Below are 229,006 nucleotides of genomic sequence, written 5' to 3' on the forward strand. Positions count from 1 at the left end.
CGGCTTCCGTCAACGCATTGCTCATTGCCAAAGCACGGCTCTGCGCGGCGGTCAGCCGCTGCTGTTCCGCTGCCTCGATGGCGGCCGCTGCCGCCACATCAGAACTGGCCGCCGCATTGGCCAGTTTGGCCGCCTGCAAGCGCTGATAGCTGGCCGTGCTCTTGATGGTTTCCGCATCCCTCGCCCGCTCGGCGGCTGCCAGTTCCGCAGCGGCAACTTTCGCAGCGGTGTCCGCCTCGGCCCGCATCGCCGCCGCCATGGACTGCGCCCGCGATTCTTCAATCTGCCTGACCGCAGCTTGAGAAAGCGCAGCATCCAGCGCCAGTTTTTCGCGGTCTGCCGCCAATGCTGCTACGGTTTGCGTAGCCCTGACCGATGTAGCGCGCGAACGCTCAAGCTCCGCCATCGCGGCGGTCTTGTCCATTTGGGCACGTCGCAAAGCAGTGTCTGCCGCCAATTCATCGGCTTTTGACGACTGCCGCCAGTCACTGACATTTTTGACCGGCTGGGCGATGGCGGCACCGACCGCGCCGCCCATCTGGGCGACCTTGACGGCAGCGTAAGCCCCCGCCAGCGACATCAACAAGTCTCGATGCTGGTACAACGCCCGGCCTGCGGCGCCGGCCATGTCCCCCGCTTGCACCAGGCCGGAGCTGATGGACTGCAAGCCCTCGACAAACTGGCGGCGCTGGCCGTCATTCGCCAGCGCGTCGTTGAAGCCATCCAGCCAGCCCTTGGCCGCCGTGCGCAGCGGCTCCACCCCTTCCGCAGCGGCTGTTGCGGTGGCTTCCGCCGCCGCCTCCATCAGGCCCGGCAGGGTTTTGGCATAGGCCACGCTACTGGCCTCAAAGCCCTGCATTCTGTCCATCAAGAACTTGAACAGATCGCCGCCATTTTTTTTGACCTTGTCCAGGTCCTTGTCCGTAATGCCCAGCGCCACGGCCAGCGTGGAGCCGGCCGAGGTAATCCCACCTTGCACCAGATCGCGGATTTCCTGAACCACCTGATTCGCCGGCACGCCCAGGGATTTAACCGCGTTGGTTCCCACCACGGTGATTTTGCGCAGCTGGTCCAGCGTCATGCCGGCTTTTAAGCCCGGACCCAAAATCGCCTGAAACACGCCCACCAGGTCTTCCGCATTCGCCGCCGTCACCGCCGCGTCCGCTGCTAGCTGCTTGGTGATTTTCCCCGCCATCTCCATGGACTGGGCAAACGTCAACGCCTTGCCGTCGGCCAGGGCCATACTGGTCAACGTGCCGGACATGCCGACTTGCATCACCTCCATTTGATTGGCGAACTGGAAGCCCATTGCCGGGACGGCTTGGAACTTCTCTACGATGGAGCCCAAAGCCCGATCCAGCACAATGAAGCCGCCCAGGGCGCCCACCATCGCATTGAGCCGGCCAAAAGACTGGCCCAGCTTTTCCACGCTCTCCGCCCCAGAGCGGGCGCGGGACTCAATCCGGCCAAAGCCGGCATCCACCAAGCCCTGCAAGCCGCGCATGTCCCGGCTGAGCGCAGCAAAATCCGCCCGCACATCTATCACTACCGAACTTACCGCCGCGCCGGACATAATCCCCCCCTTCACTCGTTCCAGACTTCCAACATCGCCAGTTCCATCACGCGCAGATCGTCCAGCAGCCCAGCCCGCTCCGCCTGCGGCACCGCCCGCATGTCCAAGACGGCGCCCACCGCCTCATAACGCAACCCCACCACCCCACCCATTCCGCCTAGTTGCCATTGCGTCTGGCAGGCGCGCATCAGCTCCAGGGCGGGCACGCATTCCGGCCACACCTCTACATCAGCCCCGCCCCGCGCCATTGCGCGGCCGATGTCGCTTAGTTTTTTTCGCGGACGCCGTAGGCCAATTCATTCAGTGCCGTCCAAATGCCGCGGCTGAAGGCAGCGCCGTCCGGCCCTGTCACCAGCTTGCGCAACACCTCCATGCTGAATGGAACCGCTTGGCCGGCGGTGTCTTTTACCCCGCTCCAATCGGTCAGCACCTCGGCGAACTTGTCCACGTTGGAGGCCAGCATCTCAGGGAAGCCCAAATCGTCCGAGCTGGCGCTATTGGCCAGTTCATGCAATTGCGCTGGGCTTCGCCGGTTGAAAACGCCGATAAACTCGAAGTCCTGAAATGTGCCGCCATCTGCCGGGATCGAAACCTTGATAGGCCATTGAATGCGAAGGTCTTCTTTAATCACGAAAGCCATTTTAAAACCCCATAAAAAAAGGCCCGCCAAAGCGAGCCAAGTTATTAATACCTATTGATTAGTTTTGGACTGCGACCAACCTGCCATTTTCAAAATACAAATACTGATATCCCGAATAAACCCATTGCTCGTTTACCCCATATTCCGTAACGGTGCGTCTCTTGTATTTAGGGGCACCCCAAGACGATGACAGCACATCATCTTGATTCATCCCAATCGAAACGCCCTCGCTTCTTTTCTGCGCTCGCACCTCATTCAGGGCCTGCGCTGCCGCTTTAACGCCCTCTTTTTTTATCGCGTCAAGTCTGGCGCTATATTTTTCAAATAGCTCTTTGTCGTAGCCTTCCAACAGTTCCACAGCAACAATCCGTCGCTCTGTTTTTTCTGTTTTGTCCTCTATTGTCTTGACTAATGATTTAATTGATTGCTCTTTAATCATTGCAAGAAAATCATTATCAACTAAATAGCGTTCACAAACTCGAACACCATCTAATGCTCCCTCTACCCCTCCAGACGCCACCGCCTTCATAAACGCTTGCTTACGCGCAGGCTCTTCGGAAATACAGTTATCCCGTATTTTCTCTTCCACTGTGCGATGGTCTACTTCTGCCTCTAATTCAACCCCACGCGAGCACCCAAGCAACAAAATTGCAGTTACAAAAATATACGTGCGCATACCCTCTCCGCATGACATACCTCGGCCAAGAGGGTAGCACACATGACAAACAACTCAAGCGCAGGGCGCTTAAATCGCCTGCTGGGCGACAAAGAATTGACTAACGCCGTCCCCCACCTTCGCCGGGTCCATCAGCAACTTGCCTTCCAGATCCGACTTGCTGAAATCATCGGTCATCAGGTCCAGACCACCCGCCCCCAGGCGGCAACGCCAGCCACGTACCACCATCGGCGCGCCGCCGTCCGCAGCGTTCAGGCCCTCGAACAAGAGTTCCAGCTCCACGTTGGCCTTAGTCAGCGCCTCGATCTGGTTCATATCGCGCGATGTGTAGGTGATTTCCAACTTCGTGCCGGCATCCACCACCAGGCCGGCATCACCACTGCTCAAGATGCGAATGCCGGCCGGCGAACGGGTATAGTCGGTGTTCTCGGTCAGGTCCTTGGCGGCGGCGCCCTTTCCATCTGCCACCGTCTTGACCGTCACCGGCTTGGTCCAGTCAATGATCTTGCCGACCGGCGCCAGCGCGCCAGGGTAAGCAGTGACGGTTTCCTTCATCTCCCCCGCGGGGACCTTCTTGTGTCCACCCTTGAGCAACAACGCGATCACTTCCGGATGGAACTGGCTGATACCGCCAATCGACAACTCCACGCTTTCCACCTCGGTCAGCGAATCCAACTGACCGCCGGCGATGGTCTGGTTGTTCATCAGCTGGCTTTCCTTGGTCACCGGCTTGAGCGACAGCTTTTCCAGATTCAGCAGCGAAAAAAAGCGGCTCGTGCCGCGAACGGCAACGGACAACGTCCCCTTGCCTTTGTACGTGTAGAGTTTTTCCATGTCGTTCCTCACAAATTGACAATGTATTCGATGGCCAGCGGGATGCGAGTAGAGCAGACCACCGCCAGCGGGGTTTCCTGATCAAACACGGAGCCGCCCAGGGTAAGGGACTCGAAGCCACCTAAGCCGGCGTCGCCCAGCGTCAGCAGTACCGCACACAGCGCCTGCTCCTGATCGTCCAGCGGCGCGAAGCGCCCGGCGCCCTCGCCATACAAATCGATGGACAGCTGGAGCCGGCGCCGCAGCGAGGCCGCAGGGCCGCCGCGGATCACTTCCAGAATGTCGTCATCAAGCCGCGCCAGGTTGACCGCCGGCAAGTGGTCCTCTTCGAACGGGTTTTCCCGGTCCAGATACAGCGCGACACCAGGTAGCAGCACCGCCTTGATGCGCTCAAAAACCAGTTGCTGGAGTTCGGTACGGCGCTTCATGGCTTCACCTCGCGCAGATCGAGCCGCCAGTCACCCATAGGCGTGCGCTGTGGCTTGCCCTTGATTTCATACTTGCCGCCACGGGCGGAAACGGGCTTGCCGGCCAGGCGGCTGCCAGCCGGCATGTTTTCGTCTTGCACGATCAGCCAGCCGCGGCAGCCCTCGGCCAGCACCATGCCGTCCATGACCAAGCTGTTTTCCTCGAACAGGTAGACCATGGCAGGCACTTCCTGGCCGTCGATCATGACCAGTCCCCCGAAAACCTCACGCCGGCCCAGCCGCTGGACGGACGCTTGCAGGCGCTCGAGCGCTGAAGCCATCAGACTGCTACCGTGGTTGCCGCGCCATTCAGACGCACGGCGCAGAGCGCAGCACCGTTGCCGGACACACCCGCCGCCGTGCCGATCAGGTGCGCCCCCTTGGCCTTGGCGCCGCACAGGTTGCTTGCCGGGTCAAAATAGACTGCATCGCCAAAGGCGAACGCCGCATCCGGGGTTTTGGGCAGTTCATAGACGCCGCCGGGATAGGTGGCCACCGGCTCGCCCTTCTTCGCTGCCGTGGCGGCAATGGCAAAATATTGACCCACCAGCACGGCGCCGCCGCTGGCGACGTCATAGGGTGCGGCGATGGTCAGGGCGTTGCCGTTTTGCAGAAAATTGCGCATGTGTGTTGCCTCTAGAAAACACAAAGCCCGGCAAGCCGGGCTTCATGGGGTTGAGTGGGATTACTTGGCGGCCTTGCCGGGGTTGCGGGCGATCCAACGATGGTCCATCAGACCCACCCCCACATCCAGACGCGCCTTGACTTGCACGCCGTCCACCTCGAAACCTTCCTGCGACGAGGTGTAAATCCCTTCCTGGCCTTCCAGATAAGCGATTTCGATGGTGGGCGCGTTAATCGGGTCCGCCGCCAGATACCAGCCGGTTTTGCTGGCGCGGGCAATACGCGGGTCCGTAATGATCTGGTATTCCCCAGCGATGGGGTTCAAATCGTCCACCTTGGTGGCCGACACAAAACCGATGGAGCGCTGCGCCTTCAGTTTGAGGGTACGCGGCACCAGCAGATATTTGCCGGACAAACTCAGGTCTTCGCCGCTGCCTGGCTCGGTTTGTTGGCCGATCAGTTGGTCCAGCTCGTCAATCGTGTCAATGCTGAGTTCAGCAGCGGCGCCTTGATTACCGTGGGCATCATCAAATAGCGGCTTGCCATCCGACAGCCGGGCCGCACTGCTCAGTATCAGGCCCCACACCAGATTGCTTTCGAGGTTGGCGGCAGAGCGGCCGAAGCCGGCAGACAGATCGTTGAACACGCTAAGATCGTCGTTGATGATCACGTGGCGGCTGATGTTGATGATGCGGCCGAAGGTGCGCAGCTTGTAGCGCTCAGCGGTTGCATCATTCAACTGGCCAATCTCGAATTCGCCCGCCTCGTTGACCTCCTTCAGCGCCACCGCATGGCCGACCTGCAAGCGAGACTGCTCCTTGAAGTCCGGCGCGGAGGTGCGACGCACCAGCGGCCAGAAGGTTTGTCCGGCCAGGGTGTAGCCCTGCATCATCGAACGATTGGCCACGTTGGCCAGAATGACAGTGAAATCACTGGTGGTTTGCATGCCGCCGCTGCGGTTGTTGTTGAGGGCCAAATCCACCAGCTCCGGCCGGCTCAAGCCGCGCACGTTGCCGCCGGCCTGCTCCACGCATTCGCGGGCCATATCCGACAAGTTCATGCCGCGGAACTGGCGGGCCATGTCGCGGGCCTCGTCGCTGCGTTCGACATTGGGGAAGGCGCGCATGTGGATGGCCTCGGCCATCGCGCTGCGGCGGGTTTCGGTTTCGTCGCGCAGCGTCTGGACGTTGGCATGGCTGCGGGTTTTGTTTTGCTCGCTGTCTTCCGCCATTTTGTCCAGCACCAGGGCGCGCGCTTGATTGATGTCGCACTTGGGGTCGTTGTACATGGAGCGGAAGAAATCAGCCCCCAGGAAGTTGTAGGCCGATTCCAGCTTGCGAATCTGGCCTTGGCGGTCGTTTTCCTCCTTGGCACCCAGGGCGCGGATTTCTGTGGCGTCCGGCTGAGCGGGCGGTACGTTTTGCGGTTCGTTGTTCTGCGGCATTGCGTTGTCCTCGTTGAGATTGCGTGTTTGTTGCTGCGGCTCTACCACGGCGGCGGCCGGCGCGGCCTCGATGTAACGCACCGGATACGACGGCGCGGATTCGGGCTTGGCGCCACGGATGCCGGCGTCCGCATCCGCCGGCACCGGCACCAAGCTGATTTCGTAGGGCTCCCAATCGACAGCCAGGTAGCGGGCAACCCCGCCGTCCGGGTCCTCGGTGATTTGGTAAGCGTGGACAAGATAGCCCACGCTGACGTTGCGGATGATTCCCTCCACCACGTCCCGCCATATTGGTTCCACCTGCTCGCGCCGACTGAAACGCACCAGCGAGCGGCCTTTGCCCTTTTCCAGCGTGGCCCACTCCACCACCCCAAGCTGGCCGGCCAAGCTCAGTTGAAAGTGGGTATCCAGCAGCGGCGCCCCATTGTTGAGGCGGTCCATGCGCACCGCCGTGGGCTCCATCGACAGTTCTTCATCGAATGGCCGCCAGCGGTTCCAGTCGAAGCGGCGCACAACGGCGCCGGTAGACCACACCAATTCGACGGTCCGCGCCTCCTCGTCGATGGTCCCCACCTGCGCCCGCACGCTGACCAGCGGCAGGCCATTGCGGATGACCAGTTCCGGCGGGGCGGCCCCGTCCGGCGTTTTATCTGGCATTTGCTGCCCTCCATAGAAAAAGCCCGCCGAAGCGGGCTCAGGTTTCTGTTTTGTCTTTCCGATTGACGGGCGGCTCGGTGTCGAAGCGCCCGGCCAGGGTGACAAGGTTGTTCAAGTTGATGGGGATGCCCAACTCTTCAAGCCTCTCGTAATCCGCCGCCAGCTCCGCCCACATTTGCTGTGGGTCCATGCCTCGGCGGCGGGCCAGTTCCGACAGGCTCTTGGCGCCGCTGGCCACTTCCAGCAACTCACCGATCATGTCTTTCACCGGGTCAACCCAATCCCAGCGCGGCGTCGTGAAGTCCAGATCGAAGTCTTCTTCCAGCTCGCCCAGGCCGGCGAGCTCCGCCGCCTGCAGGAAGTAGCGGACCATCGGTTCACACAAGCCGGGTATGAAGGTCAACCACTGGAAGCCCTCCGCATTGCGCCGGAACTCCAGCAGACCGGCGCGGGAACTGGAATAGTTAACCTGGCTGTAATCGCCGGTCAGCATTTCGTAAGTGACCCCACTGCCCGCCGCCAGCGCCCGGCGCTGGTCCCGCGTGTAGTCGGGATAGCCTCCGGACGGTGTGGGCTGGCCGAAGGTAATCGACTCGCCGGCACCCAGCCGTTTGATGATGCCCGGCGCGACTTTCTCCACCGTGCGGCCGTCCTGCTCTTTGCTGACGACGCCGACGCCGCTGGCGCCGGTATCTGCCCCGGAAATGAAGGCGGTAAAACATGCCTCCACTTTTTTGCGGGTTAGTTCGGCGTCTTCATAGTCGTCCAGGTCCCGCGCCCGCATGATGACCGGCGCCAGTTCCGGCACCCCGCGCACCTGGCCGGGGCGGGTTTTGCGGAACAGGTGGATAACTTGATCCGCGGGGATGCGGCGCGAGGTGGCGGAACGGCTGAGACGGCCAAGCTCGCCGGGGTGGCGATCAAACATCCAGTAGAATTGCAGCTGCCCAATGGCGTTGTACTCTTTGCCGCCGATGATGTAGCCGCCCCCCTTCAGGTCTTGCGTTTTCTCGCTGTCCAGGTAGTCCGGCTCCAGCACCTGAAATTGAACCGGCACAATGAGCTTGTCCTCCTTGCGGCGCCAACGCACCCGAACCAGTACTTCCCCGCTTTCCCACATTGTCCGGGCGGCCAGCGCTTGCAGCCCGTACAGGTTCAAGTCCCCGTCCGCGTCGCATTGCCGGCTGTTGGCCCAGCGTTTGTACTTCTTGCCCAAGCGCTTGTGACTGGTCAGGTTGCAAGTGATGCCCTGGCCAACAACATTGCCCACCCAACTTTCCAGCGCCTTTTTGCACCACGGGTTATCCCGCACCAGGGCTCGGCTACGATTGCGCAGCACCGCCAGGGATATCAGCGCCTCGCTGTTGGCCGATGTGCCGGGCGTGTTCCATCCCGCAGTACGCCGGCCGCGCTTGGCGCCTTCAAAGGCCCTGATATGCTCCATGGCCTGGCGGGCCTGCCAGCGCCGGACGCCCCAGAGAGGGGAGATTGCCCCGATTACGGTATCCAGTAGGTTCATGGCTTAGTCCCGACTGAATGCCGCGTAAGTGACCGAGGGCAGCGCCGCCGGCTCGGCGGCCAGTTGGCCGCTTGCCCGCAAATGGTTGCGGATGACTTCCCGCGCGCGTTCGAGCTCTGCGACTGACCGATAGGTGACTTTGGCGCCGTCGCGGTATATCTCCAGCTCGCCGCTGGCTATCGCCGCCTCTACCGCCTGCAAGTCCGCGTATTTCCATGTGGACATGCTCAGCCCTCCAATGCGTCGATTTCGTCAAACGGCGCCGAGGCGTGCCATTGCCACGGGCGGCTTTTCAATTGTTGGCTGCCGTACATCTTGGCCAGATGATCGTCCCCTTTGACGCTGGGCACAGACACCACAATCACCTTTCCGGCCGGCCAGGGATTCAACCGCTCCGCCAGAAACTCAGCGGGAGATTGCTCTTCGTGTTGCAGGCTCATAAATAGTCCTCTCTGATGCTGCCCAGGAAGTCATCCGACGCCCCAAATGAAGAAGCCCCGCTTTCGGCGGGGCTTTCGTTTTGGGGCGCTTCGTCTGGTATCTCGACAGCAAGGTTGTCAGTCGGGGGCGCGGCCGCAACGGCGAACAGATCCGCCGTGGGCGGCTGGATCACCAGTTCGCGCCGCTCCCAATCGGCCGGCTGGGCGTTTTGAATCCGCAACGGCGCGGCGCAGGCGGCGTAGTAAGCCAGGTTCCAACAGTCCAGCGCCTCGTTTCGCGGCTGGTCTGTCTTTTTCTGCCAGCGCTTCGCTACGGGGTTATAGACCTCGGCGGTCAGCTGCTCGTAAAACTCGGTTTCTATGTCGTCCGGGAAGTTTACAAATAGCTCTCCGCCTTCCTCGAAGGTTTCGCGGTCCGACATCAAGCGAGAAAACAGCGTGGATTTGGCTTGATCGACACCCACCGTCCAGAGCAGCAGACCGTTTTTGATCACGGCGCCGGATTCATCAACATCCACTTTTGACGGCGTGTTGATCAACGGCTTGTTACCGCGGCCGATGGTGGCAAACAACCGTGTCCGCCCCTTCCAGTTGCGGGTGAAACGGTACGCCGATTGCGAGTTGTGGCCGGCGGTATCCAGCGCCGCCGACTCAATGCGCATGTCCACGCCAAACAGATTGCGGTAGCTGGCGTCAAGGTAGCCGCCCAGTTGGTCCCATACATTGGGCTGTTCCGGCGTGCTGGGCGTTGACGGGTTGCCGTAGATCACGATTTTGTCGATCAGGTGACAACGCTCGCTGCGGCCCCAGCCCCAGACGTACATTTCCAGGCGATCATCTTGGGTATCAATGCCGGCGGTCAGCAGCAGAACGCCGGCCGGAATCATGCGCAGCGTGTAAGGCTTGGCGCGCTGGGCGAGTTCGTGCGCCTTGATGCTGGCGCTACGATCCTCCCAGGTTTCGCCCAGCGCGGTGTTGATATAGCGCTTGAGCTCTACCGGGTCTTTTTGCGCCAGCAGCCATTGCCGCGCCCGCTCCTTCCAGGTCCGGCCCAGCCCGATGGGCGAATAGTAGCTGTTGATGTGGTAGCCACGAACCGCCCGTTCTGGATACGTCGGAATCCATACGCCGTTCTCCAGCATCCAAGTTTTGTGATGCTCCGGTATATCCTGCTCGCAGCTTTCGCAGCCATACACCACGTCATCCAGCGCGTCCGGGTCCCCGTCGCGGCCCGGCAGGAAGATGTACTTCATGTGGGCATGGACCAGGCGCTGTTTATGCCCGCAATGCGGGCATGGCACGTAGTAATATCGCATGTCGCTGCGCAAGAATTCCTTCTCGATATTGCTGGCGCCGCGAATCGTCGGCGTACTGACCAGCAGTATCTTGCGGCGAGGGAAGTTGTTCGTTCGCTCCTCCGCCAGGCCGATGGGGTCGCCTTCCCCGTCCAGGTCCGACGGGTAGGCGTCTACTTCGTCCAGGAACAGGAACTTCACCGGCATGGAGCGCAGCGACTTGGCGGAGTTGGCGCCGCCGATCCGCAGCACGCCGCCGGGGTACTCCTTCAACAGCGTTGTGTTGCCGCCGTCCCGGCTGCGCGCGGGCGGGACCTTGGCAAGCAGTACATCGCTTGCGTTGATCATGTTGGCCAGCCGCTGCTTGGACCAGAGCTCCGCCACTTCAATGGATGGTTCCACCACAAGCATGGGGCCGGGCGACTGGTCAATCACATAGCCAGTCCAGTTGATGCCGCTTTCCGTCCCGGCCACTTGCGTGGACTTCATAAAAACAACGCGCTGGACATCCGAGGATGTGCTCAGCGCGTCTTGTATCTCCCGTATGAACGGCACACGGGAGGTTTTCCAGGGGCCGGGCTCTGACGTTTCCGCCGTCGTCAGTTCCCGATTATTGTCCGCCCATTCGGACACCAACATCCGCGGGCGGGGGCGGAATGCCTCCGCCCAAGCAGAGACAGCCGCGTCATATGCGCGGCTGTCGAATTCGGCCAAGTTCATGCTAGACCCTCCGGGAGAGGGTTTCCGCTTGCTGGCTCAGCGTATTGCAAAGCGCGTCAAGCTCGCCTTGCAGCATCGAATAAACCTTGTTCGGGTCCGTCTCTGCCGCCAGCACGGTAGCAATCCGGTCCGGCAAACGCTCGATGGCCGAGCGCGTAGCGGCCGCCAGGTCAGCCACCGCCTTGATGGTTCCCTCACGGCCAATAAGCTGCCCCTCGTCCCTGGCGTAATCCAGATCCATTTGCCGGCCACGCTTCACCTCGTTGGCAGCCCGCGCTTGGTTGTAGGCATCCAGCGGATTGGCCACCACGTCCAACGGTGCCGACGGGCGCGGCGGCGGACTTGGTGCCGGCATTCCTCTTGCCTCGCTGGTCCGGGTCGCGCTGGCTTTCATCTCGATGATGTTTGCCAGCACATTGTCAGAACTGCCGCCCTTGGCCATCCGCTCCAGGGCGTGTTTTGCTGCCACGCCCACCTTGTCCACGCTCGCGGTGACTGCCAACAGGTCTAGCGACTCCTTAACCCGGACCAGCTTTCCATCAGCTGATAGAACAAGCCTATTGCTGCTCACCAGCTGGGACACGTACCCACGAGACACGCCGAGTAGATCGGCGAACTCGCTTTTCTTGATCTCCTCGGCCATAGCTCGCGCTTTAAAGTAGATATTGAAAGTTAAGGACTAAACAGGCTAAACAGTTTAGTTAACCCAGGAATTCACAGACTGCGGAGGTGGCGGGGATCGAACACCCGTAAACCCCCACCCCCTGGAAGGGACCCGTCCGGCCCGGAGATTCTTTCAAACGAGAATGAATCGCGTTTGAACCATTCCAGCCGGGACAGCTTACCTACCCCACGCGGCCCGCATGTGGACCGGGAAGCGGGCGGCAATCACCCGCTCGCCCACCCCGAAGAAATCAAAGCGTCGCGTGTAGTTCGGCTGGCGAACAAACACCAGGATGGGCCGGACAACTACCCGGCCTTGCCCATAGTCCAGGCGCTTGTAGACGCCGGGCGGCAGCTTGCCGTTGCGCTTATGCAGTGCGAAATAGGTGAAGCCCTTCCGCACCTGGCCATTTCGGCGGCCATCCCTGGCCAGCGTCGCCCGGCGCTTATCGGACATCCATTGCGTGGAATCCCTCAGCCCCTTGAAGTAACTGAGGATTTGAACGATCTGCGCGCGGGACATATTGCCGTTGGCGTCCATGTCCGCATCGCGGCCAGGAACGGCGAACATGCCGGCAGGCAGGATGCCCGCCCGCTTGAGCGCCCCCTCGAAGCGCTTCAACTTCCGCGCCCCGCCGAATATCTGCGGGCTCAGGTACTGAGCCGCAGCGCCACCCTTGCCGCCGAAATCCTTGAGCCACACCTCGGCATAGTCGCGGCCCTTGTCCACCGACGCGCCGCGCATATAGACCCCGCCCAGCGTGTACTTGGTGGGCCGGTCAAACACCCGGCGCATTTCGTTGACCTCCTCGGCCTTCACGTCCATTGCTGTCCGCGTCAATGCCTTGGCCGTGGGCCGCTTCACCCGCTCGGCCACTTCCAGGCCGATGCGGCCTTGCCCTTTGATCGACACATTCGCCATTCGGACGCCCCAAAAAGCAACGCCCCGGCGGGGTCGCCAGGGCGCTGAACAGGAAGGAAACCAACGGTACAACCACCAAGAACGCAAAAAGCCCGAGTCGTTAAACTCGGGCTTTGGACGCAACTATGGCCGCTGCAAAACGGATCATATTGTTAGATTTTCATCGTGTCAAGCGGCTTCCTCCACCGATGAAAAAATAACTTCCTCCAGCCGGCCCTTGGCTGCAATGAGCCAGCTGTCCAATATGACCTTTACCTTTTCGACGTAAAACACATGGTGCGTGCCATAGGATGCGCCATACATATGGGCAGCTTCCCGGCATGAACCATCTTTCCGCGCCCAGTGCCGGACCCAATACAACAGCCCTTCGCGGCCAAACCTGTTACCGTCCGCCGGCCCCAGGTTATTGGCCACGAACGCCGCCAGGTCCTGGCACACCAACCAGCCTTGACGCGGATCGTTCTTCAACACCTGCCACATGAGCGCTAGATACTGCTCAGCAGGCAAGCGCATGGCCGCATCCAACAAGCGCCGGGCGGAGACGAAATCCAACAATTCCGCGCCGATGAAAGTAGATGCGCCGGGCACACGACCATGATTAACCGCCTTGGCCGATCCCTCGGCGGAAACCAACTCCATGGCCTTCATCACCACTTTAACAACATCAACAGACATAGCATTCCCTATGAACCGAGTGGGAACCCCTAGCCCAGTCTGGCCGGGCTTTATTTGTGCTGCGATTTTACCGCAAAGTCCGGATGCACCATAGGCCCGTCCGCTGCTGCCTGCTGTATTTTCTCCCGTGCCAGCGCCAGGGCGGACAGTTGTACCCGACGTGTCTGCAAGCCGCCCTTGGCCGGCAGGTACTGCCTGACGGGCTCAGGCCATTGCCCCCAGGCCAACACCTCCAACAACACCGTTTCCCAGCGCTGGCGCTCATGCTCATACGCCGCATTGCGTAGCGGGAACCACCCGAACCGGTCTGCCGCGAAGTACAGCGCCGGGTGGCTCCACGCCACCTCATCGCCCAGCTGGAGCGCGTAAGCGTTGGCTCTGGCCTCCTTGAACGCGGCCTCAAAATCGTGAACTGGCGAGAACAAGCGAATCAATGCGTGGATGTCCAACGGCGGCCACTCCAACACCGCCACGGCCCGATTAATGCCCGCATCCACATGCTTGCGCGTAAACCGATGCCGCGCAATGGCTTCATCCAACTCCCGGCACCAGGCGTCCAACTCTTCATCCGTCCCCAGTTTGCGCACCACTTTGCCCGGCCACAGCGCGGACAGCCGCAGCAACACGTAATCCGCTGGAGTCGGCCCCCCTGCCTCCAGCTCGCCGCCCCACTCCATCAGCGCGCCCATCGCTAAGCCGCCGCGCCACGGCGACGCAAGCGCCGGGATACCGCATCACCACCAGCGGCAGGCTCACCACGGCGTGGCGCTGGGGACGCTGGCGCCGACAAGCTGCCAGACTCGATAATGCTTGATGCATAAGCGGCAACATGCCGCCCCTTTACCCGCGCCAACTTCACCGCCTGCCCCAACTCAAAGGCCCCCAGCGGCCGTTTGCGAGCCACCTCCGCCACCCTGTTGACCGCACTCAACGTCGCCGCATCCACTGCATAATCACGGCCCAGCGCCCGTTTGAACGCCTCCACCCCTGCCTTTGCAGACAGTTCCAGGCCATCAACGAAAGGCGGTAAATCGTCAGTAGCCGAAGGCGAAGCCGACGATGCGACGGCGCGGCACGACACATCATTACCCCGATACACCGATATGTCCGGCTCATTCATTGCCGGGGCGTCCTGTTCATCAAAAGCAGTACCGCCGTCAAACCCTTGCGGCGGCTGGGTTTCTGGATTCCCGTTCATGTCCGGCTCATTATTCCCGTTCATGTCCCCTTCCTCCTGCGGACGCAATAACACCATGGGCAATTTCAAAACCATCTTTTTGACCTCATGCACGGTAGAGACGCGCTTGGCCAGGCCCTCGCGGGTCAACTCGTCCACCAGCGCATCCAGCTGCTTGAGTGAAGGCTTCCACGGCGCCCGCTGGCTCCCGCGCGGCGGCGCAAACTGGATATTGATGGCCAGCTGTGCACGGCTGACCGGGAAGCCCCGACCCACCAGGCCGGTGCGGATATCCACCACCGGCCGCAGCCCCAGCACATACAGCCGGAACGCCTCCAGGCTGCAAGACGCAAGTGCCCCTTGCTCGTCCTCAGACAGCAAAATATGCATACATTCACCTTCTATCGCTTGTCACTTGTTCAGCATCGCCAGCGCCTCATTACGCCCGCCGTTCTTCATTTCCGCAGCCATGCGGGGCGCATCCCCGCTCAGCGCGCGCTCAACATTCATCCGATAGCCATCGCCATAGACCATTTGCAGCCGTTTAATCTCGCGCTTCCGTAGCGCCGTGCCGCCGTGGCTGCCTCGGAGCGCATCCAGATACGCGGCGTCCCGGTCCGGGTCCCCGCTCTCCAGCACCCACTCCACCAGCCCGCTATCCGTCTCCACGTCGCCGCGCCTCCTCGGCGCGATCCCGCGCCACACCGTCCAGCAGGGCCAGAACATCGGCCAGCATCCGGCGGCGCTCGTCCTCTTTCAAACGAGATGGAGCGTGCCGAAACCGGGCTCTTTGCTGCATCAACCGGCGTCTTTGGAACTCGCGCGACATTTTGGCGCCCTCGGCTCAATAGGGAGGCTGCTCAACCGGCGGCGCACATACTGCAACGCGACGTCGGACGACGACATGCCTTCTACCAACTCCTTTTCCGCGGCCCGTAGCGCCGGCAGGCTATGGCCTTGGGACAGCCGCGCAAATGCGGCCACACCCTCGCCGTTTTCCTTCGCCACCGCGGACAGCACCACCGAATAATCGTCGCCACCGTCAGACGGCGGCGCCAATGACACCTCTACCCCCACCGGCCGCAGAATCTCCGCCAGAGCCATCAAGCGCAGGTCCGCCGGCAGTGCCGACAGGACCACTTGCAGCATATTGGGCGGCAACTGGTTGCGACCGCGGCCCTCTTCAGTCAGCCAGCGCTTAAACCGCTCCGCGTTGGTCTTCATCACCCGCCCGGCGGGCGAGTCCGGTCCCGGTTGCTGAATCTCCAGCGGCCAAACCCGGTCCATTCCCATGCGGAAATAGAGACCGAACATATCGGAGGCTATCGCCTCGAACGTCAGCCCGCTGCGCTGTTGATGCACTTGGTACGCGCGCCGCAATATGCCCACCACCGTTTCGTGTGGTTCGAGCCGCATGAAATCCATGTCAGACCTCGCTATAGTTACTGCGGCTGCTAGTCACAGCCGACACAGGAATAAAAAAGCCGGGGTCAGCCGGCAAGGCCGTCTCGACACTCGAAGTCAGACGGAGGGGGAATAGCAGGAGCACGGGCCGATCTACGTGGGCGACGGCGTGGCCGGCACCGAACAGCAGAAAGAGTTGCTTCTCGCAGGAAAAAGGCTTCTATACGTTTTCCAAACGTATACGAAGTATCGCCATGCCTCCCAGAGCGAAGGCGGCTAATTGTGGGCTGAGGAATGCACGTTACGCGGGCCACCTCGGTATCAGTGAAACCCTTGCCATGCAGGATTTTGAGCATGTCTTTGATCGAGTCCATGCCGCATGATAATACGCAAACGCATTACAATCAATCCAAAAATGCGGAACCGCATTTCAATTGTATCTATGCGTTGTCGTATAGTTTGGAAATGGAACTAAAAGAACGGCTTCAAAAACTACTGGACGAGTCAGGGTCAAACGCAACCAAGCTTGCAGAGATCACAAAAGTACCTCAGCCCACCATCCATAGGATTTTGACCGGGGAAAGCAAAGACCCCCGGTTCTCTACGCTCGCCCCCATCGCAGAACACTTTGGCCTTACGGTTGCTGAACTTCGCGGAGACATACCAAAGGGGTACTACGAGTCCCAACCCATAACTGGCGACAGCAACCAAGTTAAGATCGCGGAGGAACCGGCCATCTACTACGCCAGCCGCGAAGCACTTATCAAGGACGTTGTAAGCCAACTCAACAGACAAGAAGTCATTCAACTTGTCCACCTACTTGTTGACTCACTAAATGAAAAAAGCGGCTGATTCAGCCGCTTTTGTACACTCTAAAGACTACCCCGCAATCGATGCAATAAATCAGATAGCTTCCGCTGGTCTACCGATTTTACTAGCCGCGCCACATCGCCCGACCATCGAACAACCACCTCGTCGTCTTCCTCTCTCAAAACCAAGCTAAGTTGAGCTCGTGCGCCATCGCCAATCCCACCACCTTTAAAGCTCCCAAGCGAAGTGTTCATATCCAGCCTCTTGTTATCGTGATCACATACCCCGCTAGCGCCAGCCCCTCCCTGGCAACATCAAACACGAGCCATGCTAATGCGATGATGTTAGGATTTATACTGTACTATTTGCGCGTATTTTATAAGTACAGATGGCGCTTTACGCGCCATCTGCATGCATGAATTCGATAGCAATGGCAAGCAAAAGACTAAGTCTATTTTCAGCTATCGACGGCAAAATTGCATTCAATTCAGATAAAAGCAACTCCCTCCCTACGGACTCTCGCCCGTAAAGCAGCCAGTCAGGCGTAACCCCAAAGTAAGCACAGAGCCGCGTCATGTTTGAAGAATCTGGCATAGAGTATTTCAACCAATTGTAAACGGTTTGCATACTCACCCCACACTCTTTCGCAATGACACGAGCAGGCACCCTCTTTCGCCGCTTCAGCAAATTCAATCGTTCATGGAAGTCCACCGCGCCCCAACTAAGTAGTTCTAGTTAGTCTTAAGATTTGGCAGAACTTAGCAGAACTATCAAGACATCTTATTTTTCTCAAAGCAACTTAAGACATACGACTGTCCATATAGACAGTTTTATTTAAAACCAAATTGTGTCTTAGGAAGCCGCCCCCCCCTCCCTCCCTTTGCAACGGTGCGTTGGCCAAACGCCACACCCAATACCTATTCGAATAAAAATACGCAAACGCATTGACACGAGTAATGCGTTTTCGTATTCTGAATACGCAAACACATTACTGCGCTCTTTAACAACCTGAGAACCACCGTACCGGCCCGCTTTGACCGGGATACGCACATGCGAAAGGAAAGGCCGATGTAGAGCCAGACCCACCCCATGGACCGCCAGCCCTGAACTGGCGGGATGCGATAGGCGAGTTACCGGGCATCGAGCCATTGACGGCACCGGGTACTTTTGGACTGGCACCCCATTAACGACCAACTAAGCCATACACCGCGACATCAACATGTAATCAGCCGGGCGAACACCGCCCAACCGGCGCCGGACGCTGTAACCGGCACGCGGCGTCATCGCACGTTTCCAACAACGCGCACCCTCTGAATCAGATGACGCCGCATCCTCCTGCGCTTTCCACCGAGAACGCAGCGGGATGCACACCCCCAGGCCGCCCGGCCTTTTTTTGGGCCTTGGGCATTAGCAAAACATTACACAGCGTTAGCAACCCATTAACGAGGGATTAGCAAATGGACCGTTTCCGCAAGATCGAAGACCCCCGCGATATCCGCCGCGCCACCGGCCTGACCCAACAAGCGTTCTGGTCCCGCATCGGCGCCACCCAGTCCGCCGGCAGCCGCTACGAAACCGGCCGCAACATGCCCAAGCCCACCCGCGAACTGTTGCGGCTGGTCTACATCGAGCAAATCGACCTGACCACGATACGCGGCGAGGACGTCCAGATTGTGGACTACCTCAAGACCACCCACCCGGACCTCTACAAGAGTTTGGCAAAGGCGGTGAAGACCAAAGCCGCCGCAGCACTGGCCAGCAACGAGGAGCAGGCGGCATGAACACCCCCAACGGCCTGGAATTCTTCGCACAACTCCGCCAAATCGACGCCTTCCGCGCCGAGGCACTAAAAGAAGGGCACCCGGCCCTGGCCCGCCTGATGGTTCAAGCCAACGGCGCCCACGGGCAAAGCAAGATCATCGCCAACTTTTTGCTAAGCCTCTACAACAGCGAGCGCTTCAAGCTTGGCCTGGTAGAGCTCCGCTCACTTGACATCGAACAGTTTCAGGATTGCTTGCGCGTCTTGGCCATGGACTGGAGTCCCTTGCAAGAGGTGCATACCTACTTCAAAAACGGCGGCGAAGTCTTCGAGAAGCTGGCCGAAGACTGGCGCATCCGGGACCACTCCAAGGACAGCGGGGTCAAGCTCTACGCGGAAATTAAGCGCAGCAGCAAGTACTACGGCCAGACCCCGCCCCAGGTGAAATTTCCGGTCCATATCGACGGAGGCCGCGCCGAATACAAAGTGGTAGGTAGCCCCGGCGACTACCGACTAGCTGACGTGAACCTGTTTGTTAGCGGCCCCGGCAACCATCGGACCAAGATTTCCTGACCCGCCAAGGAGACAACATTGAACCCAGACCAGAAATTGAAATGCACCCGCTGCCGGCATCAGCACCAGCAGAAAGACCGCGCTTGGGAACCGGACCGCAAAGACCCCCACATCCAAACCAGCCGCTGCCCGCGCTGCGGCGGCAAGAACGCCTACATCATCGAGGAGCCAGCCAAGTGAAACCCGAACTACTCAAAATCCTGCAACACACCGTCGGCGTCAATGAATACGGCCTCGGCGAGCAATACCGCAACCACTATGCAGCCGGCGGCGATGACGTCACGCGCTGCCGGGAATTGGTCAGCGCCGGACTGATGCGAGAGCACCCAGCATCCGAAATGACCGGCGGCTCTCCGTGGTTCGCCGTCACCGCGGCCGGCCTGGCCGCCATCACCCAGCACAGCCCGAGACAAACACGCCCGGACAACGCGGCATGGAGCGCCAACGGCGAGACATTCAATTACGAAGACTTTGCAGACCTGGCCATCAGCGAAGAGCTTCGCACCGGCGACATCGTTTACTACGGCACCCGCCAACCCCTCGACCCTGCCAACCGGATCAACATTGACGACGTACTGGAGCGCTTGGGCGATGGCGCACACGAAGCCGTCGGGGAGGTTTCCGACGTCTACCCCGACCCGAGCAAAGAGGCGCAAGAAGAACTCCACACCCTCTTGAGCGAGTGGGCGCGCAAGCACTGTCCGCCGGCTTTCTACCTAGTCGAAGACATCACCGAATACACCGTCACCGAAGAAGACCTCAAAGAGAGCCTGCTATGACCATCTCTATCCGCGTAGCCGCCGCCCAGGTGGCCGAAGTCCGCACTGCCACCCTTTACCACTTCGCCAAAGCGGAGCAAGACCCCCAGCACGCGGCAAAGACCCGCGAGACGCGGCACCGGCTGGAAGACCGGGCAATGGAGCGCCGGCGCCTGGCGGACACCTGCGACGGCTGGGACACGCTGCCCAGCTGCCCGGCCCGCCGCATCGTCCGCCCTCGCTGAGAGCCGCTGCCATGGGCGAACAACTTGAGTTAACCCTACCGCTAAAACTCACCGGCCGCGCCGCCCTGTTCCTGCTGCCCGCCTCCACACTCAAGCGCGCACGGGCGCAGCGTGGGCAGTTTTTCATCATGGGCGTGGACGGTAGCGCGCTGACGTGGAACGGGCGCGGGAAGAAACCGGCATGGGTAGCGGAATACCTGAACCAGGGCGGCCAGCTGGCGGACCTTGATGCCCACATCCACCAGCCCTAACCGCAGCCGCCGTTATCAAAACATTAGCGACGCGTTAGCAGCCCGTTAGCAAGTCGTTATCAAAACATTACCCCCCATGGAACAGACGCCCAGCCTAATCAAAGCGCTGGCGGAACTGGGCGCTGAAAGCAAGGCGGCACGCTTCCGCGCCGCACTGCCCGAGATTGAAGCCGCCATTCAACGCGGCGCCACTCACGCCAGCATCCTGAACACCCTTGCCGCCGCCGGCCTGCAAATGAACATGAACGAATTCCGCGTTGCGCTGCACCGCGCCCGGAAGGCCATCAAGAAAGGAAAGCCGCATGCCCCCACCCTCGCGCCGCCCTTGTCGCCCTCGGCAAGCCCGGCAAACGGACCCAAGCGCTTCAACTTTAACGACCACACCCACACCCAAAAACGGGAGAAATGGTAAGCACATGTACAACAGCAATCACGTACTGCAAGGCAAGGGAGGCATAGGCAAGTCCCTTGTTTCATCGCTGATCATGCAAGTAGAGGCAGCGCTCAATAACAACCCGCTGGGCATCGACAGCGACCCGGTCAACAAAACGCTGTCCCGCCACAAAGCCATGAACGTCCGGCCGCTGGACATCATGGAGAACAACAAAATCAACTCCAGGGCGTTTGATGCGATGGTGGAATGGATCTACCAGCACCAGGGCGCGACCGTGGTTGATAACGGCGCCACCAGCTTTATCCCGGCTACGGCATACATTGCCGAAACGGGAGCCCTCGAAGTACTGGCCAGCATGCAGCGCCGCGTGCTGCTCCACTCCATCCTGATAGCCGGCCAAGAGCAGGACGACACCGTGGACGGTCTCAACGCCCTGATCGCCAGCACTACGGCGCCTATCGTGGTTTGGCTCAACGAACGCAACGGCCCGCTGGTAGACCGCCACGGCACCCCGTTTCACGAATCCGGCATCTACCAGAACCACCGCGACCGCATCGCCGGGATTGTCACCATTCACCAGCGCGACGCCCAGTGTTTTGGCGAAGACATCCGCCAAATGACAACGCAGAACCTGACGTTTGGCGAAGTCCTGGCCAGCGACTGGCCCTTCATGCCCAAGCACCGCCTGCGCCAGGTATGGGACGACCTGTTCAACCAGTTGGCACCCATCCTGCGGGGACAAGAGGGAAACGCATGAGCCCCCAAGAACTTACCAAAGCCATCCGCAAAATGGCCAAGCTCAAAGAGGGGGCCGAAGAAGCGCGTAAACAGTATTTCGCCGCCCAAGACGAAGCCAGGGAGCACATCAAAGCGACTCTGACCGCACTTGACAAAGCGACGAGCAAACACGGCATTTCTTTTGGGGATTACCTCGACATAGGCGGCGGGAAAATGCTGGAGATCAAGACAGCAGACGAATGGGACGAACGCGACTATTTGACCGCCATCGAAATCAAGCGCAAGCCTACCACCCCCGCCGCCATCGCCGCCTTAATCGAGGCGATTGAACAAGACCAGCAGACCCAATGCCCGCCATCGCCTTAATCCTTACCAGCGCCGTCACTGCGGCGGCGCTGATCTTCGCACCGAAACAACCGCCCCAACGCCGGCGCCGATGCCGGCACATCAGGAGCCAAGCTCATGGAACTGAAATTTGACGTTAAACAGCAGTTCGACAAAACCGCCCTGCAAATTGCTATACAGGTTCAAAACCTGAAAGCCGCGAGCTTTCAGCTGGAAGAACTGATCCGCGACATTCAAAACATCCCCGGCGCCACCATCGACACCGTGACCACCCAGTTGCACGGCGCGCTGCAAACCACCCGCAGCGGCACCACGGACCATATCTCCGCAACGACCTGCGCGATTGTCGGCGGCCTCAATCAGTCCACGCTTACCACGCTGGCCGCCCTGCGCCGGCTGCGCACTCACCGCGACCCGATCAATCAATCGATCCAGATCACGCCCGAAAACAGCGACTACTACGTTTTTCTGCGCCTCGATGGCGTGAACCCGTGACCCCCGGCACTGCCGCCGATCTGCACGACGCACAAGACGACGCCCGCCGCCTACCGTTTGACACCCTGTTTTCCATCAGCCCGGCCGGCGACTGGAAGCACCTGGCCGGGCGCACCGTGCACCGCCGCAAAAACGGCGGCTACGCAGAGCCCGGCGGCGTCTCGTTCATCGTCCACAGCACCCTCCATCAAACCATCATCGCCACGGCCAGCGACCTAGCGCCGCTGGGCGCCGCGCACCAGCGCGAACTTTTCCCGGAGCAACCCTCATGAACCCGCATGAAACCGGCGCAGTGAATGCCCCCTCCATTAACCTGCAACCGTTCTGCGCCAGCCAGAACGACTTCCGCGACTGGATGCGCACCCCATTCCGGATGAATGGAAAATCCTACGCCAGCAACGGCCATATCCTGATTGAAACCGAAGGCGGCGACCACCCGGACATCCCCGCCATAATGATTCAGCGAATCACGGACATCCTGGCAAGCCTCCCCACAGCAGGATACCAAGCGCTGCCAGTTATTCCCGCCCCTAAATTTAGACCTTGCCGGACGTGCACCGGGCGTGGCGACAAACCAACCTGCCCGGCATGCGTCGGGCACGGCAAGTTTAAACACTATGACGACTGGTACGACTGCAAGCCCTGCGACGGCAAAGGGCATTTCAACGACCCTTGCCAAGATTGCAATGCCACCGGGCAGATCGACACCTCCCGACCAGTACGGGTAGGAATAGCCCGCTTCCAGCGGAACTATCTGTCGTTGATCGCCCAATTGCCAACGCCACTGCTTGCCACCGGCTCAATGCCGGACGACATCGCCGGCTTCACCTTCCACGGCGGCCGTGGCGCGCTCATGCCGCTTAAATCCTGACCAACAACCACGAACGGAGGCTCCAATGGACCAACGCACAACTGGGCTTTACCCCAAATTCAATGTCACCCGCACCGATGGCCGCGACCAACCCGGCGGCGACCGTCACGGCGCGGAATACCTCACCCTCGACTTGATCTATGACCCGTTCGCTGTGCCGGCGGCACTGGCCTACGCTACCGCCGCCCAGGCCGAATTCCCCCTCCTGGCGAAGGACATAGAGGAGAAGGTTTTCGCGCCGGTAGACGTCCAGCGCGACGAATACGGCCAATGGGTACACCCCTGCATCCGCTGGACCCGCGAGGGATTCAAAACCAAGGAATGGCTGGAAGGCCATGGCATTGAGACTACTTGCGGCTGGATGGAGAACGAGGACAACGCAGACGAACTTTTCGCCACTCACGAGAAGACCGGCAGCTTCATCAGCTGGCACCCGAAGCCCCGCAAGGGCGAAGGCTGGCACATGCTGGCATTGCACGACACCGACGACGGCCCGGTTGCGTGGTGGTATCGCAAGCAGATGGGGGCGCTATGATCCGCAACCAGTTTTCTTTGCTCACCACGGAAGAAATCATCGTTGACCTTTTCGCCGGCGGCGGCGGCATGTCGTCCGCAATTGAAAGCGCGCTCGGCCGTCACGTCGACATCGCCATCAATCACGACACGGACGCCATCAGCATGCACGAGGCGAACCACCCTCAGACCCACCACTATTGCGCCGACGTGTTCGAAGTCTGCCCCCGCGAAGCCACCAGCGGCCGGCCTGTTGGCCACCTGCACGGCTCGCCGGACTGCACCCACTTTTCGCAAGCCGTCGGCGGCCAGCCCCGCAGCAAAGCAATCCGCTCACTGGGATGGGTTATTCCCCGCTGGGCCGGCCAAGTGAAGCCGCGTTCGATCAGCATGGAGAACGTGAAGCAGATGCGACAGTGGGGGCCGTTGATTGCGAAGCGCTGCAAAGTGACTGGCCGCGTCATGAAACTGAATGGCACCGTGGCAGCACCTGGCGAGCGCGTCCCGGTGCAAGAGCAATTCCTCATTCCTGACCCGAAGCACACCGGTCGCACCTGGCACCGCTTCTTGCGTGTGCTGCGCGAACAAGGCTACCAGGTAGAACACCGGACCATGGTTGCGGCGGACTACGGCGCGGCAACTACCCGCGAGCGGCTTTATCTGTTCGCCCGCCGTGATGGACGGCCGATTGTCTGGCCGGAGCCAACCCACCACGAGAAGCCAGCGCCGGGTCAAAAAAAGTGGCGGCCCGCAGCTGACCATATTGATTTCACCGACTTGGGGCAGTCGATTTTCGAGCGCAAGCGGCCGCTGGCCGCCGCGACTATGCGCCGCATTGCAAAGGGCATGAAAAAGTTCGTAATAGACAGCGCGGACCCGTTCATTGTTGAGTTGGCGAACTGGTCCAACCGTAACGGCGTTCAGTCCACCGCCGACCCGCTGCGCACGATTACGGCATGGCCGCGCGGCGGTAGCATGGCGGTGGCTAGCCCTTCATTGGTGCCGCTGACGCACCAGGGCGGCGACCGCGTTTACGATCCGGCACGGCCGATTCCTACTATCACAGCAGCGAATCGAGGCGAAATCGCCCTGGCATCCGCCGTCATTGTGCCCAACACGACCGGCAACCCACCGAAACGCGCCGACACTCCCGCCCCTACCATCACCACGGCGGGCAACCAGTTGCTGGCAGCTGCGACCTTAGTTCAAGCCGCCTACGGCGACGGCAAGCCGGGCCGCACGCAGCGATGGGGCAGCGGCACGCGTGACATTGAGCAGCCACTGAACACGATCACCGCCAGCGGCTGCGGCGGCCAAGCACTTGCGGCGGCCACATTGATCCAGATGGGCTACGGCGAGCGGGCCGGCCAGCAGCCGCGCGCCCTCGACATAGAGAAGCCGCTGGGCACCGTCGTTGCCGGCGGAGGCAAACACGGCCTAGCCTCCGCCATCATCGTGGGTGCAGGCGGACCCAGCTACAGCGGAAAGCCGGTCAGCGTGGATCAGCCGCTCGGCACCATCCTGAAGGAGAACCATCGCCACGTCGCCACCGCTTACATGATGCAGGCGAACGGCGGCTTCAATGAAACCGTGGGCCGCAGCCTGAACGCCCCGGCCACGACGATCACCACTACCGGCAGCCAACAGCAATTAGTATCCGCCCACCTCGCGACCCTGCGCCGCAATTGCGTTGGCCGCGAGATGAGCAAGCCAATGCCGACCGCGACCGCCGGCGCAGAGCATCACGCACTTGTGTCCTATGCGCTGAGCCAAGAGGACGAAGCCGGCGCGCTGCGCGTGGCCACGTTCCTGATCAGCTACTACGGCACCGGGGACAGCGCCAGCAGACTGGACCAGCCAATGCCCACCGCAACCACCCGCGACCGCCTGGCGCTGGTAACAGTGTGGATTCAAGGCGAGCCGTGGGTAATCGTCGATATCAAGTTGCGCATGCTCAAGCCGCCTGAACTGTACGGCTGCCAGTCGTTCCCGCAGGACTACATCATCGACCGCGGCCACGACGGCCGCCAGTTCAGCAAATCCGCTCAAGTACGCATGGTAGGCAACAGCGTACCGCGCAAGCCGGCGGAGGCGCTGATTAAAGCCAACTGCCCGGACCTGATGGCGTGGAGCAATGCCGAACTGAAAAAACGAGAAAGGACCGCAGCATGAGCCCCACAACCCTACCCACCTACGAAGAAGCTACCGAGGCCATTAAGGCCGGCACAGCTACCGCGCTGGACCGCTTCATATTCAGCAATGAGCCTACCGGCCCAAGCGAGGAGGAATTCCGCGAAGGGCTTCTTGCTGCGATGGACGAAGCCCGCGCCGAGTTGTCGCCCGTCGCCGCTCTGAAACCCCCTATCGAAGCCATACAACTGGTATTCGACGCCCTGATTGCCATCGTTGCGCACTCAGGCGACCCCACAGGCACCGCTAACACTCTCGCGCCTTGGCGCACCCGTGCCGAGGCGTTCATTCAAAACTACGGCAAGCCAAAGAAGGGCGAGCGACTGGCTGCGGAGATGGCGCTTTCTCAGCAGCTTGCCGCGCGCGTCGATGATCTTGAGCGCCAACTCGCCATCGCTCAGCGGCCCACCAGCGCCCAGCCGGCGGCCGTACCTGATTCCATTGTGACCTGGCCAAAACTACGCCACGAGCTGGCGCTGTTCTGTTTTGGCCTGTCGCGCAACGAGCGCGCGTCCAACATGGAACCGGACGCATTCAGCAAGGCAATTGATGCGATGGTGGAGAACGGTGATTGCGCATTACGAGAAGTGAAAGCCATGCTCGTCGCCGCGCCGGCCCAGGGCGAACAGAAGTCGCCGGCCGCGCAATTCCTGCTGAATGGAGATCGTTTCAAGGTGAGCACCATTCGCGGGGAAGCAGGCATTTACGGCCTACCACGCGCGATGTTGGGCCAGTGGGTGGCGTTCGTTGACGCTACTGATGGAAAGCACTTGGAGACGCAACAACCTGCGCCGGCCGCTCCAACTCAAGAGACCGGCGCGCGCCTGGCGGCCGAGGCGAAAGGGGGAGTGATGCAAACCACTGACCAAAACCGCGCCAAGCTGGAATTGCAGGCTCTGCCAATCGAGATGATTGCTGTTGATGAACTCCAAATCGACTGCCGCTATCTCGACCACGAGATCAACGTTTCCCGTGATTTTGCCGGCGACGACTGGTACATCCAAGTGTTTGCACCGTGCGGACGGATGGCTTATGACGGCTGGTGGGAGGGCTCAGGCGAAAAGTGCGCAGAGGAGGCGGTGCTGGAGGCGCTGACCGGTTCGTCGCTGCGAGAGAAAGGGGGTGAGGCATGAAGCGAGAAGATGAGAAACGCCAGCACCTGACCGACTTCCTAGAGCAAGTGCGCAAGACGTGCTTGCGGAGCACCTTGGAAAACTATGTCGGAAACCGTAGGCGCATCATTCAAGACAGCCAGATTAAGGATAAGCCGCATTACTGCGGCGTCCTCGGCGCCCGCATGGCAAAGGTGTGGGGCGTCACCCGAGGTACAGCAAATCGCCGCTTGCAGGCATTGACGAAGCACGGCATCGCGCGCATGCCGCGCTATGGGTATTCCCACTGCAACCGATACTACGCACCCGAGCATCTGGCCTTGCAGTACATCCGGGAGGCAATCGAGCACTGGAAGCTAGTCGGGTACAGCCAAGACGAATTTCACGATGAGATCAAGGAAGGCATGCCGAATGCTGACCTGGACGCTCAGCAGCTCATGGCAGAACTTGGGCCGGCAAGTGAAACAATCGACACCTGGCCGGCGTGGAAGCAAACGCTCGTGGCCAGCCGAAGCGAAAAGCAAATGGAGCCTCCGCACTGCACATGCACGTCCGGAGATGGCTCGCTGCGCTGGCCGTGCCCGCGGCATCCGCCCTCGAAACCACAATAACCCTCCCAGACCCGCCCCACCGCCACAGCGGCCGGGGCCGCTCCACCCCAGGACAACAAGAAATGACACCCAGGCTCATGAAACAAGCCACGGCCGCGGCGTATTGCGGCATGAGTGACAAGAAGTTCCGCGAGCTCGTTCTACCCCACCTGCACGGGCTCCAACTGTTCGAAGAGAAAGGCGGCGGCGTCCGCCAAATCCTGCACTACGACCGCGCCGACATCGACGCATGGATAGATCGTCGCAAGCAAGAACTGATAGCCCAGCACATGCAAAGCAAGGAGGCGGCGAACGAACCCACCCCATCAGTCCACTTGCAAAACAACCCCACCCGCAACAACAATGACGGCAGCGGCAAGCGGCCAGGAAGGAAAACGACATGGCACGCAAGCAAATCACAGGACTCACGCAGCGCACGCCGGGCGGGGTCTGGTTCATTGACAAACAAGTCCAGGGTGTCGGAAGAATTCGCGAAAGCACTGGAACTCACGAGCGAGCGGAGGCGGAAAAATACCTGATTCACAAGCTGGAAAAAATACGGCAACAACAGGTTTATGGCATACGTCCGCCAAGAATCTGGCGAGAGGCTGCAACAAAGTATCTGCTTGAAAACCAGCACATACCCAGCATTGGAGACTGCGCGGATCAGTTGAAAATCTTGGACATATATATTGGCGACATTGAGCTAAGCAAACTGCACGATGGGTCAATAAGGGAGTTTATTGAATTCCGTCAAACCACCCGCTTAGACAAGCGAACCGACAGAGAAGGAGTAACACCCCGGACAATTAATATCGCGCTGGAACTTGTAATTCGAATTCTGGCACTAGCAGCATCTAAATGGCGGGATGAATTTGGGATGACATGGCTAGAGCGCCCGCCTTCTATTTCCAAATTGAACGAGCGAGCCGAAACCAGGCCCGCTTACCCCATGTCGTGGGACGAACAGAAATTATTGTTCAGAGAATTGCCCGAGCACCTGGCCATTATGGCGCTATTTAAAGTCAACACGGGATGCCGGGAAAAAGAAGTGTGTTACTTGAAATGGGAATGGGAAGTCCGCGTACCCGAGCTTGAAACCAGCGTGTTTTTGATCCCGGCCAACTTTGGGGGGAGAACGGATAAATCAGGCGTCAAAAATGGGTCTGAACGCATCGTTGTGCTGAATAACGTAGCCCGATCCATTATTGAAACCCTTCGCGGCCGTCATCCGGTTTATGTGTTTGCTTATCACGAGAGCGGGAACCCGAACGACGACAACATCCAGCGAATGAATGGCCATGCTTGGCGCAAAGCACGCACCAGGGCGGCTCAAGAATTTGCTGCAAAGTTCATGCGGCGCCCGAATCCAGGCTTTGCCAAGTTCCGGGTTCACGACCTGAAACACACGTTCGGATATCGGCTAAGGATTGCCGGCGTTCCGTTCGAAGACCGACAGGTTTTGCTAGGACACACAAGCGAGAACGTGACAACGCACTACTCAGCCGCAGAAGTCGGACGCCTGATTGAGCAAGTGGAACTGGTCAAAGACACCGGCCGACAACTGGTATCCGCCACCGTCATCCGGCGGAGCGCCTAACAGAGAAAGGAGGAAGTCCCCACAAAACTCCCACATTGGCCAAAAACCAAATAAAAAAGCCCTGCGGACACAGGGCTTAAGTATTTGATACCATTGGATTATCTTTGGTCGGGGCGAGAAGATTCGAACTTCCGACCCCCTGCACCCCATGCAGGTGCGCTACCAGGCTGCGCTACGCCCCGACTCGAGAGAAACGTATTCTAAACTGCTTTTTAATTTTTGCCAAGCCCTGAATCGAGCCATTCCAAAATTGCCTCCAGCTCGGTTCTCACCTCCTGAGCCGTGGCCGGACGCACTTCCTGGCCATCCGCGCCCAGGCGCTGGCGCGCCCCGTGAATGGTAAACCCGTCGTCATATAACAAACCGCGAATGCGCCTGACCAATAACACTTCGTGATGTTGGTAATAGCGGCGGTTGCCGCGGCGCTTCACCTGGCGCAATTGGGAGAATTCCTGCTCCCAATAGCGCAGCACATGCGGCTTGACGCCGGTGAGCTCGCTCACTTCGCTGATGGTGAAGTAACGCTTGGACGGTATCGACGGCAGATCAGCCTTGCTTGTTGGCATGGAATTGCTCGACCATTCCCTTGAGTTTCTGACTAGCGTGGAACGTTACCACACGTCGCGCGGTGATGGGAATCTCTTCCCCGGTCTTGGGGTTGCGACCCGGACGCTGCGGCTTGTCGCGCAATTGGAAATTGCCGAAACCGGACAATTTGACGGAATCGCCGGACTCCAGGGCCTGGCGAATTTCCTCAAAGAACGATTCAACCATGTCCTTGGCTTCACGCTTGTTCAGTCCCACTTGATCGAACAGCATGTCGGCCAGCTCAGCCTTGGTCAAAGTCATGTCACCCTCTCACACATCAATATTTCTAATCATTCAAAAGCCCGCCGACCATGCGGCGGGCTCCACGCCTTGGGCTCAGCGCAGCTGAGCGCCCAGCTCGGCGGCTACGCCGTCCAGCAGGGCCTTGAGCGCCGGCTCCACGTCTTCGTCGGTCAGCGTGCGGCTATTGTCCTGCAACATCACGCGGAAGGCCAGACTCTTCTTGCCTTCTTCCACGCCTTTGCCGCGATACACGTCGAACAAAGCCACTTCACTGACGATGGCGGCGCCGTGCTTGGCGAAGCATGCCAGCAATTGGGCCGTTTCCACCGCCTCGTCGACCATCAGGGCCAGATCGCGGCGCACCGCCTGGAACTTGCTCACCGGCTGCGCCTTGATCGGCCGCCGCGCTTCCGCCGCCGCCAGGTCCAGCTCGAACAACACCGGCGCGCTGGACAGATCGTATTGCTGCGCCCACTTGGGATGCAGTTCGCCAATCACGCCCACCACCACGCCGTCCACCAGCACTTCGGCGCAGCGGCCCGGATGGAAGGCCGGATGCGCGGCCTTGCGGAAGCTGGCTTGTTGCGGATGCAACAGCGCCTCGACATCGGCTTTGACGTCGAAGAAATCAACGCGCTCGGCCTTGGCGCCCCATTGCTCGGGCAGACGCGGGCCCCAGGCGAGGCCGGCCACTTTTTCCGGCTGGTCGAACCAGTCGGCGGATTTCTTGAACACGCGCGCCACTTCGAACACGCGCACGCGCGGCTGCTTGCGGTTGAGGTTGCCCACCAGCACGTCGACCAGGCCGCCGATCAGCGTGGAGCGCATCACGCTCATCTGCGAGGCGATCGGGTTGATCAGCCGCACCGGCTGCTCGTTGGCGGCGAAATCGCGCTCCCAGGCTTCGTCTACAAAAGCGTAGCTGACGATTTCCTGGTAGTCGCGGCCCGCCAGCAGGTGGCGGATCTGATCGCGCGGGCGCAGTTCTTCGCGCTGCGCCAGCATGCGCATGCCCGAGCGCGGCGCGTCGGACGGGATCGCGTCGTAGCCGTAAACCCGCGCCACTTCCTCGATCAGGTCTTCCTCGATCGCGATGTCGAAACGGAAGGACGGCGCCTCCACGGTGAAAACCTCGCCGTCCAGGCGATGGCTCAGGCCCAGCCGGCCCAGGATCTCGCCGATCTGTTCGCCGCTCAGGGCGACGCCCAGCAGCTTGGCGCAGCGCGACACGCGCAGTTTGACCTCGCCGCGCTGCGGCAGTTCGGCCAGCGCCTCCACCACCGGACCCGGCTGGCCGCCGCAGATGTCCAGCACCAGACGGGTGGCGCGCTCCATCGCTTCGCGTTGCAGCTGGAAGTCCACGCCGCGCTCGTAACGGAAGGAGGAATCCGAACCGAAGCCCAGCTCGCGCGCCTTGCCGGCGATCGCTTCCGGCGCGAAGAAGGCGCTTTCCAGGAAGATGTCGACGCTGGCGGTCGTCACGCCGCTGTGTTCGCCGCCCATGACGCCGGCGATGGCCAGCGCCTTGCCCTGGTCCGCGATCACCATGTAATCCGGCTTGAGCTTGACGGTTTTTTCGTTCAGGCACAGCAGCTCTTCGCCGTCCTTGGCCATGCGCGCGACGATGCCGCCGTCCAGCTTGGCCAGGTCGAAGGCGTGCATCGGTTGGCCTTGTTCCAGCAACACGTAGTTGGTGATGTCGACCACGGCGGAAATCGAACGCAGGCCGGCGCGCTCAAGGCGGCGGCGCATCCATTCCGGCGTGGCGGCGGCGGCGTTGACGCCCCTGAGCACGCGGCCCAGGTAACGGCCGCAGCCCGACTTAGCGTCTATGCTCACCGGCAAGGCGTCGTCGATCACCGGCGCCACCGCGGGAATGGCCACCGGCGAGAGTTCGGCGCCGGTCAGCGCCGCCACTTCGCGGGCGATGCCGCGGATGGACAGGCAGTCGGCGCGGTTGGGGGTGATCTTCAGCGTGAACAGCTGGTCGTCCAGGCCAAGGTAGTCGCGTATGCTCTGACCCGTCGGCGCGTCGGCCGGCAGCACCAGCAGGCCGTCGACTTCGTCCGGCACGCCCAGTTCCTTGCCGGAGCACAACATGCCGTTGGATTCCACGCCGCGCATCTTGGTCGGCTTGATCTTGAAATCGCCGGGCAGCGCGGCGCCGGGCAAGGCGCACGGCACTTTCAGGCCGACGGCGACATTGGGCGCGCCGCAGACGATCTGCACCAGTTCGCCCGCGCCCACGTCCACCTTGGTCACGCGCAGGCGGTCGGCGTTTTCGTGCTTGGCCACTTCCTTGACTTCGGCCACCACCACGCCGCTGAAGGCCGGCGCGGCGGCGTTGACTTCTTCCACTTCCAGACCCGCCATGGTCAGCAGGTAGGACAGTTCGTCGGTGCTCAGCGACGGATTAACCCAGCTTCTCAGCCATTGTTCGGAAAATTGCATAGTATTCGGCTCCGTACGCGATCAGTTGAACTGTCTCAGGAAGTTGAGGTCGTTCTCGAAGAACAGTCGCAGGTCGTTGACGCCGTAGCGCAGCATGGCGAAACGGTCCAGACCGATGCCGAAGGCGAAGCCGGTGTACTTCTCCGGGTCGATGTTGACATTGCGCAACACATTAGGGTGCACCATGCCGCAGCCGCCCACTTCCAGCCAGCCGCGTTCGCCCAGCACGTCGATTTCCGCCGACGGTTCGGTGAACGGGAAGAAGGACGGACGGAAGCGCACTTGCAGATCGTCGCGCTCGAAGAAACGGCGCAGGAAGTCGGTGACCACCGCCTTGAGATCGGCGAAGGACACGCCCTCTTCCACCCACAGGCCTTCCATCTGATGGAACATCGGCGAATGGGTGGCGTCGGAGTCCACGCGATACACCCGGCCCGGGGCCACGATCTTGATCGGCGGCTGATTGTTCATCATGAAGCGCGCCTGGATCGGGCTGGTATGGGTGCGCAGCACGTCGCCGCCTTCCACGTAGAAGGTGTCGGCCATCGCCCGCGCGGGATGATTTTCCGGGATGTTCAGCGCCTGGAAATTATAGAAGTCGGTTTCGATCTCCGGACCGTCCGCCACTTCGAAGCCCATGGTGCGGAACAGGCCGGCGATGCGTTCCAGCGTCAGCGCCACCGGATGCAGACCGCCGCCGTTGCTGCCGCGCCCCGGCAGGGTCACGTCCAGCGCCTCGGCGGCCAGTTGCGCCTCCAGCTTGGCGGCGTTCAATTGATCGAGGCGCTGCTTGTGCGCGGCTTCGAAAGCCTGCTTGGCCACATTGATGGTGGCGCCGGCGGCCTTGCGCTCTTCGGCGGGCAGCTTGCCCAGCTGTTTCAGGAGTTCGGTCAACTCGCCGCTCTTGCCCAGATAGCGGGCCTTGACCTGCTCCAGTTCAACGAGATCGGCCGCCGCGGCTACCGCGGTCAGGCCGGATTGGAGAATCGCGTCAACGTTGTTCATCGTGTTCCACACCGTATGCGAAAGAAAGCTGGCCACACGCGCCCCAGAGCTCGGGCGAGTCTGGCCAACCGTCTTGATCTTGAGTCATGTTGCGGCCGGGCCGCATCAAAAAAAAGGGAGGCAAGATTGCCTCCCTTTTGATCCGTCCGGGCGATTAAGCAGCGAGGCTTGCTTTCGCCTTTTCGACGATCTGTGCAAAAGCCGGCTTGTCGAACACGGCCAGGTCGGCCAGGACCTTGCGGTCGATTTCGATAGAGGCTTTTTTCAGGCCGTTCATGAATTTGCTGTACGGCAGGCCGTTTTCACGAGCAGCTGCGTTGATACGAGCAATCCACAGTTGACGGAACTGACGCTTTTTCTGACGACGGTCACGGTAGGCGTATTGACCGGCTTTCATCACCGCCTGTTTGGCGATGCGATAGACGTTCTTCCGGCGGCCGCGATAGCCTTTCGCCAGTGCGAGGATTTTCTTGTGACGAGCACGAGCGGTTACACCGCGTTTTACGCGTGGCATATCTTAGTCTCCTTAAGCGTAGGGCATCATTGCGCGAACAGAGGCCATATTGGTGCTATCTACCATGGTAGTGCCACGCAGTTGGCGCTTGTTCTTGGTGGTTTTCTTGGTCAGGATGTGACGCTTGAACGCGTAAGAGCGCTTTACACCACCATTGCCCAGTACTTTGAGACGCTTTTTCGCGCTCGACTTGGTTTTCATTTTCGGCATGGACTGCTCCTGCTGAATTTTGATTAGATTAGACGCGAGGTGGCTGCCGAACAAAGTCCGGAAGCGCTTGAAAAACCATCGTGTCACGCTTTTGGGCAGATCGTTGCCGACCTACAAAATCAACACGGCAGAGCGAACCCTGCCGTGTCAATTTGATGATTATACCGATTATTTCTTCTTCGGCGCAATCATCATGACCATCTGGCGGCCTTCCAGCTTGGGAAACTGCTCAACAACCGCAATTTCGGACAAATCGGCTTCGACACGCTTAAGCAACTCCAAACCGATGTTCTGGTGGGCCATCTCACGACCGCGGAAGCGCAGGGTGACCTTGGCCTTGTCGCCGTCAGCCAGGAATCGGGTCAAGTTGCGCAACTTGACGTTGTAGTCGCCGTCGTCGGTGCCCGGACGGAACTTGATTTCCTTGATCTGAACCTGTTTCTGCTTCTGCTTGGCTTCGTGACGCTTCTTGGACTGCTCGTACTTGTACTTGCCGTAGTCCATCAGCTTGCATACCGGAGGCTGCGCGGTCGGGGAAATTTCCACCAGATCCACGTCGCCTTCCTCCGCCAGCGCCATTGCCTCACGCAGACTGACAACACCAATCTGCTCACCTTCTTTACCTACCAGACGAATTTCACGGGCGGTAATCTCGCCGTTGATCCGTGCTTCGCGTTCCTGAGCTATAGCCAAATCTCCTATTAATCTAAACTTAATGCCTGCCGCCGCCGGAATCAGGCCTCAGGCATCTCAGCCTTGAGGCGCGCGATCAGCGCATCCAGCGTAAGCTGCCCCAGGTCTTCCCCGCGGGAGCGAACGGCAACCAACTCGCCAGCCTTCTCTTTGTCGCCGACGATGATCTGATACGGCAACTTTTGCAGACTGTGCTCGCGAATTTTATAGCCGATCTTCTCGTTTCTCAAGTCAAGATCGACGCGGAAGCCTTGTTCGCGCAGCTTGGCGGCCACATCGGCCGCGTATTCGGCCTGCGCTTCGGTGATATTCATCACCACCATCTGCACCGGAGCCAGCCACAAGGGGAAGGCGCCGGCGTGGTTTTCGATCAGAATGCCGAGGAAGCGCTCCAGCGAACCCAGCGCCGCGCGGTGCAGCATCACCGGGCGCTTGCGGCTATTGTCGTCGGCCACGTATTCGGCGTCCAGGCGCTCCGGCAGCATGAAGTCCAGCTGCAGGGTGCCGCACTGCCAGGAGCGGCCCAGCGCGTCCTTGATGTGGTATTCGATCTTGGGGCCGTAGAACGCGCCCTCGCCCGGCAGCTCTTCCCACTCCACGCCGCAGGCGCGCAGCGCTTCGCGCATGCCTTCTTCGGCCTTGTCCCAGGTGGATTCTTCGCCGATGCGTTTTTCCGGACGCAGCGCCAGCTTGATCGACACCTTGTCGAAGCCGAAACGGTCGTAGACTTCCATCACCAGGCGGTGGAAATCCTTGGCCTCCTGGTTGATCTGGTCTTCGGTACAGAAAATGTGGCCGTCGTCCTGCACGAAGCCGCGCACGCGCATGATGCCGTGCAGCGCGCCGGACGGCTCGTTGCGATGGCAGGAGCCGAATTCGGCGTAGCGCAGCGGCAGATCGCGATAGGAACGCAGACCGCTGTTGAACACTTGCACATGGCCCGGGCAGTTCATCGGCTTGACCGCGTAGTCGCGCTTTTCCGATTCGGTGATGAACATGTTCTCGCGGTAGTTGGCGGCGTGGCCGGAACGCTCCCACAGATGGGCGTCCATCATCATCGGGGTGCGGATTTCCTTATAGCCTTCGCGGTTCAGCTTGTCGCGCATGTACTGCTCGACGCTCTGCCACAGCTGCCAGCCCTTGGGATGCCAGAACACCATCCCCGGCGCCTCGTCCTGCAGGTGGAACAGGTCCAGCTGCACGCCCAGCTTGCGATGGTCGCGCTTTTCCGCCTCTTCCAGCATATAGAGGTAGGCGTCCAGGTCTTCCTTCTTGGCCCAGGCGGTGCCGTAAACGCGCTGCAGCATTTCATTCTTGCTGTCGCCGCGCCAGTAAGCGCCGGCCACCTTCATCAGCTTGAACACCTTGAGCTTGCCGGTGGACGGCACGTGGGGGCCGCGGCACAGGTCGGTGAATTCGCCCTCGCGGTACAGGCTCAGCACCTCGCCCTGCGGGATGGATTCGATGATCTCGGCCTTGTAGGCCTCGCCTATGCTCTTGAAGTAAGCGACGGCCTCGTCGCGCGGCAGCTCGTAACGCTCCACCGGGATGTCCTTCTTCGCCAGCTCGGCCATTTTCTTCTCGATCGCCACCAGGTCTTCCGGCGTGAACGGGCGCTTGTAGGCGAAGTCGTAGTAGAAGCCGTTTTCGATCTCGGGCCCGATGGTGACCTGGGCTTCCGGGAACAGCTCCTTCACCGCGTAGGCCAGCAAGTGGGCGGTGGAGTGACGAATAATGGACAGGCCGTCCGCGTCCTTGTCGGTGATGATGGCCAGGTCGGCGTTGCGATCGATGGTGTAAGAGGTGTCCACCAGCGCGCCGTCCACGCGGCCGGCCAGCGCCGCGCGAGCCAGCCCGGCGCCGATGGATGCGGCCACTTCATGAACCGTTACCGGTTTATCGAACGAACGGATCGAGCCGTCCGGCAAGCGAATGTCTGGCATGTCAACTCCAACGAGGCGAGAGAGAAATTTTAGAAACCGAAAGATAAAAAAAAAGTGCGGCCTGAGCCGCACTTTTTTTGCATGGAACAACCCGCAAGGCTCAGCTAGCGTGAGTATGTCGGGTTGTGGTAGTTCGCAAGTTGTACACTTGTAACGCTCCATGCGTTTGAATTTTGGTAGGCACGATTGGACTCGAACCAACGACCCCCACCATGTCAAGGTGGTGCTCTAACCAGCTGAGCTACGTGCCTGTCGTCGAGCTGCGAATACTAAACAAGCCCGCCCTTCTTGGCAAGCGTTTTTTTCATCCATCGCCAAGGGAAAACTGCGACAAAGCCCCAGCGGGCGCGGCTTACGGTATACTAGCCGGCTGATTTTGCTAAACAAACATACCAGAGCAATCCCCGAATCATGCTGAAGTTTACCGTACACAAAACCTCCGGCGGCGCGCGGCGCGGCACGCTGGAGCTGAACCACGGCACCGTGGAGACGCCGGTGTTCCAACCGGTGGGCACTTACGGCTCGGTCAAGGCGATGAGCCCGGTCGAGCTGAACGACATCGGCGCTCAGATCATCCTGGGCAACACTTTCCACCTGTGGCTGCGCCCGGGCCTGGAGATCGTCGAGCAGTTCGGCGGCCTGCACGAGTTCATCGGCTGGGACAAGCCCATCCTCACCGATTCCGGCGGCTTCCAGGTGTTCAGCCTGTCCGACATGCGCAAGCTGACCGAGGAAGGCTGCACCTTCCAAAGCCCGATCAACGGCGACAAGCTGTTCCTGAGCCCGGAGATCTCGATGAAGATCCAGACCGTGCTCAACTCCGACATCGTGATGCAGCTGGACGAGTGCACGCCGGGCCAGGTGGACCACGCCACCGCGCAGAAGTCGCTGCAGATGAGCTTGCGCTGGGCCGAACGCTCGCGCCGCGCCTTCGACGACCTGAAAAACCCCAATGCGCTGTTCGGCATCGTGCAGGGCAACCTTTATACCGATTTGCGCCAGGAATCGCTGGAGGGCCTGATGCAGGTCGGCTTCGACGGCATCGCCATCGGCGGCCTGTCGGTGGGCGAGCCCAAGCCGGAAATGTACCGAATGCTGACCGAGCTGAAGGACATGCTGCCGGCGGAGAAGCCGCATTACCTGATGGGCGTGGGCACGCCGGAAGACCTGGTGCACGGTGTGGCCAACGGCGTGGACATGTTCGATTGCGTGATGCCGACGCGCAACGCGCGCAACGGCTGGATCTTCACCCAGTGGGGCGACGTCAAGATCAAGAACGCGCGCTACAAGGACGACAAGCGCCCGCTGGACGAGGAATGCGAGTGCTACGCCTGCCGCAACTTCAGCCGCGCCTACCTGCATCACCTGCATCGCGTCGGCGAGATTCTGGGCGCCCGCCTCAACACCATCCACAACCTGCACTATTACCAGGAGTTGATGCGCCAGATGCGCCGCGCCATCGAGGAAGACCGTTTCGAGGACTTCCGCCTGGAGTTCGCCGCCAAGCGCGCCCGCGGCGTCAACTGAGGAACCACCTGCGCGGTTGGCCTGTCACAGGCCTGACCGTTGCAAGCATTGGAAAAAGCGGACCAGCATGGCTACAATGGTCCGTTTATTTTGACCAGCCATAACAATACATAATCTAAGGGAGTAGTTTGATGTCCTTTATCAGCCCCGCCTTCGCCAACACCGGCGCCGCAGTAGGAGGTTTCGACCTGATGGGCTTCCTGCCTATGATCGCCATCTTCGTGCTGTTCTGGTTCCTGATGGTGCGCCCGCAGCAGAAGCGCATGAAAGAGCATCAGAAGATGCTGTCGGAAATCCAGAAGGGCGATGAAGTCGCCACCCAAGGCGGCATCGTAGGCCGCGTGGCCAAGATCGGCGAACAATTCCTGACGCTGGAAATCGCCAACGGCGTGGAAATCACCGTTCAGCGCGGCTCGGTTTCCGCCAAGCTGGAAAAAGGCACGCTGAAGTCCCTGTAAGGACTCGGCCGACGGCCACCGCAGCGCGCTGCCGGTGGCCGGTTCATTTTCTTTTCCCGAACTAAAACATGAACCGCTACCCTCTTTGGAAATACCTCGTCATTGCGGTGGCCCTGATCCTTTCCGCGATCTACACGCTGCCCAATTTCTACGGCGAGACTCCCGCGGTCCAGGTCTCCAGCTCGCGCCAATCCATTCCGGTGGACACCGCCGTGATGACGCGCGTGGAAGAGGCGCTGAAGGCGCAGAACATCTCTCCCGACGGCCTGTTCCTTGACGGCACCAGCCTGCGAGTCCGCTTCAAGGACGCCGACACCCAGTTGAAGGCGCGCGACGCCATCCAGCACGCGCTGGGCGACAACTACATCATCGCGCTGAACCTGCTGTCCGCCTCCCCCGCCTGGCTGACCAGCCTGAAGGCGCACCCGATGTTCCTCGGCCTCGACCTGCGCGGCGGCGTGCACTTCCTGCTGGAAGTGGACATGAAGGCCGCCATCGACAAGACGATGGAACGCTACGCCGGCGACCTGCGCCGCGAGCTGAAGAACAAGAAAGTCCGCTACGGCGCGATCAAGCGCAACGGCAACACTCTGGAAGTGCAGCTGCGCGACGCCGAAACGCTGAAATCCACCCAGGACGTGGTCTACCGCAGCCTGCCCTCGCTCACCGTCAAGAGCGACGACAGCAACTACCGGCTGACGCTGACCCTGAAGCCGGAAGAGATCACCAAGATCCAGGGCGACGCGGTCAAACAGAACATCACCACCCTGCATAACCGCGTCAACGAACTGGGCACTTCCGAGCCCATCATTCAGCAGAACGGCCCCAACCGCATCGTGGTGCAGCTGCCCGGCATCCAGGACACCGCCCGCGCCAAGGACATCATCGGCCGCACCGCCACGCTGGAAGTGCGCATGGTGGAGGACGATCCGAGCAAGATGGCCGACGCGATGGCCGGCAACGTGCCCGCCGGCTACGAGCTGCTGGACGAAGCCTCTTCCCGCGGCGTGCAGAAGATCCTGGTGCGCAAGGACGTGGAGCTGACCGGCGACAATATCAACGACGCTCAGGCCGGCTTCGACGAGAACGGCGCGCCCGCCGTCCACATCAATCTGGACGCCACCGGCGCCTCCATCTTCCGCCAGGTGACCGCCGAGAACATCGGCCGCCGCATGGCAATGGTGCTGGTGGAAAAAGGCCGCGCCGAAGTGGTCACCGCGCCGGTGATCCGCTCCGAAATCGGCGGCGGCCGCGTGCAGATCTCCGGCAGCATGAACCCGGCCGAAGCCAACGACACCGCGCTGCTGTTGCGCGCCGGTTCGCTGGCCGCGCCGATGAACATCGTCGAAGAGCGCACCGTCGGTCCCAGCCTGGGTCAGGAAAACATCGAGAAGGGCTTCCACGCCACGCTGTGGGGCTTCGCCGCCATCGCCACCTTCATGATCCTGTACTACGGCATGTTCGGCGTGTTCTCCGCGCTGTCGCTGGCGATCAACGTGTTCCTGCTGCTGGCGCTGTTGTCGATGATCCAGGCCACGCTGACCCTGCCCGGCATCGCCGCCATCGCGCTGGCGCTGGGCATGGCCATCGACGCCAACGTGCTGATCAACGAGCGCATCCGCGAGGAACTGCGCAACGGCGTGCCGCCGCACTCGGCGATCCAGGCCGGCTACACCCACGCCTGGCACACCATTCTGGACTCCAACGTCACCACGCTGATCGCCGGCCTCGCGCTGCTGATCTTCGGTTCCGGCGCGGTGCGCGGCTTCGCCGTGGTTCACAGCCTGGGCATCCTGACCTCGATGTTCTCCGCGGTGGTGATTTCCCGCAGCCTGGTCAACCTGTGGTACGGCCGCCGCCGCAAACTGACCACGCTGGCCATCGGCCAGGTGTGGAAACCGGAAAACAAAGGATAAGGACCGGACATGGAGCTTTTCCGCATCAAACGGGACATCCCGTTCATGAGCTACGGCCGGCTCACCACGACCATCTCGCTGGTGACCTTCCTCCTGGCCATCTTCTTCCTGGCCACCCGCGGCCTGAACTACAGCGTCGAGTTCACCGGCGGCACCGTGCTGGAAGTGCAGTACCAGCAGTCCGCCGACCTTGGCGCCATCCGCGACAAGGTGGACGAGCTGAAGCTGGGCGAATCCACCGTGCAGAGCCTGGGCAGCAGCCGCGACGTGATGATACGCCTGCCCAACAAGCCGGGCGTCACCTCCGCCCAGCTGTCGGAAAAAGTGATGGCCATGCTCAAGGCCGGCGACAGCGGCGTGCAGCTGCGCAAGGTGGACTTCGTCGGCCCCAGCGTGGGCGAGGAGCTGGTGACCCATGGCCTGACCGCCACCATCCTGGTGTGCGTGGGCATCATGATCTACCTGGCCATCCGCTTTGAATGGCGCTTCGCCATCGCGGCCATCATCGCCAACATGCACGACGTGGTGATCATCCTCGGTTGCTTCGCCTTCTTCCGCTGGGAGTTTTCGCTGACCGTGCTGGCCGGCATCCTGGCGGTGCTGGGCTACTCGGTCAACGAATCGGTGGTGGTGTTCGACCGGATTCGCGAGAACTTCCGCAAGCCGGGCATGAAGGGCCACAGCGTGGCCGAGGTCATCGACAACGCCATCACCGCCACGATGAGCCGCACCATCATCACCCACTTCTCCACCGAGATGATGGTGGTGTCCATGCTGCTGTTCGGCGGCCCGGCGCTGCACGGCTTCGCCATGGCGCTGACCATCGGCATCGTGTTCGGCATCTACTCGTCGGTGCTGGTCGCCAGCCCCATCGCCCTGTGGCTGGGCGTGAAGCGCGAGCACATGATCAAACCGGTGAAACCAAAAGAGGAAGCGGTCGTCTGACCATTTCCCGCATAGAGCCTCATTGAAAAGGTTCTGATGGCTGGCCGGCTTGTCCGGCCAGCGCTACTTCCAACCCAAGTACCCCCAGACCGAGCGCAACGACATCATGGAAGCCATCACTTTTCTGATCGACTTCATCCTGCACATCGACACTCATCTGTCCCAGCTGGTGGCCGCCTACGGCCTCTGGATCTACGCCATCCTGTTTCTGATCGTGTTCTGCGAAACAGGGCTGGTGGTCACCCCCTTCCTGCCCGGCGACTCGCTGCTGTTCGTCGCCGGCGCGCTGGCGGCCATGGGCCAGATGAACCCGCACTTGCTGGTGCTGCTCCTGATCGTCGCCGCCATTCTCGGCGACGCGACCAACTACGCCATCGGCCGCAACGTCGGCATGAAGCTGTTCGACAAGTTTCCGCGCATCCTGAAGCCGCAATATCTGGACCGGACCCACGCCTTCTACGAACGCCACGGCGGCAAGACCATCATCTTCGCCCGCTTCGTGCCCATCGTGCGCACCTTCGCGCCCTTCGTCGCCGGCATCGGCAAGATGCACTACCCGCAGTTCCTGCGCTACAACGTGGTGGGCGCCATCGCCTGGGTGGTCGGCTTCACTTACGCAGGCTACTTCTTCGGCAACCTGCCCTTCGTGCGCAAGAACCTGGAATTGCTGATCTTCGGCATCATCCTGGTATCCTTCCTGCCGGGCCTGATCGAAATCTGGCGCCACAAGCGCGCGGCCGCCCGCGGCTGATCCGTAGTAGAATCGACAAGGCCGCCCAAGACCTGTTCAAAGTCTCGCGAGCCAAGGCGAGACAAGGCGAAAACGGCTGAAGAAGCGGAGTGTACAGACGGTGCATGAGCATTCTGAAGACGATTTCAACGCCGTATCGCCGAAGCGCAGCAGACTTTGCACAGGTTCTTCGCGCGGCCTTTTGCTTTGACATCACGCCCAATGCCGCCCATGAAACGCATCCAACGCCTGCCCGACCACCTCGTCAACCAGATCGCCGCCGGCGAAGTGGTGGAACGCCCCGCCTCCGCGCTCAAGGAAATACTGGAAAACAGCCTGGACGCCGGCGCCACCAAGGTTACGGTGGACCTGGCCCAGGGCGGCATCAAGCTGCTGCGCGTCACCGACAACGGCGGCGGCATCGCCGCGGATGACCTGGCGCTGGCGCTGGACCGCCACGCCACCAGCAAAATCGCCTCGCTGGACGATCTGGAAAACGTCGCCACCCTGGGTTTTCGCGGCGAGGGTCTCGCCAGCATCGCCTCGGTGTCGCGGCTGACCCTGGTCAGCCGGCCGCCGGACGCCGAACACGCCCATCAAGTCATCGCCATCGACGGCGCGCTGCACCCGGTGGAGCCGGCCGCCCACGCGCACGGCACCAGCGTCGAAGTGGTGGACATCTATTTCAACACCCCGGCGCGGCGTAAATTCCTCAAAAGCGAAAATACCGAATACGCGCATTGCGAGGCGGTGTTCGAACGCATCGCGCTGGCGCACCCGCACGTGGAATTCATGCTGCGCCACAACGGCAAGGTGATCTGGCGCCTGCCGGCGCAGAGCCTGGCCGAACGCGTGGCCGCGATGCTGGGCAAGGACTTCGTCGCCGCCGCCATCGAGATCGACACCGCCGCCGGCCCGCTGACGCTCAGCGGCTTCGTCGCCTCCCCCACCTATTCCAAGGCCAGCCGCGACGCCCAGTACTTCTACGTCAACGGCCGCTTCGTCCGCGACAAGACCGCGCTGCACGCGCTGCGCCAGGCCTATCGCGACGTGCTGCACCACGAGCGCCACCCGGCCTACGCGCTGTTCCTGACCATGGAGCCGTCCGGCGTCGACGTCAACGTGCACCCGACCAAGATAGAAGTGCGCTTCCGCGAATCGCAGGCCATCCACCAGTTCCTGTTCCACAGCGTGCACAAGGCGCTGGCCGGCACCACCGCCGGCGCCGCGCCCACGGTTCAGATCGCCGACGCCGACGCGGCGGCCTCTCCGGCGCTGTCCCAAGGCGAATCGGCGCCGCTGTTCGACAAACCGTTCAGCCGCCCCGCCGCGCCGTCCGCCGGCGGCGGCGGGTCGCCAGCCGGCTTCCGCTACCAGCAGCAGGCGATGCCGCTGCACGTGGCCAGGGAAGCCACCGGCATCTACGACAAGCTGTTCGGCGGCCTGCGCGAGGAAGAACGCGCCCAGGCCGCCGCGCCGGCGCCCGTCGAATACAGCCTGCCGCCTCAGCGCGTCGCCGCGCTGCCGCAAAGCGCCGACGGCGTTCCGCCGCTGGGCTTCGCGCTGGCGCAGCTGCACGGCGTCTACATCCTCAGCCAGTGCGAGGACGGACTGATCCTGGTGGACATGCACGCCGCCCACGAACGCATCGTCTACGAGCAACTGAAAACCGCGCTGGAAGCCGACACCATCCCGATGCAGCCCTTGCTGCTGCCGGTGTCCTTCGCCGCCGACCGCATGGAAGTGGCCACCGCCCACGAGCACGGCGAGGAGATGAAGCGGCTGGGCATAGAACTGGCGCCGCTGTCGCCCACCCAGATCGCCGTGCGCGGCGTGCCGGTGTGGCTGAAGGACGGCAACCCGGTGGACCTGGCGCGCGCGGTGCTGAAGGACGTGCGCGAATTCGGCCTCAGCCAGGTGCTGACCGAGCGCCGCAACGAGCTCCTGGCCACCATGGCCTGCCACGGCGCGGTGCGCGCCAACCGCCAGCTGACGCTGCCGGAGATGAACGCGCTGCTGCGCGACATGGAAGCCACCGAACGCTCCGGCCAGTGCAATCACGGCCGCCCCACCTGGACCCGGCTGTCGATGCGCGAGCTGGACAAGCTGTTCATGCGCGGCCAATAAACGATGCGCGTCACCGTGCTGGCGGAAAACCACAGCCTGCGGCCGGACTTGATCGCCGAGCCCGGCCTGGCGCTGCTGATCGAAGACGGCCCGCACCGCATCCTGTTCGACACCGGCCGCAGCGACGCGCTGCTGCGCAACGCCAGCCAGCTGGGCGTCGATCTCGCCACGCTGAGCCAGGTGGTGCTGTCCCACGGCCATTACGACCACAGCGGCGGCCTGCCGGCCTTGAGCCGCTTGCTGCGCGAACGCGCGGCGCCGCCGCTGCCGCTGCTGGCCCACCCCGAGGCCTTCCGCCGCCGCGAAGCGCGGCTGGGGCCGTTCACGCTGCGCAAGCTGGGCTCGCCGCTGGCCGAGCCCGATCTGCAAGCCAGTTTCGAGCTGCAGCTGCACGCCCGTCCGCACGCCTTCGCCGACCGCTACGTCTTCCTCGGCCAGATTCCGCGGCTGCGCCACGCCGAAGGGCGCGGCGCGCTGGGCCGCCTCGTCGACGCGCGCGGCAGCCGGCCGGACCCGGTGGCCGACGACTCGGCGCTGGTCCGCCGCGGCGAGCAAGGCCTGATCATCTTCAGCGGCTGCGCCCATTCCGGCATCCGCCACATCGTCGACTACGCGCGCGAAGTCTGCGCCGAGCCACGCGTCCACGCGGTGATAGGCGGCTTTCATCTGCGCAGCGCGGCGCCGTGGCGCGTCTGGCGGACCCGCCGCTACTTCCAGCAGTTGGCGCCGGAACACCTGTTCGCCTGCCACTGCACCGGCTACGCCCGCCACGCGCTGGCGCGCCAGCACCCCATCGCCGCCGGCAGTCAACTGAGCTTCGACTAAACCGGTTTCGACAGTTCCTGCCGCGAAAAAACGACAGTTCGTCCGCTTCGCCATTATTCACGGCCGCCGCGCCGCATTGCAGCATTCTCGCAGCAGCCGCTTCCCCCTCCCAAAGCCCCAGACAGCGCAAGCGCAGCCCCCGCGGCGCTTTGCCCGGTCCGACGCCGCCGGCGCGCTCGTCCGCGACCCATCGCTAGCAAAAAACAAGGCGAATACACCTGAAAAAAAGAACAGGTGTGCGCTTAGTCCTTCCCTGCACATGCTTAGGTCCAATACCACTTACATACAACTTTAATACAACTTAAATACAAGTCGGCGCGCCGCGCCGGCCTTTCGCCCCGCCTTTTTCCAAGAAGGAGATGGACTGTGAGCAAAGCCTTACTGCTGCTGAAAACCGGCCTGGCCGGCACCGCCGTGGCCGGCGCCGCGCTGCTGGCCGCCCAGCACGCCCCCACCGCCGCCAAGGCGCCGGCGTCCGCCGCGCGCGACGGCCTGATCAAGACCGCGGCCGCCAGCTGCGCCGATCCGGCCTGGAGCGCCGCCTCGATCTACACCGGCGGCCAACGCGTCAGCTACCAAGGCCAGACCTGGGAAGCCAAGTGGTGGACCCAGGGCAACACCCCCTCCGCCGGCGACGCCAGTCCGTGGAAACTGATAGGCCAGTGCGACGGCGGCGGCGGCAATCCGACCGAGCCGCCGCTGGTGCAAGTGCCGCCGCCCACCGGCAACGCGCTGTGCCGGCCGGAAGGGCTGGCGCGCACCGACGGCGTCGACGTGCCGTATTGCGCCGCCTACCAGAAAGGCGGCGCCGAGCAACTGGCCAACGGCAGCCGCAAGCGGCTGATCGGCTACTTCACCAGCTGGCGCACCGGCAAGAACGGCCAGCCGGCCTACCTCGCCAGCGACATCCCCTGGGGCAAGCTCACCCACATCAACTACGCCTTCGCCCACGTGGACGGCAACAACCGCTTGTCGGTGGGCGAGAACAACCCCGGCAACCCGGCCACCGACATGAGCTGGCCGGGCGTGCCCGGCGCGGAGATGGACGCCAGCCTGCCCTACAAGGGCCACTTCAATCTGCTGACCCAGTACAAGCGCAAATACCCGGGCGTCAAAACCCTGGTCTCGGTGGGCGGCTGGGCCGAAACCGGCGGCTATTTCGGCGCCGACGGCAAGCGCGTCAACAGCGGCGGCTTCTACAGCATGACCATCAACGCCGACGGCAGCGTCAACCAGGCAGGCATCGACGCCTTCGCCGATTCCGCCGTCGCCTTCCTGCGCAAATACGGCTTCGACGGCGTGGACATCGACTTCGAATACCCGACCTCGATGAACGACTCCGGCAATCCGCTGGACTGGAGCGTCGCCAACGCCCGCCGCGGCTCGCTGAACAAGGGCTTCAACGCGCTGACCCGGACGCTGCGCGAACGGCTGGACCGCGCCGCCGCCCAGGACGGCCGCTACTACCAGCTCACCGCCGCGGTGCCGGCCTCCGGCTATCTGCTGCGCGGCATGGAAGCCTTCCAGAGCCTGCGCAACTTCGACTTCGTCAACGTGATGTCCTACGACCTGCACGGCGCCTGGAACGAGTTCGTCGGCCCCAACGCCGCGCTGTACGACGACGGCAAGGACGCCGAACTGGCGCGCTGGAGCGTCTACACCACCGCGCAATACGGCGGCATCGGCTATCTGAACACCGACTGGTCCTACCACTACTACCGCGGCGGCCTGCCGGCGGCGCGCGTCAATGTCGGCGTGCCCTACTACACCCGCGGCTGGAAAAACGTCAACGGCGGCGGCAACGGCCTGTGGGGCACCTCGGTGGGCAGCAACTGCCCGACCGGCCTGAAAACCTGCGGCGACGGCGCGGTGGGCATAGACAATCTGTGGCACGACCTGGACGAGCAGGGCCGCGAAGTGGGCGCCGGCTCCAACCCGATGTGGCACGCCAAGAACCTGGAGAAAAACCAGGCCGGCAGCTATCTGTCCGCCTACCTGGACCCGAGCAAGCCGGAGAACCAGCTCAGCGGCAGCTACCAGCGCTTCTACAACGACACCCTGACCGCGCCGTGGCTGTGGAACGCCGGCAAGAAAGTGTTCCTGTCCACCGAGGATGAGCAGTCCATCGCCAAGAAAGCCGCCTGGGTCGACGCCAACAACGTCGGCGGCGTGATGTTCTGGGAGTTGGCCGGCGACTACGACTGGAGACAGGATCGCAACGGCGGCAAGGGCGAGTACTTCATCGGCACCACGCTGACCAGCCTGCTGTACAACGCCTTCAGCAAGCCCGCCGCCGTCAGCGTCAAGCCCGCCGCCGCGCCGGCCGCCACCGCGGCCATCGACGTCGGCTTCTCGCTAGACGGCTTCGCGCTGGGCGACAGCAATTATCCGATCAACCCCAAACTGACCATCACCAACCGTTCCGGCAGTAGCCTGCCCGGCGGCACCGAGTTCCAGTTCGACGTGCCCACCTCGGCGCCGTCCAACTTCGCCGACCAGTCCGGCTTCGGGCTCAAGGTGATCAGCGTCGGGCACAGCGGCAACAATATCGGCGGCCTGAAAGGCGACGCCCACCGCGTGTCGGTCAAGCTGCCGACTTGGCAAACCCTGGCGCCGGGTCAGAGCGTCAGCCTGGCCGTGGTCTACTATCTGCCGATTTCAGGTCCGCGCAACTTCAGCGTTACCCTGGGCGGCAAGACCTACGCCATCCGCGACGAGGCGCCCTACCTGCCCTATCTGCGCTGAGAACCGCTTCAAGGTCTGGCGCTGGCCCGCCAGGCCTTGAACGGATTCTGAATTCCCTCGTTCTCCTCAGCACCTTCCAAGCCGGGTTCGCCCGGCTCTTTTTTTGCGCCGTCCTCCTCCGGCGGCTGCCATTGCATCAGCTCGTTCAAACGTTGCAACGCCGCCTGCGGCGTCAGGCCGAACACCGGCTTTTTGCCGTCCAGCAAACGTTGGTAAAACAAGTAGGTAGGATCGGTTTTCATCGCTGTGGACTCCCGCTGTGGATGCGAGTATTGTCGGCGCAATATGAGGCAATAAAAATTGCTGACTTTTAATCAGGAAACTTCCTCTTATGTCCGCGCGGCTCGCCCAGCAATACCAGAAACTCCACCGCCACTTCGCCGGCCAGGCAGACGCCGTCTCGCTGCAGCAGCTGGCCGACCTGCTGTTCTGCACCCGCCGCCACATGCGCAGCCTGCTGCAGCAGATGCAGGCGCAAGGCTGGATAACCTGGCAGGCCCAGGCCGGCCGCGGCATGCGTTCACGGCTGAGCTTCCTGCAGGCGCCGGAGCAGCTGCAGCGCGAACGCGCCGCGCAGTTGCTGGAACAGGGCCGGGTGGAGCAGGCGGTGGACTTGCTGGGCGACGACCGCGGCGAGCTGGCACCCTTGCTGCTGGCGCGGCTGGGCAAGCGCTGGAGCCAGGACCGCCAGGTGCTGGGCGTGCCCTATTACCGGCCGCTGCCCAATCTCTACCCCGGCACGCCGCTGCGCCGCTCTGAACGGCACCTGGTCGGCCAGATCTTCAACGGCCTGACCCGGATAAATGAGGAAAAAGGGGAAGTGGAAGGCGACCTCGCCCATCACTGGAAGCAGCAAAGCGCGCTGGAATGGCATTTCCACTTGCGCCCGGCGGTGCGCTGGCACGACGGCGGCGAACTCGGCGTCGCCGACGTCCAGGCCTCGTTGCTGCGGCTGCGCGGGCAGCCGCTGTTCTCCCACCTGATCGCGGCGCGGCCGCTGTCGCCGCGCAGCCTGGCGCTGGAGCTGAGCGAGCCCGACCAATGGCTGCCCTGGCTGCTGGCCGACAGCGCCGCGCTGATCCTGCCGGCCGACCACGCCGCGCGCGCCGACTTCGGCTCGCGCCCGGTGGGCACCGGCCCCTACCGCGTCGCCGCCAACACCCGGCACCGGCTGTGCCTGCAGGCCTTCGACGACTACTTCGGCTATCGCGCGCTGCTGGACCAGGTGGACATCTGGATGATGCCGGAACTGGGCGAGCAACTGGAACACGGCAACGGCCAGGTCTGCGGCCTGGAGGTGCGCATCAATCCGCGCGAGCCCAGCGTGCAGACCGAAATGGCGCTGGAGTCCGGCGTCTACTTCCTGCTCGCCGACGGCCGCTCGCCGCGCTTGCACGACTCCGCGCTGCGCGACTGGCTGGCTCAGGCGCTGGCGCCGCTGGCCGTCATCCACGAAACCGCGCCGGCGGTGCGCCAGTATTGGGCGCCCGCCGCCGGCCTGCTGCCCAACTGGCACCACGCCCAGCCCACGCTGAACCTGCAGCCGCCGGCCGGACTGAGCGCGCTGCGGCTGGCCTATTACGAACAGCATCCGGAATACCAATTGATCGCCGCCGCGATGGCGCGCTGCCTGCAAGCCCACGGCGTGGCGCTGGAGTGCCGCGCGCTGCCCTACGCCGACTGGGAACAAGGCCGGGCCGAGGCCGATTTGTGGCTGGGCTCGGTCAACTTCGCCACCCGGCCGGAATACTCGGTGGCCGCCTGGGTGCTGGGCACCCCGCTGCTGCGCCGCTGCCTGGAGCCGGCGCTGCCGCTGGCGCAATGGCAGCAGAGCTGGCGCCAGGGCCTGTTCCACGCCCAGGACCTGTCCGCCGCCGTGGTCCAGCAACGCTGGATGCTGCCGCTGTTTCACAACTGGCTGCGGCTGCAGGGCCCGGCCCAGATGCAGGGCGTGCGCCTCAACAGCCTGGGCTGGTTCGACTTCAAATCCGCCTGGCTGCAGGACGGCTGAGCGCCTGTCAACGCTCATCCTCGGGACGGCGCCGCCGCAGGCCCCCATTCCGATCGAATAATTTCATATAAAGATACTTTAAGTGAAATATCTTCCTAGGAATACATATCCATGGCATAATCGCCGCCATGGACAAGATAGACACCATCATTTCCCAATGGCGGCGCGAGCGACCCGACCTCGACAGCGCCAGCATCGGCGTCATCGGCCGCTTGGCGCGGCTGGTGACCCATGTGGAGCGCGCGTTGGCCGACAACTTCGCCCGCTTCGGGCTGAAGGACGGCGAATTCGACGTGCTGGCCACCTTGCGCCGCGCCGGCGCGCCCTATCAGCTATCGCCCACCATGCTGTACACCACGCTGTTGCTGACCTCCGGCGCGGTCAGCAAACGGCTGGACCGGCTGGAAAGCGCCGGCTGGGTGGAGCGCCTGCCCGATCCCAACGACCGCCGCGGCATGCTGATCCGTCTGAGCCCGGCCGGACTGGAACTGATTGAACGCGCGATGAGCGCCCACATCGCCACCCAGGAAAGCGCGCTGGCCGCGCTGGCCGCGCCGCAACGCGAGCAACTGGCCGCGCTGCTGAGCCAATGGCTGCAAAGCTTCCCCGGAGAAGCGCAAACCGAAGCGGCGTCCCCGCCTCGCCCCCTCCCCACCGAAAGCAAGACATCATGAAGCAAGACAACTCCGTTCAGCGCCCGCTGTGGCTGGCGCTGTCCATCATTCTGGTGGGCCTCAATCTGCGCCCCGCCCTGGCCGCCATCGGCCCGCTGCTGGACCAGTTGCGCCACGCCACCGGCATGAGCTTCAGCGACGCCTCGCTGCTGACCACGCTGCCGGTGGCCACCATGGGCGCCGGCGCCTTCCTCGGCAGCTGGCTGGAACGCCGCGCCGGCGCGCGTCAGGGCGTGGTCATCGCCCTGCTGCTGATCCTGCTGTCCAGCGCGCTGCGCTGGCTGCCGGCCAGCTTCGGCGCCCTGCTGGCCACCGCGCTGATGGCCGGCATCGGCATCGCGCTGGCCCAGGCGCTGATTCCCGGCTTCATCAAGCAGCACTTCCCGCACAAGGTATCGGCGCTGATGGGCTTCTACATCACCGCCATCATGGCCGGCGCCTCGCTGGCCGCCGCCGGCGCGCCGTGGCTGGCCGCGCATAGCGCGCATTGGCAGAACGGCCTGGCCGCCTGGGCCGCGCTGGCGGCGCTGGCGCTGCCCTGCTGGCTGCTCTGCGCGCCGCGCGGCGCTCCCGGCGGCGGCTCCGCCGCCCGCGCGCCGCGGTTCAGCCAGATTCCGCGCGCCTGGCTGCTGGCCTTCTATTTCGGCATCGGCACCGCGGTCTACGCCAGTTCCCTGGCCTGGCTGCCGGCCTTGTTCGTGCAATTGGGCTGGAGCCAGCAGCAAGGCGGCCTGATGCTCAGCTTCATGACCGGCATGGAAGTGGTGTCCGGCCTGACCATCCCGCTGCTGTCCGCGCGCAGCCACGACATGCGCGGCTGGCTGACCCTGGTGCTGCTGGCGGTGCTGGCCGGCTTGCTGGGCATGGTGCTGGCGCCGCACGGCGGCCTGCTGCTGCTGTGGGTGGCCTTGCTGGGCCTGGGCGTGGGCGGCCTGTTCCCGCTGACCATGATCCTGACGCTGCACCACTACGAGGACGCGCGCAACGCCGGCCAGCTGTCGGCCTTCGTGCAGGGGATAGGCTATCTGATCGCCGCGGTGGCGCCGTTCGCCGCCGGCTGGATCCGCGACGCCACCTCCAGCTTCAACCTGGCCTGGCTGTGCCTGGCCTTGCTGATCGCCAGCCTGCTGGTGCTGACTCGCCGCTTCGCGCCGCAGGGCTACGCCGAGGCGATGCAAAGCCCGGCCGCCGTCGCCGCGCAGACCCGCTGATCCCCGGCGCGGCGCTCGGCGCCGCCCGCAAACCGCAAGGAGAAAGTCGATGAGCAAGGCAGTCCCCTTCCGCCTGAGCAATCCCGCCGGCCTGTACGACCCGGCGCCCAACGGCTATTCCCACCTGGCCGTGGTCGACGCCGGCAGCCGCATGCTGCTGGTGGCCGGCCAGGGCGGCGAGAACGCCGCCGGCGAGCTGGCCGACGGCTTCGAGGCGCAAGTGCGCCAAGCGCTGGCCAATCTGCGCGTCGCGCTGGCCGCCGGCGGCGCCGATCTCGCCCATGTCGCCAAGCTGACGGTGCTGATCGTCGATCACAGCGAAGCGCGGCTGCGCGCCTTCGGCGCGGAGCTCTGCGCCGCCTGGGGCGCGCTGCCGGCTCCGGCCTGCACGCTGATCCCGGTGCCGCGGCTGGCGCTGGACGGCATGTTGTTCGAGATCGAGGCCACCGCCTTCCTGCCGGCGTGAACTCCCCGACGCAAAAAAAGCCCGCCGTGAAGGCGGGCTTTTTCGCTGGCGGGCGCGCTCAGCGCCGCGGCATGAAGCGCACGTAATCCCCTTCGCCCACCTTGCCCTGCGATTGCACCGCGCCGACGGCGAAATTGGGCTGCACCTGGCTGATGATGACGTCGCCGGCCAAGGTCTCCGGCACGCCCAGTTCGCGGCCGGAAATCAGATCGCGCACCGGCTGCGCGCTCTTGCGCTGGTAGACCAGGAATTTGTCGCCGACGGCGACGCCGTCCAGCGAGCCGGCGTTGATGTACACCTGGCGCGCGTCGACCAGCTTGACGATGCGGGCGGAGAACGGAATGCAGGAAATCACCTCGCCGATCCGGCTCACCGCCTGATCCAGCGCCCGATTCACCGCCTGGCCGTAATCGCTCTGCCAGAAGGCCGCCGAGGCGAACGGCCGCGGCGGATTGGGCGTCACCTCGCCCCTGGCCAGCTCCGACACCCGCTCGCGAGCCAGCAGCGCGCCGGTCAGCGCGTCGTAGACCCAGACTTCGGCGTCGAACTGGCGCTCGGTGGGCACGTACTTGACCCCGCCGCCGAGCAGGCCGGCGAACGGCCCGTTGTAGAAGGTGCCCTGCTGACTGGTGTTGTTGGACTCGTACAGCGATTTGCGCAGCCCCTTGGCGGTGGCGCCGGTGGCTAGCACCCGGCCGGCCACCACGAACTGAGCGTCCTCGGACTGGCCGATGCGGCGAACGATCTCCGCGCCGGCGGCCGGCTCGGCCACGCGCGAATCGGCCAGCACCGACACGGTGTTGGCGTCCAGCAGGCTGTACATGCGGTTGGCCCCCAAGCGCCGCGACAGTTCGGTGGGCAGGCCGGTGGCCAGCTCCGGCATGTCGGACGCCTCCGCCGGGCGGTCCACCTGGAAATAAGTGGTGACGATCTTGCGGCGCAGGCTGCGGCCCGGCGGCATCGCGCAGGCCGGCTCCTTGCCGCGCGCGGCGGCGGACGGCTTGCCGGTGTCCACCTCCACCAGCACGTGGTAGAGCTTGCCTTGCTGGAACTCCTTCGCCACCTTGACCGCGCCCTGAACCGGCGCCAGCGGCGTCAGCGAGCCGGACTCGCTGCTCTTGCCGTAATCCAGCCCCTGCGAAGCTTCCACCCGCGCGCCCTGGCGCAGCGCCACCATCTTGAGCGCGTCCTGCAGCGCTTGCTCGCGCGCGGCGGCCACGCCGTTGTCCAGCGAGGCCACGCCTTCGGCGCGCATGATCTCGGCGCCGGCCGGACAAACAAAAGCCGCCGCAAACGCGGCGGCCAGCAGAGAGGGAAAGCGAAACCGCATCATTGAGCCATGTAGTAGTTGCTGTTGTAGCGCGCCGCGCCGCAATTGCCTTCCGCGCACTGCAGGCCGGAAGTGGCGTTCTCCTGCGAAGCCTTCATCACGCTGCCGCCGGTCTTGTCCAGCGCCTGGCGGAATTGTTTGTAGAAGTCCTGATCCAGCGTGATCTCGGCGATGGCCTCGCTGGTGCCGTCCGGCTTCATGCTGTTGGAAACGATGTTGACCCCGCGCAGATAAGCGTCCACGTAAGTGCGGAAGCTGTCGCTGTTGGCGATCATATTGGACACCGAGCTGTTGCCCACCAGCTTCATGCCCTGCACCTGCTCGGCGATGGCGCGGAAAGCGTCCAGCCGGGCGGCGCGCAGCGCCAGCAGCTTGCGCTGCGACGGCGTCAGGCTGGAGGTGTACGGCGCAGCGCCGCTGCCCACCACCCGCACCACGATGGGCTGATAGGGATTCACTTCCTTGACCACCACCTTGGGCGCCTCGGTCTCGATGCCCGGGCCGACGAAACCGACGCCGCTCGGCGTCATGCCCGCCGCGGCGCGCGGCGCTTCTGCCGCCTGCGGCGGACGCTCGGCGGTGGCGCAGGCGGACAAGCCCAGCAAGACGGACAGGAAGCAGGCAACACTGGGAATCGTTTTCATGGCAAATACCGTTGGATGTTGCTCGAATTATGAAGCGATCTAAGCGAACGTCAACCGCAACATCGGCATTCCCATGCAAAACTTGAATAAAAACAAAATCCCGCCCGCCTCAGCGTCCGCCGTCCCCGGCCCGGTTCAGCTGCCGCGCCGAGGAAAACCCGGCCGCCAGCGCGGCCTTTTCCTTGGACAGCCCGGCGCCGCGCCACTGGCTGGCCAGCGCCAGGCGCAGCCCGGTGTGATAGTCGTGCACTGACACGCCGGCGTGCTCGCGGAACAGCCGCGACAAATGCCGGGCGCTGACGTGCACCTGGCCGGCCAGTTCCTCCACCCGCCAGCCGCGCGCGGGATCGGCGGCGATCAGGTCCTGCGCCTTGTGCACCGCCGGGTGCAGATGGTTGCGATGGGTCAGCCACGGCGACAGCTCCGGGTCGCCGGCGGAACGGCGGAAATACACCACCATGTGGCGCGCCACCTCGCGCGCCAGCGCCGGCCCGGCCAGCTCTGCGATCAACTGCAAGGCCAGGTCCACGCCGGCGGTGATGCCGGCGCTGCTGCTGATCGATCCGTCCTGCACGAAGACGCGGTTCTGCTGCACCCTGGCCTGCGGCGCCAGTTGCTGCAGGCGCTCCAGCAAGGTGTGGTGAGTGGTGCACTGGCGGCCGTCCAGCAAGCCGGCCTCCGCCGCCAACAGGCTGCCGGAACAAATGCTGGCCACGCGCTGGCGACCGGGGTCCACCCGGCGGCGCAGCCAGCGCACGATCTCGCGCGCCTCCGGCCGCGCATAGGCCTCGATCGAATGCGCGGCGCCGCTGATCACCACCAGCGCCTCGTCCGGCAGCGTCTCCGGCAAGGGCGCCGCGCCTTCCAGGCTCAGGCCCAGCGAGGTGGGCACGCCGGCCGCCGGCGCGACGTAATGCGGCCGGAACGGCGCGCCCAGTTGCGCGGCGATGCGGAAGGCGTCGGCCGGGCCGGCCAGATCCACCAGCAGCAAATTGGGCGGCAGCACGAAAAAGACATCAAGCGCCACGCGTCGCCGCTCCTTCGCGCAGGCGCGCCAGCCAGCGCGCGCCGAACACGTTCACCGCCAGTCCAGCCAGCAGCAGCAGGCTGCCGACGGCCTGCAGCGCGCTCAAACGCTCGTCCAGCAACAGGCCGGACGCCAGCACGCCCACCACCGGCACCAGCAGCGAAAACGGCGCCACCTTGCCGGCCGGGTGACGCGACAGCAGCCGGCTCCACAAACCGTAGCCGAACAAGGTGGCGACAAAGGCCAGATAGGCCACCGCGAACAGCGCCTGCGGCGTGAAATGCGCCAGGGCGGCGGCGATGCGCTCGCCGCCTTCCAGCCACCAGGACAGCAGGAAGAACGGAATCGGCGGCACCAGGCTGGACCACACCACCAGGCCCAGCGGCTGAACGCTGTAGCCGGCGCGGCCCATCTGCCTCACCACCACATTGGACAGCGCCCAGCTGAAGGCGGCGGCGATGGTCAGGCCCAGGCCCACCGCCGTCATGCTGCCGCCCTTGCTCAGGCCGATCAAAACCAGGCCTCCCAGGGCCAGCAGCAGCCCGGCCATCTGGCTGGCCTGCCAGCGCTCGCGCAGCCACAAACCGGCCAGGATCAAGGTGAAGAAAGCCTGCGATTGCAACACCACCGAGGCGAGACCGGCGGGCATGCCCAGCTTGATGGCGGTGAACAGACAGGCGAACTGGCCGACGCCCACGCTGAGGCCGTAGGCCAGCAGATAGCGCCAGGGCAGCGCCGGCCGGCGGATGAAGAACAGGGCCGGCACCGCGGCCAGACAGAAACGCAGGCCGCCCAGCAGCAGAGGCGGCACATCGGACACGCCCCATTTGATCACCACGAAGTTGACGCCCCACACCAGCACGATGGCCAGCGCCTGCAGCAAATCACTCCACGGCATCGCCGTCTCCTTGCGCCGACGCCGCCGGCCACAGCACCGCCTGGGCGACGATGACGCGCTCGCCGTCGAAGGTTGCCGCCGGCGAGCCGTGCAGCCGGTAGCCCAAGGCCAGCGCCTCGCTGACGCGGCGGCAGAAGCCGGCGTCGTCCGGGCCGCTCAGCAGACGATAGGCCGGCATGCCGTCGGGGGGAAGGGTGGGCCGCATGCGATTCTCCCATGGCTGAGCGGCGGGCCCGGCCCGCCGCATTCATTTTAGATAGCGCTTCACAGTACCATCAGACAGTCTCGATGGCGACGGTCAAATGCCCGCTCGCTCAGCGCGCCAGCTTGGCCAGCGCCTGCTCCACGCTGACGATGTCGGCGAAGCGGCCGGCCAGCACCAGCTCGGTCTTGGCCCGGATTTCCGCCGGGCTGAACACCTGGCCGCTATGCGGATGAGTCATCGCGAAGGTCAAGGTGGCCTCGGTGACGAAGTCCACCTCGTAACCCAGGTCGGACGCCACCCGGGTGGTGGTTTCGCAGCATTGCTCGGTGCGGATGCCGGACACGATCAAGCGCTGGACGCCGTGGCTGATCAGCCAGGGCTGCAGGCCGGAATCGGTCAGCGCGTTGTGCACGTGCTTGACGAAGGTGGCGGCCGGCCGGTGGCGCAGCCATTCCAGCGACCGCACCAGGCCGGAGGCGGCGCTGAAGGCCTCGTCTCCGTCTTCGTGCAGGATGTTGATCACCGGCGCGCCCAACGCTTCGGCGCCGGCGATCAATTGCCGCAGCTTGTCCCGAAAAGCCGGGATCTCGTCTTCCTTCCAATACGGGCGGTGACGGAACGATTCCTGCGCGTCAATCACCAGCAAGGCGGTTTTCTTCATGGCGCTTTCTCCCTCGCGTCCGGGCCGGACGCTGTTGAACACAGCCCGAATGCTACGGACTCGCGCGCCTTTATTTAACGCTGATTACGGACAAGCCGCTGTCAAAAACGGACATCGTGCCCACCGCGGCCGGCGCCGGCGCGGCGGCAAGCTCGGCCGCCTTCGCCGGGCCTTGCGGCTGGAACTCGTCGTACAGCAGCCACAAGGCGGTGGCGGCCATCAGCACCCCCATGCTCAGATTGAAGCCCAGCAGCGCGCGCGGGCTGGCGAGCCAGGCGCGCAAGCGCTCGCCGGCCCAGGCCCAGACCCCGATGCACGGCAGGTTGACCGCGGCGAACACCGCCGCCAGCATGACCGCGCCCAGCCAGCGCTGCTCCTCCGCCGCCGGCATGAACAGGATGGCGGCGTTGATCACCATCACCCAGGCCTTGGGATTCAGCCATTGAAACAGCGCCGCGCCGACGAAACCCAGCGGCCGCGCCGCCGCGCCCGCCTCCGGCTGGCCGGCGCGGGCTATCTTCCAGGACAGCCACAATAGATAGGCGCAGCCCAGCAGGGCCAGCGGCAGCCGCGCGGCCTGGATGCCGTCCAGCAGCAGCGACAGCAGGCTGCCCACCAGGAACACCTGGAAAGCGCAGCCCAGGCTGATGCCCAGCATGTGCGGAATGGTGCGGCGAAAGCCGAAATTGACGCCGGACGCGGTCAGCATCAGATTATTGGGGCCGGGGGTGATGGACATCACCGCCACATAGGACAACAAGGCGAATTCGGGCATGGCGGGCTTCTCTTTAAACTTGCTCCGCGCCGTCCGGCGGCGCGGCATGGCGATGCATGGGGCCGACGCGGCCCCGCTTTCCCAATCCATGCTACGCAGCGCAGCCCGACGCCGACAGCCGCAGCTGTCACCTTTCGCGGTGGTGACAGCGCGGCGTTTCCGCAAACTGTCACCATCGCCTATCATGGGTACTGTGTCTGTCTACCGCCGCCCAAGCGCGGCAAGCTGTCCCCATGGAACCCATTGTCGCCCCCCAAGCCCCCACGCTGTATCAGCAACTGGCCGACGATCTGTCGCTGGCCATCAAGCGCGGCACCCTGCCCCCCGGCGCCAAACTGCCGTCGGTGCGGCGCACCTCGCAAAGCCGCCAGCTCAGCCTGAACACCGTGGTGGCCGCCTACCGGGTGCTGGAGGACCGCGGCCTGATCGAGGCCCGGCCGCAATCCGGCTACTACGTGCGGGCGCGGCTGCCGTCGCCGGCGCGGCCGGCGGCCACCCTCAGCAGCCCGGCCGCGCCGACGCGGCCGCAGGTGCTGGGCCTGATAGACACCGTGCTGGAGGCGCAGCAGAACGAGGATTACATCGACCTGGCGCTGGCCTGTCCTCACGGCGGCGACTTCTACCCCGGCGGCAAGCTGGGCCGGCTGATGGGTCAGATCCTGCGCCGCCAGCCCGGCATGGTCAGCCGCTACGCGCTGCCACCGGGCTCCTTGCGGCTGCGCACCCAGATCGCGCGCCGCGGCCTGGAACTGGGCATGACCTTGCAGGCTCAGGACATCGTGCTCACCCACGGCTGCATGGAGGCGCTGCAATTGGCGCTGCGCGCGGTGACCCGGCCCGGCGACACCGTGGGCCTGGAATCGCCCACCTATTTCAACCTGCTGCCGCTGATCGCCAGCCTGGGCCTGAAAACGGTGGAGATCCCCACCGATCCGCAAACCGGCCTGTCCGTCGACGCGGTGGAGCTCTTGTTGGTGGAAAAACGCATCAACGCGCTGGTGGCGATGCCCAACGTCCACAACCCGCTGGGCGCGACCATGCCGCTGGAGGCCAAGAAGCGGCTGGCGCGGCTGATCACCCGCCACCAGGTGCCGCTGATCGAGGACGCGCTGTACGCCGAGCTGCAGTTCGGCGACACCCTGGCGCCGGCGGTCAAGGCCTTCGACGACGAAGGCTGGGTCATCGTCTGCTCCAGCTACACCAAGACGCTGGCGCCGGATTTCCGCATCGGCTGGATGGAGGGCGGCCGTTTCGGCCACGCGCTGCGCCAGCTCAAGTTCGCCTCCTCGGTGGCGGAGCCGGCGGTGCTCTCGGAAACCCTGGGCGCCTTCCTGGAGTCCGGCGGCTACGACCATCATCTGCGCGCCTTGAAGCGGCGCTACGCCGCCCACGTGGAAAAGGTGCGCGGCATGATCGCGCGCCATTTCCCGGCCGGCACCCACGCCACCGCGCCTTCCGGCGGTTTTCTGATCTGGGTGGAGCTGCCCGAGGACATCGACGCGGTGGCGCTGTTCCACGCCGCCATCGCGGAGATGATCAGCATCATGCCCGGCCCGCTGTACTCCCCCAGCGGCCGCTATCCCAACGCGCTGCGGCTGTCCTGCTGCTATCCGCTGGACGAGCGCTATCTGGCGGCGCTGGCGCGCGTCGGCGTCCTGGCCGGCCAGCTCCGGCGCTCCTGACGCCGCGCCGGCGGCGCCTCCGCGCGGCGGGCGGCGGGCGAGCCCGCGCCGAGCCGCCCGCGAAGACATTTTCAAGGCGCGCGAGGGTTTTTATGAACCGCGCATATTGCTATTAAGTGGCTGGCCTTTTTGAAATCCATGCCTAACAATGAAGCAAGACCTGACCGCGCCCGCAGCGGGCGCGAGCGCAGAAAGAGACTTCATGCCGACGATCAAGAAACCAGCCGCCACCGACAGCGGGTCCGCCGCCGGCAAACACCAGCGCCGTCTGCGCGACCTGCTGAACCGCTACGACGCCGCCTTCTCCGCCGGCGCGTCGCTGGACAGCTTGTTGCGCCAGCTGGAGCAATTGCGCGATTACGCGCTGCGCCACGCCATCGGCGAAGCGCAGATCTTGTCCGCGCTGGCCGCCCAGCCCGCGCTGCCCCAGGACAGCGCCGCCGGACGCCAGGCCCGGCAAATGCTGACCGACATGACCCACAGCCTGGGACGGCAGTTGCTGCAGCCGGCGCTGGCCTCCCCCGCCAAGCCGCAGCCGCCGCCGGCTCAGGCCATGCTGGAACAACTGGAAGACGGCGTGCTGCTGCTGGAGCCCGTCGGCCAGCAAGTGCTGTACGCCAACGCCGCGCTGCTGGAATTGCTGGGCCGCGCCGACGCGCCCGCCTATCCCGTCGCGCTCTCGGCGCTGGCGCCCGGCAGCGGTCTGGCCGAAGCGCTGCGCCCGCTGCTGACCCTGCCCAAGGACAAGCCCAGCCAGATCGCCGCCACCCCGCTGCGCCGGCCTGACGGCGACGCCGGCCACGCCGACATCCGCGCGCGGCCGCTGCGGGCCGAAGGCCAGGACTGCCTGCTGCTGACCTTTCACGACGCCACCGACCGGCTCACCTCCGAACAGCTGCTGACCCGCCATCTGGACATCCTGGCGCAACTGGCCGGCCTGTCCGCCGAACTGGCCAGCCAACCGGCCGAACCGCTGTGGGCGCGCATGAGCGGCCTGCTGGAGCGCGTGGGCCGCTTCCTCGGCGCCGACCGCTGCCTGCTGGCCCTGCTGGACGCCGACGGCAAGCAAGTGCGCATCGCCCGCGAATGGCGGCGCGAAGTCCGGGCCGCCGGACCGCCGGCCGAGCCGCCGGCCATCCCCCGCCCCAAGCTCTGCTGGCTGGAACAACAGCTGGGCCAGCAACGCACTTTGCAGCTGAACGACAGTGCCGACGCGCCGGAAGCGGCCGACGTCCTGCGCCAGCTGCTGGGCGACAACGGCCAGAGCGCCTTGCTGGCCACGCTGCGGCCTCGCCAATGCTGGCGCGGCGTGCTGGCGGTCAGCGCGCCGGCGCCGCACAGCTGGCTGTGGATAGAACAGCACATGCTGCAGTCGGTGGCGGACATGTTGTCCAACTTCCTGGACCGCAGCCAGCACCACAGCGACGCCCAGCGCCGCCAGAGCGAGGCGCTGGCCCAGGCGCGGATCGGCCATTGGGAATGGCGGCGCGGCGACGCCGCGCCGCACTGGTCGGAAGAGCTGTACCAGCTGTGGCGGCTGGACCCCGCCCGGCAGCCCCCGCCGCTGGCGCAATTGCCCGCGCTGCTGCCGCCCGCAGACTGGCCGCCGCTGCGCCGCTGTCTGCGCCAGGTGCTGCGCCGGCGCGAAACCGCCCAGCTTGACCACCGCATCCTGCTGCCGGACGGCGGCGACCGCTACGTCCGCCATCACATCGCGCTGGAACAGGACGGCCGCGGCCGCGTCCTCCGCCTGAGCGGCACCCTGCAGGACATCAGCGAATTCAAGCACCGCGAACAGACCCTGCAGCAAGCCGCCGCCGTTTACGAACACACGCAGGAAGGCGTGATGATCGCCGACGCCGACCTGCGCATCCTCGACGTCAACCCCGCCTTCAGCGCGCTCACCGGCTACGCCCGCGCCGACCTCCTGGGCCAGAGCCCGCGCCTATTGCACTCCGGACGCCACGACGCCGGCTTCTACCGCCGGCTGTGGCAGGCGGTGGCGGAACACGGCCGCTGGCAAGGCGAGATCTGGAACCGCCACAAGGACGGCAGCGTGGCGCCGGCCTGGCTCACCGTCACCGCGGTGCGCGACGCCTACGGCGCGGTGCGCAACTACGTCGGCGTGTTCTCCGACATCGCCCAGATCAAGAAATCCGCCGCCGAGATGGCGCAGCTGGCGCACTACGACTCGCTGACCACCCTGCCCAACCGCCTACTGTTCCTGTCGCGGCTGGAGCACGCGATCCAGACCGCCAAGCGCGAGCGCCGCCGCGTGGCGGTGCTGTTCATCGACCTGGACAACTTCAAGCAGATCAACGACACCCGCGGCCACGGCGCCGGCGACCGCCTGCTGGTGGAAGTGGCCGCCCGGCTCAAGGACTGCCTGCGCGCCAACGACACCGTGGCCCGCATCGGCGGCGACGAATTCCTGATCCTGCTGGAGAACCAGAAGGCCGACAATCCGGTCATCGACATCGCCAACAAGATCGTCAAGGCCTGCGCCCGGCCGTTCCGGCTGGAAGAGCAAGAGGTGGAAGTGGGCTGCAGCGTGGGCATCAGCATCTACCCCCGCGACGGCCAGGACGCGGAAACGCTGATGCGCAACGCCGACGCCGCCATGTACCAGGCCAAGAACGACGGCAAGGGCGCCTTCCGCTTCTACACCGAGGAGCTGACCCAGCGCGCGCGCCTGCGGGTGGAACAGGAGCGCGAACTGCGCCTGGCGCTGGAGCGGCGCGAGCTGTTCCTGGTGTTCCAGCCCAAATACCATCTGCAAAGCGGCGCCCTCGTCGGCGCCGAGGCCTTGCTGCGCTGGCAGCACCCGGTCCGGGGCCTGGTCGGGCCGGACGCCTTCATTCCGCTGGCCGAGGAAACCGGCCTGATCATCCCCATCGGCAGCTGGCTGATCCGTCACGCCTGCGGCATTCTGCGCCGCTGGCAGGACGCCGGCCTGTCGCCGGGCGTGCTCAGCCTCAATATCGCCGGCGCGCAAATCCAGCGCGCCCCCATCCTGCAAACGCTGAAGCAGGCGCTGCGCGATTGCCGGATTCCGCCGCGGCAGATCGAGCTGGAAATCACCGAGCGCTTCGTGATGAGCAATCCGGACGCGCACCTGAAAGTGCTGCGCGAACTGCGCCAGCTGGGCGTAAGCCTGTCCATAGACGATTTCGGCACCGGCTACTCCTCGCTCAGCTATCTGCGCCAGCTGCCGGTGCAAACGCTGAAAATCGACCAGTCGCTGGTGCGCGGCCTGCCGGACCACGAGCACGAGGCCAGCATCAGCCTGGCCATCATCTCGCTGGCCAAGACCCTGCACCTGGGCCTGGTGGCCGAAGGCGTGGAAAACGAGGCTCAGCGCCGCTTCCTGCTGGACGCCGGCTGCGAGCACGGCCAGGGCTTTCTCTACGCCCGGCCGCTGCCGGAAAACGAATTCGCCGCACTGGTCAAAAACGGCGGCGCGGCCCCGTCCCGCCCCTGAGCCTTCCGGGCGGAGAAACCCGCTTGCCGATGAGATTTTCAACGCCGCGGCGACGGCGGCGGACAAATCCATCTCCCTGATTTTTTTGTGAAAACCGCCTTTGCGCCGCGCCTGATTCGGCCATTGGCGCAGAAATACTTGTATTTTTCTGACAAATCAGTGCGTTAGATATATAATACCGTTCGCCTCAGATTTTCTGATCGTTCCGGCAGCTGCCTGCTGGACGCTCCGCCTTGCCTGAGGGCTGCCTGTGAAGCCAGCCCCTCCCTAGCTTGGTTACCGAATAGACGCGCCAATAGCACCCGCTCGCGGCAGTCCACGTGACTGCCGCTGTGGCTGTTGGCCTACCGTATTAGAAAGGAATCGTAATGTCCAAAGAAGACATGATCGAACTGGAAGGTGTTGTCATTGAAATGTTGCCCGAGTCCCGCTTCCGCGTGCGCCTGGACAACAACGTCGAAATCCTTGCCTATGGCTCGGGCAAGATGAAGATGCACCGTATTCGCGTTCTGGTAGGCGACCGCGTCACTGTAGAGATGTCGCCCTACGATCTGACCAAGGGCCGCATCAATTTCCGTCATCCGACGGCGCCGGCCGGCGGCGGCACGCCTCGCCCCCATCACAACCGACGCCGTTGATCTGCCGGCATGGCCCGCTTTCGCGGTCATGCCCAGGAGCAACATTTGCGAGTCAATGAACTCAAACCCGGCGATTACATCGCCGAACAACACGATAGCGCCGCAATCACATTTACCGTGATTGCGGTCAACGCAGTAGGACGTCATTGCCACGTCACTTTTTCGTCCGAACTGGGCCTGGATTCCGCCAGCTACCCGCACGACGCCTGGATCAACGCCTCTCGCCCCTGAGACGGCCGCCCCGATCCGATTGACGCTCAAACGCCGCACCCGCCCGGGATCTCACCCCGGTGCCAGCCGCGGCCGCTTCCGCCTTGTTTGCCCGAGCCCGGCTTAGCCGCGCGCGCCGTCGTCAATGGCGGGCATCGCCGCGTCAATCTGATTCATCCTCAAAAAGTCATTTGACATATCAAAAATTGGTTCCATAGTGGTATCTATGCCGCGCCATCCGCGCGGCAGAAAACCACATAAACGGCTGCCCCGATTCCACGCGGCGTCCGCCCGCCGGCAGCCCGACAACAGGAGCCAACATGCGCAAACCCCTGACCGCCCTGATCCTGGGCCTGGCCTGCCAGGCCGCCCTGGCCGAGCCTCAGCCGCCCACGCTGCAACAGGCGCTGCAATACGAAGCCGCGCTGACCGACACCCCCTTCTTCCGCAGCGTCAAGGCCTCGATCCGCACCCTGCCCAACGCCCAGGTTGAGCAAGTGGCGCCCGGCCGCGCCGCCAACCCGCTGAACGTGCGCCGGGTGGAACGGCTGCTGCCGGCGGCCAAGTGGGAATACTATTTCTCGCGCCGCGACGCCAGTTACAGCTACCAGCGCTTCCTGCAGGCCATCGCCAAATTCCCCGCCATCTGCGACGACTACCGCGACGGCCGCGACGGCGACGCCATCTGCCGCCACAGCCTGGCCGCCATGTTCGCCCACTTCGCCCAGGAAACCGGCGACCACAATCGCAGCGACACGGTTCCGGAATGGCGGCAGGGCCTGAAATATCTGCGCGAGATGGGCTGCGCCGAAACCGGACCCGGCTGCGGCTACAACACCGAATGCGCCGATCCGGTGTTCAACAAGGTGTGGACTTGCGGCAAGAACGCCGACGGCAGCTGGAAGAAATACTTCGGCCGCGGCGCCAAACAGCTGTCCTACAACTACAATTACGGCCCCTTCTCCCAGGCCATGTTCGACGGCGACCAATCGGTGCTGCTGAAGAACCCGGACCTGGTGGCCTCCACCTGGCTCAACCTGACCTCGGCCACCTTCTTCTTCGTCTTCCCGCAGCCGCCCAAGCCGTCGATGCTGCACGTGCTGGACGGCAGCTGGGTGCCCAACGCCGCGGACAAGGCGGCCGGCGCCGGCAACAACTTCGCCACCACCATCCAGATCATCAACGCCGAGTGCGGCGGCGGCACCGAGCGCCAGGCCGCGCAGAACCGCATCGACTACTACCGCCAGTTCGCCAACGATCTGGGCTGGGACTACGGCAACGAACAACTGTCCTGCGCCAATATGCAGCGCTTCAGCGCCGCCAGCTCCGCCGCCTACAACATCTATTGGGAAAAGGACTGGAAATGGGGCAATGACTACAAATGCCAGTTGGTGAACTACCAGACGCCGTACAGCGCGCTGCAAGCCGGCAACTACCAGCGCTGCGTCGAGGACAACTGGAACGTCAAGCTGAAATGAAATCGGCCGGCTCCGCTCGCGCGGGGCCGGCCTCGCCAACGACTGTCGTTCACCCGTGCTTCACCTCCCCGTCCATTGGCCTATCTCGTCTCCACGATAAGCCATCGCGGCTAAACGCCGCGTCAATCCGGCGGCGTCCCCGCTAAAAATCGCGTCAAGAATTCCCTTGGGCACGGCGCTTGCTTGATCCAAGCCGTCCCTTTCCCCCGGTGCCGCAATGTCCGCCCCTCCGCCGCTGCGCCTGCTGCTGGTCAACGACCACGCCAAAACCATCGCCTCGCTGCGCCAGGCGCTGGCGCGCGCCGGCTACGCCGTCGTCGCCGAGGTGGACGGCGCCGCGGCCTTGCTGCAGGCGGTGGAAGGGCTGCGGCCGGACGTGGTGATCGTGGACACCGAATCGCCGTCGCGCGACACCCTTGAGCAACTGGCGCTGCTGGGCGAAATCGCGCCGCACCCGGTGGTGATGTTCGCCGACCAGGGCGACCTGCCCACGATAGAGGCCGCGGTCCACGCCGGCGTGGCGGCCTATGTGGTGGACCAGGCCGACGCCGCGCGACTGGCGCCCATCATCGACCTGGCCCGCGCGCGCTTCGCCGAGGACGCCCGCTTGCGGCGGCGGCTGGCGGCGGCGGAACAACAGCTGGCCGAGCGCAAGCTGATCGAGCGCGCCAAGGGCATTCTGATGGACAGGCGCCGGCTCAGCGAGAACGACGCCTACCAGGCGCTGCGCCGCCAGGCGATGCGCGAGGGCCTGCGCGTCGCCGAACTGGCCCGACAACTGATCCAGGCCGCCGAACTGCTAGGCTGAACCACGAGGACCGCCCCCATGACCGTACCGCACCGCCTGCGCCTGGGCTATCTGCCGCTGACCGACAGCGCGCCGCTGATCGTCGCGCGCCAGCTGGGGCTGGACCGCCGCCACGGCCTGGAGCTGGAACTGCTGCGCCAGCCATCGTGGAGCGCGGTGCGCGACAAGCTGCTGGACGGCCGCCTGCACGCCGCCGCGGCGCTGTACGGCCTGGCCTACGGCATGCAGCTGGGCCTGGCCGGCCCGCAAGCCGACATGGCGCTGCTGATGACGCTGAACCAGAACGGCCAGGCCATCACCCTCAGCCACCCGCTGGCCGACGCCCTGACCGCCGCGCCGGAACAGGCCTTGCGCCGCCGCGCCCGCCAGGACGGCGCGCCGCTGACCTTGGCGCACACCTTCCCCGCCGGCACGCATGCCTTGTGGCTCAATTACTGGCTGGCGGCGCAAGGCCTGGACCCGCGGCGCGACGCGCGCCTGGTGGTGATCCCGCCGCCGCAGATGGGCGCAGCGCTGGAGGCCGGCCAGCTGGACGGCTTCTGCGCCGGCGAGCCCTGGCACCAGCAGGCGGCGGCGCGCCAGGCCGGCCGCGTCGTCGTCGCCAGCGGCGAGATCTGGCCCGGCCACCCGGAGAAAGCCCTGCTCTGCCGCCGCGACTTCGCGCAACAAGAACCGGCCGCCGCCGGCGCGCTGATCATGACGCTGCTGGAAGCCTGCCGCTGGCTGGAACACAGCGAACACCGCCGCCAGGCGGCGCGCTGGCTGGCGCGGCCGGAGCATATAGCCCTGCCGGAGACGCTGATCGCCGCCACCCTGCCCTCGGTCGCCGCCGGCGCGGCGGCGCTGCGCTTCTTCGACCAGGGCCGGGTCAATTGCCCCTATCCGTCCGACGGCGTCTGGTTCGTCGACCAGTTCCGGCGCTGGGGCTGGCTGAGCGGCGACGAGGACGCGCAAGCCGTGGCCGCCGCGGTCAGCCAGAGCCGGCTCTACCGGCAAGCGGCGGACGCGCTGGGCCTGCCGGTTCCGGCCCAGCCTCAGCGCCGCGGCCGGCTCTGCGACGGCGTGGAATGGGACGGGCAGCCGCGCTACCAAGCCGCGCTGGACCTGCCCGGCTGAACAACGGTTCACGATTTTCTCAGGGCCTGTTCAAGGTCTCGCTCTTGCTCGCAAGATTTTGAGCGGACTCCAGGCCCAGCATGCTGCAACGCACAAACACAGTGCGCGGCCGGCTGCTTCCGCACCAGCGCGGTGCGCCCCTCCGCCGCAAGACCATGTAAACATTGAAATTTCGCCGCTCCGCGGCTGGCACGGCGTTTGCATAAGTCAAGCCGGGCCTGGCACAAAGACGTGCCCCGCCCGCCCCAAATGCTTGTCCGGCCAATGGCGGCCGGGACGGCAACGGACAACGGCGTCCGCTCCTGCTATCACCGAGGAGCGAACGCCGTTTTTATTTTGGCCGGCCCCCGGCCGCTCGCGGCACAGGAGTTTCGCATGGACCGTTCATTCTGGCACAGCGGGCACAAGCCCACCTTGCTGTCCGCCTTCCTCTATTTCGACCTCAGCTTCATGGTCTGGTATCTGCTGGGCCCGCTGCAGGTGCCCATCGCCGCCGCGCTGGGCCTGGACACCCGCGAACGCGCCTTGATGGTGGCCACTCCCATTCTGGCCGGCGCGCTGTTGCGGCTGGCGGTCGGCATGCTGGCGGACCGCATCGGCGCCAAGCGCACCGGGCTGATCGCCCAGATCGTCGTCGTCGCCGCCCTGCTGGCCGCCTGGCGCGTCGGCCTGTCCAGCCTGGGCGGCGCGCTGCTGCTGGGCCTGTTCCTCGGCGTGGCCGGCGCCTCCTTCGCCGTGGCGCTGCCGCTGGCCTCGCGCTGGTATCCGCCGGCGCATCAGGGCACGGCGCTGGGCATCGCCGGCGCCGGCAACTCCGGCACCGTGCTGGCGGCGCTGTTCGCGCCGATGCTGGCCTTGCAGTTCGGCTGGCAGAACGTGTTCGGCCTCGCCTGTCTGCCGCTGCTGCTGGTGCTGCTGCTGTTCGCGCGGCTGGCCAAGGACGCGCCCGGCGCGCCGCCGCCCAAGCGTTGGGCCGATTACCTGGCGGTGCTGGCCCAACGCGACGCCTGGTGGCTGATGCTGTTCTACGCCATCACCTTCGGCGGCTTCGCCGGCTTCGCCAGCGCGCTGCCCGGCTATTTCCACGACCAGTTCGGCTTCGACGCCAAGACCGCCGGGCTCTACACCGCCGCCTGCGTGTTCGCCGGCTCGATGATGCGGCCGCTGGGCGGCGTGCTGGCGGACCGCGTCGGCGGCACCCGCTCGCTGCTGGCCGTCTACCTGGCGGTGGCGGCCTTGCTGTTCGCCGCCGGCCTGGAGCCGGGCGGCGCCGGCGGCGCGCTGCTGCTGTTCGTGCTGGCCATGCTCTGCCTGGGCGCCGGCAACGGCGCGGTGTTCCAACTGGTGCCGCAGCGCTTCGGCGGCGAGATCGGCGCGGTCACCGGCCTGATCGGCATGGCCGGCGGCGTCGGCGGCTTCCTGCTGGCGGCCGGCCTGGGCATGATCAAGCAGGCCAGCGGCGGCTACGCCATCGGCCTGTGGCTGTACGCCGCGCTGGCCTTGGCGGGCTGGGCCGGCCTGGCCGGGCTGCGCCAGCGCTGGCGCGCCGGCTGGTCTCTGGCCAGCGCCCGGCTCTGAGACGCGAGGACATCCATCATGACGAAACCCAAACTGGTAGTGGTGGGCAACGGCATGGCCGGCATCCGCACCGTGGAAGAGCTGCTGACGCTGGCGCCGGACCTGTACGACATCACCGTGTTCGGCGCCGAGCCGCACCCCAACTACAACCGCATCCAGCTGTCGCCGGTGCTGGCCGGCGAACAGACCTTCGACGACATCGTGCTCAATCCGCGCAGCTGGTACGCCGAGCGCGGCATCGCCCTGCACACCGGCAAGACCGTGGTGGAGCTGGACCGCGCGCGCCGGCTGGTGCGCGCCGACGACGGCGGCGTCGCCCATTACGACCGGCTGCTGCTGGCCACCGGCTCGCTGCCGGTGATGCTGCCGCTGCCGGGCCGCGATCTCGCCGGCGTCATCGGCTACCGCGACATCCGCGACACCGAGGCCATGCTGGCGGCCAGCGCCGGCGGCGGCCGCGCGGTGGTGATAGGCGGCGGCCTGCTCGGCCTGGAAGCCGCCTACGGCCTGAAGCAGCGCGGCATGGAGGTGACCGTGGTCCACCTGGCGGACTGGCTGCTGGAACGGCAGCTGGACCCCGTCGCCGCCCGCTTGCTGCAGGCCTCGCTGGAAGCGCGCGGCCTGCGCATCCTGCTGGGCCGCCAGACCGCGGCGCTGCTGGACGACGGCCGCGGCGCGGTGGCGGCGGCGAAGCTCTCCGACGGCGAAACCCTGGAAGCCAAGCTGGTGGTGATGGCGGTGGGCATACGCCCCAATATCGCGCTGGCCGCCGCCGCCGGCCTGCACTGCGAGCGCGGCGTGGTGGTCAGCGACGCGCTGCAGACCTTCGACCCGCGCATCTACGCGGTGGGCGAATGCGTCAGCCACCGCGGCGTCTGCTACGGTCTGGTGGCGCCCTTGTTCGAACAGGCCAAGGTCTGCGCCAACCACTTGGCGCAGCTGGGCAGCAGCCGCTACCAGGGCTCGGTGATGGCGACCAAGCTCAAGGTCACCGGCGTCGACCTGTTCTCCGCCGGCGACTTCATCGGCGGCGACGGCTGCGACGAGATCGTACTGTCGGACCCGGCCGGCGGCCTGTACAAGAAACTGGTGCTGCGCGAGGACAAGCTGATCGGCGTCTGCCTGTACGGCGACACCGCCGACGGCGCCTGGTACTTCAAGCTGCTGCGCGAACAGCGGCCGATAGGCGATCTGCGCGAGCGGCTGATCTTCGGCGAAACCGCCATTGGCGACGTCGGCGTCCAAGGCCAGAGCCGCGCCGCCGGCATGCAGGACAGCGACGAAGTCTGCGGCTGCAACGGCGTCAGCAAGGGCGCCATCGTCAAGGCGATCAAGGAAAACGGCCTGTTCACCCTGGACGAGGTCAAGCGCTGCACCAAGGCCGGCGGCTCCTGCGGCTCTTGCAGCGGCCTGGTGGAACAGATCCTGATGAACACGGTGGGCGCGAGCTTCCAGGAAGCGCCCAAGACCAAGGCGGTCTGCGGCTGCACCGATCACAGCCACGCCGAGGTGCGCAAGGCCATCCGCGACCACCACCTGCTGGACCACGCCGCGGTCTACCATTTCCTGGAATGGCGCACGCCCAACGGCTGCGCCAGCTGCCGCCCTGCGATCAACTACTACCTGCTGTCCACCTGGCCGCGCGAGGCGGTGGACGATCCGCAAAGCCGTTTCGTCAACGAGCGGGTGCACGCCAACATCCAGAAGGACGGCACCTTCTCTGTGATCCCGCAAATGAAGGGCGGCGTCACCAACGCCGCCGAGCTGCGCCGCATCGCCGACGTGGCCGACAAATACCAGGTGCCCATGCTCAAGGTCACCGGCGGCCAGCGCATCGACCTGCTGGGCATACGCAAGGAAGACTTGGTCGAGGTCTGGAAAGACCTGGGCATGCAGTCCGGCCACGCCTACGGCAAATCCATCCGCACCGTGAAAACCTGCGTCGGCAGCGAGTTCTGCCGCTTCGGCACCCAGAACAGCACCCAGATGGGCATAGACCTGGAAACCATGCTGGCCAATATGTGGGCCCCGCACAAGGTCAAGCTGGCGGTGTCCGGCTGCCCGCGCAATTGCGCCGAAGCCGGCATCAAGGACGTGGGCGTGATCGCGGTGGATTCCGGCTGGGAGCTGTACGTGGGCGGCAACGGCGGCATCAAGACCGAGGTGGCGCAATTCCTGTGCAAGGTGAAGACCGCCGAGGAGGTGAAGGAATACAGCGGCGCCTTTCTGCAGCTCTACCGCGAGGAGGGCTATTACCTGGACCGCACCGTCCGCTACATCGCCCGCGTCGGCCTGGACTACGTCAAGGCGCGGGTGGTGGACGACGCCGCCAACCGCCAGGCCTTGTACCAGCGGCTGCTGTTCGCGCTGGAAGGCCTGCCCGACCCCTGGGCCGCCCGCATCGCCGGCGCGCAGCGCCAAGAATACATTCCCCTGAAAATCATCGCCTGAGGCCGCCATGGACGCCATCCCCCACCCCTCCTCCCGCTGGCTGCGCGTGTGCGCGCTGGACGACATCCCGCTGCTGGGCAGCCGCGTGCTGGCGCGCGACGGCGGCGACATCGCCCTGTTCCGGCCGCAGCCGCAGCAGGTGTTCGCGCTCTTGGACCGCTGCCCGCACCAGGGCGGCCCCTTGAGCCAGGGCCTGGTGCACGGCGCGGCGGTCACCTGTCCGCTGCACGGCTGGACCCTCAATCTGGAAGACGGCGAAGCCCAGGCGCCGGACCGCGGCTGCGCGCGGCGCTTCCCGGTCAGCCTGCGCGACGGCGACGTCTATCTGCAACTGTGAACCGGAGGACCGCGCCATGAGCACCACTCCCTCCACCTGCTGTTACTGCGGCGTCGGCTGCGGCGTGCTGATCCACAGCGACGGCGCGCGCATCACCGGCGTGGAAGGCGACCCGGCCCACCCGGCCAACCACGGCCGGCTGTGCAGCAAGGGCCTGGCGCTGGCGGACAGCTGCGCCAGCCTGTCCGGCCGCGCGCTGCACCCCGAGCTGCGGCTGAGCCGCGACGCCGCGCGCCGGCGCGTGGACTGGGACTGCGCTCTGGACACCGTGGCCGAACGGCTGGCCGGCGTCATCCGCCGCCACGGTCCGGACGCGGTGGCGGTCTACGCCTCAGGCCAGTTGCTGACCGAGGACTATTATCTGTTCAACAAGCTGACCAAGGGCCTGATCGGCAGCAACAACATCGACACCAATTCCCGGCTGTGCATGTCCAGCGCGGTCAGCGGCTACAAGCTGGCGCTGGGCGCCGACGGCCCGCCCACCTGCTATCAAGACCTGGAGCTGGCCGACTGCGTGCTGCTGGCCGGCAGCAATATGGCCTACGCCCACCCGGTGTTGTTCCGCCGGCTGGAAGCGGCCAAGGCGGCGCGGCCGGACAGCAAGTGGATCGTGGTCGACCCGCGCCGCACCGACACCGCCGCGCTGGCGGACCTGCATCTGCAGATCCAGCCCGGCAGCGACGTGGCGCTGTTCAACGGCATGCTGCACCACCTGATTTGGGAAGGCTTGATCGACGAGGGCTACATCGCCGCCCACACCGAGGGCTTCGACGCGCTCAAGCGCCTGCTGCGCGACTACGCGCCGCGCCAGGCCGCCGGCCTGTGCGGCATCGCCGAGGCCGAGCTGACCGCCGCCGCCGAATGGTTCGGCCGCAGCCCGGCCAGCCTGTCGCTGTATTGCATGGGCCTGAACCAATCCAGCCACGGCACCGCCAAGAACCTGGCGCTGATCAATCTGCACCTGGCCGCCGGCCAGATCGGCCGCCCCGGCGCCGGCCCCTTCTCGCTGACCGGCCAGCCCAACGCCATGGGCGGCCGCGAAGTGGGCGGCATGGCCACCATGCTGGCCGCCCACCGCGACATCGCCAATCCGCAACACCGCGCCGAAGTGGCCGCCCACTGGGGCGTGCCGCCGGAACGGCTCTCCGGCCGCCCCGGCCTGCCGGCCATCGCGCTGTTCGACGCGCTCAAGGCCGGCCGGGTCAAGGCGGTGTGGATAGTCTGCACCAATCCCGCCCACTCCTTGCCGGACCTGGAGCAAGCGCGCCAGGCGCTGGCCCAGGCCGAATTCGTCATCGTCCAGGACGCCTACGCCGACACCGACACCGCCGCCTGCGCCGACGCGCTGCTGCCCGCCGCCAGCTGGGGCGAAAAAGAAGGCACGGTCACCAACTCCGAACGCCGCGTCAGCCGGGTGCGCGCCGCCGCGCCGCCGCCGGGCGAAGCGCGCGCCGACGGCTGGATCGCCGCCGAAGTGGGCCGCCGGCTGGAACGGCTGCTGTACCCGGACGCGCCCAGCCTGTTCCGCGACTGCGAGCCGGCGGCGGTGTTCGCCGAGCACGCGGCGCTGACCGCCGGCCGCGACCTGGACCTCAGCGGCCTCAGCCACGCGCGGCTGGAGCGGGACGGCCCGCAGCAATGGCCGTTCCCGGCCGGCGCCGCTGGCGGCCAGGCGCGGCGTTACCAAGACGGCCGCTTCCCCACCGCCAGCGGCCGCGCGCAATTCCACGCCACGCCCTACCGCCCGCCGGCGGACGCGGTCAACGCCCACTATCCCTTCCGCCTGCTCACCGGCCGGCTGCGCGACCAATGGCACGGCATGAGCCGCAGCGGCCGGGTGGCGCGGCTGTTTTCCCACGCGCCGGAACCGACGCTGGACATGCACCCGGCCGACGCCGCCCGCCGCGGCCTCCAGGCCGGCGAGCTGGTCAAGGTGGAAAGCCGGCGCGGCGGCCTGGTGCTGCCGCTGGCGCTGAGCGAGGACTTGCCCGGCGGCTGCGTGTTCGCCGCCATGCACTGGAGCGGCCAGCACCTCGACAGCGGCGGCGTCAACCAGGCCTGTTCGCCGGCGGTGGACCCGCAATCCTTCCAGCCCGAACTCAAGCACGCCGCGGTGCGGGTGGAGCGCGCCGAACTGCCGTGGCGGGTGCGCGCCGCCAGCCGCCACCCTGACCTGCCGGCGCTGCGCGCCCGGCTGCAGCCCTTGCTGGCCGGCTGCGGCTACGCCGCGCTCAGCCTGCGGCCGCCTGACATCCTGGTGCTGAGCGCCGCCCACGCTCAGCCGCGGCCGGACTGGCTGAGCGAGCTGGCCTGGCTGCTGGAGCTGGACGGCGGCCCGCAGCTGCAAAGCTTCAGCGACGCGCGGCGCGGGCTGGAACAACGCATCGCCTGGCGCGACGACGCGCCCTGGGCCTTCGTCTTCGCCGGCGGACAGGACGACGGCGCGCGGCTGCTGGCCGCGATGCAAAGCGGCAAGCCCTGGCCCGGCAGCCGGCTCAGCGCGCTGCTCCCCGACATCGCCGCCGCTCCCGCCGCCGCGCGCATCGTCTGCAACTGCCTGCAAGTGGACGCCGAGCGCATCCGGGCGGTCATCGCCGCCGGCGCTGACCTGGCCGGACTCAAGGCGCAACTGGGCTGCGGCGGCGTCTGCGGCTCCTGCCTGCCCGAACTCAAACGCATGCTGGCGCGACAGACGGAACGGGAATATTGAAACCCCCGCGCGGAACGCTATGCTAGGGAGGTCCGGCGCTGTTACCCTCTGCGCAGGCGATAGCGATGGGTGCTTGGATTGGGCTGGAAACAGATATGGCGGCTGGCCGCGCTGGCCGCGCTGACCACGCAGGCGGCGGCGGCCGCGACGACGCTGGACATGGTCTACGGCGCGGTGGCCTCGGACCCGTATATGAGCGGCGAAGGCGATCAGACGCCGCCCCACCCCGGCGCGGTGGTGGAGATGGCGCAGGCGGCGGCCAAGGGCTGCCGGGTAGCCCTCAAATTGTCGCGGCTGCCGGGCAAGCGCCTGCTCACCGAGATGCAGCACGATCAGCACGACGCCGCCTTCATGTTTTCCCACAACAAGGAACGCGAAGCCTATTTCGACTACCCGATGCAAGGCGGCGAGCCGGACCCGCGCTACCGGCTGACCACGCTGGCCTACTCCTTGTACGCGCTGAAAAGCGCGCCGCCGGCCTGGAACGGCGACAATCTGCCGGCGCTGGGCGCCATCGGCGTCAACGCCGGCTGGTCCATCGCCGACGATCTGCGCGCCAAGGGCGCCCGGGTGGAGGCCGCCAAGGACAGCGAGATGAATTTCCGCAAGCTGCAGGCGCGCCACATCGCCGCCTACGCCACGCAAAACCACATCGGCGACCGCTATGTGGAAGAACATCCGCAAGCCGGCGTCGTCCGCCTGCAGCCGCCGCTGTCGCGCAAAGACTACTACCTGGTGTTCGGCAAACGCTGGCACCGGGACAATCCGGCGCTGGCGCGCTGCCTGTGGCAGCAGATCGGCAAGCTGCGCGAAACCCTGCTGCCCGCGCTGCTGCGCCAGCCCTGGTATCTCCAGCCCTGAGTCAGTCCGGCAAGCCGCCCAATTCCGCCGTCAACTCCTCCACCTCCAACAAGTGGGCGCGGTCGTGTTGCAGCATGTCCTCGGCCAGATCCTCCAGACTCATCCGCCGCTCGCCGCCGAACAGGCAAAGCCGCCCGCGCTGAGCCGGCTCCGCGCCGGCCAAGGCGGCGAGCAAATGCCGCCGCCCGGCCACAAAATCATCCAGCGCCGCTGACCCGTCCTGCTCCAGATACGCCAGTTCGAGCGACATCTCGTTGCCGTCGACCGAAGCGATCTCCGGCATCTCCTCGGCCAGCACCCGCGCCACTCGTTGGCAATAAATCCGGTCCAGATCGCGCAGGTGGCAGGCATGCTCGACCGCGGCGAAATCGATGCCGTCCGGCCGCCGCCGCCAGTCCGCGGCGGGAATCGCGCGCAGCGCCGCCGCCAGCTGCGCCGGCGTCGTCCGCAACGCCTCCAGCCGCTGCGCCCAATCCAGCTTGTGCGGCGTGGCCGACCACACCACCCCGTAAGTGAAATAGCCGCCCGGCACCCGGCCGCGCGGCCGCAGCACCTCGTGGCAATGGCGGCGCATCACCTCCGCCACCATCGCGCCGCAAAACTGGCGCGCGCTGGCGTCCGCCTCCACCTCGGGAAACAGCTGACGCACATCGTGGACGATGGCCGCCACCGCCGGCACCTCGGCGCGCGACAAGGCCGCGTACTCCACATAACGTTGCGGCGTGTCGATCAGGGCCTCCAGCTGGCGACCCAGCGCCTGCTCGCGGAAAACGTCGAAACGGGAATGCATAACCGCTCCTTTTTTAACGTATCAAAATGATACCTTAGTAAGCGGCAAAACCATTGTCAACCCTGATTTTTGTCATAATCATCCGAATTTAAACAAGACAAATGATTGCAGATTTATGACGGCATTCGGATAATGCTAAACGTTTATTTAAAATCACCCGGCGACATGTAAGTTAGTCCGTCCCGGCCGGCGTCACAAGGAGATAGAAATGGGGTTCTGGAACAAGGCCGACACCGCGCGACAACAAGCGGAGTGGCTGCAATGCAAGCAGGAAGCGGAACAACTGCGCACGGAGCTGCGCCACACCCGCGCCCGCGCCGACGAGGCGGAAAGCCAGTTGGCGGCCAGCCAGGCCAAGAACCAGGAACTGCGCGGGCTGATCGCCAATCTGTCCGCCTTCGCCCAATCGATGACCGACACCCAGCAATCGCTGGCCACCCTCTCCAGCGTGATGAGCCGGGAAAAAGACCGCGCCGTCGCCGCCCAGGACATTTCGCTGCGCAGCCGCCAATCCATAGACCAGATCGCCGCCGACCTGTCCAAGCTGGCCGGCGCCTCGCAAGGCGCGGCGGAAAAAGTGGGAGAGCTGGACGCGCGCGCGCAGGAGGTGGGCGGCATCGTGCAATTGATCCGCGACATCGCCGACCAGACCAACCTGCTGGCGCTGAACGCGGCGATCGAAGCCGCGCGCGCCGGCGAACAGGGCCGCGGTTTCGCCGTGGTGGCCGACGAGGTGCGCAAGCTGGCCGAACGCACCGCCACCGCCACCGCCGACATCGCCAAGCTGGTGGAGCAGATCCGCGGCGACAGCGCCGGCAGCCGCAGCCAGATGGGCCAATTGGCCGAGCAGGCCGCCAGCTTCAGCCAGGACGGCGAGGCCGCCGCCGGCACCATGAAGCAATTGCTGGACATGTCCACCAGCATGGAAGGCAGCATCGCCGCCTCCGCGCTGCGCGGCTTCTGCGAACTGGCCAAGATGGACCATCTGATCTACAAATTCCGCGTCTACCAGGTGATGTTCGGCCTGTCGGACGAAGACATCGGCCACTTCGGCTCGCATCAGCACTGCCGCTTCGGCAAGTGGTATTACGAAGGCGAGGGCCGCGCCGGCTTCTCCCACCTGCCCGGCTTCCGCGAAATCGAAGCGCCGCACGCCAAGGTGCACACCGCGGCGCTGGACGCCTTGCGCGCCCACGCCGACGGCGACAGCCGGGCCGCGGTTGAGCAGGTGGCGGCGATGGAGGCCGCCAGCCTGCAAGTGCTGGCCGGGCTGGAACACATGGCCGGCGCCGGCGCGGCGGAGCCGCGCCATGGCTGAGGCCGTCTTCTCCATCCGCCCGCTGCAAGCCGGCGACCACGCCGGCTGGCAGCCCTTATGGCGCGACTACAACGCCTTCTACGGCCGCGCAGGCGCGACCGCGCTGCCCGAGGAGGTGGACCGGGAAACCTGGCGCCGCCTGCTCGCGCCGGAGGAACCGGTGCACGGGCTGGCCGCGGTCGCAGACGGCGCGCTGCTGGGCATCGCCCACCTGCTCTACCACCGCAACACCATCCAGATCCAGGACAGCGCTTATCTGCAAGACCTGTACGTGGCGGCGGCGGCCAGAGGCGGCGGCGTTGCCCGCGCGCTGCTGCGGGCGGCGGCGGAACGGGCGCGCGCGGACGGCGCCGCCACGCTGTACTGGCGCACCGCCAGCGACAACCTGGTCGCGCGCCGCCTGTACGACCAGGTGGCGGAGCTGGCGGACGCGGTGATCTACCGCCAAATCTTGTAAGCCGGCCGGATCAGCGCAACACGTCCAGCAAAATATCCGCGATCAAGCCGCTGGCCGCCACCAGGACCAGGTCCGCGCCCACCGCCCGCCACTCATAGCCGGGATGGCGCGGCAGCTGGCTCAGCAAGGGCGCCGGCAATACCTGCTTGGCGATGCCGGGAGGCAGCGGCTTGCCGCGCGCCAGACGCTTGCGCATGCCGGGCGGCAGCGATTTATAGCCGGTCACCCCGGAATCCAAGGCCAGCCTGCGCGCGGCGGCGGCGCTGATGCCCGCCGCCACCAAATCCCTTTCCGTCCGCGCCGGCGACGCCTCCCTGTCTTTGTCCTTATCCTTGTGCTTGCCCTGCCCCTGGCCATGCCCCTGGCCCTTGCCTTCCGGCGGATTGGCCAATACCGGCGCGGCCAAGGCCGCCGCCAGCAACAAGGCCGACCATTGCTTCCATCGCTGCATCTTCGTCTCCCGTCTAGTTGAGCCCGACTTACATTATCGACCAAGCCCCGGCAAAGCTTGAACCCAAACTCGCCAGCTTCGCCAGATTAAATATATTGATCGCTACACAATTGTAGAATACTCTACAAAAAATGGAGCGCATCATGGACTGGCTGCTGCTGATCACCTCTTTGCCCACCGAAAACGCCACCGCGCGCATGCGCGCCTGGCGCGCCTTGAAAGCCTGCGGCTCCGCCGCGCTGCGCGACGGCGCCTATCTGTTGCCCGGCAGCAACGCTCGGCTGCAGCAATTGGAAGCCATCGCCTCCGACATTCAGCAGCACGGCGGCGTCGCCCGGCTGCTGGCCTGCCGGCCGCTGAACGGCAGCGACTTTCCGCCGCTGTTCCAGCGCGACGCCGATTACCAGCAACTGCGGCAAGACATTGAGGAACAACGGCGCGGCCTGGACCCGGACAACGCCGCCGAAAGGCTGAAGCAATGGCGACGGCTGGGCAAGGCGCTGGCCGGCATCGCCGCCGTCGACTTCTTCCCCGGCGCCGGCCAGCAACAGGCGCAGGCCGCGCTGCAACAACTGGAAGCCGCCATCCAGCAACAGCTGTCTCCCGGCGAACCCCATAGCCAACAAATGGCCATTCCGCGCCGCGCCGTCGCCGAACACCAGGGCAGGGTCTGGGCCACCCGCCGCCGCCCCTGGGTGGACCGGCTGGCCTCGGCCTGGCTGATCCGCCGCTTCATCGACCCGCAGGCGCGCATCCTGTGGCTGGCCGCGCCCGGCGACTGCCCGCCGGACGCGCTGGGTTTCGACTTCGACGGCGCCGCCTTCACCCATGTCGGCGACAAGGTCAGTTTCGAAGTGCTGCTGGCCAGCTTCGGCCTGGACGCGCCGCCGCTGCGGCGGCTGGCGGAGCTGGTCCACTATCTGGACGTGGGCGGCGCGGCGCCGCCGGAAGCCAGCGGCGTGGAAACCGTGCTGGCCGGCCTGCGCGCCGCGCTGAGCGACGACGACCAGCTGCTGGCCGCCGCCTCCACGATCTGGGATGGCTTGTATCAACAGTTCGCCAAGGAAGCCTGAAGATGCCGCCCGACCACACCCCCGCCGCGCCCGCTCCGGTCGGCTTCCGGCAAGCGCTGCGTTTCTGGCTCAAGCTCGGCCTGATCAGCTTCGGCGGCCCGGCCGGGCAGATCGCCATCATGCACCAGGAGCTGGTGGAGCGCCGGCGCTGGATTTCCGAACGCCGCTTCCTGCACGCGCTGAACTACTGCATGCTGCTACCCGGGCCGGAAGCGCAGCAGCTGGCCACCTATATCGGCTGGCTGCTGCACCGCGGCTGGGGCGGCGTCGCCGCCGGCGCGCTGTTCGTGCTGCCGTCCTTTTTCCTGCTGGTGCTGCTGTCCTGGGTCTATATCGCCTACGGCCACCTGGCCTGGATCGCCGGCCTGTTCTACGGCGTCAAGCCGGCGGTGGTCGCCATCGTGGCCCAGGCCGCCTGGCGCATCGGCAAGCGCACGCTGAAACATCCGTGGCTGTGGGGCGTAGCGCTGGCCTCGCTGGGCGCCATCGCGCTGTGGCAAACGCCGTTCCCGCTGATCGTGCTGGCGGCGGCCTTGATCGGCGCGCTGGCCGGCCGGCTGCGGCCGCGCTGGTTCCAGAGCGGCGGCCACGGCGGCGCGGACGCGCATTACGGCCCGGCGCTGATCGACGACCACACCCCGCCGCCGGCCCACGCCCGCTTCTCCTGGTTCCGGCTGGGCCGCGCCGCGCTGGCCGGCCTGCTGCTGTGGAGCTTGCCGATGGCCTTGCTGACCGCCGTCTGCGGCTGGCACGGCGGCTACACCCAGATGGGCTGGTTCTTCACCAAGGCCGCCTTGCTGACCTTCGGCGGCGCTTACGCGGTGCTGCCCTATGTCTACCAGGGCGCGGTGGCCCATTACGGCTGGCTGAGCGCCGGCCAGATGCTGGACGGCCTGGCGCTGGGCGAAACCACGCCGGGGCCGCTGATCATGGTGGTGGCCTTCGTCGGCTTCGTCGGCGGCTACGCCAAGGCGCTGCTGGGCCCGGAGCAGCTGTTCCTGGCCGGCGCGCTGGCCGCGGCGCTGGTCACCTGGTTCACCTTCCTGCCCTCCTTCGTCTTCATCCTGGCCGGCGGCCCGCTGATCGAACACAGCCATGGCCAAATCCGCCTGACCGCGCCGCTGACCGCCGTCACCGCCGCCGTGGTCGGGGTCATCGTCAACCTCGCCCTGTTCTTCGGCTGGCACGTGCTGTGGCCGCAGGGCTGGCGCGGCGGCGTGGACTGGGCCGCCGCCGCCATCGCCGCGCTGGCGGCCTGGGCGCTGCTGCAACGACAAGTCAAAGTGATGCCGGTGATCGCCGGCGCGGCGCTGGCCGGCCTGCTGCTCAGCCTGTGGCGCCTGCCGTGAACGGATTCCCACATCGAGAAAGGCCTACCCGCATGCAGCCCCGCATCCCCGCCACCATCTGGGCCCTGGGCCTGGTCAGCCTGTGCATGGACATGTCCTCCGAGATCATCCACGCGCTGCTGCCGGTATTCCTGGTCTCCACCCTGGGCGTCAGCGCGCTGACCCTGGGCGTCATCGAGGGCCTGGCCCAGGCCACCGCGCTGATCCTGCGCGTGTTCTCCGGCGCCATCAGCGATTACTGGGGCCGGCGCAAGGGCTTGCTGCTGCTGGGCTACGGCCTGGCGGCGCTGAGCAAGCCCTTGTTCCCGCTGGCCCACAGCGCCGAAACCGTGCTGGCCGCGCGGCTGATGGACCGCGTGGGCAAGGGCATACGCGGCGCGCCGCGCGACGCGCTGGTGGCCGAAATCTCCCCGCCGGAAATCCGCGGCGCCTGTTTCGGCCTGCGCCAGTCCATGGACACCTGCGGCGCCTTCGCCGGGCCGCTGCTGGGCATCGCGCTGATGTTCTGGCTGGCGGACGACATCCAGCAAGTGCTGTGGTGGGCCTGCCTGCCGGCCTTGCTGGCGGTGCTGCTGCTGGCGGCCGGCGTCCGCGAGCCGGACGGCGGCGAACGCAAACCCTTCCGCTCGCCGCTGCGCCTGGCGCTGCTGCGCCGCTTCTCCGGCCGCTACTGGTGGGTGGTCGCCATCGGCGCGCTGTTCACCCTGGCCCGCTTCAGCGAGGCCTTTCTGGTGCTGCTGGCGCAGCGCCACGGCCTGCCGCTGAGCTGGCTGCCGCTGGTGATGGTGGTGATGAGCCTGGTCTACGCGCTCACCGCCTACCCGGTGGGCGTGCTGGCGGACCGCTGCAGCAAGAGCGCGCTGCTGGCCGTCGGCCTGCTGATCCTGATCCTGGCCGACGCCACGCTGGCGCTGTCCGGCTCCGTCGCCGTCACCCTGGCCGGCATCGCCTTGTGGGGGCTGCACCTGGGTTTCACCCAGGGCCTGCTGGCCACGCTGGTGGCGGAGGAAACCCCGGCCGACATGAAGGGCACCGCCTTCGGCCTGTTCAATCTGGTCAGCGGCCTGTGCCTGCTGCTGGCCAGCGTGCTGGCCGGCTGGATGTGGGACCGCCACGGCAGCGCCAGCACCTTCGTCGCCGGCGGCGCGCTGGCCGCGCTGGCGCTGGCGGCCACGCTGTGGTGGCATTGCCGGGAGCGGCGGCTGGCCAGCCTGGCCACTTGAGAAGTTTTGCGGGATGAACGGCCGCCAAGGCCTGGTAAAGCGTCGCTCACGCCGGGCCCCGCGCCGCGGCCTGGGCCTCCATCGCGCCGGCGATGGCCGCGATCAGGCGCTGCGCCGCCGGATCGGCCTGCCGCCGCCAGATGCACAGGGATTCCGAAAACGCCTGCGCGCCGGCCAGCGGCAACCAAACCGCGCGCGGCGCGGCGGCGCGCAGCGAGGCCGGCGCCAGCGCCACCCCCATATTCGCCTCCACCAGTTGGGTGACGCTGTGCCAGTGGCGCGGCTCGTGCCGGATCCGCGGGCTGAAGCCCGCCGCCACGCACAGGGCCACGATCCGGTCGTGGTAATGGGTGGACAGCGCGCGCGGGAACAGGATGAAGTCCTCGTCCCGCAAACGCTCCAGGCGCACCCTCCGTCCGCCGGCCAGCGGATGCCCCGGCGGCAGACAGCACAGAAACGGCTCCCGCGGCAGCTCCAGGCGGGAGAGCTCGCCGGGCAGCGCGCCGGCATGGATCAGGCCGACGTCGATCTGCTCGCGCGCCACCGCGCGGATCTGCTCCTCGGTGTTCATCTCGCACAATTCCACCTCCACCTCCGGCGCCTGCCGCTGGAAGACCCGCACGCCCTCGGGCAGGCCACGCGACAACATGGCGCTGACAAAGCCGAGCCGCAGCCGGCCCGCCAGCCCCCGGCCGGCGCGCGCGGCGATGTCGGCCACCTCCTCCGCCCGCCTCAGCAATTGCCGCGCCTCCCGGTACAGCACCGCGCCGGCGGCGGTCAGCGCCACCGTCTTGTTGTCGCGCTCGAACAGCAGCGCGCCGATCTCCCGCTCCAGCTGCCGGATGGTCAGGCTCAGCGGCGGCTGGGAAATATGCAGCCGCAAGGCGGCGCGGCCGAAATGCAGCTCCTCCGCCACCGCCACGAAATAGCGCAATTGCCGTAGATCCACGTCCTCGCCTCCCTCGCCCGCCGCCGTCCATCGATAGTTTCCCGGTATCGCATCAGCCAAAAACAGTATTTCCGGCCTGGCTCCATTATGCCGACAATGGCCGCCATCTCCCCCTGCCCGCGGCTCCGCCGCCGCGGCCCCCATCGAGGCCCATCATGTCCACAGACTCGCGCGCGATACCGGACCGCCACGGCGGCAATCTCTTTCTCTGCGACCCTTCGCTGGCCAGCCTGCTGCGGCTTTATCTGCCGCAGGAGCTGTACCGCCACCTGGAACCGCGACTGATCGCGCTGGGCGCCGAGGCCGGCGGCCGCCTCGACGAGCTGGCGCTCGCGGCGGACAAGCATCCGCCCACCTTGCAAGCGCGCAGCCGCGCCGGGGAGGACAGCCAGCGCATAGACAAGCACCCGGCCTACGTCGAACTGGAAAAGCTGGCCTTTTCCGAATACGGCCTGGCGGCGATGGGCCACCGCGCCGGCGTGCTGGACTGGCCGGAGCGCCTGCCGCGGCTGGCCAAATACGCGTTCACCTATCTGCTGGTGCAGGCGGAGTTCGGCCTGTGCTGCCCGCTGAGCATGACAGACTCGCTGACCAGCACCCTGCTGGAGCACGGCGACGCGGCGCTGGCGGAACAGTATCTGCCGGCGCTGCTGACCCAGGACTTCGCGCGGCTGAGCCAGGGCGCGATGTTCATCACCGAGCAAGGCGCCGGCTCCGACGTGTCGCGAGTGGAAACTCGGGCCTATCGGCAGGACGGCGGCTGGCGGCTGGAAGGCGAGAAATGGTTCTGCTCCAACCCGGACGCCGGGCTGGCCATGGTGCTGGCCCATGTCGACGGCGCGCCGCCCGGCTTCAAGGGCCTGGGGCTGTTCCTGCTGCCGCGCAGGCTGCCAGACGGCCGGCTCAACCATTACCGCATCGTCAGGCTCAAGGACAAGCTGGGCAGCCGCTCCATGGCCAGCGGCGAAATCCGGCTGGAAGGCGCCCTCGCCCATCTGGTGGGCGAAGTGGGCCGCGGCTTCCAGCAAATGGCCACCATGATCAACCTGTCGCGGCTGTCCAACGGCGTGCGCGCCGCCGGCCTGATGCGCCGGGCGCTGACCGAGGCGCTGCACACCGCCCGCCATCGCCGGGCCTTCGGCCGCGCGCTGATCGAGATGCCCTTAATGCAGCGCAGCCTGATCAAGATGCTGCTGCCCGCCGAACAGGCGCGCTCGATGTTCCTGCACCTGGCCGCCTGCGCGGACCGGGCCCAGGCCGGCGACGCCGAGGCCGCGCAGCTGAGCCGCATCCTCACCCCGCTGATCAAGTTCCGCGCCTGCCGCGACGCGCGCCAAGTGACTCAGGACGGCATGGAAGTCCGCGGCGGCTGCGGCTACATCGAGGAATGGTCCGACCCGCGCGTCGTGCGCGACGCGATGCTGGGCTCCATCTGGGAGGGCACCAGCAATATCGTGGCGCTGGACGTGGCGCGCGCCGCGCGCCGCAACGGCGCTCTGCCGGTACTGCAACACTATCTGGCGCGGCTGCTGAGCGAGTCCGAACTGCCCGCCGCCTCGCAAGCGGCGCTGGAGCAAGCGCTGGGCCGCGTTTCCGGCTTCGCCGCCGCCAGCTTCGCCGCCGACGACGACGTGGACGTCCGCCGCGCCGCCAGCGCGCTCTACCACATCGCCAGCGCGGTGTTCATGGCCTGGGAAAGCGCCCGCGCCGCGGACGGCGACCATCGCCGGCTGGCCCTGGCCCATCTGGCGCTGCGCTACCGGCTGCAGCCGCGCGACCCGCTGGCGGCCCGCGACGGCGACGCGCAGCTGGAACTGACGCGCCGCCTGCTGGACGACGCTCCGATCAGCCAGGGCGAGGCGCTGGCCGCCTTGCCGCTCTGAGAACCTGTTTACGATCTGCTGCGCCTCGGCCATGGACAAACGCCAGACCATGCGGTCAAATACGCCATCATAAAAACAGCAAGGCCGCCGCATGTCCCCCACCTTTGTCTCCTCCATCGTCTGGCAACGGCTGGACGCCTCCGGCCATGATTTCGCGGCGCTGGAACAGGGCGCGGACGGCCCGCGCCTCAGCGGCTGCGCCGTCTTCGTCGAAGACGGGCTCAACTGCCTGCTGCGCTACCAGGTGGATTGCGCGCCGGACTGGAGCACGCGCCGCGTCGAGGTCAATGGCTACCGCGGCGGCGACGCCGTCGACCTGCTGCTGGAGGCCGACGCCGAAGGCCGCTGGCGGCTCAACGGCGCGGAACAGCCGCAGGTGCGCGGCTGCGTCGACATCGACCTGGCCTTCACCCCGGCCACCAATCTGCTGCCCATCCGCCGCGGCCGGCCGGACATCGGCGCCACGCTGGAACTGAGCGCCGCCTGGCTGCAGTTCCCGGCGCTGACCCTGGCGCCGCTGCCGCAGCGCTACACCCGGCTGTCCGAGTTCGGCTACCGCTACGAATCGCGGCAGGGCGTGTTCCAGGCCGAGCTCAGCGTCGGCCCGGACGGCTTGCCGCGCGACTACCAGGGCCTGTGGCGGGAGGCGCGCTGAGATGGACGCCGCCCGCATCCGCCCGGCCGCGCCGGCGGACTTTGCCCGGCTGGCCGAGATCGAACGCTCCGCCGCCGCCCGCTTCGATCCGCAAGACCTGCCGCCGGCGCTGGCCGGCGACGCGCTGCCCGTGGAGGAATTAGCCGCCGCCTGCGCCGCCGGCCTGCTGTGGGTGGCCGCCGACGCCGACGGCGCGCAGGGTTTTCTACTGGCGCGCCGCCACGAAGACAGCCTGCATCTGCAGGAAATGGACGTCTGTCCGCGCCGCCAGGGGCAAGGCCTGGGCTCGGCGCTGATCGCGCGCGCGGAAGCCGCCGCGCGCGGCCTGGGCCTGAGCCGGCTGACGCTGACCACCTTCGAACACCTGGCCTGGAACGCGCCCTACTACCAGGGGCGCGGCTTCCAGACCCTCGCCGCCGCCGACTGCCCGCCCTTCCTGCTGGCCCTGCTGCGCGCCGAGGCGGAACATGGTCTGAGGCGGCGCGTGGCGATGCAAAAACCGCTGCGCTAAGCCCGCCCGCCAACACCGCAAGATCGGTCAGGCGCGCGGCGGCTCGGCCGCGCTAGACTGGCGGCGCCAAGGAGGGAACCATGCCGCAAGACACCGCCGGCCCGCGTCTGGACAAGGCGCTGGCCTATATCGACGCCCATCTGGACGCCGACCTGAGCCTGGAACGGCTCAGCCGGGTGGCGGCTTGCTCGCGCTTTCATTTCCACCGCCTGTTCCGCGCCCGCTTCGGCCTCAGCCTGCACCAATACGTGCGGCTCTGCCGGCTGCGCCGCGCCGGCGAGCGGCTGGCCTTCCGCCGCTGCGCGGTGCTGGACATCGCGCTGGACAGCGGCTACCGCAGCCCGGAGGCTTTTGCCCGCGCCTTCCGTCAAGCGGCGGGCCAGACGCCGTCCGCCTTCCGGCGGCAGCCGCGCTGGCTGCCTTGGCATGGTCAACTGCAAACCCTGCGCCAATCGAGGAGACTCTCCATGCCGTCCAGCCACGCCCTATTCGCCGTCGACATCATCGACTTCCCCGCCACCCCGGTGGCCCTGCTCGAGCACCGCGGCGACCCCGCGCTGCTGGGCGACAGCCTGCGCGACTTCATCGCCTGGCGGCGGGAACACCGCCTGCCGCCCAGCGCCGCCGCCACCTACAATCTGCTGTACGCCGACCCGGACGAGTGCGCGCCGGACGCCTACCGCTTCGGCCTGTGCGCGGCTTTCGCCGGCGACATCGCCGCCAACCGCCAGGGCGTGCGCGCCGCGCTGATTCCCGCCGGACGCTGCGCCCGGCTGCGCCACATCGGCTCCGACGACGCGCTGGCCGCGGTCGCGCGCCGCTTGTACGCGGAATGGCTGCCCGCCAGCGGCGAAACCCCGCGCGATTTCCCGCTGTTTCTGCAGCGCGTCCGCTTCTACCCGGACGTGGCGGAAAACGAAGCCGTTTGCGATCTGTTTCTGCCGCTGCGAGAACCGGCGCCGGAAACGGCGCGTTCCGCGTCGCTGAAACAATAACAACCGGGATATTCCAAAAACATTCCCTCAAGCGCCTTTTGCCGGCTTTGGGTAAACTAGCTCGCGTTAAACGCAGGGGTAATGCACGATGCGAGCTCGTTTTCTGACTCGAATAAAAAAATGGATCATCAGCGTATTCAATCCGCCCTACCAATTGGTGCTGTGCGATCGAATGCTCAAGAAGAACTCCAAGGAATATCTCTACCTGTTCAAGCTTTACGGCAGCCACGACTTCGTCAAGCTTTCCCACGCCGACATCCTGGCCAGCAATCAGATTTTGTCCGCCATCAGGCCGCGGGACCTGATAAAAATCGCGCTATTGGAAAGCAACAGGAAAGAAGAGGAAAAACGCTGCAAGGTGGAGGAAGAACTGCGCGGCAATCAATACCGGATTCACCTGCACGGCAATAGCGAAACCTTTTCCGGCGAAAGCATCTGCCGGAACATCGATTATTTCGCGGACCTGAACCCGCAAGAGGTCTGCAAGATCGCCTACGCCACCGGCTTCCTCAAGGGCCGCGCCGTCTCCGCCCACATCGGCCGCGCGGCGGCCGAGGCCCGTCGTCAGGAAACGCCGGCGTCGGACGGCGCTGGCAAGGTGCTGGCGCTGCGACGCGCCAGGCCGCGCTGACGCCCGGGCGGCGCCGGGCTAGATCATGACTGTCTGGCTGCGGAAGCCGGCGGCGTCGAACGCCAGCAGCTTGTAGCCGTGCGCGTCCACGGTGTCCAGTTCCGCCGTGCCCTTGCGCCACTGGAAACAGGTGGCCGGACAGACCTCCAGCGCCACGCCGCGCGCCTCCAGCCGGTAATCCCCGTGCGCATGGCCGCAGAGCAGCAGCTGCAGGCGGGGCGTTTCCGCCATCAATTCCCAGAACCTCTCCGTGTCTTGCAGCATGCAGCTGTCCAGCAACGGCGTGCCCACCGCCGCCGGATGATGATGCAGCAGCACCGCGCAGCGCTTGCCGGCCGCCTCCGCGCCGGCCAGCCCTTGCCGGAAGGCCGCGGCGGCGCGCTCGTCGATATGGCCGTCGTCCGTGCCGGGCCGGACCGAATCCAGCGCCAGCAACAGCCAGTCCGCGGTTTCCAGCCGCTCCAGCGGCTGCATGAAGTCGTAGCGGCCCAGCACCTCGGCCGCCAGCGGCGCGGCGTCGTGATTGCCGGCCAGCCAGTACACCGGCAGCCCCGTACGCTCCAGCCGCCGCGCGAAACGCTCGTAGGACGCCGCGCTCTCATCCTGGGAAATGTCCCCGGTGACCAGAATGGCGTCCAGCTCCGCCGCATGCCGCCGCTCCAGCTGGCTCAGCACCCGGTCGAACTCGCGGTAAGTGTCGTAGCCCATCAACTGACCGTCGGCCTCGGCGAACAAATGAGTATCGGAAATCTGCGCGGCCCTCATCGCCCCTCCTCCATTGCGTATTTGTTCCTCTTGACGTCCTCGCCGTCCTCCTTGAACACCGCCAAGGGGTTGTAGGACACGCTCCAGTCGAAATAATCGGTCTTCTCTATCCTCTTCACCACCCCCACCAGGTAATAACCCACCGGCAGCAAGGCGATGGAAACGAACACTTTGTAGGACCAGGTGGTGGCGATGATGTTGACCAGCTCCGCGCCGCTATAGCGCGACGACAGGCTGATCGGATAAGCCGTCATCAACAATACCGCCTGGGCCAGCATGGACGCGATCACGTAGCGGATGAAAAAGAAGCGGCCGGCGAAAAACACCTTCATCCGCGACACCACGAAGCCATTGCAGAAATAAGAGGCCGGCACCGAAATCCAGGTGCCCACCATCACCCGCCAAAACTCGTTGAACAATAAATAATACTGTTTCGAGATCTCGTTATTGTCCGGCTGCAGCAAGGCGAAGGCATTGATGATCAAGACAAAAAAAGTTTGGCAGGCCACCAGAATCCACACCGTGCGGCCGCCCAATTTATAGCCGTACACCTCGGTGGACACCGTGGACAATAGATAGCACAGCGAAAACACGATGCCGCTGGCGGTGATCTTCAAGCCGTAAACGTCCAGCGTCTTGTACACCAGCGAATCGCACACCACCATGATGGTTACCGACAAACCCACAATCAAACCGTAAACTCTAAACTGTTCCACACCCTCATCCTGCGCTAAAAGTCTTAATCGCCTTGACCGCCACGCCAAGCACCTTGAAATCCCGGCATACGAAAGGCTGCAAATCGTGCATCAAGGAAATGCTTGAAAACAGGAAATGCTCGCCGTCGATGAATACCCGGCGGAAGCAAGGCTGCTGGCCGGCCATGCTGACCAAGACCACATCGCCGTCCACCGGGCGCTCCTGCCGAGCCACGATGAAAACGCTGCCCTGGGAAAAACTGGGGAACAGCGAATCATTGTTCAGCAACACCGCAAACGCATCCGCGGCGTCGAAACCGGCGGCGTCCACAAAATACCGTTCCGGCTCGATAATCATCCCGTCAAAAAACAGGGTCAGTTCGGTGAACTTGATCAAGGGCACCGCCATGGCCGCAGGGCTGTCGCCGGCCTCGCCGCCCAGATCGCTCTCCACGAAATCGCTGAGCTTGACATCGAAAAACCGGGCCAGCTCCATCAAGGTCAGCAAAGTGGGATTGCCCACGCCGCGCTTGATATTGTTGATCGTCGCCACGCCCAGGCCTATCGCCTCGCTCAATTGCGCGGCGTCGATGCCGGCGCGCCCCATCAGACACGCCAGGTTTTTCGACGCCTTGCTCAACAAGGCGCCGTGCTCGGCTTCCTCTTTCCACACCGCCCTGCTCATTCAGCCCTCCATATAAGCCAAATCCGTTTCGATTCCATTTTTAATTTCACATCCAAACCTGCGCGCCCATTTTAAACGCAAGCGCCAAACCCGGCGCAAGCCTTAAACGACATTGTTCTTGTCCGTATATTTTCCTGTAATTCCTTCACTACTCTTTTAAGCGAAAAGACAATATAATAATTTTGCAACACTATATCATTCGAGGCATGCGCAAGATACTCGCGGCCCGCAAATTTAAAAGAAGAAAAATATCAATAAGAACAAATAAAACAAAGCCAGGCCCGCTATCGCGCAATGCAGAGGAAACCGCTTAAATGAGAATTTCAGAAGACGAATTCGCGCTGGACGTAATTGACGGCGAACCCGCCATCATTACCCAGTCCAGCGTGCTTGGACAGCCGGGCAGTGAATGGGAAGGCTCCCCGGTATTCAGGAAAACCTATTTGCTGGAGCTGATCAGCCGCAGCCTGGAACACGAGGTGATCAAGCCGGAAGACATCCAGAGCCTGATCCGGACCGCGAAAAAACCCTGAGCGCGCCGGGCTTGGGTAGGCCGGGCCATTGCAATACAATGGCGTATCGACCGCCGCGAAACCCTTCCATCGCCCGCCCGGAGCGAGCGGAAGGCGGCGCAACAGCACAGGCCCACACATGCCCCATCTGACACTGGAGTACAGCGGAAATCTGTCCGGCTTCGCCGCCGCGGACGCGCTGCTGGACATCAACCGCGCGCTGCTGGCCAGCGGCCACTTCGAAGAAGCCGACATCAAGAGCCGCGCCGTGGCGCTGGATGCCTGCCGCATCGGCGTCCACGACCTGCCGCGCGGCTTCATCCACGCCAAACTGGCCATCCTCAGCGGGCGCAGCCCCGAGGAAAAACAGCGCCTGTCCGAACTCAGCCTGCAAGCGCTGGCCGACAGCGCCGCGCTGCCGTCGGGCCTGGAAGTGCAATTGTGCGTGGAAATCCAGGAAATAGACCGCGCCAGCTACCGCAAACGCCTCATCGCCCGCTAACGGAGGGACAATCCCATGACCGCGCTCAAACTCGCATCCCGCGGCCTGCTGGCCGCCTCCCTGCTCGCCGGCCTGGCCGGCGCGGCCCGCGCCGCCGACGACATCGACCGCGTCAACCTGGAAGGCACGCTGGGCCAGGAACGCATCGGCATGAGCCTGCTGGTGAAGAACGGCAAAACCTTCAGCGGCGGCCACTACTTCTACGGCCGCTATCTGAAGGACATTCCGTTGCGCGGCAAGCTGCAAGGCGAAACCCTGCAGCTGAGCGAACCGGGCGGCGGCGTATTCAAGCTGCGCTTCAAAAGCAACGGCAGCGCCGACGGCCAGCCGCTGAGCTTCGACAACAGCGTGGGCCTGGACGGCGACTGGACGCTGAAGGCCAAGACCCTGCCGGTGACGCTGAGCATGGGCGATATGTCGCCGGCCGCCGAAGGCCGCTGGTATCAGGACGTCACCGAGGAAAGCGACGCCGCCTTCGAAGCCCGGGTGCAGGGCTTCCAGCGCGCCGCGCTGGCCGGCGACGCCCAGCAGGCCAGCCGCTACGTGCACTTCCCGCTGCGGATCAACCACAAGGGCGGCAGCCGCCAGATCGCCAATGCCCGCCAATTGCAAAGCGAATGGAGCGGCATTTTCACCGCGGCCTATCTGGAACAGCTGAAACAGCCGATGCCGCACAATCTGTTCGTGCGCAACGGCCAGGCCATGCTGGGCAGCGGCGTGGCCTGGTTCGACGCCAAGGGCGCGGCGGCCCTGAACCTGCCGGACTGACCCTCTGCTCCAGCCCCGCCGCGCCTGCGGCGGGCATTGCGGGCGGCATGCTCCGCATCCCCGTCAAGGGCGGCCCCGGCCGCCCTTGATTCATGGCGGGATAATCCGGCGTCAAAATATGCTGCATCGCAGCATAAAACGTTTTATGCTGAAGACTGCCCAGCCCGCCACCGGAGCCCGTCATGACAGCCGAACTCTCCGATCCGCCCCGCCTCCGTCTCAACGAACACCCGCAACGCCGGCAGCTCAACCGCGAAGCCCACCCCAGGCCGGCGCTGCAGATCGCCGCCGACAACCGGGTCAGCTATCTGGCCTATCTGCATCGCCACATCAGCCGCGAACAGGAAAACTGGCTGTGCCGGGAACTGGCGCAGCAGCTGGGACAGCCCCTTCCCGACCCCGAAGCCGCCCAGTTCCAGCTGGACGCCCCGTTCGGACGCGTGCGCTGGGAACGGCACGGCGAATTCTCCAGCTTCACCGTCCTCGCCCACGGCGCGGAATCCAGCCCCTTCGCCCAACCCGCGCTGCAAGCCCTGCCGCCGGCCTGGCTGACGCTGCTGCCCGGCAATGTGCTGGTGGCCGCCCACGCCGCGCTGCTGCCGCCCGGCGCGCTGCCGCTGCGCATCGACGACCTGGCCGCGCAATGCTTCAACGGCCACGAACTGGCGGGCGCGGAGATAGGCGACGGCGCCGGCCGCGCCTACACCGACTTCCGCATCCACCCGGACGGCTTTTCCCGCTATCTGCTGGCCGACCTCTACATGGGCCGCCGCCAGGCCGGCCGCATGCTGCAGCGGCTGCTGGAGCTGGAAACCTACCGCATGCTGGCCCTGCTGGCATTGCCGGTGGCCAAGAGCATCGCCCCGGAGCTGGCCAAGGCCGACGAGGAACTGGCCGAGCTCACCGGCGCCATGAGCGGCGCCGGCGCCGACAGCGAGCCGCAACTGCTGCACCGGCTGACCGAACTGGCCGGCGCCGCCGAAAACGCGCTGTCCCGCACCGATCACCGCTTCAACGCCTCCCTCGCCTATTACGACATCGTCCGCAGCCGCGTCGCCGAGCTGCGCGAACGCCGCATTCACGGCCTGCAGCCCTTCCAGCAATTCATGCAGCGCCGGCTGGCCCCGGCCATGGACACCTGCCGCGCCGTGGCCGCGCGCCAGCGCGAACTGGCCGCGCGGGTCAACCGCGCCACCGCGCTGCTGCGCACCCGGGTGGACATCCGCCGCGAACGGCAGAACCAGGCGCTGCTCACCTCGATGGAGCGCCGCGCCGCGATGCAGCTGCACCTGCAGCAAACCGTGGAAGGCCTGTCCATCGCCGCCATCACCTATTACAGCGCCGGCCTGATCGGCTATCTGTTCAAAGGCGCCAAGGCCGCCGGCCTGCCGCTCAACGTGGAATTGGCCACCGCCGCCGCGGTGCCGCTGCTGGCGCTGGCCATCGCGCTGGGCCTGCGCCGCGCGCGCTCCGCGCTGCGGCGCCACGGCGAAGCGTCCGGCGCGCCAAGCGGCTGACACCTGCCCATTCAGGCAGCCGGGCCAGAACCTCATCGGCTATACCGAAATCATGGCCGCGGCCCCGCCGCCGCGAACTTTGCCGGCGCGGGGCCAGTCAGAAAAACGCCGCCCGCGCTCCGGCCCGACGGACAGAACCCACTGTCCGCGGCCGCGCCGGCCAAAGGAGAAACCGATGAACGACACGCTATGCGCGGCCGCGCAGCCTCCCTTCGCCCTCAGCCCCAGCCTGGCCGCTTCTTTGCGGCAACTGGACGCCTGTCAGGCCAATCTGAGCATCGAGCAGATCCGGCTGTTCCACGATTCGCTGCAGCTGGGCCCGGAAGACCTGCAACCCTTCCTCCAATTCAGCGACGAGCGCTACCGCCGCAACCAGATCTACCTCAGCCCCTGGTGCGAATTGCTGCTGCTGTGTTGGCGCAGCACCCAGCGCAGCCGCATCCACAATCACCGCGGCAGCCTGTGCGGCTTGCGCGTGCTGCAAGGCGCCGCCACCGAAACCGTGTTCGAACGCACCGATCACGGCCAGGTGTACGCGGTGGGCTCCCACCGCCTGGAGGCCGGCAGCCTGACCGTCAACAACCATCTGGACATCCACCAGATCTCCAACCTCCAGCCCTACGGCGCGGACCTGGTCACCCTGCATCTGTATTCGCCGCCGCTGCGCAATATGGAGCTGTTCAGCCTGGAGTCCTCCCAAGTGGAGCGTCCCGGCGACTCCATCAGCTGGGTGTACGAAATCTGAAGCCGCGGCGGCCGGCTCCTGGCCGCTTCGCGCCGCCGGCTCTACAATACAAATCCCCGCACGCCACAGGCTCAACCATGTCCTCCGCCCTCGCCGCCGAGCTGTTCGCCGACCTGCTCACCCACTTTCCCTGGCTGGACCGCGCCCAGCCCCCGTGGCACTGGCTCGGCCGGCTGCCGGACAGCCTGGCGCGGCAAAACGCCTTGCTGGACCCGGCGCACTGGGCGGTGGACGGCGACATCGCCGTGCACCGCAGCGCCTCGATCGAGGCCGGCGCCGTCCTCAAAGGTCCGCTGCTGATCGGCCCCAATTGCCGCGTCGCCGCCCACGCCTATCTGCGCGGCGGCGTGGCGCTGGCCAACGACGTGACGGTGGGGCCGGGCTCCGAGCTCAAGACCTGCGTGATCGGCCCCTACTCGCGGCTGGCCCACTTCAACTTCGTCGGCGATTCCGTGCTGGGCGCGGACGTCAATATGGAAGCCGGCGCCGTCATCGCCAACCACTGGAACGAACGCCGCGACAAGACCATCACCCTGCGCTGCGGCCAGCAAGCCTGGACCCTGCCCACGCAGAAATTCGGCGCCCTGGTGGGCGACCACAGCCGCATCGGCGCCAACGCCGTGCTCTCTCCCGGCACGCTGTTGCCGCCGCACGCCGTGGTGGCGCGGCTGGAACTGGTGGAGCAAGACCCGGAGCTGGGCTGAATCCAAAACCGCCGCCGGGAGCGGCCCCCTCGTTCCATCTCCCGGCCTTGCGGATATTTGACCGGACAGCGGCAATCCGGCTCATGCCGCATCTTGATTCAATTCAACGCCATTCAAACAAGCCGAATCCATAAACTTCGATTTCAGCGAAAACATCGGACTCTCCGCCGTTTAAAACACGCGGGACATTCAAACCGCAGCGTAAACCAGCGGAGAGTTGCCGGCGCCAATTGCCTCCCAAACCTACCCCCTCCAAAATAAACTCATAAATACAGTCATTTTTAAAACCAATATTGGGGTGTTAAAAATAATTGGCATTTTTCACGAAAACAATACCCAATCAGAAACTTCCCGATTAAGGCCCAGTCATTCCTGATAGCTGCGCGGCTATGGTTCCAAAATGTCAACCACCCTCATTCATATAAGGGCAAGAGAACATGCGCCTAGCTATTATTCCAAGTCTGCTTATCGGGGTTTCTTTATTTGGCTGTAATGAAGACGACGCGCAAAAACAGCTGGCCGGACAGGCCGCCGGCTATGCCGCCGTCGCCAACGCCTGGCCGTTCAACGCCGTCACGCCGCGCAACGACCTGAGCGGCGCTTTCGAGGCCGAGGTGTCCTTCGCCCAAAGCCAGGTCATGCCGGCCGGCGCCGGCATCGCCGGAGACAGCCAGCCGCATTTGGTGGCCGGACGCCAGGCCTTGCTGATGCTGCGCCCCATTTCGGCCATCAGCGCCAACAAGCCGCTGCAGGTCGCCGTCAAGGACAAGAGCGGCGCCACCTTGGGCACGCTGCCGCTGAATCCGCCGGACAAACAGCCCAAGACCGCGTATTTCGTCGACGGCGCGCCGGAAGGCGGCATCGACTTCACTCCGCCGTCGGGCGCTCAAACCACCATCAGCAGCAATGCGGATCTGGCCAAGCTCGACGATCCCAACGGCGCCTTCCTGCGCGGCAAGCTCGCCGCCAACGCCATGGTGAACATCCAGACCGCGGACGGCAGCTGGGTCAAGACCATCTACCTGCCGGCCGACCCCGCCTTCGAAGGCAAGATGATCCGCTTCCAGTCCCAGGCCGGCTACGGCTCCACGGTGCGCTACAGCTCGCGCTCGGTGGACGTCAGCCGCGGCGACACCCTGCTGTTCAAATACGTCAACGGCCAGTGGTTCCGCCAGGGAGAGCTGGACAACAACCGGATCGTCTACTCGCAAGACCTCTGGAGCGCCGTCCTGCCGGCCGCCTGGATAAAGCCCGGCATGTCCCTGCAATTCAGCCACGAATCCAGATCCGGCGCGCTGACCAGGCTTGAAGTGGGCCCGGCCACCCAATTGCAGATCAACACCATAGACATCGGCATGCTGGTGGAGCCGCGCGGGGCTTTCGCCTTCGCCAACGATCCCGGCGCGCATCGCGAATACCTGCAAACCGCTCCGCTCAATCAGCTGCTGGTGGCCCAGTACGCGCCCGTCCATTTGAAAGAGGTGATGCTGCCGGACGGCACCCGGCTGACCCAGCAAGACCCCAGCCAAGGCGGCTGGCACACCGGCACCATGCGGGAAGACATCGGCAAGGAACTGATTTCCACCGGCATCAATTACGCCAATTACGGCGTCAACAGCACCGCCGGCCGAGGGGCGGCCTTCCCCCTGGTAGCCGCCTTGCTGACCGCGCACAACAGCCAGGGCAGATACGCCAACGGCGTGCAGGTGCACGGCGGCTCCGGCGGCGGCGGCGTGGTCACGCTGGACGAGTCCCTGGGCAATGAATTCAGCCACGAGGTGGGCCACAACTACGGTCTGGGCCATTATGTCGGCGGTTTCGACGGCTCGGTCCACCGCCCCGCCGGCGCGATCAACTCCAGCTGGGGCTGGGACGCGGACCTCAAGCGCTTCCTGCCCAACTTCAGCGGCGTCGTCAGCAATCAAAACACCTGCATGCCGGAGGGCAAGCCCTGCCAGTCGCCCTTCGCCGGGCGCAGTTACGGCCTGGACGCCATGGCCGGCGGCAGCCCGATGAGCGCCGTCAACCGCTTCACCCTGTATACGCCCTATGCGGCCAAGCAGATCCAGCGCTTCCTGGAAAGCAAGCCGGTGTTCGACTCCGCCTCGGCCACCGGCTTCAGCCAGTGGAACGCGTCCACTCAGAGCATGGACACCTACCGTCACCTGATCTCGCCGGACACGACGACCGTGCCGCTGGAAAAGCTGAGCGAGGCCTATCTCGCCGAGGTTCTGGGCCAGGCCGACCGCGCACTGATCAAGATGGAGGACGGATATTGGACCCGCGAGGTCAAGGCGCCGGCGGCCAGCGCCGCCAACAAGGGCAAGTTCATCACCATCAACAGCCGCGCCACCTACGCCACCAGCCTGCAGGCTCCGGGCCAGACCTTCCCAGTGGCGGGCCAGAGCGGGGACAACCACTTCGTGTCCGACGGCCGGCAGTGGCTCAAGACGCAGTCCATTGAAACAGAGCGCAAGCCGCAACGCTTTGGCGTGCCGGTCACCACCTTGCTGGGGTATTACGACCCGGAGATGAAGCTCCCCTCCTATGTTTACCCGGCCCTGCGCGGCGCTTACGGCTATAGCTACCCGGATGACGGCGCGTCGGCGTCCCCCGCGCAATGCCAGTTGCAGGTGGACACCGCCAGCGGGCAGCTGAAGTACAAGCTGCAAAGCGCGCGCGTCAACGGCGAGGTGATGAACAAATTCCACGTCAACGTGCCCAGCGCCTTGCAGCCGCAAAACGTGAAAGTGGTGTGCGGCGGCAAATCGCTGGCCAGCAAGACGGTGCCCGCGGCGAGCGGCGCCTTGCGCTACACGGTCAACGGCGTGTTGCAGTAAGGCCTGGTCCGCTTAAGAAGCGGTTCACGATATTTTCCGCGTTTTTAAGCCGGCTGGGCGCACGCCCAAACGGCCGCAAGCCTCTGCAAGCAAGCTCCGCGTGGGAATCGCCGCGCTCCTCCCACCCTACCCCTGGCCAACGGCCGCGCGTAGGGTGGGTGGAGCCCTAGGCGATGCTCACCGCGCCGAGCGGAACTGACTGTGCGCAGCGTCTTGGGCGGAAAGCAATGCGGCGGCCCCGCATCCACGGGGCCGCCGCATTAATTTTCTCGCCGCCCAGCGTTCAATCGCCTCAGCGCGGCTTCTCCAACAGCATTCTGACCGCCAGGCCGCCCAAGACCGTGCCCATGATCCAACGCTGAACCACGCCCCAGACCGGACGCTTGGCAAGCAAGGCGGCCATGGCGCCGGCGCTCAACACGATCAAGGCGTTGACGCTGACGCTGATCAGGATTTGGGTGAAGCCGAGCAAGAGCGACTGGGACAGCACGTCGCCGCCGGCCTTGGACAGAAACTGCGGCAACAGCGCCAGATACATCACGGCGATCTTGGGATTCAGCAGATTGGTCAGGAAACCCATCATGAAAAGCTTGCGGGCGCTGTCCGGCGCCAGTTCGCGCACCTGAAACGGCGAGCTGCCGCCGGGCTTGAGCGCCTGCCACGCCAGATACAGCAGATAAGCCGCGCCGCCGAAACGCAAGGCGTCGTAGGCATAGGGGATGGCCAGCAGCAAGGTGGTGATGCCCAGCGCCGCGCACAGCATGTAGAACACGAAGCCCAGCGCCACGCCGGACAAGGAGATCAGCCCGGCCCGCTTCCCCTGGCAGATAGAGCGCGAGATCAGATACATCATGTTCGGCCCCGGGGTGGCCACCATGCCCAGGGAGACCAGCGCAAAAGCCAACAGATTCGAGTATTCCGGCATCGTCGTTCCCAATCGGTTAAACAGGCTCCGCTCCAGCGCGCCCCGCCGGCGGCCGCGTGCGGCGCGGAAGCGCTTATGCTACATGAATCACGCCCCGGCCGTTTTCATTTTCTGCGCCCGCCCTGCGTAATGATCGGCTTAAAACCAGCGGACTGGAAATGGCCGATTGTTCCCTATAGAGCCTGTTCAAAGCCTCGCAAGCAAAAGCGAGTGCTCCTTAATTAAAGTGTAACAGTACAGAAATTTAAACCGGATGACCCTTCGGCATGGATCAGACGAATTTATTCTTCTTGGTCGCAATGACTTTTGCATTTTTCAAAATTGCCAATTACATAAAATCTCTCAAGGTTTATCTAAATGGAAACTAGCGTAAAGGTTTTGCCTTACCGGATTTCCCCTAAGTAATTGACCTCATTGAAACAAACTATATTCGAACTAATTTTGTTAATACCAACTGGACGGTCCCGAGCGCAGTAGACACCCCCCTGCTGAGACCAAAACCCGTTCATAGGCTCCGAGGCTAACGCCGCCCAAATGATTTAGGTCGTGGATCGCGTTTCGCCACCACTCAAACATGCAAATGAATTAAAAGCCGCAAACACATATGCAGCAGCCTGCAAATAACACCAAATCACTTTACATATGGATGGGAGCAAATCATGGCGAACGATGCATGGCGGGAAGCATTCAAGGATGAATCGAACAAACATAATTTTAAGGATGCCGGAGGGTCTCCAACAGATAAGTCAACGGCGGCCGGCCTCGCAGCACCAGTGGGCCATGGGCGGTACGAGAATGCTCCACCCGAGACTGCATGGCTGGACGATAGCCGCCGCATGCGCCTGACACAACCATTCGGCTATGTGGACAAGGATAATCAGTCCTGGCCCGTACCCGTTGGCGCCATCGTAGACGGGGCTTCAATTCCTCAGATTCTCTGGTCCCTGATAGGCGGCCCACTCGATGGGCTGTACCGCCAAGCCTCTATCATCCATGACTATTACTGTGACGTACGGACACGCCCCTGGCAGGCAGTACACAGGGTATTCTACGAAGCCATGCTCTGTAGTGGTGTCTTTGAGCCAAAAGCGAAAATCATGTATTACGCGGTATATAGCTTCGGTCCCCGTTGGGCGGTGGGGTCACCGGCACTTATTGAAGGTATCGACGCTGCAGGCGCACCCAAGTCTATTCCAAAATCGCTGCCTGTCCAATCTTTCCATGCAGCTAGTTTCGAAGCAGCTGCCAGGCAAATTTTTACTGAAAATCTAAGTATCGAATCCATTGAAAAGCTTGCCAATCTCCAATAAGCCACGGCGGTAAGCGGTGGTTTAAAAGGAAACTCGCAGCTCACTGTAGAAGTTCTGATTTGATCTGACAATCGAGCACCGTCAAAACGGAAGGCTGCCAGATCAAGTCTGAACTTCTACAACTTATCCCACAAAACCCACAAAATATGACGCCTGCGTCCCGGCCTTGAACAGCCAGAACCCCCTGCTGTTCCCCAATCCATTAATCTCAACACAAACAATCCACCTAACCACCAGCTTGACGCCCCCCCCCACCGTCAGTACCCTTTGTCTCGCGCGGCGCCCAATCACGCCGCGCAGGGTTTGGAAGCCCAGAAATTCGTAATCGCAGACTCCTTGTGTCGGCTTTGGCACAAGCACGTCTGCTGCCACGCTGTGCCCATTCGGATAGGCCGTGGCAGGGAACTCCCTGCGAGTTACCGGTCTTTGATTACGAATCCCGGTCTTCCAACCTTGTCACTGGCCTGTCCAAGTCTCGCCGGACAGGTTTCCAACGCTGACTTGGAGACCGCAATGACTCCTGTTTCTCCCTCGACTTTCGCCAAACCGCCCCCGGCCATTCGCCAGGAACAACTGCGCCTGCTGTCCCAAACCCTGGACGCTTGCGCGCTGGCCTTGAACTGCCTCAGCCAACTGCGTTCCACCTTGGCCGCGATCCATACCCAAACCACGCCCCCCTCCCATCCGTATTTTCTGACCCGCCTCTCCATAGAAATCCTGGACCACTACGCCACCCAGTTGCAGCACATCAACGCCGCCGCCCAAAGCGAGCACGTGGCATGGGGGACGAGATGAAACCAGACTTGATGCAGTTGCATAGGGAGTTGCTGCTGGGCAACATCAGCAGCGTGGCGCTGACGAAACAGGCGCTCGACGCCATCGCCAGCCATCAGAAAGCTGGCGGCGCGGCCTTTACTCAGGTCAACGCCAAAACCGCCCTGGCCGCCGCCCGCCAGCTTGACGCCGCCAGGCTCTACCCCACCCCGCTGGCCGGCCTTCCCCTCACCATCAGCGATGGTTTCGACGTTCAAGGCCAAGTCACTCGCGCCGGCTCCGCGGCGCTGCAATCCAATCCGCCGGCCAGCCAGGACGCCGCCGTGGTATCGACGCTGCGCGCCGCCGGAGCGGTGCTGCTGGCGCGCGCCAATATGAGCGAGTTCTCTCACTCCGGCCTGGGCCTGAATCCGCACCACGGCACCCCGCTGAACCCCGGCGACCCGGCGCGGGTGGCGGGCGGCTCCAGTTCCGGCGCGGCGGTCAGCGTGGCCCTGGGCATGAGCGCGGCCGCGCTAGTGGCCGACAGCAGCGGCTCGGCGCGCATTCCCGCCGCCTTCTGCGGCCTGGTCGGCTTCAAGGCCACGGCAACGCTGATGCCGCTGCAAGGCTGCCTGTCCTTGTCGCCGTCGCTGGACTCGGTCGGAATGCTGGCACATTCGACCTCCTGCTGCTCGGTCCTGAACGCCGTGCTCACCGGGGGCTGGATGCCCGCCCATGTCCGCCGCGCTCAGCCCCCGGATCTGCAAAGACGCCGGCTCTATGTCACGGAGGACTATCTCGCGGAACAGCTTGACCCCGCGGTGGCCCAAGCGTTCGACACGGCGCTGACGCGCTTGTCCAAAGCCGGCGCCCGCATCGTTCGCTTCGACTTTCCCGAACTCAGGCGGATTTCCGACATGAATGCCCAGGGCGGACAAATCGCGGCCGAGGCCTGGCGCTGGTACCGCGCGCGGCTGGAAGGGGAAGACGGCGGCCGCTGCGATCCGCGCATTGCCAAACTCATCCGGCAGGGCGCGAATCAGAGCGCTGTGGATTATCAAGACCTGCTTGAGCAACGCCGCATGCTGCAAGACGTGGCCGCGCACCGGCTCTCCATGGCCGACGCCTGGCTCATGCCCACCGTGCCGATCCTGCCGCCCACGCTGGCTCAGCTGGAAGACGATGACGCCTACACCCGCTTGAATCGCCTGGTTCAGCGCAATAGCGCCGTCGTCAATCTGCTGGACGGCTGCGCGCTCAGCCTGCCGCTGACCTCCCAGATCGGCCTAAGCGTCTGCGGCCTGCACGGCCGCGATACCCATATCCTGAAATTGGCGGCCGGCATTGAAGCCACGCTGGCGAAAGCGGAAGGAGAATGACCATGGACGGCCCAATGCCCGTGATGGAGCAATTGAAGCAGCTGAATCAGGACTTGCTCGACGCCCAGCCGGATCAGACGGCGCTGTCCCACCTTGGCCGGCAACTGGCCCAGCAGTGCGCGGAGATGGATGCCTGTCTGCTACAGGGTTTGATGGAACTGCGCGCGGCCAACATCGGCCTGCAAGCCATCCTGACCCTGCTGCAACTCCACGATGAACCGGTGCTGGTCAGCAGCGATGAAGCGGTTGCGCTGCTGGAACCGATCCAGCAGCGCTTGAGCCTTGGCCTCAACCGTATCAACCAACTATTGTAGTCGGCCCTATCAGCCAGGGAGCGCCCCGACAATGGAGCCTATAGAGAGTAAAAGCAGGCATATTGCTGTATGAGCTTTTGCCTATAAGTCTTCATGAATTTTTAACAGCAATATTTATGCCTCGGCTTCGGCTGGGGCATTTTTATGTGGGCTGCCGCAAGGCACTTGATTAGAAATTTCGCTTGCCACTGGCCGTAGCTCGGCCAGAACGGACTTTGATCGCAGCGGTACAGCATGATCGCTTTCGACTAGGACTAGTAGCTTTACTTCATCTGCGGTTGGGACTACAAAAAAACTCTAGGCCCCCAACCACATCACCAATGACCTCAACTCGCGCAGAAACCCTCGCCCGCTCGTCTATCTTGCGAGCTTTCAGCTTCATCTTTTAGTCGCTTGATCCAAGCACGAGCCAATCCCTCAAGATCGAGTTTTTTCTGGGTTGATTACTACGATCATTGGATTTGTCGCCGATAGGCAAGTAATCTACATGGTCTGTACCTGTACTCATCCGAAACTCTTCTCAACGGATTGAAAGCCATGGGTAACGTATTTCATACCAGTACAACAAAGTTCCGCTCACCCGTGATGGAGCGCCTATCCAATGCATGAAGATAATGGCCAAAACAAAGTGATCATGCCAAAGTTAATCATCGATGAGAGCATACTCAAACGCATTGCAGCCAGCTTTACTGGTCAACCAATCACAATGGGGCCAGACGGAGAAATGCTAGCTCCTGGCATTGTTGACTTACTTGACACCGATCACACCATTTCTCGCTGGGTACCCAATGACGATCGAACTGGCATGTTAGTGCTTGCTGCCGAAGCATGTCGTGATGTTCTGTTTTACTCAGAACGCCTGATTGACTCCAAGACTAGACGGAGAGCCATGCGGGGAGTCACTGTGCCTGTTTGCAAACTCATGGACGTTACGGCTCTCCTTATATCTAGGATGAATGATAAAACATCCCGCGACGCCCGTGCTCAATGGCCAAATACAGATCAAAAAACCTATCACGAGGTAGCCAAGCACTTAAAGAAAAAACGTCTTCAGGGTCCCGTTAGGTGGGTTCGCAACAAGATTGCTGCGCACCTTGATGCTGAGGCTTTTACGGCAGGCACCGACTACCTAAAGCTGGACGACATCCTGGGGGCTTTTGGAGATTGCGTGATATTGCTAACGTTGTCGATGAACTACCCATCAAGCTGGTTCAGCTGGATTCGTGCTCTCGGAACCTCGCCTGATGGTCAGCAGCACATCGTAGAAACGATGTTCGAATATCCAATATGTGTTCGCTGGATCACTGACTTGGACGGCCACCCAATTGCTTTGAGTAAGGTTATATTGGCCGAAGATCCAAGGCATGGCCTTCAAGCTCAAATGTCGGAAGCCCTCAACGCATACAACGAATTGGTAAGAGTGACAGGCACACAACTTCCCCTCATTACCATGAAGCAGATGATCGATGCGGCAGGCTCAGGTCAGAATAACTCAACAACTAACATCTTCCTTGAAGGAATAAAAATATTTCAGTCTGCCAAAGGCTAACGCGTCCTAATCATTAGCTGTAGAAGTTCAGACTTGATCTGACACTCCCACCACTCCCCCTCACCCAACTTCCATTTTCAGTACATCAGGAAGGCCGCGCCCTCGCATCGGATGCGTGCGCCCTCGGCGTCAATGGTTTCCATGATATGTTCGGCGGCCTTGCCTTGCCCTCATCCGGCCCCACGTCGTAATAACCACTGTCCAGCAACTTCATGGGGATCACTGCCGCTGTCGATATCCTGCCTTGAGCATGAAACCTCTTCGTGGTTTCTCTATGTGCTTTACCGTGGAGCACTCCCTTCCAAGCCGCCAACGTGCCGTACCTGTCCTTTAGAACTGGGCCTCTCCAAACCTTGATCTAGCTCGCTTGTACCGTCACAAGCCATCCAAATAGAATGTTTCCGCTCTCCATTGCGAACCAACATCATCAGACCACTTTGCATAAGTGGTTTTTCTTTGCGGACATTCTATTTCTATGGATATCAGCCAGCTGCTTGCCAGTTTTTCCAGCGCCTTCACGCAAGACAATCGTCTGCTCACGCTGTCCCTCGGGGATGGCAGCATCGCGGCTGAAACCTTGTTGCCTCAGACTCTGGAAGGCGAGGAAGGCGTTTCAGAGAGCTATCGCTATCAATTGACCTGCCTGTCTCCCAATAGCTCCATCGAACTGAAATCTCTGCTGGGCGTGGCCGCAAAGATAGGTATTGCCGCTGCCTCCGGGGAAGAGCTTGTACGCTGCGGGGTGGTGTCGGAGGTGAAGCAGCTGGGGGCGGATGGCGGTTTCGCTCAGTACGGTTTGACGGTGGAAGCTCCTTTTTCGCTGCTGCGCTATCGGCGGACTTCACGCGTGTTCCAGGACTTGACCGTGCCGGACATCATTAAGCAGATTCTGGCGGAGCATCAGGCGAATAATGCTCAGTTCGCACGGGTTCAGACTTTGGACATTCAAGTGGGTCCGGCTTCGCCGCGCAGCTACTGCCTACAGTACCGCGAGAGCGACTATGACTTTATCGTGCGCTTGATGCATGAAGAGGGTTACGGCTGGCGGTTTGCCCATTCTGAGAAAGACAAGCTGCCGCAAGTACAGCTGATCCTGTTTGATGATCCGTTTGGGCTACCCGCCGCCAGCATGGAGCGCCTGCGCTTTCACCGTAGCGATGCGACGGAAGAAGAAGACGGCTTAACCGCGTGGGAATCTTCCCGACAAATCGTATCCGGCAATGTCGCTCTGGCGAGCTTCGATTACCAGCCTGTCACCAGCAATATGACGGGCGATGAAAGCCAAATCAATCAGGGGCAGAGCGGCAAGGCCTTACAGTCCAGCTTGCAGGATTACGCGCCGCAGACGCTTTACTATGCGAGCGATGCGGAGCAATTTGGGCATTACGCGCAGCTGCGGCAGCAGGCGCATGATTTACAGGCCAAGCAGTTCAGCGGCGGTGGCGCGGTCAGGGGGCTGCTGCCGGGCGAATGGTTCCGTCTGGACAACCATCCCAACCACGACGGGGACAGCAGCGAGCAACGTGAATTCGTGGTGACCAAACAGAACTTCATCGCTCACAACAATCTTCCCCAAGGGCTGAAGCGGCTGCTTCAAACCGCCATCCCTTATCTATCCCAAAGCAAAGAACAAACTGAACCCGCGCCTTACCAAACCACCTTTACCGCTCAACGGCGCGGCATTCCGCTGACGCCGGCATACGCCTATACCCGGCATGCCAAGCCAACCAGTTTGGGCAGCCAGACCGCTACCGTGGTGGGACCAGCCGGCGAAGAGGTGCATACGGATCAGTTTGGACGCATCAAGGTGCAATTCCATTGGCAGCGTGCTGAAGAGCATCCCGGCATCGGCGCGGCGATGGATGATAAGTCCTCTTGTTGGATTCGAGTGGTGATGCCCAGTGCCGGGGCCGCTTGGGGGCACCAGTTCATTCCCCGCATCGGTCAGGAAGTCTTGGTGGATTTTCTGGAAGGAGACATTGACCGCCCGGTGGTTGTTGGCGTGCTCTATAACGGCAGCCACGCCACCCCGGACTTTAGCGGCGCAGGGGCTTTGCCGGCGAACAAGACCCTCTCCGGCATCAAGTCCAAAGAGCATCAAGGCGGCGGCTACAACGAACTGCTGTTTGATGACACTCCCGGTGAAGTCCGCGCCAAGCTTTCCAGTGAGCCGGGCAAGACCCAGTTGAACCAGGGCTTTTTGACGCATCCCCGCAAAGACGGGAAAGCGGAGCCACGCGGAAACGGCTTCGAGTTGCGAACGGATTTGTCAGGCGCGATCCGGGCCGCTCAAGGGGTTCTGGTCAGCGCCTATGGCCGTGAAGGCGCTCGCGGCAATCAACTGGACCGAGAAGAGTTGATAGGCCAGTTGGAGATGGCGCTGTCCATTGCGAAGTCTCTCGCCAAGCAGGCGGAGGTGCATCATGCGGATGAGACCGACACCAAACCGCAAGAGCAACTGGCGCAAGACGTCAAACAATGGGAAGGTGGCAGCAATACCGCCAAGGAAGCCAAGAGTGGGCACAAAGCCATTCTGGCCCTCGGCGCACCGGAAGGCATTGCCATGGCCAGCGAATCGAACATCTCGATGGCAACGGGCAGCACGCACGACTTGATTGCCGCCAAGGATAGCAACCTGAGCATAGGCCAGCATCTGCGCATGCGCGTGGGCCAGTCCCTGTCCATCTTCGTGATGCAGTTGGGCATGAAGCTCATCTCCGCCTCTGGCGCGATTCGCATCCAAGCGCAGGATGACGACATTGAAATTATCGCCGCCAAGCGCTTACGTTTGGTGGGCTTGAAGGCTGTCAGCATTGAAGGGCCTCAGGTCAATATCACCGCGCAGAATGCCGGCGCGGAGTATGGGGGCGGGATCACCACGAAGACATCGGCCACGCATACCCAGCATGCCGCCAGCCATGTCATGACGGGGCCGGCCAGTGTCAGCCCGCAAAATGCTCTCCAATCCAGCAAGGCGGATCATGATCAGAAAGTACAATTGTTCTGGCAAGGCGGGGGCGAGCCGATTGGTAATCGCCAATATCGACTGAAGCTGGAGGACGGTCGCGTCTTAAGCGGCAAGACGGATGCTTCTGGCTTTGCCCAGCATTTGAAGTCTGAACTTGGCTTTGCGCGTTACAAGCTGGAACTGCTGCCCGAACAATAAACGAGAGACCTGTTCATCATGGCGATACAACAACCTATCAATGGGCAAATTGGCAAGAACGGTGTACGGCAGAGTGAAGGCGCTCTTTCGCCCAATATTGCCGATACCCAGCAAAATCATTACCTGGCCCCGGACCGGGTGATTCCTGTTATTTTCATCCCAGGGATTATGGGCAGTAATTTGCGGATGACGGCGGAGAGACAGCAGCAGTTAAGCAAAAAGAATAATGTGGCGTGGAACCCTGATAAATTGAAAGAAGCAGGTTCACTTATATTTGCGGATGCCGCAGAGCGGCAACTTACGCTTGACCCCTCGGCAACGGTAGTCGACCTCTATGACCCCAAGTCCAATCCAACAGGAGACCCCAAGGAGAGCGCAGCGTCGCGTCATGGCAATGTAAAACCAGGAAAGACGACCCACCTGAGTCAGGAAGATGCCCGCCAAAGGGGATGGGGTGAAGTCATGTTCAGCAGCTATGGACAAATGTTGAATACCTGCGAGAGCCTGCTCAATCGGATGTTCACCAACGGCAAGTTACAGCCGGGTTGGAAGGATATTGTGGATGCTGACCCCAAGGCCTGGCAGGCGGCAAGCAGTCTTCCTAAGCTGACTGAAGCTGACCTCAAACAAGCGTCGAAAGGCTGCTGGTTTCCTGTACATGCCTTCGGCTACAACTGGCTGCAATCAAATGGCGACTCAGCCAAATTAATTGCCAAGCGCATTCATGACCTGATAAGCGGCTATCAGAAGCACAGCCGCTGTGAAAAAGTCATTATTGTTACTCATTCGATGGGGGGCTTGGTGGGGCGAGCGCTAGCGCATCCTAGCTATGGCAATCTGCAAGACAAGATATTGGGGATCGTACATGGGGTGATGCCCGCCACAGGTGCGCCCGCTGCCTATCGGCGGATGCTGGCCGGGTTTGAAAGCGGCAACATGGTTGAAAAGGCGGTGCTGGGTAGTAGCGGTCCTGATGTGATGGCGGTGCTGGGTAATGCGCCCGGGGGCCTTCAGCTGTTGCCAAGTGTTTCTTATGGCACGAACTGGCTACACATCATCAGCACGCATGGCCAAACATTGAAACAGCTGCCGCAGTCAGACCCGTATGAGGAAATTTATAGCCGATCTGATGTGTGGTGGGGCATGCTGCGGGAAGAGTGGATTAATCCTGCTGGACAAGATCGGGCTGGAGCCCAGTTTACCCGACAACATCTGAAAAGTGCCAAGCACTTTCATCAGGCCTTAACAGGTTGTTATCACCCTAATAGTTATGCTCACTATGGTTGCGATGCAAAAAGAAAGGCATTCCAAAAAGTGGTTTGGGAAGTAAAAAGCAGCAAACCCATTGCCAACCCGGACTCACTGCAAATTTTGCATGACTCTGGTAAGGGTAATCTACAGCTGCAACATCCGCAGGCAAAGCCGAGTGGAGGGATGTATCCGGAAAGCATCGCTGCATTTATTCGTGATCCTTCCGACCCGGGGGATCAAACAGTGCCGATGCGCTCAGCGGACGACCAACTAAATAGCGGCAAGTTCAAAGGGATTTTTCGTCAAACAGGTTATGAGCATCAGGCCAGCTATAAGGATAAAAATGCCTTGGCATCCACGCTGTACAGCATTGTTCAAATTGCCAGGCAAATGGAATGGGAGGGTGCTTGATGTCAACTAGAATCCCTTGGAAGGGACTGGCATGCCTAGGTGCTGCCGTTGCAGTACTTGCTGTTTCTTATCGTATTTACTCAGACCCTCTTCGTAATCGGGCGTACGCAATGGCAACCACTCCAAAGAAAATTGACACCCTATTCAAAGAAACCAAACCGGTCTGCTTTGGTCGCTACTTGATAGATGTTCCAAAAAGTGCTCAGGTTGTTTGGGGGCCCAGTGAAATTAGTGCTGAGATCGTGTCGTATCCTGACCAGGGATATAAAGCGTTCGGAGAAGCCAAAGATATGATCAAGGAACTCGAATCAGAAAAGCATCTTTCTGAGCCTTCTATGTTGATTGGCGTGTTTGATGGACCGAATGCGAGCAGCAAGATTGTTGTAGGGTATAAATCATCTGATGATACGGGCTTTGCGCAATTACATTCTTACATTAAGTTGGGAAAAAACGCCTACGTGCAAACTATTCCGCAGTCTCTCCTGGCTGTGAGCGACAGTACTGCATACATGGGATTAAGAGAGGATAAAAGTCTATACAAAAAGGATGTAGCCATTTTGCAAGATATTGCCAGCCGACTGAGTGTACGTGCTGAAAATGAAGTTCCAACAAGGTCCGGCATTTGTATTGAGGCTGGTTTTGTTTCTGGCGATACACCAAAGTATCAGGAACGTATCTCTATTGGCTTCCGGTTTCCTGAGTTTCCAGATATTAGCTTCTCGCTATCTTCATTTAAGACGGATAAATTCCGTCAGGACAACACCTTGGACTGGTCTCTAAAGAAAACACAAGAAACTTATACAGAACAGGGAGAGGGTTTGTTTTGGAACAGCATTGCAATGTTAAAAAAAGGCCCACGAGAGATTGCAGGTTGGAGTGGAGATGAGGCGCTTTCCCGAATACCTTCCAAGGGAGATTACCCTTCCGTTCATGAGTTTGCTTTCAAGTATGCCGGCAAGCCTGCGTATGATCCATTCCACCCGGTCGTTAAAATAAAGATGAATACAGGCGTGTCAGGTAATACTGCTGGTGTGGCTCACCCAAGTTTGACGGATGATGAGGCTGTGGCTCTTTGGGATAAGCTTACGTCTACTATTCGCGTGCGTCCAGTGACTGGCACTCAATAGGAGCCTTGGCTCTTAATGAGCGATTACGGCATTCAACTTATCGATCTGAAAATGGGGATGAAAATAGTCATTCCTCCTGATCATGCAATGCCAATCTATCCGCTTTTCTGTGTGACTACCTTCGCCTCAGCATTTTTTGATGGCAACCTATCCTGACTCGGTAGCAGTTGCCGGTGTAGGTTTTCTCTTCGCCATATTTTCTAGCAAAAAATTACAAGAAAAAAGCTATTGATGTCATTTTAAAATCTATGTGAGTGCAACATCTCTAGGAATGCGTGATTAAGCCCCTCCAAGCTCGACCGACAGAACAATAAGCTTAAAAGCTGAATGGTCGCGTTGACATATCAAAGTGCCAAATCAGCTGCAACCAACACCCAAAGCAGTATTTAGCATGTCGGGGTTCGACCATCAAATGAGCTACAAAAACAAATATGCGATTCAAGCTACAGTCTATGGCATCGCCAAAATCGTTCAACAAGCCCCTCCGCCCAAGGCATACTAAAGGACTGCCACGATGAATCGACTTGCTTTATTGCTTGCCTTATTGATGGCCAGCCCTGCCCTTTATGCTGCGGAGAATAAGATGTTTGACAAAATGAAAACCTACTGCTTTGGTCGTTACTTAGTTGACATTCCGCATGAAGCAGAACTCAAGGGACAGGGAAACAAATATATTGCTGCATCAATAAAAACCGAAAAAATTAGTAGGGAAGCCATGCTTAAGCTGGCGGAGAAAAAAGAAATCACCTTAAAAAACGAGCATGACAAATATGAAGATCAGTTTGCGGAAACTCGATTTTCAAACTCACCAGACAAGAGATTGGTGTTAGCAAAGTCAGAACCATTTGGACGACTCATGTATTCATTGGATGCCTATAAATTTTTAGGAAATGGATACACTGCACTTTCCTCAGTCCGTGCATTAAACAAAAAAAACATCCAGGAAACACTTTCTGAGTATGAGGCCTACCTACAAGGGATTCGTTATCGCTCGGATCGAGACATTCCGAAAGAGGCCGGTTTTTGCATTGCAAATGGCTTTGTCGCAAATGATGGAAAATCTCCGCAATTTGAAATGGCTTCAATCACTTTCGCCTTGAAGAATAATCCGGATGTTTGGTTTAGCATAGACAGCTTCACACTGTCAAAGCAAGAGCCATCCTTGCTGGAAAGGCAAAAGGCAGCAAAACTGGATGAGAGATTTCCTGGCAAGATAAAGGCAATCAGGAAGGGAGCTAGAACGGTAAATGGAATGCAAGGTGAGGAATCTCTAAATGAGTTCCCCTCTGACAACGGCATGGGTGTTGCACATAATTTTACGTGGAAAGCTCAGGGGGGCTTTGATAACCCCCTCAATCCCAAAGTCTCGATACAGCTTACCTCTGGTGAAGGCGTAGCCGGTGTTACGGGGGAATCATCTTTAAATGCAGCACAAATGCAGCATCTCTATGAAAGCGTGATTAAGTCCATCCGAGCTCGCCCGGTAGCTCAATAAATTTAAGTGGCGTAACGGGTGACAACATCGGTCAATCCGCGTCAACATTCACCGCCCAAAATAGTCTATGGCTTTATGCGAGGCCGCAGTGCAATTTATTAATTTTCGATATTGCAATTAGCAAAGGCAATTCCTCTATGATTAATACTTCTAAGATTGTTACCTATTTTGGAGTATTGCCTGCTGTATTAATGGCAACGGGTTGCGCTGTCAATAGGCCGCTTGAGCCTGAGGCGATTCGCGCCGCGATGAAAGCGACTTATCAATGTCATTCATCGCCAGTAGATAAAGTGGGACAAAGCGAGCAAGGCATAAATAAAGGCTGCTATTTTGTGCTGCATAGCCCGGAGACGGGAAGAGTGCTCAAAAACACTCCTTATTTACTTCAGGTCCATGACCGGAAGTCCAACGGCGAAGCTCCTGCGATTTCTTTGCAGGGACGGACGGATGACCAAGGAAGAAGCCAATTTGTATCGCCTCCTTTTGATATTAATGTGAATGCCGTGCGCTTTGTAGAAGTTGTGGGCAGCGGGAACTATCGGGGCAACTTCACCTTGGTTTCAAGAAGCGGCAAGCCGTCTAGCGGGGCTGGATACAAGTTGTTGGCGTGCGGGAAAGAAGTATATAAATCCCGTGCAGACTATCACGGTGAAACAGTAGTTTTTCAGATGCAAGATCGCTGTGACTTTTCAATGCAGCTTACAAGATAAGCACGGAGCAACGTTGCTAGGCTGCCAGGAAAAGTCAGAATAAGACCCGCTAACAAAACCTCTGATCCTGCGTTGCGCCTCCTTGTCGTACTACGGGTACTGTAGCTTCGCAGAAACTTCGTTTTCTGCGTCGGCGCGCCTTGGCTCAGGTACGCTGCGCGGTTTTGTTAGCGGCTCTAAACCACGCGGACCCACAGATGGGCGACACCGCATCAACCGCCTAGTGTAAACGCCAGGGAGCGCCCGGCGCTCCTTGGTGCTCAGTGCATCAGAACGAAATCACCCATCCACGCCCAGCGCCGCCCTCACCTCCGCGCCGGCGATGTCGAACAGCGCGCCCGCGGCCGGCGTCAGGCCCAGCATGTGGATGCAGCTGTGGACCATGCCGTCCAGCTGGCGCACCGTCGCCGCCACCCCGGCCTGGCGCAGCCGCGCGCCGTAGTCCTCCGCCTCGCCGCGCAGCGGGTCGAACTCCGCCGTCAGAATGGTTGCGCCGGGCAGGCCGTCCAGGCTGGCCGCCAGCAGCGGCGAGACCTGGGGCGACTCCCCCACTTCCTCCGCGGACAGATAGGTGGCGTAGCAGAAGCGCATCAGCTCCCGCGTCAGGTAATAGCCCTCGCCGTAGGTCCGGTAGCTGGCGCTGTCCATCCTGTGGTTCAAGGCCGGGTAGATCAGCAATTGATGGGCGACGGACGGGCCTCCGTGTTCGCGCGCCAGCAGGCAGGCGGCGGCGACGAGATTGCCGCCGGCGCTGTCCCCGGCCACGCCCAGCCGGGCGGGATCCAGGCCGAGCGCTTGCGCGTGTTCGAAGACCCAGCACAGGGCGTCGTACACATCATGCAGCGGCGTCGGGTAGCGGTGCTCCGGCGCCAGCCGGTAATCGACGGACAGCACCACGCAGCCGGTGGCCTTGGCCAGCGCGCGGCAGGGGTTGTCGTAGACCTCGGCCGAGCCCAGGCACCAGCCGCCGCCGTGGGCGAACAGCAGCGCCGGCTGCGCCGCCTCGCTGGCCTCGGGCCAATAGCCGACGATGCGCAGCGGATGGCCGTCCCGCGCCGTCGCCTGAAACACTTCCACCCGCGCAACGGGTTCCAGCGGGCCGTGCAGTTGGCGCAGCCCGGCGTCGGTGTCGGCGCGCAGCTGCGCCATGTCCGCCGGCGCGGCGGCGTCGCCCGCCGCCGCCTGTTCCAGCCACTGCCGGATCTTGATGTCCAAGGGCATGCTCAGTCCTCGCTTTCCAGGAAGGGCAGCAGCTCGGCGATGAACTCCTCGGCCGCCTCCTCCATGATGAAATGGCCGCAATCCGGGATCACCGCGCCGCGCAAGTCGTCGGCGTGGCCGCGCATGGTGTCCAGCGGCGCGTTGCCGGTGGCGTGCTCGGCGCCGATGGCGAGCACCGGCATGGTCAGCTTGCTTTGCGCGCGCCGCTGGTTCTGACGCATGGTTTCCGGGATGGCCCGGTAATAGGCGAAGCCGCCGCGCAAGCCGCCCGGCGACGAGTAGGCGTCGATATACACCTCCGCCGCCACCCGGTCGCGCCGCCACGACCAGCGCTGGAACATGAAGTCCAGGTAGGCGCGCTCGCGCCCGGCGATCAGCGTTTCCGGCAAGTCGGCCAGCTGGTTGAACATGAAGTGCCACAGGAAGATGTTCTCCTCCGGCGGCGCGAAGATAGACGGCGCCGGCGCCAGGCCGGGGATCACCGCTTCGGTCAGCGCCAGCCGGCTGACCACGCCGGGGTGGTCGCTGGCCAGCGCGTAGGCCAGCCACATGCCCACATCGTGGCCCACCACCTGATAGCGGGCGTGGCCGAGCCGCAGCATCACCTGATGCAAGGCGGCGGCGACGGCGCCGGTGTCGTAGCCGCTGTCCGGCCGGCTGGACACCCCGGTGCCCGGCGGGTCGACGGCGATGGCCTGGAAGCCGCGCGCGGCCAGCGCGCGCATCACGTGGCGCCAGGCGAACCAGGTTTGCGGCCAGCCTGGAATCAGCAGCACCGGGCGGCCCGCGCCGGCGGTGACCACGTGGACGCGCTGACTGTCCAGCCGTACATAGTCGTGAGTGAAATCGGGTTCGGTATCGATAAGAGGAAGTGCCGACATCTGTAGTCTCGCAGTGAAAAGTGGATGGAAGTCAGGCGATGCCCAGCATCGCGCGGATCTGCGCTTGATCGACCGCGGCGCCGGCGAAGTCGTCGAAGACGCGTTCGGTCACGCGGATGATGTGGCGGTTGATGAAGTCGACGCCCTCGCGCGCGCCGTCTTCCTGGTCCTTGAGGCAGCATTCCCACTCCAGCGTGGCCCAGCCCTCGTAGTCGTACTGGGCCAGCTTGGAGAAGATCGCCTTGAAGTCCACCTGGCCGTCGCCCAACGAACGAAAGCGCCCGGCGCGCTCTGTCCAGCCGCTGTAGCCGCCGTAAATGCCTTGCCGGCCGTTGGGGCGGAATTCGGCGTCCTTCACATGGAACATGCGGATGTGCTGGTGATAGATGTCCAGGAAGGCGAGGTAGTCCAGTTGTTGCAACACCAGGTGGCTGGGGTCGAACAGCATCTTGCAGCGCGCGTGCCCGCCCACTTGCTCGTAAAAGCGTTCGAAGCTAGCGCCGTCGTGCAGGTCTTCGCTGGGGTGGATTTCGTAGCACAGGTTGACGCCGTGTTCGTCGCAGGCGTCGAGGATGGGCAGCCAGCGCCGCGCCAGTTCCTCGAAGGCGGTTTCGATCAAGCCTTCCGGCCGCTGCGGAAACGGGAACAGATACGGCCAGACGAAGGAGCCGGAAAAGGTGCCCATCTCGCTCAGCCCCAGCCGCCGCGAGGCCTGGGCCGCCACCCGCAGGCGCTGCAACGCCCAGGCGGTGCGCGCCTCCGGCTTGCCGCGCAGCTCCGGCGGCGCGAAGTTGTCGCACATCGCGTCGTAGGCCGGGTGCACGGCCACCAGTTGCCCGAAGATGTGCGTGCTCAGTTCGCTGATCCGCAGGCCGTGCGCGGCCAACGTGCCCTGGATTTCATCGCAATAGTCCTGGCTGGCGGCGGCCAGCTCCACGTCGATGAAGCGGCTGTCCCAGGCCGGAACCTGCAAGGCCTTGAAGCCGGTGCGCGCCGCCCAGCCGGCGATGCCGTCCAGGCTGTTGAAGGGGGCGTGGTCCGCGCCGAATTGAGCCAGATGCAGGCTGGGTCCCTTGAGTGTTTTCATGTGTCACCGTCAATTGTTTGTCGATCGACAAATAATAGACGCCGGCCAGGCTACACGTCAACGGCGGAGCGCGATAAAATTCCGTCCAACATGATTCGAGCGAGGCGAAAAGATGGCGGGCAGGCCCAGGGAGTTTGACCGGGACCAGGCGTTGCGACAGGCAATGCTGGCCTTTTGGCGGCGCGGCTACGAGGGCACGTCGATGTCGGATCTGGTGGCGGCGCTGGGCATCGCTTCGGCCCGGATCTACGCGGCCTTCGGCAGCAAGGAGGAATTGTTCCGCGAGGCGGTGGCGCTCTACGCCGCCGGGGACGGCGGCTTCGCCGATCTGGCCCTGAGCCAGGAGGACGACGTGGTGGCCGCCATCCAGCGAATGCTGGCCGACGCCGTGGCGCTCTACACCCGGGACGATCTGCCGCACGGCTGCATGGTGGTGTCGGCGGCCACCAATTGCTCGGAGCAGAACGACGGGGTGCTGGAATGGCTGCGCGCGCAGCGCCAGGCGCGCACGCAATCGGTGACGGAGCGGCTGCGGCGCGGCGTGGCCGACGGCCAGCTGGGGCCGGACGCGGATGTGGACGCCCTGGGCGATTTCTACGCCGCGCAATTGCACGGCGTCTCGGTGCAGGCGCGCGACGGCGTGCCGCGCGAGCGGCTGCTGGCCTCGCTGGCCGTCGCCATGACTCCGCTGCGGATCGCCGCCGGCAAGGCTTGAGCGGACGCCGCCCGCCCTAGCCCGCGCCCTCCCGCGGCCACTCCGGGAACAGCGTCTCGGCCAGGTGCATCGCGCGTATCGGCAAGCGATGCGCCCAGGGGCGCACCTGGGCGGCGCAGCGGCGCCAATGCTCGTGGGTGAACATGCGGCTGGGCGCGCTGGCCACCCATACCGCCAGCACCAGCGCGGCGCGCAGGGTGTCCGGGTCCGTGCTCAGGCCGACATTGGCCTGCGCCGCGGCGTGGATGGCCTCGCTGACCGGCAGCGGCGCCTCGGGCGCGAAGCCCAGCCGCGCCAGCGCCGCGCCCACTTCCGGCGCGCGGACGGGCTCCGCCGCGCAGGAACGGGCGGCGGCCAGCAGCAGGCCGGCCGCTTGCGCCGCGCCGCCCATGCCCCACTCCGCCAGCAAGGCCTGGGCCGCGCGCGGCGCCGGCCAGTTTGGCGTCGCCGCCATGTCGCCGTCGCGATGCAGGCCGCGCTCGGCCGGGTCGGACGCGGCGAGCGCGGCGTCCGGAAACAGCTGCGCCAGGGTTTGCCTCACCCCGCGCTCCACCGCCGGGGTATTGCCCTGGTGCCAGAAATTGAAGATCAGCGCGTCGCGCGGCTGCCGCGTCAACGCCGACACCGAATGGTAGGAGTGGGCGCTCATCTCGAAGCCGAAGGCCATATTGGGATAGGGGCGGATGCTCTGGTAGACGGCGTCCGGCTCGTCGCCGGCGTGGATATTGAGCAGGCCGCCGTCCTCCGGGCTATGGCCGCGGGTGAATTGCACCACCACGCGATAGCCTTCGTAGCCTAGGCCGGGATTGTCGTTGTGCACGCCTATGCGCTGGCCCGGCACCATGCGGTGGCCCAGCACCTGGATATCCTCCGCGGACAGCGGCACTTCGAACAGAATCTGCATCTGCTCGCGCAAGTCCTCCAGGAAGTCGTCCCGCACAAAGGCCGGCGCGTCCGGCCGCAGCTGGTAGAGCCGGCGCAGATCCAGCCGGTAGGTGACGAAGAAATCGCCCGTCCGCTCCTCCCAGGGCAGCGGTCCGCTCAGCACCGCGCCGGCTTGCTCGGCCACCTTCTCGTCGAAGGTGTCGAAGCAGAGGAAGTGGCGGTACGGTTGCTCGAAGAACAGCACGTTTTCCAACATGGTTTTCCCCTATGCGCAATGCAGCGCGGCGTCGCGGCCGGCCAGCGCGCGGAACTGGTCCGCCCGCAGCGCCAGCGGCCGCCACAGCGCCTGCCCCAACTCGGTCAACGCCCGCGCCCGATCCAGCGAGTCCTCCATCCGCGCGCGCCAGTCCTCCAGTTCCGCCACATTGCGCGCCAGCTCGCTCCGCACCGCGACGCCGGCCATGATCAGCCGGTAATAGAAAATCAGCACGTTGACGAAGGCGTGGTGGGCCTTGAGGATGCCCAGCGTCGGCCTTTGCACGCCGCGCGCCGGGGAATGGAAGCTTTCGCCCAGCGCGGGATCGCTCAACGGCCCCATCGCCGCCAGCTGGTGCAGATAATCGTGGCTGACTTCGTGCACCAGGGTTTCGGCGCAACGCAAGGGGTCCGGGTGAATGGTCATGTACAGCGCGCCGTTGAGCATGGAATAGGTTTCGCTGTTGAACTTGCCCGGCTCCAGCCGCAGCGGCGACACCACCCGCAACAGGCGGGCTATCCAGCGGAGGTAGGCCGGGGAATGCAGGGCGATCAGCGTCACCGCCCGGCCCAGCACGGCGGCGCAGCCGGGACTGGGCGGCACTACCTCCGGGTCAGGGTTCAGCAGGCTGCGCGGCAAGGGCCGCAGCACGATGTCCGGCCCGGCCTCGCCCAGGGCGACGACCGGCAGCTTGCGCGCCGGGCCGGTCACGCTGCGCCAGCCCTCGTCCGTACGTTCGAAAGCGCAGCCGCGTTGCGTGTGCGCGGCGGTGTCCAGCCGGATTTCCAGCCGTTCCGCGTCGCCGCTGACGCGGTAGGCCACGGCGGGCGGCAGCGCGTAGCCGGCGAAGCCCAGCGCCAGCGGCCGGGACAGCCGCAAGTGGCATTCGCGGCCGGGCCGGTGCGCGGCCCAGTGCAGCGCGCATTGCAGCGCGCGCGACAGCAGCAGGTCCGGCTGGCGGGCCTCGTCCTCGCGCAGCGCCCGCAGATTGCAAAACGGGTGCGCGGCCAGCTCGCTCAGCCGCGCGGTCTCGGCCGCGTCGCCGCCGTCCGCGGCCAGCATGGCGGCGGCCATTTCCGACAAGGCCGGGGCCACGCCGGGCGCGTGGCGTTGCAGCAGCGGCCGCCAGTGCTCAAGAAAGGCGTTCAATTGCCGGCCGCGCAGCTGCCGCGTCCAGCCGGCGTGCCAGTCCTCGTCGAAGGCTTCGAAGGGGTTGGAATAGGCGCGGGCGATTTCAGGGGTCATCGCGCGATCTCCTCGTTCAAGGCCGCCGCGGGCGTCGGCAGCGGCCGCAAGCGACGCTGCAGCGCGTCCAGGAAACGCCGCCCGGCCGGACTCAGGCTGCGCGCCCGCTCCAGCTCGGCGGCCATGCGCGGCAGCCAGTCGTTCAAATCCGCCATGTGGTGGCGCCAGTCGGCCTCCGCCAGCCGGCCGTTGCGCCGCAAGGCGTCGAAGAACAGCGCCACGTTGCCGAAGGCGTGGTAGGCCAGCAGCAGCATCGCGGCCGGCCGCCGGCGGCGCTTGACCGGGGAATACAGCCATTCTTCGGCGCCGCGCTCGCTCAGCGGAAACAGCCGGTCCAGCAAGTGGAAGTGCTGATGGCTGGCTTCGTGGACCAGGGTTTCCGCCATGTCCAGCGGCGAGGCGAACAGCGTCATCGACACCAGCCCCGGATAATGCAGGCTGCTCCAGCTGGACACCTGGCCGCCGCTTCGCCGCAGCGGCCGGACCTGGCGCACCAGGCGGCGCACCCAGGGTCCGTAGGCCGGCGCGCCCTGCTCGATCAAGGCCAGCCCGGCGGCCAGCGCTCGGCCGGCCTCCGCGTCCGGATCGCCGGCGGCTTGCTGGCGGTCGTCCGGGGTGCGCGCCGGATAGGCGGCCAGCGCCGGGCTTCTATCCGCCCCGCCCCAAGGCCGCGACTCAATGCTCAATGCCAGCCGCGCGCCGTCGGCGCCGGCGGCGCTCAGGTTCAGCCGCCGTCCGTCCGCGGCGACGCAGAGCGCGCGGACGTCGGCGATCCGGTCCGGCAGCGTCAGCGCGCGCGCCGGGCTCCAATGCGCGCGCCACTCGCCGGCGACGCCGCTCTGGTGCGCGTGCCAGGCGATCTCCAGCGCGCAGGCCAGCAGGAAGCCGGCGCGGGGCTGGCGTTCGGCCTGGGCCAGCGCGCCCAGCGACGGATGCCACCAGCGTTCGAAGTCCGGCTCCGCCTCGGCCATGGCGCTCAGCGCCCGCGCCGCGCCCGCCGGCAAGGCGATGGCCGGCGCGAGGCGTTCGAGAAAGGCGCGCAGGCTGCGCCGCCAGGCCTGGGCCGCGCAGCTTTCCAGCAGCGCCAGCCCGTCCGGATCGCCCGGGCAGGCGGCGCTGGCGGCGAGTTCGTCAAACGGGGTGTCCATCGTCGCTGCCCGCGGTGAAGTCGAAGGTTTCCACGCCGCTCACCGCCTGGCCGCCGCGCTCGAGCCGGCCGGGCCGGCGCTCCACCCGCTCGGCGCCGCCCAGCGCGGCGCGGAAGGCGGCGGAGCCGCCCAAGAGCAGCAGGCCGCCGTCCGCCAGCGGCTGGCCGTAAACCAGTCCCAGCCGCGGATGACGCAGCACCAGGCTGCGCAGATGGCGCACCGCGGCCAGGCCGAAGCCGGGGTCTAGCCGGCACAGCGCCTCCCAATGGCGCATCGCCTGGGCGCGGCTGGCCGCGCAGTCGGCGCGGCAGGGAAAGTGGCTGAGCAGATGCCAGCCGAACACGTCCAGCATGGTGTTGGTCCAGTACGGCGACGCGCCGCCGTCGCCGGCGAAGGCCGGCTCCAGCCGCGCGTGGTGATGCTCGCGATGCGCCAGATAGGCTTGCACGCAGCAGTCCGGATAGCCCAGCAGGCGGCCGGCGATCAGGTCGTCGTCGGTGAAGCGCGCGGCCAGCTCCGCCAGTTCCCCGTCGCGGGCGGCGAAGACGAAGGCGCGCGCGTCCGGCGCGGCCGCCTCGTCGCTGGCCACGGCGGACACCACGTAGTCGTCGGCGTCCGCCACCGCCGGCCGCAGCGCCCGTTCCCAGCGGCGGGCGGCCAGGCCCAGCCGCCGCAGCGCGCCGATCACGCGCTCCGCGTCGCGGTAGGCGCAGGACACCCGCGCCAGCGGCTTGGCGCCGGCCAGGGTCAGCGCCAGGTCCACCCGCGCCGCCTGGGTCAGCTGCGGCAGCACGGCGCGCAAACCCTCGGGCGAGGCGGCGGCCGCCGCGGCTATTGAAAGGCCACCAAATGCCAGCGTTCCGTGGGCAGCCTCGCCACTTCGCGCCCGTCCCGCGCACTGAGCACGCATAAGTCCTCCTGTTGCCATGCGATGCAATCGCCCTGGTCCAGCCGGGCCTCCGGCAGACGGTCGCTGGCGCGCAACGGCCGCCAGCCCTGATAGAACACCGCGTCGCCCACGCCGCCGCCGTAGAGCTGGGCGCCGAAATTGCCGTAACGCCGCGCCTCCGGCGGCTCTTCCTCGTCGCGCAGCAGCAGCGGCAGCGGCAGCAGGCGCTCCAGCTGGGCGGCGAAGGCCGGGACGGCGTCGCGCAGCGCGTCCAGCAGCGCCGCGGCGTAGTCTATGCTGGCGCGGCAGCCCAGATGGCAGGGGAAGTGGGAGATCAGGTAATACGGCGAGCCGCGCCCCACCTCCATCTCGGTCAGGAACACATTGAGCCGCCAGTCGCGCCCGCCCGGGGTGCGCGCCACCCGCAGCAGATCCGTCATCGGCGCGGCGCCGAAGTATTCGTTGGCGGCGATGCAGCAGGCCGGATAGCCCAGCGCCCGCCCCAGCGCCACATTGTCTTGCCGCCGCTGGGCGTCCAGCCCCTGTTCCAGCGCCTCCGCGTCCCGCGCGTAATAGACCCGCGCGTCGCTGCGGCTGAAGGCGGCGCGCTCCGCCGCGGTGGCGTGGCGGTAGCCCCAGTCGTCCGGCGGCGGCACGTATTGGCCGTGGCGCAGGCCGCAGGCGTCCAGCAGCGCGCACAGCCGCGCGGCGCTGTCGCCGCCGGCGGTGAAACGCGCCAGCGGCTTGAGGCCGGCCAGCACCGCCAGCGCCTCCACCGCGATGCGCGCGCCTTCGCCGCCGGCCAGCAACTCGCCGGCGAGGAGGTCTCGGGCGGCGCTCATTGGGTGCTCATCCGGATGATGGTCAGCGCCTGGTCGACGCGCTGCGGCCGCTCGCGCATCAGCTTCACCACGAAGTCGAACAGGTGCCGGGTACGCTGACAGCAGGAGCTGGTCAAGGGCTGCGGGTCCAGCGAATGGGTTTCGCCCTTGCTGACGATGGGGGACACGCCGCAATAAGGCCGGTAGGCGCACACCTGGCAGGCGTCGTGCTCGCGCAGCGAGTAGGACACCAGCTGGCGCGCCTTGTCGGAGCTGACCGCGGCGGCGTAGCTGTCGGTGTGCACGTTGCCGATGCGGAAATCGGCGTGGCCGCGGCCCTCGTCGCAGCCGTAGACGTTGCCCAGGTGGTCGTAGGCCAGATTGCCCAGCACCATGCCGCTGGGGTTGCGGAAGTCCACGTATTTGACGTCGCGGTTGTTGAACAGCTTTTCCAGCGCCAGCGAGAAATAGCGTTCTTCCAGCAGAATGCCCTGGTCCCACAGCGAGAAGATGTAGTCCAGCGCGTCGCGCCAGGCGTCGAAGAACTCGTCCATCTCCATGCCCACGCTGTCCCATTTGCCCTTGGCGAAACCCATTTTCTGCACCGGGGAGAAGAAGATGGACGACTGTCCTTCCGCCACCGCGAAATCGACGTAGTCGCGCAGCTTGTGCAGATTGTTGCGCCCCACCACGATCAGCGAGGGCACGTCCAGGCCGCGTTCTCGCATGCGGGCGCGGTTGCGGCGGATGTCGTCCCAATGGCCGCGGCCGTCCCAGTCCACGCGCAGCGACGGATGCTCCGCGGCGTCGAACTCGATGGAGGTGGTGATGTTGATGCGGCTGGCCGCCAGGTAGTCCAGCACCTCGTCCGGCAGCTCCACGCCGTTGCTGACGATGGAGAAGGACAGGGCGCGCTTGTGCGCCAGGTTCTTGATCATCGCGTAGGCGTGCAGATAGCGCACCGCGCCGAAGTTGAGCGTGGCTTCGCCGCCCTGGAATTCGAAATGGATGCGCGAGGACGGCGATTGGTAGGCGAAGTCGACGATGGCGCGCGCGGTGGCCTCGTCCAGGTCGTAGCGGGCCGGGTCCGAGCTGTCGCGCACCACGGCGGCGTGGCAGTAGGCGCAGCGCAGATTGCAGCGCCGCGTCATGCCGATGATGTGCAGCGCGGTGCCGGGAAAATAATTGGCGGACCAGTCTTCGTAGGCGCGCATCACCGCGCCGGCGTTGCGCGCGGTGAGGATCAGACCGCGCTCCTCCAGCATGTCGTGCAAGGCCCTGGGCAGGGCGATGCTGCGCAGCGCGCGGTATTCGTCCCGGCTCAGCAGCGCCCAGCTGCCCTGGTCGCTGGACAGGAAGACGCCGTCGCCGACGTCGCGGGCGCGGTAATTGGGCTTCCAGCGGTCGCGCAGCCGGAAGTCGGCGAAAATGTCCTCCATGCCGGCCCGGTCCGGCTGGGCGGGGGCCGGAGCCGCGCGCGGCGCCTGCGCTTCAATCGGGCGAATCGGGGTGACGACGTGGTTCATGACGGGCCTCGCGGACGGGTGACGGGTTAGGCGATCAGATAGAGTTGCGGATGCTGGCGCGAGAAGCTGGCGATGAGGCCCAGCGAGGACAGGTCCTGGTGATCGAACAACACCCGCAGAAAGGGCTTGTCGCGCCGCGGCTGATAGCGCTCCAGCGCGGCGACGCGCACCTCGTCTATCAGCTCCTCCGGGATTTCGGCCAGCGGCCGCACCCAGTCCTTGCCGTGGCGGATCAGCGCGCCGCGCTCGGCGCCCGGACAGGCGTCGGCCAGCCGGCAGCCGCGGCAGGCGCGGGTTTTTTCGTACCAGGGATGGGTGTCCACCGCCGGATCGGAATCGCGGATCAGCAGGTCCAGGAAGTCCGGGATCAGGCAAGGCGCCAGTTTCTCCAGCGTCACCGGCACGCCCAGCGCGCGGAACAGCGGCACGATGGTGCGCAGCCGTTCGCGCACCAGCGCCGGATCGGCGATGGAGTCGATGAATTTGCCGGTGCGCACGCTGCCGCTGAACTTGAGCCGCGAGGAGCCGGCCTCCACCGCGCTCACGCCGGTGGCCAGCAGGTGTTCGACGTTTTCCGCCAGGATCACGATATTGGTCTGGATGTCGAAGCCCAGCTCGCTGAGGTGGCGGATACCCCGCAGGGTTTGCCGGAACGCGCCCTCGCGCACGCCGTTGAGCTTGTCGTGCAGCTCGGCGTTGTGGCCCATCAGGCTAGTGCGCACTTCCAGCCGGCCGTCGGCCATGGCCGCCAGCCGCTCCGCCGCCGGGCGGTGGGAGAACAGCCGCACATTGGAGGCCAGGCTGACGCGGCGGCCGGTTTTCAGCGCCTCGCTCAGCACCTGCCAGAACACCGGGTCTATGGTGGGTTCGCCGCCGAAGATGTCCACTTCCTCGTCCGGCGCCGCCCGCTCAAGCTCGGCCACGATCTCCTCCAGCGGCCGGAAGGCGCGCTGGGCGATCTCGTCGTCCACGATGCAGAAGAAACACTTGTTGTTGCAGGAAGCCGTCAGCCGGATGATCATCGCCGTCGCCCCACCGAGGGGCCCGCAAGCGGGCCGCCAGAAAATCCGCCCCGGCGCGGCTGGCCGCGCCGGGGTCCGCTCGCCGCGCGGCTATTTGACGCCGCGTTTCAAGGCCGCCTTGATCTGGGGATTATTTTCGATTTCCTTGAGCACCAGCGGGTCCTTGAGCGCGTCGCGCACCGCCGCCGGGTTCAGCGTGGTGGACACCCCCGGATTGGTGACCAGATCGCCCGGGGAAAACACGCTGGCCGCCTTGTCGTGGATGTGGCCGTCGTTGTCGTGGATATTGCTGCGGTCGCTCCAGTCGCGGCTATGCCCGGCCGCCACCACCGAGCCGGCCAGCAAGTCGCCGGACACCCGGGTCAGGTGGTCGAACTGGGCGCGCAGGCGCGCGACGTCGATCTTTTTCAATTCGGCGACCGTCGCGCTGTTGGCGCCGGCGTCCTTCGCCGCGGCGATGGGGTCCGACAAGAACTTGGCGCGGAAATCGTTATCGCTCACCGCGCGCATCAGCAGTTTGTTCACTTCCGGTTGGGCCATGGTGTCCTCCTGGCTTGAGCACTGTGACCGAGGCATGCTTGGCTTGGCGGCGCCGTCGTCTGGATGGAGCGGATACCGGCGGCGCGTTCTGCGACTGGAGGCAATATGCGGTCCGCGCTCCCTATCGGCTTCACGCCGGCAAGAGGCCTTCGCCGCTGAGCCGCCAAGCGGCCGCCGCGCCTCCGGGGAATCTCCGCACCCACCCAAATGCCTCGCCCATCCGCCTCGTCATCCGGCCAGCCTGCGTGTCACTGGAATGAAAAAGCGCCGACGGTTTTCGTCAGCGCTTTAACTATATTCATGCGTTTTTAGTATATCTGTACGTTAAATTACCTAAAACGAACTTTTATCGATGCCCCCCGCGTCCCGCTCCGCGCCGTCCCGCAGCCGCCAGCCGTTCTCGTCCGCCGTCAGCCAGCCGTCCAGGCCCAGCGCGTCCAGGAAGGCGTCGTCGTGCGACACCACCAGCAGGCCGCCGCGGTAATTGCGCAGCATCGCTTCCAGCGCTTGCAAGGACGGCAGGTCCAGATGATTGCTGGGTTCGTCCAGCAGCAGCAACGGCGGCGGCGGATCGGCGTAGAGCGCGCGGGCCAGCGCCGCCTTCAGCCGCTCGCCGCCGCTGAGCAGGCCGCAGGGCCGCGCCGCCAGTCCGGCGTCCAGCCCCAGTTGGGCCAGCAGCATGCGCAGCCGGCTTTCCCCGGCCGCCGGATTGGCGGCCAGCAGCTGTTCGATCGCGCCGCGTCCGGGGTCCAGCCCGTCCAGGTCCTGGGCCAGGTAAGCGCAGCCGGCCGGAACCCGCGCCCGGCCGGCCAGCGGGCGCAATTGCCCGGCCAGCACCTTGAGCAAGGTGGACTTGCCGCAGCCGTTGGCGCCGACGACGCCGATGCGGCGGCCGCCGCCCAGGCTGAGATGGACGCGGCGCGTGGCCGGCGGCGCGAAAGGCAGCTCCACCTCGTCCAGCGCGACGGCGACGCGCGGCAGCGCCCGCCCCTGCGGCAAGGCGTGCACCACCACCGCCGCCTCGTCTTCCGCCCGCCGGGCGGCCTCGCGCACCGCCTGATCCAGCGCTTCCCGCGCCGCGGCCTGTTGCCGCCGCAGCTTGCCGGCGCTGGCTTCGCTGCGCTGCTGCTGGCGGTCCAGCAGGATGCTGGCCTGATTGGCCTCGCGGCCGCGCTTATCGCCGCGGGCCTGCCGCCGCTCTTGCCTTTCCTGCTGTTCGCGCAGCGCCCGCTGTCCGCGCAAGCGCTCTTGTTTGCGCTGTTCCAGCAGCGACTGCGCGCGCGCCTGCTCCCCCGCCTTCTGTTCTGCGTAAAAATCGTAAGCGCCGCCGTAGCCGGTCAGGCCCTGCGGCGACAGTTCGACGATGCGCTCCATCCGCGCCAGCAGCTGACGATCGTGGCTGATCAGCAGCAGGCCGCGCGGCCAGCGGGACAGTTGCTCGATCAGCGCCTGCCGCTGATCCCGGTCCAGGTGGTTGCTGGGCTCGTCCAGGATCAGGAAATCGGCGTCGGACAGCATCGCCCCGCTCAAGGCCGCCCGCGCGGCCTCGCCGCCGCTGAGCGCGCCGGCCGGCGTCTCCGGGCGCAGATGGCCCAGGCCGCAGCGCCGCCATTCGCGTTCCAGCCGCTGGCGCAGGTCCCAGCGTTCGGCCAGCAGTTCGAAATCGCGCGCGTCGACGCCGCCGGCCTCGATGCGCGCCAGCGCGTCCAGCGGCGCTTGCAGTCCGGCCAGGCCGGCGGCGGTGCCGCCCCGCGGCGCGCCGGCCCTCTGCGCCAGGTAATGCGCCGTCCCGCCGCGCAGGCAGCGGCCGGCGCTGGGTTGCAGCTCGCCGGCCAGCAAGCGCGCCAGCACGGTCTTGCCCACGCCGTTGCGGCCCACCAGGGCGATGCGCTGGGGGTGGAACACCATATTGAGCTGGCTGAACAGAACTCTGCCGTCGGGCAGCAGATAGGACACATCGTCCAAAGTGAGATGGGTGTGGGTCATGAAGCTTCCAGGGATGCCTAACATTCCCCTGCGCGCAGGGGGCGGAGAACGTGGCCGTCCAGGGGACGGCGGCATCAATGGCGCATCGGACGATTACCTCGGAACATGCGCGGCGGGATCGCCGCGCGAAAACGGTATGGTAGCGCGCGCCGGGCCGCGCGCCAAGCGGGACAGACCGCGTCTGTCCCGCTTACGGAAGCGCCGCGACGCGCCGAACCTTGAACCGGTTCTCAGAACCTGTTTACGATCTCGCGAGCTAAGGCGAGACAAGGCGAAAACGGCTGAGAAAGCGGAATGTACACGTGGTACATGAGCATTTCGAAGACGTTTTCAACGCTGTATCGCCGACGCGCAGCAGATCGTAAACAGGTTCTCAGACCAACTTGGCCAACATCATGTCCGCGGTCTGCAAGGCCCCCTCCACCCAGCCCTGGGCGTCGGAATAGGCTTCGCCGCACACATAGAGCGGCTGGCCGTCCAGCGGCTGGATGATCTGCCGCTTCACCTCCCAGCTCTTCACTCCGATGTTCCAGCTGTTCCAGCCGCCGCCGTAGGGGTCGTCGCCCCAGTCGCGGAAGGCGGCGTTGCGCACCTTGGGCGTGTAGGACAGGCTGTGCATCACCGTCAGCTGGCGGGTGACTTCCTCGGTCATCATCCGCGGGGCCTTGTAGCGGTGCCAGCTCAGCTCCTTGGCGCGCACCTGGTCGTCCGCGCCGATGAAGGGATCGGCCAGCTCGGCCACTTCCAGCCCCTTCTTCCAGGCGCTGTGGCGGCGGCCGCGCAAGCCGTCCCAAAAGCCGGTGTTGTCGCCGTCGTCGTAGCTGGCCAGCAACATGGCGTGGCCGTGCAAGGCGGGCAGGCCGTTGCTGCGCGGCCAGTAATAGGTCTGGCGCACCGGCAAATCGGTGACGGAGCGGCCGGACTTGACCGGCACGTAGTCGCCGTCGGCCGTGCTGTAGCCGGTATTGAGCCACCAGGGGCTGTTGTAGGTGGTGAACAGCTTGAACAGCGGCCGCGGCGTGACGCTGGCCGTCAATTGCTGGAAGCGCGCGGCCTCCTGCAGCCAGGGGCTGGTGGCGGACAGCAGTTCCAGCGCGCGGCGCGGCATCGCCAGAATCAGGGTTTTGGCGGACACGGTCTGGCCTTGCGCCTGGAACTGGAAGCCCTGCTCGCTGCGCGTCACGCCGCTGACCGGCGCTTCCAGCCTCACCTCGCCGCCGGCCTGTTGGAACAACTGGGCCAACACCAGCGGCACTTGCTGGAAGCCGTTGCAAAAACCCATGTATTGCGCCGACACGCCGAAGTCGGACAGAAACCAGGGGATGGCGTCGGCGGCGTTCCAGTTGCACAGCGTGGTGTCGTAGCCGCCGGTGTCTTCGGCGTACTGATAAGCCTCGCCGGTGATCACGCGGAACAGCACGTTCCAGAAGCCCTGCTGGTACAGCGGCACGCCGCCGAAGCTGGCGCTCTGCGCCATCAGCCGGCGCTCCTCCTCGGTCAGCGATTTATTGGTGATGCCGGGCACGATCTGCTCGATGGCGTCGATGATGACGCCGCCGCCGGTTTGGCCCCGGTCCAGAAAGTTGAGCCGGTACGGCACCTTGTCCGGCTCGGTGGTGAAGTCCTGCAAGCGCAGGTAGACGCCGCGCAGATAGGCGATGTTTTGCGGCTCGTCCACCGGGAAGCGGTAGAGCTCGATCTGCTCCGGCGCCGGCAGCAGCGCGTTCAACTCCTGGATCAGGTCGTAGATCAGCGGCTGCACTTCCGGCAGGATGCGCATGCCGCCCAGCTCCGCCACCATGTCCGGGATGTCCGGCGGCCGCACCGACAGCAGCCGGCCGCCGATGTGATCGCTGGCCTCGAACACCGCGATCTTGAGCTGGGGATAGTGTTGTTGCAGCCGCCAGGCGCTGTACACGCCGGACACGCCGCCGCCGACAATGGCGATGTCTATGTTTTCGCTGGCCATTTTGCTTGTCCTCGCTGAGTGGGGCCGGGATCAGAAGATCACCGGCACATTGGCCGGCCGGCCGTTGTCCGTGTTGCGCTGGGCGTCCCCGTCCGGCACGTGGAAACAGTCCAATCGCGGCTGATGGCGGTAGCGGGCGTTGGCCTGCTGCGGCGTTGGCGGCGGCTGGTCCAGGCCCACGGTCTGCATGTCCAGCACGTAGGCGCGGCCGGCCAGCGCGTGGTCCAGCCCGCGCCGCACCGCGGCGCGCACCGCCTCCGGATGGACCACCACCTCGCCCTCCATGCCGCCGAAGGCCTTGGCCAGCGCGACGAAGTCCGGCTTGGGCCGGTGGATGCGCAGGTATTCCGGGTCCTGGGTGCGCGCCTGCCAGCCGTAGCCGGGCGCGTCGCCGTACATCGCCTCCACTTGCTGCAGCCCCATTTGCAGGGTGTGGTATTCGTGGTTGTTGGTGATGATGTAGAGCACGCCCAGCTGACGGTGCTGCGCGGTCCACCAGGTTTGCGGGTAGAACAGCGAGGAGCCGTCGCCGGTGGCCGCCACCACGAAACGGGTGTCTATGCCCTGGCAGCCTTGCGCTTCCAGCTTGATGCCCAGGGTGGCGGGCATGGACCAGCCCAGGGAGCCGCCGCCGACGCAGTAGTAGCTGATCGGCGCGGCGGCCTCTTCGGTGAAGGGCAGCAGGTATTGGAACGGCGCCGGGTCCGACACCGCTTCGTGCACGTAGACGAATTGCTTTTCCAGCCGGCGTTCGCTGATTTCCAGACGCAGCGCGTCGGCGATCACCACCGCCCAGATTTCTTGCTGCCGCATCGCCTCGCGCAGATAGACGTCCCATTGCAGCCGCCGCGCTTCGGACTTTTGCCGCAGCGACAGATTGCGCTGCCGCGCGGCCGCCGACGGCTGCTCGCCGATCTCCCGGTTCAGCAGCGGCAAGGTGGCCTTGATGTCGCCGAACAGCGCGCACTCGCCGTAGTAGTTCTTGCCGATGTCCCAGCTGTTGTTGCTCAGGTAAACCTGACGCACCGAGGGCGGAATCAGCGGGCCGTCGCTGTACTTGAACACGGTGACCTGGGCCTGGTTGCTGAAGCCGCACAAGAAGGCGACGTCGTGGCCGGCGAACACTTGCTGCAGGTCTTTCTGCCCGCCGGGCAGCTCGCCCTGCCAGTGGTAATCGCCGTTGGGAAAGTTGGCCAGGCTGCTGAAGGTTTGCAGCGACACCGGCGCGCCTATCAACTCCGCCAGCGCCTGCAGTTCCGGCCAGGCCTCGGCGTAGCCGGCGGCGTCGCCCACCACGATCAGCGGGTTGGCCGCCTCGCGCAGCATGGCGGCCGCCTGGCGGATGGCGTCGGCGTCGGCGACGAAATGCGGGGAGATGCGGGTAATGCCGGGCAGGCGGTCGGCGTCGCCGATGCGGCGCATGGTGAATTCCCAGGGAATGGCGACGAACACCGGGCCGTTGGGCGGCGCCATCGCCTCCTTGAAGGCGCGCTGCAACACCATAGGCAGTTCCTGCTCGGTGCGCACCTCATGCGCCCACTTGGTGTATTGCCGCGCCAGGTCCACCAGATTGGAGGCCAGCAAAGGCTCCTGGGTGACCAGCTCGTTCTGCTGCTGGCAGCACAGAATCACCAGCGGCGCCTGCGAACGCCAGGCGTTGAACAGATTGCCGATGCCGTGGGCGATGCCCGGGGTGACGTGCACCACCACCACGCCGGGCTTGCCGGTCATCCGCGCCGAGCCCATCGCCGCGCCCATGGCGATGTTTTCGTGCAGGCACTCGATGTACTCCACCTGGTTTTCCGGGTAGGAGGTGCCGTCGATGATGGGAATTTCATTGGTGCCCGGCACGCCGAAAATGCGGTGGATGCCCAATTGGCTCAAGGCGTCGAACACATAGTCCCGGGCCCAGCGTTGCCGGCCGGTTTGCGCTTGGCTGTCCATACCGTACTGTCTCCAGATGAGTTGTCCTTGTTATGTGAGTGGTAATCCAGGCCGGCGGAAATACAATCCGGATCATTTCTGTGTCGAAAACGCCAACACGCGCCGGCGGCGGCGCAGCCGACGGGCGCGCCTCCGGCGCGGCAAGGCTCGCAACGGCGCGAAGGGGGCCGCCGCGCCGCGCGCGCCCCAGTCCGAAAGGACAGCAAGATCGGCTGCGGCCAGCCGCCGGCATTGACTTTGCATGCCCGTCAAATTAAGGACTTCCCGCGTCAAGCCCTGACGGGCTAAGGGTTTCTACTAGACGCATCGGCTGCGGATGCGCTCCGGCGCTTGTGCTAACATGGAGCGTTCCTGTCGCATCGGTCAGGCTCCAACCACGCCGCCTTCCGGGGAGGCGCCCACCGCCTGCCCCGCCCCAAGTCATGCGCAATGGATAGAGCCGCCAGCCATGGCGGCGCCAAAATGATAAATAAGCATCCGAGACTGCCAACACAATGAACAAGACCAATACCGTTGACCATCTGCCGGTCTCACAGCGCATCCGCAGCCGCCTGCAGCAAGCCGGCGTCCGTTTTCACGCCAACGACAATATCGCCGCCCACATCGAGGACGGCGAACTGGACCTGCTGCAATCCGAGGTTCAGGAAAAACTGAAAGCGGTGCTGGAAAGCCTGGTCATCGACACCGAACACGACCACAACACCCAGGACACCGCCAAGCGCGTGGCCAAGATGTTCATCAAGGAAGTCTTCCGCGGCCGCTATGTGCCGATGCCGGCCAGCACCGAGTTCCCCAATGTGGAAAAGCTGAACGAGTTGATGATCGTCGGCCCGATCACGGTGCGCAGCGCCTGCTCCCACCACCTGTGCCCCATCATCGGCCGCGTCTGGGTGGGGGTGATGCCCAATGAGCATTCCAATCTGATCGGCCTGTCCAAGTACGCGCGGCTGATAGACTGGGTGATGACCCGTCCGCAAATCCAGGAAGAGGCGGTGTCGCAGATCGCCGACCTGCTGATGAAGAAGCTGCAGCCGGACGGCCTGGCCATCGTGATGGAGGCCGACCACTTCTGCATGCACTGGCGCGGGGTCAAGGACAGCAACAGCAAGATGACCAATAGCGTGATGCGCGGCTCCTTCCTCAGCGACGCCAATCTGCGCCGCGAATTCCTGTCCTTGATGCATAAATAAGGCGGTCGCCGGCGGCAAGCCGGCGCGCAGCGGCTAAGATGAAAACGAGGCCGCGCCGATCCGGCGCGGCCTCTTCGCATCCAAGGGGAGACTCATGCTGGTACGCCTGACCTACTGCAGCCGCGCGCACAAATCGATAGACAGCGATCTGGTGGACGACATCATGATCGCCGCGCGCAAATACAATCCGGCCCAGGGCATCACCGGGGTGCTGTGCTACAGCAAGGATGTGTTCGTGCAATCGCTGGAAGGCGGCCGCGCCGAGGTCAATCTGCTGTACCAGAAACTGGCCCACGACCCGCGCCATCAATGCCTGACCCTGCTGGACTACCAGGAAGTGGAGCAACGCCGCTTCGCCAACTGGAGCATGGCGGAGGTGATGATGGAAAAGCTCAACGCCTCGCTGCTGCTGCGCTATTCCGCCCAGACGCGGCTGGACCCGTTCAGCCTGCCCGGCGCCAGCACCGCGCTGTTGCTGGAGGCACTGGCGGAGGCCGGCAGCACCCAGATCCGCCACTGAACCGGTTTACGCTCTGCCGCGCGTCGCGCAGAACGTGTTTACGATCTCGCGAGCTAAGGCGAGACAAGGCGAAAACCGCTGAGAAAGCGGAATGTACAAGTGGTACATGAGCATTTCGAAGCTGTTTTCAACGCCGTATCGCCGACGCGCAGCAGATCGTAAACAGGTTCTAAGCCGCGCCGGCCGCCAGCGAGCGCAAACCGGCGCTGGACTCCTGCAACACATAGGCGACGGCGATGCACAGCAGCGACAGGCCGGTGAGCAGCAGCCAGAACTGGCCGGCATGGCCGTAGTCCGCCATCCAGCGGTACACCGCCACCCCCATGCCCCCGCCCAGCGATTCCCCCAACGCGGTGCTGATGGACAGCACGCTATAGCCCACCGCGCGGCTTTCCTTGCCGATCAAGGACAGCAGCAGCACGTCCATGCTCGGCGCGAACATCATCTCGGCGAAAGTGAACAGCAATACAAAGGCCAGCGCGCCGCCATAGCCAGGGAGAATGAAGGGCATGATGAAGGCCAGCGCGAAGGTGGCGTAGGAGGAACGGACGATGCCCAGCGGCTTGCCGCCGCTCCAGCCGTGGGCCAGATGGGTGACCGGCAATTGCAGCGCGATCACCAGCAAGGCGTTCAAGGAGTACAACCAGCCCAGCTTGCCGGGCAGCGCCAGCGTTTCCGAGACATGGAGCGCGAGCACATTGAACAGCTGGCCGTACAGCAGCCAGCATAAGAAGTTGATCAGCAGAAAGGGCGCCATGCCCGGCAGGTAGAGCAGATTCCAATAGGAGCGGAACGACGGCGCGCCGCCGCCGGGGCGTTTCATGCCCAGCTTGGTGAAATTCAGGAAGGTCACCACGCCGGCGATGCAATAGGAAACGGCGATGCCGATCAACACCAGCCGGTATTGCCCCTGGGCCACCAGGAACAGCGCCAGCGGCGCCGCCGCCGCCGCCGCGATGTTGATGCCGATATAGGTGATGGAAAACAGCTTGGCGCGGTTGTCCATCATGTCGCTGGTGGCCGCGGCCAATTGCTTGCTCGCCAGCGCGTTGATGGAAATGCCGGTGCCGGACAGCGTCAGCGCACAGGCGGTCAGATAAAAGCCCTGGGCTGAATACAGCAGCAAGAAACCGACGGCGGCCATGCCGCAGCCTATCAACACGGAATGCGTCGCCGCCATCCGGTCCAGCCACGGCGCCAGCGGTATCTTCGCCGCCTTGGTGGTCAAGGTGAACAGGATGACCAGCATGGCGATCTGTTCCGCGCTGAACCCGCCCTTGTTGAGAGTGACCACCAGGGTGGAGACCAGGCCGTAGTAGCCTAGATAGGTCATGATGTAATGCGCGGTGATGTACAGCACGCTGCGCCGGACCGGATGCGAGTTCATGCTTGCCTGTCTTTGATTCGGATGGATTCAAGAAACGGTTAAAGTCCGCCGCGCGGCGTGAAAGCATGCGCGACGGACTGGCCTGCCGGCAGGATCTGCGACCCCTATTCCTCGGCCAGCGGCTCCCAGGCCACTTGCACCGCGTCGCGCGCCGCCTCGGCGTTGGCGACGGCCTGCTCTATGGTGTCGCCCACGCACAGCACATAGCCCTGGCGCGAGTTGGACGACTTCAGCGTGTCGTAGCGCTTGCCGGCTTGCAACTGGCAATCCAGCCGGACCACGCCCGGCGCGCTTCTCGCCTGCTCGATGCCGCGCACGTCCAGGATGCGGGCGTTCTCGTAGGAGAAAAAGCGGATGGCGGCGGCCTGGGCCACCGGCTTGCGCTCCGGCCGCGGCGAATCGGTCAGCACCGCCACGGTTTCGCCGGTGAGGTTGACGCCGCTGACCATCTCGCACATTTCCCAGATCTGGTCGCCGCCCACCCGGGTCTGCGACTCGATGATGCGGGGGCCGGACGGGGTCAGGCGGATCTCGGTGTGCGCGGGCCCGGTTTTCTGGCCGATGACGTCCAAAAAGCGGGTGACCAGTTCCTTGACCGCCGCCTGCTGCGCCTCGTCCAGCCGCGCCGGCACCTGGTGGCCCAGCTCGATGAAGCGCGGCAGCGCCGTGGTTTCCTTCTCGGTGATCATCGCGATCTGATGGCGGCCGTTGATGGAGATGGATTCGACGCTGTATTCCGGGCCGTGCAGGAATTCCTCGGCCAGGATGGGGCCGTCCATCACCGCGCGGGAACCGTTCCAGCGCGCTTCCAGATGCGCTTCCGCGTCAACGAAGAACACCCCTTCGCTGAGGCCGCCGGCAAACGGCTTCAACACCATCGCTTCGCCCTTGAGCTCACGGAAGAAGGCCCTGGCGTCGTCCACGCTTTGGCAAACCCGGTACTGCACCGGGCTCAGACCATGCTGGCCCAGCAGCTCGCGCATCTTGATCTTGTCGCGGGTATGCAGCACCGCCTCCAGGTTGTCGCCCGGAATGCCCAGCTCGATCGCGCATTGCGATGCCGGATGCAGGCCGTATTCGGTGAAGGACACCACCGCGTCGAACGGGTCCCTGGCATGCCAGGCCCGCGCCAGCAACAGCACCTCCTCCATATCCTCGTAATCCATCACCGCGTAGCGCGTGGCCGCGCGGTACTGCCGCTCGTTGACGCGCTCCAGGGTCTGCATCATCGAATAGCGGACGCCCAGTTGCTCCAGTTTGTCCAGCGTGTGGTCCAGTCCCCCGACGACCAGCACGTGCGCTTGCTTCATTCTCTTCTCCTCTAAGAGCCTGTTCATAATCTGCTGCGCTGCGTGAGATGCCACACGGTGAGTACAGCTTCGAAATGCTCATGTACCACTTGTACATTCCGCTTTCTCAGCCGTTTTCGCCTTGTCTCGCTCTTGCTCGCTAGATTTTGAACAGACTCTAATTTAGTTATGTCCTGGCCAGGCCGGCGCCGGCTCAAGGCCTCAGTTTCGACAAATCGATGCCCATGCGCTTGGCCCAGACCCGGTTGCGCATCATCACCACATTGAACAGCTCCGGGTGGGTGAGCTTGACCTCTTCCGGGTTGAGCGCCAGCGCCAGCAATTCCGCCATCCGCTGCCGGATGTGGATTTGCAGATTGGCCTGGTCCAGGCATTTGCGGCCCAGGCCTATCGAGTTGCTCAGCAGCTTGATGCGGTGGAACCACAAGGCGGGCAGGTACAGCACATCGCCGGGCTTCAAGGTGCATTGCATCAGCTGGGTGGCCGGGTCTTGGGCCAGCGCGGCCAGGTCCGCGCCGCCGTCCGCCGTTTCCGCCAGCTTCGCCTCCGGCCCCATGACGATCCAATGTTTCTCGCCCACCAGCTGCACATGCATGACATCGATGGTGTAGGAATCCTGATGCAGCCGGGTGACGCCGCCGCGCTGGCCCAGCCACAGCTGGTGGTTGGTGGAAATGACCTCGCCGTACAAATCGCGGCGAAAATCGTACTGGGCGATGTCCATCTCGGGCAGATCCGCGGCCAGCTCCGGGCGGGAGGCCTTGTAGTACCATTCCTGCAGATAGATGGGCTGCGTGTCCGGCCCTTCGTTGTTCATCATCATGGCCACGAATTCGGCGAAGCTGGCCTGGGCGGAGCGCTGGCTGCTATAGCTGTTGACCACCACCGGCGTGTCGCCGCAGCGCTGGGCCAGGCGCTCGAAACTCCAGTTGCGCACCGCCGGCCAGTCGGCGGCATAGCCTTCCAGGATCACCGGCCGCTGGCCAGCGCGGTACTCCCGATCAAACGCCTCCTTGCTCAAGCCTTTGCGGCGTTCGATGCTGGGCGCCTGCCGCAAGGCCTCGGCCACCGGGCCGTTCGAAAAAGCGTTTTCAACGATATCGATGCTGGCGACATCGCGCCGTTTCAAGATGTTCTCTTCAATCAGAATGGGAGCGTTTTGCATGGATTCCTCCAATGGGCTTATCAGCGAGCGCGCGCTTGCAGGACAGTGTCTCGTATCGTTTTCAGCAGCCGCGGCCGCAGCGCGTCCTGGTGCGGCAGCCAGCGATGGATGAAATGATCGCAGTCGTCCAGCCAGACGATGTGCTTGCTACGGGCGTTCCGGGCCGCCGCCAGGTAGCCGTCCAGCGCCTCGGCGGGTACCACCGCGTCGTTCCTGGCGCCGATGATCAGCAAGTCGCCGCCGAATTCGCCGATGCCGGCATAGGCCGGCGAGTCCGGATAAGAGCCCGGCCGGGCCAGGCTGCCGTCGAACTTGGATTCGACGGCGTCGGCCGGATAGCAGGCCGGGCAGAACAGCACCAGGCAGGCGGGTTTCAAGACGGGCGCGAGCCAGGCGGCGAGATGACCGCCCATGCTGGTGCCGATCAAGGTTAGCGGCTCGCGCTTGTCCAGGTGCTCCGCCGCCGCCAGCACTTCGCCGTAGCGGCGCTGCAGACATGATTCTTCCATCACCCCGCTGCTGTCGCCGTTGCCGGAGAACTCAAAGCAGACCGAGCCCAGACCATGCGTGGCCAGGTGGTCGATCACATAGCGTATGGTGTGCCGGTTGGACATGTGGCCCAGCCCGTGCAGGGTGAGTATGCTGCTGGCCGCGCCGGCTTCCGGCTGCACCCGGGTGGCGGCCAGCCGCTGCCCGTTGGCGTCAAAGGTGAAATCTTCCGTTCTCATGTTCAAGCTCCCGGGAAGGCGGGGCCTTCCTGTTCCGATGACTGATGAGGGGGCGGCTTCCGCTCAAGGCTTGGCCGCGGCGGCCAGCGCCGCGAAGCGTTCGTCGCGAACCTGTTCCCACTCCCGGCGCAGCACGCTGTAGTAGATGACATCGCGGCGGCGGCCACCGGGCATGAAGTTGAAGCTGCGCAACACCCCCTCCTCCGTCGCGCCGATGCCGGCCAGGCCGGCGCGGGCGCCGGCGTTGAGCACATCGGTCTTGAACTCCACGCGCTCGCATTCCAGCGCCTCGAAGGCGTGCTTGAGCAGCTCGAACTTGACCGCGCGGTTGATGCCGGTGCGGCGCGCGTCCCGGCACAGCCAGGACCAGCCTATCTCCAGCCGCCGCTCGCCCTCGGCCAGATTGCCGTAGGCGGTGCTGCCGACGATGCGGTCGGTCTGGCGGTCGATGATGGCGAACACGATGCGCGTGCCGTTGAGGGTGTCCTGTATCGCCTGCTCGATGAAGCGTCCCAGATCGTCCGGCGTCTGGATGCGGGCGACGAAGTATTCCCAGATGGCGGGCTCGAATACGATGCGCTCGAAAGCCGCGTAGTCGCCGATCTGAATCCGGCGCAGACGCACGCGTTCGTTTTCCAGGGTGAGGTCCTTCAGATTACGCCAGGTCATGGCTTGCTCCTTGCATGGGTTTAGGCGGGGTCGCGGTTCAGGGAGGGCTGCGGCGTCCGGCAATCCCGCACATACGCCGCCGCCTCGGAAAACGCTTCCGGCGTCCGCGCGTGGCGGGCGTAGATCTCGTCCAGTTGCGCCGCGTAACGCTGATAAATCAGTTTGCGCTTGGGCTTGAATTGGGAACTCAGCAGGCCGTTCTCGATGGAAAACGGTTCCTCGGCGATGACAACGGCCAGGATGCGCTCCTCCTGAAACAGCCTCTGATTCATCGTCGCGACATGCCGGCGCAACGCCTCCGCGTCCGCCGCGGCCAGGTCCGGGGACAGAATCGCCGTGACAAAGGGCTTGCCGGTGCCGTACAGCACCCCTTCCCGGATATGCGGGTGCTGGCGCAAGCCCTCCTCTATCGGCCGCACCAGCACGTTACGGCCGTTGGTCACCGTAACGATGTCGTCGATGCGGCCGTGGATGTACAGGAAGCCGTCCGCGTCCAGATGGCCCAGGTCCCAGGTCTTGACCTCGGCGCTGGGCAGGAAGCTCTTTTCATTGATCCCGGGATCGCACCAGGTATAGCGGCAATTGACCGGATGGCGGCTGGCCACGATCAGGATGCCGTCCTGGTCGAAGCGGACGCTCTTGCCGGGCAGCACCTGGCCCACGCTGCCCAGCCGGAAGGCGCCCGGGTGGTTCTTGGCGACGATGCAGGCCTCATTGCTGCCATAGCCCTCGTACAGCGGCACGCCGGCATGATTGAAGAACTCCAGCACGTCCCGGCTGGCCGGCGCGGAACCGGTCCACAAATAACGAACGCGGCCGCCCAGCGCGGCCTGGATCTGCGCGCCGCGCTCGGCGGCCGCGCTGTCTCCGTGCCGGCTCAGCAGCCGGCCACGCAGTTCTTCGTAAAACCCGGGCACCCCCATCACCACCGTAGGAGCGCAGGCGCTGGCCATGTCCAGCGCCTGCTCCAGATTGGACAGCGTGAGGTCGTGGCCGTAGACCAGCGCCGAGTAGATCCAGTAGCGTTGCTGCAACAGCACCAGGCGCAGGAACACCAGCAGATTGTCGCCGTCCCGATGCGCGAACAGGGTCTGCGTGTCATTGATGGAACTGTTGGCGCTGGCGACGGTGGCCTCCAGCCCCTTGGGCGCGCCGGTGCTGCCCGAGGTGAACTTGATCGCGAAGATATCGGCCGCGTCATAGCCGGCGTGCATGGGCGGCTCGGCGGCCTCGGTCTCGGCGCCCTCCGCCCAGGCCTGGATCTCGGCGATGTCGAAAAACGCGCCGCCGCTGGCGATGCCTTCGGCGAACAGCGCCTTCAGCCCGTAGATGTCGACGATCTGTTCAGGCCGGTAACGGCCGGCTTCGAAACCCGCGGTCACGCCGCCCAGCTTCAGGATGGCCAGGTCCAACAGCACGAACTCGATGTGGTTCAGCGACATCACGCCGATGCGGTCGCGCGGTCGCAAACCCAGCGCCCGCAAGCGGCGGGCCACGCGCGCCGCCTTGCGGTCCAGCTCGGCCAGGGTCCAGACCCGCACCTCGTCGTCCTGGCGGAAACGGATCACATGCCGCTCATCGTCGCAGCGGCGCAGCGCGATGGCGTTGATCAGGTCGACGGCCTCGCCGCGCGGCGCTTGAGGAATCAGCCCGCTCATGCCTGCGCCTCCCGCGGGCCGGCCGGCTGGCGCAGCGGCGTGAAGAAGCGCTGCTCCGCCAGGTCCAGGGACGCGCCCGGCGGCGTCAGCGTCGCGCTATCCGGCCAGACGTCGACGCGCTCCATGCCCAAGGCGCGGCCCAGGCGCTGGGCGAAGCGCGGCAGCAAGGGGGCGGCGGTCTGGGCCAGCAGCCGCGCCGCGGCCAGTTCCAGCGCGATCGCGGTCCGGTACTCGTCGCGCAGCGCCGGGTTGCGACGGATGCGCTCGTTCGATTGGGCGAAGCGCAGCGCGCCGGCCACCAGCGCGTCCAGTTCCTCCGCCACGCGGTTGAGCGAGAAACCATCGGCGCCGTAATGGATTTTCAGGCTGGCCAGCCGCTGGTTCAGCGCGTCGAAATAGGCGGTGTGCGCGGCGGTCCAGCTGCCGGCGTCCGGCGCTTCTTGCTGGAAATCCTGCCGCAGGCGCTCGCCCAGGCCGGCCAGCCAGAGCTGCCACTGGCCCAGCAGCGTCCCTTCCACCCGCGCGTGGAAATCGTCCAGCGTGAAATTGGTGCGCTCCTGTTCGCCGCGGGTCCGCGCCAGGTAATAACGCACCGCGTCCACGCTGTCCGGGCTCAGGATGTCCTTGCCCCATACCGCGTGCCGGCGGCTGGTGGAGAACTTCAGGCCGTCGAGAAGATAAAACTCGTTCTCGTTGTAGTCGATGTCGCAGCGCCAGTCCGGGAAGGCCATCCGGTACAGCGCCGGGTACAGGATGGAGTGGTAATAGCTGTTGTCGTAGCCGAAGAAATGGACGATTTTCCAGTCCGGCTGCGGCTGGTCGGCTTTCCACGCTTTGCCCAGCCGGCCGCCCAGCGCGGCGATGCCGTGCAGGAAGCCGTAAGCCATCTCCGGCCACACCCAGATCACCTGGCTGCCCTCGACCTCCTCCGCCGGCGGCACCCCCCATTGCGCCGGGTGGGTGATGGGCACCCAGTAGTCCTTGCGCGCCAGCACCCGCTCCGCCAGCTGCTGCAAGCGCGGCGACACCTTGCCCAGGCGCTGATGCTGCTCCACCGCGTCCTTGAAGGCGGACAGATTGATCATGTAGCGGCGGATGGCGCCGGTGACCGGGGCCGCGTCCGACAGCCGCGAGCGCGGCGCGTCCAGGTCCACGCAGTTGTTCGGTTCGCCGCACTCCTCGCAGATATTGCCGCCGCAGGGCGAGCCGCAGCTCGGGCATTTGGCGGCGACGTCCACCTCGTACAGATAATCACCGGTTTCGGCGTCGAACAGCGCCGCGTCCGAGCGCAGCTCGGCGCCGCCCCGCACCAGCCGCGAGAAGAAATCGCGCAAGCCGTCCGCGTAGCCGGGGTCGCGGGTGGTGACGGTGTATTGATCCAGATGGATGTCCATCAGGTCCAGCGTGGCCTTGATCGCCGCCGAATAATGGCTGGCCACCCGCTGGGGACTGCTGTCTTCCTGGCGGGCGCGGCCCACCACATAGCTCTGGTAATCGTCGCTGCCGGTCAGGTGGTAGGCCTCGTGCCCGCTGGCGCGCAGGAAGCGCACATAGACGTCGGCGCCCAGATAGGGGCCGGACAGATGGCCAAGATGCAGGTCGCCGTTGGGCGTCGGCGGCGTGGAGAACACGAACACCGGACGTCCCTGCAAGCGCGAGGCGCCGTTGTCCCGCGCGGCGGCGGCGCGCCGGGCCGGGTCCCGCCAGTAGAAGTCGCAGAAGCGCAGCGGCTGCGTGCCGGTATTGCGCAGCACGTGCATCTCGAACGGTTTGAACAGCGCCAGATGGCCGGCGCTCACCGGCTGACGGCGGCCGTCGGCGTCGATGACGCCCTCGCCGCTGAGGATCAGGAAGGCCTCCAGCTCGTCGTGCTTGTGCGGCCGGCTTTCCCCGCCCGGCTCGACGACGCCGTAGGCCAGGCGCAGCGGCTCCCCCTCGCCCAGGCCGGCGATGGCGGCCATTTCGATGCCAAAAGCGGGCGCCCGCTGCGCTTGGTTCAAGTCAATGATGTCCATGGTCGGCTATCCGGTGGTGAGTGTGGGGTTGAGCAGGGCGACGGCCTCCGCGGCGATGCCGGGCGCCAGCCGATAACCGGAGCCGTTGCCCGCTCCGACGAACAGAATGCGTTGATGGCGGCCGACATATTGCGCCAGCGGCTCGCGGCTTGGGCTGTAGGCGTCGCAGAACACCCGGCCCGAACCCAGCAGCGGCGCCAAGGCCGGCGCGACGCCCAGCAGCGCCTCGCGCGCCTCGGCGATCTCGCGGGCCTCCAGCCGGCCCGCTTCGGGCGCCGGGTCCCATTGCTGGCAGGTGTAGCTGAACAGCCAGTGCCCGCGATGCGGCAGCGGCGCCAGAAAGGCGTCCTCGACGGGGAAGAACAGCGCCCGCCCCTCCTCGGGCGGCCGCTGCAGATGCAGGGCCACCACTTTCTTGACGCGGATGCCGAGCGCGGCGGTCAGCTCGCGCCAGCAGCCCTCGTTGGCCCATGGGCCGGGGGCCAGCGCCACGGCGTCGGCGGCCAGCGTCCGGCCGCTGGACAGGACGACGCGGACGCCGTCGGCGCCCTCGTCCAGCGCCTCCACCCCGACGCCCTCCAGCACTTCGGCGCGCTCGCGCAGACGCCGCGCCTGCCAGAGCGCCAGCGCCTGCACATCCGTCACATGGCAGGCCGGCAGCCGCCACAGCTCGCGGCCGGCCGGCAAGTCCGACGCAAGGCTCAGCCTCTCCTCCGCCGTCACAGGCAGCAGGCCGGCGCAGCGGGCGCGCACCGCCTCGGCGTCGGCCGCGTCGGCGGCGACGAAGAAGTCGAAGCCGTGCATCGGCAGCTGCGGATGGCTGGCGCTCAGGGTCTGGTAGTAATCGGCGCTGACGGCGCTCAGGCGGCGCACGCGCTCGGAGCGGCCCACCGGGAAATGGACGCCGGCGGAATACATCGACGCCCCCGAGCCGATCAGGCCGCGGTCCACCAGGGTGAGCCGGGCACGCGGCTCGCGCTCCAGCAGGCGCGAGGCTATGGTGCAGCCGAGAATGCCGCCGCCGACGACGACGATATGCGGCGCCCTCATGCCCATTCCCTCTTGTTCTTGCGCTCGTCCGCGCGCGTCGCGGCCAGCGGCGCCCAGGACACGAAGGCCGCGTCCGCATTGCCGGCGCGCGGCGCGTCCAGCATGCGGTTGATGACGATCTGGCTGCGCCAGGCGGTCAGGCTGAGGTTGGGATCGGCCAGGCCGCGCTGCTGGCGGATGGCGTTCAGGATGAACAGGCTGCGGTTGCGCGGCAGCTTGCCCAGCGCCGCGTAATCGCGGTCGACGGCGATCTCCTCGCCCTCGCGCTCCAGCCTCTCTCGTAGCGGCTGCAGAAAGGGGGTGGGCGCCGGCTTGAAGCCGCTGGCCCAGATCACCACGTCCGCGTCCAGCGTTTCGGACTCATGGGCGCCCAGGTGGCTGGCGGCGACGGACCAGCGCTCGCCGTTCCGGCCAATGGCGCGCACTTCGCGGAAGGGCAGCAGCCGGATGTCGATAGGCGCGCGCGCGATGAAGCGCAGCGTATAAATCTGTTGGTAGATGCTGCGCAGGGTGCACTCGGAAATGCCGTCGCTGCTGAGCAGGTTGCGCTTGAGGAATTCGCGGCGGAAGGTCTCGTCCTGCTCGTAAAAATAATTGGAATGCGTTGGCGTATACAGATCGTTGGTGAAGGGGGAATCGTCGAGCGGAAAATAATTCTCCCGCCGCGACAGCCAGCTGAGCGCGGCCGGCGCCTGGTCGCCGCCGCGGCGCAGCAGCTCCAGCACCGCCTCGGCGCCGGACTGGCCGCCGCCGATGACCAGCACGCGCTTGCCGGCAGTGACGCCGGACTTGGCGGCGAAATCGTTGACGTGGAAATGCGTGCTCTCGTTCAGACAGGAGCGCGCGAAGTCCGGCACGTCCGGCACGATGCCGACGCCGACGACCACGTTGTCGCCCTGCACCCGCCGCTTGCTGGTCTGCACCACGTAGGCGCCGTCGACGAAATCCACCTCCAGCACCCGCTCGCCGAAGCAGATGTTGTCGTTGCTCTCCGCCGCCCATTTCAGATAGTCGCGGAATTCCAGCCGCGACACCTGATCGAAACGCGCGTTGAGAAACTGCAGCAATCTGCCGTGCTGATGCAGATAGGACACAAAGGAGAAGCGGTTGGTCGGGTCCGCCAGCGTGACCAGGTCCTTGAACAGGGACACTTGCAGCCCGGCGCCGGGAATCATCATGCCGTCGTGCCAGGAGAAGGCCGGCTTCTGTTCGAAGAAAATGCTCTTGATGTCGTGCTGGCCGTGCAAGAGCGAAGCCACGCTCAGATTGGACGGCCCGCTGCCGATGCCGATGCAGTGATATTTCATGGTGTATTGGCACTTGAAGTGGATTCAAGACAAAAGGAGCCGCGATGAACTGCGCGTCGCAGCGGCGGAAAACCCAACCGGCACTCTCATTCGCAATCAACAACAACCACAAACCGCCAAAGCATCGCCGGAGACGCGCCGCGTCCGTTCCGGCGTCCAAACCCGCCGCCCGCCCGGTCAGTACTAAAGGCCAGGCCGCATCCCGTTGCAAAAGCGCAGCAGGCGCCGCGCCGTCTCCACCCCCGCCGAATCCAGACCGCCGCGCCGCCGCTGCCGGCCGCGCCGCAAACCCGTGTCCCCCATGGCCTGGAGGCCTAAATCGGCAAGCCGTACCGATCAATATATTCCAATGTCATTCAAGCTATCACATGACTTTTGTCATGTCAAACAACATTAAAAACCAAAAATAGATGACATTTTCGAAATAGATACCATCAATCAGTACAGTTTATGGGGAAAGAAAAGCTGTCATCATCCCGACGACAAGAGCGGCGCATCCGGACGGACGCCGCCGCTTCAAACGCAAAACAGGCCGGGATTCCCGGCCTGTTTCGCTAGCGCGCCCGACTCGAAATCAGGCGCGGGTTCCGCTTGCTTCAGCCCAGCTGGAACGGATACACCGAGCCCAGGCCCAGGATGCCGCTCAACTCGTCCAGCGCGGTGCGGCTCTCGATCAGCAACTGCGGATCGGCCAGGTCTTCGCTGCTCAGCCGGTCGCGGTAATGGCGGTCCACCCAGCTATTGAGCGTGGCGAACAGCGCGTCGCTCATCAGCACCTTGGGATTGACCGCGGCGATTTCCGCCGCCGACAGCGCCACGCGCAGCCGCAGGCAGGCGGGGCCGCCGCCGTTCTGCATGCTTTGCTTGAGGTCGAACACCTTGACCTCGGCGATGGGCCCGCCGCTGGCGACCAGCTTGCTTAGGTATGCCCACACCCGCGGCTGATTGCGGCACTCTTCCGGCACCACGATGATCATCTTGCCGTCCGGCCTGGACAGCAACTGGCTGTTGAACAGATAGCTCTTCACCGCCTCCTCGATGCTGACCTCGGCCGCCGGCACCTCCACCGACACAAAGTCGCCGCCGGCCGCGGCCAGCTTGGCGCTCAGCTCGGCCAGCACCTGCTGCTGATTGAGGAAAGACTTCTGGTGGTGGAACAGCACCTGGCGGTTGCCCACCGAAATCACGTCGTTGTGGAACACGCCGGCGTCTATGGTGTCCGGGTCCTGCTGCGCGTAGACCACGCGCTCCGCGCTCAGGCCGTGCAAGCGCGCCACCGCCTGGCAGGCTTCCAGAGTCTGGCGCGCCGGGAACTTGGCCGGCTTGGGATAGCGGGCGTCGAAAGCCGCCGCGCCGAACACGAAGAACTCCACGCCCGGGCCGTCGTACTCGGCGCAGAAACGGGTGTGGTTGGCCGCGCCCTCGTCGCCGAAGTGCATTTGCGCCGGCAAGGCCGGATGCACGGCGAAGCGGGACTCGTCGGCGAACATCGCCTGCAGCAGCCGGCGCGTGGTCGGATGCTCGATCGAGCGGTGGAATTTATTGTTCAGATTGGCCGGAGTGAAATGCACGCGGCCGTCGGCGGTGTCGCCGGACGGGCTGACGGTGGCGGCGTTGGCGGTCCACATGCAGGAGGCCGAGCAGGCCGCCGCCAGGATGGCCGGCGCTTCCTTCGCTGCGCGCGCCACCACCTCGGCGTCGCTGCCGCCAAAGCCCAGCAGCCGCAGGCTGGCCACATCCGGACGCTCGTGCGGGGCCAGCACGCCCTGCTTGAAGCCCAGGTCGTGCAAGGCCTTCATCTTGGCCAGGCCCTGCTTGGCGGCCAGCTTGGGGTTGGACGCGGCGCTGACGTTGCTGGTGGACGCCACATTGCCGAAGGACAGGCCGCTGTAATTGTGGGTCGGGCCCACCAGGCCGTCGAAATTCACTTCATAGGCGTTCATTTGGAGAATGCTCCCTTGCCTCAATCCATCTGAATGGCGGGACGGCCATCTGGCCCCTTCTCGCCACCTAACTCTTTTGCGTTGACTACACGCCCCCTCTCCCACGAGGGGAGAGGGGAGAAAACCGCACCACCCGCGCTTACTGCACGAATGAACTGGCGTCTCACTCAGCCTTCAGTCCCTCTCCCCTTGCGGGAGAGGGGTTGGGGAGAGGGGGTGCTCTTAAGAACCTGTTTACGATCTGCGGCGCGTCGTGAAACGTGACACGGTGAGTACGCCCTCAAAATGCTCATGTACCACTCGTACATTCCGCTTTTTCGCTCGTTTTCGCCTTGTTTCGCCTTAGCTCGCGAGATCGTAAACACGTTCTTAAAACACCATGCCGGGAGACAGCTGCGCCGGCACGGCCAGGCTGTCGCATTCCAGCGAGGCCACCGGATACGCGCAGTAGTCGGCAGCGTAGTAGGCGCTGGCGCGATGGTTGCCGGAAGCGCCGACGCCGCCGAAAGGCGCGGCGCTGGAGGCGCCGGTCAAGGGCTTGTTCCAGTTGACCACGCCGGCGCGGCTTTCCAGCAGATAGCGCTCGTACAGCGCGCGCTCGTCGGACAGCACCCCGCCGGCCAGGCCGAAGCGGGTGTCGTTGGCGATGGCGATGGCCTGGTCGAAATCGGCGTAGCGAATCACTTGCAGCAGCGGGCCGAAGTATTCCTCGTCCGGACGCGTGGCGGCGGTGGTGTCGATGATGCCCGGGCTCAGCAGCGCCGCGTCCGGCGTCAGCCGGCGCATTTCCAGCAGCGCCTTGCCGCCGGCGGCCAGCATCGCGGCCTGGGCTTGCAGCAGCGCCTCGGCGGCGGCGCTGGAGATCACCGCGCCCATGAAGGGCGCCGGCTCGGCGTCGTATTTGCCGACGCGCAGCTTGGCCGTCACCTCCACCAGCCGCGCCAGCAGCGCGTCGCCCCAGGCGCCTTGCGGCACCAGCAAGCGGCGCGCGCAGGTGCAGCGCTGGCCGGCGGAGACGAAGGCGGACTGGACGATGTGGTGGACGGCGGCGTCGATGTCCTGGACGCCTTCCACGATCAGCGGATTGTTGCCGCCCATTTCCAAGGCCAGGATCTTGTCCGGGTGGCCGGCGAAGTTCTTGTGCAGCAGCGCGCCGGTGGCGGAACTGCCGGTGAAGAACAGGCCGTCGATGCCGGCGTGGCCGGCCAGCGCCGCGCCGGTGTCGCGCGCGCCTTGCAGCAGCGCGATCACCCCGGCCGGCAGGCCGGCTTCGGCCCACAAGCGCACCGTTTCCTGCGCGGTCCACGGCGTCAGCTCGGACGGCTTGAAGATCACCGCGTTGCCGGCCAACAGCGCCGGCACGATGTGGCCGTTGGGCAGGTGGCCGGGGAAGTTGTAGGGGCCGAACACCGCCACCACGCCGTGCGGCTTGTGGCGCAGCACCGCCTGGGCGTCGCCCATGGCGGCGGCGCGTTCGCCGGTGCGCTCGTGGTAGGACTTCAGCGAGATGTCCACCTTGTTGACCATGGTGGTCACTTCGGTCTGCGCCTCCCACAGCGGCTTGCCGGTTTCCTGGGCGATGACGCGGGCCAGCGCGTCCTTGTTGGCGCTCAGGAGTTCACCGAAGCGCTTGGCCACCGCCGCGCGCGCGTCCAGCGGCGTGCGCGCCCAGTGCTTGAACGCGGCGCGGCCGGCGGCCACGGCGGCGTCCACCTGGGCGGCGTCGGCGGCGCGGCCCTGCCACAGCGGGCTATTGTCGGCCGGATTGGTTTTGCTCAGCGCCGCGCCGGCGCCCTCCAGCCACTGTCCGTTGATGAATAAGCTGCTCACTATGCATTCTCCTTGGGGTAGAGCGCGACGCAGCGCAGATGGCCGCCCTCTTCCACGTTCAGCGCCTGCGCCTGTTCCGGCGTCAGCAGGATTTCATGGGTGGGCGCCAGCGTCTCGGCTAGGATGACGCGGAAGCCGGCCAGCGAGTCGTTGGACACCAGGTAGAAGTTCTTGTCGCCTTCCGGCAGCGGGTCCGCCAGCCGCGCCGCCACCGCCGCGCTTTCCTTCACCGCGCGGATTTCGCTGGTATAGGTCTGCACTGTCGGGCCGGCGTCGAAGATGTCGACATAGCCTTCGTAGCGGAAGCCCTCGGATTCCAGCATCGCCACCGCCGGGCGGGTGTTTTCGTGGGTCTGGCCGATCACCGCCTGCGCCTCCGGCGGCAGGAAGTCGATGTAGACCGGGTGCTTGGGCATCAGCTCGGCGACGAAGGCCTTCTGGCCGACGCCGGTCAGGTAGTCGGCGTGGGCGAAATCGATGGAGAAGAAATGACGGCCCAGGCCTTCCCAGAACGGCGAGCGGCCGGCCTCGTCGGACACGCCGCGCATCTCGGCCACCACCAGCTTGCCGAACAGCTGCGGGAACTGGGCCAGGAACAGGAAGCGGCTCTTGGACAGCAGGCCGCCGTTGCGGTTGGCGCGGTAGTCCGGGTGCAGGAACAGCGTGCACAGCTCGGAATAGCCGGTGTGGTCGTTGGACAGGAACAGGGTGTCGTGGCGCGAGTAGACGCCCAACTCCTCGGAGGCGTGGACGATGGTGCCGACGCGGTAGTTGTACCACGGCTCCTTCAGGCCCACCGCGGCTTCCAGCGCGCAGATGCCGGCGATGGCGCCGGTGGCGCCGTCCTCCATCACGAAGACATAGCCTTGGTCGGCCTTGTCCAGTTCGCCGGCGAAGGACAGCACCGAGCGGGCGATGCGGCGCGACAGCCTCTCTTCGTTGACCGGCAGCGAGGTCAGGCCGACGCCGGCGCTGCGCGCCAGATTCATCAGGCCGTCCAGGTCCTTGTGGGCTACGGGGCGGATGAACATCATGCTGCGGACTCCTTCTGCTGCAGGCCGGCCACCTGGACCTGGCCGCCGCTGGCGAGACCCAGCGCGCGGGCGGCGTCGGGATTGATGAAGGCGACGCCGTCCACCACCGCCACGCGGCACACCGCGGCGGAAAACTCGCTGGATTCAAGATTGCTCAACAACTGCGGCTGCGCCTGCTCCGGCAGGCTGGCCAGCACTTCCACCGGGTAGCAACGGCTGTTTTCCAGCGTTTTCAGGCGGTCCACCTCGGCGGTCAGCACCGCGCCGCCGTCGAAGATGTCGATGTAGTTGTCGGCTTCGAAACCCTCGTTGCACAGCAGCTGGCAGGAGCGTTCGAAGCTGGCGTGGATCTGGCCTATCGAGTGCTGCGCCTCGTCCGGCAGCAGCGGCACGTAGATCGGGTAGCTGGGCATCAGCTCGGCGATGAAGGTCTTGCTGTGGCTGACGAAGGCCTGCTCCACCTGCAGGAAATCCATATTGAAGAAGCGGCGGCCGATGGCGTTCCAGAACGGCGATTGGCCGGCGTCGTCGTGGATGCCCTGCATCTCCGCGATCACGCGGCGGCCGAAGCGCTCGCGCTTGCTGGCGATGAACAGCAGCCGGGCGCGCGACAGCAGTTCGGCGGCCAAGGGCTCCAGATGGCCGTCCACGTAGAAGCCGCACAGCTGCACCATGCCGGTCAGGTCGTGGCACATGTTCAGCACGTGCACGCGGTTGTTGACCTTCAGCGCGCGCGAGGCGTGGACGAAGATTTCGCTGCGGTAGCTGTAGAAGGGCTCGTCGAAGCCGGCGGAGGCGTTGATGGACGCGGTGCCCAGCACCTGGCCGTCTTCCTCCAGCACGAACATATAGTATTCACAGCCGGAGTCGCCGATGGCTTCGTGCTCGAAGGCGGACACGGACTGCTGGATGCGCTCGAACAGCTTTTCCCGGTTGTTGGGCAAGCTGGTAACGCCGATGCCGCTGGCCACCGCCATGCGTTCGATGGCGGGCAGATCGGAGGTGCGGACGGGACGCACGGTAAGCATGGGACATCTCCCTTATCGCTGAAATCCGGCCGTGCCGCGGCGAGACCGCGGCGCAGCATCGCCCGCGCGCCTGCCGAGGACAGGAACGTGGGCGGATAACGGTATTGTGTCTGGAGCAAGGGCGGCCGCGACGACCGCCCGGAATCGGTGCCGCGGGCGCTTATTGACCGGCGACCAGTTCGGCGACGGCCGCGTCGAAACGCGCCAGGCCTTCGTCGATGTCCCGGTCCTCGATCACCAGCGACGGCGCCAGGCGCACCACGCTCAGGCCGGCCACCAGCAACATCAGGCCCTGCTTTTCAGCGGCTTTCAGAAACTCCTTGGCGCGGCCGGCGTAAGCGTCGGTCAGCACGCAGCCCAGCAGCAGGCCCATGCCGCGCACGGTCTTGAACACCTGGTATTTGGCGTTGATCGCGTTCAGGCCGTCGACGAAGCGCTGGTGCTTGGCGCGCACGCCGTCCAGTACCGCCGGTTCGTTCACCAGCTCCAGCACCTTGTGCGCCACCGCGCAGGCCAGCGGATTGCCGCCGTAGGTGGAGCCGTGGGTGCCGATGCCGAAGCTCTTGGCCACTTTCTCGGTGGTCAGCATCGCGCCGATCGGGAAGCCGCCGCCTATGCCCTTGGCGGAGCTGAGGATGTCCGGGGTCACGCCGTATTCCTGGTAGGCGAACAGCGAGCCGGTGCGGCCTACGCCGCTCTGCACTTCGTCGAACACCAACAGCGCGTTGTGCTGGTCGCACAGCTCGCGCGCGGCTTGCAGGAAGGCCTGGTCGGCCGGCATCACGCCGCCCTCGCCCTGGATGGGTTCGATCACCAGCGCACAGGTCTGGTCGGAGATGGCCGCCTTCAGCGATTCGATGTCGTTGTATTCGAAGTGGGCGATGCCGCCCGGCACCGGGCCGAAGCCTTCGGTGTACTTGGGCTGGCCGCCGACGCTGACGGTGAACAGGGTGCGGCCGTGGAAGGAGTTCTTGCAGGCCAGGATCTGGTTCTTTTCCGGACCGAAGTGATCGGAGCCGTATTTACGCGCCAGTTTGAAGGCGGCTTCATTGGCTTCCGCGCCAGAGTTGCAGAAGAACACGCGCTCGGCGAAAGTGGTCTCGGTCAGCAGCTTGCCCAACTTCAAGACCGGCTCGTTGGTGAACACATTGGACACGTGCCACAGCTTGGAAGCTTGCTCGGTCAAGGCCGCCACCAGCTGCGGGTGGCAGTGGCCCAGCGAGTTGACGGCGATGCCGCCGGCGAAATCGATGAATTCGCGGCCGCTCTGGTCCCATACGCGGGAACCCAGGCCCTTGACCGGAATGAAGCCGGCCGGGCCGTAATTGGGGACCATGACCTGGTCGAAATCGGCGCGCGTGACAGTATTGCTCATCTTGATGGTTCCCTTCCTGCTCTATCGTTTGTTTCTTATCCGTCTGATGAAATCCAGGCCAGTCGTGGTGCCGGCTTTATCGACGATTTCATGAAGTTTCAATGATTCTAAGGTAAGCCCGTCGCAAACCCATATCCGGTTTGCGACACCGCCGTATACATTCCTTGATACAGCGCAATAAATTTTGTCCGACAACATCCATTACAACGGGCAACTGTGCCCAATCCGGCTGCGAGCGCCGCCCCCCGGCGCGCTGCGGGATCATCAAGATAGATCAACATGATTGCCTTATCAATGGTCGGCACCGCAATCCACGATGAAAAACGCCCGGGCCAGCGGCCCGGGCGTTCCTGCCTTGCCGACATCAGCGCTCAGTCGCCGCGAACCTCCTGCCGGCTGAAGCGCGCGCCGTCGCCGCTGACGCCGCGCCAGTACCGCGCCTCGGCGCCCTCGCCCGGCCGGTAGCGCGTCCAGCTGCGCCCGTCCGGCGAGAACTGCAGCGCCTGGCCGGGGAACTCCGTCAGCACGCCGGCCGTTCCGCTGGCCACGCCCGGCGGCGCGATGCGCAGGCCGATGCCGGCGCGCTCCAGCTTGGCCGTCTCGCGCCAGCCCAGCACCGCGGCGAACTGCTGCCAGTCCTGGCTCAAGGCCGCGCGGTCCACCAAGTGGCTGACGCCCAATTGGTAACGCTCGCCCTGACGATACGGCCGTTCCCAGCCGGCGCGGTGCCAGGCGCGTTCGGCCAGCGCCAGCAAGCGCGGATAGGCCATGTACTCGAACTGGGCGTCGCTGCGCATCACTTCGCTCCAGGCCTGGCCCTGGATGCCGGCGAAGCGCGCCGGCGCGGCCTCGCTGGGCACTTCGAAGGCCTTGCCCTGGCGGTCCGGCATCACTTCGGCGTTCTGCGGCAGATTGTCCGGCGCGAAGCTGAACACCTTGTAGCTGTCGGTGGCGCGCGAGGCCCAATAATAGCCGCGCTCCTTGGGATTCAGCTCATAGGGGAAGTCGAAGTACAGATAGTCCGGCATCGCCAGCACCGTCTGGAAGCCCTTGTTGGCGAACTCGTGCGCCTCCTTGGCCGCGCCCCAGAACAAGGTGTCCCACTCGGTGACCATCACCTTGGCGGTGGCGAAGTCCTTGGGCGATTTGGCGCCCTTCAAGCCGTCCTGCCAGGCGCCCATGGTGGCGATGCCGTGGCGCGCGACGATGCGGCTGACGTCCTCGGCGAACTGCAGCGGCAAATCGGCGACGGTTTTACCCGGCCGCTCCGCCAACAACGCGCGGCAGGCCGGCGAGCGCGCCCAGGGTTTGTCCTGTTCCGCCAGCTTGATCTTGCCTTTGCCGGCATCGTTGCCGGACACGTCTTGGAAGCCACCGCCCAGCAGAATGTTCTTGGCCTCGTCGCCGCCGAAATGCCAAGTGGCGAGCGGCGCGCCGGCCTCGCGGTGCATGGCGGCCACTTCCGACACCACCTTGTCGACGAAGCGCGGCACGCCGGGCACGCAGGGATTGACATAGGTGTGGCGGTCGTAGAATTGCACCGACAGGGTGTTGGAGCGGTCTTGCGGATCGATCAGCCGGTAGGCCGCGGCCGCCTCCGGCTGGCCCAACTGGCTGAGGTGGCGGTAGCGCCGCTCCATCGCCATCACCGCCGCGCGCGCGTGCGCCGGCATGTCGATTTCCGGAATCACCTCGATGAAACGCGCCTTGGCGTAACGCAGCAGTTCCACATACTGCTCGCGGCTCAAATAGCCGCCGCCGGAACGGTTGTCCGGACCCGAGCCCAGTTGCGGCAGCAGGCAGCGGTCCTCGTTCAGGTCGTGGCAACGGCGCGCGCCGACCTCGGTCAGCTCCGGCAGACCGTTGATCTGCAAGCGCCAGCCCTCGTCGTCGGACAGGTGCAGATGCAGCTTGTTGAGCTTGTAGGCGGCCATCTGCTCGATCAGGCGCTTGAGCGTGGCCGGCTGGCGGAAATTGCGCGCCACGTCCACCATGAAGCCGCGGTGGCCGTAGCGCGGCGCGTCTTCCACCGTCAGCGCCGGAATCTCGCCGCCGCCCTGCGGAATCAGGCCCAGCAAGGTCTGCGCGCCGTAGAACAGGCCGGCGGCGTCATGCGCGTCTATGCGCGCGCCGCCGCGCCCCACCCGCAGGCGGTAGCCGCCGGCGACGGCGATGTCGGCCGGCAAGCCCTTGACCACGGCGCCGCTGACCGGCAGGCCCTGCTCGGCCAGCCCCAGCTGGCGGCTGCGTTGCGCCAGCGCCGCGCGCGCGTCCGCGGGCAAGGCCGGCAGCCGCCAGCTCAGCCCCGCCGCCGCCGCCTTGCCGCCGTCGCGCTTGACGCGCAGCGCGGCGGGAATCACCCGCGCGGCCACGTCGGCGGCGGCCAGCTGCTGGCCGCGGCGCGCGAATTCGCGGTAGCGCTCGCCAGCGTCCATCAAGGGCCTCGCCTCGCCCGCCGGCGACTTCCATTCGTCTCCCGGCAGCGGCAGCAAATAGCTGGCGTCGTCGTCGTCATTGCGCGCCAGCACCGCCGGCGGCTGGCCGTCGGCCACCAGATAGGGCCGCGGCAGCACGTCGCTGTTGTGCAACATCCAGTACTCGGCCACCAACGGCAGCTCCAGCTTGGCGCCGGCGGCGATGCCAGCGAAGCCGGGCTTGGGCGTCAGCCGGTACAGGTCGCCGGTCAGATGAGTCAGCGCGAAGTCCGGGCTGTCCAAGCGCAGTAGCCGGCGGATGCTGTGCAGGTACAGGCTCCACTCCTTGGCCGGCACCGCGGCCGAGCCGTGGTTTTGCAGGATCAGCCGCCCTTTCAGACAGCTGCCCCAGTCCGCGCCCAGCTCCACGCAGGGCGCGCCGGCGGCCGCCCCCTTATTGCTGTCCACCGCCATGTTCAGCGACAAATCCCGCGCCAGCGCCGCGACATCCGGCTGCGCCCAAGCCAGCGCGCTGGCCGACAACAGGCCCGCCGCCAATAGTTGTTTCGTCCTCATGCTCACCTCTGCGATTTGCGTGGCGCGCCGCGCGGCGGAACTCCCCCGCCGCGCCTCCCGTACCTCATCCGCATGCCACCGTGGGCACAGGCTAACTGGTATTAATGTGGTATTCAATGTTCAAGATCAAAATCGCGCTCTCCCGCCGCGGACGACTAACATGAGAGGGCCGGAATGCAAAGATCTGTGAAGCCCGGGAACGCCCGCGCCATGCCGCCGGTCTAGCCGCGGTTGCCGCAAAATCCGTCATCGCCGGCGGGCCGCGCGCCGCCCTTCAACCCTCATTAGGAGCGCATCGATGCGCAAGACTCTCGCCCTCGGCCTGCTGTTGCTGGCCGCCCTGCCCGCGCTGGCCCAGGACGCCTCGGCCCCGCAAACCGTGTTCAGCCTGCCGCTGACGGCGTTCAAGGCCGCGGACCGCGACGCCTCGCAAAAGCTGTACCGGGCGCCGGACGCGCAGCTGAGCGCTTACAAATCCATCGTGGTGGAACCGCTGTACTTCATGCGCCACCAGCCGGACGGCGACTGGCAGCTGCTGCAGAGCGGCGAGGAGAACCGGATCGCCGCCTATTTCCAGCAACGGATGACCGAGGAATTGCACAAGGTGGGCATCCCGGTCAGCCGCGAAGCGCTGCCGGACAGCGCCCGCCTGCGCGTGGCCGTCACCGGCATGGCCCAGGAGCGGCCGGGCGTGGAAGCGCTGGACATCCTGCCGATCAAGGCGGTGTTCAATCTGGGCCGGCTGGCCGCCGGCAAGGAGCCTTATCTGACCAAGGTGGCCAGCATGGCGCAGCTGGAGGACGCCAACAGCGGCAAGCTGCTGGCCGGCAGCGTCAATCTGCGCAAGGGCGACAAGAGCCGCCAACGCGGCGAGCCGGTCAAGCTGGAGAGTCTGCAAGGCCTGATCGACGACTGGTGTCGCGATAGCGCCAGGCTGCTGGCGCGCGGGATGGCAATGAAGCCGGCCCTGCCCTGAAAAGCGAGCAAGAAAAACGCCGAGGGCAAAGCGCTCGGCGTGAATATCGACGGCTACAGCCAGCCGGCGGGCGCCGAGCTATAGCGTTGATGATAGCGCCCAAGCAACACGAGCAAATCATCGAAACTCGCCTGCAAGGCGGTGGAAGAAATGGCGATCGGACTGCCATAGCATATGAAATTGAAATGGCTGAATAGCCGCGCCACCGGCCCCAGCCGGCTCAGGTACTTGCCCGGCGCTCTCACCTTGATGATCAAAAACTGCTGACCGCGCCCCGCCGAGACTTCCCAGCCGACGATGTCCGCCCAGGGAATCAGCCCGACGGCGATCTGGCTGGAATGGTCCGACAGCCCTTGCGCGTTGAACACCAGGGCCGGCTTGCGCTGCAGGCATTGACGCAGGCCTAGCAGACAGCAAGCGCCGAAGAAGACCATCGCCGCGCCTCCGGCGCCATAACGCCGGACCAGGCTAACCTCCGTGTCCGGCGCAGTCCACATCGCATAGCCGACGGCGACAAAAGCCAGGCCGGCGACGATCAGCAACAGCACCTTGCCGCCGCCGAACTCGATACGAATCTCATCCATCGCGCTCATCTCGCAGTCGTAAAAAACCCCCTGCCAAGGCAGGGGGTGGGGCTAGCCGGCGGCCGCTCCCGAAAGAAGCGGCGCTCAGGCTGGCTTACTGGGTTTTCAGGCCGAAGGAGTCGGCAGTCGCCTGCGCGGTCTTGGCTTCTTCTTCCAGCAGGGCCTTGATGGACAGGCGGATGCGGCCGCGGTCGTCCATTTCTATGGCCTTGACCTTCACTACCTGGCCTTCTTTCAGATAGTCGGCCACGTTCTTGATGCGCTCGTTGGCGATCTGGGAAATGTGGACCAGACCATCCTTGCCCGGCAGGATGGACACGATGGCGCCGACGTTGTTGTCGAGGATCTTGACCACGGTGCCTTCGTACACCTTGCCCACTTCCACTTCAACGGTGATCTCTTCGATGCGCTTCTTGGCGGCTTCCGCGCCTTCGTTGCTGACCGAAGCGATGGTGATGGTGCCGTCTTCTTCGATATTGATCTCGCAGCCGGTGTCCTTGGTGATGGCGCGGATGGTTTCGCCGCCCTTGCCGATCACTTCGCGGATCTTGTCCGGGTTGATCTTCATCACGTACAGACGCGGAGCGTGGGCGGACAGCTCTTGCGGGCCGTCCACGGCTTCCTTCATCAGACCCAGGATGTGCATGCGGCCTTCTTTGGCCTGATCCAGCGCCACCTGCATGATGTCCTTGGTGATGCCCTGGATCTTGATGTCCATCTGCAACGCGGTCACGCCTGCGGCGGTGCCGGCCACTTTGAAGTCCATGTCGCCCAGGTGATCTTCATCGCCCAGGATGTCGGTCAGCACCGCGAAGCGGTTGCCTTCCAGGATCAGGCCCATGGCGATGCCGGCCACGTGCGCCTTCAGCGGCACGCCGGCGGACAGCAGCGACAGGCAGCCGCCGCAGACCGAAGCCATCGACGAGGAGCCGTTGGATTCGGTGATTTCCGACACCACGCGCATCGAGTAGCCGAATTCGGATTCCGGCGGCAGCACGGCGACCAGCGCGCGCTTGGCCAGGCGGCCGTGGCCGATTTCGCGGCGCTTCGGCGGGCCCATGCGGCCGGCTTCGCCGGTGGAGTACGGCGGGAAGTTGTAATGCAGCATGAAGCGCTCGGTGTACTCGCCGGCCAGCGCGTCGATGATCTGCTCGTCCTGCTTGGTGCCCAGCGTGGTCACCACCATGGCTTGGGTTTCGCCGCGGGTGAACAGCGCGGAACCGTGGGTGCGCGGCAGCACGTTGTTGCGGATGCTGATCGGGCGCACGGTGCGGGTGTCGCGGCCGTCGATGCGCGCTTCGCCGGCCAGGATCTGACCGCGAACGATTTCGGCTTCCAGGCCCTTGAAGATGCCCTTGATCTCATTGGCCTTCAGGGTGTCGGTGTTTTCGTCGATCAGGCCGGACTTGACCGCGTCCCAGGCTTCGTTGATCGCCACGGTGCGGGCCTGCTTCTGACGCAGGCGGAAGGCGTTGGCCAGTTGCTCGCCGGCGATGGCGCGCACTTGGGCGATCAGCTCTTCATTGGCTACCGGAGCGGCCCAGTCGAACATCACCGGGTTCACTTCGTCGGCCAGTTCGTTGATGGCCTTGATCGCGGCTTGCAGCTGTTCGTGGCCAAACACCACGGCGCCCAGCATCACGGCTTCCGGCAGTTCCTTGGCTTCGGACTCCACCATCAGCACCGCGCGCTCGGTACCGGCAACCACCAGATCCAATTCGGAGGTGGCCAGCTCGGTGCGAGTCGGGTTCAGGATGTATTCGCCATTGGCGTAGCCCACGCGCGCGGCGCCGATCGGGCCGGCGAAAGGCAGGCCGGAAATGGCCAGAGCGGCGGAAGCGCCGATCATCGCCGGGATGTCGGAATCCACTTCCGGGTTCAGCGACATCACGGTGGCGACGATTTGCACGTCGTGGAAGAAGCCTTCCGGGAACAGCGGGCGGATCGGACGGTCGATCAGGCGGCTGGTCAGCACTTCCTTCTCGGACTGCTTGCCTTCGCGCTTGAAGAAGCCGCCCGGGATCTTGCCGGCGGCGTAGGTGCGCTCCAGGTAGTCCACGGTCAGCGGGAAGAAGTCCTGACCCGCTTTAACGTTCTTGCCGCCCACCACGGAGACCAGCACGACGGTGTCTTCAACGGTGACGATGACGGAGCCGGACGCCTGACGGGCGACTTCGCCGGTTTCCAGGGTGACGGTGTGACGGCCGTACTGGAAAGATTTGGTGATTTTATTGAACACAGGGTTTCCCTAATCTTTTGTGTGTGACGAATAATCGCAAGCCGAAAAAACAACGGGAACCCCTAAAAATTCCGACCAACAGCGCCGATCCGAATTTTTAGAGGCTCCCCCCGTTGTTACAGCAATAATGCTCGCGATCTTGATGCGGCATGAAAAAGTCGCAGCACGCTGCGACTTTTCCAAAACCCAACCTTACTTGCGCAGGCCCAGGCGAGCGATCAATGCGCGATAGCTATCGGCATCGGTGCGCTTCAGGTAATCCAGCAGACGACGGCGACGGCTTACCAGCTTCAACAGGCCACGACGGCTGTGGTGGTCCTTGGTGTTGGCTTTGAAGTGCGGGGTCAGGTCGTTGATGCGAGCGGTCAACAGAGCCACTTGCACTTCGGACGAACCGGTGTCGCCTTCGCTGCGCTGGAAGTCTTTAACGATGTCTGCTTTTTGAGCGGCGGTCATTGCCATTTGGGGTAACTCCAAATTATCAGTAGGGGTTTTTCAACCCGACAAGTGCAGCGAGCAGCCATGGCCTAAACCCCGGCAACCCATCAACACTCCGGTTGCGGCCTAAAGGCCGCCGGCGTTCAAGGCGTCGCCGCCTTGCTCGCCAGGAGCCGGATCGGATGCAGGCGACCATCGTCGCGCGCCTCGCCCAGCCCCAAGAATTCCCGGCTTCCCTCGCGGTAAATCCGGAAACGCTGCATTTTCGCACATTTTTCGGCAAAACGCACGGGCTGTCCGTGCATGAATTTCCCGGCCTCGTCGGCCGCCAGTTCCGCCTCGGGCAGATGGCGCACCAGGATGTCGGCCGGCAGCAACAGCCCCTCGCGCTGCGGCATTTCCAGCGCCTCGATATCGGCCAACTGCAAGGCCTCGTCCAGCGTGAAGCCGCCGGTGGCGGTGCGGCGCAGGCCGGTCAGGTGAGCGCCGCAGCCCAGGGCTTCGCCGATGTCGCAGGCCAGGGTGCGGATATAGGTGCCCTTGCTGCACAACACCTCGATCACCGCGCTGTCGCCGTCCAGGCTGATCAGCTCCAGCTTGCGGATATGCACCCGCCGCGCCTCGCGCTCGATCTCGATGCCGGCGCGCGCGTACTCGTACAAGGGCTTGCCCTGGTGCTTGAGCGCCGAATACATAGGCGGCACCTGGGAGATTTCGCCGCGGAAGGCCGCCATCGCCGCCAGCAGGCCGTCGCGGTCGAAAGCGACCGGGCGCTCGGACACCACCTCGCCTTCCACGTCGCCGGTGGTGGTGACCACGCCGAACTTCACCGTGGCGCGGTAGCCCTTGTCGGCGTCCAGCAGATAGGAGGAGAACTTGGTGGCCTCGCCCAGGCACACCGGCAACAGTCCGGTGGCCAGCGGGTCCAGCACGCCGGTGTGGCCGGCCTTGGCGGCGTTCAGCAGCCAGCGCGCCTTTTGCAGCGCGCCGTTGCTGGAAATGTCGTAAGGCTTGTCGATCAGCAGCACGCCGTCTATCGGGCGGCGATTGCTGCGCGGCTTGCTCATTCCTTGCCCTCGGCGCCGTCCTCGCCGGATGCGGCTTCCTGGCCGCCGAACTTCTCGGCGTCCTCGCGCGCCACCTGATTGATCAGGCTGGTCATGTGCATGCCGCGCTCCACCGATTCGTCGTAGACGAAGTGCAGCTGCGGCGTGGTGAAGATCTTGATGCTGCGGCCCAGCTCGGAGCGCAGATAGCCGGCCGAGCTTTCCAGCGCCTCTTGCGTCGCTTCGCGCGTCTTCTCGTCCATCACGGTGTAGAACACCTTGGCGTGCGAATAGTCGCGGGTCACTTGCACCAGGGTGATGGTGATCCAGCCGGCGCGCGGATCTTTCAGGCCCTTGCGGGTCAGTTCCGCCAGTTCGCGCTGAATCTGCTCGGCGATGCGGTCGGAACGGGAGAAACCTTTTTTGGCTTTTGCCATATTGCTTCCAATCAACTTTGCGCGGCGTCGCCGCCGCTCAAGGCCACGAAACCCACGAAATGACACGGCCTGGGCCGCCATGTCATTTCGTGGTTTTCGCGGCGAAATTAAAAAAGGCGAGCGCCCGCCGACCTCACGGTCAGACCGGCGCCCGCCCCTGGCGTCTCGCTTACAGAGAGCGCGCCACTTCCACGATTTCGAACGCTTCCAGCTGGTCGCCTTCTTGGATGTCGTTGAAGTTTTTCAGCATCAGGCCGCATTCGTAGCCCTGCTTCACTTCCTTCACGTCGTCCTTGAAGCGCTTCAGGGAGTCCAGTTCGCCGGTATGCACCACCACGTGGTTGCGGATCAGACGGATCGAAGCAGTGCGCTTGATCATGCCGTCGGTCACCATGCAACCCGCGATATTGCCCACCTTGGACACCGGGATCACCTGACGGATTTCCACCGTGCCCAGGATCTGCTCTTTCTTCTCCGGAGCCAGCATGCCGGACAAGGCCGCTTTCACTTCGTCTACCGCATCATAGATGATGTTGTAGTAGCGGATGTCCACGCCCTCGCTCTCCGCCAGCTTGCGGGCGGCGGCGTCGGCACGGGTGTTGAAGCCGATCACGATGGCCTTGGAGGCGATCGCCAGGTTGACGTCGGACTCCGAGATGCCGCCCACGCCGGAGTGCAGAATGCCCACGCGCACTTCGTCGGTGGACAGCTTTTGCAAGCTGCCGGCCAGCGCTTCGTAAGAACCTTGCATATCGGCCTTGATGATGATGGACAGGGTTTGCACCTCGCCCTCCGCCATCTGCGCGAACATATTTTCCAGCTTGGCCGCCTGCTGCTTGGCCAGGCGCACGTCGCGGAACTTGCCGGCGCGGAACAAGGCGATTTCACGCGCCTTCTTCTCGTCGGTCAGCACCATCGCGTCCTCGCCGGCCTGCGGCACGTCGGACAGACCCAGGATTTCCACCGGAATCGCCGGACCGGCGGATTCGATGGCCTTGCCGTTTTCGTCCATCATGGCGCGAACGCGACCGAAAGCGGTGCCAGCCAGGACCACGTCGCCCTTCTTCAGGGTGCCGGACTGCACCAGCAGCGTGGCCACCGGGCCGCGGCCCTTGTCGAGGCGAGCCTCGACGATGATGCCCTTGGCCGGGGCGTCCACCGGAGCTTTCAGCTCCAGGACTTCGGCTTGCAGCAGAATGGCTTCCAGCAGCGCGTCGATGTTCAGGCCCATCTTGGCCGACACTTCAACGAACTGGGTGTCGCCGCCCCAGTCTTCCGGCACCACTTCGTGCGATACCAGTTCCTGGCGGATGCGCTCTACGTTGGCGCCCTGCTTGTCGATCTTGTTCACCGCCACCACCATCGGCACCTTGGCCGCTTTGGCATGGTGAATGGCTTCGATGGTTTGCGGCATCACGCCGTCATCGGCCGCCACCACCAGCACCACGATGTCGGTGGCTTTGGCACCGCGGGCACGCATCGCGGTAAACGCTTCGTGACCCGGGGTATCCAAGAAGGTGATCATGCCGCGCGGGGTTTCCACGTGGTAGGCGCCGATGTGCTGGGTAATGCCGCCGGCTTCGCCCGCGGCGACCTTGGCGCGGCGGATGTAGTCCAGCAGCGAGGTCTTGCCGTGGTCGACGTGACCCATCACGGTCACCACCGGGGAGCGCGGCAACTCGGCCATTTCCACGGTTTCGCCGCCGCCCAGCTCCAGATAGGCTTCCGGATCGTCGGCCTGAGCCGCCTTAGGCACGTGTCCCATTTCTTCCACCACGATCATCGCGGTTTCCTGGTCCAGCACCTGATTGATGGTTACCATCATGCCCATCTTCATCAGCGCTTTGATCACCTCAACGGCCTTAACGGCCATCTTGTGCGCCAAGTCGGCAACGGAAATGGTTTCCGGTACCAGCACTTCGTGCACGATAGGTTCAGTCGGCGCTTGGAAAGCGTGCTGATTGTTCTGCTTGTGACGGTTTTTGCCGCCGCGGGATTTCCAGTCGTTGCCGGCATCGCCGCCCTTGGTCCTCAGACCGCGGCCGCCCTTCTTGCCTTCATCCCAGCGATCGCCGCCCTTCTTGTTGCCGCCGCCCTTCTTGGCGTCGGGACGGCCGGCCACCGTAGCCGGAACCACAGGAGCGCCGGGAGCGCCGGCAGCTGCCGGACGCGGACCGCGGTTGTCGCCCGCCGGACGCGGACCACGGTTATCGCCTGCCGGACGCGGGCCACGATTGTCGCCTGCCGGACGCGGGCCGCGGTTATCGCCTGCCGGGCGCGGGCCGCGATTGTCGCCCGTCGGGCGCGGACCGCGGTTGTCGCCTGCCGGACGACGATCGTCGCGGCGCGGTTCGTCACGGCGTGCCGGCTCCGCGGCGCGTACCGGCTCGGGAGCCGGCGGCGGCGGAGGCGGCTGCAGCGCGGCCTGGCGGGCAGCCTGACGGCGTTCTTCGCGCTCGATCTTCTCGCGCATCAGCGCTTCCTGACGGGCGCGGAACGCGGCTTGACGCTTTTCTTCCGCTTCGCGGGCGGCAATCTCTTCCGGGGTCAGGATGGACGCCACGGTGGGACGCTGCGCCGGCGCGGCCGGCTTGGGAGCGGCCGGCTTGGCGGCTTCCTGACGCGGCGCTTCCGCCGGCTTGGACTCGGGCTTGGCTTCCACCGCTTTCGGAGCGGGTTCCGGCTTAGGCTCGGGCTTGGCTTCCGCTTTCGGCTCGGGCTTGGCCTCTACCACCGGCGCCGGTTCCGGCGCCTTCACCGGTTCGGCCGGGCGGGATTCCGCCGCGGCGGCGGGCTGAGCCGCAGACGCCTCTTCCGGACGCACCACGAAACGCTTCTTGCGGGTCTCCACCTTGACGGTGCTGCCGTCGGCGGTCTTGATCTCGCTGGTAGACTTGCGCGTCAGGGCGATGCGCGACTCTTCGTCGCGCGCGCCGTGGGAGCGCTTCAGATAGTCTAGAAGCTGGGTCTTGTCTTGCGCGGATAGCGCGTCATCCGGCGAACGCTTGCTCACGCCCGCCGCGCCCAGCTGCTCCAGCAGGCGCTCCGGGGTGAGATTCAGCTCACTGGCAAATTGTTTTACGTTTGTCAAAACCATGCGTCTTCCCAAATTCTGTAAATTCTTTCCGGACAGGCCTTACTGGTCGAACCAGTGCTCGCGCGCCTTCATGATGACGGCGCGGGCGGTCTCGGCTTCCATGCCGGTCATGTCCACCAGATCGTCCACGGCCAAGTCGGCCAGGTCGTCGCGGGTGATCACGCCGCCTTCGGCCAGCTTGCGAACCAGCTCGGCGTCCAGGCCCTCGATATCGCGCAGGCCATCGGAAACGCTTTCCACCTTTTCTTCGGACGCAATAGCCTGTGTTAAAAGAGCGTCACGTGCGCGGCTGCGCAGATCGTTGACCAGCTCCTCGTCAAACCCTTCAATCTCCAGCATTTCCGCAATTGGCACATAAGCCACTTCTTCCAAAGCGGCAAAGCCTTCTTGCACCAGTACGGTGGCGACATCCTCGCTCACGCCCAGGGCGCTTACGAACAGATCACGCACGGCGGCGTCTTCCGCCTGATGCTTTTCTTCAGCCTCGGCAACGGTCATGATGTTGAGGTACCAGCCGGTCAACTCGGCGGCCAGCTTGACGTTCTGGCCGCTGCGGCCGATGGCCAGCGCCAGTTGCTCCTCCTCCACCACCACGTCCATGCTGTGGTTGTCTTCGTCCACCATGATGCGGCTGACTTCAGCCGGCGACAGCGCGTTGATCACGAACTGAGCCGGTTCCGGCGCCCACAACACAATGTCGATGCGCTCGCCGCCCAGCTCCTGGCTGACCGACTGAACGCGGGAACCGCGCATGCCGATGCAGGTGCCCTGCGGATCGATGCGCGCGTCGTTGGCCTTGACGGCGATCTTGGCGCGCATGCCGGCGTCGCGCACGGCGGCCTTGATCTCCAGCAGACCTTCGTCGATTTCCGGCACTTCCAGCTCGAACAGCTTGGTCAGGAAATCCGGAGAGGTGCGCGACAGCACCAGCTGCGGGCCGCGACCCAGACGATCGATGCGCAACAGGAAAGCCTTGACGCGGTCGCCCACGCGCAGGTTTTCCTTGGGGATCATCTGATCGCGCGGCAGCACCGCTTCCAGCTTGCCGCATTCGACGATGGCGTTGCCGCGCTCGATGCGTTTGATGGTGCCGGTCACCAGGTGCTCGCGGCGCTGCAGGAACTCGTTCAGCAGCTGCTCGCGCTCAGCGTCGCGAATGCGTTGCAGGATCACTTGCTTGGCGGTTTGCGCGCCGATGCGGCCAAACTCCACCGCCTCCATCGGCTCTTCGATGAACGCGCCCACTTCAATGCGCGGATCGCGCTCGCGCGCGTCGATTACGCCGATTTCCTTGCTTTCCGATTCCAGCAGTTCGTCTTCCACCACCAACCAGCGGCGGAAGGTCTGATATTGACCGCTGTGGCGGTCGATTTCGACGCGCACGTCCATCTCGTCATCGGTAAACTTTTTCTTGGTTGCCGAGGCAAGCGCCATCTCAAGGGCGGAGAACACCACATCCTTGCTGACATTCTTTTCGCTCGCCAGGGCATCCACCAGCAACAAAATCTCGCGACTCATTCATTCCTCTCCGATTTTTGTCCTTTTGCGTGGCTTATGGCCGTCCAGACATCAAAACTCAGGCTCCAGCCTGGCCTTGTCGATATTGGCAAACGGAATCGCCACGATGCGGCCATCCACATCCAGCTTCACAGAGTCTTCCTCGACCCCGGCAAGACGACCGGTAAATTTCTTCTGCTGCTCGATCGGCATGCGCGTCTTGATCTTGGCAAGCTTTCCGGCGAAGCGGACGAAATCAGCCTCTTTCTTCAGCGGACGGTCCAAGCCCGGCGAAGACACTTCGAGTCGCTCGTAGTCGATGTTCTCGACCATGAAAAGGCGGGTGAAGTGATTGCTCACCTGGACGCAATCTTCCACGGTGATGCCACCCGGCTTGTCGATAAAAACGCGAAAACCGCCCCCTGGGGTCATTTCAAGATCGACCAACTCGTAGCCGAGACCCGGCAGGGTGTTTTCCAGCAGCAAACGAACATCCATTGCTTTTTCCACAAATAAAAAATGGGCGAAACGCCCATCCCTAACCGACGCGATTGTAACCTATTCCATTGAAAAAGAAAACCGGCGAACCGCCCCCCTCCAACGGGACGCGACGGCTGTTTGCGCCGGACTTCTTTGCGAGCGGTTCCAGTTACGGTACATTACCGGGCACTCAAACAGCAGTTTGACGTCATGAGCGGCCAAGCCGCCGCGACATAACAAATATATAGTCACCAAATAGGTACGACGCCCGCCGGCGCGCGACACGCTGGCGCGACTCTCGTTAACCAGCACGATGGAGAAACCGGGATTTATGGAAAAGGTGTGGCTCAAAAACTACCAGCCGGGCGTAGCTCACGAAATCGACATCAACCAGTTTCAATCCGTGGTCGAGGTCTTCGACCGCAGCGTAAAGAAATTCCATGACCGCCCCGCGCTGGCCTGCATGGGCAAAGAGCTCAGCTATCGCGAGATGGACCAGCTCTCCGGCCAGTTCGCCTCCTATCTGCAGCATGAGCTGAAACTCCAGAAAGGCGACCGCGTCGCGGTGATGATGCCCAATCTGCTTCAATATCCTGTCGCGGTGTTCGGCACCCTGCGCGCCGGCGGCACCGTGGTCAACGTCAACCCGCTGTACACCCCGCGCGAGCTGGAGCATCAGCTGAAGGACTCCGGCGCGGAAACCATCGTGATCCTGGAGAACTTCGCCAATGTGCTGGAGCAGGTGCTGCCGCGCACCCAGGTCAAGCACGTGATCGTGGCCTCCATCGGCGAGATGCTGGGCTTCGCCAAGGGCATGCTGGTCAACTTCGTGGTGCGCAAGGTCAAGAAGATGGTGCCGCCGTGGCGCCTGCCCGGCCATGTCCGCTTCGGCGACGCCCTGTCCCGCGGCGCGCGCGCGCCTTACCGGCCGGTGGAGCTGGGCCATGAGGACATCGCCTTCCTGCAATACACCGGCGGCACCACCGGCGTGTCCAAGGGCGCGATGCTGCTGCACCGCAATATCGTCGCCAATATGCTGCAGGCCGGCGAGTGGGTGAAGCCGGTGATCCGTCCGGGACAGGAGATCATCGTCACCGCGCTGCCGCTTTATCATATCTTCTCCTTGACCGCCAACCTGATGGTGTTCACCGAGGTGGGGGCGCTCAACATCCTGATCACCAATCCGCGCGACATTCCCGGCTTCATCAAGGAAATGAGCAAGTACCCGATCACCTGCATGACCGGGGTCAACACCCTGTTCAACGCGCTGCTGAACAACCCCGAGTTCGCCAAGCTGAACTTCTCCACCTGGCGCCTGGCGCTGGGCGGCGGCATGGCGGTGCAAAAGGCTGTGGCGGACAAGTGGAAGCAAGTGACCGGCGTCACCCTGGTGGAGGCTTACGGCCTGACCGAGGCCAGCCCGGCCGTGTGCATGAACCCGCTGGATCTCGCCGCCTACAACGGCGCCATCGGCGTGCCGGTGCCCTCCACCGAGATGCAGCTGCGCGACGCGGACGGCAAGGAGGTCGCCCCCGGCGAGCAGGGCGAGCTGTGCATCCGCGGCCCTCAGGTGATGAGAGGCTATTGGAACCGGCCGGACGAAACCGCCAAGGTGCTGAGCCCGGACGGCTTCCTCGCCACCGGCGACATGGCCATGCTGACGCCGGACGGCTTCGTCAAGCTGGTGGACCGCAAGAAGGACATGATCCTGGTGTCCGGCTTCAATGTTTACCCCAACGAGATCGAAGACGTGGTGGCCGGCCACGCCGGCGTGCTGGAAGTGGCCTGCATCGGCGTGCCGGACGACAAGTCCGGCGAGGTGGTCAAGGTCTTCGTGGTGCGCAAGGACCGCGCGCTGACGGAAAAGGACATCATCCAGCATTGCCGCGACAATCTGACCGGCTACAAGGTGCCCAAGCTGGTGGAGTTCCGCGACGAACTGCCCAAGACCAATGTCGGCAAGATTCTGCGCCGCGCGCTGCGCGACGAGAACAGCGGCGCCAAACCCGCCTGATCCATGCAGACGCCATGAAATCGCCGCCGCCCGTCCTGTCGGGCGGCGTTTTTTTTGGCCGCGGGACGGCTACACTTTAAAACAGCCGCTCCATTGATGAACCTTGCCGCTTCCGGGTGCACGATTATGTTGATGCTGCCGTTTTTCAAATTGATGGCCGAACGCCGCGCCAGCGATCTGTTCTTCACCAGTTTCTCGCCGCCGATGATCAAGCAGAACGGCGAGCTGCTGCCGCTGAACGAAAAACCGCTGACCGCGGACATGGTCAAGCAACTGGCCTACAGCCTGATGAGCGAAGAAGAGATAGGCGTCTTCGAACAGGAACGCGAGATGAACCTGGGCCATCCGGTGCCCGGCCTCGGCAGCTTCCGCATCAATATCTTCTGGCAACGCGGCTCGGTGGGCATGGTGGTGCGCTACATCCTGCCCAATATTCCGTCGCTGGATCATTTGCAGCTGCCGCCGGTGCTCAGCGAGCTGATCAAGCTCAAGCGCGGCCTGATCCTGGTGGTCGGCTCCACCGGCTCCGGCAAGAGCTCCACCGTGGCGGCGATGCTGCAAACCCGCAACCAGAGCATGAGCGGCCACATCCTCACCGTGGAGGACCCGATCGAATTCCTGTTCCGCCACGACAAATCCATCGTCAACCAGCGCGAAGTCGGCTTCGACACCCTCTCCTACGCCCGCGCGCTGAAGAACGCGATGCGCGAGGCGCCGGACGTGCTGATGATAGGCGAGATCCGCGACCCGGAAACCCTGACCCAGGCGGTCACCTACGCCCAATCCGGCCATTTGTGCATTTCCACGCTGCACGGCAACAACAGCTATCACATGCTGAGCCGGGTCATCAATTTCTTTCCGGCGGAAAGCCGCGCCGCGCTGCTGATGGACCTGTCCTCCGCGCTGAAGGCGGTGGTTTCGCAGCGGCTGATCCCCACCGTGGACGGGGCCCGGGTGCCGGCGATCGAAATCCTGATCAACACCGCGCGCATTTCGGAGTTGATCCGCAACGGAGAGATAGACAAAATCAAGGAGGCCATCGAAAGCAGCATGAGCGATGGTTCGCAAACCTTCGAACAGGCGTTGTACCGGCTCTACAGCGCCGGACGCATCAGCCTGGACGAGGCCCTGAGAAACGCCGACTCGCCCACCAACCTGTACTGGTTGATCAATCAGAGCAAGGAAAAAGCGGCGAGCGGCGACGATAAGCAAACCGGCGGCGAGCCGCCAAGCTTCGACAGCATCAAACTGGACCTGTAACCCACCCATGATTACTCTTTACGGCATCCCCAATTGCAGCACCGTCAAAAAAGCGCGCCAATGGCTGAGCGACAACGGCCTCGACTACCACTTCCATGATTTCAAGAAACAGGGCGCGGACGCCGCCAGCCTGGAGCGCTGGGCCGACGCGGTCGGCCTCGCCAAGCTGATCAACCGCCAGGGCACCACCTGGCGCGCGCTGCCGGACGAGGTCAAGGCCGGCGCCGAGCAACTGCCGGCCGCGCTGGCGCTGATGCAGGCCAACCCCTCGGTGATCAAGCGCCCGGTGCTGGACGCCAGCGGCAAGATCAGCGTCGGCTTCGTCGAAGCCGACTGGGCGGAGCGCCTGCTGAAATGAGCGCAACCTTAGAACTGGCGCGGCAGCTGATCCGGCTGGATTCGGTGACCCCGCGCGACCAAGGCTGCCAGGAGCTGATGATAGCCCGGCTGGAAGCCATAGGCTTTCGCGTCGAGCGCATGCGCTTCGGCGACGTCGACAACTTCTGGGCGCGCCGCGGCGACGCCGGCCCGCTGGTCTGCTTCGCCGGCCACACCGACGTGGTGCCCACCGGCCCGCTGGAACAATGGGACAGCCCGCCGTTCGAGCCCACCGTCCGCAACGGCCTGCTCTACGGCCGCGGCGCCGCCGACATGAAGGCCTCGCTGGCCGCCTTCGTCACCGCTTGCGAGGACTTCGTCGCCCGCCATCCTGAACATCCCGGCTCCATCGCCCTCCTGATCACCTCGGACGAGGAAGGCGTGGCGGTGGACGGCAGCGTCAAGGTGGTGGACGCGCTGGAGGCGCGCGGCGAAACCATAGACTATTGCATCGTCGGCGAACCCACCTCGGACCAGGCGCTGGGCGACACCATCAAGAACGGCCGCCGCGGCTCGCTGTCCGGCCATTTGATCGTGCACGGCATCCAGGGCCACATCGCCTACCCCCACCTGGCCAAGAACCCGGTGCATCTGATGGCGCCGGCGCTGGCCGAACTGGCGGCGACGCGCTGGGACGAGGGCAACGCCTTTTTCCCGCCCACCAGCTGGCAGGTGTCCAACATCCACGCCGGCACCGGCGCCAGCAACATCATCCCCGGCCATTGCGACATCCGCTTCAACTTCCGTTTCTCGCCGGAGAGCACCGCGGAATCGCTGAAGGAGCGCGTCTGCGCCATCCTGGATCGCCACGGCCTGGGCTACGAGCTGCACTGGCAGCTGTCCGGCCAACCCTTCCTGACCCAGCCGGGCAAGCTCACCGAGGCCCTGGGCCGCGCCATCGCCGACGCCACCGGCCGCCGGGCCGAGCTGTCCACCACCGGCGGCACCTCGGACGGCCGCTTCATCAAACGCATCGCGCGCGAGCTGGTGGAGTTCGGCCCGGTCAACGCCACCATCCACAAGCTGAACGAGTGCGTGGAAGTGGCCGACGTCGAGCCGCTGTCCGAGATTTACCGCCGCACGCTGGAGCAATTGCTGAACGCGGACTAAGCCGAATTCCGGCTATGCTGAAACCGGTTGCGCCCGATGGGGCCAACCGGTTTTTTTACGCGGAGCGACCCGGTCTGACGCAGTGCCGACGCTTCCCGTCTCCCGCCTGAATGCGGCGTCCTCCAGCGAAAGGTATGATCCGAACCATGGAAGTCGAAATCGCAAAAATATTCATCGCGCTGCTGGTGCTGGTCAATCCGTTGGGCGCCATCCCCATCTTCATCAGCCTGACGCCCACCTCCAACCAGCTGGAGCGCAAGAAGATCGCCAAGACCACGGCCATCGCCGTGGCCATCGTGCTCTGCCTGTTCGCCGTCGTCGGCGAAACCCTGCTGCGCTTTCTCGGCATCAGCGTCGGCTCCTTCCAGGTGGGCGGCGGCCTGCTGGTGATGCTGATCGCCATCGCGCTGATGAACGCCAAGCCGGGGCCGACCAAGACCACCAAGGTGGAGCGCGAGGAGGCCGAAACCAAGACCAATATCGCCGTGGTGCCAATGGCCATCCCGCTGATGACCGGGCCGGGCACCATCTCAACCGTGATCATCTATGCGACCACGGCCGCGTCGTGGGTACAGGTGGTTTACCTTTTGGTGAGCAGTTTGCTGGTGGCCATCACCTGCTACGGCGCGCTGGTGCTGGCCTCGCCGCTGTCGCGTCTGCTGGGCCAGACCGGCATCAACATCGTCAACCGGGTGATGGGCATGCTGCTGGCGGCGGTGTCGGTGGAGATCATTGTGGACGGGATTTATCGGCTTTTCCCGCAGCTTGCCCGATAAAATCCCGCGAAACCCACAATCTCGGCAGGATTATTGTGCGGCGGCGATCAGCACAGCGCCACGCGGCCGATGCCGGACAAAGCCGGGCCGGCGCCAGGCAGCGCCCGCCGCCCGCACCGGCAAACCCATTGTTTTCACTTGAAGTTTTCACTGGGCGCGGCCAAGCCCGCGCTCCCATCTGTATATAGACAGACGGCGCTGTATACACATTTTCAAAGACAACTGTTCATTGTTTGTACCGATCCCAAGCAGTACTAATAAGGGGTTTTCATCCAATGGTCATTTTGCCATGTCTAGCCAGCAAGCCGTCCCCATCAAAATCTATCCGCGCCTGACCACCGGCCGCTTCAACAACGTTCGGGTGTTCATGGTTCTCGCTACCCAACTGGTGTTCTTCGGCCTGCCCTGGTTGCAGTGGAACGGCAGACAGGCTGTGCATCTGGACCTGGAACAGCACCGCTTCCTGATCTTCGGCCTCACTTTCTGGCCGCAGGACTTCATCTTTTTCGCCGCCTTGCTGGTGATCTGCGCGCTGGGCCTGTTCCTGTGGACCGCGCTGGCGGGCCGGCTGTGGTGCGGCTATAGCTGCCCGCAGACAGTCTACACCCAGATCATGTTGTGGATCGAACGGCTGACCCTGGGCGACCACAACGCGCGCCGCAAACTGGACGCCGCGCCGATGAGCGTGAACAAGCTGACGCGCAAGACGCTGTCGCACGGACTGATGGGCCTGTTCTCGCTGTTCACCGGCTTCACCCTGGTCGGCTACTTCACCCCGGTGCGCGAACTGGCCGCCGCCGCGCCCAGCCTGGCCTACGGCCCGTGGGAAAGTTTCTGGATCCTGTTCTACGGCGGCTTCACCTGGCTGCTGGCCGGCGTGCTGCGCGAGAAGGTCTGCCTGCACATGTGCCCGTACGCGCGCTTCCAGGGCGCGATGTTCGACAACGACACCCTGATCATCTCCTACGACAACCGCCGCGGCGAACCGCGCGGCAAGAGCAAGCAAGCCGCCGACAAAGCGCGCGGCAGCTGCATCGATTGCGGCATCTGCGTGCAGGTCTGCCCCACCGGCATCGACATCCGCAACGGCCTGCAATACGAGTGCATAGGCTGCGCCGCCTGTATCGACGCCTGCGACCAGGTGATGGACAAGATCCATGCGCCGCGCGGGCTGATCCGCTACACCAGCGCCGCCGCGCTGGAAGCCGCCGGCAAGCCGGAACGCCCCAGCGGCAGCCATCGCCCGCGGGTCATCGTCTACTCCAGCCTGCTGGCCGGCATCATCGCCCTGTCCACCACCGCGCTGATCCTGAAAAAACCGTTCAAGGTGGACGTGCTGCGCGACCGCGCGGTCCTGGTGCGCGCCACCGACGACGGCCTGCTGGAAAACAGCTACAACCTGAAGCTGATCAACACCAGTGAACAGGCGCAGCGCTTCAAGATCCAGGTGGAAGGCCTGCCCAGCCTGAAGCTGGACAAGCCCGGACAGATTGTCGAAGTCGCGCCCACCCGGACCGAAACCGTCACCGTGCGGGTGCAGGCCGAACCCGAGCACGCCACCCGCGGCGCGCACGACATCTACTTCGTGGTCAGCTCGCTGAGCCATGACGGTAGTATGATCAGGGAAAAATCCAGCTTCATCGGCGAATGAAGCCGGGACCCGCCGACGTTTTTCGGAAGCAAGCAAACGTCGACGGGCCCAGGCAGTCCATCAGGAGTCATGCCGCGGCGCGACGCCGCCGCGGCCCAACCGCCAGGAATACAATGAGCAAGACCAGTCAACTGAGCCAGCGCTTTCGCCATGCCATCGAGCAAGGCCATCTGCGCCCCGGCGACCGCATGCCCTCGCTGCGCAAACTGTGCCTGGACCACAAGGTCAGCATCACCACCGCCCAACGCGCTTACGCCGAATTGGAAAAGCAGGGCCTGATCGAATCGCTGCCCCGCTCCGGCTTCCGGGTGCTGGGCCTGTCCTCGCTGTCGCTGCGCCAGGCGCCGCCGCTGCCGGACCATCCCGGCGAGTTCCGCGCCGAGCACCTGACCATGGCGCTGCCCATGCCTTGGGGCTGCCCGTTCATGAACCCGGTGCTGATCAACACCACGCCGCTGACCCGCGCGCTGACCCGCGCGCTCAGCGATTACCGCTACGCGCTGTCCAGCACCGACAGCGAAGGCTACGAGGGCTTGCGCCGAGAACTGGCGCTGCGCTACCTGGCCCAGGGCGTGGAGCTGGACGGCGAGGAAATGCTGATCACCTGCGGCGGCATGGAGGCGCTGAACCTGGCGATCCGCTCGGTGGCCCGCCTCAGCGGCAGCGATTGCATGCTGGTGATCACCCCGGCCTTCCCGCCCATCTTCGAACAGCTTGAGCACCTGGAGCTGCGCGCCGTCGGCTTCAACTGTCCGCCGGGGCAGCCGCTGGACCTGGAACGGCTGGAGGCGCTGCTGATCCAGCACCAGCCGGCCGGCATCATCGCCATGCCCAATTTCCAGCACCCCACCGGCCAGGTGATGAGCGATTCGCAAAAAGCCGCGCTGCTGGCGCTGGCGGAACGCCACCGCGTGCCCATCATCGAGGACGACACCTATCGCGAGCTGTACTTCGGCGAAGGCGCGCCGCTGCCGCTCAAGGCTTTCGATCAGCGCGGCAGCGTGCTGCACTGTTCCTCGTTCAGCAAATCGCTGGCCCCCGGCTATCGCGTCGGCTGGATCGCCGCCGGTCGCTTCCGCGACAGCATCCTGGGCCTGAAGCTGTGCAGTTCGCTGGCCACGCCGCTGCCCAGCCAGATGGCGCTGGCGCGGCTGCTGGCCGGCGGCCATCACGAGGACATGCTCAGTCTGCTGCGCCAGCGGCTGCAAAACAATCTGGCCGCGCTGCAACAACAGATCGCCGTCCACTTCCCCGCCGATTGCAGGATGGCGCGGCCGCAAGGCGGCTACTTCCTGTGGGTGGAGCTGCCGCCCGGCGTCGATTGCCGCCGCCTGCTGCCGATGGCGATGCAGCAAGGACTGCACTTCGCGCCGTCACAGATGTTCCACACCCCGGGACAGGACACCGGCAACGCGATGCGTCTGAACTTCAGTTTCTTCGATCCTCTGCAACACCGCACCGGCGTGCCGCTGCTGGCCGAGCTGCTCAGCCCGGCCAACGTCCGCTGAAGCCGGCCCCTTGCCGCCGCCCGGACGGGCGGCGGCCGGCCTCCTGTCACTGCATCACCGCCCGCGTCGTCCACTGGCCGTTTTTGACCTCGGAAATCGTCACCGCCGCCTTATTGAGATCGCCCTTGGCGTTAAAGGAAAAATTGGTGCTGACCCCGGTGTAGCTGAGCTTGGCCAGGACCGGCATGAAACGCGCCGGCTCCACTGATCCCGCCTGCTGCATCGCGGCGGCCACCAGCATCATGCCGTCGTAGAACTGCGGCCCCAGCAGCACCACGTCCTGCTTGAAACGCGCCTGATAGCGCTGGCGGAAAGCCTTGCCCGCCGGCCGATCGTTCAACTGGCCGCCGGGAATGCCGGCGAAGTGGCCGTTGGCGCTGTCGCCGGCCAGGCTGAGAAAGGTCGGCGTCTGCAGCATGTCGCCGCCCAACAGCTTGGCGTCCAGGCCCAGCCGCTTCATCTGCTTGGCCATCGGCGCGGCCTGGGCGTCGGCGCCGCCATAGAACACCACTTGCGGCCGCAAGGGCTTGACCGCGGTCAGGATGGCGGAAAAATCGCTGGCCTTGTCGTTGGTGTACTCGCGGCGGGCGATCTTGCCGCCGCTGGCCTGCACCGCCTTGGCGAATTCGTCGGCGATGCCCTGGCCGTAGGCGGTGCGGTCGTCTATCACCACGATGCTGCTCGCCTTCAAAGTTTGCACCGCGAAGCGGCCCAGCGCCGCGCCCACCTGGCTGTCGCTGCCCACCAGCCGGAAAGTGGTGCGATAGCCCTGCTGGGTGTAAGCCGGGTTGGTGGACACCGACAGCTGCGGAATGCCGGCGGCGGCGTAGATGCGCGCCGCTGGAATCGACACCCCGGAATTGAAATGACCGAGCACCGCCTTGACGCCGGAGTCGACGAAGCGCTGCGCCACCTGGGTGCCGATGCGCGGATCGGCCTGGTCGTCTTCCGCCAACAGCTGGAAGCGCACCGGCTGGCCGCCAACCTGTACCTTGCGCGCGTTCAGGTCGTCCACCGCCAGCCGCGCGGCGTTTTCATTGTCCTTGCCGTAATGGGCCTGCGGGCCGGACAAGGGCGAGGCGAAGCCGATCTTGACCACGGTTTCAGCGGCGGCCGGCCAGGCGCCTATCATCAAGGCGGCGCCGGCAAGCGCCGCCCGCAAGGGGATAATGGGTTTCATCTCGTCTCTCCTTTGTTTTGACATGGTGCTGCGGGAACAGGCCGGCGCCGCGCCTGCGGAGCCGGCCGGGCGCGTCGGCGGCGGATCAGACCGCGCCGGACGCTAGTTCACGTACCAGATGGTCTTGGTCTGCTGGTATTGCTCCAGCGCTTCCAGGCCCTTGTCGCGGCCGCCGAAGCCGGACTGCTTGAAGCCTCCGAAGGGGGTGCTGATGTCGCCTTCGGAAAAGCCGTTGACCGACACCGTGCCGGCGCGCAAGGCGGCGGCGACGCGCTGCGCGCGCTTGACATCGCGGGTGTACAGCGAGGCGGCCAGGCCGTAGACACTGTCGTTGGCCAAGCGCACCGCTTCTTCCTCGCTGTCGAAGGTGCTTACCGCCAGGATCGGCCCGAAGATTTCCTCCTGGAAAATGCGCATATTGGCGCTGACCTGGTCGAAGATGGTGGGCTCGATATACCAGCCGCTGCCCAGCTCGACGTGGATGCGGCCGCCGTGAACCAGCCGCGCGCCCTCGGCCTTGGCCACCTCCAGATAGGCCTTCACCCGCTCGAAATGGGCTTGTTCCACCAGCGGACCCACCTGCACCGTCGGGTCGGTGGGCAGGCCCAGCTTCCAGCCGACCAGCCGCTGCTTGAGCTTCTCCAGCAGCGCGTCCTTGACGCCGGCGGCGACGATCAAGCGCGAGCCGCAGCTGCAGTTCTCGCTCATATTCCAGAACGCGGCGGCCAGCACGTCGTCGACGATGTCTTCCAGCGCCGCGTCCTCGAACACCAGCTGCGGACTCTTGCCGCCCAGCTCCAGCACCACTTCCTTCAAATTGCTGTCGGCGGCGTATCGCAGGAACAAGCGCCCCACCTCGGTGGAGCCGGTGAAGGACACCATGTCCACGTCCGAATGCCGGCCCAGCGCCTCGCCCACCGCCAGCCCGGAGCCGGTGACCAGAGTCAGCGCGGCAGCGGGAATGCCGGCCTGGTGCGCCAGCTGGGTGATGCGGTAGGCGCTGAGCGAGGTCTGCTTGGCCGGCTTCACCACCACCGAATTGCCGGCGGCCAGCGCCGGCGCCACTTTCCACGCGTACATCTGCGCCGGGAAATTCCACGGCAGCACCGCGCCCACCACCCCTATTGGCTCCTTGACGATGAAGCCCAGCGCCTCCGGCCCGGTGGGCGCCACCTTGCCGTAACACTTGTCTATCGCCTCCGCGTACCAGGCGAAGGTGTCCAGCGTGGCCGGCAGATCGGTGTTCAGGCATTCGGTGATCGGCTTGCCGGCGTCGATGCAGTCCAGCGCCGCCAGCTCCTCGGCGTGCTCATGCAATAGCGCCACCCAGCGCTGCATCGTCTGCTTGCGCTCGGCCGGCGGCCGGCGCGACCATTCGCCGGACTCGAAGCAGGCGCGCGCCGCCGCCACCGCGGCGTCGACGTCGGCGGCGTCGCCGGCGGCGACATGGCCGATCAGGCTGTTGTCCATCGGCGTCCGGTTCTCCAGCCGCTCCCCACTGCCCTCATGGCCGGGAATCAGCAGGCCGGCCCACAAGCTCCCGGCGCGGGCGCTGTCGAATACCACTTCCTTGTTCAATGCCATCTCCGTCTCCTGTTAACGATCGAACGCGGCCAGCGCGTCGAGAAAAGCCTTGGCTTCCGCGTTCGGCAAGGGCAGCAGCGGCAGGCGCACATCGCCGGCGTCGACGCCGTGGCGGCGCACGCCCAGCTTGGCTTTCTGGTTGTAGCCGCCGGACTCCATCGCCTGGATCGCCGGATACATCGCCGCCATCAGCGTGCGCACTCGCGCCCAGTCCTCGGCCTTGGCCGCGTTCAGCATCGCCGCCTGCTCGCCGGGGAAGACATTGGCCGCGCCGCTGATCCAGCTGCGCACGCCCCAGAACAGGAAGTCCGCCGCCTGGTCGTCGCAGCCGCAGATCACTTCGAAATCCGGCAGCCGCGCCTGGATCAGCGCCAGCGCGCGGCTGAAGTCGCCGCTGCTTTCCTTGATGCCGACGATATTGGACTCGCGGCTCAGCTCGATCACGCTGGCGATGTCTATCGACACGCCGGCGCGCGCCGGGAAGTTGTAGAGAATGATGGGCAACGCGCTGGCGGCGGCCACCGCCTTGAAGTGGGCGACGATGCCGGCCTGGTCCGGCAGGCTGTAGGCCGGCGGCGCCAGCATCAGCGCCTCGTAGCCCAGCTCCGCCGCCTGGCGCGCGCGCGCTATCGCGCCGCGGGTGGACAGATCGTTGGCGCCGGCGATCAGCCGCAGCCGGCCCTTGCCCGCCTTGGCCACGCACTCCAGCACTTGGCGGCGCTCGTCTTCGTCCAACGCGTAGTACTCGCCGGTGGTGCCGCAGGCGACGATGCCGGCGACGCCCTGTTCGATGAAGCGCTCGACCAGCTGCCGCAGCGCCGCCAGGTCCAGGCGACCGTCGCGGTCGAAAGGCGTGACGATGGGAACCAGAATGCCTTGTTGTTGCATGGGGTGTTTCCTTTGTGCTTGGGGTGGAGGGAAGCCGCGCGGCTCAGGCCGGCGCCGCGGCCGCGGCGCCGGCGGGCCGGACGCGCCAGATGGCGATGTCGGCGTAGCCGTAGAACACGCTGATGGCGATCACCAGCAGGTGGTACCAAAGAAAGGGCAGGTATTGCAGCGTGGACACGCCCAGCGTCGCCGCCATGAACACGCCGCCGTCGCTCCACGGCACCATCGGCGCCGTCACCGTGCCGCCGGCCTCGACATTGCGCGACAACACCCGGCGCTCTATGCCCTGCAGGTCGTAATTGCGTTCGGTGATGGTGCTGGCGGTGATCAGCGACACATAGGCCGCGCCGCCAAAGAAGTTGCCGAAAAAGCCGCCCAGCAGCGTGGAGACGGTCAGCCGCCCCGGATTATTGGCCCAGCGCAGGAAGTTGGCGCTGATCACCTCCAGGATGCCGGCGCGCTCCATCAGGCCACCCAGGCCCAGCGCGAACAGGATCAGCGCGATCACGCTGAGCATGGATTCGATGCCGCCGCGGTTGAGCAAGGTGTTGAGAAACTCGATGTCGGACGCGGTGCGGTTGCCGAAGTACGCGGTGCGCACCGCGTCCAGCAAGGGCATGCCCTGCGCCCACCAGGCGCAGACCACGCCCATCACCGCGCCGGCGGTGATCACCGGAATCGACGGCAGCCGCATCGCCAGCATCGCGATCACCGCCGCCGCCGGCAGCAGCAGCCAGCCGTTGACGGTGAAATGCGAGCCCAAGGCCTGCATCGCCTGATCGGCGCGGCTGGTGTCCAGGCCGGCGTCGACATAAAAAAAGCCGACGCCGAGAAACAGCAAGGTGGTCAACAGCGTGGCCGGCACGCTGACCCACATCATCGAGCGGATGTGGTCGATCAAGTCCACCTTGCACAGCGAGGCGGTCATCACCGTGGTGTCCGACAACGGCGACATTTTGTCGCCGACGTAGGCGCCGGAAATCACCGCGCCGGCCACCAGCGGCAAGGGCATGCCGAAGCTGTAGCCTATGCCCATCATCGCGATGCCGGCGGTGCCGGCGGTGCCGAAAGAGGTGCCGGTGGCCAGCGAGGTCAGCATGCAGATGATGAAGGCCGCGGCCAGGAAAATCTGCGGGCTCATGATGGCCAGGCCGTAGTAGATGATGGCCGGCACCACGCCGCCGGCGATCCAGGTGCCGATCAAGGCGCCGACGGTGATCAGCACCAGCACCGCCACCATGCCGTTGTAGATGCCCTGGATCAGGCCCTGCTGCATATCGTCGTAACTGCGGCCCAACCAGTTGCCCAGGCCTATCACCAGGAACCAGCTGCTGAACAAGGCCAGCTGGATCGGCAGGTCCAGCACATTGAGGAACAGGAACATGATGGCGATGAAACCGGCCATCACCGCGACGACCTGGGTTGCGCTCGGCAACCGTGGCGATCTTGCTTGCATGACGTTTCTCCTCTGCTTCGGGTGGGTGACCGGCGGCGTCGAGGCCGCAGGCGCGGAGAGGCCGCGGCGCGGCAGATCGTAAACACGTTCTAAAAACGCGCCAGTCGGTAAGGATGCACGTCCAGGCCGGACGGGCGCCGCAACACCATGTCGCGCAGCAGCGCGCCGGTGGTGGCGGCCAGCGTCAGGCCCAGATGGCCGTGGCCGAAGGCGAAATACAGGCCGGCGCGGTCCGGCGCCGGGCCTATCACCGGCACGGTGTCCGGCAGCGACGGCCGATTGCCCATCCACAGCGTCATGCCGTCGGTGGAAAAGTCGCCGACGATGCGCCGCGCCTTGTCCAGCAGGATTTCGGCGCGGCGCCAGTCCGGCGCCGCGTCGCGATGCGCCAGCTCCACGGTGCCGGCCAGCCGCAGGCCGCCGTCGGCCAGCGGCAGGATCACGAAGCTTTCGCTGGCGCACTGGATGAAATGGCGCAAGGCCACGCCGGCCTTGGGCAGATTGACGTGATAGCCGCGCTCGCTTTCCAGCGGCACCCGGTAGCGGCACTGGCGGGTGAAGCGGTCGCTCCAGATGCCGGCGGCGACGATCACCTCCCCGGCCTCCAGCGTGCGGCCGTCTGCGCAGACCACGCCGTCCACCTTGCCGCCGCGCTCGCTCAGCGCCGTCGCCTCCGCTTGCTCGAAACCGCCGCCAGCGGCGACGAAGGCGTCGAATAGGCCGCGGCTGAACAGATAGGGATCGTCGACATGGGACCAGTCCGCCACCTTGACCGCGCGCGCCCAGCCGTCCCGCAGCGCCGGCTCGCAGGCCTGGGCCGCCGCCTGGTCCAAGGCCTGCCAGGCCACGCCGTGCTCGGCCTTGCGCCGCCAGGCCGGCAAGGCCTGCTCGAGCTCGGCGGCGTCGCGGTACAAGGTCAGCGCGCCGTGGCGCCGCCACATGCCCTCCAGCCCGGCCTGCTCCACCAGCGGCGCGTAGTCGGCGGCGGCGCGGTTCAGCAAGGCCGCCAGCGCGCGGGTCAGCGCCGCCACCCTGGCCGGGCGGCTGGCCAGCGCGAAGCGCGTCAGCCACGGCGCCAGCGTCGGCAGATAGCGCCAGCGCACCGCCAGCGGCCCCAGCGGGTCCAGCAGCCAGCCGGGCAGCCGCCGCCAGACGCCGGGTTCGGCCAGCGGGATCACGTCGCTGACCGCCAGCGCGCCGGCGTTGCCGTAGCTGGTTTCCCGCGCCGGCTCGCCGCGGTCCAGCAACAGCACCTCGAGACCGGCCAGCCTCAATTGCAGCGCCGTGGCGATGCCCACCACGCCGGCGCCGACGACAATGACGCGAGCGCTCATCTCAGGCCACCTCGAAGCCGTGGACATAGGGGTCGGCGTCGTCCAGCAGGATGCGGTTGTAGCCGGTGAAGCGCGCCCAGCCCTGCACCGAGGGCACGATGGCCGGGTAATCGCCCACCCGGGTCTCCGCCAGCACGCGGCCGACGAACTGGCTGCCGATCAGGCTCTCGTGGACGAAGTCCTCGCCCACGGCCAGCAGGCCGCGCGCATGGCGTTGCGCCAGCCGCGCCGAGGTGCCGGTGCCGCACGGCGAGCGGTCCAGCGCCGACTCGCCGTACAACACCGCGTTGGCGCCGCTGGAACCGGCGTTCTTGGCCGCGCCGGTCCACTGGCAATGGCGGACGCCGCGGATGTTCGGGTCCAGCGGATGGACGATGTCGTAATGCCGGTTCAGGTATTCGCGCAGCTCGCGCCCCATCGCCACCAGTTGCGCCGGCGAGTAATCCGCCATGTCGCGATAGCCCGGCTGCGTCTCGACGATGGGATAGAAATTGCCGCCGTAGGCGATGTCCACCCGCAAGCGCCCCAGCGCCGACACCTCAGCCTCCACGTCCCGCAGATAGAGAAAGGACGGCACATTGGTCAGCGTCACCGCGGCGACCTTGTCGCCCTCCATCCGGTACTGCGCCGCCACCTTGCCCGCCGGCGTGTCCAGGTTCAGCACCCCGGGCGTTGCCGGCGTCACCAGGCCGTGCTCCAACGCCATGGTGACCACACCTATGGTGCCGTGGCCGCACATCGGCAGGCAGCCGCTGGTCTCGATGTAAAGCACCGCGATGTCGCAGTCCTCCCGCGTCGACGGATACAGGAAGGCGCCGGACATCTGCGCGTGGCCGCGCGGCTCGAACATCAGGCCGGTGCGTATCCAGTCATAGCGGCGGATGAAGTCCAGCCGCCTCTCCGCCTGCGTCTCCCCTTCCAGCCGCGGGCCGCCGTTCGCCACCAGCCGCACCGGGTTGCCGCAGGTATGGCCATCGAGACATTCGAATTCGCTCACCGCCATGATCTTGCTCCTCGCTTGTGATGGAGCCACTCTAACCTCGTCGATTTTTGAATACAATTTTCAAGGCACGGCGCACACTCACCGCAGCAAAGAAATGGCTTTGATTCACATCAAAAACAATTTATTAATCAATAAAATCAAATATTTATGAATTGTTGCATTTTAATCACCTTGCATTGCAGCACGACAAAGGCTGAAAAAATCAGCTTTCCCCCAAGAAAAATCAGCAATAATTGAATACAAAATCAAAACATGAGCGCGAAGCGCGTCGGCCTCGCCGCCGTTGCCGCGGCCATTGCCCGCCCTCCCCGCGCCTGTGATAATTTGAGGATTGCAACCGCCGACACCGCCATGCCCCGAACCACAGCACCGCGCCAAACTCTCACCGCCACCACCACCGACACGCTGCGTCAGCGCATCCTGCTGGGAGAGTGGCCGGCCGGCACGCAACTGCGCCAGGAGGCGCTGTCCAAGGAGCTGGGCGTCAGCCGGGTGCCGCTGCGCGAAGCGCTGCGGCAACTGGAGGCCGAAGGATTGGTGGCCATCACCGAACGGCGCGGCGCGGTGATCGCCCAGCTGTCCTTGCCGGAAGTGCTGGAATTGTTGCGAGTGAGAGTGCTGCTGGAATGCGATATGTTGCTGGAGGCGGTGCCGCGGCAGACCCAGGCGGATCTGGACGCGGCCGGCGCGCTGCTGGCGCAGTTCGAGGAGGCGCTGCGCCAACGGGATGTCGGCGCCTGGGGCATTCTGAATTCACGCTTCCACCTGGCGCTGTACCAGGCCGCCAACCGGCCGCAGACCCTGGCGCTGATCGAGCAGTTGCACAACCGCACCGACCGCTACACCCGAATGCAGATTCTGCTGACCAATTTCAGCGATCGCGCCCATCGCGAGCACAGCGAAATGCTCGAACTGTGCCGCCGCAAGGACGCGGTCAGCGCCGCCGCCTTCCTGCGGCAGCACATTCTGAACGCGGAAGAGGCCCTGGAAGCCTGGCATCAGGAGCGCCAGAGCGAAACCGGCCGCGACGCGCGCAAACCGGCCTGAACGCCGCCGACCAAGCGCGGCAAGCGCTTGGTTTCAAACAGAAAAGTCCTGAAACACACTATATCCAATGGCCAAAATAATGATGATGACATCATTTTTTAAGCCATTTGATCATAATCAAATAATGCACAGTTTTGAAAATGCTATACGCATTGAAATAACAGAAAAATACATTATCCCAACGGTCTATGGCCGCGCAAAATAATCTCAACACATTGTTTTAAAATCAAAATTACCCAGTCATAGCTCGCCACACTCCTGCCGCCGTCGCCAATCTGTATATATCTGATCACAGTAATCTGTACATTGCCTGTACCCATACAATGCGATAACAATGCTTGCGACAATTAAAAAGCGATTCATCATAATTAGGCCACGGTCATCGCCGCATCGCCTGATTGTCTGACCAAAATCAGACGCGACCAAATCGCTCGCGGCCGGAAGCGACTGTCCACACCGCGCTTCATCCGGCGCCCCTTTCGTGTCAGTAGAACCAGAACGAGCTATTTCGATGCCAAATTTAGACAGAAAATATGACATTCAGAAATTGAATGAAGATCAAATCGCCATCAACATCAATGGCAACACCGTCGCCGCCGCGCAGGGCGAGACCGTGCTCAGCGTGCTCAACGCCGTCGGCTTGCGCCGCGTCAGCCGCAACGACAGCCAGCAAACCATGGGCTCCTACTGCGGCATGGGGGTGTGCCACTGCTGCCTGGTGCGCATCGACGGCCGCTACAAGCGCCGCGCCTGCCAGACCGTGGTGCAGCCCGGCATGACCGTGGAAACCGCGGCCAACCGCATCGAGCTGGAGGGCCTGCAATGAGCGCGCGCCCCATCATCGTCGGCGGCGGACCGGCCGGCATGGCCGCCGCCATCGAGCTGGTCAAGCACGGCCTGCCCTGCACCCTGATAGACGAAGCCTCGCGCCTGGGCGGCGTGGTGTACCGCGGGCCGCTGCGCCAGGGCGTGACCCTGGACTATCTGGGCGAACGCTACCGCGACGCGATGCAGGCCCTGCACGCGGAGTTTGCCCAAGTCAGCCACGCGGTGGAGATCAAGCTGAACACCCGCGTCGTCGGCGGCGAAGCCGGCCAATGGCTGTACGCGCTGAATGAACAGGAAAAAGTCGAGAAGATAGACTTCGAACACTTGCTGCTGTCCGCCGGCTGCCACGAGCGCAGCGTGCCCTTCCCCGGCTGGACCCTGCCCGGCGTAATCATGCTGGGCGGCCTGCAGCTGCAGATCAAGAGCGGCGTGGTCAAGCCCTTGGGCCGCACCACCATCGTCGGCACCGGCCCCTTGCTGCCGCTGGTGGCCTGTCAATTGCACCGCGCCGGCGCCGACGTCCAGGGCGTCTACGAGGCCAGCTCCTTCGGCCGCATCGCCAAGGAAACCCTGGCCATGCTGAACAAGCCGCAGCTGTTCCTGGACGGCCTGAGCATGCTGGCCTACCTGAAGCGCCACGGCGTGCCGCTGCACTACGGCTGGGGCGTGGTGGAGGCCACCGGCGAACAAGAGGTGCAGGAAGTCACCGTCGCGCCTTACGACGACAACTGGACGCCGGACCTGAACCGCGCGGTCAGCCTGGCCACGGAAACCCTGGCGGTGGGCTACGGCTTCATACCCCGCACCCAGCTGACCCAGCAAATGGGCCTGCGCCACGCTTACGACGCCGACGGCTTCCTCAAGCCGGAAATCAACGGCTGGCAGCAAAGCAGCGAAGCCCACATCCACCTGGCCGGCGACATCGGCGGACTGCGCGGCGGCGAAGCCGCCATGCTGAGCGGCCGCATCGCCGCCCAGTCCATCCTCAAGCAGCGCGGCGCGATCAGCGCCGAACTGGCCGAGAAAAACCGCCAGCGCTACCTGGCGGAACTGAAGGCGGTGCTGCGCTTCCGCGTGGGCATAGACAGCTTCACCCAGCGCGGCAGCGGACAGCTGGCGCTGCCGCAGGAAGACACGGTGATCTGCCGCTGCGAGAACGCGCTGCGCAAGGACATCGACGCCGCGCTGGAGCAAGGCGTGCAGGACTTGATCAGCCTGAAGATGCGCACCCGCGTCAGCATGGGCGACTGCCAGGGCAAGATGTGCGTCGGCTATTGCAGCGACCGCCTGCGCGAGCACACCGGCAAGGCGGACGTGGGCTGGATCCGGCCGCGTTTCCCGCTGGACCCCTTGCCGTTCTCCGCCTTCCAAACCGAAACCGAAGAGGCCTGACCATGAGCAGACAATACGACATCGTGATCGCCGGCGGCGGCGTGATCGGCGCCTCTTGCGCCTACCAGCTGTCCAAACGCAAAGACCTGAAAATCGCGCTGATCGACGCCAAACGCCCCGGCAACGCTTCGCGCGCCTCGGCCGGCGGCCTGTGGGCGATAGGCGAATCGGTGGGCCTGGGCTGCGGCGTGATCTTCTTCCGCATGACGTCGGCCAAGAACAAGCGCGAGGCAGCCGGCGCCGCCATCGCCGTGGACGCCAGCACCCCGCACATCCTGCCGGAATCCTTCTTCAATTTCGCGCTGGCCTCCAACGCGCTGTACCCGGCCCTGCATCAGGAATTGATCGAAAACCACGGCATGGACTTCAAGTTCGAGGAAACCGGGCTCAAGTTCGTGATCTACGACGAGGAAGACCAGCTCTACGCCGAACACATCGCCGCGCAGATTCCCCACCTGTCCGACCAGGTGCGCTGGGTGGACCAGGCCCAGTTGCGCGAGAACGAACCCTACATCAGCCACGAGGCCACCGGCGCGCTGGAATTCCTGTGCGACCACCAGGTCAGCCCCTTCCGCCTGACCGACGCCTACACCGAGGCGGCGCGCCAGAACGGCGTCGACGTGTTCTTCAACACCAATGTCACCGGCGTGCTCAAGCAAGGCTCGCGCGTCACCGGCGTGCGCACGCTGGAGGCCGGCGACTTCCACTGCCACACCCTGATCAACGCCGCCGGCTCCTGGGCCGCCGAGCTGAGCCAATGGGCCACCGGCGTGGGCATTCCGGTCAAACCGGTCAAGGGCCAGATCGTGCTGTCGGAGAAAATGCCCAAGCTGCTGCGCGGCTGCATCACCACCAGCGACTGCTATATCGCGCAGAAGGACAACGGCGAGATCCTGATCGGCAGCACCACCGAGGACAAGGGCTTCGACGTCAGCAACACCTATCCGGAAATCGCCGGCCTGGTCAAAGGCGCGATCCGCTGCCTGCCGGAGATGAAGAACATCAACATCAAGCGCTGCTGGGCCGGCTTGCGCCCAGGCTCCCCGGACGAACTGCCCATCCTGGGGCCGATGCAGGGCGTGGACGGCTACCTGAACGCCTGCGGCCATTTCCGCACCGGCATCCTGACCTCGGCCATCACCGGCGTGATGCTGGACGCGCTGGTGCGCGGCGAGACGCCGCCGCTGGACGTGACGCCCTTCTTGGCGGACCGTTTCAACGCCCCGGCCAAGCCGGCGGCGCAGGCGGCCGCCGAACTGGCGCTGTCCTAAAAACGCGACGGCCCGCCGCGCATGCGGCAGGCCGTCCCACTGCTTCAGATGTTCCTCTGTTACAGGCCGGCTCGTCCGGCCTGCTTTTTTTGCCCCGCCGGGCCCGCCGTTACTGGCCGACGCCGCGGCGCTCGTACACCGCCTGCGCCAAGGTCCCCAGATCCACGTACTCCAGCTCGCCGCCCACCGGCATGCCGCGCGCGATGCGCGTCACCTTCAGGCCGCGCTCCTTCAGCAATTCGGCGATCATGTGCGCGGTGACCTCGCCTTCGGCGGTGAAATTGGTGGCGATGATCACCTCCTCCACCGCGCCGTCCGCCGCCCTGACCAAGAGCTTGTCCAGGTTGATGTCGCGCGGGCCGACATTGTCCAGCGGCGAGATGCGGCCCATCAGCACGAAGTACAGACCATCGAAGCACTTGGCCTGCTCCAGCGTCAGCAGGTCCGCCGGCATCTCCACCACGCACAGCAAATCCTGGCGACGCTCTTCGTCGGCGCAGATCGGGCACAGCGGGGTTTCGCTGAAAGTGTTGCAGCGTTCGCAGTGCGTCAGCTGGGTCAGCGCGCGGTCCAGCGCGCGCGCCAGCTTGTCCGCGCCCTTCTTGTCGCGCTGCAACAGATGGAAGGCCATCCGTTGCGCGGTCTTGGGCCCGACGCCCGGCAGCACTTTCAGGGCGGAGATCAGATGGTCTAGAGCGGGAGGGTTCTTCATCGCTTTCACAATCGGGAAAAACGGCGGCGCAGACGCGCGTGCCGCCAGGCAAAGACCAGACGGAAAATGCCGTAATGCAGTGTCAACAGCAGCGGCGCGCGCGGCGCGAAGCCGACGCGGTCCACCACTTCGCAGCCTTCGGGCAAGGCGCGCACCCGCCGCCGGTGCAGCCAGCGCCGCTGGCTCAGCATGGTCGAGCGCTCGTCGAAGGCGCCCGGCTCCAGCCGCGTCAGCCCCAAATCGTCGCACTCCACCGGCAGCAGGCCGAACAACAGAATCCAGCACCGCCCGATGCGCGCCGGCGGCGTCAGCCCGGCGGGCAGAACCTTGCCCGGCAAGCGCATGCCGAGCCAGGGCCGCAATTCGTCGTTGATGCCGGCGGCGCTGGTCGCGTGCGCCCACACCCGGTCGGCGTCGGCGCGCAGGCGGCTGCGCACGGTGAAATGGGCGAATCGGCGCATGGCTACCCCAGGGTCAACGCAAAAATGGCCCGGCGCGCGCCGAGCCATCCGGATGCCGAAACCGACGCGATCAGAACGGCAGCTTCATGCCGGCCGGCAGGTTCAGGCCGGCGGAAAAACCGGACATCTTTTCCTGGGTGGTGGCCTCGACCTTGCGCACCGCGTCGTTGAACGCGGCGGCGATCAGGTCTTCCAGCATTTCCTTGTCTTCCTTGGCGTCGTCCAGCAGGCTGTCGTCCAGGCTGATGCGCTTGACGTCGTGGGAGCAGGTCATCACCACCTTGACCATGCCGGCGCCGGATTGGCCTTCCACTTCCACCTTGGCCAGTTCTTCCTGCGCCTTCTTCATATTGTCCTGCATTTGCTGAGCCTGCTTCATCAGGCCGGCGATGCCACCTTTGCCAAACATAATCGTTTCACTCCTTCACGGGTTGAATGGTTTCGATGAGCAGCGTCGCGTCGAATTCGCGCACCATTTGCTGCACCACCGGATCGTTTTTCATATTCTCGCGCGCGATGTCCAACTGCTCCTGCCTATGGCGGGCGTCTTTCATCGCCGGCGTTTCCAGGCCCAGCTCTTCCACCGTCACCGCCAGCTCCACCGGCCGGCCGAAGCGCTCGCGCAAGGCGAGCTTGAGCTTGTCCTGATAATCGCGGCTGGTCATGTGGCGGAAGCTCTCCGGCACCGCCAGCGCCAGGCGGTCCTGGTCCCAGTCCTTCAATACCGCATTATGGGCCAGCATGCGCGCCGCGCCCAGCTTGACGCCCAGTTCGGTCACCAGCGCCTGCCAATCCCCGTCGAATCGATAATCGGCCGGCTCTTCCGGCGGCGCCTGCAAATAGGACGGCATATCCTCGTCCGCCGCCGCGCCCTGATCCCAGGGCACGTCGTCGGGGCTGACGTCGCCGTCGTCCGCAGCGTCTTCCTCCTCGGGCTCAGGCTCGGGCGGCGGCGCGGCCTGACGGACCGGCTCGGGCGGCCTGGCCGCGGCTGGCGCGGGGGCTGGCGCGGCAGGCTCGGGTTCGGGTTCCGCAGCCGGGGCGCTGTCCTGCGCAGGCGGCGGCGCCGGCTGGCGCGCGGCCGGCGAACTCAGGCCGGCGGCCTGCAAGGCGCGCGCGGCCGGCGAAACGCCTCCGGACGCGGCCGGGGCTGGCTGAGCCTGCGGCGGCTGCGGACGCGTCGGCGCGCCGGCGGCCGGGCGCGCCGGCGCGGCCTCGGCCCGGGCGTTGGCCGGATGGAAGGCCAACATGCGCAGCAGGGTCATATTGAAGCCGGCGTGCTCGTCCGGCGCCAGCGCCAGGTCTTTGCGGCCGTGGATGGCGATCTGGTAATACAGCTGCACGTCCTGCGGCGCGATGGCGTCCGCCAGCGCCTGCAGCGCGTCGCGCTCCGGCTCGTCCTGGGCGACCGCCTGCGGCACGGTCTGCAGCAGCGCCAGCTGCTGCAACAAGACCGCCAGCTCGCTCAGCGCTCCTTCGAAACTGACTCCGCGTTCGGCCAGGCCGTCGGCTTCGGCCATCAGCTGCGGGCCGTCGCCGGCCGCCAGCGCCTGCAGCAGAGCGAACAGGTAGCGGCGGTCCACCGCGCCCAGCATCGCGCGCACGCCGTCTTCCTTGACCTCGCCCAGGCCATAGGCGATGGCCTGGTCCAGCAGCGACTGCGCGTCGCGCATCGAGCCGGAGGCGGCGCGGCCCAGCAAGGCCAGCGCCGGCGCCTCGTAGGCGATGCCCTCCACGTCCAGCATGTGGGCCAGGTGGCCGGCCACCTGCTGCGGCGTCATATTGCGCAAGGAGAACTGCAGGCAGCGGCTCAACACCGTGACCGGCACTTTCTGCGGGTCGGTGGTGGCCAGGATGAATTTGACGTGGGCCGGCGGCTCCTCCAGCGTTTTCAACATCGCGTTGAAGGCGCTCTTGGACAGCATGTGCACTTCGTCGATGATGTAGACCTTGAAGCGGCCGGACGTCGGGGCGTACTGGGCGTTTTCCAGCACTTCGCGGATATTGTCGATGCCGGTGTTGGACGCGGCGTCGATCTCCAGCAGATCGACGAAGCGGCCGGTGTCGATCTGGCGACAGGCCGAGCACTCGCCGCAGGGTTCGGCGGTGGTGCCGGTTTCGCAGTTCAGGCTCTTGGCCAGAATCCGGGCGATGGTGGTCTTGCCCACCCCGCGCGTCCCCGTCAGCAGATAAGCGTGGTGCAGACGCTGTTCTTTGAGGGCGTTGGTCAAGGCGCGCACCACGTGCTCCTGGCCGACCAGATCGGCAAAGCGCTTGGGACGCCACTTACGGGCAAGGACTTGATAGCTCATGGGGGCGGATTTTAATGGCAATTGCCGCGCGTGGCGACAGGTTTCGCGCCGCCGCGGCGGGCGGCGCGCGGCGTCACGGCTGGGTTGCGGCCTGGCCCGCCAGATAGCGCTGGCGCAGCTGATCCGCGATTTCCTGCACCGCCTTGGCGTACAGCGTGCTGCGGTTGTAGCGGGTGATCACGAAGAAGTTGTTGAGGCCCAGCCAGTATTCGGTGACGCCCGGCGCCGTTTCCAGCGGCACCAACACCGCCGGCACGTCGTCGGCCACCGGAGCCTGCGGCGTCACGCCCATTTTCTTCAACTCGCCCACGGTGTAGTGCAGATTGAATTTGTCGGCGATCAGCTGATCGATCTGCGGTCCCGGCTGCACGCTGGCCGGCAGGATCACGTCGTCGCCGTGGCGCCAGCCGTGGCGCTGGAAGTAATTGGCCACGCTGCCGATCGCGTCGTCCGGATCGCTCCAGATGTCGCGGTGGCCGCTGCCGTCGAAATCCACCGCCCATTTGCGGAAGCTGGACGGCATGAATTGCGGCCAGCCCATCGCGCCGGCGTAAGAGCCTTTCAGCGTCAGCGGGTCCTTGCCCTCCTCCTTGGCCAGCAGCAGGAATTCGGTCAGCTCCTTGCGGAAGAATTCCGCCCGTCGCGGGTAATCGAAGCCTATGGTGGACAAGGCGTCCACCAGACGGAAGCTGCCGGTGTTGCGGCCGTAATGCGACTCCACGCCCAGAATGGCGACGACGAGCTCGGGCGCCACGCCGTACTGCTGCTCGGCGCGCGCCAGCGCGGCCGCGTTGGCGCGCCAGAACGTCACGCCGTCGGCGATGGTCTTTTCCCCCACCGTGGAATTGCGGAACTGATACCAGGGCCGCGAGGTGGACGGCTTGTCCAGGATCTTGATGATGTTGGGCTTGAGTTCGACATTGGCGAACACCGCCTCCAGCTCCGGGCGATTGAACTGGCCGCCGGCCACCTGCTCGTCGATATAGCGCTGCACGTCCGGACGCGCCAGGAAGGCGGCGTCGGCCTGGGCCAGCTGGAAGGAGAACAGGGCCGCCAACGGGGCCAGTTTAAGCAAAGATTTCATGGGCTGGTTTCTGATTGGATTTTTGACTTTGCCGCGCTCCCCTAAAGAACGCGGCGCGAAAACACGACCACGGACCCCGCAAGCTCGCGGTCAAACGCTAAGCGCGGAACGACAAGGCGCTGGACACCAGCCGCGCGGTGATGTCGACGATGGGTATCACCCGCTCGTAAGCCATCCGGGTGGGCCCCACCACGCCCAGCGCGCCGACCACCTGGCCGTTGATGCGGTAAGGCGCGGTCACCACCGAGCATTCGTCCAGCGTCACCACTCCGGACTCCTCGCCGATGAAAATGTTCACGCCCTGGGCTTCGCGCCCCTGGTTCAGCAGCTTCAGCAATTCGGTCTTGCGTTCGAAGACATTGAACAGCCGGCGCAGCCGCGACAAGTCCTCGGACAGGTCGCTCACCTCCAGCAGCCGGCTGCCGCCGGCCACCACCACCGCCGCGCTGCTGGCCGCCATCGAGCTCTGCCCCAGGCGGATCGCCGCCGACATCAGCTCGGCGATGTCGCCCTGCAACTGGCGCAATTCGTCCGCCACCCGGCTGGCGATGCTGTCCAGGCCCTGGCCCGCGTAATGCTGGTTGATGAAATTGCCGGCTTCTATCAGTTCCGACGGGGTGTAGTCGCGCTCCGTGGTCAGCAAGTGGTTCTGCACGTCGCCGTCCAGCGTCACCAGAATCATCAGCACCCGTCGCTCGGACAGGCGCAGGAATTCGATCTGGCGGAAGGCGATGTCGGAACGCTGCGGCGTGACGATCACGCCGGCGAAATGGGTCAGCTCGGACAGCAGCGAGGACGCGGACTGGGCGATGCGCTGCGGGCTGTCCGGCTGCAGGTTCAGCTCCAGCTCGTGCAGCGCCGCCTCTTCCAGCGGCCGGATGGTCAGCAGGCGATCGACGAACATGCGATAGCCGCGCGCGGTGGGCACCCGGCCGGCCGAGGTGTGCGGCGCCGCGATCAGCCCCATCGCCTCCAGTTCCGCCAGCACATTGCGGATGGACGCGGACGACAGCTCGACGCCGGGCAGCATCGACAGGGTTTTGGACCCCACCGGCTGGCCGTCGACGATATAGCGTTCGATCAGGACCTTGAGCAGGTGTTGCGCGCGTTCGTTCATCATGATGGCTTCATTGTACACAGGGTGGACACTTGTAAAAGTGGTCGCAATCACAACTTTTTCAAGCGAGATCGCGCTTTCCCGTCCCGAAGGACGGTATCGCCGGCAAGCGGCCCTGCCGTTGGCCAAGGCTTTATGAGATAATCGACGCCATCTTTTCGGCTATCGGCGCAGCAAACGCAAGCGCGGCGGGCCTTCCCCGCCCGCGCCCCGCAAACCCCTGTCCGGCATCGGGTTTTTCCGCCAACAGGACGCTTGCCGCCGCTGGCCGACCATTCATTTCGTTTAGCGCCCCACACTGGAGACAGCATGGCATCCGAAGACAAGAGCAAAGCGTTGGCCGCGGCCCTTGCCCAGATTGAAAAGCAATTTGGCAAGGGTTCGATCATGCGCATGAGCGACAACCAGATCAATGAAAACCTGCAGGTGGTCTCCACCGGCTCGCTGAGTCTGGACTTGGCGCTTGGCGTCGGCGGCCTGCCGCGCGGCCGCGTCGTGGAAATCTACGGCCCGGAGTCGTCCGGTAAAACCACCCTGTGTCTGCAAGCGGTGGCCGAGATGCAAAAATTGGGCGGCACCTGCGCCTACATCGACGCGGAAAACGCGCTGGACCCGCAATATGCGCAAAAGCTGGGCGTCAAGGTCGACGACCTGCTGATCTCGCAGCCGGACACCGGCGAACAGGCGCTGGAAATCTGCGACATGCTGGTGCGCTCCAGCGGCGTCGATCTGATCGTGATCGACTCGGTGGCCGCGCTGGTGCCGAAGGCGGAAATCGAAGGCGAGATGGGCGACAGCCACGTCGGCCTGCAAGCCCGCCTGATGAGCCAGGCGCTGCGCAAGCTGACCGGCAACATCAAGCGCACCAACACCCTGGTGATCTTCATCAACCAGATCCGCATGAAGATCGGCGTGATGTTCGGCAACCCGGAAACCACCACCGGCGGCAACGCGCTGAAGTTCTACGCCTCCGTGCGCCTGGACATCCGCCGCACCGGCGGCATCAAGAAGGGCGAGGAAGTGATCGGCAACGACACCCGCGTCAAAGTGGTGAAGAACAAGGTGTCGCCGCCGTTCCGCCAGGCTGATTTCGAAATCCTGTACGGCGAGGGCATCTCCCGCCAGGGCGAAATCATCGAGCTGGGCGTCAAGCACGGCTTCATCGACAAGTCCGGCGCCTGGTACGCCTACAACGGCCAGAAGATCGGCCAGGGCAAGGACAACACCCGCGAGTGGCTGAAGTCCAACCCGGAAATCGCCGCCGAAGTGGAACGCAAGATCCGCGACGCGGTGGGCATCAAAGTGGAAATCACCGAAGGCCAGCCGGACGAAGAGTTCGCGGACGACGCGCTCGACGCCTGATTTCCCGAATGGAAAAAAGCCTGAGGGCGCGAGCCGTCGACCTCCTGTCCCGCCGCGAATACACGCGGCGGGAGCTGGAGCGGCGGCTCGCTCCGTTTGCGGAAAGCCCGGAACAATTGAGCGCCCTGCTGGACGATCTGGCCGAACACAGCTGGCAGTCCGATCAGCGCTTCGCCCAGCAGTTCGCCGACAGCAAGGGCCAGCGCTACGGCAGCCGCCGGCTGCAACAGGAAATGCGCCAGCGCGGCGTGGACGCCGAGCTGATCCGCGACGCCTTGCAAGGCCGCGACGACCTGGCCGCCGCCCAGGCGCAATGGCGGAAGAAGTTCGGCCGCATGCCGGACACGCCGCAGGAGCGCGCGCGCCAGATCCGCTTTCTGGCCGGACGCGGCTTCCCGATGTCCGTCATCGCCAAGGTGCTCAGCGGCGCCGCCGACGACGACTTTCCCGCCGACGAGGACTGAGCATGCAAACGCGCAGCATCGCCACCCAGATCGACATAGACGCCGAACCGGCCGCGGTCTGGCGCGTGCTGTGCGACTGGGCCGCCTATCCGGCGTGGAACCCCTTCATCGTCGGCCTGCACGGCCGCCAGCAGATAGGCGCCCGGCTGGTGGTCAGCATCCATCCGCCCGGCCGGCCGCGGCTGACCTTCCGCCCGCGGCTGGAGGTCTTGCAAACGGCGGACGAGCTGGCGTGGCTGGGGCGCGCGCTGCTGCCCGGCCTGCTGGACGGCCGCCACAGTTTCCGTCTGGAAGCGCTGGAAAACGGCCGCACCCGGCTGCATCACGGCGAAACTTTCAGCGGCTTCTTGCTGCCGCTGTTCGGTCAGGCCTTGCTGGCCGACGCCCGCAAGGGTTTCGAATTGATGAACCAGGCGCTCAAGCGCCGCGCCGAAACCCTTGCCAGCGCCGGCGCGGCTTGACACAATCAGCTGTCCGCGCCGCTCTGGGTTCAAGCCCCCAAAGCGGCCCAGAATTCGCAATCTTACGAAATCAAACATGAAAACCTCTGAAATTCGCCAGAAATTCCTGGATTTCTTTGCCGGCAAAAACCATCAGGTGGTGCCCTCCAGCAGCCTGATCCCCGGCAACGACCCCACGCTGATGTTCACCGTCGCCGGCATGGTGCAGTTCAAGGACGTGTTCCTGGGCTTTGAAAAGCGCGACTACACCCGCGCCACCACCAGCCAGAAATGTCTGCGCGCCGGCGGCAAGCACAACGACCTGGAAAACGTCGGCTACACCGCGCGCCACCACACCTTCTTCGAAATGCTGGGCAACTTCAGCTTCGGCGACTACTTCAAGCAAGACGCCATCACCTTCGCCTGGGAATTCCTAACCGGCGAACAGTGGCTGAACCTGCCCAAGGACAAGCTGCTGGTCACCGTCTACGCCTCCGACGACGAGGCCTACGACATCTGGCACAAGAGCGTGGGCCTGCCGGCCGACAAGATCATCCGCATCGGCGACAACAAGGGCGCGCCGTACGCGTCCGACAACTTCTGGACCATGGGCGACACCGGCCCCTGCGGCCCCTGCACCGAGATCTTCTACGACCACGGCCCGAGCGTGGCCGGCGGCCCTCCGGGCAGCCCGGACGAAGACGGCGACCGCTTCATGGAAATCTGGAACAACGTGTTCATGCAGTTCAACCGCGACGAGTCCGGCACCCTGCATCCGCTGCCCAAGCCGTCGGTAGACACCGGCATGGGCCTGGAACGCCTGTCCACCGTGCTGCAGCACGTCAAGTCCAACTACGAGACCGACGCGCTGGCCTGCCTGGTGCGCGCCGCCGCGCGCGAAACCGGCATTGGCTACAGCCAGGACGTGCCGTCGCTGAAAGTGATCGCCGACCACATCCGCGCCTGTTGCTTCATGGTCGCCGACGGCATCCTGCCGTCCAACGAAGGCCGCGGCTACGTGCTGCGCCGCATCGCCCGCCGCGCCATCCGCCACGGCTACAAGCTGGGGCAGAAAGGCCTGTTCTTCCACAAGATCGTCGCCGATCTGGTGGCCGAGATGGGCGACGCCTACCCAGAACTGCGCGAGAAGCAGGCGCATATCGAAGACGCGCTGCGCGCCGAGGAAATCAAGTTCGCCGAGACGCTGGAAATCGGCATGGGCCTGGTCGACTCCGCCTTGGAAGGCGGCAAGACCAAGCTTGACGGCGACACCATCTTCAAGCTCTACGACACCTTCGGCTTCCCGGTGGACCTGACCGCCGATATCTGCCGCGAACGCGACATCCACGCCGATCTGGAAGGCTTCGAGCGCGCGATGGAGGCCCAGCGCGAGCGCGGCCGCGCCGGCTCCAGCTTCAAGATGACCGGCAAGGTCAGCTACAGCGGCGCCGACACCTGCTTCCACGGCTATGATTCCGCCAGCACCGACGCCAAGGTATTGGCGCTGTTCAAGGGCACCGAAGCCGTCGCCGCGCTGGAAGCCGGCGAAGAAGGCATCGTGGTGCTGGACGACACCCCGTTCTACGCCGAAGGCGGCGGCCAGGTCGGCGACGTCGGCGAGATTTCGCTGCAAGGCGGCATCGGCGCGCTGTTCGACGTCAACGACACCCAGAAGATCCAGGCCGCGGTGTTCGGCCACAAGGGCAAGCTGGCCCGCGGCCGCCTGGCCGTCGGCGACAGCGTGACCGCCACCATCGACCTGCACGCGCGCGCCGCCAGCGCCCGCAACCACTCCGCCACCCACCTCCTGCACGCGGCGCTGCGCCACGTGCTGGGCGACCATGTCGCGCAGAAGGGCTCGCTGGTGAATCCGGAGCGGACCCGCTTCGACTTCGCCCACGGCGAACCGGTCAGCGCCGAACAGATCGCCGAGCTGGAGCGCGTGGTCAACCGCGTGATCAGCCACAACCTGCCGGTCAAGGCCGAAGTGATGAGCATGGAAGCCGCACAGAAATCCGGCGCGATGATGCTGTTCGGCGAAAAATACGGCGATGAAGTGCGCGTGCTGACCATGGGCGACTTCTCCGCCGAACTGTGCGGCGGCACCCACGTGCAGCGCACCGGCGACATCGGCCTGTTCAAGATCGTCGCGGAAAGCGGCGTCGCCGCCGGCGTGCGCCGCGTCGAAGCCGTCACCGGCGAAGGCGCCATCGCTTACATCCAGACGCAGGACGCCTTGCTGAAAGAAGCCGCCGGCGCGCTGAAAGCGCAGACGCTGGACGAAGTGGCCGCCAAGATCGGCAGCCTGCAGGACAACGTCAAGACGCTGGAAAAAGAGCTGGCCAAGCTCAAGGGCCAGCTGGCCGCCTCCGCCGGCGACAGCCTGTCCGACAGCGCCGCCGACGTCAACGGCGTCAAGGTGCTGGCGGTGGAACTGCCGGGCGCTGACAACACCGCGCTGCGCGAAACCCTGGACAAGCTGAAGGACAAGCTGGGTTCCGCCGCCATCGTGCTGGCCGCCAAGGGCGACGGCAAGGTGGCGCTGGTGGCCGGCGTCACCGCCGACCTGACCGCCAAGCTCAAGGCCGGCGAACTGGTCAACTTCGTCGCCCAGCAGGTGGGCGGCAAGGGCGGCGGCCGTCCGGACATGGCCCAGGCCGGCGGCACTCAGCCGGAAAACCTGGCGGCGGCCTTGGCCGGCGTGCAGGCCTGGGTGGCCGGCAAGCTCTAAGAACCTGTTTACGATCTGCTGCGCGTCGGCGATACGGCGTTAAAAACCAGCTCAAAATGCTCATGTACCGCTTGTACATTCCGCTTTTTCGCTCGTTTTCGCCTTGTCTCGCCTTAGCTCGCGAGATCGTAAACACGCTCTAAGAGCCTGTTCATAGTCGCTGCGCTTCGGCGATACGGCGTTGAACAGGCTCTAAGCCACACGCCTCACTCCGACAAAAGACCGCGCGTTTGCGCGGTCTTTTTTTGTCCGCCCTTTGCCAAACCGGCCTGATTGCGCGCATGCTGGACCGGGACATCGCAGAGGAAACCGCCATGGACCGACTCGAAGCGCTGGAACTGCGCGCGGCGCGCGCCGACGAACTGCCCGCCGTGCTGAGCCTGATCGCCCTCGCCTTCCTGCCGCTGGCCGCGCGCTTGCCCAGCCGCCCCACCGCGCTGGACGAGACCGAGGACAGCCTGCGCCAACGCCTCCGCGCCGGCGGCCGCATCCACGTCGCCAGCCGGCAGGACGCGCTCTTGGCCTGCATGATCACCGCGCCGCTGGGCGCGACCGCGGCGGAATGCAAGCGCGTCTGCGCCCACCCGGACTGGCAGGGCCTCGGCCTGGGCAAACGGCTGATGCTGCACGGCGAAGCTCGCCTGAAACAGCAGGGCGTCGTCCGCGTCCAGCTGGCCACCCGCGCCAGCATGCCGGCCAATCTGCGCTTTTATCAGGCGCTGGGCTATCGCGTCGTCGCGGAAGAGCCCTACCCGGCGGGCATCGCCGATCTGCGCATCATCCTGGAAAAACAATTGTAGCCGGCGGGCGCGGCTTTCTTGCTCCAGGTCAAGGGCGTAAAAATTAAGGAACCCTAATATTAAGAGGCTTTAATTTGGCTTCTCCTCTTGTTGTTTGCATTTCAGCCCTGCTCGCCTCTCCGATCAGGGCGTTTTTTTTGGCGCGCGGACATGAAAAAAGGCGGCCGGAGCCGCCTGTTTTCCTTCATGCCGCGCCGGCTCAAAACACCAGCTTGCCGCCTATCACCGCCAGCATCACCGCCAACGCCGGCCGCAGCCAGCCCTCAGCCAACTGCCGCGTCAACTTGCTGCCCAGCCAGATGCCGGGCAGCGAGCCGGCCAGCAGATTGGCCAGCAGCAGAAAATCCACATTGCCGAGCCCGGCGTGCCCCAGACCCGCCACCAGGGTCAGCGGCACCGCGTGCGCGATTTCGGTGCCCACCAGCCGCGAAGTCGACAGCGCCGGGTACAGCAGGAACAAGGCCAGCGTGCCCAGCGCGCCGGCGCCGATGGAGCTGAGCGTCACCAACACGCCCAGCACCACGCCGGTGGCCACGGTTAGGCCGATGCGCGGCTCCGACGACAGGGCCAGAGCGCCAGAACGCCCCAGCCAGCGCAGCAGCAGAGGCTTGCCCAAGATCGCCGCCGCGGTCAGCAACAGCGCGACGCCCAGCACCAGCTTGAACAAGGTGTCCAGCATCTTCTCCGGCAGATGCAAATAAGACAGGCCGGCCAGCACCAGCAAGGCCGCCGGCACGCTGCCGGCGCTCAGCCAGCCGGCGATGCGCCAATCGACGTGGCCCTGGCGATGATGCACCGTCGCCCCGCCCATCTTGGTCAAGGCCGCGTACAGCAGATCGGTGCCGACCGCGGTGGCCGGGGAAATGCCGAACCACAGCAAGATGGGCGTCATCAGCGAGCCGCCGCCCACTCCGGTCAGACCGACGATGAAACCCACCGCCAGGCCTGCGATCGCATACCCCCACTCCATAACACCCGCTCCTTGGCCGCGCCATTCGATAGCCGGATGCTACGCCAGTTTCATATAACGATTTATACCGTTTTGAAACAACATTATTCGAAAAGTGATTTACCTCAAAGACTTGCCCCGCTCATCCGCCAGATCATGCTGCGGTAACATCGCGCCGGTAGCGTGAAATGGCCGGGACGGAAAGCAAACGCAATATTTGCTTCTAATCGCAACCAAGCAGGGCTTTACAAATCTTCAAAATAGCGTCAATGTCAAAGGGTCAGGGTTTGCCCTGGCCTCACACAAGTACGTGACCGAGAGGTGCAAGGATGATGACTTCCCGTATTCCTCTGAGTGTTCGCAGAAAGCAGGCTAGAGACCAGCACGAGAGTTTTCTCTACGCGGTCGCCAAGCCTCAGTTGAGTGATGCTGAGAGGTCGCGCCAGCAGAAAGTGCGCCAACGCGCGCACGACCGGGACGATGCCCGGTTCCTGGCCGACCGCTGCGACGACCTGTTCTGAACACCTTGCCCACTGGCGGCTTGCCGCCTGTTAACGGTTAGCGGCCCAGCCATACGCCACGCCGCAACCCTCCTGCCTTGAAGCGGACAGCGCGCTAGCCGCCTGCGCCGGGCAGCCCGTTTCGTCTCCCGCCGCCGCGCCAGCCGTTCCCCGGCCTCCCCATTACGCGCCGAACGCCGCTGCTTGCCGCCGCGCATAAAGAAAATTCCCTTTCCCGCCCAAATCCCGCCGAATTTGCGCCTAACTGCGATTTCCCACCGGTTTTTACGCGATTTTTATACCGCTCCAACGGCTTTTATCGGGTTTTTGACGCCGGCTTCAGTACCTTTCCATTACTGATTCAAATGGAGATTTTCACCATGGATGTCGTCTATCTGGGACTCGTCCTCTTGTTCGGCGCGCTGGCCTGCGGCTTTGTCGCCGGCTGCCGGAAACTGGGAGACAAGGAATGAGCGTCTGGTATCTGCTCAGCGCGCTGATCGCGCTGGGCCTGCTTGGCTATCTGATCTACGCACTGCTTAAGCCGGAGAATTTTTAATCATGTTCGCCAATTTCATCGGCTCGGCCGCACCCTTGCAGCTGGGCGTGTTCCTGTTGACGCTGCTGGCGCTGGCCTGGCCGCTGGGCGCCTACATCGCCCGCGTGATGCGGGGCGACAACGTCGGCCCGCTGCGCCTGTTCGCGCCGCTGGAGCGCGGCTTCTACCGGTTGGCCGGCGTCAAGCCGGACGAGGACATGGGCTGGCGCGGCTACGCGGTGGCCCTGCTCTTGTTCAATGTGCTGGGCGCGCTGGTCCTGTACCTGCTGCAGCGCCTGCAAGGCTGGCTGCCGTTCAACCCGCAGGGCATGGGCGCGGTGGCGCCGGACTCCGCGTTCAACACCGCGATCTCCTTCATCACCAACACCAACTGGCAAGGCTATGGCGGCGAATCCACCATGGGTTATCTGGTGCAGATGCTGGGCCTGACGGTGCAGAACTTCCTGTCCGCCGCCACCGGCGCGGCGGTGGTGCTGGCGCTGGTGCGCGGCTTCGTCCGCCACGGCTCGGCCAAGATCGGCAATTTCTGGGTGGACGTTACCCGCTTCACTCTCTACGTGCTGCTGCCGCTGTCCTTCGTGTTCGCGCTGGTGTTCAGCCAGCAGGGCATGATCCAGAACCTGGCCGCCTATAAAGACGTGCAAACGGTGGAGGCCACCCATTACCAGCAGGCCAAGACCGACGCCCAGGGCAATGTAGTCAACGGCGCCGACGGCAAGCCGGTGATGGTGGACGCCAGCACGCAGAAACAGACGCTGCCAATGGGGCCGGTGGCCTCGCAGGAAGCGATCAAGCTGCTGGGCACCAACGGCGGCGGCTTCTTCAACGCCAACTCGGCGCACCCGTTTGAAAACCCCACCCCGCTGAGCAATTTCCTGCAAAGCCTGGCCATCTTCCTGATTCCGGCGGCGCTGTGCTTCGTGTTCGGCCGCATGGTGGGCGATCAGCGCCAGGGCTGGGCCATCATCGCCGCGATGACGGTGATGTTCGTCTGCGCGGTGGCGACGACCACCGGCGCGGAACAGGCCGGCGTGCCGCAGCTGAGCGCCATGGGCGTGGATCAGCAGGCCAGCCATCTGCAGGCCGGCGGCAATATGGAAGGCAAGGAAACCCGCTTCGGCGTCATCGACACCTCGCTGTTCATCGCGGTGACCACTTCCGCCTCCTGCGGCGCGGTCAACGCCATGCATGATTCGCTGACCCCGATCGGCGGCCTGGTGCCCACCTTCCTGATGCAATTGGGCGAGGTGGTGTTCGGCGGCGTAGGCTCCGGCCTGTACGGCATGCTGATCTTCGCCATCCTGGCGGTGTTCATCGCCGGCCTGATGGTGGGCCGCACCCCGGAATACCTGGGCAAGAAGATAGAAACCTACGAGATGAAGATGACGGCGATCACCATCCTGGTGACGCCCATCCTGGTGCTGACGCTGACCGCCGTCGCGGTGCTGGCCGCCTCCGGCAAGGCCGGCATCCTCAACCCCGGCGCCCACGGCTTCAGCGAGGTGCTGTACGCCTTCACCTCGGCCGCCAACAACAACGGCAGCGCCTTCGCCGGCCTGTCCGCCAATACGCCGTTCTACAACATCGCCACTGGCGTGGCCATGTTCTTCGGCCGCTTCTTCATGATCGTGCCCATCCTGGCCATCGCCGGATCGCTGGCCGCCAAGAAGCGCCTGGCCGTCACCGGCGGCACCCTGCCCACCCACGGTCCGCTGTTCGTGGTGTTGCTGATAGGCACGGTGTTGCTGGTGGGCGCGCTCAACTACGTTCCCGCGCTGGCGCTGGGCCCCATCGTCGAACAATTGCAGATGATCAGCGGCCGCTAAGCTTGCGGGAGGACTCATACTATGAACGATATCAATCATTCCAAACTGTCGGCCGCCCAGCCCGCCCAGGCGGGTCACCGCAACGCGGCCAAATCCATGCTGGACCCCAGCCTGGTGAAACCGGCCATCGTCGACTCCTTCAAGAAGCTGTCGCCGCGCGCCCAGTGGCGCAATCCGGTGATGTTCGTGGTCTACGTCGGCAGCATCCTGACCAGCGCGCTGTGGCTGCAGTCGCTGGCCGGCCAGGGCGAGGCGCCGTCCGGCTTCATCCTGGCGGTGGCGCTGTGGCTGTGGTTCACCGTGCTGTTCGCCAACTTCGCCGAAGCGCTGGCCGAGGGCCGCAGCAAGGCCCAGGCGGCCAGCCTGCGTTCGGCCAAGAAAAACGTGGTGGCCAAGAAACTGTCCGGCCCCAGCCACGACGCCGGCAAGACCGTGATCGACGGCAGCAGCCTGCGCAAGGGCGACTACGTGCTGGTGGAAGCCGGCGACGTGATCCCGGTGGACGGCGAGGTGATGGAAGGCGTGGCCTCGGTGGACGAGTCCGCGATCACCGGCGAATCCGCCCCGGTGATCCGCGAGGCCGGCGGCGATTTCTCCTCGGTCACCGGCGGCACCCGCGTGCTGTCCGACTGGATCGTGGTGCGGATTTCCGTCAATCCGGGCGAAACCTTCCTCGACCGCATGATCGCGATGGTGGAAGGCGCCAAGCGCCAGAAAACCCCGAACGAGATCGCGCTGACCATCCTGCTGGTGGCGCTGACCATCGTATTCCTGGTGGTCACCGTCACCCTGCTGCCCTTCTCCCTGTTCAGCGTGGAAGCGGCCAAGGCTGGTTCGCCCATCAGCATCACTACCCTGGTGGCCTTGCTGGTCTGCCTGATCCCCACCACCATAGGCGGCCTCTTGTCCGCCATCGGCGTGGCCGGCATGAGCCGGATGATGGGCGCCAATGTGATCGCCACCTCCGGCCGCGCGGTGGAAGCCGCCGGCGACGTGGACGTGCTGCTGCTGGACAAGACCGGCACCATCACCCTGGGCAATCGCCAGGCCTCCGCCTTCATCCCGGCGCCCGGCGTCAGCGAACAGACGCTGGCCGACGCCGCGCAGCTCGCCTCGCTGGCCGACGAAACCCCGGAAGGCCGCAGCATCGTGGTGCTGGCCAAGAAGCAGTTCAATCTGCGCCAGCGCGAGCTGGCCAGCCATGAAGCCGTGTTCATCCCCTTCACCGCGCAAACCCGGATGAGCGGCATAGACTACGACGGCCGCCAGATCCGCAAGGGCGCCATCGACGCCATCCGCCGCCATATCGCCGATCAGGGCGGCCAGTTCCCGGACGCGCTGGCCAAGAGCGCCGACGAAGTGGCGCGCCGCGGCTCCACCCCGCTGCTGGTGGCGGAAGGCAATCGCGCCTTGGGCGTGATCGAGCTGAAGGACATCGTCAAGGGCGGCATCAAGGAGCGTTTCGCCGAGCTGCGCCAGATGGGCATCAAGACGGTGATGATCACCGGCGACAATCCGCTGACCGCCGCCGCCATCGCCGCCGAGGCCGGCGTGGACGACTATCTGGCCGAAGCCACGCCGGAAGCCAAGCTCAAGCTGATCCGCAGCCACCAGGCCGAAGGCAAGCTGGTGGCGATGACCGGCGACGGCACCAACGACGCGCCGGCGCTGGCCCAGGCCGACGTGGCGGTGGCGATGAACACCGGCACCCAGGCGGCCAAGGAAGCCGGCAATATGGTGGACCTGGATTCCAACCCCACCAAGCTGATCGAGATCGTGGAGATCGGCAAGCAGATGCTGATGACGCGCGGTTCCTTGACCACTTTCTCCATCGCCAACGACGTGGCCAAATACTTCGCCATCATCCCGGCGGCGTTCGCCAGCACCTATCCGCAGTTGAACGCGCTGAACGTGATGGGCCTGAACAGCCCGGCCTCGGCCATCATGTCGGCGGTGATCTTCAACGCCGTCATCATCGTGTTCCTGATCCCGCTGGCGCTGAAAGGCGTCAAATATCAGGCCAGGAGCGCGGCGGAGCTGCTGCGCGGCAATCTGCTGGTCTACGGCCTGGGCGGCCTGCTGGTGCCCTTCGCCGGCATCAAGCTGATCGACATGCTGCTGGGCGCGCTGGGCCTGGCATGAGCACCGAAAGGAAAACCCAAATGAAACTGTTACGTCCCCTGCTGGTGGTGTTCGGCGGCCTGACCCTGATCACCGGCCTCGCCTACCCCTTGCTCACCACCGGAGCCGCCCAGGCGCTGTTCCCGTTCCAGGCCAACGGCAGCCTGATCGAACGCGACGGCAAGATCGTCGGCTCGCGGCTGATAGGCCAGAACTTCAGCGGCCCGCAATATTTCTGGGGCCGCCCGTCCGCCACCGGCACTATGCCGTACAATGCCGGCGGGTCCGGCGGCACCAACCTGGGCCCCACCAACCCGGCGCAGCTGGACGCGGTGAAGGCCAATGTGGAGCGCATCCGCGCCGCCCATCCGGGACAGAGCGGACCGGTGCCGGTGGACTTGGTCACCGCCTCGGCCAGCGGCCTGGACCCGGAGATTTCCGCCGCCGCGGCTTTCTACCAGTTGGAGCGCGTCGCCGCCGCCCGCAAGATGGAGCCGGCCGCGCTGCGCAAGCTGGTGGAAAGCCGGCTGATAGGCGAAACCTTCGGCCTGCTTGGCGAGCCGCGCGTCAATGTGCTGGAATTGAACCTGGCGCTGGACCAGGCCGCCAAGGCCTGACCCTCCCGCGGCATCGGGGGTGAGCTTCGCCCCCGGCGCCGAAGAATTGAGCCGTAAAGACCCTCAGAACGTGTTTACGATCTCGCGAGCGAAGGCGAGACAAGGCGAAAACGGTTGAAGAAGCGGAATGTACAGGTGGTATATGAGCATTTCGAAACCGTTTTCAACGCCCTTTTCTATCCATCCTGCCGACGCGCAGCAGATCGTAAACAGGTTCTAAACAAAGCTCGCATATGACCGATTCCCGTCCCGATCCGGACGCCCTGCTCGATGAGCTCAAACGCGAAGAACTGGACGCCCGGCGCGGCCGGCTGAAGATCTTCTTCGGCGCCTGCGCCGGCGTCGGCAAGACCTACGCGATGCTGGCCGCGGCCCGCGCCAAACGCCAGGAAGGCGTGACCGTGCTGGCGGGCGTGGTGGAAACCCACGGCCGCAAGGAAACCCAGGCGCAGCTGGCGGACCTGGAGCTGCTGCCGCCGCGGCGGATCGCCTACAAGGGCCACGAACTGTCCGAGTTCGATCTGGACGCGGCGCTGGAGCGCCGGCCGCAGCTGATCCTGATGGACGAATTCGCCCACTCCAACGCGCCCGGCTCGCGCCACCCCAAGCGCTGGCAGGACGTGGAGGAGCTGCTGGCCGCCGGCATCGACGTCTACACCACCCTCAATGTCCAGCACCTGGAAAGCCTGAACGACGTGGTCGGCCAGATCACCGGCATCGTGGTGCGCGAAACCCTGCCCGACCACGTGTTCGACCGCGCCGACGAAGTGGCGCTGGTGGACCTGCCGCCGGACGAATTGCTGGGCCGGCTGGCCGCCGGCAAGGTCTATCTGCCGCAGCAGGCCGAACGCGCGGTGAAGAACTTCTTCCGCAAGGGCAATCTGCTGGCGCTGCGCGAACTGGCGCTGCGCCGCACCGCCGACCGCGTGGACGCGCAGATGCGCGCCTACCGCGCCGACCAGTCCATCAATCCGGTCTGGCACGCGCGCGAGCGGCTGCTGGTCTGCGTCGGCGCCAGCGCCGGCATCGACAAGCTGATCCGCAGCGCCAAGCGCCTGGCCGCCAATCTGGACGCGGACTGGATCGCCGTCTACGTGGAAACGCCGCGCCAGCAAAAACTGTCCGAGGAGCAGCGCGCCCGCGTGCTCAAGGGCCTGAGGCTGGCGCAGGAGCTTGGCGCGGAAACCACGGTGCTGGGCGGCAACGAGCTGGCGCCCACGCTGCTGGCCTACGCCCGCAGCCGCAATGTGTCCAAGCTGGTGGTGGGCAAATCCGTCCGCGGCCGCTGGTCGCGGCTGTGGCGCCCTACCCTGGTCAACGAGCTGAGCCGCCGCTCCGGCGACATCGATCTCTACGTGGTGGCCCACGCTTTGGAGGCGGAGGACGCCGGCTCCGCCAAGACCGGCGCCAGCCTGTTGTTCGAAGAGCAGGACAGCCCGCGCTCGCGCGCCGGCTACATCGCCGCCGCCGTCGCCTGCCTGCTGACCACGCTGCTGGCCGGCCTGCTGATTCCCCACGTGGCGCTGGCCAACGACATCATGATCTACCTGCTGGTGGTGGTGCTGGTGTCGGTGCGCTACGGCCGCGGCCCCGGCATGCTGGCCTCGCTGCTGTCGGTGGCGGCCTTCGACTTCTTCTTCGTGCCGCCGCAGATGTCCTTCGCCGTCACCGACACCCAGTACCTGATGACCTTCGTGGTGATGTTGCTGGTGGCCGCCATCATCAGCCAGCTCACCGCCCGGCTGCGCTTCGCCGCCAACATCTCCACCTACCGCGAACGCCGCACCCGCGCGCTGTACGATCTGGGCCGCGAGCTGGCCGGCGCGCTGACCGCCGCCCAGATCGTCGATACCGCCGTCGGCCGGCTGGAGCCGCTGTTCTCCGCCAAGGTCAGCCTGTTCCTGCCCAATAGCGGCGACGAACTGCGTCTGGCCGGCGAGGACCGCGGCCACGCCGACATCGGCGTCGCGCAATGGGTTTACGACCATCAGCAGCCGGCCGGCCTCGGCACCAACACCCTGCCCGCCAACGCCGCGCTCTACGTGCCGCTGCGCGCGCCTATGCGCAACCGCGGCGTGATCGCGCTCTTGCCGGAAGTCACCGATCAGGCCTTCCTGCCGGAACAGCAAAGGCTGCTGGAAACCTGCGCCGCCCAGATCGCGCTGGCGCTGGAACGCGTGCACTACGTGGAAGTGGCGCAGGACGCCATTGTGGCGATGGAGTCCGAACGGTTGCGCAATAGCGTGCTGTCGGTGGTGTCCCACGATCTGCGCACCCCGCTGACCACCATGGCCGGCCTGTCCGAGCGGCTGTGCTCGCCCAATGTGGACGAGGGCCAGCGCGCCGAGATCGCCGCCGCCATCCAGGACGAGGCGCTGCGGATGAACAAGCTGGTGACCAATCTGCTGGACATGGCGCGGCTGCAGTCCGGCGTCAAGTTGAACAAGGAATGGCAGATGCTGGACGAGGTGGTGGGCAGCGCGCTGCGCGCCGCCGAACGCGGCCTGCGCGGCCGGGAACTGAGGCTGGAACTGGACCCGGCCCTGCCGGTGCTGGAATACGACGCGGTGTTGCTGGAGCGGGTGTTGGTCAACCTGCTGGAAAACGCCGGCAAATACACGCCGCCCGGCAGCCATATCACGCTGGCGGCGCGGCGCGAGGGCGCGGAGGTGGTGGTGTCGGTCAGCGACGACGGCCCCGGCCTGCCGCCCAATATGGAACAGCGCGCCTTCGACAAATTCTCGCGCGGCGCGGCGGAGTCCAGCACCCCCGGCGTGGGGCTGGGGCTGGCGATCTGCCGCTCCATCGTGGAAATCCACGGCGGCCGCATCAGCGCGCGCAACCGCTCGCCGCACGGCGCGGAATTCCGCTTCAGCCTGCCGGCCGGACAAGCGCCGGCGCTGCCGGAAGAACTCCCCGAACCGCGAGCCTAAACCAGAGCGAATCCCAATCATGCAAGACGCACCGATCAGCATCGTCGTCATCGAAGACGAAAAACCGATCCGCCGCTTTCTGAGCGCGGCGCTGGAAGAAGAAGGCCTGACCGTCCACGAGGCGGAAACCGGCAAGCAGGGCCTGATCGAAGTGGCCACCCGCAAGCCGGACCTGGTGATCCTGGACCTGGGCCTGCCGGACATGAACGGCCAGGACACCATCAAACAGCTGCGCGAATGGACCGACCTGCCCATCCTGGTCTTGTCCGCGCGCACCCAGGAAACCGAGAAAGTAGCCGCGCTGGACGCGGGCGCCGACGACTACCTGACCAAGCCCTTCGGCGTGGCCGAATGCCTGGCGCGCGTCCGTGTGCTGCTGCGTCGCCGCACCCACGGCAGCGCCGCGGCGCAGCAGGTGTTTCAGTTCGGCGACATCAAGGTGGACCTGGTCAACCGTCTGGTGGCCAAGGCGGAGACGGCGGTGCACCTGACGCCGATAGAATACCGGCTGCTGTCCACGCTGATCCGCAGCGCCGGCAAGGTGATCACCCATCGCGAGCTGCTGCTGGCGGTGTGGGGGCCGTCGTTCTCGGAGCACAACCAGTATCTGCGCGTCTACATGGGGCATTTGCGCCAGAAGCTGGAAGACAATCCGGCGATGCCGCGCCACATCCTCACCGAGACCGGGGTCGGCTATCGGCTGGTGGAGGGTTGAGCGAGCCGCCGCTCAAGCGCTGCGCCCCACCCCGTTCTCCACCGCGAACACCGCCGCCTGCACCCGGCTGCTGAGGCTGAGCTTCTTCAAGATGTTCTGCACATGAATCTTGACCGTGCTCTCGGCCAGATCCAGGCTGCGCGCGATCTCCTTATTGCTCTTGCCCTGGGCCAGAAAGCCGAGGATTTCGCGTTCGCGCGGGGTCAGCCGGTCCAGTTCCTGTTCCGCCGGCTCCGCCTGCGGCGCGGCCGCGCCGTGGCGGAACTGGGCCATCAGCTTGGCGGTCATCGAATCGCTCATCACCGATTCGCCGGCGGCGGCGCGCGCCACCGCCTGGGTCAGGAAATCGGCGTCGATGTTTTTCAATAGATAGCCGCGCGCGCCGGCCTTCAGCGCCGCGGTCAGATCGTCGGCCTCCTCGGACACCGTCAGCATCACCACCGCCCGCTTGGCCTGATCCTGCAACATCAAGGTCAAAGCCTCCACGCCGGAAATGCCCGGCATGTTCAGGTCCAGCAGCACCACGTCCGGGTCCAGCTGCTTGGCCAGCTTGACGCCCTCGGCGCCGTCCGCCGCCTCGCCGACAACGTCGAAGCCGGCTTGTCGCGCCAGCAAGGCCTTGATTCCACTGCGGAACAAGGTGTGATCGTCCACCAGCAGAATGCGTATGCTCTGTTCTGACATCATCGAATCCAGGGGTTTTTAAATTCAGATATGGACAGTATGAGAGCTGTCTAGCCGTCGCGCCAGTGGCTCAAGCGGCCATGCGCCGCGCGCGCGGCAGCAGCAGGCTGACCAGGGTGCCCGCCTCCGGGGTGGATTCGATGTCCAGCTGCAGGCCGGCGCGCTGCGCGCGCTCCTGCATGATGGACAGGCCGAAATGGCCGTCGCCCTTGTTGCGCACCGTGTCCAGGTCGAAGCCGACGCCGTTGTCCAGCACGCTGAGCACGAAGACCTCGCCGTCGTCGCTGAGGCTGACCGTAACCTGGCTGGCCTCGGCGTGCTTGCGTACATTGGACAGCGCCTCTTGCAGGATGAACAAGATTTGCAGCTGCTGCTCCGGCATCAGCGGCGCGCCGGCCCCGGTGGAGCGCAGCTCCACCCGCATCCCGGTCTGCTTGCGGAATTTGTCCAGCAGGCTGCTCACCGCCTGGCCCAGGCTTTCCGACAGCTTGGAGCGGAAGTTGTTGAGCAGCTCGCGCACATCGTCGTAGCTTTCCCTGACCCCGGCCTCGAACAGCGCCAGCGTGTCGTCCACCAGGCCCGGATCGCCGCAGTCCAGCGCCTGGCGCATGATCTGGGTTTGCAGGTTCAGGAAGGACAGGCCCTGGGCGATGCTGTCGTGCAGGCCCTGGGCCACCAGATTACGCTCCTCCAGCACCGCCAGCTCGCGCTCCTTGGCCGCCAGCCGCAGGTTCTCGATCGCCACCGCCAGGTGCTGGCCCAACATTTCCAACTGCCTCACTTGCTGCGGCGGCAGAATGCGCGCCTGGCGGAAATGCAGATTGAAGATGCCCAGCGTGCGGTTCTGCGTCGCCACCGGGAAGGCGCTGACCACGCGGAAGCCCTCGCGGCTGCATTGCTTGTCCGCCCGCCCGCCCATGTTCTCCACCCGGCTTTCCGCCATCGCGGCGGCTTCGCCGCACAGGCAGTCGCCCACTTTCAGGCAATGCTCGTCGCGCAGCAATCCCTCCGGCAAGCCGTCGTCCGCCACCACGAACACCAGGCCCTGGCCGTGGTCGGTCAAACGCACCGCGCCGCCGTCGGCGTCGAAAGCGCGCATCACCCGGGCCAGGAAACCCTTGCACAGCGCCTCCAGCGGTTGGGATTGATTGCAGAAGGAAGTGATTTCGTACAGCAGCGCCAGCTCCTGGTTTTTCTGCTGCAGGCTGGCGGTTTTGCCGCGCACCCGCTCTTCCAGGGTGGCGTGGGATTCGGACAGACAGGCCGCCATCAGATTGAAGCCGGTGCTGACCTGGCCGAATTCGTCGTCGGTCTCCACCGGCACCCGCACGCTGTAATCGCCGGCGGCCAGCCGGCGTATGCCCTGGTGCAGCTTGTCCAGCGGCCGCAGCACGATCAGCAGCATCAGATAGATCAGCGCGACGGTGCCCACCACCGCCATGCTGGCGAGCAGGAGCTGCAACAGGCGCAGATAATCGGTGTTGCGCGCGTTGTAGGCCTCCATGCCGCTGACGAAGGTGTTGATGTCCGCCACGTAGAGCGCCACGCGCTCGGCGAAACGGGCGGCCTCCGCCGCGTTGTCGCCGGGCCGCGTCAAGGCGTCCAGCAACACCGGCTTCAGTTGCCCGCGCCATTGTTCTTCCACTTGGGACAAGGCCTGTTGGATGTCGGCCTGGCGCGGCACCAGCAGCGGCCGCGCCGGATCGCCGCGGCGCAGCCGCTGCAAGATGGCTTCGTAATTGGCCATGTCGCGGCGCAGCGCGTCGGCGCGCGCGCCGTCCCGGCCGCTGAGCTGCAAGTCCAACGCCAGCCGGGTGACGCGCATGCGCAGGCTGCCGGCGTCGTTGATCGCCGCCGCGCCGCCCTCCTGCTGCCAGGACAGCCACAACGTGGCGCCGATGGAGCCCAGCGCCACCAGCAGAAACGCCGCCAGCACGCCGACGATCTTGGCGCTGAGGCGCTGGCCCAGCGGGCCGCCCAGCACCGGGGACACGTTCAGCCGCATCGTCGTGGTCCTAGCCACCGGTCATCGACATGAAGCGCACCAGCTTTTGCGGCTTTTCGCTGAACTCATGTCGCTCCGGCTTCAGTTCTATCGCCGCGCGGATTGCCGCTTCCAGCTCGGCGTCGCTGACGCCGGCGCGCAGCAGAGGGCGCAGCTCGAAACTCTCCTCCTGGCCCAGGCACATGTACAAGGTGCCGTCCACCGACAGCCGTACCCGGTTGCAGGTGGCGCAGAAATGTTGGGAAATGGGCGTGATCAGGCCCAGCGAGAAACCGCCGTCCCGGGTTTTCCAGTAACGGGCCGGACCGCCGCCCAGGGTGGCGGCCTGTTCCACCAGATTGAATTCGGTTTGCAGCTGACGCAGCACCGGCTGCAAGTCCAGATAGCTGGCGGCGCGGCCGGTGTCGCCCATCGGCATGGCTTCGATCAGCCGCAGCACGAAGCCATGCTCGATACAGAAGGCGACCATGGCGCCGATGTCGGCGTCGTTGACGTCCTTCATCGCCACCATATTGATCTTGATCGGGGAAAAGCCGGCCTCCTTGGCCGCCATCAGTCCTTCCATCACCCGCGGCAGGCTGTCGCTGCCGGTGATGTCGTGCACGCAATCGCGGCGCAGCGAGTCCAGGCTGACATTGACGCGGCTGACTCCGGCGGCGCGCAGCGCCTGGGCGTGGCGCGCCAGCTGAGTGGCGTTGCTGGTCAGCGACAGGTCGTTGAGGCCGGGCAGCGAGGACAGCCGCGCCGCCAGCTCCGGCAGATTGCGGCGCAGCAGCGGTTCGCCGCCGGTCAGCCGCAGCCGCCGCGTGCCCAGGCGCGCGAAAGCCGCCACCACGCGTTCGATTTCGTCGAAGGTCAGCCAGTTGGCCGGTTCCTCGAAGCCTTTGAAGCCTTTGGGCAGGCAGTAATTGCAGCGCAGGTCGCAACGGTCGGTCACGGACAGACGCAGATATTCGATGGAGCGCCCGAAGCGGTCGGTAAGCATGAGTTCCTCCATGGCAGCCAATGATACCGCTTAGTCGCAACCAAGTGGCCCGGCTGTCGCCGCCAATCTGATATTTCCTGATTCAATTTTACTAGCTAGACCGAAAATTCGCAGTCCAACCAAAGCACACAGGCCCCTAGTCACTTCTAACTAGGGGCCTGTCGGCTGAATTGAAACCTGAAGAGCGGCCTGCGCGGCAGATCGTACAGCTTCTCAGAACCTGTTCAAAGTCTCGCGAGCAAGAGCGAGACAAGGCGAAAACTAGCGAAAAAGCGGAATGTACGAGGGGTACATGAGCATTTTGAGCTCGTTTTCAACGCCGTATCGCTGAAGCGCAGCAGACTTTGAACAGGTTCTCAGGCGTGCTTGAACTTGTCCACCAGCTCCACCAGCTCGCTGGCCGAAGCGTTGAGCCGGTCGGACAAATCCGCCACCTCCTGCACCAGGCCGGAATTCTCCTCCGCCAGCGAGGCGATCACGCTGATATTGTTGGCCACCTCGCCGCTGGCCGCGGTCTGCTGCGCCATCGCCGCCGCGGTGCCCTGGCTCTTGGCGGCGGCTTCGCTGGCTTCTTGGTGAATTTCGTCCAGATCGTTGACGGTCTTGCCCACCAGCTCCAGTCCGGACTCCATGCGCTGGCGCGCTTCCTGCATGTGGTGGGCGGCGGTCTGAGTCTCGCCGCGGATGTCCTCGATCAGCGAGGTGATGTCCAGCGTCTCCTTGCCGGTGCGCTCGGCCAGCTTGCGCACCTCGTCGGCCACCACCGCGAAGCCGCGGCCCATCTCGCCGGCGCGCGCCGCTTCGATCGCCGCGTTCAGGGCCAAGAGATTGGTCTGGTCGGCGATCTCGCGGATGGCGGTGATGATGGAGCGGATGTCCTCGGACTTCTGCTGCAAAGATTCTATCCGGCCGCCGGCGTCGTCCAGCACCGTCGAGGTCTGGTTCATCGCCTGAGTGGTGCTGCGCATGCGTTCGCGGCCGTCGCTGACGCTGCTCTGCATCTGCTGCGCCACGTTCAGCGACAGCCGGGTGTTGGCGCTGACCGACTCGATGCCCGCGCTCATCTGCTCCACCGCCGCGGCGATGCCGGCGGCCGACTGGCTCTGGGTTTCCGAAGCCTTGGCGGCGCGATGGGAAATCGCCAGCATCGCGTGCGCCGCCTCCACCAGGCTGTGGGCGTTGTGATTGACTTGGTTCAGGGTCCGGGCGAAGGCCTCCACCAAGTGGTCGAAAGCCTTGCCCATGCGCGCGATTTCATCATGGCCGCGGATGTCGGCGCGCGGCCGCAGATCAAAATCCCGGCTCATCGAGGTCATCAACAGCTCCAGCCGCTGCACCGGCACATGGATGCCGCGGTAGATGGCGAAGCCCAGGCCGCCCAGCAGCAGGATCACCAGGGAGGAACCGCCCAGCGTCACCCACAGGTCGACGCGGGCCTGGGACACCTTGGCCGCCACCTGGCCGGCCAGATCGGACAGCAGTTTGTCCTGCAGCGCCTTCAGCGCGCCGATGCGCTGGGTCGCCGCCTGAAACCACGCCGCCGGCGCCACGCCTACCGGCTGGCCCAGGGCTTGGCCCAATAGCTTGTCGCGCAGCGCCTGCAGCGCCTTGGCCTCCTCGCCGCCCTCCACCGCGTCCACCTGGGCGCGCAGCGCTTCGTCCGCCATCAGCCGCAGCTGGCCGGCGCAGGCGTCCTGCTTGGCCTTGAGGCCCACCGCCTGGGCAAAGCTTTTCTGGTCGAAAACGCCGCCGTTGAGCACGCCGTTGACGTAGCCGCGCTCGCGGCCGGCGAACTCCTTCTCGCACTGCAGGCTGAGCAAGGCCGCGGTGCTGCGCAGCAGATCGCCGTCGCTATTGGCCTGCGCCAGCTTGGCGATCAGGCTTATCAGCGCGTCGATGCGGCCGGAATAGGCGGCGAAGGCCTCGGCCGCCGGCGTCGCGCGTTTTTCCACGCTGTCGCGCAGCTGGGACAGGCCGTCCAGTTGACCGCTCAAGGCGGACAGATCGCCGGCCAGGCCGCTGGAAGCATGGTTGGCCGCCTCGTCGCGGAAGGCGGCCAGGTCCTTGTCGCTGACCGCGCGCGCCTGTTGCAAGGGCGGCGGCAGGCCGGCGGCCTGGCCGCTGAGAAAGCCGTTGCTCAGGCCGCGTTCAGTCTGCAAATCATGGATCAACTGGCTGGAACGCGCCGCCACCTGGATCAGGCGATCCGAGCGTTGCAGTTCCGACAGGGTTTGGAAGCGATCGACGGCCAGCACCGAGGCGAGGCCGATCAGCGCGGCGGAAAAAGGCAGCAGCAGCAATAGCAGCTTGCTGGCGAGGGATAGCCTGGACAGCATGGCGGGCTCCGATCTCGATTGGCGGTTTCTTAGAGCCTGTTCATGATCTGTTGCGCTTTGTGAGAGGTGACACGGTGAGTACCGCTTCGAAATGCTCATGCACCAAACGTACATTCCGCTTTCTCAGCTGTTTTCGCCTTGTCTCGCTCTTGCTCGCGAGATTTTGAACAGGCTCTTAATGGCTTTCCATGACAACGGAAACCAACAACCATCAATATAGATCAAGCCCGACCCATGCTGAATACTGCGACGGGTTTAATGCTTATGGATGACGAAGGCTTAGCAACGGCCTTTCTTGGCCTGGCCCGGCGGGCAGAAATAGCCCTTGTCGCGGTGGTGACGATGGCGGTGCTTGCGATAGCGGCGGCCGTCGTCGTCGCGGCGTTCCGACGCCGCCGGCTTGCCGTAGTCGTGGCCGATGGCCGCGCCGGAAGCGCCGCCCACCGCGCCGCCGATGATGGCGCCGTTGCGGCCGCCCACCGCCTCGCCCACCGCCGCGCCGGCCGCGCCGCCCAGCGCGCCGCCGACGATGGTGGAGGTGTCCGCCATGGCGGTGGAGGCCAGGCCGGCCAGGCTCAGCGATAAGATGACAAGTGCGCGTTTCATGCGGCTAACTCCTGAATTTAAACGGATGGCCCAGCTTAACCGTTTGGTTGACAGCCGGCTGTTTCGAATTGTTAGGAATTGTTCGCTCTTGTTATCGCTTCACAACTTCTCGAATTTATATGTAGCCGGACGGCATGAAAAACGGCGGAGCGCCCTTGGGCGCGCCGCCGCGTTCTCATGCGAAAACCAAGCGAATCAAGTCCGCGGCCGCACCAGCTGCCAGGCCCGGCCCAGATAAGTCACCGCGCCGAAGCCGCTCCACACGTGCACCAGACGGGTGAACGGGAAGATCACGAACAAGCTCATGCCCATGAACAAGTGCGCCTTGAACACCGGCGAGGCGCCGACGATGAAGATGGCCGCGTCGCCGCGCAGGGTGACGATGTGCTGAGCCCAGCTCATCAGCAACACCATCTCGTGGCCGTCCAGGTGCTGCGCCGACACCGCGATGGTGCTGAGGCCCAGCAACAAGGTGGCCAGAATCCACAGCAACACCAGCTTGTCGCGCCAGGTGGTGTTGGCCGCCAGCCGGTCACAGGTAAAGCGGCGGTGCAGCAGGATCAGGATGCCGATCAGGCACAGGCCGCCCATGATGCCGCCGGCCGTCATCGCGAACACTTGCTTGAAGCTGTGGCTGACGCCCAGCGCGTCCCATACCGCCACCGGCGTCAACAGGCCCACCAGATGGCCGAAGAACAGGCCGATGATGCCGAGGTGGAACAGGATGTTGCCCAGCCTCAGCTGGCCGCGGTACAGCAGTTGCGAGGATTCGCTCTTCCAGCTGTATTGCTCGCGGTCGAAGCGGATCAGGCTGCCCAGCAGGAACACCGCCAGAGCGATGTAGGGGTAGATGCCGAATACGAATTGGTGCAGATAGTTCATGTTGCTCTCCTGGCAGCGGGATTCAGCCCTGCGGCCGCTGCGGGTAAAAGTTCACCGGAGCGATGGCCGGCCGCGCCGGCTTCAGCAGCGGCTCCACGCCGTCCGCGCCGGGGCCGAAGGTCTCCAGCATCTCATCCATGTCGCGTACCGGCGGCACGGTCAGCGCTTCCGGCTCCACCGGCGACAGCAGCACCAGCCCCTGCAGCACGCCGGCGTAGTGGGAACGGCTGTCGGCCAGCTTGCCGGCGACGTGGGCGATCACGTGCACCGCGTCGGAAAGCAGCCGGACGGCCTCCTCCGGCTGGCACTGCGCCAGAAACTCCAGGAACAGCGGCAGATAGTCCGGCAGCTCGTTCGCCGCCGGTTCGAAGCCCTGGGCCTGGTATTCGGCCAGCAGGTCCACCATGGCCTGGCCGCGGGCGCGGTCCTCGCCGTGGATGTGCTCGAACAGATGCAGCGAATGGCTGGGGTTGCGGTCGAAGGTCTGCACATAGCGTTCTTGCAGCGTGATCAGATCCTCGCCCTCCAAGGACAGCAGCAGCGGCTCCAGCAGCCGGGCGATGCGCGGCTCGGCCGCGACTTCGACGCGGATGTCGTCCGCCGCCGCGACCAGATCCGGCTCCGGGTAGCACAGCAAGGCGGATAAGGCTTGATAGATGCGCATGGCGTTCTCCCTCACTGGCCGGAATTGGACTTGCGGTCGCGCCGCATGTCGTGGAACACGATGGGGGTGGCCTTCTTCTTGCCGAACAAGCTGGCGTCGGACTCGCCGCCGGAGCAGCCGTTGCCGAAGGTGAAGCCGCAGGACGCCTTGTCCTCGAAGGTGTTCTCCACCAGTTCTTTGTGGCTGGACGGAATCACGAAGCGGTCTTCGTAATTGGCGATGGCCATCACCTGGTACATCTCCTCCACCTGGGCCGGATTCAGATGGGTGCCCTTGAGGGTGGCGGCGTCCGACACCTTCTCCACGCTCTTCTTGCGCATATAGCGCCGCATCGCCACCATGGTTTCCAGCGCCTTCACCACCGGCTCTTCCTTGCCGGCGGTCAGCAGATTGGCCAGGTACTGGATGGGGATGCGCAGATCCTTGACGTCCGGGATGATGCCGTTCTCGCCGATCAGGCCGTTTTCCATCGCGGACTGGATCGGCGACAGCGGCGGGATGTACCACACCATCGGCAGGGTCCGGTATTCCGGGTGCAGCGGGAAGGCCACTTTCCACTCCATCGCCATCTTGTAGACCGGGGAGCGCTGCGCGGCGTCTATCCAGCTCTGCGGAATGCCCTGCTTCTGCGCCTCGGCGATCACTTCCGGCGCGTTCGGGTCCAGGAACACGCCCAGCTGCGCCTCGTACAGGCTCTTCGGGTCTTCCACCGCGGCGGCTTCGTCTATCTTGTCGGCGTCGTACAGCAGCACGCCCAGGTAGCGGATGCGGCCGACGCAGGTTTCCGAGCACACTGTCGGCTGGCCGCCCTCGATGCGCGGGTAGCAGAAGGTGCACTTCTCGGCCTTGCCGGAGGTCCAGTTGTAATAGATCTTCTTGTACGGGCAGCCGGATACGCACATGCGCCAGCCGCGGCATTTGTCCTGATCGATCAGCACGATGCCGTCGTCTTCGCGCTTATAGATGGAGCCGGACGGACAGGAGGCGACGCAGGCCGGGTTCAGGCAGTGTTCGCACAGCCGCGGCAGATACATCATGAAAGTGTTCTCGAAGGCCGAGTACATTTCCTTCTGGATGCCTTCGAACAAAGCGTCCTTGCTGCGCTTGGCGAATTCGCCGCCCAGGTCGTCTTCCCAGTTGGGGCCCCATTCGATCTTGTCCATCTTCTTGCCGGTCAACACCGACACCGGCCGCGCGGTGGGCGGGGTCTGCATTTCCGGCGCGTTCTGCAGATGTTCGTAGTCGTAGGTGAACGGCTCGTAGTAGTCGTCTATCGCCGGCATATTGGGGTTGGCGAAGATATTGCCCAGGATTTTCAGCCGGCCGCCCTGACGCGGCTCCAGCTTGCCGTTGGGCTTGCGCACCCAGCCGCCCTTCCACTTTTCCTGGTTTTCCCATTCCTTGGGGTAGCCGATGCCGGGCTTGGTTTCCACATTGTTGAACCAGGCGTATTCGATGCCGTCGCGGCTGGTCCAGACGTTCTTGCAGGTGACCGAACACGTGTGGCAGCCGATGCACTTGTCCAGGTTCAGCACCATGCCGATTTGAGCGCGGATTTTCATTGTTGGTCTCCTGCCGGACTATCCATCCAGTCCACTGTGTTCATCTTGCGCACCACCACGAATTCGTCGCGGTTGGCGCCCACGGTGCCGTAGTAGTTGAAGCCCCAGGACAGCTGCGCGTAGCCGCCTATCATGTGGGTGGGCTTGGTCACCGCGCGGGTCACCGAGTTGTGGATGCCGCCGCGCTTGCCGGACACTTCCGCGCCCGGCACGTTCACGATCTTCTCCTGGGCGTGGTACATCAGCGTCATCCCCTGCGGCACCCGCTGCGACACCACGGCGCGGGCGGTCAGCGTGCCGTTGACGTTGAACACCTCGATCCAGTCGTTGTCCACGATGCCGGCCTTCTTGGCGTCGTCCTCGGACAGCCACACGTGCGGGCCGCCGCGGCTCAGCGTCAGCATGCGCAGATTGTCGGAATAGGTGCTGTGGATGCCCCACTTCTGGTGCGGGGTCAGGAAGTTCAGCACCAGTTCGTGATTGCCGTTGCCGTGCTTGCCCAGCACCGCCTGCGTGGTTTTCAGGTCCACCGCCGGCTTGTACACGCACAGGCCTTCGCCGAAGGCGCGCATCCACTGGTGATCCTGATAGAACTGCTGGCGGCCGGTGATGGTGCGCCAGGGAATCAGCTCGTGCACATTGGTATAGCCGGCGTTGTAGCTGACTTCTTCGCTTTCCAGGCCGGACCAGGTGGGCGAGGAAATGATCTTGCGCGGCTGCGCCTGCACGTCGCGGAAGCGGATGCTGTCGTGCTCGCGCGGCTTGGCCAGGTGGGTGTGGTCGCGGCCGGTGATCTTGGACAGCGCGTCCCAGGCCTTCACCGCCACGTGGCCGTTGGTTTCCGGCGCCAGGGTCAGAATCATCTCGGCGGCGTCGATCGCAGTTTCCAGCTTGGGCTGGCCCTTGCCGGCGCCTTGGCTGGCCACCTGGTTCAGGCCGCGCAGAATGTCCACTTCATGGCCGGTTTTCCAGCTGATGCCCTTGCCGCCGTTGCCGGCTTTTTCCAGCAAGGGGCCGATGGTGGTGAACTTGTCGTAGATCGCGCCGTAGTCGCGCTCCACCACCGTCATCTTGGGCATGGTCTTGCCCGGCACCGGCTCGCACTCGCCTTTTTTCCAGTCCTTGGGATCGAAGGGCTGGCCCAGTTCTTCCGGGGTATCGTGCATCAGCGGGGTCAGCACCAGATCCTTTTGCACGCCCAGGTAGTCCTTGCCCAGCTCGGACAGCTTCTTGGCGAAACCCTTGTAGATTTCCCAGTCGGTGCGGGACTGCCACAGCGGCTGCACCGCTTCGGACAGCGGGTGGATGAAGGGGTGCATGTCCGAGGTGTTGAGGTCGTCCTTCTCGTACCAGGTGGCGGTGGGCAGCACCACGTCGCCGTACAGGCAGGTGGTGGACATGCGGAAGTCCAGCACCACCAGCAGGTCCAGCTTGCCTTCCGCCGCCGGGCGCACGGTGATCTCGGTGGGCTTGATGCAGTCGTCTTCCGAGTTCAGCACCGCGTTCTGGGTGCCCAGCAGGTATTTGAGGAAGTATTCGTGGCCCTTGCCGGAGCTGCCTAGGATGTTGGAGCGCCACACGAACATATTGCGCGGGAAGTTCTGCGGGTTGTCCGGGTCGTTGCAGGCCAGGTCCAGCTTGCCGGACTTGAGGCCGTCCACCACGTAGGCGGCGGCGTCCTGGCCGGCGGCGGCCGCGGCGCGGGTTACGTCCAGCGGGTTGGCGGACAGCTGCGGCGCGGACGGCAGCCAGCCCATCCGTTCGGCCTTGGCGTTGTAATCGATCAGCGCCATGCCGGCCATGCGGCCGTCGGCGGTGGGCGCCAGGATTTCGCCGACGCCCAGTTTTTCATGCCGCCACTGGCTGGTGTGGGCGTAGAAGAAGCTGGTGCCGTTCATCTGCCGCGCCGGGCGGTTCCAGTCGCCGGCGAAGGCCAGCGGCGCCCAACCGGTTTGCGGACGCAGTTTTTCCTGGCCCACGTAATGGCACCAGCCGCCGCCGGACTGGCCGATGCAGCCGCACAGCATCAGCATATTGATGATGCCGCGGTAGGTCATGTCCATGTGGTACCAGTGATTCAGCGCCGCGCCGACGATGACCATGGATTTGCCCTGGGTCTGATCCGCGTTTTGCGCGAACTCGCGCGCTACCTGGATCACTAGTTCCGGCTTCACGCCGGTGTGCTTCTGCTGCCAGGCCGGGGTGTAGGGCACGTCGTCCATGTAGTCGACGGCGACGTTGCCGCCGCCCAGACCGCGGTCTACGCCGTAGTTGGCCGCCATCAGGTCGAACACCGTGGCCACCAGAGTTTCGCTGCCGTCGGCCAGGCGGATGCGCTTGGCCGGCACATTGCGGGTCAGCAGCTCGTCGTGCTCGGCGCCGAAGTAAGGGAAGCCGACGCCCACCACCGCGTCGCTTTCCTTGATCAGCGACAGCTTGGCGGACACCTCGCGGCCGTTGCCGCCGTCCTTCTGCTCCAGGTTCCACTTGCCGGCCTTGCCCTCGGCCTGGCCCCAGCGGAAACCGATGGAGCCGTTGGGCGCGACGATGTCGCCGCTGGCCTCGTCGATCAGCAGGGTTTTCCAGTCCGGGTTGTTGTCTTCGCCCAGGCCGCCCTCCAGATGGGAGGCGCGCAGGAAGTAATCGGGGATGTAACGCTCGCCGTCTGGCTTCAGCGCCACCAGCATCGGCATGTCGGTGTAGCGGCGGATGTAGTCGGTGAAGTAACCGGACGGATTATCGAGGTGGAATTCCTTGAAGATCACATGGCCCATCGCCATCGCCAGCGCGGCGTCGGTGCCCTGCTTGGGCGCCATCCAGATATCGCCGAACTTGGCCATTTCGCCAAAGTCGCTGGATACCGCCACCGTCTTGGTGCCCTTGTAGCGCACCTCGGTGTAGAAGTGGGCGTCCGGGGTGCGCGTCATCGGCACATTGGAGCCCCACACCATCAGATAGGTGGAGTTGTACCAGTCCGCGGATTCGGCCACGTCGGTCTGCTCGCCCCAGGTCTGCGGGCTGGCCGGCGGCAAATCGCAGTACCAGTCGTAGAAGGACAGCGGTACGCCGCCGATCAGGCTGAGGTAGCGGCTGCCGGCGGCGTAGGACACCATGGACATCGCCGGGATCGGCGAGAAGCCCACCACCCGGTCCGGACCGTATCGCTTGATGGTGAAGGCGTTGGCGGCGGCCACGATCTCGTTGGCCTCGTCCCAGCTGGCGCGCACGAAACCGCCCTGGCCGCGCTTGGACTTGTACTGCTTGGCCAGCTCCGGCGTCTGGCTGATCTTTTCCCAGGCCTCCACCGGGCTCAGGGTCTGGCGCGCCTCGCGCCACAATTTGGCCAGCCGGCCGCGGATCATCGGGTATTTGACGCGCTGGGCGGAGTAGACGTACCAGCTGTAGGACGCGCCGCGCGGGCAGCCGCGCGGCTCGTGATTGGGCAGGTCCGGCCGGGTGCGCGGGTAATCGGTCTGCTGGGTTTCCCAGGTGATCAGGCCGTTCTTCACATACACCTTCCAGCTACAGGAACCGGTGCAGTTCACGCCATGGGTGGAGCGCACCACCTTGTCGTGCTGCCAGCGCTGGCGGTAGGCGTTTTCCCAACCGCGATCCTCGTTGACGACGGCGCCATGACCATTGGCAAAGGTGGAGCGGGTCTTGCCCAGGAAATTCAAACGGTCGAGAAAGTGACTCATCTTGCCTCCAAATATCGGGGTCCGCGCCGCGCGGGCCGGCGGCTCCAGCCACCGGGGGAAACGGACCTTTTCACTTGATTGCAAGCTTAGAACCTAGCGACAAGCATCGACATTCGCCGAAGGTCGACGCCGGGCGGCGCATTGGCACTAGTCGCGGTTAGTACTTTGGCGAGAAGGACTAGCCAGAAAGAACTAGTGGCGATATTCGACCCTTGCCGTCGAAAAATAAAATGTTATAACATAACAAAAATAACGACAGCCCAGCGCTCTCGCCATCCGCATCGCCATCACTCAATCGGACCCATGCCATGACGCCCACGCCCTCTTCCGCCTCGCTAGACCCCAGACTGCCGGTCACCGTGCTGTCCGGCTTCCTCGGCGCCGGCAAGACCACCTTGCTCAACCACATTCTCAACAACCGCGAAGGCCGCCGCGTGGCGGTGATCGTCAACGACATGAGCGAGGTCAATATCGACGCCGCTCTGGTGCGCGAAGGCGGCGCCGCGCTGTCCCGCACCGAGGAAAAGCTGGTGGAAATGAGCAATGGCTGCATCTGCTGCACCTTGCGCGAAGACCTGCTGCTGGAAGTATCGCGGCTAGCGGACGAAGGCCGCTTCGACCAGCTGGTGATCGAATCCACCGGCATCGCCGAACCGCTGCCGGTGGCGGAAACCTTCACCTTCGCCGACGAGCAGGGCCGCAGCCTGGCCGACTCCGCGCGGCTGGACACCATGGTCACTGTGGTGGACGCCTGTCACTTCCTGCGCGACTACGCCTCGCGCGACCATCTGCGGCAACGCGGCGAATCGCTGGGCGAGGCCGACGAGCGCACGGTGGCGGATCTGTTGATCGAACAAGTGGAGTTCTGCGACGTGATCGTGCTCAACAAGACCGATCTGATAAACGCCGCGGACCAAGAGCGGCTGGCCGGCATTCTGCGCCAGCTCAACCCGCGTGCCCGCATTGTCGAAGCCCGCTTCGGCCAGGTGCCGCTGGACGCGGTGCTCAACACCGGCCTGTTCGACTTCGACGCCGCCGCCGACGCGCCCGGCTGGCTCAGCGAGCTGCGCGGCGAGCACACGCCGGAAACCGAGGAATACGGCATCGCCAGCTTCGTCTACCGCGCGCGCCGCCCCTTCCACCCGCAGCGCTTCTTCGAGCTGGCGCAGCGGGAATGGCCGGGCGTGCTGCGCTCCAAAGGCTATTTCTGGCTGGCCAGCCGCCCGGCCCACGCCCAGCTGTGGTCGCAGGCCGGCGCGGTGTGCCGCCACGAACTGGCCGGCCAATGGTGGGCCGCCACCCCGCGCGAATACTGGCCGCAGGACGAGGACAGCCTGCGCCAGATTGAAAGCCACTGGCAGGACGTCATCGGCGACGCGCGCCAGGAACTGGTGCTGATCGGCATCGCCATGGACGAAGCCGAACTGCGCCGGCAACTGGACGACTGCCTGCTGGACGAGGCCGAAATGGCCGCCGGTCCCGCCGCCTGGGCGCTGCTGCCGGACCCGTTCCCGCCGCTGGAAAGCGCCGCCGAGGACGCCGCATGAACGCCCCGCTGCCCGACATCGCGCGCAGCGGCGCCGCCGCCGCGCTGCTGCCCTTGAACTGGGTGGGCATGGACGGCATCGCGCTGCCGCTACGGCTGGCGGACGCCGCCCACGGCTGCGTCGCCGCCCGCGCCAGCGTGCAAGTCAATCTGCCCCGGCCGGCGATCAAGGGCATCCACATGTCCCGGCTCTACCGGCTGCTGCAGCCCCACGCCGACGCCGCGCCGCTGAGCCCGGACGCCCTCAGCCGGCTGCTGCGGGCGATGGTGGACAGCCACGCCGACTGCGGCAGCGACGCCGCCCGCGCCGAATTCCGCTTCGAACTCTTGTGCCAGCGCCCGGCGCTGGCCACGCCGGGCCTGTCCGGCTGGAAAGCCTACCCGGCCGCGCTGGGCGCGGAACGGGACGACGACGGCTGCCGGCTGTGGGCCGAGGTGGAAATCGCCTACTCCTCCACCTGCCCCTGCTCCGCCGCGCTGGCGCGCCGGCTGATCGCCGACGCCTTCCGCCAACAGGACCGCGCGGCCACGCCGGACGCGGTTTACGACTGGCTGCTGGAACACGCCACGCTGGCCACCCCGCACAGCCAGCGCAGCCAGGCGCGGCTGCGCTTCGACATCGCCGCCGACGCCGCCGACTGGGACCTGGCGGCGCGCATAGACCTGGCCGAGCAGGCGCTGGCCACCCCGGTGCAAACCGCGGTCAAGCGCGCCGACGAACAAGCCTTCGCCGCCCTCAACGGCGCCAATCTGATGTATGTGGAAGACGCCGCGCGCCGGCTGCAAGCGGCTCTGGCCGGCCACGGCCTGAGCCGGGTCGACGTCCGCCATCAGGAAAGCCTGCACCCGCACGACGCGGTGGCGGCCAGCCAGCTCTCATAATCTATCCACGATCTCGCGAGCAAGAGCGAGACAAGGCGAGAACAGCTGAGAAAGCGGAGTGTACATTTGGTACATGAGCATTTCGAAGATGTTCTCAACGCCGCAGCGCAGCAGATCGTGAACACACTCTCAGGGAGCAGCGCTTGATACGCAAAAACCCCTCCGGCCACCTGCCGGTAATCGCCGAATCCGCCTACGTCGACAAGACCGCCATCCTCTGCGGCAAGATCATCGTCCACGACAACGTCTTCATCGGCCCCTACGCGGTGATCCGCGCCGACGAAGTGGACGCCAACGGCGAAATGGAGGCCATCGTCATCGGCCCCCACTCCAATATCCAGGACGGCGTGGTCATCCACTCCAAGGCCGGCGCCGCCGTCGCCATCGGCGCGCACACCTCCATCGCCCACCGCTCCATCATCCACGGCCCCTGCGCCGTGGGCGAGCGCGTCTTCGTCGGCTTCAACAGCGTGCTGTTCAACTGCCGCGTCGGCGACGGCTGCGTGGTGCGCCACAACGCGGTGGTGGACGGCTGCGAACTGCCGGCCGGCTGCTACGTGGCCTCCACCGAACGCATAGGCGCGGCCAGCGACACCGCGCGCCTGCCCAAGGCCAGCGTCTCCGCCGCCGAATTCTCCGAAGACGTGCTGCGCGCCAATAGCGAACTGGTGCGCGGCTACAAAGCGCTGCAAAACGAGTTCTGAATGAGCGACATCCTGATCCGCAACGCCCGCCTGGTCAGCGACGGCCGCGAGTGGGAAGCCGACCTGCGCGTCGGCAACGGCCGCATCCGCCGCATCGACGCCAGCCTGCCCGGCCGCCCCGGCGATATCGACATCGACGCCGCCGGCCAATGGCTGCTGCCCGGCATGATCGACGACCAGGTTCACTTCCGCGAACCCGGCGCGCCGCACAAGGGCGGCATCGCCAGCGAATCTCGCGCCGCGGTGGCCGGCGGCATCACCAGCTTCATGGACATGCCCAACACCCGGCCGGCCACCACCAGCCTGGAGGCGCTGGCGGACAAGGAAAGCCGCGCCGCCGCCGGCTCGGTGGCCAATTACGGCTTCCACCTGGGCGCCACCCGCCACAATCTGGACCTGATCGCCGCGCTGCCGCCCAACCGCGTCGCCGGCGTCAAAGTGTTCATGGGCGCCAGCACCGGCGACCTGCTGCTGGACGACCCGGCCGCGCTGGAACGGCTGTTCGCCGCTTGCCCGCTGCCCATCCTCACCCACTGCGAACACACGCCGCGCATCCGCGAACGCGAAGCCGCCTGGCGGCTGCGCTTTGGCGACGACATCCCGCCGGACCAACACCCGCTGATCCGCGACGTCGAAGCCTGCTATCAGTCCACCCGGCTGGCGGTGGAACTGGCGCGGCGCCACGGCAGCCAGCTGCATGTGCTGCACCTGAGCAGCGCGCGCGAACTGGAGTTGTTCCAGCCCGGCCCCGTCGCCGGCAAGCGCATCACCGCCGAAGCCTGCGTCCACCATCTGCTGCTGGACGACGGCGACTACGCCCGCCTGGGCCACCTGATCAAATGCAATCCGGCGATCAAGAGCCGCGCCGACCGCGACGCGCTGCGCCAGGCGCTGCGCGACGGCCGCATTGACCTGATAGGCACCGACCACGCGCCGCATGCCTGGGAGGAAAAACAGCAGCCCTACACCCAAGCGCCGGCCGGGCTGCCGCTGGTCCAGCACGCGCTGCCGGCGCTGCTGGAACTGGTGGCCGACGGCGAACTGACGCTGCCGCAACTGGTGGACAAGACCAGCCACGCGGTGGCCCAACGCTTCGCCATCGCCGAACGCGGCCATCTGCGCGAAGGCTATTGGGCCGATCTGACGCTGGTGGAACGCCTGCCGGCGCCGCGTCCGGTCTGCCATGACCCGCTGTTGGCCCATTGCGGCTGGACCCCGTTCCCGCATCTGGCCTTCCGCCACGCGGTCAGCGCCACCATCGTTTCCGGCCAGTTGGCCTGGTTCCAGGGCAGCATCCAGCCGGACTGCCAGGGCCTGCCGCTGCGGTTTATGCGTTGAGGGCCGGTTTCACGATCTGCCGCCGGCGGCTTCCCTAAGCCGCCGCCGGTGGGTATCGCCGATGGCTCCTCCCACCCTACGAGCTGACGCCGCGCGCTACACCCCGTGGGTAGGGTGGGTGGAGCGCAGCGATACCCACGCGGAGAAAGCCGACGGCCGCTGATATTTGCCCAAGGCCATTGTTGGTGGGTATCGCCGATGGCTTCTCCCACCCTACGGGCTGACGCCGCGCGCTACGCTCCGTGGGTAGGGTGGGTGGAGCGCAGCGATACCCACGCGGAGAAAGCCGACGGCCGCTGATGTTTGCCCAAGGCCATTGTTGGTGGGTATCGCCGATGGCTCCTCCCACCCTACGAGCTAACGCCGCGCGCTACACCTCGTGGGTAGGGTGGGTGGAGCGCAGCGATACCCACGCAGAGAAAGTCGACGGCCGCTGATGTTTGCCCAAGACCATTGTTGGTGGGTATCGCCGATGGCTTCTCCCACCCTACGGGCTGACGCCGCACGCTACGCTCCGTGGGTAGGGTGGGTAGAGCGCAGCGATACCCACGCGGAAAAGCCGATGCTCCCTGCCCCATGTGCGAACTTAGGTGCCAAAAACGCAAAAAGCCGTCGTTTGTCGCCAAACGACGGCTCAAGCTTTCCCCGGCGGGGATCACCCGCCGCTTGGCCTTGCCATGCCCTGCCAACGCGCTATTGAGACGCTCGCCTACCCCGGCCAAGGCGCCGCCACCGTCTTGCCATGCGGCGCGACGACATACGGGCCGAGGGGATATAGCAAGGGGACTCAGCGCTTAAACGCGGCGATAAGCAACGCTCAGCAGGTTAGGGTCGGGGGAAAACAAGGTTCGCGGAACGCGATTCGAATCAATCATGATGACGTCTCCGATATGGGCTACACCTGCTTCCCGCTGTCAAACGGGAGCGGCAGGCACCTGACAGGGTTGACAGACCGGCATATCGGAACCGGCAGCCCACGGAGGGGCTCCCCGCCGGCACCTGCCATGTACGCGTGCGCCGACACAGACAATGCCGCACGAAGGCGGCAGTGTCTGCCGATATACTTTAGGAGCTGTCAAACCCACTTGTGCCGAGATTGCGACGGCACGCGGGGATTGTTGGCGAGCGGGGGGGATAAGTCAAGACGGCGCGGTCCGCAGCTTAGCCATCTCAGGCATTCCTCCTCCAATAAATACCGTAAATGGAGCGGCAGGCATCTGGCAGGGTTAGCAGACCGGCATATCGGAACCGGCAGCCCACGAAGAGGCTCCCTGTCAGCGCCCGCCATTGACGCGTGCACCAACACAGACAATACATCCCGAATATTTGTCACCCGACAGGCTCCATCCTGGACAGCCAAGCGGGAGCGACAGGCATCTGGCAGGGTTAGCAGACCGACATCTTGGAGCCGGCAGCCCGCGAGGGCTCCCCGCCTGCGCCCGCCATTAACGCCTACGCCGACACTGACAATGCCGCAGCGGTACGCAGACGGAAATTGTTGGCACGCCGGCGCATTACGTCAAGCCAAGGCGGTTTAATTGAAACCACATCGCCATTCCGCCCCCCTCCCCGCAATAAAAACCCGCGACCAGTAAAATGCCATAAAAATTTAAATACCCATCCATCACATCAATAGAAACAACAATAAAGTCCTTACAAAACCATCTTTATTTAACACTTTCCTAAAAAACAATTTTCCAATCAAAATCAATGACATAGAACTGTAATTATTTACCATTGACCTAAAAAAACAAACACCGGAATACTGTAAATATAAAATTCAATCATTTAAAAAAATGATCACAACAATGGCTCGCTCGCTTCATTCCATCACTTAGGAGCGCCATATGCGATTGTATAAAAGCCTTGCCCTTGCCGCGGGCCTGATTCCCTTATTGTCCGCGTGCGAAACCGACGAAGCCAGCCCCTTTGCCGCCGGAACAGCTCAGACCGCCAGTTTCAAACAGGCCACCAGTTCCGTCATCAAAACCGATTTCGAAATCTTCAAACAATGCGCGGACAACTGCATTCTCTCGCCGGCGGAACCGGGCAAATTCATCAGCACCTCATTGCCGCTGCAAATCACCCCGTCGCCGAACGAAGGCGTGCTGTATTACTCGATGTTCGTGCAAGACCGTTTCACCACCGCCGCCAATAACAGCGCCACCATCAAGATCGACGATTTCGCCAAGGTCCGGATCAACGACGGCCAGGGCACCGGTCACGCGCCGGGCACCTTGACCATTGAACTGGCCACCCCAGACGGCAAGGTCAAGAAATTCACCCATAAGCGCCGCACCGAATGGTTCACGCTGAATTGGGCGGTGCCTATCGGCAAAGACGCGCCCACCAGCATCAAGCTGTTCATCATGGACATGGACAGCAATAAGAAGATCGTCGATCACTCGCCGCTGTACAGCGTGGACCTGGACGACGCCGCGTTGGCGCGCTGGCCGGACAAGGCCAAGCTGGCGTTCAGCTCCGCCAATCCGAGGAATGACATCATCCTGTCTTGGCCGGGCGTGGGCTACACCGCCGCGCCAGCGCAGCACAACCGCCAAAAGCGCTGGAGCGAATGGCATAGCGGCGTCCTGCTGTGCTGGCTGGACCCGCTGGACGCCATCTACAACTACGTCACCCAAAACCGCTGCCAGTTGAACAAGACCTGGGAAGGCGCGCTGTACAAGGTGGTGGCCGGCAAGCCGCAGATCAATGAATTCAAGCCGCTGGCCAAAGCGCCCATCCAGCACCGGGTGCACTTCAGCAAGGAAAACGCGCTGGGCGCGCTGTCCGCCCACCGCGTCTGCGGCATTCCGCTGGAATCGCTGGCCCGCAGCCGCCAGCCCAGGGGCTGGGAAGAACTGTCCGCTTGCGGCTTCCGGGTGGAAAACATCGTCGGGCTATACATCGCCACCCGACTGTCCTTCGACCGTTTCCGCCAGGTGGTCGATGACTTGATCCATTCCCGCCCGGTCAGCGGCGCGCAAGACCCGGAGGCGCTGGCACAGCTGGGCACCGCGGTGCGCGAAACGCCGGAAATGGCCCGCGAAGGCCTGGCCGAGGCGGAGGCGCGCTTGAACGCCTATCGCGCCAACCACGCCGGCGCCAGCGCCGACGACGCGCAAAGAGCGGACGTGCTGTCGCTGACCTGCCCGGCCGATAGCGAGCCTTGCGCCGCCACCAACGCCGACGGCGCTCACGTCAACCGCGAGTACCACCCCGGCTCCAGCTTCTTCGCGCCGGGCGAGCCGGTGGAATTCCTCGCCAACGGCACCACCCGCAACTGGAGCCAGGAACGTCTGCAAGCCACCCATCAACGGCTGCTGGACCAGGGCTATGTCTTTGCCGGCTATCACGGCGGTTCCCTCGCCGCAGCCAGAAGCATCGTCACCGGCGGCATCACCCGCCGCTCTCAGGAACTGCAACCGATCTGGCGCGGCCTCTACATCGCCGGCAATCCGGAAGTCGCCTACGGCTACGCGCTGGACAACGACTCCGGCGCCACCGGCATCATGATGCGCGTCTACGTGCCCAGAGCCGCCCTCTCCCGCCTGTTCCGCACCAGCCAGCCGCTCAACGACGAGGCCGCGGCGCTCAGGGAGATCAGCCGCCTGCTTGGCCGCAACGTCACCTTGAACAGCGTCTTGGGTTATGAGTCGATCACCGGGCCGCAAGACCCCGGCGAGCCGGATGAAACCATCCTGGGCTGGGACCTGGCCGAACACGCGGTGGCGATTCCGTCGATGATTCAGGGCAACAACAGCGTGCGGCCTATCAATGTGCCGGACTACGAGAAGAAGATCAGCGGCCTGCCTGACTACGTCACTAAACGCTGACATCCACCACCTGAGAAAGCGCCCTCTGGCTTTCTCAGAACGTGTTTACGATCTCGCGAGCTAAGGCGAGACAAGGCGAAAACGAGCGAAAAAGCGGAATGTACACGTGGTACATGAGCATTTTGAGCTCGTTTTCAACGCCGTATCGCCGACGCGCAGCAGATCGTAAACAGGTTCTCACGGCCCTGGCGCAAAAAAAGGCCCGCTGTCGCCAGCGGGCCAAGTCTTACCCCAATTTTGATTAAGCGGCTCAAGCCTTGGCGGCGGCCAGTTCCCGGCTCGCGTCCGGCGCCGGACGCGCCAGCAGTGCCCTCCACTTGCGGCAGGCGGACAGCAAGATCACCAGGCCCAGCGCCAGCATGGTGATGGAAATGGCGGCATTGAACAGGTTGTAACCCTTGGCCGCCGGGTTCAGGTAAACGTGCTTGATCATCCAGTAGCCGGCGTAGTTGACGGTGACGTAGAGATAAGCCAGCGGCGCCAGGCAGGTCATCATGTAGGCGCGATTGTGCGACAGCCGCAGGATGATGGTGGCGCCGATGATCAGGCCGATGGACGCCATCAGCTGATTGGACACGCCAAACAGCGCCCACACCGAATTGATGTCGCCGGAGTTCAGCAGATAGCCCCACAGCAGGCAGGCCACCACCGAGGCGCCGATGGCGCCGGGCATCCAGTCGGTGCGCTTGAGCGGCGCCCAGGCGTCGCCGACGAAGTCCTGAATCAGATAGCGGGCAACACGGGTGCCGGAATCGATGGCGGTGAGGATGAACACCGCTTCAAACATCACCATGAACTGGAAGAAGTAGGACGCCAGATTATGGAACCAGGGGATGCGGGTGAAGATGTCCGCCATGCCCACCGCCAGCGTCACCGCGCCGCCGGTGCGGCCGTACAGGTCCAGGCCGATCTCCTGCGACAGCTGCGGCAGGTTCACCACCTGCATGCCCAGCTTGGCGAAGGCGTCCGGCGCGGAGTTGATGGCGAAGTAATCCGCCGGGTGCAGCGCGGTGGCGGCAATCAGCGCCATCACCCCCACCACGCATTCGGCCAGCATCGCGCCAAAGCCCACCGGCAGGATGTCGCTCCAGCGGTCTATCTGCTTGGGCGTGGTGCCGGAGCCGATGAAGGCGTGGAAGCCGGAAATGGCGCCGCAGGCGATGGTGATGGAGATGAACGGCCATACCGGGCCGGCCAGCACCGGGCCGCC

The 229,006-nt window shown here is 64.8% G+C and carries 206 protein-coding genes and 2 tRNA genes (2 of these 208 only partly in view); 102 read left to right on the plus strand and 106 right to left on the minus strand.

The features are described from left to right. The 20 genes from JW897_RS06335 to JW897_RS06430 form a co-directional block, all read right to left on the minus strand. Positions 1-1,573, minus strand: the start of a protein-coding gene (locus JW897_RS06335; protein ID WP_205465524.1) for a phage tail tape measure protein. The gene continues 2,066 nt to the left of window position 1, outside the view; the window shows 1,573 of its 3,639 coding nt (coding positions 1-1,573); it begins with the start codon at positions 1,571-1,573; its stop codon lies off the left edge, out of view. Positions 1,574-1,584: 11 nt separating this feature from the next. After that, entirely contained in the window at positions 1,585-1,821 is a 237-nt protein-coding gene (locus tag JW897_RS06340) for a DUF1799 domain-containing protein (protein WP_275899844.1), read from the minus strand. Between the two features lie 17 nt (positions 1,822-1,838). Next, the gene (locus JW897_RS06345) at positions 1,839-2,213 is read right to left on the minus strand and encodes a hypothetical protein (protein WP_205465526.1); all 375 of its coding nucleotides are present in this window, start codon (positions 2,211-2,213) and stop codon (positions 1,839-1,841) included. A 58-nt stretch (positions 2,214-2,271) separates the two neighbouring features. Next, positions 2,272-2,889, minus strand: a complete 618-nt coding sequence (locus tag JW897_RS06350) for a hypothetical protein (protein WP_205465527.1) — start codon at positions 2,887-2,889, stop codon at positions 2,272-2,274. A gap of 69 nt (positions 2,890-2,958) precedes the next feature. Further along, positions 2,959-3,723 carry a phage tail tube protein gene (locus JW897_RS06355; RefSeq protein ID WP_205465528.1) on the minus strand — a complete coding sequence of 255 codons (765 nt, stop codon included), beginning with the start codon at positions 3,721-3,723 and terminating at the stop codon, positions 2,959-2,961. An 8-nt stretch (positions 3,724-3,731) separates the two neighbouring features. Then, positions 3,732-4,151: a hypothetical protein gene (locus JW897_RS06360; protein ID WP_205465529.1), complete on the minus strand. Its 420-nt coding sequence runs from the start codon at positions 4,149-4,151 to the stop codon at positions 3,732-3,734. Next, the gene (locus tag JW897_RS06365) at positions 4,148-4,471 is read right to left on the minus strand and encodes a hypothetical protein (RefSeq protein ID WP_205465530.1); all 324 of its coding nucleotides are present in this window, start codon (positions 4,469-4,471) and stop codon (positions 4,148-4,150) included. The genes JW897_RS06360 and JW897_RS06365 overlap by 4 nt, the downstream gene beginning before the upstream one ends. Continuing rightward, on the minus strand, positions 4,471-4,815 hold the full coding sequence (locus JW897_RS06370) for a DUF2190 family protein (RefSeq protein ID WP_205465531.1): 345 nt from the start codon (positions 4,813-4,815) through the stop codon (positions 4,471-4,473). Before JW897_RS06370 ends, JW897_RS06365 begins: the two co-directional genes overlap by 1 nt. A gap of 60 nt (positions 4,816-4,875) precedes the next feature. Continuing rightward, positions 4,876-7,020 (minus strand): prohead protease/major capsid protein fusion protein, encoded by a 2,145-nt coding sequence (locus JW897_RS06375; RefSeq protein WP_205465532.1) that lies wholly within the window; start codon positions 7,018-7,020, stop codon positions 4,876-4,878. Continuing rightward, positions 6,953-8,434 (minus strand): phage portal protein, encoded by a 1,482-nt coding sequence (locus JW897_RS06380; RefSeq protein WP_205465533.1) that lies wholly within the window; start codon positions 8,432-8,434, stop codon positions 6,953-6,955. Before JW897_RS06380 ends, JW897_RS06375 begins: the two co-directional genes overlap by 68 nt. A gap of 3 nt (positions 8,435-8,437) precedes the next feature. Then, positions 8,438-8,659: a phage head-tail joining protein gene (locus JW897_RS06385; protein WP_081556905.1), complete on the minus strand. Its 222-nt coding sequence runs from the start codon at positions 8,657-8,659 to the stop codon at positions 8,438-8,440. Positions 8,660-8,661: 2 nt separating this feature from the next. Continuing rightward, a complete protein-coding gene (locus JW897_RS06390; protein ID WP_205465534.1) occupies positions 8,662-8,874 on the minus strand; it encodes a hypothetical protein in 213 nt (70 codons plus the stop codon). Then, on the minus strand, positions 8,871-10,889 hold the full coding sequence (locus tag JW897_RS06395; protein WP_205465535.1) for a phage terminase large subunit family protein: 2,019 nt from the start codon (positions 10,887-10,889) through the stop codon (positions 8,871-8,873). The genes JW897_RS06390 and JW897_RS06395 overlap by 4 nt, the downstream gene beginning before the upstream one ends. Before the next feature lies 1 nt (position 10,890). Continuing rightward, positions 10,891-11,532, minus strand: coding sequence for a hypothetical protein (locus tag JW897_RS06400; RefSeq protein WP_205465536.1), 642 nt, complete (start codon positions 11,530-11,532; stop codon positions 10,891-10,893). A gap of 198 nt (positions 11,533-11,730) precedes the next feature. Next, a complete protein-coding gene (locus tag JW897_RS06405; RefSeq protein ID WP_205465537.1) occupies positions 11,731-12,474 on the minus strand; it encodes a hypothetical protein in 744 nt (247 codons plus the stop codon). 168 nt (positions 12,475-12,642) lie between these two features. Next, positions 12,643-13,149, minus strand: a complete 507-nt coding sequence (locus JW897_RS06410; RefSeq protein ID WP_205465538.1) for a hypothetical protein — start codon at positions 13,147-13,149, stop codon at positions 12,643-12,645. Between the two features lie 50 nt (positions 13,150-13,199). Next, entirely contained in the window at positions 13,200-13,838 is a 639-nt protein-coding gene (locus JW897_RS06415; protein WP_205465539.1) for a hypothetical protein, read from the minus strand. A 2-nt stretch (positions 13,839-13,840) separates the two neighbouring features. Then, the gene (locus JW897_RS06420; RefSeq protein ID WP_205465540.1) at positions 13,841-14,716 is read right to left on the minus strand and encodes a hypothetical protein; all 876 of its coding nucleotides are present in this window, start codon (positions 14,714-14,716) and stop codon (positions 13,841-13,843) included. A 21-nt stretch (positions 14,717-14,737) separates the two neighbouring features. After that, positions 14,738-14,995 carry a hypothetical protein gene (locus JW897_RS06425; protein WP_205465541.1) on the minus strand — a complete coding sequence of 86 codons (258 nt, stop codon included), beginning with the start codon at positions 14,993-14,995 and terminating at the stop codon, positions 14,738-14,740. Between the two features lie 129 nt (positions 14,996-15,124). Then, positions 15,125-15,751: a hypothetical protein gene (locus JW897_RS06430; protein ID WP_205465542.1), complete on the minus strand. Its 627-nt coding sequence runs from the start codon at positions 15,749-15,751 to the stop codon at positions 15,125-15,127. 333 nt (positions 15,752-16,084) lie between these two features. Between JW897_RS06430 and JW897_RS06435 the strand changes: the two genes are divergently transcribed. After that, positions 16,085-16,582, plus strand: a complete 498-nt coding sequence (locus JW897_RS06435) for a helix-turn-helix domain-containing protein (protein ID WP_205465543.1) — start codon at positions 16,085-16,087, stop codon at positions 16,580-16,582. Between the two features lie 354 nt (positions 16,583-16,936). On the opposite strand, the gene JW897_RS06440 is transcribed toward JW897_RS06435, so the two are convergent. Further along, positions 16,937-17,251 carry a helix-turn-helix domain-containing protein gene (locus JW897_RS06440; protein WP_338030556.1) on the minus strand — a complete coding sequence of 105 codons (315 nt, stop codon included), beginning with the start codon at positions 17,249-17,251 and terminating at the stop codon, positions 16,937-16,939. A gap of 746 nt (positions 17,252-17,997) precedes the next feature. On the opposite strand from JW897_RS06440, the gene JW897_RS06445 reads away from it, so the two are divergent. From JW897_RS06445 to JW897_RS06530, 18 genes are all read left to right on the plus strand, one after another. Then, complete coding sequence (locus JW897_RS06445; RefSeq protein ID WP_205465545.1) at positions 17,998-18,321, plus strand: helix-turn-helix domain-containing protein; 324 nt, start codon at positions 17,998-18,000, stop codon at positions 18,319-18,321. Then, on the plus strand, positions 18,318-18,872 hold the full coding sequence (locus JW897_RS06450) for a DUF7673 family protein (RefSeq protein WP_205465546.1): 555 nt from the start codon (positions 18,318-18,320) through the stop codon (positions 18,870-18,872). The genes JW897_RS06445 and JW897_RS06450 overlap by 4 nt, the downstream gene beginning before the upstream one ends. A gap of 18 nt (positions 18,873-18,890) precedes the next feature. Then, a complete protein-coding gene (locus tag JW897_RS06455; RefSeq protein ID WP_205465547.1) occupies positions 18,891-19,052 on the plus strand; it encodes a hypothetical protein in 162 nt (53 codons plus the stop codon). Further along, positions 19,049-19,651, plus strand: a complete 603-nt coding sequence (locus tag JW897_RS06460; RefSeq protein WP_205465548.1) for a hypothetical protein — start codon at positions 19,049-19,051, stop codon at positions 19,649-19,651. The genes JW897_RS06455 and JW897_RS06460 overlap by 4 nt, the downstream gene beginning before the upstream one ends. Next, positions 19,648-19,875 (plus strand): hypothetical protein, encoded by a 228-nt coding sequence (locus JW897_RS06465; protein WP_205465549.1) that lies wholly within the window; start codon positions 19,648-19,650, stop codon positions 19,873-19,875. The genes JW897_RS06460 and JW897_RS06465 overlap by 4 nt, the downstream gene beginning before the upstream one ends. Positions 19,876-19,886: 11 nt before the next feature. After that, positions 19,887-20,126 (plus strand): H-NS family nucleoid-associated regulatory protein, encoded by a 240-nt coding sequence (locus tag JW897_RS06470; protein ID WP_205465550.1) that lies wholly within the window; start codon positions 19,887-19,889, stop codon positions 20,124-20,126. A gap of 76 nt (positions 20,127-20,202) precedes the next feature. Then, positions 20,203-20,538, plus strand: a complete 336-nt coding sequence (locus JW897_RS06475; protein WP_205465551.1) for a hypothetical protein — start codon at positions 20,203-20,205, stop codon at positions 20,536-20,538. Positions 20,539-20,542: 4 nt separating this feature from the next. Further along, on the plus strand, positions 20,543-21,277 hold the full coding sequence (locus JW897_RS06480) for a P-loop NTPase family protein (protein WP_205465552.1): 735 nt from the start codon (positions 20,543-20,545) through the stop codon (positions 21,275-21,277). Continuing rightward, positions 21,274-21,624 carry a hypothetical protein gene (locus JW897_RS06485; protein ID WP_205465553.1) on the plus strand — a complete coding sequence of 117 codons (351 nt, stop codon included), beginning with the start codon at positions 21,274-21,276 and terminating at the stop codon, positions 21,622-21,624. Before JW897_RS06480 ends, JW897_RS06485 begins: the two co-directional genes overlap by 4 nt. 96 nt (positions 21,625-21,720) lie before the next feature. Then, a complete protein-coding gene (locus JW897_RS06490; protein ID WP_205465554.1) occupies positions 21,721-22,098 on the plus strand; it encodes a hypothetical protein in 378 nt (125 codons plus the stop codon). Further along, the gene (locus JW897_RS06495; RefSeq protein ID WP_205465555.1) at positions 22,095-22,370 is read left to right on the plus strand and encodes a hypothetical protein; all 276 of its coding nucleotides are present in this window, start codon (positions 22,095-22,097) and stop codon (positions 22,368-22,370) included. The genes JW897_RS06490 and JW897_RS06495 overlap by 4 nt, the downstream gene beginning before the upstream one ends. After that, a complete protein-coding gene (locus JW897_RS06500; protein WP_205465556.1) occupies positions 22,367-22,969 on the plus strand; it encodes a hypothetical protein in 603 nt (200 codons plus the stop codon). Before JW897_RS06495 ends, JW897_RS06500 begins: the two co-directional genes overlap by 4 nt. A gap of 25 nt (positions 22,970-22,994) precedes the next feature. Next, the gene (locus tag JW897_RS06505) at positions 22,995-23,504 is read left to right on the plus strand and encodes a hypothetical protein (protein WP_205465557.1); all 510 of its coding nucleotides are present in this window, start codon (positions 22,995-22,997) and stop codon (positions 23,502-23,504) included. Continuing rightward, positions 23,501-25,654 carry a DNA cytosine methyltransferase gene (locus tag JW897_RS24265; RefSeq protein WP_240352109.1) on the plus strand — a complete coding sequence of 718 codons (2,154 nt, stop codon included), beginning with the start codon at positions 23,501-23,503 and terminating at the stop codon, positions 25,652-25,654. Before JW897_RS06505 ends, JW897_RS24265 begins: the two co-directional genes overlap by 4 nt. Beyond that, positions 25,651-26,805 carry a hypothetical protein gene (locus tag JW897_RS06520; protein ID WP_205465558.1) on the plus strand — a complete coding sequence of 385 codons (1,155 nt, stop codon included), beginning with the start codon at positions 25,651-25,653 and terminating at the stop codon, positions 26,803-26,805. Before JW897_RS24265 ends, JW897_RS06520 begins: the two co-directional genes overlap by 4 nt. Further along, the gene (locus JW897_RS06525) at positions 26,802-27,395 is read left to right on the plus strand and encodes a hypothetical protein (protein ID WP_205465559.1); all 594 of its coding nucleotides are present in this window, start codon (positions 26,802-26,804) and stop codon (positions 27,393-27,395) included. The genes JW897_RS06520 and JW897_RS06525 overlap by 4 nt, the downstream gene beginning before the upstream one ends. A gap of 77 nt (positions 27,396-27,472) precedes the next feature. After that, a complete protein-coding gene (locus JW897_RS24595; RefSeq protein ID WP_338030557.1) occupies positions 27,473-27,913 on the plus strand; it encodes a hypothetical protein in 441 nt (146 codons plus the stop codon). Beyond that, positions 27,832-28,974 (plus strand): tyrosine-type recombinase/integrase, encoded by a 1,143-nt coding sequence (locus tag JW897_RS06530; protein WP_338030560.1) that lies wholly within the window; start codon positions 27,832-27,834, stop codon positions 28,972-28,974. The genes JW897_RS24595 and JW897_RS06530 overlap by 82 nt, the downstream gene beginning before the upstream one ends. Positions 28,975-29,079: 105 nt before the next feature. On the opposite strand, the gene JW897_RS06535 is transcribed toward JW897_RS06530, so the two are convergent. The 10 genes from JW897_RS06535 to JW897_RS06580 form a co-directional block, all read right to left on the minus strand. Further along, positions 29,080-29,156: transfer RNA gene (locus JW897_RS06535), tRNA-Pro, on the minus strand. A 30-nt stretch (positions 29,157-29,186) separates the two neighbouring features. Beyond that, the gene (locus JW897_RS06540; RefSeq protein WP_019103244.1) at positions 29,187-29,540 is read right to left on the minus strand and encodes a MerR family transcriptional regulator; all 354 of its coding nucleotides are present in this window, start codon (positions 29,538-29,540) and stop codon (positions 29,187-29,189) included. Continuing rightward, complete coding sequence (locus JW897_RS06545; RefSeq protein WP_019103243.1) at positions 29,521-29,823, minus strand: integration host factor subunit alpha; 303 nt, start codon at positions 29,821-29,823, stop codon at positions 29,521-29,523. Before JW897_RS06545 ends, JW897_RS06540 begins: the two co-directional genes overlap by 20 nt. Before the next feature lie 75 nt (positions 29,824-29,898). Beyond that, positions 29,899-32,256 carry a phenylalanine--tRNA ligase subunit beta gene (gene pheT / locus JW897_RS06550; RefSeq protein ID WP_205465561.1) on the minus strand — a complete coding sequence of 786 codons (2,358 nt, stop codon included), beginning with the start codon at positions 32,254-32,256 and terminating at the stop codon, positions 29,899-29,901. Positions 32,257-32,277: 21 nt separating this feature from the next. Continuing rightward, positions 32,278-33,261 carry a phenylalanine--tRNA ligase subunit alpha gene (pheS, locus tag JW897_RS06555; RefSeq protein WP_048413873.1) on the minus strand — a complete coding sequence of 328 codons (984 nt, stop codon included), beginning with the start codon at positions 33,259-33,261 and terminating at the stop codon, positions 32,278-32,280. Positions 33,262-33,415: 154 nt separating this feature from the next. After that, positions 33,416-33,775: a 50S ribosomal protein L20 gene (gene rplT, locus JW897_RS06560; RefSeq protein ID WP_019103240.1), complete on the minus strand. Its 360-nt coding sequence runs from the start codon at positions 33,773-33,775 to the stop codon at positions 33,416-33,418. A 12-nt stretch (positions 33,776-33,787) separates the two neighbouring features. Next, the gene (rpmI, locus tag JW897_RS06565; RefSeq protein WP_019103239.1) at positions 33,788-33,985 is read right to left on the minus strand and encodes a 50S ribosomal protein L35; all 198 of its coding nucleotides are present in this window, start codon (positions 33,983-33,985) and stop codon (positions 33,788-33,790) included. A gap of 168 nt (positions 33,986-34,153) precedes the next feature. Next, positions 34,154-34,678 (minus strand): translation initiation factor IF-3, encoded by a 525-nt coding sequence (gene infC / locus JW897_RS06570; protein WP_081556240.1) that lies wholly within the window; start codon positions 34,676-34,678, stop codon positions 34,154-34,156. Positions 34,679-34,719: 41 nt separating this feature from the next. Continuing rightward, positions 34,720-36,621 (minus strand): threonine--tRNA ligase, encoded by a 1,902-nt coding sequence (thrS, locus tag JW897_RS06575; protein WP_048413874.1) that lies wholly within the window; start codon positions 36,619-36,621, stop codon positions 34,720-34,722. Between the two features lie 174 nt (positions 36,622-36,795). After that, positions 36,796-36,872: transfer RNA gene (locus tag JW897_RS06580), tRNA-Val, on the minus strand. Positions 36,873-37,032: 160 nt separating this feature from the next. Between JW897_RS06580 and tgt the strand changes: the two genes are divergently transcribed. From tgt to JW897_RS06620, 8 genes are all read left to right on the plus strand, one after another. Further along, positions 37,033-38,148, plus strand: coding sequence for a tRNA guanosine(34) transglycosylase Tgt (gene tgt, locus JW897_RS06585; protein WP_019103236.1), 1,116 nt, complete (start codon positions 37,033-37,035; stop codon positions 38,146-38,148). 131 nt (positions 38,149-38,279) lie between these two features. Further along, entirely contained in the window at positions 38,280-38,606 is a 327-nt protein-coding gene (gene yajC / locus JW897_RS06590) for a preprotein translocase subunit YajC (RefSeq protein WP_043633815.1), read from the plus strand. Positions 38,607-38,674: 68 nt separating this feature from the next. Beyond that, on the plus strand, positions 38,675-40,522 hold the full coding sequence (secD, locus tag JW897_RS06595) for a protein translocase subunit SecD (RefSeq protein ID WP_205465562.1): 1,848 nt from the start codon (positions 38,675-38,677) through the stop codon (positions 40,520-40,522). 9 nt (positions 40,523-40,531) lie between these two features. Beyond that, positions 40,532-41,467, plus strand: a complete 936-nt coding sequence (secF, locus tag JW897_RS06600) for a protein translocase subunit SecF (RefSeq protein ID WP_048413876.1) — start codon at positions 40,532-40,534, stop codon at positions 41,465-41,467. A 106-nt stretch (positions 41,468-41,573) separates the two neighbouring features. After that, positions 41,574-42,218, plus strand: a complete 645-nt coding sequence (locus JW897_RS06605; protein ID WP_048413891.1) for a DedA family protein — start codon at positions 41,574-41,576, stop codon at positions 42,216-42,218. A gap of 210 nt (positions 42,219-42,428) precedes the next feature. Continuing rightward, positions 42,429-44,324, plus strand: coding sequence for a DNA mismatch repair endonuclease MutL (gene mutL, locus JW897_RS06610; RefSeq protein WP_205465563.1), 1,896 nt, complete (start codon positions 42,429-42,431; stop codon positions 44,322-44,324). A gap of 3 nt (positions 44,325-44,327) precedes the next feature. Continuing rightward, entirely contained in the window at positions 44,328-45,149 is an 822-nt protein-coding gene (locus JW897_RS06615; protein WP_205465564.1) for an MBL fold metallo-hydrolase, read from the plus strand. 366 nt (positions 45,150-45,515) lie between these two features. Beyond that, positions 45,516-47,894 (plus strand): chitinase C-terminal domain-containing protein, encoded by a 2,379-nt coding sequence (locus tag JW897_RS06620; protein WP_205465565.1) that lies wholly within the window; start codon positions 45,516-45,518, stop codon positions 47,892-47,894. Positions 47,895-47,902: 8 nt separating this feature from the next. On the opposite strand, the gene JW897_RS06625 is transcribed toward JW897_RS06620, so the two are convergent. Then, positions 47,903-48,136, minus strand: a complete 234-nt coding sequence (locus JW897_RS06625) for a hypothetical protein (protein WP_205465566.1) — start codon at positions 48,134-48,136, stop codon at positions 47,903-47,905. An 89-nt stretch (positions 48,137-48,225) separates the two neighbouring features. Between JW897_RS06625 and sgrR the strand changes: the two genes are divergently transcribed. The 4 genes from sgrR (at position 48,226) to JW897_RS06645 (ending at position 52,256) form a co-directional block, all read left to right on the plus strand. Next, entirely contained in the window at positions 48,226-49,905 is a 1,680-nt protein-coding gene (sgrR, locus tag JW897_RS06630) for an HTH-type transcriptional regulator SgrR (protein ID WP_205465567.1), read from the plus strand. A gap of 128 nt (positions 49,906-50,033) precedes the next feature. Then, the gene (locus JW897_RS06635; protein ID WP_205465568.1) at positions 50,034-50,579 is read left to right on the plus strand and encodes a MarR family winged helix-turn-helix transcriptional regulator; all 546 of its coding nucleotides are present in this window, start codon (positions 50,034-50,036) and stop codon (positions 50,577-50,579) included. After that, a complete protein-coding gene (locus tag JW897_RS06640) occupies positions 50,576-51,790 on the plus strand; it encodes a cyanate transporter (protein WP_205465569.1) in 1,215 nt (404 codons plus the stop codon). Before JW897_RS06635 ends, JW897_RS06640 begins: the two co-directional genes overlap by 4 nt. A 49-nt stretch (positions 51,791-51,839) precedes the next feature. Beyond that, entirely contained in the window at positions 51,840-52,256 is a 417-nt protein-coding gene (locus JW897_RS06645; protein ID WP_205465570.1) for a RidA family protein, read from the plus strand. Between the two features lie 58 nt (positions 52,257-52,314). Here the strand turns inward: JW897_RS06645 and JW897_RS06650 are convergent, their stop codons facing one another. The 7 genes from JW897_RS06650 to JW897_RS06680 all read right to left on the minus strand — a co-directional run bounded on the left by JW897_RS06650 (position 52,315) and on the right by JW897_RS06680 (position 57,796). Further along, positions 52,315-53,511 (minus strand): flagella assembly protein FlgT middle domain-containing protein, encoded by a 1,197-nt coding sequence (locus tag JW897_RS06650; RefSeq protein WP_231589285.1) that lies wholly within the window; start codon positions 53,509-53,511, stop codon positions 52,315-52,317. Between the two features lie 74 nt (positions 53,512-53,585). Further along, positions 53,586-54,230: an LPP20 family lipoprotein gene (locus tag JW897_RS06655; protein ID WP_048414687.1), complete on the minus strand. Its 645-nt coding sequence runs from the start codon at positions 54,228-54,230 to the stop codon at positions 53,586-53,588. 109 nt (positions 54,231-54,339) lie between these two features. After that, complete coding sequence (locus tag JW897_RS06660) at positions 54,340-55,257, minus strand: GlxA family transcriptional regulator (protein WP_048414686.1); 918 nt, start codon at positions 55,255-55,257, stop codon at positions 54,340-54,342. Beyond that, positions 55,247-56,155, minus strand: coding sequence for an EamA family transporter (locus JW897_RS06665; protein WP_048414685.1), 909 nt, complete (start codon positions 56,153-56,155; stop codon positions 55,247-55,249). Before JW897_RS06665 ends, JW897_RS06660 begins: the two co-directional genes overlap by 11 nt. Beyond that, positions 56,142-56,360, minus strand: coding sequence for a DUF1737 domain-containing protein (locus JW897_RS06670; protein ID WP_259043040.1), 219 nt, complete (start codon positions 56,358-56,360; stop codon positions 56,142-56,144). Before JW897_RS06670 ends, JW897_RS06665 begins: the two co-directional genes overlap by 14 nt. A 109-nt stretch (positions 56,361-56,469) precedes the next feature. Then, the gene (locus tag JW897_RS06675; RefSeq protein ID WP_205465571.1) at positions 56,470-57,021 is read right to left on the minus strand and encodes an isochorismatase family protein; all 552 of its coding nucleotides are present in this window, start codon (positions 57,019-57,021) and stop codon (positions 56,470-56,472) included. 70 nt (positions 57,022-57,091) lie between these two features. Then, entirely contained in the window at positions 57,092-57,796 is a 705-nt protein-coding gene (locus tag JW897_RS06680; protein WP_205465572.1) for a LysE family translocator, read from the minus strand. A 233-nt stretch (positions 57,797-58,029) separates the two neighbouring features. On the opposite strand from JW897_RS06680, the gene JW897_RS06685 reads away from it, so the two are divergent. From JW897_RS06685 to JW897_RS06740, 12 genes are all read left to right on the plus strand, one after another. Next, positions 58,030-59,478, plus strand: coding sequence for an aminotransferase-like domain-containing protein (locus JW897_RS06685; protein ID WP_048414682.1), 1,449 nt, complete (start codon positions 58,030-58,032; stop codon positions 59,476-59,478). Positions 59,479-59,680: 202 nt separating this feature from the next. Further along, entirely contained in the window at positions 59,681-62,959 is a 3,279-nt protein-coding gene (locus JW897_RS06690; protein WP_205465573.1) for a sensor domain-containing protein, read from the plus strand. Positions 62,960-63,327: 368 nt separating this feature from the next. Next, complete coding sequence (infA, locus tag JW897_RS06695) at positions 63,328-63,597, plus strand: translation initiation factor IF-1 (RefSeq protein ID WP_019104365.1); 270 nt, start codon at positions 63,328-63,330, stop codon at positions 63,595-63,597. A 45-nt stretch (positions 63,598-63,642) separates the two neighbouring features. After that, complete coding sequence (locus JW897_RS06700; protein WP_156187881.1) at positions 63,643-63,828, plus strand: hypothetical protein; 186 nt, start codon at positions 63,643-63,645, stop codon at positions 63,826-63,828. Positions 63,829-64,127: 299 nt separating this feature from the next. Further along, positions 64,128-65,285: a chitinase gene (locus tag JW897_RS06705; RefSeq protein WP_240352110.1), complete on the plus strand. Its 1,158-nt coding sequence runs from the start codon at positions 64,128-64,130 to the stop codon at positions 65,283-65,285. 217 nt (positions 65,286-65,502) lie between these two features. Continuing rightward, positions 65,503-66,093 carry an ANTAR domain-containing response regulator gene (locus JW897_RS06710; protein WP_082159033.1) on the plus strand — a complete coding sequence of 197 codons (591 nt, stop codon included), beginning with the start codon at positions 65,503-65,505 and terminating at the stop codon, positions 66,091-66,093. An 18-nt stretch (positions 66,094-66,111) separates the two neighbouring features. Beyond that, complete coding sequence (locus JW897_RS06715) at positions 66,112-67,209, plus strand: CmpA/NrtA family ABC transporter substrate-binding protein (RefSeq protein WP_205465574.1); 1,098 nt, start codon at positions 66,112-66,114, stop codon at positions 67,207-67,209. A gap of 375 nt (positions 67,210-67,584) precedes the next feature. Further along, positions 67,585-68,787: a nitrate/nitrite transporter gene (locus JW897_RS06720; protein ID WP_205465575.1), complete on the plus strand. Its 1,203-nt coding sequence runs from the start codon at positions 67,585-67,587 to the stop codon at positions 68,785-68,787. A gap of 18 nt (positions 68,788-68,805) precedes the next feature. Next, the gene (nirB, locus tag JW897_RS06725) at positions 68,806-71,238 is read left to right on the plus strand and encodes a nitrite reductase large subunit NirB (protein ID WP_205465576.1); all 2,433 of its coding nucleotides are present in this window, start codon (positions 68,806-68,808) and stop codon (positions 71,236-71,238) included. 7 nt (positions 71,239-71,245) lie between these two features. Next, positions 71,246-71,575, plus strand: coding sequence for a nitrite reductase small subunit NirD (gene nirD / locus JW897_RS06730; protein ID WP_082159031.1), 330 nt, complete (start codon positions 71,246-71,248; stop codon positions 71,573-71,575). A gap of 16 nt (positions 71,576-71,591) precedes the next feature. After that, entirely contained in the window at positions 71,592-74,285 is a 2,694-nt protein-coding gene (locus JW897_RS06735; protein ID WP_205465577.1) for a nitrate reductase, read from the plus strand. Between the two features lie 69 nt (positions 74,286-74,354). Beyond that, positions 74,355-75,146: a type 2 periplasmic-binding domain-containing protein gene (locus JW897_RS06740; protein ID WP_205465578.1), complete on the plus strand. Its 792-nt coding sequence runs from the start codon at positions 74,355-74,357 to the stop codon at positions 75,144-75,146. Between the two features lies 1 nt (position 75,147). Here the strand turns inward: JW897_RS06740 and JW897_RS06745 are convergent, their stop codons facing one another. Next, a complete protein-coding gene (locus JW897_RS06745) occupies positions 75,148-75,936 on the minus strand; it encodes a DinB family protein (RefSeq protein WP_205465579.1) in 789 nt (262 codons plus the stop codon). A gap of 208 nt (positions 75,937-76,144) precedes the next feature. Between JW897_RS06745 and JW897_RS24485 the strand changes: the two genes are divergently transcribed. Further along, the gene (locus tag JW897_RS24485) at positions 76,145-77,254 is read left to right on the plus strand and encodes a methyl-accepting chemotaxis protein (RefSeq protein ID WP_205465580.1); all 1,110 of its coding nucleotides are present in this window, start codon (positions 76,145-76,147) and stop codon (positions 77,252-77,254) included. After that, on the plus strand, positions 77,247-77,711 hold the full coding sequence (locus tag JW897_RS06755) for a GNAT family N-acetyltransferase (RefSeq protein WP_205465581.1): 465 nt from the start codon (positions 77,247-77,249) through the stop codon (positions 77,709-77,711). Before JW897_RS24485 ends, JW897_RS06755 begins: the two co-directional genes overlap by 8 nt. A 10-nt stretch (positions 77,712-77,721) precedes the next feature. On the opposite strand, the gene JW897_RS06760 is transcribed toward JW897_RS06755, so the two are convergent. Beyond that, entirely contained in the window at positions 77,722-78,162 is a 441-nt protein-coding gene (locus JW897_RS06760) for an anti-virulence regulator CigR family protein (RefSeq protein WP_205465582.1), read from the minus strand. Positions 78,163-78,305: 143 nt separating this feature from the next. On the opposite strand from JW897_RS06760, the gene JW897_RS06765 reads away from it, so the two are divergent. Genes JW897_RS06765 through JW897_RS06775 form a run of 3 tightly spaced genes read left to right on the plus strand, consistent with a single transcriptional unit; the run spans position 78,306 to position 81,807 of the window. Beyond that, a complete protein-coding gene (locus JW897_RS06765) occupies positions 78,306-79,235 on the plus strand; it encodes a chromate resistance protein ChrB domain-containing protein (RefSeq protein WP_205465583.1) in 930 nt (309 codons plus the stop codon). Positions 79,236-79,237: 2 nt separating this feature from the next. After that, on the plus strand, positions 79,238-80,584 hold the full coding sequence (chrA, locus tag JW897_RS06770) for a chromate efflux transporter (protein ID WP_205465584.1): 1,347 nt from the start codon (positions 79,238-79,240) through the stop codon (positions 80,582-80,584). A 32-nt stretch (positions 80,585-80,616) separates the two neighbouring features. Next, positions 80,617-81,807: an MFS transporter gene (locus JW897_RS06775; protein WP_205465585.1), complete on the plus strand. Its 1,191-nt coding sequence runs from the start codon at positions 80,617-80,619 to the stop codon at positions 81,805-81,807. A 46-nt stretch (positions 81,808-81,853) separates the two neighbouring features. Here JW897_RS06775 and JW897_RS06780 read toward each other — a convergent pair whose 3' ends face one another. After that, a complete protein-coding gene (locus JW897_RS06780; protein ID WP_205465586.1) occupies positions 81,854-82,756 on the minus strand; it encodes a LysR substrate-binding domain-containing protein in 903 nt (300 codons plus the stop codon). A gap of 155 nt (positions 82,757-82,911) precedes the next feature. On the opposite strand from JW897_RS06780, the gene JW897_RS06785 reads away from it, so the two are divergent. The 5 genes from JW897_RS06785 to JW897_RS06805 all read left to right on the plus strand — a co-directional run bounded on the left by JW897_RS06785 (position 82,912) and on the right by JW897_RS06805 (position 87,431). Next, positions 82,912-84,639 (plus strand): acyl-CoA dehydrogenase family protein, encoded by a 1,728-nt coding sequence (locus tag JW897_RS06785; RefSeq protein ID WP_205465587.1) that lies wholly within the window; start codon positions 82,912-82,914, stop codon positions 84,637-84,639. 91 nt (positions 84,640-84,730) lie between these two features. Continuing rightward, positions 84,731-85,294: a putative glycolipid-binding domain-containing protein gene (locus JW897_RS06790; RefSeq protein ID WP_205465588.1), complete on the plus strand. Its 564-nt coding sequence runs from the start codon at positions 84,731-84,733 to the stop codon at positions 85,292-85,294. A 1-nt stretch (position 85,295) separates the two neighbouring features. After that, complete coding sequence (locus tag JW897_RS06795; protein ID WP_205465589.1) at positions 85,296-85,805, plus strand: GNAT family N-acetyltransferase; 510 nt, start codon at positions 85,296-85,298, stop codon at positions 85,803-85,805. Between the two features lie 80 nt (positions 85,806-85,885). Further along, positions 85,886-86,800: an AraC family transcriptional regulator gene (locus tag JW897_RS06800; protein WP_205465590.1), complete on the plus strand. Its 915-nt coding sequence runs from the start codon at positions 85,886-85,888 to the stop codon at positions 86,798-86,800. An 88-nt stretch (positions 86,801-86,888) separates the two neighbouring features. Then, complete coding sequence (locus JW897_RS06805) at positions 86,889-87,431, plus strand: hypothetical protein (RefSeq protein ID WP_205465591.1); 543 nt, start codon at positions 86,889-86,891, stop codon at positions 87,429-87,431. Between the two features lie 18 nt (positions 87,432-87,449). On the opposite strand, the gene JW897_RS06810 is transcribed toward JW897_RS06805, so the two are convergent. Genes JW897_RS06810 through JW897_RS06820 form a run of 3 tightly spaced genes read right to left on the minus strand, consistent with a single transcriptional unit; the run spans position 87,450 to position 89,576 of the window. After that, positions 87,450-88,196 (minus strand): metallophosphoesterase, encoded by a 747-nt coding sequence (locus JW897_RS06810; protein ID WP_205465592.1) that lies wholly within the window; start codon positions 88,194-88,196, stop codon positions 87,450-87,452. Beyond that, positions 88,193-88,912 (minus strand): VUT family protein, encoded by a 720-nt coding sequence (locus JW897_RS06815; protein ID WP_048414664.1) that lies wholly within the window; start codon positions 88,910-88,912, stop codon positions 88,193-88,195. Before JW897_RS06815 ends, JW897_RS06810 begins: the two co-directional genes overlap by 4 nt. A 4-nt stretch (positions 88,913-88,916) precedes the next feature. Further along, the gene (locus JW897_RS06820) at positions 88,917-89,576 is read right to left on the minus strand and encodes a helix-turn-helix domain-containing protein (protein ID WP_048414663.1); all 660 of its coding nucleotides are present in this window, start codon (positions 89,574-89,576) and stop codon (positions 88,917-88,919) included. 314 nt (positions 89,577-89,890) lie between these two features. Between JW897_RS06820 and JW897_RS06825 the strand changes: the two genes are divergently transcribed. The 7 genes from JW897_RS06825 (at position 89,891) to JW897_RS06855 (ending at position 97,164) form a co-directional block, all read left to right on the plus strand. Then, a complete protein-coding gene (locus JW897_RS06825) occupies positions 89,891-90,109 on the plus strand; it encodes a hypothetical protein (protein WP_048414662.1) in 219 nt (72 codons plus the stop codon). A gap of 118 nt (positions 90,110-90,227) precedes the next feature. Then, the gene (locus JW897_RS06830; RefSeq protein WP_205465593.1) at positions 90,228-90,590 is read left to right on the plus strand and encodes a 5-carboxymethyl-2-hydroxymuconate Delta-isomerase; all 363 of its coding nucleotides are present in this window, start codon (positions 90,228-90,230) and stop codon (positions 90,588-90,590) included. Positions 90,591-90,605: 15 nt separating this feature from the next. Beyond that, positions 90,606-91,358, plus strand: coding sequence for a hypothetical protein (locus JW897_RS06835; RefSeq protein WP_053077395.1), 753 nt, complete (start codon positions 90,606-90,608; stop codon positions 91,356-91,358). A 182-nt stretch (positions 91,359-91,540) separates the two neighbouring features. Next, positions 91,541-92,875 (plus strand): DUF3422 family protein, encoded by a 1,335-nt coding sequence (locus JW897_RS06840; protein ID WP_205465594.1) that lies wholly within the window; start codon positions 91,541-91,543, stop codon positions 92,873-92,875. 175 nt (positions 92,876-93,050) lie between these two features. Beyond that, positions 93,051-93,620 (plus strand): cysteine dioxygenase, encoded by a 570-nt coding sequence (locus JW897_RS06845; RefSeq protein WP_205465595.1) that lies wholly within the window; start codon positions 93,051-93,053, stop codon positions 93,618-93,620. Between the two features lie 77 nt (positions 93,621-93,697). Beyond that, positions 93,698-94,324, plus strand: a complete 627-nt coding sequence (locus JW897_RS06850) for an LbetaH domain-containing protein (RefSeq protein ID WP_048414659.1) — start codon at positions 93,698-93,700, stop codon at positions 94,322-94,324. A gap of 437 nt (positions 94,325-94,761) precedes the next feature. Then, entirely contained in the window at positions 94,762-97,164 is a 2,403-nt protein-coding gene (locus tag JW897_RS06855; protein WP_205465596.1) for a M66 family metalloprotease, read from the plus strand. A 292-nt stretch (positions 97,165-97,456) separates the two neighbouring features. Here the strand turns inward: JW897_RS06855 and JW897_RS06860 are convergent, their stop codons facing one another. Then, the gene (locus tag JW897_RS06860; RefSeq protein WP_048414658.1) at positions 97,457-98,089 is read right to left on the minus strand and encodes a LysE family translocator; all 633 of its coding nucleotides are present in this window, start codon (positions 98,087-98,089) and stop codon (positions 97,457-97,459) included. A 659-nt stretch (positions 98,090-98,748) separates the two neighbouring features. On the opposite strand from JW897_RS06860, the gene JW897_RS06865 reads away from it, so the two are divergent. From JW897_RS06865 to JW897_RS06915, 11 genes are all read left to right on the plus strand, one after another. Continuing rightward, positions 98,749-99,399 (plus strand): DUF1353 domain-containing protein, encoded by a 651-nt coding sequence (locus JW897_RS06865; protein WP_205465597.1) that lies wholly within the window; start codon positions 98,749-98,751, stop codon positions 99,397-99,399. A 513-nt stretch (positions 99,400-99,912) separates the two neighbouring features. Continuing rightward, positions 99,913-100,194 carry a hypothetical protein gene (locus JW897_RS06870; RefSeq protein ID WP_205465598.1) on the plus strand — a complete coding sequence of 94 codons (282 nt, stop codon included), beginning with the start codon at positions 99,913-99,915 and terminating at the stop codon, positions 100,192-100,194. Then, positions 100,191-101,534: an amidase gene (locus JW897_RS06875; protein ID WP_205465599.1), complete on the plus strand. Its 1,344-nt coding sequence runs from the start codon at positions 100,191-100,193 to the stop codon at positions 101,532-101,534. Before JW897_RS06870 ends, JW897_RS06875 begins: the two co-directional genes overlap by 4 nt. Positions 101,535-101,536: 2 nt before the next feature. Then, on the plus strand, positions 101,537-101,848 hold the full coding sequence (locus JW897_RS06880) for a DUF1484 family protein (RefSeq protein ID WP_205465600.1): 312 nt from the start codon (positions 101,537-101,539) through the stop codon (positions 101,846-101,848). A 601-nt stretch (positions 101,849-102,449) separates the two neighbouring features. Next, positions 102,450-103,397 carry a hypothetical protein gene (locus JW897_RS06885; RefSeq protein WP_205465601.1) on the plus strand — a complete coding sequence of 316 codons (948 nt, stop codon included), beginning with the start codon at positions 102,450-102,452 and terminating at the stop codon, positions 103,395-103,397. Between the two features lie 475 nt (positions 103,398-103,872). Then, entirely contained in the window at positions 103,873-106,563 is a 2,691-nt protein-coding gene (locus tag JW897_RS06890; RefSeq protein WP_205465602.1) for a type VI secretion system Vgr family protein, read from the plus strand. 18 nt (positions 106,564-106,581) lie between these two features. Next, entirely contained in the window at positions 106,582-108,225 is a 1,644-nt protein-coding gene (locus tag JW897_RS06895) for a lipase family alpha/beta hydrolase (RefSeq protein WP_205465603.1), read from the plus strand. 110 nt (positions 108,226-108,335) lie between these two features. After that, on the plus strand, positions 108,336-109,352 hold the full coding sequence (locus JW897_RS06900) for a T6SS immunity protein Tli4 family protein (RefSeq protein WP_205465604.1): 1,017 nt from the start codon (positions 108,336-108,338) through the stop codon (positions 109,350-109,352). A gap of 15 nt (positions 109,353-109,367) precedes the next feature. Continuing rightward, complete coding sequence (locus JW897_RS06905) at positions 109,368-109,508, plus strand: hypothetical protein (RefSeq protein ID WP_205465605.1); 141 nt, start codon at positions 109,368-109,370, stop codon at positions 109,506-109,508. A 358-nt stretch (positions 109,509-109,866) separates the two neighbouring features. Continuing rightward, positions 109,867-110,847 carry a T6SS immunity protein Tli4 family protein gene (locus tag JW897_RS06910; RefSeq protein WP_205465606.1) on the plus strand — a complete coding sequence of 327 codons (981 nt, stop codon included), beginning with the start codon at positions 109,867-109,869 and terminating at the stop codon, positions 110,845-110,847. Between the two features lie 137 nt (positions 110,848-110,984). Continuing rightward, complete coding sequence (locus tag JW897_RS06915; protein WP_205465607.1) at positions 110,985-111,557, plus strand: hypothetical protein; 573 nt, start codon at positions 110,985-110,987, stop codon at positions 111,555-111,557. 279 nt (positions 111,558-111,836) lie between these two features. Here the strand turns inward: JW897_RS06915 and JW897_RS06920 are convergent, their stop codons facing one another. The 3 genes from JW897_RS06920 to JW897_RS06930 are packed head-to-tail and all read right to left on the minus strand — an operon-like array spanning position 111,837 to position 114,746. Then, positions 111,837-112,778 carry an alpha/beta hydrolase gene (locus JW897_RS06920; protein ID WP_205465608.1) on the minus strand — a complete coding sequence of 314 codons (942 nt, stop codon included), beginning with the start codon at positions 112,776-112,778 and terminating at the stop codon, positions 111,837-111,839. 2 nt (positions 112,779-112,780) lie between these two features. Next, positions 112,781-113,659 (minus strand): alpha/beta fold hydrolase, encoded by an 879-nt coding sequence (locus tag JW897_RS06925; protein ID WP_205465609.1) that lies wholly within the window; start codon positions 113,657-113,659, stop codon positions 112,781-112,783. Between the two features lie 31 nt (positions 113,660-113,690). Then, on the minus strand, positions 113,691-114,746 hold the full coding sequence (locus tag JW897_RS06930; protein ID WP_205465610.1) for a sugar phosphate isomerase/epimerase family protein: 1,056 nt from the start codon (positions 114,744-114,746) through the stop codon (positions 113,691-113,693). A 163-nt stretch (positions 114,747-114,909) separates the two neighbouring features. On the opposite strand from JW897_RS06930, the gene JW897_RS06935 reads away from it, so the two are divergent. After that, complete coding sequence (locus JW897_RS06935; RefSeq protein WP_205465611.1) at positions 114,910-115,461, plus strand: TetR/AcrR family transcriptional regulator; 552 nt, start codon at positions 114,910-114,912, stop codon at positions 115,459-115,461. A gap of 16 nt (positions 115,462-115,477) precedes the next feature. On the opposite strand, the gene JW897_RS06940 is transcribed toward JW897_RS06935, so the two are convergent. From JW897_RS06940 to JW897_RS06990, 11 genes are all read right to left on the minus strand, one after another. Then, the gene (locus JW897_RS06940; protein ID WP_205465612.1) at positions 115,478-116,602 is read right to left on the minus strand and encodes a 2OG-Fe(II) oxygenase family protein; all 1,125 of its coding nucleotides are present in this window, start codon (positions 116,600-116,602) and stop codon (positions 115,478-115,480) included. 9 nt (positions 116,603-116,611) lie between these two features. Next, positions 116,612-117,847 carry an aKG-HExxH-type peptide beta-hydroxylase gene (locus JW897_RS06945; RefSeq protein ID WP_048412354.1) on the minus strand — a complete coding sequence of 412 codons (1,236 nt, stop codon included), beginning with the start codon at positions 117,845-117,847 and terminating at the stop codon, positions 116,612-116,614. After that, positions 117,844-118,995, minus strand: coding sequence for an aKG-HExxH-type peptide beta-hydroxylase (locus JW897_RS06950; protein WP_205465613.1), 1,152 nt, complete (start codon positions 118,993-118,995; stop codon positions 117,844-117,846). The genes JW897_RS06945 and JW897_RS06950 overlap by 4 nt, the downstream gene beginning before the upstream one ends. Beyond that, positions 118,979-119,788, minus strand: coding sequence for a hypothetical protein (locus JW897_RS06955; RefSeq protein WP_205465614.1), 810 nt, complete (start codon positions 119,786-119,788; stop codon positions 118,979-118,981). The genes JW897_RS06950 and JW897_RS06955 overlap by 17 nt, the downstream gene beginning before the upstream one ends. 38 nt (positions 119,789-119,826) lie before the next feature. Next, positions 119,827-120,726: a hypothetical protein gene (locus JW897_RS06960; RefSeq protein ID WP_205465615.1), complete on the minus strand. Its 900-nt coding sequence runs from the start codon at positions 120,724-120,726 to the stop codon at positions 119,827-119,829. Then, positions 120,723-122,231: a radical SAM/SPASM domain-containing protein gene (locus tag JW897_RS06965; RefSeq protein WP_205465616.1), complete on the minus strand. Its 1,509-nt coding sequence runs from the start codon at positions 122,229-122,231 to the stop codon at positions 120,723-120,725. Before JW897_RS06965 ends, JW897_RS06960 begins: the two co-directional genes overlap by 4 nt. A 26-nt stretch (positions 122,232-122,257) precedes the next feature. After that, the gene (locus tag JW897_RS06970) at positions 122,258-123,253 is read right to left on the minus strand and encodes a radical SAM protein (protein ID WP_205465617.1); all 996 of its coding nucleotides are present in this window, start codon (positions 123,251-123,253) and stop codon (positions 122,258-122,260) included. Between the two features lie 90 nt (positions 123,254-123,343). Next, a complete protein-coding gene (locus JW897_RS06975; RefSeq protein ID WP_205465618.1) occupies positions 123,344-123,793 on the minus strand; it encodes an Os1348 family NHLP clan protein in 450 nt (149 codons plus the stop codon). Positions 123,794-124,126: 333 nt separating this feature from the next. Continuing rightward, the gene (locus JW897_RS06980) at positions 124,127-125,779 is read right to left on the minus strand and encodes an ATP-binding cassette domain-containing protein (RefSeq protein WP_205465619.1); all 1,653 of its coding nucleotides are present in this window, start codon (positions 125,777-125,779) and stop codon (positions 124,127-124,129) included. A 373-nt stretch (positions 125,780-126,152) separates the two neighbouring features. After that, positions 126,153-127,748, minus strand: coding sequence for a flavin monoamine oxidase family protein (locus tag JW897_RS06985; protein ID WP_205465620.1), 1,596 nt, complete (start codon positions 127,746-127,748; stop codon positions 126,153-126,155). A gap of 30 nt (positions 127,749-127,778) precedes the next feature. After that, positions 127,779-129,692 carry a thiamine pyrophosphate-binding protein gene (locus JW897_RS06990; RefSeq protein ID WP_205465621.1) on the minus strand — a complete coding sequence of 638 codons (1,914 nt, stop codon included), beginning with the start codon at positions 129,690-129,692 and terminating at the stop codon, positions 127,779-127,781. A 494-nt stretch (positions 129,693-130,186) separates the two neighbouring features. Here JW897_RS06990 and folE point away from each other — a divergent pair, with 494 nt between their 5' ends. After that, positions 130,187-130,882 carry a GTP cyclohydrolase I gene (gene folE, locus JW897_RS06995; RefSeq protein WP_048412363.1) on the plus strand — a complete coding sequence of 232 codons (696 nt, stop codon included), beginning with the start codon at positions 130,187-130,189 and terminating at the stop codon, positions 130,880-130,882. 94 nt (positions 130,883-130,976) lie between these two features. Beyond that, positions 130,977-131,402 (plus strand): BLUF domain-containing protein, encoded by a 426-nt coding sequence (locus JW897_RS07000; RefSeq protein ID WP_205465622.1) that lies wholly within the window; start codon positions 130,977-130,979, stop codon positions 131,400-131,402. Positions 131,403-131,571: 169 nt separating this feature from the next. On the opposite strand, the gene JW897_RS07005 is transcribed toward JW897_RS07000, so the two are convergent. From JW897_RS07005 to JW897_RS07075, 15 genes are all read right to left on the minus strand, one after another. Then, the gene (locus JW897_RS07005) at positions 131,572-132,789 is read right to left on the minus strand and encodes an MFS transporter (protein WP_053077167.1); all 1,218 of its coding nucleotides are present in this window, start codon (positions 132,787-132,789) and stop codon (positions 131,572-131,574) included. A 104-nt stretch (positions 132,790-132,893) separates the two neighbouring features. Continuing rightward, on the minus strand, positions 132,894-134,099 hold the full coding sequence (locus tag JW897_RS07010) for an ATP-grasp domain-containing protein (protein WP_205465623.1): 1,206 nt from the start codon (positions 134,097-134,099) through the stop codon (positions 132,894-132,896). Positions 134,100-134,292: 193 nt separating this feature from the next. Continuing rightward, positions 134,293-135,264, minus strand: a complete 972-nt coding sequence (locus JW897_RS07015; RefSeq protein WP_205465624.1) for a cupin-like domain-containing protein — start codon at positions 135,262-135,264, stop codon at positions 134,293-134,295. A 20-nt stretch (positions 135,265-135,284) separates the two neighbouring features. Next, on the minus strand, positions 135,285-135,992 hold the full coding sequence (locus JW897_RS07020) for an alpha/beta hydrolase (protein ID WP_053077168.1): 708 nt from the start codon (positions 135,990-135,992) through the stop codon (positions 135,285-135,287). A 63-nt stretch (positions 135,993-136,055) separates the two neighbouring features. Next, positions 136,056-136,661: a GNAT family N-acetyltransferase gene (locus tag JW897_RS07025; protein WP_048412367.1), complete on the minus strand. Its 606-nt coding sequence runs from the start codon at positions 136,659-136,661 to the stop codon at positions 136,056-136,058. 20 nt (positions 136,662-136,681) lie between these two features. Next, complete coding sequence (locus tag JW897_RS07030; protein WP_205465625.1) at positions 136,682-138,319, minus strand: AMP-binding protein; 1,638 nt, start codon at positions 138,317-138,319, stop codon at positions 136,682-136,684. Beyond that, positions 138,316-140,334: a class I tRNA ligase family protein gene (locus JW897_RS07035; RefSeq protein ID WP_205465626.1), complete on the minus strand. Its 2,019-nt coding sequence runs from the start codon at positions 140,332-140,334 to the stop codon at positions 138,316-138,318. Before JW897_RS07035 ends, JW897_RS07030 begins: the two co-directional genes overlap by 4 nt. Before the next feature lie 6 nt (positions 140,335-140,340). Continuing rightward, positions 140,341-141,384: an NAD(P)/FAD-dependent oxidoreductase gene (locus JW897_RS07040; RefSeq protein ID WP_205465627.1), complete on the minus strand. Its 1,044-nt coding sequence runs from the start codon at positions 141,382-141,384 to the stop codon at positions 140,341-140,343. Further along, positions 141,381-142,691, minus strand: coding sequence for a lysine N(6)-hydroxylase/L-ornithine N(5)-oxygenase family protein (locus JW897_RS07045; protein WP_205465628.1), 1,311 nt, complete (start codon positions 142,689-142,691; stop codon positions 141,381-141,383). The genes JW897_RS07040 and JW897_RS07045 overlap by 4 nt, the downstream gene beginning before the upstream one ends. Positions 142,692-143,287: 596 nt before the next feature. Then, the gene (gene astB, locus JW897_RS07050; RefSeq protein WP_205465629.1) at positions 143,288-144,634 is read right to left on the minus strand and encodes an N-succinylarginine dihydrolase; all 1,347 of its coding nucleotides are present in this window, start codon (positions 144,632-144,634) and stop codon (positions 143,288-143,290) included. 369 nt (positions 144,635-145,003) lie between these two features. Then, on the minus strand, positions 145,004-146,464 hold the full coding sequence (gene astD, locus JW897_RS07055; protein WP_205465630.1) for a succinylglutamate-semialdehyde dehydrogenase: 1,461 nt from the start codon (positions 146,462-146,464) through the stop codon (positions 145,004-145,006). Further along, complete coding sequence (gene astA, locus JW897_RS07060; protein ID WP_048412372.1) at positions 146,464-147,498, minus strand: arginine N-succinyltransferase; 1,035 nt, start codon at positions 147,496-147,498, stop codon at positions 146,464-146,466. The genes astD and astA overlap by 1 nt, the downstream gene beginning before the upstream one ends. Beyond that, on the minus strand, positions 147,495-148,526 hold the full coding sequence (gene aruF, locus JW897_RS07065; RefSeq protein ID WP_048412373.1) for an arginine/ornithine succinyltransferase subunit alpha: 1,032 nt from the start codon (positions 148,524-148,526) through the stop codon (positions 147,495-147,497). Before aruF ends, astA begins: the two co-directional genes overlap by 4 nt. 160 nt (positions 148,527-148,686) lie before the next feature. Then, positions 148,687-149,901 carry an aspartate aminotransferase family protein gene (locus JW897_RS07070; RefSeq protein WP_205465631.1) on the minus strand — a complete coding sequence of 405 codons (1,215 nt, stop codon included), beginning with the start codon at positions 149,899-149,901 and terminating at the stop codon, positions 148,687-148,689. A 371-nt stretch (positions 149,902-150,272) separates the two neighbouring features. Continuing rightward, entirely contained in the window at positions 150,273-152,891 is a 2,619-nt protein-coding gene (locus JW897_RS07075; protein WP_205465632.1) for a family 20 glycosylhydrolase, read from the minus strand. Between the two features lie 298 nt (positions 152,892-153,189). Between JW897_RS07075 and JW897_RS07080 the strand changes: the two genes are divergently transcribed. Continuing rightward, positions 153,190-153,867, plus strand: coding sequence for a DUF3313 domain-containing protein (locus tag JW897_RS07080; protein ID WP_205465633.1), 678 nt, complete (start codon positions 153,190-153,192; stop codon positions 153,865-153,867). Between the two features lie 53 nt (positions 153,868-153,920). On the opposite strand, the gene JW897_RS07085 is transcribed toward JW897_RS07080, so the two are convergent. The 8 genes from JW897_RS07085 to rimP all read right to left on the minus strand — a co-directional run bounded on the left by JW897_RS07085 (position 153,921) and on the right by rimP (position 163,703). After that, on the minus strand, positions 153,921-154,460 hold the full coding sequence (locus JW897_RS07085) for an STM3941 family protein (protein ID WP_205465634.1): 540 nt from the start codon (positions 154,458-154,460) through the stop codon (positions 153,921-153,923). Positions 154,461-154,545: 85 nt separating this feature from the next. Continuing rightward, positions 154,546-156,690 (minus strand): polyribonucleotide nucleotidyltransferase, encoded by a 2,145-nt coding sequence (gene pnp, locus JW897_RS07090; RefSeq protein WP_048412378.1) that lies wholly within the window; start codon positions 156,688-156,690, stop codon positions 154,546-154,548. 192 nt (positions 156,691-156,882) lie between these two features. Next, the gene (gene rpsO, locus JW897_RS07095; RefSeq protein ID WP_019104449.1) at positions 156,883-157,152 is read right to left on the minus strand and encodes a 30S ribosomal protein S15; all 270 of its coding nucleotides are present in this window, start codon (positions 157,150-157,152) and stop codon (positions 156,883-156,885) included. A gap of 119 nt (positions 157,153-157,271) precedes the next feature. Then, positions 157,272-158,195, minus strand: a complete 924-nt coding sequence (truB, locus tag JW897_RS07100) for a tRNA pseudouridine(55) synthase TruB (protein WP_205465635.1) — start codon at positions 158,193-158,195, stop codon at positions 157,272-157,274. Then, positions 158,192-158,611, minus strand: coding sequence for a 30S ribosome-binding factor RbfA (rbfA, locus tag JW897_RS07105; protein ID WP_048412380.1), 420 nt, complete (start codon positions 158,609-158,611; stop codon positions 158,192-158,194). The genes truB and rbfA overlap by 4 nt, the downstream gene beginning before the upstream one ends. A gap of 169 nt (positions 158,612-158,780) precedes the next feature. After that, the gene (infB, locus tag JW897_RS07110) at positions 158,781-161,708 is read right to left on the minus strand and encodes a translation initiation factor IF-2 (RefSeq protein WP_043591709.1); all 2,928 of its coding nucleotides are present in this window, start codon (positions 161,706-161,708) and stop codon (positions 158,781-158,783) included. A gap of 39 nt (positions 161,709-161,747) precedes the next feature. After that, complete coding sequence (gene nusA, locus JW897_RS07115) at positions 161,748-163,226, minus strand: transcription termination factor NusA (protein WP_114152467.1); 1,479 nt, start codon at positions 163,224-163,226, stop codon at positions 161,748-161,750. A 51-nt stretch (positions 163,227-163,277) separates the two neighbouring features. Further along, a complete protein-coding gene (gene rimP / locus JW897_RS07120) occupies positions 163,278-163,703 on the minus strand; it encodes a ribosome maturation factor RimP (RefSeq protein ID WP_048412383.1) in 426 nt (141 codons plus the stop codon). A gap of 313 nt (positions 163,704-164,016) precedes the next feature. Here rimP and JW897_RS07125 point away from each other — a divergent pair, with 313 nt between their 5' ends. The 7 genes from JW897_RS07125 to JW897_RS07155 all read left to right on the plus strand — a co-directional run bounded on the left by JW897_RS07125 (position 164,017) and on the right by JW897_RS07155 (position 172,382). Beyond that, on the plus strand, positions 164,017-165,699 hold the full coding sequence (locus tag JW897_RS07125; RefSeq protein WP_205465636.1) for a long-chain-fatty-acid--CoA ligase: 1,683 nt from the start codon (positions 164,017-164,019) through the stop codon (positions 165,697-165,699). Between the two features lie 132 nt (positions 165,700-165,831). Further along, positions 165,832-166,959, plus strand: coding sequence for a PilT/PilU family type 4a pilus ATPase (locus tag JW897_RS07130; protein WP_231589188.1), 1,128 nt, complete (start codon positions 165,832-165,834; stop codon positions 166,957-166,959). A gap of 7 nt (positions 166,960-166,966) precedes the next feature. Further along, on the plus strand, positions 166,967-167,317 hold the full coding sequence (locus JW897_RS07135) for an arsenate reductase (protein ID WP_205465637.1): 351 nt from the start codon (positions 166,967-166,969) through the stop codon (positions 167,315-167,317). Further along, positions 167,314-168,447 carry a succinyl-diaminopimelate desuccinylase gene (dapE, locus tag JW897_RS07140; protein ID WP_205465638.1) on the plus strand — a complete coding sequence of 378 codons (1,134 nt, stop codon included), beginning with the start codon at positions 167,314-167,316 and terminating at the stop codon, positions 168,445-168,447. Before JW897_RS07135 ends, dapE begins: the two co-directional genes overlap by 4 nt. A gap of 146 nt (positions 168,448-168,593) precedes the next feature. Next, positions 168,594-169,223 (plus strand): MarC family protein, encoded by a 630-nt coding sequence (locus JW897_RS07145; RefSeq protein WP_048412431.1) that lies wholly within the window; start codon positions 168,594-168,596, stop codon positions 169,221-169,223. A gap of 289 nt (positions 169,224-169,512) precedes the next feature. After that, on the plus strand, positions 169,513-170,874 hold the full coding sequence (ccoG, locus tag JW897_RS07150; protein WP_048412388.1) for a cytochrome c oxidase accessory protein CcoG: 1,362 nt from the start codon (positions 169,513-169,515) through the stop codon (positions 170,872-170,874). Positions 170,875-170,987: 113 nt separating this feature from the next. Beyond that, positions 170,988-172,382 carry an aminotransferase-like domain-containing protein gene (locus tag JW897_RS07155; RefSeq protein WP_048412389.1) on the plus strand — a complete coding sequence of 465 codons (1,395 nt, stop codon included), beginning with the start codon at positions 170,988-170,990 and terminating at the stop codon, positions 172,380-172,382. A gap of 46 nt (positions 172,383-172,428) precedes the next feature. Here the strand turns inward: JW897_RS07155 and JW897_RS07160 are convergent, their stop codons facing one another. From JW897_RS07160 to JW897_RS07185, 6 genes are all read right to left on the minus strand, one after another. After that, positions 172,429-173,562, minus strand: a complete 1,134-nt coding sequence (locus tag JW897_RS07160) for a branched-chain amino acid ABC transporter substrate-binding protein (RefSeq protein WP_205465639.1) — start codon at positions 173,560-173,562, stop codon at positions 172,429-172,431. 102 nt (positions 173,563-173,664) lie between these two features. Further along, complete coding sequence (locus tag JW897_RS07165; protein ID WP_205465640.1) at positions 173,665-175,146, minus strand: aldehyde dehydrogenase; 1,482 nt, start codon at positions 175,144-175,146, stop codon at positions 173,665-173,667. A gap of 12 nt (positions 175,147-175,158) precedes the next feature. Next, positions 175,159-176,034, minus strand: a complete 876-nt coding sequence (gene dapA / locus JW897_RS07170) for a 4-hydroxy-tetrahydrodipicolinate synthase (RefSeq protein WP_205465641.1) — start codon at positions 176,032-176,034, stop codon at positions 175,159-175,161. 43 nt (positions 176,035-176,077) lie between these two features. Further along, on the minus strand, positions 176,078-177,490 hold the full coding sequence (nhaC, locus tag JW897_RS07175) for a Na+/H+ antiporter NhaC (RefSeq protein ID WP_048412392.1): 1,413 nt from the start codon (positions 177,488-177,490) through the stop codon (positions 176,078-176,080). 89 nt (positions 177,491-177,579) lie between these two features. Then, on the minus strand, positions 177,580-178,824 hold the full coding sequence (locus tag JW897_RS07180; protein WP_205465642.1) for an NAD(P)/FAD-dependent oxidoreductase: 1,245 nt from the start codon (positions 178,822-178,824) through the stop codon (positions 177,580-177,582). 1 nt (position 178,825) lies between these two features. Next, on the minus strand, positions 178,826-179,827 hold the full coding sequence (locus tag JW897_RS07185) for a 4-hydroxyproline epimerase (protein ID WP_205465643.1): 1,002 nt from the start codon (positions 179,825-179,827) through the stop codon (positions 178,826-178,828). 351 nt (positions 179,828-180,178) lie between these two features. Here JW897_RS07185 and JW897_RS07190 point away from each other — a divergent pair, with 351 nt between their 5' ends. The 4 genes from JW897_RS07190 (at position 180,179) to hcnC (ending at position 184,365) form a co-directional block, all read left to right on the plus strand. Then, positions 180,179-180,874 carry a GntR family transcriptional regulator gene (locus JW897_RS07190; RefSeq protein WP_205465644.1) on the plus strand — a complete coding sequence of 232 codons (696 nt, stop codon included), beginning with the start codon at positions 180,179-180,181 and terminating at the stop codon, positions 180,872-180,874. 547 nt (positions 180,875-181,421) lie between these two features. Next, complete coding sequence (locus JW897_RS07195; protein ID WP_275899845.1) at positions 181,422-181,700, plus strand: (2Fe-2S)-binding protein; 279 nt, start codon at positions 181,422-181,424, stop codon at positions 181,698-181,700. Further along, positions 181,697-183,094 (plus strand): FAD/NAD(P)-dependent oxidoreductase, encoded by a 1,398-nt coding sequence (locus tag JW897_RS07200; RefSeq protein WP_205465645.1) that lies wholly within the window; start codon positions 181,697-181,699, stop codon positions 183,092-183,094. The genes JW897_RS07195 and JW897_RS07200 overlap by 4 nt, the downstream gene beginning before the upstream one ends. Before the next feature lie 2 nt (positions 183,095-183,096). Further along, on the plus strand, positions 183,097-184,365 hold the full coding sequence (gene hcnC, locus JW897_RS07205; protein ID WP_048412398.1) for a cyanide-forming glycine dehydrogenase subunit HcnC: 1,269 nt from the start codon (positions 183,097-183,099) through the stop codon (positions 184,363-184,365). Between the two features lie 109 nt (positions 184,366-184,474). Here hcnC and recR read toward each other — a convergent pair whose 3' ends face one another. The 6 genes from recR to hrcA form a co-directional block, all read right to left on the minus strand. After that, complete coding sequence (gene recR / locus JW897_RS07210; RefSeq protein WP_048412399.1) at positions 184,475-185,077, minus strand: recombination mediator RecR; 603 nt, start codon at positions 185,075-185,077, stop codon at positions 184,475-184,477. A 5-nt stretch (positions 185,078-185,082) separates the two neighbouring features. Beyond that, complete coding sequence (locus tag JW897_RS07215; RefSeq protein ID WP_048412400.1) at positions 185,083-185,538, minus strand: hypothetical protein; 456 nt, start codon at positions 185,536-185,538, stop codon at positions 185,083-185,085. Between the two features lie 70 nt (positions 185,539-185,608). Continuing rightward, on the minus strand, positions 185,609-185,947 hold the full coding sequence (locus JW897_RS07220) for a YbaB/EbfC family nucleoid-associated protein (RefSeq protein WP_048412401.1): 339 nt from the start codon (positions 185,945-185,947) through the stop codon (positions 185,609-185,611). 7 nt (positions 185,948-185,954) lie between these two features. Continuing rightward, positions 185,955-187,850 carry a DNA polymerase III subunit gamma/tau gene (gene dnaX / locus JW897_RS07225; protein WP_205465646.1) on the minus strand — a complete coding sequence of 632 codons (1,896 nt, stop codon included), beginning with the start codon at positions 187,848-187,850 and terminating at the stop codon, positions 185,955-185,957. A gap of 73 nt (positions 187,851-187,923) precedes the next feature. Next, complete coding sequence (gene mltB / locus JW897_RS07230) at positions 187,924-188,934, minus strand: lytic murein transglycosylase B (protein ID WP_048412403.1); 1,011 nt, start codon at positions 188,932-188,934, stop codon at positions 187,924-187,926. Between the two features lie 97 nt (positions 188,935-189,031). Continuing rightward, positions 189,032-190,054, minus strand: coding sequence for a heat-inducible transcriptional repressor HrcA (gene hrcA / locus JW897_RS07235; protein ID WP_048412404.1), 1,023 nt, complete (start codon positions 190,052-190,054; stop codon positions 189,032-189,034). 306 nt (positions 190,055-190,360) lie between these two features. Here hrcA and recA point away from each other — a divergent pair, with 306 nt between their 5' ends. The 5 genes from recA to JW897_RS07260 all read left to right on the plus strand — a co-directional run bounded on the left by recA (position 190,361) and on the right by JW897_RS07260 (position 195,848). After that, positions 190,361-191,413 (plus strand): recombinase RecA, encoded by a 1,053-nt coding sequence (gene recA / locus JW897_RS07240; RefSeq protein WP_043591738.1) that lies wholly within the window; start codon positions 190,361-190,363, stop codon positions 191,411-191,413. A gap of 8 nt (positions 191,414-191,421) precedes the next feature. After that, the gene (recX, locus tag JW897_RS07245) at positions 191,422-191,877 is read left to right on the plus strand and encodes a recombination regulator RecX (RefSeq protein ID WP_205465647.1); all 456 of its coding nucleotides are present in this window, start codon (positions 191,422-191,424) and stop codon (positions 191,875-191,877) included. A 2-nt stretch (positions 191,878-191,879) separates the two neighbouring features. Beyond that, positions 191,880-192,338 (plus strand): SRPBCC domain-containing protein, encoded by a 459-nt coding sequence (locus JW897_RS07250; protein WP_205465648.1) that lies wholly within the window; start codon positions 191,880-191,882, stop codon positions 192,336-192,338. Positions 192,339-192,414: 76 nt separating this feature from the next. Beyond that, the gene (alaS, locus tag JW897_RS07255) at positions 192,415-195,048 is read left to right on the plus strand and encodes an alanine--tRNA ligase (protein ID WP_205465649.1); all 2,634 of its coding nucleotides are present in this window, start codon (positions 192,415-192,417) and stop codon (positions 195,046-195,048) included. A gap of 314 nt (positions 195,049-195,362) precedes the next feature. Continuing rightward, on the plus strand, positions 195,363-195,848 hold the full coding sequence (locus JW897_RS07260) for a GNAT family N-acetyltransferase (protein ID WP_205465650.1): 486 nt from the start codon (positions 195,363-195,365) through the stop codon (positions 195,846-195,848). Between the two features lie 199 nt (positions 195,849-196,047). On the opposite strand, the gene JW897_RS07265 is transcribed toward JW897_RS07260, so the two are convergent. Continuing rightward, entirely contained in the window at positions 196,048-196,818 is a 771-nt protein-coding gene (locus JW897_RS07265) for a sulfite exporter TauE/SafE family protein (protein WP_048412408.1), read from the minus strand. 948 nt (positions 196,819-197,766) lie between these two features. Between JW897_RS07265 and kdpF the strand changes: the two genes are divergently transcribed. The 6 genes from kdpF (at position 197,767) to kdpE (ending at position 206,068) form a co-directional block, all read left to right on the plus strand. Then, on the plus strand, positions 197,767-197,856 hold the full coding sequence (kdpF, locus tag JW897_RS07270) for a K(+)-transporting ATPase subunit F (protein ID WP_019103745.1): 90 nt from the start codon (positions 197,767-197,769) through the stop codon (positions 197,854-197,856). Positions 197,857-197,858: 2 nt separating this feature from the next. Beyond that, on the plus strand, positions 197,859-199,682 hold the full coding sequence (gene kdpA / locus JW897_RS07275) for a potassium-transporting ATPase subunit KdpA (RefSeq protein WP_048412409.1): 1,824 nt from the start codon (positions 197,859-197,861) through the stop codon (positions 199,680-199,682). Between the two features lie 21 nt (positions 199,683-199,703). Further along, on the plus strand, positions 199,704-201,824 hold the full coding sequence (gene kdpB, locus JW897_RS07280) for a potassium-transporting ATPase subunit KdpB (RefSeq protein ID WP_338030558.1): 2,121 nt from the start codon (positions 199,704-199,706) through the stop codon (positions 201,822-201,824). A 20-nt stretch (positions 201,825-201,844) separates the two neighbouring features. Beyond that, positions 201,845-202,420: a potassium-transporting ATPase subunit KdpC gene (kdpC, locus tag JW897_RS07285; protein ID WP_205465651.1), complete on the plus strand. Its 576-nt coding sequence runs from the start codon at positions 201,845-201,847 to the stop codon at positions 202,418-202,420. Positions 202,421-202,653: 233 nt separating this feature from the next. Then, on the plus strand, positions 202,654-205,353 hold the full coding sequence (locus JW897_RS07290; protein WP_205465652.1) for a sensor histidine kinase: 2,700 nt from the start codon (positions 202,654-202,656) through the stop codon (positions 205,351-205,353). 19 nt (positions 205,354-205,372) lie between these two features. Continuing rightward, a complete protein-coding gene (kdpE, locus tag JW897_RS07295) occupies positions 205,373-206,068 on the plus strand; it encodes a two-component system response regulator KdpE (protein WP_019103750.1) in 696 nt (231 codons plus the stop codon). A 12-nt stretch (positions 206,069-206,080) separates the two neighbouring features. On the opposite strand, the gene JW897_RS07300 is transcribed toward kdpE, so the two are convergent. The 9 genes from JW897_RS07300 to JW897_RS07340 form a co-directional block, all read right to left on the minus strand. Then, a complete protein-coding gene (locus tag JW897_RS07300; protein WP_107731736.1) occupies positions 206,081-206,752 on the minus strand; it encodes a response regulator in 672 nt (223 codons plus the stop codon). A 70-nt stretch (positions 206,753-206,822) separates the two neighbouring features. After that, a complete protein-coding gene (locus JW897_RS07305; RefSeq protein ID WP_205465653.1) occupies positions 206,823-208,757 on the minus strand; it encodes a type IV pili methyl-accepting chemotaxis transducer N-terminal domain-containing protein in 1,935 nt (644 codons plus the stop codon). Between the two features lie 10 nt (positions 208,758-208,767). Continuing rightward, on the minus strand, positions 208,768-209,742 hold the full coding sequence (gene moaA / locus JW897_RS07310) for a GTP 3',8-cyclase MoaA (protein WP_205465654.1): 975 nt from the start codon (positions 209,740-209,742) through the stop codon (positions 208,768-208,770). A gap of 356 nt (positions 209,743-210,098) precedes the next feature. Then, entirely contained in the window at positions 210,099-212,078 is a 1,980-nt protein-coding gene (locus JW897_RS07315) for a methyl-accepting chemotaxis protein (RefSeq protein WP_205465655.1), read from the minus strand. Between the two features lie 279 nt (positions 212,079-212,357). Continuing rightward, positions 212,358-212,684, minus strand: a complete 327-nt coding sequence (locus tag JW897_RS07320) for a glycine zipper domain-containing protein (protein WP_205465656.1) — start codon at positions 212,682-212,684, stop codon at positions 212,358-212,360. A 195-nt stretch (positions 212,685-212,879) separates the two neighbouring features. Next, on the minus strand, positions 212,880-213,566 hold the full coding sequence (gene narI / locus JW897_RS07325; RefSeq protein ID WP_205465657.1) for a respiratory nitrate reductase subunit gamma: 687 nt from the start codon (positions 213,564-213,566) through the stop codon (positions 212,880-212,882). Between the two features lie 22 nt (positions 213,567-213,588). After that, entirely contained in the window at positions 213,589-214,230 is a 642-nt protein-coding gene (gene narJ, locus JW897_RS07330) for a nitrate reductase molybdenum cofactor assembly chaperone (RefSeq protein WP_205465658.1), read from the minus strand. A gap of 11 nt (positions 214,231-214,241) precedes the next feature. Next, positions 214,242-215,792 carry a nitrate reductase subunit beta gene (gene narH, locus JW897_RS07335; protein ID WP_081575909.1) on the minus strand — a complete coding sequence of 517 codons (1,551 nt, stop codon included), beginning with the start codon at positions 215,790-215,792 and terminating at the stop codon, positions 214,242-214,244. Further along, positions 215,789-219,490: a nitrate reductase subunit alpha gene (locus JW897_RS07340; RefSeq protein WP_205465659.1), complete on the minus strand. Its 3,702-nt coding sequence runs from the start codon at positions 219,488-219,490 to the stop codon at positions 215,789-215,791. Before JW897_RS07340 ends, narH begins: the two co-directional genes overlap by 4 nt. 308 nt (positions 219,491-219,798) lie before the next feature. On the opposite strand from JW897_RS07340, the gene zigA reads away from it, so the two are divergent. The 5 genes from zigA to JW897_RS07365 all read left to right on the plus strand — a co-directional run bounded on the left by zigA (position 219,799) and on the right by JW897_RS07365 (position 227,796). Then, on the plus strand, positions 219,799-221,037 hold the full coding sequence (zigA, locus tag JW897_RS07345; RefSeq protein WP_205465660.1) for a zinc metallochaperone GTPase ZigA: 1,239 nt from the start codon (positions 219,799-219,801) through the stop codon (positions 221,035-221,037). Then, a complete protein-coding gene (gene folE2 / locus JW897_RS07350) occupies positions 221,034-221,918 on the plus strand; it encodes a GTP cyclohydrolase FolE2 (protein ID WP_205465661.1) in 885 nt (294 codons plus the stop codon). Before zigA ends, folE2 begins: the two co-directional genes overlap by 4 nt. A gap of 143 nt (positions 221,919-222,061) precedes the next feature. Further along, the gene (locus JW897_RS07355) at positions 222,062-222,622 is read left to right on the plus strand and encodes an LbetaH domain-containing protein (protein ID WP_205465662.1); all 561 of its coding nucleotides are present in this window, start codon (positions 222,062-222,064) and stop codon (positions 222,620-222,622) included. Further along, complete coding sequence (locus JW897_RS07360; RefSeq protein WP_205465663.1) at positions 222,623-223,960, plus strand: dihydroorotase; 1,338 nt, start codon at positions 222,623-222,625, stop codon at positions 223,958-223,960. Positions 223,961-225,807: 1,847 nt separating this feature from the next. After that, positions 225,808-227,796, plus strand: a complete 1,989-nt coding sequence (locus tag JW897_RS07365; protein ID WP_205465664.1) for an exotoxin A binding domain-containing protein — start codon at positions 225,808-225,810, stop codon at positions 227,794-227,796. Between the two features lie 250 nt (positions 227,797-228,046). On the opposite strand, the gene JW897_RS07370 is transcribed toward JW897_RS07365, so the two are convergent. Then, positions 228,047-229,006, minus strand: the 3' portion of a protein-coding gene (locus tag JW897_RS07370; RefSeq protein WP_205465665.1) for a carbon starvation CstA family protein. It continues 849 nt past the right edge of the window; 960 of the gene's 1,809 nt are visible here — the last part of the coding sequence; its start codon lies beyond the right edge, outside the window; it ends in the stop codon at positions 228,047-228,049.

This window comes from Chromobacterium alkanivorans (assembly GCF_016937655.1).
GTDB classification, from domain to species: domain Bacteria; phylum Pseudomonadota; class Gammaproteobacteria; order Burkholderiales; family Chromobacteriaceae; genus Chromobacterium; species Chromobacterium alkanivorans.

What these genes read in the sequence shown, in the direction of transcription:
- JW897_RS06340 (WP_275899844.1), bottom strand. Translation starts at nt 1,821, where the DNA reads ATGGCGCGGGGCGGGGCTGATGTAGAGGTGTGGCCGGAATGCGTGCCC.
- JW897_RS06345 (WP_205465526.1), bottom strand. Translation starts at nt 2,213, where the DNA reads ATGGCTTTCGTGATTAAAGAAGACCTTCGCATTCAATGGCCTATCAAG.
- JW897_RS06350 (WP_205465527.1), bottom strand. Translation starts at nt 2,889, where the DNA reads ATGCGCACGTATATTTTTGTAACTGCAATTTTGTTGCTTGGGTGCTCG.
- JW897_RS06355 (WP_205465528.1), bottom strand. Translation starts at nt 3,723, where the DNA reads ATGGAAAAACTCTACACGTACAAAGGCAAGGGGACGTTGTCCGTTGCC.
- JW897_RS06360 (WP_205465529.1), bottom strand. Translation starts at nt 4,151, where the DNA reads ATGAAGCGCCGTACCGAACTCCAGCAACTGGTTTTTGAGCGCATCAAG.
- JW897_RS06365 (WP_205465530.1), bottom strand. Translation starts at nt 4,471, where the DNA reads ATGGCTTCAGCGCTCGAGCGCCTGCAAGCGTCCGTCCAGCGGCTGGGC.
- JW897_RS06370 (WP_205465531.1), bottom strand. Translation starts at nt 4,815, where the DNA reads ATGCGCAATTTTCTGCAAAACGGCAACGCCCTGACCATCGCCGCACCC.
- JW897_RS06380 (WP_205465533.1), bottom strand. Translation starts at nt 8,434, where the DNA reads ATGAACCTACTGGATACCGTAATCGGGGCAATCTCCCCTCTCTGGGGC.
- JW897_RS06385 (WP_081556905.1), bottom strand. Translation starts at nt 8,659, where the DNA reads ATGTCCACATGGAAATACGCGGACTTGCAGGCGGTAGAGGCGGCGATA.
- JW897_RS06390 (WP_205465534.1), bottom strand. Translation starts at nt 8,874, where the DNA reads ATGAGCCTGCAACACGAAGAGCAATCTCCCGCTGAGTTTCTGGCGGAG.
- JW897_RS06395 (WP_205465535.1), bottom strand. Translation starts at nt 10,889, where the DNA reads ATGAACTTGGCCGAATTCGACAGCCGCGCATATGACGCGGCTGTCTCT.
- JW897_RS06400 (WP_205465536.1), bottom strand. Translation starts at nt 11,532, where the DNA reads ATGGCCGAGGAGATCAAGAAAAGCGAGTTCGCCGATCTACTCGGCGTG.
- JW897_RS06405 (WP_205465537.1), bottom strand. Translation starts at nt 12,474, where the DNA reads ATGGCGAATGTGTCGATCAAAGGGCAAGGCCGCATCGGCCTGGAAGTG.
- JW897_RS06410 (WP_205465538.1), bottom strand. Translation starts at nt 13,149, where the DNA reads ATGTCTGTTGATGTTGTTAAAGTGGTGATGAAGGCCATGGAGTTGGTT.
- JW897_RS06415 (WP_205465539.1), bottom strand. Translation starts at nt 13,838, where the DNA reads ATGGGCGCGCTGATGGAGTGGGGCGGCGAGCTGGAGGCAGGGGGGCCG.
- JW897_RS06420 (WP_205465540.1), bottom strand. Translation starts at nt 14,716, where the DNA reads ATGCATATTTTGCTGTCTGAGGACGAGCAAGGGGCACTTGCGTCTTGC.
- JW897_RS06430 (WP_205465542.1), bottom strand. Translation starts at nt 15,751, where the DNA reads ATGGATTTCATGCGGCTCGAACCACACGAAACGGTGGTGGGCATATTG.
- JW897_RS06435 (WP_205465543.1), top strand. Translation starts at nt 16,085, where the DNA reads ATGTCTTTGATCGAGTCCATGCCGCATGATAATACGCAAACGCATTAC.
- JW897_RS06445 (WP_205465545.1), top strand. Translation starts at nt 17,998, where the DNA reads ATGGACCGTTTCCGCAAGATCGAAGACCCCCGCGATATCCGCCGCGCC.
- JW897_RS06450 (WP_205465546.1), top strand. Translation starts at nt 18,318, where the DNA reads ATGAACACCCCCAACGGCCTGGAATTCTTCGCACAACTCCGCCAAATC.
- JW897_RS06465 (WP_205465549.1), top strand. Translation starts at nt 19,648, where the DNA reads ATGACCATCTCTATCCGCGTAGCCGCCGCCCAGGTGGCCGAAGTCCGC.
- JW897_RS06470 (WP_205465550.1), top strand. Translation starts at nt 19,887, where the DNA reads ATGGGCGAACAACTTGAGTTAACCCTACCGCTAAAACTCACCGGCCGC.
- JW897_RS06475 (WP_205465551.1), top strand. Translation starts at nt 20,203, where the DNA reads ATGGAACAGACGCCCAGCCTAATCAAAGCGCTGGCGGAACTGGGCGCT.
- JW897_RS06480 (WP_205465552.1), top strand. Translation starts at nt 20,543, where the DNA reads ATGTACAACAGCAATCACGTACTGCAAGGCAAGGGAGGCATAGGCAAG.
- JW897_RS06485 (WP_205465553.1), top strand. Translation starts at nt 21,274, where the DNA reads ATGAGCCCCCAAGAACTTACCAAAGCCATCCGCAAAATGGCCAAGCTC.
- JW897_RS06490 (WP_205465554.1), top strand. Translation starts at nt 21,721, where the DNA reads ATGGAACTGAAATTTGACGTTAAACAGCAGTTCGACAAAACCGCCCTG.
- JW897_RS06500 (WP_205465556.1), top strand. Translation starts at nt 22,367, where the DNA reads ATGAACCCGCATGAAACCGGCGCAGTGAATGCCCCCTCCATTAACCTG.
- JW897_RS06505 (WP_205465557.1), top strand. Translation starts at nt 22,995, where the DNA reads ATGGACCAACGCACAACTGGGCTTTACCCCAAATTCAATGTCACCCGC.
- JW897_RS24265 (WP_240352109.1), top strand. Translation starts at nt 23,501, where the DNA reads ATGATCCGCAACCAGTTTTCTTTGCTCACCACGGAAGAAATCATCGTT.
- JW897_RS06520 (WP_205465558.1), top strand. Translation starts at nt 25,651, where the DNA reads ATGAGCCCCACAACCCTACCCACCTACGAAGAAGCTACCGAGGCCATT.
- JW897_RS06525 (WP_205465559.1), top strand. Translation starts at nt 26,802, where the DNA reads ATGAAGCGAGAAGATGAGAAACGCCAGCACCTGACCGACTTCCTAGAG.
- JW897_RS24595 (WP_338030557.1), top strand. Translation starts at nt 27,473, where the DNA reads ATGAAACAAGCCACGGCCGCGGCGTATTGCGGCATGAGTGACAAGAAG.
- JW897_RS06540 (WP_019103244.1), bottom strand. Translation starts at nt 29,540, where the DNA reads ATGCCAACAAGCAAGGCTGATCTGCCGTCGATACCGTCCAAGCGTTAC.
- JW897_RS06545 (WP_019103243.1), bottom strand. Translation starts at nt 29,823, where the DNA reads ATGACTTTGACCAAGGCTGAGCTGGCCGACATGCTGTTCGATCAAGTG.
- pheT (WP_205465561.1), bottom strand. Translation starts at nt 32,256, where the DNA reads ATGCAATTTTCCGAACAATGGCTGAGAAGCTGGGTTAATCCGTCGCTG.
- pheS (WP_048413873.1), bottom strand. Translation starts at nt 33,261, where the DNA reads ATGAACAACGTTGACGCGATTCTCCAATCCGGCCTGACCGCGGTAGCC.
- rplT (WP_019103240.1), bottom strand. Translation starts at nt 33,775, where the DNA reads ATGCCACGCGTAAAACGCGGTGTAACCGCTCGTGCTCGTCACAAGAAA.
- rpmI (WP_019103239.1), bottom strand. Translation starts at nt 33,985, where the DNA reads ATGCCGAAAATGAAAACCAAGTCGAGCGCGAAAAAGCGTCTCAAAGTA.
- thrS (WP_048413874.1), bottom strand. Translation starts at nt 36,621, where the DNA reads ATGCCAGACATTCGCTTGCCGGACGGCTCGATCCGTTCGTTCGATAAA.
- tgt (WP_019103236.1), top strand. Translation starts at nt 37,033, where the DNA reads ATGCTGAAGTTTACCGTACACAAAACCTCCGGCGGCGCGCGGCGCGGC.
- yajC (WP_043633815.1), top strand. Translation starts at nt 38,280, where the DNA reads ATGTCCTTTATCAGCCCCGCCTTCGCCAACACCGGCGCCGCAGTAGGA.
- secD (WP_205465562.1), top strand. Translation starts at nt 38,675, where the DNA reads ATGAACCGCTACCCTCTTTGGAAATACCTCGTCATTGCGGTGGCCCTG.
- secF (WP_048413876.1), top strand. Translation starts at nt 40,532, where the DNA reads ATGGAGCTTTTCCGCATCAAACGGGACATCCCGTTCATGAGCTACGGC.
- JW897_RS06605 (WP_048413891.1), top strand. Translation starts at nt 41,574, where the DNA reads ATGGAAGCCATCACTTTTCTGATCGACTTCATCCTGCACATCGACACT.
- mutL (WP_205465563.1), top strand. Translation starts at nt 42,429, where the DNA reads ATGAAACGCATCCAACGCCTGCCCGACCACCTCGTCAACCAGATCGCC.
- JW897_RS06615 (WP_205465564.1), top strand. Translation starts at nt 44,328, where the DNA reads ATGCGCGTCACCGTGCTGGCGGAAAACCACAGCCTGCGGCCGGACTTG.
- JW897_RS06625 (WP_205465566.1), bottom strand. Translation starts at nt 48,136, where the DNA reads ATGAAAACCGATCCTACCTACTTGTTTTACCAACGTTTGCTGGACGGC.
- sgrR (WP_205465567.1), top strand. Translation starts at nt 48,226, where the DNA reads ATGTCCGCGCGGCTCGCCCAGCAATACCAGAAACTCCACCGCCACTTC.
- JW897_RS06635 (WP_205465568.1), top strand. Translation starts at nt 50,034, where the DNA reads ATGGACAAGATAGACACCATCATTTCCCAATGGCGGCGCGAGCGACCC.
- JW897_RS06640 (WP_205465569.1), top strand. Translation starts at nt 50,576, where the DNA reads ATGAAGCAAGACAACTCCGTTCAGCGCCCGCTGTGGCTGGCGCTGTCC.
- JW897_RS06645 (WP_205465570.1), top strand. Translation starts at nt 51,840, where the DNA reads ATGAGCAAGGCAGTCCCCTTCCGCCTGAGCAATCCCGCCGGCCTGTAC.
- JW897_RS06650 (WP_231589285.1), bottom strand. Translation starts at nt 53,511, where the DNA reads ATGCGCGCCGAAGGCGTGGCCTCGCTGGACAACGGCGTGGCCGCCGCG.
- JW897_RS06655 (WP_048414687.1), bottom strand. Translation starts at nt 54,230, where the DNA reads ATGAAAACGATTCCCAGTGTTGCCTGCTTCCTGTCCGTCTTGCTGGGC.
- JW897_RS06665 (WP_048414685.1), bottom strand. Translation starts at nt 56,155, where the DNA reads ATGCCGTGGAGTGATTTGCTGCAGGCGCTGGCCATCGTGCTGGTGTGG.
- JW897_RS06670 (WP_259043040.1), bottom strand. Translation starts at nt 56,360, where the DNA reads ATGCGGCCCACCCTTCCCCCCGACGGCATGCCGGCCTATCGTCTGCTG.
- JW897_RS06675 (WP_205465571.1), bottom strand. Translation starts at nt 57,021, where the DNA reads ATGAAGAAAACCGCCTTGCTGGTGATTGACGCGCAGGAATCGTTCCGT.
- JW897_RS06680 (WP_205465572.1), bottom strand. Translation starts at nt 57,796, where the DNA reads ATGCCCGAATTCGCCTTGTTGTCCTATGTGGCGGTGATGTCCATCACC.
- JW897_RS06685 (WP_048414682.1), top strand. Translation starts at nt 58,030, where the DNA reads ATGGAACCCATTGTCGCCCCCCAAGCCCCCACGCTGTATCAGCAACTG.
- JW897_RS06690 (WP_205465573.1), top strand. Translation starts at nt 59,681, where the DNA reads ATGCCGACGATCAAGAAACCAGCCGCCACCGACAGCGGGTCCGCCGCC.
- infA (WP_019104365.1), top strand. Translation starts at nt 63,328, where the DNA reads ATGTCCAAAGAAGACATGATCGAACTGGAAGGTGTTGTCATTGAAATG.
- JW897_RS06705 (WP_240352110.1), top strand. Translation starts at nt 64,128, where the DNA reads ATGCGCAAACCCCTGACCGCCCTGATCCTGGGCCTGGCCTGCCAGGCC.
- JW897_RS06710 (WP_082159033.1), top strand. Translation starts at nt 65,503, where the DNA reads ATGTCCGCCCCTCCGCCGCTGCGCCTGCTGCTGGTCAACGACCACGCC.
- JW897_RS06715 (WP_205465574.1), top strand. Translation starts at nt 66,112, where the DNA reads ATGACCGTACCGCACCGCCTGCGCCTGGGCTATCTGCCGCTGACCGAC.
- JW897_RS06720 (WP_205465575.1), top strand. Translation starts at nt 67,585, where the DNA reads ATGGACCGTTCATTCTGGCACAGCGGGCACAAGCCCACCTTGCTGTCC.
- nirB (WP_205465576.1), top strand. Translation starts at nt 68,806, where the DNA reads ATGACGAAACCCAAACTGGTAGTGGTGGGCAACGGCATGGCCGGCATC.
- nirD (WP_082159031.1), top strand. Translation starts at nt 71,246, where the DNA reads ATGGACGCCATCCCCCACCCCTCCTCCCGCTGGCTGCGCGTGTGCGCG.
- JW897_RS06735 (WP_205465577.1), top strand. Translation starts at nt 71,592, where the DNA reads ATGAGCACCACTCCCTCCACCTGCTGTTACTGCGGCGTCGGCTGCGGC.
- JW897_RS06745 (WP_205465579.1), bottom strand. Translation starts at nt 75,936, where the DNA reads ATGCATTCCCGTTTCGACGTTTTCCGCGAGCAGGCGCTGGGTCGCCAG.
- JW897_RS24485 (WP_205465580.1), top strand. Translation starts at nt 76,145, where the DNA reads ATGGGGTTCTGGAACAAGGCCGACACCGCGCGACAACAAGCGGAGTGG.
- JW897_RS06755 (WP_205465581.1), top strand. Translation starts at nt 77,247, where the DNA reads ATGGCTGAGGCCGTCTTCTCCATCCGCCCGCTGCAAGCCGGCGACCAC.
- JW897_RS06760 (WP_205465582.1), bottom strand. Translation starts at nt 78,162, where the DNA reads ATGCAGCGATGGAAGCAATGGTCGGCCTTGTTGCTGGCGGCGGCCTTG.
- JW897_RS06765 (WP_205465583.1), top strand. Translation starts at nt 78,306, where the DNA reads ATGGACTGGCTGCTGCTGATCACCTCTTTGCCCACCGAAAACGCCACC.
- chrA (WP_205465584.1), top strand. Translation starts at nt 79,238, where the DNA reads ATGCCGCCCGACCACACCCCCGCCGCGCCCGCTCCGGTCGGCTTCCGG.
- JW897_RS06775 (WP_205465585.1), top strand. Translation starts at nt 80,617, where the DNA reads ATGCAGCCCCGCATCCCCGCCACCATCTGGGCCCTGGGCCTGGTCAGC.
- JW897_RS06785 (WP_205465587.1), top strand. Translation starts at nt 82,912, where the DNA reads ATGTCCACAGACTCGCGCGCGATACCGGACCGCCACGGCGGCAATCTC.
- JW897_RS06790 (WP_205465588.1), top strand. Translation starts at nt 84,731, where the DNA reads ATGTCCCCCACCTTTGTCTCCTCCATCGTCTGGCAACGGCTGGACGCC.
- JW897_RS06795 (WP_205465589.1), top strand. Translation starts at nt 85,296, where the DNA reads ATGGACGCCGCCCGCATCCGCCCGGCCGCGCCGGCGGACTTTGCCCGG.
- JW897_RS06800 (WP_205465590.1), top strand. Translation starts at nt 85,886, where the DNA reads ATGCCGCAAGACACCGCCGGCCCGCGTCTGGACAAGGCGCTGGCCTAT.
- JW897_RS06805 (WP_205465591.1), top strand. Translation starts at nt 86,889, where the DNA reads ATGCGAGCTCGTTTTCTGACTCGAATAAAAAAATGGATCATCAGCGTA.
- JW897_RS06810 (WP_205465592.1), bottom strand. Translation starts at nt 88,196, where the DNA reads ATGAGGGCCGCGCAGATTTCCGATACTCATTTGTTCGCCGAGGCCGAC.
- JW897_RS06820 (WP_048414663.1), bottom strand. Translation starts at nt 89,576, where the DNA reads ATGAGCAGGGCGGTGTGGAAAGAGGAAGCCGAGCACGGCGCCTTGTTG.
- JW897_RS06825 (WP_048414662.1), top strand. Translation starts at nt 89,891, where the DNA reads ATGAGAATTTCAGAAGACGAATTCGCGCTGGACGTAATTGACGGCGAA.
- JW897_RS06830 (WP_205465593.1), top strand. Translation starts at nt 90,228, where the DNA reads ATGCCCCATCTGACACTGGAGTACAGCGGAAATCTGTCCGGCTTCGCC.
- JW897_RS06835 (WP_053077395.1), top strand. Translation starts at nt 90,606, where the DNA reads ATGACCGCGCTCAAACTCGCATCCCGCGGCCTGCTGGCCGCCTCCCTG.
- JW897_RS06840 (WP_205465594.1), top strand. Translation starts at nt 91,541, where the DNA reads ATGACAGCCGAACTCTCCGATCCGCCCCGCCTCCGTCTCAACGAACAC.
- JW897_RS06845 (WP_205465595.1), top strand. Translation starts at nt 93,051, where the DNA reads ATGAACGACACGCTATGCGCGGCCGCGCAGCCTCCCTTCGCCCTCAGC.
- JW897_RS06850 (WP_048414659.1), top strand. Translation starts at nt 93,698, where the DNA reads ATGTCCTCCGCCCTCGCCGCCGAGCTGTTCGCCGACCTGCTCACCCAC.
- JW897_RS06855 (WP_205465596.1), top strand. Translation starts at nt 94,762, where the DNA reads ATGCGCCTAGCTATTATTCCAAGTCTGCTTATCGGGGTTTCTTTATTT.
- JW897_RS06860 (WP_048414658.1), bottom strand. Translation starts at nt 98,089, where the DNA reads ATGCCGGAATACTCGAATCTGTTGGCTTTTGCGCTGGTCTCCCTGGGC.
- JW897_RS06865 (WP_205465597.1), top strand. Translation starts at nt 98,749, where the DNA reads ATGGCGAACGATGCATGGCGGGAAGCATTCAAGGATGAATCGAACAAA.
- JW897_RS06870 (WP_205465598.1), top strand. Translation starts at nt 99,913, where the DNA reads ATGACTCCTGTTTCTCCCTCGACTTTCGCCAAACCGCCCCCGGCCATT.
- JW897_RS06875 (WP_205465599.1), top strand. Translation starts at nt 100,191, where the DNA reads ATGAAACCAGACTTGATGCAGTTGCATAGGGAGTTGCTGCTGGGCAAC.
- JW897_RS06880 (WP_205465600.1), top strand. Translation starts at nt 101,537, where the DNA reads ATGGACGGCCCAATGCCCGTGATGGAGCAATTGAAGCAGCTGAATCAG.
- JW897_RS06885 (WP_205465601.1), top strand. Translation starts at nt 102,450, where the DNA reads ATGCATGAAGATAATGGCCAAAACAAAGTGATCATGCCAAAGTTAATC.
- JW897_RS06890 (WP_205465602.1), top strand. Translation starts at nt 103,873, where the DNA reads ATGGATATCAGCCAGCTGCTTGCCAGTTTTTCCAGCGCCTTCACGCAA.
- JW897_RS06895 (WP_205465603.1), top strand. Translation starts at nt 106,582, where the DNA reads ATGGCGATACAACAACCTATCAATGGGCAAATTGGCAAGAACGGTGTA.
- JW897_RS06900 (WP_205465604.1), top strand. Translation starts at nt 108,336, where the DNA reads ATGGCAACCACTCCAAAGAAAATTGACACCCTATTCAAAGAAACCAAA.
- JW897_RS06905 (WP_205465605.1), top strand. Translation starts at nt 109,368, where the DNA reads ATGAGCGATTACGGCATTCAACTTATCGATCTGAAAATGGGGATGAAA.
- JW897_RS06910 (WP_205465606.1), top strand. Translation starts at nt 109,867, where the DNA reads ATGAATCGACTTGCTTTATTGCTTGCCTTATTGATGGCCAGCCCTGCC.
- JW897_RS06915 (WP_205465607.1), top strand. Translation starts at nt 110,985, where the DNA reads ATGATTAATACTTCTAAGATTGTTACCTATTTTGGAGTATTGCCTGCT.
- JW897_RS06920 (WP_205465608.1), bottom strand. Translation starts at nt 112,778, where the DNA reads ATGCCCTTGGACATCAAGATCCGGCAGTGGCTGGAACAGGCGGCGGCG.
- JW897_RS06925 (WP_205465609.1), bottom strand. Translation starts at nt 113,659, where the DNA reads ATGTCGGCACTTCCTCTTATCGATACCGAACCCGATTTCACTCACGAC.
- JW897_RS06930 (WP_205465610.1), bottom strand. Translation starts at nt 114,746, where the DNA reads ATGAAAACACTCAAGGGACCCAGCCTGCATCTGGCTCAATTCGGCGCG.
- JW897_RS06935 (WP_205465611.1), top strand. Translation starts at nt 114,910, where the DNA reads ATGCTGGCCTTTTGGCGGCGCGGCTACGAGGGCACGTCGATGTCGGAT.
- JW897_RS06940 (WP_205465612.1), bottom strand. Translation starts at nt 116,602, where the DNA reads ATGTTGGAAAACGTGCTGTTCTTCGAGCAACCGTACCGCCACTTCCTC.
- JW897_RS06945 (WP_048412354.1), bottom strand. Translation starts at nt 117,847, where the DNA reads ATGACCCCTGAAATCGCCCGCGCCTATTCCAACCCCTTCGAAGCCTTC.
- JW897_RS06950 (WP_205465613.1), bottom strand. Translation starts at nt 118,995, where the DNA reads ATGGACACCCCGTTTGACGAACTCGCCGCCAGCGCCGCCTGCCCGGGC.
- JW897_RS06960 (WP_205465615.1), bottom strand. Translation starts at nt 120,726, where the DNA reads ATGAGCGCCGCCCGAGACCTCCTCGCCGGCGAGTTGCTGGCCGGCGGC.
- JW897_RS06965 (WP_205465616.1), bottom strand. Translation starts at nt 122,231, where the DNA reads ATGAACCACGTCGTCACCCCGATTCGCCCGATTGAAGCGCAGGCGCCG.
- JW897_RS06970 (WP_205465617.1), bottom strand. Translation starts at nt 123,253, where the DNA reads ATGATCATCCGGCTGACGGCTTCCTGCAACAACAAGTGTTTCTTCTGC.
- JW897_RS06975 (WP_205465618.1), bottom strand. Translation starts at nt 123,793, where the DNA reads ATGGCCCAACCGGAAGTGAACAAACTGCTGATGCGCGCGGTGAGCGAT.
- JW897_RS06980 (WP_205465619.1), bottom strand. Translation starts at nt 125,779, where the DNA reads ATGACCCACACCCATCTCACTTTGGACGATGTGTCCTATCTGCTGCCC.
- JW897_RS06985 (WP_205465620.1), bottom strand. Translation starts at nt 127,748, where the DNA reads ATGGCCAGCGAAAACATAGACATCGCCATTGTCGGCGGCGGCGTGTCC.
- JW897_RS06990 (WP_205465621.1), bottom strand. Translation starts at nt 129,692, where the DNA reads ATGGACAGCCAAGCGCAAACCGGCCGGCAACGCTGGGCCCGGGACTAT.
- folE (WP_048412363.1), top strand. Translation starts at nt 130,187, where the DNA reads ATGAACAAGACCAATACCGTTGACCATCTGCCGGTCTCACAGCGCATC.
- JW897_RS07000 (WP_205465622.1), top strand. Translation starts at nt 130,977, where the DNA reads ATGCTGGTACGCCTGACCTACTGCAGCCGCGCGCACAAATCGATAGAC.
- JW897_RS07005 (WP_053077167.1), bottom strand. Translation starts at nt 132,789, where the DNA reads ATGAACTCGCATCCGGTCCGGCGCAGCGTGCTGTACATCACCGCGCAT.
- JW897_RS07010 (WP_205465623.1), bottom strand. Translation starts at nt 134,099, where the DNA reads ATGAAGCAAGCGCACGTGCTGGTCGTCGGGGGACTGGACCACACGCTG.
- JW897_RS07015 (WP_205465624.1), bottom strand. Translation starts at nt 135,264, where the DNA reads ATGCAAAACGCTCCCATTCTGATTGAAGAGAACATCTTGAAACGGCGC.
- JW897_RS07020 (WP_053077168.1), bottom strand. Translation starts at nt 135,992, where the DNA reads ATGAGAACGGAAGATTTCACCTTTGACGCCAACGGGCAGCGGCTGGCC.
- JW897_RS07025 (WP_048412367.1), bottom strand. Translation starts at nt 136,661, where the DNA reads ATGACCTGGCGTAATCTGAAGGACCTCACCCTGGAAAACGAACGCGTG.
- JW897_RS07030 (WP_205465625.1), bottom strand. Translation starts at nt 138,319, where the DNA reads ATGAGCGGGCTGATTCCTCAAGCGCCGCGCGGCGAGGCCGTCGACCTG.
- JW897_RS07035 (WP_205465626.1), bottom strand. Translation starts at nt 140,334, where the DNA reads ATGGACATCATTGACTTGAACCAAGCGCAGCGGGCGCCCGCTTTTGGC.
- JW897_RS07040 (WP_205465627.1), bottom strand. Translation starts at nt 141,384, where the DNA reads ATGAGGGCGCCGCATATCGTCGTCGTCGGCGGCGGCATTCTCGGCTGC.
- JW897_RS07045 (WP_205465628.1), bottom strand. Translation starts at nt 142,691, where the DNA reads ATGAAATATCACTGCATCGGCATCGGCAGCGGGCCGTCCAATCTGAGC.
- astB (WP_205465629.1), bottom strand. Translation starts at nt 144,634, where the DNA reads ATGAACGCCTATGAAGTGAATTTCGACGGCCTGGTGGGCCCGACCCAC.
- astA (WP_048412372.1), bottom strand. Translation starts at nt 147,498, where the DNA reads ATGATGTTCATCCGCCCCGTAGCCCACAAGGACCTGGACGGCCTGATG.
- aruF (WP_048412373.1), bottom strand. Translation starts at nt 148,526, where the DNA reads ATGCTTACCGTGCGTCCCGTCCGCACCTCCGATCTGCCCGCCATCGAA.
- JW897_RS07070 (WP_205465631.1), bottom strand. Translation starts at nt 149,901, where the DNA reads ATGAGCAATACTGTCACGCGCGCCGATTTCGACCAGGTCATGGTCCCC.
- JW897_RS07075 (WP_205465632.1), bottom strand. Translation starts at nt 152,891, where the DNA reads ATGAGGACGAAACAACTATTGGCGGCGGGCCTGTTGTCGGCCAGCGCG.
- JW897_RS07080 (WP_205465633.1), top strand. Translation starts at nt 153,190, where the DNA reads ATGCGCAAGACTCTCGCCCTCGGCCTGCTGTTGCTGGCCGCCCTGCCC.
- JW897_RS07085 (WP_205465634.1), bottom strand. Translation starts at nt 154,460, where the DNA reads ATGAGCGCGATGGATGAGATTCGTATCGAGTTCGGCGGCGGCAAGGTG.
- rpsO (WP_019104449.1), bottom strand. Translation starts at nt 157,152, where the DNA reads ATGGCAATGACCGCCGCTCAAAAAGCAGACATCGTTAAAGACTTCCAG.
- truB (WP_205465635.1), bottom strand. Translation starts at nt 158,195, where the DNA reads ATGAGCAAGCCGCGCAGCAATCGCCGCCCGATAGACGGCGTGCTGCTG.
- rbfA (WP_048412380.1), bottom strand. Translation starts at nt 158,611, where the DNA reads ATGGCAAAAGCCAAAAAAGGTTTCTCCCGTTCCGACCGCATCGCCGAG.
- infB (WP_043591709.1), bottom strand. Translation starts at nt 161,708, where the DNA reads ATGGTTTTGACAAACGTAAAACAATTTGCCAGTGAGCTGAATCTCACC.
- nusA (WP_114152467.1), bottom strand. Translation starts at nt 163,226, where the DNA reads ATGAGTCGCGAGATTTTGTTGCTGGTGGATGCCCTGGCGAGCGAAAAG.
- rimP (WP_048412383.1), bottom strand. Translation starts at nt 163,703, where the DNA reads ATGGATGTTCGTTTGCTGCTGGAAAACACCCTGCCGGGTCTCGGCTAC.
- JW897_RS07125 (WP_205465636.1), top strand. Translation starts at nt 164,017, where the DNA reads ATGGAAAAGGTGTGGCTCAAAAACTACCAGCCGGGCGTAGCTCACGAA.
- JW897_RS07130 (WP_231589188.1), top strand. Translation starts at nt 165,832, where the DNA reads ATGCTGCCGTTTTTCAAATTGATGGCCGAACGCCGCGCCAGCGATCTG.
- JW897_RS07135 (WP_205465637.1), top strand. Translation starts at nt 166,967, where the DNA reads ATGATTACTCTTTACGGCATCCCCAATTGCAGCACCGTCAAAAAAGCG.
- dapE (WP_205465638.1), top strand. Translation starts at nt 167,314, where the DNA reads ATGAGCGCAACCTTAGAACTGGCGCGGCAGCTGATCCGGCTGGATTCG.
- JW897_RS07145 (WP_048412431.1), top strand. Translation starts at nt 168,594, where the DNA reads ATGGAAGTCGAAATCGCAAAAATATTCATCGCGCTGCTGGTGCTGGTC.
- ccoG (WP_048412388.1), top strand. Translation starts at nt 169,513, where the DNA reads ATGTCTAGCCAGCAAGCCGTCCCCATCAAAATCTATCCGCGCCTGACC.
- JW897_RS07155 (WP_048412389.1), top strand. Translation starts at nt 170,988, where the DNA reads ATGAGCAAGACCAGTCAACTGAGCCAGCGCTTTCGCCATGCCATCGAG.
- JW897_RS07160 (WP_205465639.1), bottom strand. Translation starts at nt 173,562, where the DNA reads ATGAAACCCATTATCCCCTTGCGGGCGGCGCTTGCCGGCGCCGCCTTG.
- JW897_RS07165 (WP_205465640.1), bottom strand. Translation starts at nt 175,146, where the DNA reads ATGGCATTGAACAAGGAAGTGGTATTCGACAGCGCCCGCGCCGGGAGC.
- dapA (WP_205465641.1), bottom strand. Translation starts at nt 176,034, where the DNA reads ATGCAACAACAAGGCATTCTGGTTCCCATCGTCACGCCTTTCGACCGC.
- nhaC (WP_048412392.1), bottom strand. Translation starts at nt 177,490, where the DNA reads ATGCAAGCAAGATCGCCACGGTTGCCGAGCGCAACCCAGGTCGTCGCG.
- JW897_RS07180 (WP_205465642.1), bottom strand. Translation starts at nt 178,824, where the DNA reads ATGAGCGCTCGCGTCATTGTCGTCGGCGCCGGCGTGGTGGGCATCGCC.
- JW897_RS07185 (WP_205465643.1), bottom strand. Translation starts at nt 179,827, where the DNA reads ATGGCGGTGAGCGAATTCGAATGTCTCGATGGCCATACCTGCGGCAAC.
- JW897_RS07190 (WP_205465644.1), top strand. Translation starts at nt 180,179, where the DNA reads ATGCCCCGAACCACAGCACCGCGCCAAACTCTCACCGCCACCACCACC.
- JW897_RS07200 (WP_205465645.1), top strand. Translation starts at nt 181,697, where the DNA reads ATGAGCGCGCGCCCCATCATCGTCGGCGGCGGACCGGCCGGCATGGCC.
- hcnC (WP_048412398.1), top strand. Translation starts at nt 183,097, where the DNA reads ATGAGCAGACAATACGACATCGTGATCGCCGGCGGCGGCGTGATCGGC.
- recR (WP_048412399.1), bottom strand. Translation starts at nt 185,077, where the DNA reads ATGAAGAACCCTCCCGCTCTAGACCATCTGATCTCCGCCCTGAAAGTG.
- JW897_RS07215 (WP_048412400.1), bottom strand. Translation starts at nt 185,538, where the DNA reads ATGCGCCGATTCGCCCATTTCACCGTGCGCAGCCGCCTGCGCGCCGAC.
- JW897_RS07220 (WP_048412401.1), bottom strand. Translation starts at nt 185,947, where the DNA reads ATGTTTGGCAAAGGTGGCATCGCCGGCCTGATGAAGCAGGCTCAGCAA.
- dnaX (WP_205465646.1), bottom strand. Translation starts at nt 187,850, where the DNA reads ATGAGCTATCAAGTCCTTGCCCGTAAGTGGCGTCCCAAGCGCTTTGCC.
- mltB (WP_048412403.1), bottom strand. Translation starts at nt 188,934, where the DNA reads ATGAAATCTTTGCTTAAACTGGCCCCGTTGGCGGCCCTGTTCTCCTTC.
- hrcA (WP_048412404.1), bottom strand. Translation starts at nt 190,054, where the DNA reads ATGATGAACGAACGCGCGCAACACCTGCTCAAGGTCCTGATCGAACGC.
- recA (WP_043591738.1), top strand. Translation starts at nt 190,361, where the DNA reads ATGGCATCCGAAGACAAGAGCAAAGCGTTGGCCGCGGCCCTTGCCCAG.
- recX (WP_205465647.1), top strand. Translation starts at nt 191,422, where the DNA reads ATGGAAAAAAGCCTGAGGGCGCGAGCCGTCGACCTCCTGTCCCGCCGC.
- JW897_RS07250 (WP_205465648.1), top strand. Translation starts at nt 191,880, where the DNA reads ATGCAAACGCGCAGCATCGCCACCCAGATCGACATAGACGCCGAACCG.
- alaS (WP_205465649.1), top strand. Translation starts at nt 192,415, where the DNA reads ATGAAAACCTCTGAAATTCGCCAGAAATTCCTGGATTTCTTTGCCGGC.
- JW897_RS07260 (WP_205465650.1), top strand. Translation starts at nt 195,363, where the DNA reads ATGGACCGACTCGAAGCGCTGGAACTGCGCGCGGCGCGCGCCGACGAA.
- JW897_RS07265 (WP_048412408.1), bottom strand. Translation starts at nt 196,818, where the DNA reads ATGGAGTGGGGGTATGCGATCGCAGGCCTGGCGGTGGGTTTCATCGTC.
- kdpF (WP_019103745.1), top strand. Translation starts at nt 197,767, where the DNA reads ATGAGCGTCTGGTATCTGCTCAGCGCGCTGATCGCGCTGGGCCTGCTT.
- kdpA (WP_048412409.1), top strand. Translation starts at nt 197,859, where the DNA reads ATGTTCGCCAATTTCATCGGCTCGGCCGCACCCTTGCAGCTGGGCGTG.
- kdpB (WP_338030558.1), top strand. Translation starts at nt 199,704, where the DNA reads ATGAACGATATCAATCATTCCAAACTGTCGGCCGCCCAGCCCGCCCAG.
- kdpC (WP_205465651.1), top strand. Translation starts at nt 201,845, where the DNA reads ATGAAACTGTTACGTCCCCTGCTGGTGGTGTTCGGCGGCCTGACCCTG.
- JW897_RS07290 (WP_205465652.1), top strand. Translation starts at nt 202,654, where the DNA reads ATGACCGATTCCCGTCCCGATCCGGACGCCCTGCTCGATGAGCTCAAA.
- kdpE (WP_019103750.1), top strand. Translation starts at nt 205,373, where the DNA reads ATGCAAGACGCACCGATCAGCATCGTCGTCATCGAAGACGAAAAACCG.
- JW897_RS07300 (WP_107731736.1), bottom strand. Translation starts at nt 206,752, where the DNA reads ATGTCAGAACAGAGCATACGCATTCTGCTGGTGGACGATCACACCTTG.
- JW897_RS07305 (WP_205465653.1), bottom strand. Translation starts at nt 208,757, where the DNA reads ATGCGGCTGAACGTGTCCCCGGTGCTGGGCGGCCCGCTGGGCCAGCGC.
- moaA (WP_205465654.1), bottom strand. Translation starts at nt 209,742, where the DNA reads ATGCTTACCGACCGCTTCGGGCGCTCCATCGAATATCTGCGTCTGTCC.
- JW897_RS07315 (WP_205465655.1), bottom strand. Translation starts at nt 212,078, where the DNA reads ATGCTGTCCAGGCTATCCCTCGCCAGCAAGCTGCTATTGCTGCTGCTG.
- JW897_RS07320 (WP_205465656.1), bottom strand. Translation starts at nt 212,684, where the DNA reads ATGAAACGCGCACTTGTCATCTTATCGCTGAGCCTGGCCGGCCTGGCC.
- narI (WP_205465657.1), bottom strand. Translation starts at nt 213,566, where the DNA reads ATGAACTATCTGCACCAATTCGTATTCGGCATCTACCCCTACATCGCT.
- narJ (WP_205465658.1), bottom strand. Translation starts at nt 214,230, where the DNA reads ATGCGCATCTATCAAGCCTTATCCGCCTTGCTGTGCTACCCGGAGCCG.
- narH (WP_081575909.1), bottom strand. Translation starts at nt 215,792, where the DNA reads ATGAAAATCCGCGCTCAAATCGGCATGGTGCTGAACCTGGACAAGTGC.
- JW897_RS07340 (WP_205465659.1), bottom strand. Translation starts at nt 219,490, where the DNA reads ATGAGTCACTTTCTCGACCGTTTGAATTTCCTGGGCAAGACCCGCTCC.
- zigA (WP_205465660.1), top strand. Translation starts at nt 219,799, where the DNA reads ATGACGCCCACGCCCTCTTCCGCCTCGCTAGACCCCAGACTGCCGGTC.
- folE2 (WP_205465661.1), top strand. Translation starts at nt 221,034, where the DNA reads ATGAACGCCCCGCTGCCCGACATCGCGCGCAGCGGCGCCGCCGCCGCG.
- JW897_RS07360 (WP_205465663.1), top strand. Translation starts at nt 222,623, where the DNA reads ATGAGCGACATCCTGATCCGCAACGCCCGCCTGGTCAGCGACGGCCGC.
- JW897_RS07365 (WP_205465664.1), top strand. Translation starts at nt 225,808, where the DNA reads ATGCGATTGTATAAAAGCCTTGCCCTTGCCGCGGGCCTGATTCCCTTA.